This window comes from Aureimonas sp. D3, assembly GCF_001463805.1.
GTDB lineage: Bacteria > Pseudomonadota > Alphaproteobacteria > Rhizobiales > Rhizobiaceae > Aureimonas > Aureimonas ureilytica_A.
This window is the reverse complement of sequence record NZ_BBWM01000029.1, coordinates 1-210140: the sequence shown is the minus strand read 5'-3', so window position 1 is coordinate 210140 and position 210140 is coordinate 1. Positions and strand designations below refer to the sequence as shown.

Below are 210140 nucleotides of genomic sequence, written 5' to 3'. Positions count from 1 at the left end.
CCACCAAGGTCCAATCCTCGCGGACCCCACGGTAGGCCGCCAGATCGGGCCTCGGCAGGGCCTCCACAGGATAGCAGACGACGGGCGCAACGGCCTTGCGAGCGTTGGCATCCGCCGAGGCCGGTGTCAGGGGCTGGGGCTTCACATGCGCACTCCGGTTGGAACCAAGCTCGTGCCTTCGATAGCGCGAAGGCGCGAGCCTTGTCATCGTCGGGAGAGGGCGGCTTGTGGAGCGTGGCGACACGATCCTGTGTCGATGCCGTTAAATGCTGTCTCCAGCCGCCTCCAGTTTCCCTTTGGAAGTGGGGATGGCCGGTTCGCCGCCTTGTGCCAGTGACACTCGAGGTCGGGAAAGGCATGGCGGCGAGTGTCGCGGGTAGGCTGCGTGGCTCAACCCGCCCGGCGCGGGTCTGGCGAGAATGGCTTGCCGAGAGCGCATCGGCCGGTCAGTCTCCGCGCCTGTGAGGCACGGCCGGGGGAGAGGCATGAAGAAGCTCATCAACGATCCGAAGACGCTGGTCGCCGAGATGCTGGAAGGGGCGGCGCGGCAGGCACCGGGGCAGGTGCTTCTGACTGGCGAAAGCGTCGTTCTGCGCCGGGACGCGACACCCCCGAATATCAGACGCGTCGCCGTCCTGTCGGGCGGCGGCAGCGGCCATGAGCCCGCTCACGCCGGCTATGTCGGGGAGGGGATGCTGACGGCGGCGGTCGCGGGCGATGTCTTCACCTCGCCCTCCTCGGATGCGGTTCTGGCGGGCTTGCGCGCGGTCACGGGCGAGGCGGGGGCGCTGCTCATCGTCAAGAACTATACCGGCGACCGGCTCAATTTCGGCCTGGCGGCGGAAATCCTGAGAGGCGAGGGCAAGCCGGTCGAGATCGTCGTGGTGGCCGATGATGTGGCGCTGCGCGACACCGTGCCCAAGGCGCGCCGGCGCGGCATTGCCGGCACCGTGCTGGTTCACAAGATCGCAGGCGCGGCGGCCGAGCGGGGCGATGCCTTAGCCGAGGTCGCTCGGCTTGCCAGTGCGGCGGCCGCCGATCTCGGCTCCATGGGCTTGGCGCTGGAGCCCTGCATCGTGCCGGCCGCCGGCAAGGCCGGCTTTGCCTTGGGCGAAAGCGAAATCGAACTCGGGCTCGGCATTCACGGCGAACCGGGCGTGCGCCGGGCGCCGATGCAGCCGGCCGCCGCGCTGGTCGAGATTCTCCTATCGGCCATCGCGGACGATCTCGCGCTGCGGCGAGGCGAGCGCTGTGTGCTTCTCGTCAACGGGCTCGGCGGCACGCCCCCGATGGAGCTCGACGTGGTGGCGCGCGAAGCGCTGGCGCAGGCCGAAGCGCGTGGGCTCGTCGTCGAGCGCGCCTGGACGGGGACGCTTCTATCGGCGCTCGACATGCGGGGCTGTTCGCTGTCTCTCCTGCGCGTGGACGATGCGCGACTGGCCCTGCTGGACGCGCCCACCGGCGCGCCGGCTTGGCCGGGTGGCGGACATCTCAATCGCGACATGCGTCTGGCAGCAGCCGAAACTCCGGCCAGGGAAGAGCAGAATGCGCCCGTTCCAGCTGAGATGGAGGCGATGCGGCGCGTCAGCCTTGCGGTCATGTCGGCCATGGAGGCGGCGGAAGCGGAACTGACCGATCTCGACGCGCGCGCCGGGGATGGCGATCTCGGCGCCAGTCTCGCGCGCGGCGCCGAGGCGGTTCGTGCGCTACCCAGCGGCGCATGGGCCGATCCTCCTACCGCGCTGCGATCCATGGCCGATGCGCTTCGGCGCGCGATCGGCGGCAGTTCGGGGCCGTTCTACGCTACGGGCCTGATGCGGGCCGCCCGTGAACTCGCAATCGGCACGTCGGACGCCCGAGCAGTCGCCGCGGCCATGAAGGCGGCCTGCGATGCGATCGCGGAACTCGGAGGTGCACAGGAGGGCGACCGGACCATGTTGGACGCGTTGTGCCCCGCCGCACGAGCGGTCAGCGACTCCGTGGCGGCGGGCGAGGCGCTGCCGACGGCTTTTGCCAAAGCCGAGGAAGCCGCTCGCGATGGAGCGGCAGCGAGCGCTCAGATGGCGCCGCGCCTTGGCCGTGCAAGCTATCTCGGCGAGCGTGCTCTCGGCATTCCCGATGCCGGAGCCGTAGCGGTGTCCATTTGGCTATGCGCGATCGCGGAGGCCTTACGAAGCTAAGGCGGTTCGTTTCATGCAAAGGAGAAGGGATGGCGCTTCGGCGTCCTCCCGAGAGAGTGGCGCCACTCCGACGAAGAGCCGAGCAGTATAGTGACGCGCTCCAGTACCAAAAGACGGCACCGCAAAATGCAGCTTGTCGTTCGATCAGAGTAAAAGTCTTTTTGGGGGAGGGAGTATCTGGTGCTGCGAGAGAGGATTGAACTCTCGACCTCTCCATTACCAATGGAGTGCTCTACCACTGAGCTACCGCAGCGCTTCGATGGCGGCTATTTGCCATAGGGAGCCGAGGAAGGCAAGCAGGATTCTGCTGTCTTTTTTCATCATGCCGACATGAGAAAAGGCTAGACAGGCTTTTTCCAGCCTTCTATAAGGCACTCACCAACGCAGAGATGCACTTCGAAAGAAGAAGCGCTGCGAAGCCCAAGTAGCTCAGTTGGTAGAGCATGCGACTGAAAATCGCAGTGTCGGTGGTTCGATTCCGCCCTTGGGCACCATTTTTCCTCATTAAAACTAAATCAAGAAAATCAGCTTCTGACTAGGCGTTTCTCTGCGCAGATAATTCTGTTCGCGTCGACATTTAGAAATCCGCGGTTGTGCTGCTAAAGACCGCGTAAATGCAGCGACCGTCCATTGATGCTTCGAATGGATTGGGACGTTGGTTCGAGCATTTCCACAGACCACGCCTCGACTGATCCCGAGCCTCTCCTTCGGCCAACCCTTGGTTGAGGACGGATGCGAAGTCCGACGACCCGGAAATCTCGCCCGCGAACTACACCTCTGGCCGCGCCGTATGAGGCGCGTTAGGAGGGGCATCGGGTTGCCTTGCAGAGGCGACGGGCGCTGCGGTCATCAGGGCAGGTTGGGATATGGATACGCCCCGAAACGGAGCGCGCGGGAAATTGGCGGAGCTGGAAGCGCTTCGCGGCATCGCGGCCCTTGTCGTGCTCGTGCATCATACGATGCTGGCGTTCACGCCGCGTCTTCATGGTCTGACCTATCCGGGCCAAGCCTATTCGCTATCGCGCACGCCGGCCTTCTCGCTCGTCAACGGGTCGGCGGCGGTTGTCGTCTTCTTCGTCTTGTCGGGCTATGTGCTCTCGCTCGGCGTGCTGCGCACCGGCCGCGCACAGGTGGCCGCGACGTCCGCCTTGCGGCGCTGGCCGCGTCTGGCGGGTCCGGTGATGTTGACGAACCTGATGGCCGGGCTTGTCATGGCGTTTGGCGGATTTTCGAATCAGGCCGTCGCACCGCTCGTGCCGTCCATCTGGCTCGGCTGGTTCTACACGTGGCCCAACGCGGGCCTGCGCGAAATTCCCGATAGTCTTTGGGAAGGGGCAACGACCTTCTTCACCGGCCACGCGGCTTATAATTCCAGCCTCTGGACCATGTTCTACGAGTTCGCCGGTAGCCTCCTCGTGCTTGGGGCAGCGCTCCTCATGGTTCGACTGGAGCGGTTACGGTGGGTTGGCTTGGTCTCGATTGGCTGTGCCGCGTTCTGCATCAGCCCCTGGCTGACCCCCTTCCTCGTCGGCCTCGGGCTTGCGTGGCGTGATCGCACGAAGAGGGAGGATTGGGGCTGGGGACGAATCCTGTTGGCCGTCTCTGCCATTCTGCTTCTCGCTGGATATCATGAAAATGTCGTCGGTGGCCGCCCCGAGGGCTTCTACGCCGCGCTTGCGCCGGTGGCCGAATGGGACGCGCTGCGCCTTCGCGTGATCCTGCATACGATTGCCGCCTGCCTCGCGCTGCTCTTGTTCCGCCGCTCGGCGGGGCTGCGGCGTGCCATGAGTGGCCGGCTGGGGCGCGGGCTCGGGTTCCTGTCGTTCGGAATCTATCTTTGCCAGGTCCTCGTCATCTGTTCCGTCTCCAGCCTGACATTCGAAGCCACGGCCGGGGCAGGGCGGTTCGTACAGATCGCGGCGACCTTCGGGGTAACGATGCTGGGAACTGTGGTGCTCGCCGTGCCGGTCGCCGTCTTCGATCAATGGTGGACGGGCTGGGTCGGCCGCGTGATGCCGTCTCGTGGTCGCAGGGCGAACGCGGATCGATCGGCTACGGCTGAGCCAATCGCTGATCGATCGGGCGGGCGTTCGTAACGGAGGCGCACGCCGCACTGCCTTCGCGCGCTCACCTCTTGATGCGCGTTGTGCGCCTGCAGGCCCTATCGCAGACGCGAAAGCCGGCCTGCGACGATGCGTTCGATGCGCCAGAGCGCGTCCGATAAGGCTGGTCTGTCGGCGCAAGGAATCTGGCGCGTCAGATCGTCATTCATGGCGGACCAGACCTGCCGGACCTCGCTGCGGACCCGCGCGCCATCCTCGGTCAAAACCACGAAGGTTCGCCGGAGATCGGCGTCGTCCATCTCGCGCCGGCACCAGCCCCGCCGCTCCAGACTGTCCAGCATTTTCGAAACGGTCGAAGGCCGAACGGAAAGCTCGCGCGCGATCTCGCAAATGCCGCGTCGTTGGTCGGGATTGATCGCGTCCAGAAGCTGATCCGCCCCGCCACGACGCCGATTTCAGCGAGCTTCAGCGAGATGAGCTGGCGCGTGGACTTGGACAGAGCGAGGAGCGGTCGAATGAGATTGTCCGGCACGTTCTCACATGTCGGCTCGGCCGTCATTTCTGCCACGGTCATCGCATTCGCCGTTCGTTTCGTGATTCGTTCGAACACACTGACCAAACGGGCGGACAGGTCTTTTAACTGCTTATCATCCGTGAAGATGGGTGCGCCCGTCTTGAGCGGCGCGACGGCGCGCGACATTTCGCCTGATCCACCGAAGCGAAACGATAGGAACCGTGGGACGGACGGCTGCCTTATCCCGACATGCTTCATGTCTTTGTCTACGGTACGCTCAAACGCGGTTTTCCATTTCACTCCCTCGGACTGGCCAAGAGCGAGTTTCTAGGTGAGGTGCGGACCAGCGAACCCTATCCCATGGTGATCGCCGGATCGTTCTACAGCCCGATGATGCTCGACCGTCCCGGCCATGGCCTGCCCGTGTGGGGCGAATTGTACCGGGTCGAGCCCGACCACCTTCCCCGGCTGGACGAGTTGGAAGGTGTCGGCAAGCCCGGCAGCTTCCGCTCGAAATTGCGCATTCGCGCCCGTGCCGGCGGCGAGCCGCACGAGGCGATCGGCTATATGAAGGCGCGCAACTGGCTCAGCCCCGTTCACACGGGCTATCTTTCCGATTATCGCGACACCCGTTTCATCCCGCCCTGGGAGCGCTGACGGCGTCCCAGCGAATCGGAACCTATGGCTGTCGGCCGCTCAGTCGATGCCGACATCGGCTTCGTTGTCGCGCGTGTCGTCAGGAAGACTTCCCTCCCCGGCGTGGCGTCCTTGTTGGTGAGTCTGGAATTGGTGTGCAGGCCCGCTGCCGGCTTGCAATATGGATCATCCGCGCGAGATCAAGACCGAAGGCGATCAGGTCACCCACCGCGCCATGAAGGGCTGGGTGATCATCCTCATTCTGGCGGCACTGGCTCTGCTGCTGACTGTCTTCGTTCTGGTCGGGCAGAGCTAGAAAAACGCCAGTGTGACGATCCTTGGGAACGTCAGATGCCGGAGCTGGAACCTGTGGCCGGTGCGGGTCGTGGCATGGCCGGCGGGAAGATCGATGGCGATGTCGCTATAATCCAGAAAGCGCCCGTCGAGCGGGAAGGCGGCTTTGTAGACCGCCTCCTTGGCGCTGAAGAGAAGCCGTGCCGCGAAGCTCGGTTCGAGATCGCCGGTGTGGTCGTTGGGCATGACGACGAGATCGAGAAGCTCGTCCGGCAGGGGCAGGCTGGGCTCCACGTCGATGCCGAGTGCGTGAACCGCGCCGACGCATGCCACCGCCGCTACGGCCATCGTCTCGTCATGGGCGAGCGAGCCGATTACGCCGTCCGGCCAGAGCGGCTGGCCTGAGGGGCCGCGTGGAATTTCAACCCCTTCGCCGAACCGCGCCGACAGAAGCGTGCGCGCAGCCAGCCGAGCCGCGCCGCTCGCCCGCCGACGCTCCACCCCGCGCGCCGGGATCGAGCGCACTTCCGCCGGGAGAAGGTGAGCTCCGTCGCCCGGCCGGATCCGGCGGCAGGCCAGCGCGATGCCCGGAGTGGCGAGGCGGTCCAGCGCCGCCGCGAGCGCGATCTCGTCCGGGGCGTCGTCCGGCGCCAGCGTCAAACCTCGCCTTCAGGCCAGACAAGCCGGGCGATCATTTCGCCATCCTCGTCGAGCCCTTCTTCCTGAAAGCCGGCCGCACGATAAAGCCGGCGCGCCGCTTCATTGCCGGGGTCGTAGCAGATCGAGACTTCGCGGATGTGGCCGAGCGCGCGGATTTCCGACAGAGCGGCTTGCACCACTGCTCTTCCGTAGCCTTTGCCCTGCTCACCGGGAGCGATCATCAGACGATAGATGCGCGCCTCGCTCTCGCTTTCCGAGGCGTCGTACATCAGGAAGCCGACGAGTTGCTCGCCCGCGAAGACGGCGCGCGGCCGGGCGTCGGCGTCCTCTTCCGCTTCGGCCAGCGAATCCGCGTTGCTCGCGACGAAATGCGCCTGTGCTTCTCCCAAAACCATTGCGGCGATGGCGGCGCGGTTGGTGTTATCGACGGGTGCCAGCCGCACCTCGACGTGAGCAGGCTCAGCACTCACGCGCCGCACTCCGTTCCGCCAACGCCTTCAACGGGCCGAACGAAACGGCTGAGCTTGGCCGGGTTTCCGCTCCAGATGGAATGAGGCTCCAGAACCTCGCCCTTCATGACGAAAGCGTCCGTATCGGCCATGGAGCCTTCGCCCATAGTCACGCCGTAATGCACGAAGGCGGCTGGGCTGAGCGTGCAGCCCTTGCCAATGCGGATCAGGTCCGACTTGAACGCGCCTTCCTCCAGCGAATGGGCTTGGATGACGCAGCCCTCGTTCAGCGTCGCATCGTCGCCGATCTCCACCAGGGAGCGCTCGGTGAGGTTCGCGCCTGCGTCATAGACGCGCTTGCCGACCTTCACGCCCAGCATCCGCAGAACCATGGGCCGGAAGGGCGTGCCGGGGAAGAGATTGACGATGGCGGAATCGGCGAGCTTCCAGTGACGCTCGTGCCGCCAGAAGGAGCGGTCGTAGATCGTCGTCATATGCGGCTTCAGCTTGCGGAAGCCCAGACTCGCGCGCTCGATCAGGAGCTGCATCGGGATTTCGATGGCGACCACGAGAAGCGAGCCGACGAAGAGCGCGACCGCGCCCCAATCGGTGTAGTAGTTGAGCGCCCGGTCGCCGATGGCGAGCGCGATGAACAACTCCACCCACAGCACCGTCAGCATCAGGACGCCGGTCACGGCGTTGTGCCGGTTCTTGAGGCGCACGCGTTGGCGACGCTCCTCCGCACCAACGCTCGCGATCAGTTCCTTGTCGCGCGAGACGAGGCGGGGAATCTCGAAGGGCGGCGAGCCGAGAAGGCCGACATTCTCCCGCACCGGGCCGCTGATCGGCACCATGACCTTGGTGCCGAGCAGGCAATTGTCGCCTGTGCGCGCGTCCGAGGGGAAGAAGATGTTGTTGCCGAAATAGTTCTGCGCGCCGACCTTGGTGTGCTCCAGCCGGAAGGAGGAGGCGGACTTGTGCATGTTGAGCATGAACAAGCCGTCCGACACCATCGTATGGCTGCCGATCTCACAGAGATGCGGGCTTTCCTGCTGCTGGTTGCTGCCGAAATTCGAGCCTGTCTGGGTGACGGTGTTGAGGTTCCAGCCGAGCGCCCGGATGTAATGGACGATGGCCGAGGAGTCGCCGAACAGGACGTTCAGGATCTTGTTGTTGGAGCAGAACTCCACCGCCGTCTGTAGCCAATAATGGAAGCCATAGAGCGTGTAGGTGCGGCCGGGCTTCAGCACGAGGCCGACCACGCGCGGCACCACGAGCGCCGCCAGAAGCGAGACGGCGATATAGCCGAACAGCGTCACCGTGGTGCCGAGCGCCACGATGCCGATGGTTTCCTGATAGTCGTCGCCGACATTCTGCCAGTAGCTGTGAAACAGGAGCGGGAAGGGTGTGATGAGCGCAAAGAGCGCGATCAGCTGCATCACTTCGAACAGCCCGCGCCGAAGCTCCGACAGGCGGCGATTCTCGACCTTGCAGTAATCGGCGTCCGTGCGCACGGCCGGAGAGCCGTGCCAGCATTCGCCGTCCGGGATAGACTGGCCGCTATGCAGCGAGGAGGCATGGCCGAGCTGCGAGCCGTCGCCGACCTTGGTGCCGATGTCGAGCACGCAGCCCGCGCCCACGAAGGCATTGTCGCCGATCGTCACCGGGCCGGTGTGAATGTAGCCGGCGCGTGCGTGATAGCCGAGCACGATCGATTCCTTGCGGATGATCGTGTTGTCGCCGATCTCGATCAGATCGGTGCAAACCGGAACGTAGCGGCATTCGATGATCGTGTTGTGCCCGAGCCGCGCGCCCAGGAGCTGGAGATACCAGCTGTAAAGCGGACTACCCCGGAAGAGCACGACGGGCGCGGTGCGGATCAGCGTCTGCACCACCCAGAAGCGGTAATAGCGCGCGCTCCAGATCGGGATCGACTCCTGCTTCCAGCGTCCGATCAGCGTCCATTTGGCAAGGATTGCAAGCCCTGACATGCCGAAGAAGATGCCGGCCGAGAGCAGCACGCAGCGCAGATAAAGCTGAATCGGCGCGTCCAGCTCGACATAGACCCAGTCGAGACCCCGGTCGAAGACCCAGAGGCCGAAATAGCTGTAGACCGAGTAGAACAGAAGCTGCGCCGCGCCTGTGGTCCAATAGGCGAGGTTCGTCGCGCGGTGCGTCGGCACGGGCTCGATCTCGGCCTGTTCGATCTCGTCCGGCGTCTGGAGATGCTCGGCCAGCCGCGCGACGCTGGGAAAGAGGTAGATGTCGCGCATCGAGGTCGTGCCCCAGCCCGGCTGCGTGCGCACGCGGGCGCAGAAGCGCGCCATCAGCAGGGAGTTGGCGCTGAGATCGTCGAAGAAATGATCCTCGACGGAAATGCGCTCGACACCCAGGATCTCGCGAGCGGCATCCACCAGAAAGCGTTCGTTGTCGCTGCGCGCCTCGATGATCTCGCGGTTGGCGTTGGTCTCGTTCAGCTGTGGCTTGGGCAGCTTGCGCGTATCGATCTTGTCCGACACGGTCATCGGAAGCGCGTCCAGCTGCTCCAGATAGGCCGGCACCATATAGGCGGGCAGGCGACGCTTCAGCTCGGCCGAAAGCTCGGGCTTGGACAGCGGCTCGGCCTCCGTCTTCAGCGCGTAATAGGCGGCAAGCTCGGTGCGCCCCGGCTGGATTTCCACCGCCGTCACCGCCGCCTGGGCGATGCCGGGCTGCTCCAGAAGGATCGCCTCGATCTCGCCCAGCTCGATCCGGTGGCCGCGAATCTTCACCTGCGTGTCGATGCGCCCGTGATACTCGATCTCGCCATGCGAATTGATATGGCCGAGATCGCCCGTGCGATAGATGCGCGCCGATGGGTTGTTCGGCAGGCCGATGAAGTCGGGAATGAACTTCTCGTCCGTGAGATCGGGGCGGTGCAGATAGCCGGCGGCCAGGCCGATGCCGGCAATGCCGATTTCGCCGAGCTCGTTGCCCGCCGCGAGCTTCGCCTCGGCCGGGTCCAGAATGACGATGCTGTAGGTCGGCAGCGGACGGCCGATCGTCACCGGGCGGCCGGGAACGAGCGTCGCCATGGTCGCCGTCACCGTCGCTTCGGTCGGGCCGTAGGTGTTGAGGATTTGCAGTCCCGGCCGGGACCAGCGCGACACGAGCCCCTGTGGGCAGGCTTCGCCGCCCACCAGAATGAGGCGCAGGCTCGGCACGTCGCTGTCGATGGAGGAAAGCAGCGTCGGGCTGCACGCCATGCACTGGATTTCGTGCTGGTTGAGGAAGTCCGACAGTTCCTCGCCCACCGGCGTATAGCGATGGGGTGCGGGAAAGATCGTCGCGCCGGCCGCGAAAGGAACCCAGATTTCCTCGGTCGAGAAGTCGAAGGCGATCGTCATGCCCTGATAGACGCGGTCGCCCGGTCGGTAGCCGTAGCTTGCCGCCGCTACCTGCACGAAATTGGCGATGCTGCGGTGAAGGATTTCGACGCCCTTCGGCCGGCCCGTCGTGCCCGAGGTGTAGAGAATGTAGCAGGCGTCCTGCGGGCCGCCCCGCTGGCCGAGGGACGTTTCCGGCTCTGCCGAAATCTCGCCCTCGATCTCCTCGATCAGGAGGCTGTCGACGGGAAGCGCGCGGGCGAGATCCACATAGGCCGCCTCCGACACGACGAGGGCGATCGCGGCATCCTCGATGATGAGGGCCATGCGCTCGGGCGGGAAGGCGGTGGCGAGCGGCACGAAGACGCCGCCCGCCTTCATGATCGCCAGTGTCGCGACATAGGTCATGGCCGAGCGGCCGAGCAGCAGCCCGACGCGCGTGCCCGGCGTCACCCCGCGCCGTTCCAGAACACGCGCCATCTGGTTGGCGCGGGCATCGACCTCGCCATAGGTCCAGGACCGGCCGCCCGAGACGACGGCCGGCAGGGCCGAGAAGCGCTCCGTCAGACGTTCGAACACGTGATCGAGACGCTCGCCACCGGGCGCTCCGCTCGTAAAATCGTCTCCGCGCAGGATAGGCGCAGGCTGGCCGCCGGACATGTCGGTGACCGTCTGGGATGCGGCGGAAAGGGAGCTGAGCTGAGAAGCTGGCATAGGGTTTCAAATCTGAAAAGGAAGCGCGACGCCTGGTGCGATATGTCGCATTCAGGTCCGTGAGTTAGTCGAAAGCGTGTCGGAGCGGAAGCGTCCCGCAGCGCTGGACACGCCGGATTGTTCGTTGTTTTCGACAAGGCTGGTTTGCGCGATAGGCATTGCCGCGCAAGGCGCTCTCGCGCCGCAGCGTGGCCAATTTGCGGCTCATGACGCGCTTGCGTGGTCAGCCATCCAAATAAGAGTGGCGCGCAATGTCCAAACCAACAAGTCTGGCTTACGTCTTCCCTAGGGGAAGTCCGCTTGTCGAGGTGGCAAGCGTGGGGCGGAAGGACTGCCATCGATGTCGGAAGCGCAGCAGGTGCGAATGCTTCTGGAACGATGTCAGGCGATGTGCGCCGTCAGCGAAGCGGCCATTCGAGCGCTGGAGCAGGATATGGCGTCGAGCCACTCCCTGCCGCTGGAACTCGGCGAGATGTTCGAGGGTCTCGCCAACTCCTATCTCGACCTCGCAGCGCTTGTCAGCGCGCGCCATCGCGAGGGTCATGGAGCCAAGTCCCGGTCGTGAAGAGAAACTTGGCCGGTGATGGATACCGAGCCGGGCTCGAGATGTTGTGCTGACACTTCGTTCTCCATCGCATCTTGAGGGACACGCCATGCTTCGCTCGCTTCTGATCGGCCTCGTTGCGGGCCAACGCGCCATGACGCCCTTGGCGCTCCTGTCGGGTGCAGCCCGGCGCGGGGACTTGCCGCCCGGCGCGCCGGCGCGTGATCTTCTGGCCCATCCCCTCGTGGCGCTCGGAACCACGGCACTCGCCGCCGCCGAAATGGCGGGCGACAAGATGGCCTCCGCGCCGGATCGCACCGTGCCGGCGGGGCTTCTGGCGCGCAGTCTCACGGCAGGCTTTGCCGGTGCGGTGCTCGCGCCGCGTGGGGATCGAGCGGGCGGCGCGGTTCTCGGCATCGCCGCGGCGATCGGCGCGTCCTATCTCGGTCTCGCGCTCAGACGGCAAGCGATGGATCGCTACGGGCAGACGGAAAGCGGCTTCGTGGAGGACGCGGTCGTTCTCATGAGCGGCGCGGCGGTCACGCATCTCCTGGAGCGCGATCGCTGGTGACCGTCTAAAGAAACCAGACCACAACGAGCCCGAGCGCCGCGATCCAGATCGTTTCCAGAAGGATCAGGATCAACGCGCGCGGGCCGACCGTTACGATCTGGCCGAGCATGGTCTTCATCCCGAGCGCGGCGATGGCCGCGACGAGGGCCCAGCGAGACAGGTCCGACAAGGCTGTCGCAACGACAGGCGGCACCAGGCCGAGACTGTTGATCGCGACCAGTGCGACGAAGCCGAGAAGAAAACCGGGCACGCTGACCCTCCCTTCGCTCTGGCCGCGCGAGACGAAAAAGGAAATCGAGAGAACCACGGGCACCAGCATGGCAACGCGCAGGAGCTTGGTCAGCGTCGCGGCGTCGCCCGCCTCGGTCGAGATGCTGAAGCCCGCGCCCACGACCTGCGCCACGTCATGGATCGTCGCACCGAGGAAAATGCCGATCTGCGCGTCGCTGAAGAGACCCTGTTTCAGGAGGATCGGGTAAAGCACCATGGCGATGGTCGAGAAGGTCGTGACGACGACGACGGTGAAGATCACGTCGCTCTCTCGCGCGCCCTCGCGCTTGGGAAGAACCGAGGCGATGGCGAGCGCGGCCGACGCGCCGCAGATGCCGACCGCGCCGCCCGTCAGCAGCCCGAACAGGGCGGGGAAGCGCAGAGACCTTGCCAGAAACACGCCAACGCCGATGGTGGTCGCAACGCCGAGAATCGCGAGAAGGATCGGAGCGGGACCGAGCATCATCGCGTCCGACACGGTGATGCGCACGCCGAGCAACGCCACGCCGAACCGCAGGACGGTGCGGGAGGTGAAGTCGATGCCGGGCTTGCAGGCACCCTCAACCGACAGGAAATTGAAGGCGATGCCCAGAAGCAGGGCGAAAAGCATGACCGGCCCGCCGTAGTGCTCTGACAGGAAGGTGGCGGCCAGCGCCACGACGACACTGACGAGGCAGCCGGGAAACAGGGACCGGACGTGGTGAATGCCGCCGCGGCCGAGGCCCGCCGCACCATGCTTCCTCAAGCTTCGGATCATGCCTGCCTCGCTCGAACCCTGTCGTGGCGCGTTGAGTCGCGATCTCTAGTCCGGGATATGATGCCTGAAATGGCCAAAGGCGCCGCGCGAGAAGCAAAGCGGATCGCCCTCGCGATGGGCCGCGCGCAGGACGCGGCCAAGCATGATCGTGTGGTCACCGGCATCGTAGAGCGAGGCGGTTTCGCATTCGAAACGCGCCAGCGTGCCCGCGATAACAGGGGCACCCTCGTCGTTGGCCTGCCAGTCCAGCCCTTCGAAGCCGAGCCCGCCGCGCGTGAAGCGCGTGCTCAAGGCCTCCTCCTCCAGACCCAGAATATGGATCGCGAAATGCGGGGCGGCGGCGAAGAGCGCGTGGCGGGACGAACTCTTGGCCGGCGACCAGAGCACCAGCGGGGGATCGAGCGAAACGGAAGCGAAACTGTTGACCGTCATGCCGATCGGCCCGGCCGGCGTTGCCACGGTGACCACGGTAACGCCCGTCGTGTAGGTGCCGAGCGCGTTGCGATAGGCGCGGGCATTCTCGGCGTTCGGGATGAAACGATGCTCCGTTCCATCGCGGATCGGCTGCATGATGCCCATCACGGCACGTCCTGTCCGGTAGCCGCGCTGTAAAGCTCGAACCAGGTCTGGCGGTCGATGGAAACGCGCAAAGCCTCGCAGATGGCCGCAATGCGCGGGAGAGAATTGGTGCCGAGCACCGGCAGGATGCGGGCGGGATGGGCGAGAAGCCAAGCGATGGCGACGGAGCCGGCGTCCACGCCCTGTTCGGCCGCGATCGCGTTAAGGTGTTTCAGGAGCGGGCTTTCGCTGTCCGCGAAGAGACGCCCGCCGCCGAGTGGCGACCAAGCCATCGGATGGATGCGTCGCTCCGTCAACGAGGCGAGATCGCCGTTGCGGAAGGGCTCGGTTTCTAGAAGACTCAGCTCGATCTGGTTCGTCACGAGAGGCGAGCGCATGGCCGATTGCAGCAGCGACAGATCATGGGGCCGAAAGTTCGACACGCCGACCGCGCGCACCTTGCCGGAGGCCACCAGCTCATCCAGCGCCGCGCCGGTCTCCGCCGGGTCGATCAGCGGATCGGGCCGGTGAATCAGAAGAAGATCGATGCGCTCGATCCCCATGTCGCGCAGCGAGGTCTCGACCGACGCCATGATATGAGCGCGGCCCGTGTCGTAATGCTTGACGCGCGCCCCGGCATGGCGACCCACCGGCGCGACGATGCCGCATTTGGTGACGATCTCGATCCGGTCCCGCAGATGCGGCGCGGCCTTCAGGGCGCCGCCGAAGATCGCTTCGCCGGTATAGCCGCCATAGATGTCGGCATGATCCATCGTGGTGATACCCTGCGCAAGGCAGGCTTCGATCTTACGCTGGACGTGAGCGGGCGAGGTGTCGCTGTCGTCACCCAGGCGCCAGAGACCGTAGACGAGGCGGCTGACCTCCAGATCGGACCCGAGTTTCAAGCGTTCCATCAGTGGCGGCTCCCAAGTCCGAGCGGGGTGGCGGGCGTAGTGGCGGGCACGCGGCCATATTCATGCGGCAGCGAGCAGGTCTTCAGCGCCGGCAGAACCTTGGTGCCGAAATGCTCGGCCTCGTCCAGATGCGGATAGCCCGAAAGGATGAAGGCGCGAATGCCCATCTTTCGGTAATCTTCGAGGGCAGAGAGAATCTGGTCCGTCGAGCCGACCAGCGCCGCGCCGCAGCCCGAGCGCGCCCGGCCGATGCCGGTCCAGAGGTTGGGCTCGATATAGCCGAACTGGTCCGCCAGCGCGCGGGCGCGGGCCTGATGCGCGACCCCCAGCGAGATACTGTCATGCGCGCGGTCGCGGATCAGCTTGCCATATTCGTCGTCGAGCCTGGAGACGAGATGCTCGGCATAGTCGCGCGCCTCCCGCTCCGTGTCACGCACGATGACATGAACGCGCAACCCGTAATCGAGCGTGCGCCCATGCGCCTGCGCCCTCGCATGAACCGCCTTCATGCGCTCGGCCAGCTGCTCGCGCGTTTCGGGCCACATGAGATAGACGTCGCATTGCGCGCCGCAGAGTTCCAAGGCATCCGGCGAATAGCCGCCGAAATAAAGAAGCGGGCCGCCATTCTGCTGATAGGGCCGGGCCGGCTCGGTGGAGACGCCCTTGAAGCGATAGACTTCGCCCTCGAAATCGATCGTCTCGCGCGTCCAGGCCTGGCGCAGGATTTCGACCACTTCATGCGAGCGGCGGTAGCGGAAGGCGCTGTCGGCGACCTCGCCGGGAAAGTCGGAGCTGATGACGTTGAGCGTCAGCCGACCTTTGAGCATATGATCCAGCGTCGCAACCGTGCGCGCCAGCATGATCGGCTGCATCTCGCCGCAGCGGATCGCGGCGAGGAAATTCATACGGCTCGTCAGCGGCGCGCAGCCGGCGACGAAGCTCAGCGTGTCCTGCCCCACCTGATAGGAGGAAGGGCAGAGAATGTTGCGGAAACCCAGCCGCTCGGCCGTGAGCGCGATCTCGGAGCAATGCTCCCAGCTGGAGCGCAAAGCGCCGTCCGGCACGCCGAGAAAGGCATAATCGTCGGAGCACAGCGCCGAAAACCAGGACACTTCGGCGGCATCGAGATCGGCGGACGTGATCGGGACGACGGACATGCATTTCCTCCCGGAACGCGAAACCTCGTCTGGAGCTAACACCGGATATCGAGTAAATCAATGGTGTATCAATTTGCAGCTGCGAGTGGGAGGCAGGCGGGATGCGACAGGTGCGGGGCAGTCTCCCCGTCTATCTCCAACTGGCGGAAACGCTGGTGCGCGACATCGCGGCGGGGCGGCTGATCGAAGGGGAGAAACTGCCACCCGAGCGCGACATGGCGCTCACGATGGGCACCTCCATCGGCACGCTGCGCAAAGCCCTGGCCGAGTTGCAGCATCGCGGGCTGTTGGAGCGCGTGCAGGGCTCGGGCAATTACATCCGGGCGGCGAGCGATCCCCAGAGCCTCTACGCCATGTTCCGGCTGGAACTGATCGAGGGCGGTGGCCTGCCGACGGCCGAGGTGCTGGATGTCGAGCGCTTGCCCAAGCCCGAGGGGATCGCCGGCTTCGGCCCGTCGCCTTCCGGCCACCGTATCCGCCGCCTGCGATGCCTCTCCGGCCGCATCGCGGCGCTGGAGGAAATCTGGCTGGACGGGAGTTTCGCCGACGCCATCACGACCGACGATCTTTCGGAATCGCTCTATCTCTTCTACCGGACGCGCCTCGGCCTCTTCATCGAAAAGGCGGAGGACCGGATCGATCTCGGCCATGTGCCGGACTGGAAGCCGAGCGCCTTCGAACCCAAAGTCGGCGCGCCGATCTGCCATATCTTCCGCAAGAGCTGGGCGGCGGACGGCACGATCGCGGAAGTTTCGCACACTTGGTACGACACCCGAGTGGCGCGCTATGTCTCGCGAATCCGGTGAGGGCCAGTGTCTCTGGCGCTGCACAATTGATACATGATTGATCTAAGATTTTCTTCCGCGCTAGATTGCGGGAGAAAGCCGACTCTCGGATGTCGGATGGGAGGAAGCGGACAGCATGGCATCGGTCAGCCTGCGCAGGCTCGAAAAGAGCTATGGCGGTACCCAGGTCGTCAAAGGCATCGATCTGGATATTGCCGATGGCGAACTGGTCGTGCTTGTCGGCCCGTCGGGCTGCGGCAAGTCCACGACGCTGCGCATGGTGGCGGGTCTCGAAAGCGTGACCTCGGGCGAGGTGCGCATCGGCGATCAGGTAGTGAACGCGCTGCCGCCGCGCGAGCGCGACATCGCCATGGTGTTTCAGGATTACGCCCTGTACCCGCACAAGACCGTGCGCGAAAACATGGGCTTCAGCCTCAAGGTGCGCGGCATCAAGGGCGCGGAGGCCGACAAGCGCATTCAGGATGCGGCCGAGATGCTGGGCATCGCGCATCTCCTCGACCGCCGTCCCGGCCAGTTGTCGGGCGGCCAGCGCCAGCGTGTCGCCATGGGCCGCGCCATCGTGCGCCGGCCGCAGCTTTTCCTGTTCGACGAGCCGCTCTCCAATCTCGATGCCAAGCTGCGCGGCGAGGTGCGCACCGAGATCAAGCGCCTGCATCAGACGATCGGCACCACGATCCTCTATGTCACGCATGATCAGGTCGAGGCGATGACGCTGGCCGATCGCATCGTCATCCTGCGCGGCGGTGAGATCGAGCAGGTCGGCACGCCGGACGAGGTCTATAACCATCCCTCCAGCGTGTTCGTGGGCGGTTTCATCGGCTCACCCGCCATGAACTTCGCCCGCGCGCGGATCGAAGGCGGACGTCTCCTCTTCTCGGGCGGCCATATGCTGCCGCTCGCCCCGGGCACGGCCGGCGATGAGGGGCGCGAGGTCATGGTCGGCATCCGGCCCGAACATTTCGGGCTGGCGCAGGACGGGGCGGCGACGCTCGAGGTCGGTGCGGAGGTGGTCGAACCGCTGGGGTCGGATACCCTGGTGCATTTCGCCTTGGGAGGGGCGAGGCTCACGGCGCGAATGCCGCCCGCGTTTCGGGCCGATGCCGGACAGAAATTCCACGTCGGGGTCGATTCCACGAAAATCCATCTCTTCGATGCGGCGAGCGAGAAGGCCATAAGCTGAGGCGACGGAACTTCGCCGCCCCTGCACAGAATCAACGGGAGGAATTGGACGGATGCGCAAACGCTTTCTCATCCGCGCGGCGCTCGGCGCCTGTGTGCTCGCGGCGACGCCCGCGCTGGCGCAAACGCAGCTCAAGATCTTCGTATCGAGCCAGCATCAACCGGATGTCTGGCGCCAGGAACTCGACGCCTACGAGGCCAAGAATCCAGGCGTGAAGGTCACGATCGAGACCGGCGGCAACACGTCCGAGACGCAGGCGCAGTATCTCAACACGGTGATGTCCGCCAAGGACCCCAATCTCGACGTGCTGATGCTCGACGTCATCCGCCCGGCGCAATATGCGGCCGCCGGCTGGACGACGCATTTCCCCGAGAAGGATCTCTCCGTCTATCTGCCGGCCTATGCGGAGGCCAACACGATCAATGGCGAGGCCGTGGCCCTGCCGGCCTTCGCGGACGCGATGTTCCTCTACTATCGCAAAGATCTCCTGGACAAATACGGCATCGCGCCACCCAAGACCTGGGACGAGCTGAAGGCAGCCGCCCGGAAAGTTTCGGCCGGCGAGGGGAGTGCCGCCGCCGATCTTCAGGGCCTGAGCTTCCAGGGCAAGGCGATCGAAGGCGCGGTCTGCACCTTCCTCCTGCCCTACTGGAGCCAGGGCAAGCAGCTGGTGAAGGACGGAAAGCTCGATTTCGACAAGGAGGCAGCCGTCCGCTCGCTCGCCCTGTGGAAGAGCTTCGTCGACGATGGCGTCGCCAAGAAGAACATTTCCGAAGTTGCGACCGACGACACGCGCAAGGAGTTCCAGGCCGGCAAGGTGCTCTTCGCCATCAACTGGTCCTATGCCTGGAAGCACTTCCAGGGGCCGGAATCGGCGGTCGCCGGCAAGGTCGGCGTCGCGCGCCTGCCGGCGCTGGGGACGGGCGAGCAGTCGAGCTGCCTCGGTGGCTGGGAGTTCGGTGTGTCCGCCTATTCGCAGCATCAGGACGAGGCCAAGAAGCTCGCCGAATATCTGAGCGGCCAGGAAGTTTCGAAATACATGGCGGTCAACGGCGCGCTGCTGCCGACCTATGCCAGCCTCTATGGCGACCCGGACGTGTTGAAGTCCGCGCCCTGGTTCGCCGAAGCGCTGCCGGTGGTTGAAACCGCCCGCGCCCGGCCGGTGACGCCGCGCTACAACGAGGTGAGCGAGGTGATCCGCACGACGGTGAACGCCGTTCTCTCCGGCGTGTCGACGCCCGAAGAGGGGGCCGCGCAGATCGAAAGCCGGCTGCGTCGCATCCTGCGCTGAGCGCTGACGCATTCGCAAAGCCGAACCGGCGCGGGTCTCGCGCCGGTTTGATGGCGAAGGCTCGGCAGAGGGCGTTCACGACGGTAAGGATGGGTGATCGTGACCTTGGCAGCGACGGACGGCATGAAACGGACCGATCGACAGCCCGCGGCTTGGCTGCGCTGGCTCGACCCGAGCGACAAGGTGCTGGCCGCCTGGCTGCTCGCGCCGGCCGCGCTGCTTCTGTGCGTCATCATCGTCTATCCCGTCGGCCGGCTGATCTGGATGAGCTTCCAGAATCTGTCGCTGACCTCGGGTCTTCCGGCCTCCTTCGCCGGGTTCGAGAACTACGCCCTGATGTGGGACGATCCGGTCTTCTGGGAGGCGTCCTGGAACACGCTCCTGATCGTGGCCATCACCGTGCCCGGCGCGCTTCTCATGGGGCTCGGCATGGCGCTTCTGGCCAATTTGCCCTTCCGGCACAAATGGCCGGTGCGCCTGTCGCTCCTCATTCCCTGGGCGCTGCCGCTCTCCTTCGCGGGCCTCATCTTCGCGTGGTTCTTCCACTATGAATACGGCATCGTGAACGATGTCCTGAATCGGGTCGGGCTCCAAGGCGTGATCTGGTTCAACTCGCCGGGTTGGGCTTTTGCCGCCATCTGCCTCACCATCGTCTGGAAGACCGCGTCCTTCATGGCGCTGATCATCCTCGCCGGACTCCAGACCATTCCGCGCTCGCTCTACGAGGCGGCGGACGTGGACGGGGCGGGGCGCGTCCGGCAGTTCTTCGAGATCACGCTGCCGCTCCTGAAGCCTGCCATCGTCATCGCGCTGATCTTCCGCACGATCACCGCGCTCCAGACTTTCGACATTCCCTATATGATGACCGGGGGCGGCCCCGGGACCTCCACCGTCACGCTCGCCATGTATATCCATCAGAACACCGTGTCCTTTCTGGACCTCGGCTATGGCTCGGCGCTGGCGGTGGTCATGTTCGCCTTCTCCATGCTGGTGACTTTCCTGTATCTCCACATGCTGCGCCGAAAGGGTTGAGCCATGAGCACGGTGGTCGCCTCTTCGCCCCTGGCGCTCTTCTCGGGCAAACCGCTGCGCTTCCTCGCTGCCGGGGTGCTGCTGGTGAACGGCCTCTTTCCCGCGCTCTGGATTCTGTTCACCTCGCTCAAGACGGAAGGCGAGCTGACCCTCAAGCCCATCACCTGGGCCCCGCATCAGCCGACGCTCGCCAATTACGTCACGGCCTTTTCCGACCAGCCCCTGCATCTCTTCCTGTTCAATTCGGTCATGGTGGCGCTGCTCTCGACGGCCTTGACGCTTCTCGTCTCGGTTCTGGCGGCCTATGCGCTGGCGCGGCTTCAACTGGCCTATCGCGGGTTGATCCTGTCGCTGATCATCGCCGTCTCGACCTTTCCGCTGGTCACGCTGCTCGTTCCGCTGTTCGAGACCATGCGCGCGTTGAACCTCCTGAACACATGGGTCGCGCTGATCCTGCCCTATACCGTCCTGTCGCTGCCGGTCTGCACGCTGATTCTCACCTCCTTCTTCGAGGGTATTCCGCAGGATCTGGAGAATGCCGCGATGATCGATGGTTGCACGCGGCTCGGCGCCCTGTTCAGGATCGTGGTGCCGATCTCGGCGCCCGGCGTCTTCACCGCCGGCATTCTCGCCTTCGTCAATTCCTGGGACGAGTTCCTCCTGGCGCTGTCCTTCAATTCCAACCCGGCGCTGCGCACACTGCCGGTCGGCATCCAGCTCTATCAGGGCGAGTTCTCGTTCCCCTGGCCGGTGATCTCGGCCGCGCTGGTGGTCGGCATCGTGCCGGTCGCCGTCCTGATCGTGATCTTCCAGGAGCGCGTCGTTTCCGGTCTCACCGCCGGCAGCATCAAGGGCTGAAGGACCGTCATGACATCAGACCCGGTTTCCCCGCTCGCCGCCCTCGTTCTGACCACCGAGCCGGACGGCTTCTCGCTTGTCCTCTCCGGCAAGCTTGTGCTCACGCACAGCGCCGCCGCGCCCTGCCTCTTTGTCGGCCAGGGCCAGGAGCGGATGGAGATGTATCGGGGCAATTTCGACATCGAGGATTATGTCGTGGAGCGTGTCGCGCTGCGCCATGCCGCGATCTCGGGGGATGTGATCGATCTCTCGCCCAGCCCTTCTGAGCCGGCGCGCCTGCGCCTGAGAGTGGAGGGAGCCGCGCTGCGCTTCGAGGCGCTGGACCCCGCGATCAACCGACTCTGGCTTCGCGTTCAGGCCGAAGCGGGCGAGCATGTCTGGGGCGGCGGCGAGCAGATGTCCTATTTCGACATGCGCGGCCAGCGCTTTCCGCTCTGGACCTCCGAGCCCGGCGTCGGGCGAGACAAGACGCGCGAGCTGACGTTCAAGGCCGATGTCGCGGGCCGGGCGGGCGGCGACTATTACCACACGAACTATCCCCAGCCGACCTACCTGTCCTCGCGCCGCTATGCGCTCCATGTCGAGACGCCGGCCTATTCGGTCTTCGATTTTCGCCATGAGGCGTTTCACGAGATCGAAGTCTGGGCCGTTCCCGAGCGGATCGAGTTCTTTGCTGCCAGCGATTTCGAAGGGCTGGTGGACCAGCTCTCCACCCGCTTCGGCCGCCAGCCGCCGTTGCCCGATTGGGTCTATAGGGGCGCGATCATCGGGCTGAAGGATGGGGAAAAGTCCTTTGAACGGCTCGACAGGATTCGCGCGGCGGGCGCGGCCGTCTCAGGCCTTTGGTGCGAGGATTGGGTGGGGCTGCGTCATACGTCGTTCGGCGCGCGGCTCTTCTGGGACTGGCAGGCCAACGAGACGCGCTATCCCGGCCTGCGCCAGCGCATTGCCGAGTTGAAGAGCGAGGGCATCCGGTTTCTCGGCTACGTGAACCCCTATCTCTGCGCCGACGGCCCGCTTTTCCCGAAGGCCGAAGCGGCCGGCTATTTTGCGACCAATGCCGAGGGCAAGACCGCCCTGGTCGATTTCGGCGAGTTCGATTGCGGCGTCGTGGACTTCACCAATCCGGCGGCGGCGGACTGGTTCGCCGAGGAGGTGATCGGGCGCAACATGCTGGACTTCGGCCTGTCCGGCTGGATGGCGGATTTCGGCGAATATCTGCCGGTGAACGTGCAACTCGCCAATGGCGTGGACGCCAAGCTCATGCACAATCCCTGGCCGACCCTTTGGGCCGAGGTCAACGCGCGGGCCGTCGCCAGTCGGGGCATGACGGGGGAGGCGCTGTTCTTCATGCGCGCGGGCTTCACCGGCGTCGGGGCGCATTGCCCGCTTCTGTGGGGCGGAGATCAGTCGGTGGACTTCTCGCGCCATGATGGGCTGGTGACGGTCATCTCCGGCGCTTTGTCCTCCGGCCTGCTCGGCAATGCCTACCATCATTCCGACATCGGCGGTTATACGAGCCTCTTCGGCAATGTCCGCACGCCCGAGCTGATCATGCGCTGGGCCGAGATGGCCGCCTTCACGGCCGTCATGCGCACGCACGAGGGCAACCGCCCGCGCGACAATCTCCAGATCGACGGCGACGAGGCGGTGCTCTCGCATTTCGCGCGGATGACGCGGCTCTATGTCCATCTCGCGCCCTATCTGCGAAGCCTTTCGGACGAGGCGGTTCAGCGCGGCCTGCCCGTGCAGCGCCCGCTCTTCCTGCATTTCCCGGACGATCGGGCGACCTATGCGATCCAGGACAGCTATCTCTACGGGCGCGACCTACTCGTTGCGCCGGTCTGGCGGGAGGGCGAGACCTCGCGCGAGGTCTATCTGCCCGAGGGCGCGGATTGGGAGCATGTCTGGAGCGGTGCGCGATATGGGGGCGGGGCGACGATCCCGGTCGAGGCACCGCTCCGGCGCCCGCCCGTCTTCATCCGCCAAGGCTCGGCTTGGGCGGACCTGTTCAGAGGGCTCGCCACGCTTTGACAACCGCCTCAGCCGCCGCGCGCGACGGCCTGCCGCCAGTGCTCGAACAGCATCTGGCTGCTGCTGATATAGGTCCATCCGCTCTGGCGCGCCTCGCGGGGGGAGCAGCCGAACTGGCGTTCGAATGAACGCGTGAAGCTCGTCACATTACCGAAGCCCAGCGCTTGGGCAATCTCGCCGACCGAGCGATGCTCCTCCGGATGAAACAGAAGCGCGCGCGCCGCATCCAGCCGACGCTTCTGGATATAGGAGAGAATGCCGCCGAAGGGCGAAAAGGCGCGGTAGAGGGTCGAGCGGGGAATATCCAGCTCGTGGCAGATCATGTCCGGCGTCAGGTCGGGCGATCCGATATGGCGCTCGATATGGCGCTCGACGCGCAGGCGAACGGCCGAAATCAGGCTTCCCTTGGCCAGATGGTCGGTGCCGGTCAATTCCGCGAGGCTGGAGGCCATCAGCGTCAGCGTCGCCGCTGCCATGCGCTCGGCCTCGGCCTTGTGCATGTTGGGCAGGTAGCGGCAGAGGGCCGTCAGATGCTCGGCCAGAATCCAGCCGCTGGCCGAGCGCAGGATATGCCCGTGCGGGATCGTGACATCGGGCGCGGCCTCCATGAAGGTCTGGCGCGGCACGTTGACCATGGCGTAGCTCGCCTGCGTGGTCACCACGTGAAAGGGCTTGGACGCGTCGAGAAGGCAGATGTCGCCGTCCTCGCTCGAAAAAGGCCGCCCATCCGCCTCGCCGACCCAAAGCCCCTTCATGAACAGAAGGAAGACGATGTTGTCGTAGCCGTCCGACAGGCTCTCCGCCTTGCGCTCCAGCCGGCAGGGCGATGTGTGGCCATGGGTGAAGACGATTTTCTGAAGAAGCCAAGCCGACAGATCCATCGCGAAATCGGTCAGATCGTCGTTCGGGATCGAAATGGCATATTGCGGCACCGCCGCGCGCCAGGTCTTGAACGCCGCCTCTTTCCCTAGTTGCGAGCTTCTAAGATCGATCCGGGGCAATGTGGCGGTCGTCGATGAAGCGGCCATTCGAAACGCTCCGATGCACGGGCTGCGGCTCTGTGAGGGCCGCACACTAAAACTGATCAGCCACGACTTTAAGGAAGAACAATCGTTGAAAAAAGGTTAGCACCTCTTCGCCTTTGTTTCGTTGGCGGTCTTCATGCCAGCCTTCGCTGCGCGCGGCCGGCCGATCCCCTACCGGACCTCATGCCGACAATTCAGGCTCTCGTCTCGCACGACCCTCCCGCACAAGTGCATTGGCCGCCTGAACGTCGATCTTGCCCGTTCCCAGAAGGGGCAGTTTCTCAAGAACCCTGACTTCGGCGGGCACGGTGAGATCACCGGCCTTTTTTGCGCGCGCGAAGCTTTGGAAATCCGCCCGCCTCGCGCCATGCTCCTGCGTCAGAAGAACGATCCGCTCCCCTTTGCGCTCGTCGGGCACCGACACGGCGACGGACAGGGCACCGGGCCAAAGCTCTGCCGCCAGCGCCTCGACGGCAGCGAGCGACACCATCTCGCCGCCGATCTTGGCAAAGCGCTTGGCGCGGCCCTCGATGCGCACGAACCCGTCCGCGTCGATCGACACGATATCGCCCGTATCGTGCCATCCTCCTTCCGGCGGCTGAAGTGCGCCGGGTCGATCGGCCTTGAGATAGCCCAGCATGACGTTCGGCCCGCGTACGATCAGACGACCTCCTGTCTCGATGCCGGGAACCGGCTCCAGCCGATGTTCGATGCCGGGCAGGAGGCGGCCCACCGTGCCGGGGCGATTGTGCATCGCCGTATTGAGCGCGAGAACGGGCGCCGTTTCGGTGACGCCATAGCCCTCGAACAGACGCACGCCGAAGCGCTCGGCATAGGTCTGCCGCGTTGCCGCGCGGATCGGCTCAGCCCCGGCAAAGACGTAGCGCAGCGAGCGAAAGTCGTAGGGATGGGCTGTGCGGGCATAGCCCGTGAGGAACGTGTCCGTGCCGAACAGGATCGTCGCATTGGAGCCGTAGATGAGTTCCGGCACGATCCGGTAATGCAGCGGCGAGGGGTAGAGGAAAATCGGCACGCCGGACACGAGCGGCAACAGCGTGCCGGCCGTCAGGCCGAAGGAATGGAACATCGGCAGGACGTTGAACACCTTATCCCGACCGTTGAAGTCGATCCGCGCCGCGACCTGCGCGATATTGGACAGGACGTTGCGATGGCTGAGGACGACGCCCTTCGGCGCGCCTTCCGAGCCGGACGTAAAAAGAATGGCCGCCGGATCGTCCGCCTTGCGGGGGACGAGCGGGTGCTTGCGACGCAGGAGGCCGACAAGTTTCTGGCGCGGGGTGACGCCGGCTCGGATATCCTCCAGCCAGACAAAGGTGAGGTCGCCTTGCAGTGCCTCGACGAGGGGCTGAAGCTTCGCCTTTTCGATGAAGGCCCGCGAGGACAGAATGGTGCGCGCCCCGCTGGCCGTTGCGGCGGAGCGAATGTTGGCCGCGCCCGCCGTGAAGTTGATCATGGCCGGTACGCGCCCCGCCGACATGAGGCCGAGGCAGGTCGCGACCGTGCCAGCCGCGTTCGGCAGCATGACGCCGACCGCCTCGCCGGGGGCAAAACGTGCGTCGAAACACGAGGCCAGCACGCGCACGCCGGTCAGCAGCCGGCCGAAGCTCATGCGGCCTGACATGGGGTCTTCCACGGCCAGTCGCGACAGGCCGGTGCGCTCGGCGGCGTGGATGAGGCGCTCGACCACGCTTACATCCGTACGCTCGGTGCGGAACACCAGGTCGGACATGGTGTCAGTGAGACGCGCGCCGGCCGCCGCGCGGCGCTGGCGGGCCGTGCCGCCCTCCGGCATGGCGATGCGCACGGGATCGAGGATCGTGACGCGGACCTTGGGAAAGAGCCGGCGGCGAACCTCGCCGCCCGTCAGGCGTGAGGCATAGCTTTGCTCCAGCCCTTCGATGCGGATCGGCACCACGGGCGCGCCGGTCTTGCCGGCGACGAGCGCCGCGCCGTCATAGATCTTCATCAAGGCGCCGGTCGTGGTGATGCGCCCTTCCGGGAAGATCACGAGCGGCGAGCCGGCGTCCACAGCCTTGATCAGCGTGCGCGTCGAGATCGGGCGCGAGGGATCGAGCGGCAGGGCGTGGACGAGCTTCAGGAAGGGCCGCACCCAGGCGCGCTGCGCGATCGTATGGTCTATGGCGAAGACGGGATCGCGATCGGTCAGCGACAGGGCGAGGGCCGCGTCGAGAAGGCTGACATGGTTGAACGCGAGGATGGGGGCAGGGCCGGCGGCTTCCAGCTTCTCCAGCCCGCGCACTTCCAGCCGGAAGACGACCCGAAAGAGAATGGACAGCGCATCGCGCAAGGGCGGTGTCGGCAGATGACGCAGCAGGAGGACGGCGGCCAGGAGATTGATAAGCGACAGGCCGGCGAGGATCGCGGCGAGGCTGGCCCCTGCATATTGCACGAGCGCGAGCATCAGGCTGCCGCCCACCATGAACGCGGCGCTTAGCGCGTTGGCCCCCGCAATGGTGCGTGCGCGCCGCGTGACCGGCGCCCAGGCCTGAATGGCCGCGAAGGCGGGAACCGAGATCAGCGCTGCGGCCACCGCCATGCCCGCCAGATCGACCAGGGCGCGCAGCGAGCCCGGCGCCCCAAGAAAGGCCGACACACCGGAGACCACGGGCGCGCCGGACTGCGATCCGACCGTCCAGGCGAGGTCGGCCCCGAACAGCGCGACCAGTGCCATGCCCAGCACGGCCGGCAGAAGTGTCGTGCGTCCCTGGCAAAGCCATGCGGCGAGCGCCGAGCCCGCCGCGATGGCGACCGAATAGATGGCCAGCGCGAGAGTGACTGCGCTCTGCGTCCCGCCAAGGCCGTTCTTGATGATGGCCGGGAGGAGCGACATCAGGATGAGCCCGAGCATCCAGAACCAAGAGATCGTCAGAGCCGCCATCAGAATCCGGCGATCCCCGCGCAGCGCCGCGATGAAACGGCCCGTCGAGCGCAGGATATTCACGTCCATGGCGGCGGTGGGGTCGGCGATCATGCCTTTGGGCATGGCGCGCGCCGTCAGCCAACTCGTCACGGCGACGATGCAAAGGAGCGCGGCCGCCCAGCCGGTATGGGCCGTGGACAGGAGGCCGGCGGTGATCGTGCCGGCGAGAATAGCGGTGAATGTCCCACCTTCCACCCAGGCATTGGCACGGGGGAGCTCTTCGGTCGCCAATTGCTCGGGCAGGACTGAGTATTTGATCGGGCCGAACAGGGCCGACACCGTTCCGAAGCCGGCCAGGGCCAGCATCATCATCGGCAGAGAGCCGAGTAGCAGTGCCACGGCTCCAAGCGCGGCCACGCCGATTTCCGCGAGTTTCAGCCGCTGGGCGACCAGGGCCTTGTCGAACCGATCGGCCATCTGACCGCCCAAAGCGGCCAGCAGCAGGAAGGGCAGCATGAAGATGGCTCCCGCCAGCGCGATCATGGGTCCGGCGTCCTGGCTCGCGGCGCGAAACAGGATGAGAAAAACGAGCGTGTTGCGCAGGAGATTGTCGCCGAACGCCGTCAGGAACTGCGTCCAGAACAAGGGCGCGAAACGCCGCGAGCGCAGAAGGGAGGAAGCCATGTCCGAAACCTTGGCGAGCGGAAGGAAGGGGCGAGCAGAAAGACGAGCGCCGGCTGCGGGAGCCGGCGCTCAATCCCTCAAACGCGCGCGGAGCGATCGACGTCCATCAGCAGCTTCTCGGTGCGGGCGTCCTCCAGCCGGTTCACCAGGCGCGCCGCTTCCTCGCTGTCACGCAAGGTCTTGGTGACGGTGATGGAGGTCTGCACCAGCATGATCGAGGCCATGGCATAGAAGCCCTTGGCGGCGAAGCTGGCTTCCATCGACCAGATGCCGACCGCCATCATACCGACGGCCACCGCGAAGCTCGCGATCGTGAAGTTTTTCCAGGCGGACGAATGTTTCTGAAGAGGCGCTTCGGTCATGGCGAGGGGCTTTCCGAGAATGAGGTACGAAGGTCAAGGGTGAGGGCAGATCAGGCTGAGCGCGCGGCCCGCTTTGCGTCGATGCGACGCAGAACGGCCTCGGCTCCGGTATCGAGCGGCGCGCCGCAGCCGGCCTCCGCCAGCCTGCGGGCGGTCGCGTCCGGGTCGCCGGCGGCACTGTTTTCGCGCCAGAAGGCGTCGATGGCCTCGTCTTCCTCCTGCCGGCTGCGCAGGCGCGTCAGCGTCTGTTCGGCATCGTCGAAGACGGACAGGATAGGGCCGGGCAGCGCGCCACCGCCGCGACGCAGGCTCTCGCCGGCCTCGGCAAGCCGCAACCCGCCCTTGAGATCGCAGAGGCGCTGCTCGGCCTCGGTGACGCGGCGTTGCAGGCGTTCGGTCTGGCTTTCCAGTCGGCCAAGACTTTCGCCAGACCGGGCGCGCTCCACTTCGAGTTTGCTGATGGAGAGCGCTCCCTCGTGGGCGAGATCCGCCCTGCCTTGATCGAGCGCGGCCATGGTGCGCGTTTCCAGATCGCCGATCCGCGCGTCGAGAGCGGCGATCCGCGCTTCCTCGCGTCGGTTGGCGAGCGCGGCGAGAGCGACGTCCCGCCGCGCGGCGGCCAGCGCCTGCGCGCAGTCCCGGATCTGTTGGCGCAGGATAGTGAGCGCGTTGCGATCGCACGCCGCCTCGCTGGCTTCGAAGGCGCGCCCGCGCGCCAGGGCGGAAACCTGTTTCCACATCGGCCATTTCCTTCTATGAACATCGTTCAAGAAGGAAATTGGCACAGCCCTGAACATCGTTCAAGATCGAAATTGAACGCCGTTCAAAAAATTTTTGGAGCGCGTATGACGAAGCGGGACGAGAAGCGGCAGGACCTCAAGGCGCGCATCATCGAAGCGACGGAGCGTCGGATCGAGGAAAGCGGGGTGGAGGCCTTGCGCGCGCGAGACATCATGAGCGATGTCGGCGCGGCTCTGGGCGGACTTTACAACGTCTTCGCCGACCTCGACGATCTCGTTCTGCAGATCAACTCGCGCACACTGGCGCGGCTGAAGGTCGAATTGCAGACCGGAGCGATGCCGGACGGCGATCCTCGCGCCGAGTTGACGCGGCTGGGGCTCGCCTATCTGCGCTTCGTGCGGACCCACCCTCGACTATGGTCCGCCTTGTTTCAGCATCCCTTCGCGGCCGGCAAGCCGATCCCGGACTGGCATCGGGCCGAGCAAGGCGAGCTTCTCTCCTATCTGATCCTGGCGCTGCGGCCGCTTCAGCCGGAGCTTTCGGAAGCGGCGCTGGCGCTGCGCGCCCGCACCCTGTTCGGGGCCATCCACGGCATTGTCGAGACCTCGCTCGCCGAACGTTTCGTTGGGCTTGGCGAGCTGGATCTGGAGCGCGAGATCGAAGCCTTCATCGGGCTCATGGTGCGCGGCATGGCGGCTTGAGGCTCTCCCCGCTCAGGCCGAGCGGGGCGGGGCCTTGATGCGGAACCAGGCGACATAGAGCGCCGGCAGGAAGAGCAGCGTCAGCACCGTGCCGACGATGATGCCGCCCATCATGGCGTAGGCCATCGGCCCCCAGAAGATCTCGCGCGCGATCGGGATGAGCGCGAGACTGGCGGCCGCCGCCGTCAGCATGATCGGGCGCATCCGGTGCTCGGTCGCCTCCACCACGGCGTTCCAGGCCTCCATCCCGTCGCGACGAAGCGACTCGATCTGATCCACCAGGATCACCGAATTGCGGATCAGAATGCCGATCAGCGCCAGAATGCCGAGGATCGCGACGAAGCCCATGGGCGCGCCGCTCGGCAGGAGCGCCGCGACGACGCCGATAATGGCGAGCGGCGCGACGGCGAAGACCAGGATGAGTCGGCTGAAGCTCTGGAGCTGGATCATCAGGATGGTCGCCATGACGAAGAGCATCATGGGCACCACGGCCGCGATCGGCCCCTGGCTCTTGGCGCTTTCCTCCACCGCGCCGGCGACCGCGATATGATAGCCTGCGGGCAGCGTGCGGGAGAAGTTTTCGACGTCGGGGGCGAGTTGCTGAACCACGGTCGCGGGCTGCAGCGCGTCGGTGATACCGGCGCGCACCGTGATGGTCGGCACGCGCGAGCGCGTCCAGACGACGGGCTGTTCCACGCCGTAGCGGAACGTCGCGACCGCCGAGAGCGGCACGGACTGGCCGTTGCCGGTCGGTAGCTGGAGATCGCGCAGCGCCTCGATCGAGCCGCGCTCGGCCGCGACCGCGCGCCCCACGATGTCCACGAGGTAGATATTGTCGCGAACCTGCGTGACGGTGGTGCCCCCGACGATGCCGTTCAGCGTGGAGGCGATCGTCTCGGACGAGATGCCGAGCTGACGGGCGCGATCCTGCATCACGTCGATCTTCACGACGCGCGCCGGCTCGTTCCAGTCATAGGTGACTTCCGAAAGATGAGGATTGCCGGCCAGAACGGAGCCGAAGCCGAGCGACAGCGCGCGCACCGTATCCACATCCGGCCCGCTGACGCGGTAGGCCACGGGGCGGCCGACCGGCGGGCCGATGTCGAGAAGCTTCACATAGGCGTCCGTGTTAGGGAAGGTCCGCTTGAGATAGGCCGCGAATTCGCCCTGCAGACGGTCTCTCGCCTCGATGCTCTTGGTGACGATGATGGTCTGCCCGAAAGCGGGGCTCGCCGGCTGCACGTCGAAGGAGAGAACGAAGCGCACCGCGCCTTGGCCGACATAGCTCGACCAGTGCTCCACGTCACCATTGCCGGCGAGTTGCTCCTTCTCGAACCTTGCGATCTCGGCCGAAGTTTCGGCGATGGTCGCGTTCTGCGGCAGATTCCAATCCACGATCAGCTCGTTGCGGTCGGAGGAGGGGAAGAACTGCTGCTGGACGAACTGCATCCCATAGACCGACGCCCCGAAGGCGATCAGCGTCGCCGCGATGGTCAGCCAGCGCCAGCGCATGCAGAAGAGCAGGATCGCTGCGAAGCCGCGTGCCACGAAGCCCTTCTGTCCATGATGCTGCTTCATCGCCTTGGGCAGGATCAGAACGCCGAGAATGGGCGTGAACAGGACGGCGACGATCCAGGAGAGGATCAGCGCCGTCGCGATCACCACGAAAAGCGTGAAGGTGAATTCGCCCGCATTGCTGCTGTTGAGGCCGACGGGAATGAAGCCGGCAACGGTGACGAGCGTGCCCGTCAGCATGGGAAAGGCGGTCGAGGTGTAGACGTAGGTCGCGGCCTTGCGCAGGTCGTCGCCCGCCTCCAGCCGCGCCACCATCATTTCCACCGCGATCATCGCATCGTCCACGAGGAGCCCGAGCGCGATGATGAGCGCACCCAGCGAGATACGCTGGAGCGAGATGCCGGCATATTCCATGACGACGAAGGTCATGGCGAGAACGAGCGGAATGGCGACGGCGACCACCAGCCCCGCGCGAAGGCCGAGACTGACGAAGCTGACGGCGAGCACGATGATGACCGCTTCGAACAGGGCGCGGGTGAAGCCCGACACGGCCTCTTCCACCACTTGCGGCTGGTTCGATACGAGGTGAACGCCGATGCCGACCGGCAGCTCGCCTTCGATGCGCGTCATCTCGTCCTGAAGCGCTTCGCCGAAGGACAGGAGATTGGCGCCCGCCTTCATGCCCACGGCCAGACCGATCGCGGGCTCGCCATTGTAGCGGAAGAGCGCGCTCGGCGGGTCGGCATAGCCGCGCTTGATCTCCGCGACATCCGACAGGCGGAAGAAGCGGTCGCCCACGCGCAGATTGAGGTTTCGCAAGCTGTCTTCGGACGCGAACTGCCCGCTCACGCGCACGCTGACGCGCTCCGGCCCGGCCTGGATGACGCCGGACGGCACGACGGCGTTCTGCGCCTGGAGCGTCTGGAGGACGCTCTGCTGGCTGATGCCGTAAGCCGCGAGGCGGCGAGGGGAAAATTCGAGAAAGATCTTCTCGTCCTGCGCGCCGACGAAATCGACCTTGCCGACATTGGGCACGGTCAGGATCTTGGAGCGGGCGTCCTCGACATAGTCGCGCAGCTCGCGCTGCGTAAATCCATCGGCCGTGAAGGCATAGATATTGCCATAGACGTCACCGAAATCGTCGTTGAAGAACGGGCCTTGGACGCCGCTCGGCAGCTCGCCACGAATGTCGTTCACGATATTGCGGACACGGACCCAGACATTGGGCACGTCCCGGCCCTTGGTCGTGTCGCGCAAGTTGACGAAGATCGTCGTCTGACCGGGCACGGTCATCGAGCGCGTGTAATCGAGCTGCGGCAGTTCCTCGAGCTTCTTCTCGATGCGCTCCGTGACCTGACGCATCGTCTCGTCCACCGTCGCGCCCGGCCAGGCGGCGCTGATGATCATGGTCTTGATGGTGAAGGCGGGGTCTTCTTCCCGTCCGAGATTCAGATAGGAGAGGAAGCCGGCCACCGAGAAGACTAGCATGAAGAACCAGAGCATGGACCGATGGTCGAGAGCCCAGTCCGAGAGGTTGAAGCCCTTCATTGCGCTGCTCCGTCCGTCTTGACGCGCTGTCCCTCGGTGAGGCTGTACACCCCGGCCGTCACCACCCGCTCGCCCTCATGGAGGCCATCCAGCACCACCCATCCTCCGTCAGCCGCCCGCTTGAGGCTCACCGCGCGCGAAGCGACGCTCGCCCCATCGGCTGAAACAACCCAGACACGCGTCTGCCCCCCCGCTTCCAGGACCGCGGTCGCGGGCAGGGCGAGGGATTGCGCATCGTCTCCCGGCAGGGCGACTTTGACGATGGAGCCGAGGCGGAACCCTTCGCCGGGATTGTCCAGTGCGATCTTGACGCGCCGGCTGCGGGTGACCGGGTCGGCCAGCGGGGCGATCTCGCGCGCCCGGCCATCGGCCACGGCGGCGGCGTCGAGTTGCAGCGCGACGCGCAGCGGCGCGCCGATCCGCAACGACCCGGCGTCGCTATCGGGCAGGTCCACCACCGCATCGCGCAGATCGGGCCGCGCGACGGTCAGCACGGGCTGGCCGGCGGCGACGACCTGCCCCGGTTCCGCCGAAACCGCCGTCACGATCCCGTCGAAGCCTGCCACGAGGCGAGCATAGGACAATTGCTCCTGCGCCTTGGCGAGCGAGGCTTCGGCCTGGATGGACGAGGCGCGAGCGGCCTGCAGAGCCTGCTCCGCGCTGTCGACGCTCGCCTGTGTCGAGGTGTTGGACTGGCGAAGCGCCTGCTGGCGTTCGGCAACCCCTTGTGCGTTGACGAGCGTCGCCGTGGCGCCCGTCAGGGCCGCTTCGGCTGCGTCCACCGCCTGTTGCAGGAGAGTGGATTCCAGCGTCGCAAGAACCTGCCCCGCCTTCACCTCGCTGCCGACATCGGCGTCACGGCTGACGATGCGGCCCAGCAGCTGAAAGCTGTAGTCGGTGGACACTTGCGGCTCCACGGTGCCGGTATAGATCGGAGCTTGATCCTGAAACGGGCGCACGACGGCGGATTTGACTGGACGCACCACGGGCTCGGGCGCGGCCTCCTGCTTCTGGCAGCCGGCAAGAGCCAGGAGGGACACCAGCGAAACGGAAAGACGCGAAGGGCAGAGACGGGACGTCATCGGGCTGCGGCCTCCTGCGAAAGGCTGACCTTCTGGCCGGGGCGCAGAAGCTTGGTGCCTTCGACGACGACCTGCTCACCCGCCTGAAGGCCGCCGTTGACGACGACGGAGGCGGTCTCGTAGGTCGAGACATCGACCGGGCGCATGGACACTTCCGATGTGGCGGGGTTGAACATCCACAGCGCCGGCTTGCCGTCCAGCGAGGTGAGGGCGGCGGGGGGCACAACGAACACGGGCGGCGAGGGAATCGAGGCGGAACCGCTGACGGCCGCTCCCAGTGTCATGCCGGCCGGCACCTGATCCAGCCCGATCTTGACGCGCACCGTCGCCGTCTGCGGGTCCACGCTCGGCGCGACCTGACGGATCGCGCCCTCCGTTCGGATCGACGGATCGGCGATCAGCGCCACCGTAATGGCGGCGGGCTTTTTGTCTCGCAGCAGCAGCCCTTCCGAAATATCGAACAGCGCATCGCGCGGCCCGTCCCAGGCGATGGTAAAGACGGTCGCCGCAGCCTGCGCGATTTCGCCGACATCGAGCTTGCGATCTGTCACGATCCCGTCCGCATCGGCCTTGAGTTCGGTGAAGGAGAGTGCGTCCTCGGCGCTGGCCAATTCGGCGCGCGCCGACAGCGCGCCGGCATTGGCCACCTTGAGGGCTTGATCGGCCTGATCGAACTCGCGCCGGGTGACGAAGCCTTGCGAGAAGAGCGAGCGCGCTCTCTCGAAGGCGGCGGTGGCTTGCTGTACCTGCGCTTGCGCCGAGGCCACGCCCGCGCGCGCCGAGTCGACATCGGCCTGCTGCGTGCTCGGATCGAGGCGGGCGAGAACCTCGCCCTTGCGCACGGCATCGCCCACATCCACCCGCCGCTCCACGATACGTCCGTTGGTGCGGAAGGACAGGTTGTTTTCGGTGCGAGCCGCGATCGTGCCGGTGAGCGTCATCCGTTCGTCGAGGCGCTGGGGCTCGACCGCCTCGACTTTCACCCATTGTTCGACCTTGGGCGAAGCGGCGCTTTCACCCTGACATCCCGCAACCAAGGGAAGAAGAGCTGCAACGCATAGTCCAGTCGCCAAGCTTCTTATTGTCAAGAACATCCCCCTTGCCGGTCGAATCGGAAGCCGACGGACGCCGGGTCGATCTTTGGACACTCATCAGTTTCGATATTGACATAGGGAACTTAAGCGTTTCCAAATGTCAAGCATGAGATGTCCCGTCACCCATGCCGTGTTTCAGCGCCGCAAGTCCGGCCGGCCTCCTGTCCTTTCGGAGGAGGAGCGACGCCGGATCATTCTTGCGGCGGCCGAGGCGGCCTTCTTCGAGCAGGGCTATGGCGCGACCAGCATGGACGATGTCGCCCGGCGTTGCGCCATGTCCAAGAAAACACTCTACCGATCATTCGCTACGAAAGAATCACTGTTTCAAGAACTGATCGGGACAGCCTTGCGCAGTCTTCCGGATGTGGGGCTCCCACCGGGCGAGCAGTCGCTCGACGCTCGGAAAGCCTTGGCCGAAGCGCTCCGCTCCATGCTCGAAATGCTGCTTCACCCACGTCAATTGGCGCTGGCACGCCTTGTCGTATCGGAATCGGCTCAAGCGCCCGAATTGGCGGCCACGCTGCACGAGCAGGGTCTGGAGCGCTCGCAGCATTATCTGGACGGGGTGGTTGCGGGGTTGCGGTCCAAGGGGCTGCTTCGTCCCGAGACGGGCGAAGAGCTTGGTGTCTTCCTTCTCGACGCCTCGATCGGAGATTGGGCTTTTATGTTTCTGATCGGTCGCGTTGAAGCTCCGAGCCCGGAACAGATCGCGGAGCGGGTCGAGCGCGTCTTGGACACGTTCGGCCGCGCGATCTTCTCGGAATAGGCGTTTCAAAAGCAGGTCTAGCGTCCGACGGTCCCGGTCGGCTCGAGGGCGAGGCACTTCACAAGCAAAGCCGCCCGCTCCCGGCCTTCGCGACAGACCTCGATCGAGGCGGGCGAAGGCTGGGAGCGGGCGGCTTTATCGTCGCCATGTTTCGAGCCGGCGATGCGGGCCGAACGCCATGAGAAAGGCGTCGACATCTCCTGCCGTATCAGTTCAGAAAGCTGGCGTCCGAACCCGGCACCATGTCGGGCGCGATCGCGCCGGCCGGCTGAACGGGCGTGCGATGCACGGCATTGTCAGCCTTTGCGGCCGGGCCGGCAAAGGCCGCGTCCGACCCCGGCACGAGGTCGTCGGTCGAAACGCGGGTCATGGCCGCGTTCATGCCAGCCGTGCGAGGCATACCGTAGCGAACGCTTGAGGAGGCCTGCGGGGCGGCGCTGGTCTGCGCATAGAAAGCGGCGTCGGAACCCGGGACGATGGAATCGGCGAAAGCGGGAGCGGCCGTCGCAGTCATCGAGGCGAGAGCGATCAGGGTAACGAGCTTCATGGTCTTCAGTCCTTGCCAAACAGATCGCCTACTCAGTCCGACAACCGGTCGGTAGCGATCGTTGAAGCCAACATCGCTCCATCGTGCTATGAATGGAACTGAAACCTTGTCAGTGTGAGTGTGAATTTCATGCACTTTCGGCAGTTCGATCTGAATCTCCTGCGCGTCTTCGAAGCTTTGTTCGAGGAGCAGAACGCAACGCTCGCGGGCCGCCGGCTCGGCCTCAGCCCCTCGGCGGTCAGCCACGCGACGGCGCGGTTGCGCGAGGCCGTGGGCGATCCGCTTTTCGTCCGCATCCCCGGCCGCATGGTGCCGACCCAGCGTGCGATCGAGCTTGCCCCCTCGATTCTGGACATTCTGCGGCAGTTGCAGGACGTCCTGGAAAACAAAACCTTCGTGCCCACCGAGAGTCGCCGGGAATTCGTGGTGGCGACGGTGTCCTATGTTTCGCTGGTGGTGATTCCGCCGCTCCTGCGCGTGCTTCAGGCCCAGGCGCCCCATGTCCGGCTGCGCACCGTCCCGATCACGGATCATTCCATGCGCGATCTTCAAAACGGCGATATCGATGCTGTTCTCGTGCGCACGCGCGGCCAGCATGATGCGGTGGAATGTCATGTCCTGTTCGAGGAAACCCTGGTCTGGGTGGTACGCGCCGACCATCCAGCGATTCAGGACGGTCTGACGCACGAGCGACTGCGAACCATTCCCTTCGCTCGCATCTCGACGCCCGATCTCTGGACACAGCAAATGGGCGAGCGAAGCGGCTCCGCCTATGTCGATCTCGTTCAAAGCGAGCGTCAGGGCTGCGGCTCCGAGCCGGCCTGCGACCCGGCCGTGATCGTACCCGACAGTTTGAGCGCGCTCATGCTGGTTCTGGAAAGCGGCTTCGCGGCGCTGGTGCCGCGCCGCATCGCGACGCGCACCGTGCTGGGCCACCAGCTGCGAACCCTCGACACGTCCCACACATCCCCCGCCGCGCAGATCGGCGCCTATGTGGCGGCGCGCTCCCGGCAGGATGCGGGTGTCGATTGGCTTCTGGCCCGCGTGCGCGAGGCGACAACGGATATCGCCTTGCTCAAGACGTAGCGCCTCATGGCGCGGCGAAGATCGCCGCGATGTCGCTCTCGGTCAGCCGACGGATTGCGCCGGGCGCGAGGTCGGCGGGCAAGGACAGCGCGCCGACACTCTCGCGGTGCAGCGCCTCGACATGGTTTCCCGTCGCCGCAAACATGCGCCGGACCTGATGGTAGCGGCCTTCGTGCACTTGGAGAATCGCCTCGCGCTCGCCGACCACTTCCAACTCGGCGGGTGCGAGCGGCTTGTCCTCGCCGTCCAGCATCAGGGTGCCCGTCGCGAAGAGCGCCGCCTCCGTGCCGTTCAGCGGGCGGGCGAGATGGGCTCGGTAGCGTTTGGGCACGTGGCGGCTTGGCGAAATGATGCGATGGAGAAGCGCGCCGTCATCGGTCATCAGGAGAAGCCCCGATGTCTCCTTGTCGAGCCGGCCGACCGTCGAGATCGCCGGATCGCGCCGCCGCCAGCGCGCGGGCAGGAGATCGTAGACCAGCGGGCCCGCCTCCTTGTGCGAGCAGGTGACGCCGAGCGGCTTGTTCACCATCAGCGCGAAGCCGGGCAGGGGGTCCAGCGCCTCGCGATCCACCACGAGCCGCGTTTCGAGATCGGGCGTCAGTGCCAGGCGCTCGTCGGCGCGCGGCACCGGGGCACCGTCCAGAAGAATGCGTCCGTTCTTGGCCAGGAGCTGGATCTCGCGGCGCGAGGCATAGCCCATATTGGCCAGAAGCTTGTCGAGGCGGGAGGTCGGTATCTTGGTCATTTGCGCGCTTCGAAAATCTTGTAGCCGGCTTCCTCGATGCGGGTTTCCACATTGCGGAAATGCGCCCGCAGCACGTCCTCGTAGGGCATGTGTCGGTTGGCGACGAGGAGCAGCGTGCCCGAGCGCCGCAGCATTCGGCTGGCCGCCACGATAAAGGCCTGGCCCAGTCCGCGATCCTCGATCCCTTCGCTGTGGAAGGGCGGGTTCGTCACCACGAAATCGAGATCGGCGAGCCGGGTCTCGCGCACGTCGTCCCAAAGAAACTGCGCGCGGGGATCAGCGACGTTCACCTGCGCCGCCTCGACCGCGCGGCGATCCAGCTCGACCAGTGTCAGCGCTTCCACTTTGGCCGATTGCAGGACGGCGCGCGAGAGAACGCCGAGCCCGGCGCCCAGATCGGCCCCACGCCCGGACAGGGGCGGGAGATGACGAAGCAGAAGCGCGGAGCCAGGGTCGATCCGGTTCCACGAGAAGACACCAGGCTGCGATAGGAGGCCGAGGTCGGGCACGCTGACCGGGGCGCCGGCCTGGATCGCCTCGTCCAGTTGCAGCCCCTCAGTGGGTCGCGTCACCGTGCAGATGCGCTGGCGGGCCTTGAAGCGCTCGCTGACCTCGCAGCCCATCTCCTCCAGCTCGCCGCGCAGCCGCTGGCCGCCTTTGTCCTTGGCCGCGGCGACCGTGAGCAAGCCGCCGGGCGCCAGAATGCGCAGCGCATGGGCCAGCACGTAGCGCCGCTCGATCGAGCCATGCGGGGCGGCCACCACCAGCTCTTCGAACGCGGCGTCGGCCAAGCGCTCGAGTGCGGCCGAGCCGGGGCGCAGCGGCGAGAGCTGCACGGCGCCTTCGGGCACGTCCAGAAGATCGGAGGGCGGAGCGCCGTAGACGGCGCATCGGACGGGGGTATCTGACGGTATGGTCTGCACGGCGCGAGCCATAGCAGCTTTGCCATTCCGGCCAAAGCCCCGAAGCCTTGGCATCGGGGCGGCCGTGGGGTTGCAGCATTCGCATGGCTGGCCTGCATCACTCCGATAGCGAAGAAACGCAGATCTCCCTTTCGACCTTTGCGCTCCTCATTGAACGTAGGGCGGCGTAGGGTTCAACCATCGAAAGACAAGAGATCGCCGGCCACCATCGATGAGAGGCCGGGCACGCAAAGGACAAGACCATGAACCTCTCCCGCTTCTTCGAAACCCGTCGCCAGTATCGCCAGACGACGCGCGAACTGAACCGCCTTACGGCCCGCGAGCTTTCGGATCTCGGCATCGTTCGCTCGGACATTCCGGCTATCGCCCGCCAGTCGGTGCGCTGACAGTTTCTCGCCTTTCGCTCCAGCCGGTCCTCTCCCGGCTTCGAGCGTACCGGCCGAACGGTTCCTCCCACCTTCGGCCACCTCCTGACGCCCTTGCCGGTCCTCCCCCGGCGAGGGCGTTTTGCTGTTTGGAGACATAGGGATCGGCGGCAAGACTTCTCCTGTCCGGCGCAAGACGAGGGGAGGGCGACGAAGAGTGGGGTTCGGCAAGCCGATCGGAAGGCAGATCCGCATCGAGTTCGCGTGTGTTCGGTTTCTCTGTTTCCAAACCGCGAAGGAAACGTCTCATCGATCTTGCGGAGAAACGAGCGCCATTTTCGCCGGTAGACGTGTGCCGAAGCGAAGAGGCGTGAAAGCAGCGACCGAAACGGTCGTATCGCGTTTGGTCAAATGATGATCGCAAGAATGCGCTGCGGCCGGCACGGCGGAAAATGCGCGCCGATCGGTCATCAAACCCATCTGGTGGCGGGCATGGCGGGTGGGGACGCCTTGTCCGCCATGCTCCACTCTCGCATTCGTTCAGGAACTCGCCGATACCGGCTTGCCGCCCGATCCTCCTGCCTCACGCCGGATAGAGCGACGGTAGGTTCGACGATGTGCGACTTTGCCCGTGGCCGATCTTGCGGTCTTCCCTCGCCAGAAGGTCGAGCCAGTCGCGGGTTTGAACCTCTGCGGTTTCGGCTGCGGGCGCGAAGGCTGCTTTTTCCAAAGCGGCAATGGCCTCTCTGGCGGCATCGGTCATTACCGGATCGCCGCCCGCCAGCCGACGCCAGGCGAGAACGCAGCCATAGGACCCGCGCAGATCGCCGGATTTTTCCTTGGCTTCGGCCAGAGCCAGTTGCTTGCGGCGTGCAGACAACGTGTCGGAGGGTTCCCCGCTGGACGTTTGCGCGGCTACAGGCTTGCGAGGGCTTTCACCAGAGCCCTGCTTTCGTCTGACATAGAGGGCAGCACCGCCGAGCGCGGCCAGAACCGCAGCGGCGCCGAGTCCCGCAAACAGAGGCCATGTCTCCCTGGTTTCCTCGCGTGCCTGCGACACGGCAGAAGAGGCCGGTGCAGCTTGAGGTGCCGCCTTTGCAGCTTGCTTGGCTGCCGGTAGCGTTCCCTCGGCCTTGATGACCTCGCTCGGCAGCGTGGCCGTCTTGGCTTCTCCCGAGACGCTGTCGGTCCAGTTCACCTTGATCTCGGGGAGCGTGATCTCGCCACCACGGGTCGGCACCACGGACAGGAGGAAATCCTTTCGGGCGACGGTGCCTTGCGCCGTTTGATCGTCGCCCGTCTGGGTGTCATCCAGATAGATCCGTGCGCCATCCGTGTTCTCGAAGGACAGATCGGGAAGCTGAGCTGCGCTCGCGCCGAGCGCCAGAAGGCTGACGCGCCGGGTCACCGACTGCCCTTCCTTGAAGACCGGGTGCTCGGGAGACCATTTGGCGATGAGCTGAACGTTCTTGGCGGGCAGGAACCACTGGTGCTGCCCGGAGCCGGCGTTGGGGTCGGCGCGAACCGTCAGCTTGATCGGCTCGGAGCGAACGGTGAACGGTTTGCCGCTATCGAACATGTCGTCGAACATGCCCGAGGGAAACCCGGGAAAGCCCATGTCTGCAAAGGGATCGCGCCCCTGCGCTGAAGGCTCTTCGACGGCGCCGCGCAGGACGAAGGGGGGAATTTCGATGGTCCCCTTCTGTTGGGCTTTCAGCATATAGGTTCGCTCGATCACGTTGACCGTCCGCCCGTTCCGGGTGGCCTGGCTCACCCGGTCCTCCCCGCGTTGCGCGAGTTCGAAGGCGCTGGATTGCGGCGCGACGAGCTCGGCGCTCTTGATGGGCGCGCTGGTCTCGACCCTGACGGTCAGCGGCGTTTCCTGAAACAGAAAAGGGCTGCTGTCTTTCACGGTCGCCGAAACGCCGATCCCCGAGGCGCCCGTGGCCTTGGGCATGGAGCCCGCATCCACCACCTCGATCGCGACGGGAGCACTGCTGAGGCCCCCCGCACTGATCGCGGGGATTTCCAGTGTGCCCTTCGACTTCGGCGACAGGGAGACGATCCAGCTCTCGCTTTGGGAACGCCGCCCGTTGATGATTTGCAGCGACGAGGACTGCGAGGTGCCGAGGATGTCGAAATCCTTCTGGAGCGGCGTGAGATCCGGCCTGGCATCCGGCTGGCCGTTGGCCGTCAGGGTCAGTTGAAACGTGTCCCCTTCCGCCACCGTGCCGCTGTTCACATGAGCCGAAAGGCCGGCGGCGAAGGCGGGAACGGCGAGCGCCATGACAAGAGCAGCAGCGCTGACGGTGGTCTTGAGCCTATGGAAACTCATGGTTCTGCTTCCTCTCAATTGGAGCCAGACCGAAGCTGGGCGTAATGTTGACGAATACGGGCGCGCAGCAGGCCGGACGGGTCGTCGGGCACTTCGCGCAACTGCTGCTCGACCGCCTGATCGATGACCGGAGCGCCGGGAACGGAGGCCTTCACCGGCTCACCGCCCTTGTCCCCGCCATTGCCGTCCAGCACGCTGGACAGCATTCTCGACAGAGCGTTTTCGCTCTTCTTGCCGGTTTGCTGGCCCTCGCTCCCGGACGCGTTTGCCTGCTTATGGGCCTGAGTAGCCTCCTCGGCGGCTTTGTCCGCCTCAGCCAGCCCATCGGAGCCGGTCTTGTCCTGGGGCTGATCTTGTTGCTGGCCGGCCTGCTGACGGTCGCCTTCCTGGCCTTGAGGTTTGGTTGCGGAGGCATCCTGCTTCTGCTCCTGGCCGGCACCGGCCGTCTGATCTCCCGCCTTTTCGGCCGCGTCTTTCTCGGTGCCTGCTTTGGGGGACTGGTCGCCTTTCGACTCGTCGGAGGGCTTTGCCGCCTTGTCTGATGCCTGATCTCTGGGTTGTTCACCCTGCGATGCGCTTTGCGGAGTGGCGGACCGCTGCCGATCGCCGGATTGTCCGGCTTGTCCGCCGTTCTGCTTCTGCGAATCCTCGGAGGCCTGCTTCTGGTCTTTTTGGCCCTCTTGGCCGGCCTGCCCTTGAGAAGGCTGCTGGTCCTGTTTTTGGTCGTTACCGCCGGCTTTTTGCTGCTGTTCCTTTTGGCCGGAACCGCCCGCCTGCTGGTTTTGGCCTTGCTGATCGCCTTGGCCGGATTGCTGTTGCTGCGGGCCTTGAGAACCGGGCTGCTGGTTCTGTTGACCCTGCTGGCCGGATTGTCCCTGCGATTGCTGGTCCTGCTTTTGACCGTTGCCGCCGGCTTGCTGTTGCTGGTCCTTTTGGCCGGAACCGCCCGCTTGCTGCTTTTGGTCCTTATTGTCGCCAGGGCTGAGTTGCTGCTGCTGCTGCTTGTTTTTCTCCTGTTCCTGTTCCTGTTCCTGCTTCTTCTGGTCGTCGAGCAACTTCTGGACCAGCTCGCGATTGGACTTCGCGTCGCCATCCTGAGGATTGGCCGCCAGCGCCTCGTCGTAGGCCCCGAGCGCTTCCTTCAGCTGGCCGGATTTGGCCAGCGCATTGCCGCGATTATAGGGGTTGGCGGAGAATTCCTGAGCCGCAGCCGCGTAGTCACCCGCCCGGTAAGCGGCGCTGGCGCGCCAGGATGGTGTCTCGAACTTGCCGGTCGCCGCCTTGTAATCTCCCGAGGCAAAGGCCTGTTTGCCTTGCTGGTCGGAGGTCGCCCAAAGGTCCTGCCAGGTTCCCGCGTGGGCGGGCCGAGTGGCAAGGCCGGGCAGGACGTTCAGGCCCGCGATCAGTCCGATGCTGAAGACGAGACCCCGCCGGAAGGCCAGGGGCAGAAGGAGGACCGGCAGGATCAGGAGCCAGTAGCCCATATCGACCCAGCTGTCCGCCTTGACGTCCTCGGCCTTGCCGGCGGTCTCGACGCTGTCGGTCTTCGGCAGGATGCGGTCGAGGTCGGTGCTGTTCGCGGTCACGCTGGAATAGACGCCACCACCATCCCGAGCCACCGCGCTCAGACTCTCCGCATCGAGTGAGGTCGTCACCGTCTTGCCCGAGCGGTCGGTGATGGCCTGACCGCCCGCCGTCTGCAATGTCGCGCCCTTCTCCGTGCCGACGCCCAGAACCGAGACGGTATAGCCCGCCTTGCGGGCTTCGCTTGCCGCCTTTTCGGTGGCCGCCGCATCGCCGGCATTGTCGACGAGCAGCACGATCTTGCCGCGCGCCGCATCGGCGCCCTTCAAGACGGACACGGCCTCGGAGATGGCGAGATCGGGCCGGTCGCCGAGAACCGGCATCAGCTTGGTGGAAAGCTCAGGAAGCATCTGAGAAATCACCTTCTGGTCGCTCGTCAGAGGCGCTGCGACGAAGGGGACGTCGGAATAGATCACCAGGGCGCGCTCATCCCCTTCCGTCCGGGTCAGGATGTCGCTGAGCTTGTGAACCGCGCTGCGCAGGCGGCTCGGCGACAGGTCGTTTGCGTTCATGGACTGCGCCAGACTGAGGACAGTGACCACGGGCTCGCCGCCGGTAAAGGAGGGAACCTCGGCCTTCCGCCAGGTCGGCCCGGCCAGCGCCGTCACCAGGACGACCAGCATGGCCGCCGCCACGGATGGCAGGACGCGCGATGCGCGGGCGCTCTCGCCGCCCATGGCCAGATGCCGCAGCAGATGGGCGTCGACATATTGGCCCCATTGGCCGCCGGTGGCACTCTTGCGGGATCTCAAGGCGAGCCAGAGAAGAAGGCCCGCCGGGATCAGCGCCCAGAACCAGTCCGGACGCAGGAAGTGGAACAGATGCGTTTCCATGTCAGGCTTCCTTGTGGGCCGGGCCCTTGATGAAGGAGCGGTTCTTGATGAGGGCGGGAGCCGTGCCGACCAGCACGGACAGCGCGGCGACGAGCAGGGCGAGACCGGCCGGCCAGAAGTAGAGGGCGACTTCGGGGCGCACATGCACCGGGTCGGCGCCGACCGGCTCGAGCTTGTCGATGGACCGGTAGTCCTCGGCGAGGCCCTTGACGTCCGTCGCCCTGAAATATTGGCCGCCGGTCAGTTCCGCGATCTTGCGCAAGGCGCCTTCGTCAAGGTCCGACGAGGGATTGACCATCTGGCGACCCATCGGGGTATCGACGGCCATCGGACCGCCGCCGACGCCGATCGTGTAGATCCGAATGCCCAGTTTCTTGGCGAGTTCGGCCGCCCGGATCGGGTCCATCTCCCCTGTATTGTTCGCGCCATCCGTCAGGAGAACGAGAACGCGCCCTTCCGCCGGCCGGTCCTTCAAGCGTTTCAGGGACACCGCGATGGCATCGCCAATGGCCGTTTCCTGACCGGTCAGCCCGACTTCGGCCTGATCGAGGAGATTGCGCACGACCTGCCGGTCGAATGTCAGGGGCGCCTGCAGATAGGCGCGGTCCGAAAAGAGGACCAAGCCGATCCGGTCTCCCTTGCGGGCGTCGATGAACGCATCGGCTGCATCTTTCACCACGTCGAGGCGGGTGGCCGGCCGGCCGCCGACGGCGAAATCCTGCGAGGCCATGGAGCCGGAGAGGTCGATCGCCATCATGATGTCGCGCCCCTTGGCGGGCAGCGGCACTTCCGGCCCGACATAGGCCGGACGGGCCAGCGCCGACACCATCAGCAGCCAGACCAGCGAGGCGGCGGCGAGCTTCCACCAGGATGTCGAAACCCGGTCGGCCCGGCTTCCCAGATCCCGCGACAGGCTCGCGAAAAACGGAACCTTCAACGCACCGCCTAATCCCTTGTCGGCGGGTTTGAGAAAACGGCGCAGCACGAAGGGCAGCGGTAGCAGGAGAAAGGCAAGAGGCCAGAGAAAGGTGATCATCCGTTCCTCCTGATCCAGGCGGCGATCTCCGTGCGCAGCGCCTCCGGTTCGAAATTCTGATTGGCTGGCGGGCCGTAGGGACCGATGGCCAGAAGCGTCGCACCGTCGCGGCTCATGCCGTGTTTGCCCTCCATCAGAAAGGCGCTCCACGCCGCACCGGTCAGAACATCGGCCCCGGCCGAGCGGCGGCGGGCGACCCGTCGCAGCAGCGAGGAGAGCTGCGTGAGAAATTCGTCGGGCCGTTCGGGATCGATCGCCTCCAACTCGCGAAGCGCCAGAAAACGCGGGCTCCGGCGGCGCAGCGAGGTCCAGACGAGCGTGGCCACGACGAGAACGAAGGCGAGCGCGATGAGCACCCACCAACCCGGCGCGAGCGGCCACCAGCCGATGGGCTGCGGCAGGTGGATGTCGCGAAGCTGGTCCAGTTGGGCCTGCATCTGGGGCGTGAGTTCGGTGCTCATGCGGCCAACCTCAGATCGAGACGCGGACGCAGAATCGAGGCGGGATCATCCGGCGTCTGGAGGAAGTGGCAAACCATGCCGTGGGGCCGGCTGACGAGCTTCAGCCGCTCTCGGCGCGCCTCGAAGTCCTGGGCGTAGCGTTCGAGTTTGCGTCCGCCCAGCACCGATACGGCCAAGGCCTGCTCGCCATCGGTGAGGCGCCCGCCGCGCGGCGGGAGGGCGGCATCGAAGGGATCGGTGATCTGGATGTTGGTGACATGGGCATTGACGGCGAGATGTCGCAGCTCGGTCTCCGCTTCGTCACTGAGATCGGAGAAGTCGCTGATCACGAAGGCCAGCGTTCCCGGCCGGTTGCGGTGACGCAGACGGCGCAGGGCCTGCGCCAGCGTCACTTCCGTGCCCGAAACCCGCTCCAGCCGGGTTTCCTCCGACAGGGCTTCCAGAAGTCCCAGCACCGAGCGCCGGGTTCTGGCAGGACGAAAGTCCCGCAGACCGTCTCGTGTCATGACCAGTCCGCCGACACGATCGCCGCCGTCATGGCCGGTCCAGGCCATCATGGCCGCCACTTCGGCCGCTAGATGAGACTTGAAGCGGCTTCTGGTGCCGAACTGCATCATCGCACGCAGGTCGGTCAGAATGACGATGGGCCGCTCCCGCTCTTCCTGGAACAGCTTGGTGTGGGTGTGGCCCGTGCGGGCCGTCACGCGCCAGTCGATGGATTTCACGTCGTCGCCGGGTTGATACAAACGGCTTTCGGCGAATTCCATCCCGCGTCCGCGATAGATGGACCGGTTGGCGCCCCATTGATGGGTCGCGACACGGCCCGATGGCGCAAAGCCGGCAAGGCCGCGTTGCGGGCGCACCCGAACCAGATCGGGCAGGGTCGCGACAATGCCTCTGAGGTCTGGGCCTTTCAATTCTCGCTCTGTCATGACGCTCTCCCACCCGTTCAAGCCACCGGAACCCGGTCGATCAGGGCATCGATGAAAGCATCGGCCGTTTTGCCTTCCGCTTCGGCCTCGAAGCTCAGGATGATGCGGTGGCGCAGCACGTCATGCAGGACGGCCTGCACATCGGACGGGGTCGCGAAATCCGCCCCGTTCATCCAGGCATGCACGCGCGCGCAGCGGTCGAGAGCGATGGTCGCGCGGGGCGATGCGCCATAGGAAACCTGATGGGCGAGGTCGTCGCCGTACATCTGGGGACGGCGCGTCGCCTGGATCAGCTGGAGGATGTAGCTCGTCAGCGCCTCCGAGGCATGGGTTTTGAGCGCGGCGTGCCTCGCCTCGAAAATCTCCCGCTGCGACACCCGAAAGGACGGCTTGACGGTTTGCGCCATGGCTTCGCCCCGCACGATCCGCAGCACTTCGCGTTCAGCCTCGGCGGACGGAAAGTCGATCTTGACGTGCAGCATGAAGCGGTCGAGCTGGGCTTCGGGGAGCGGATATGTCCCTTCCTGTTCGATCGGGTTCTGGGTCGCCATCACCATGAAAAGCTGCGGCAGACGGTAGGTCTGGCCGGCGACGGTGACCTGGCGCTCGGCCATGGCTTCCAGAAGCGCCGACTGCACCTTGGCCGGCGCGCGGTTGATCTCGTCGGCCAAGATCAGGTTGTGAAACAGGGGACCGGGATGAAACTCGAAGGTCGCTTTTTCCGGGCGATAGATCTCGGTTCCGGTCAGGTCGCTGGGAAGGAGGTCCGGGGTAAACTGAACGCGGCACGGCTCGCCCTCGATCAACTCGGCCAGGGTGTTGACGGCCTTTGTCTTGGCAAGGCCCGGCGCGCCTTCCAGCAAAATGTGCCCATCGCCGAACAGGCCGAGCAGCAAACTGTCGACAAACGTCGCCTGGCCGACGATCCGCTGGTTCATGTGATCGCGGAGCGCATCGACAAGGGCGTTGTTGGTGCGGGGGACGGTTCGAAGTGTATGGCTCATCGGAATGCCTCGCAATCGGGCCCGGCCTTCCGCCGAGGCGCCGCGGTTTCAATGTCGAAACTTCGATGAAGGCGAGACACCCGTCAGGGGCAGTTCCAGCGCCTTTGTTCGCCAGTCTGGCGAGGCGTAGACCGGCCGTGCGAACCGGGGGACGGGCTGAAGAGGAACGTCCTTCCAGCATCGGCGGCCCGGATCGGTTCTCGCGTTCACGGTTCATGTCCCGAAGGCGATGAACGACGAGGACACTAAGCGAGGCAGTTTGAGGCAGCTTGCGGCGTTCTTTAATTATCGTTGAACTTGGAGCCTTGGGAAGGACACCGTGACGCGGAGGCCCGGATGATCGGCGGAGCCGGGATCGGTCGCGGACAGCGCGATACCGGCATCGTGGTGGTCGGCAACGGCCTTGACCAGCGCCAGGCCGAGACCGCTGCCCGGCTTGCTGCGAGCGCTGTCGAGCCGTTTAAACAGGTCGAAGACCTCACCGCGTTGCCCGTCGGGGATGCCGCCGCCGGTGTCCTCGACGATGAGGTCGAGTGTGTCGGGCCGGTCCTCTAGACGAACCCGGATCCAAATGCCCGAGCCGCCATGCACGATGGCATTCCCGACGACGTTGGCAAGCAGCTGCTGCACCATGCTCTTGTCGCACAGGAGCCGACATGTCTCAGCCTCGCCGGGCCGAAACTCGAGCGTTTGCCTGTTCTCCTGTGCCAGCGGCGCGAAGAATTCGAGCGTGTTCTCCACGAGGCCGCCGAGGTCGATCAGCTGCATGTCTTTGCGCGGCGAGCCGGCGCGGATTCGGGTGATGCGCAGAATGGTGTCGATGATCTCGTTGAGCGACCCGGTCTCGCTCAACGCCCGTTCGACTTGGGGCTGCGGATCACGCCCGGCCTCGATCGCGTCCAGCGCATCGTTCAACACGAGCCCGACGCGGGCGAGCGGGCTTTTCAGATCGTGTGCGATCGCCGTCGTCGTGGCGCGCATACTGTTCATCAGGCGCGAGAGAACGTCGAGGTTCGCGTTGATCTGGAGGGAGATGCGGTCGATCTGGTCCGTCCTCACCCCGATCGGAACGCGCGCCTCGGAGTCCCCGCTTGCGACGCGTGCGAGAACGCCCTCGATCGACCTGAGCTTGGAAAAACTCTCGCGACTCGCCAGCAGGCCCAGACCCAGTGTCCCAAGGGTCAGGAGCACGGTCATGGCGGTGAGGCCCGCGATCATGTGAACGCGCATCTCGTCGACGGCCTCGAGACTTCGGCCGACGACCAGCGTTGCGTCGCTGAACTTCTGAACCGACAGCACGAAATGCCCTTGGCTCCCCTCGGCGGAGACGAGTTGCAGCCTGATGTCGCGCACGCCGATGAAGTCCGGCATGGCGAGGTCGGCACCGGCCAGATGGATCCCATGTTCGTCGTAGATGGTTGAGATATGCTCCTGGCTGCTGACGAGCTTGCTCAGCGTGCCGATGGCCTTCACCAGGCCCTCGCGTCCCTCGGCGGCGTAGACGTCGCTGAGAAGGACGGCTTCCTCCAGGGTCTGCTGCTCCGTGACCTCGCGCAGGGCTTTCGTGGCCGACCCTATGAGAAGCGTTCCGCCGACGGTCATCAGAACGAGAACCCCGATCGCGACCTTGGCCGAGGTCCGAAAGGAGCTGCCCGACAGAAGATCAGTGAGGCGCACGAATTCGGTATCCCATATTGCGCACGGTCTGGATCAAAGCCGTATCGAAGGGCTTGTCGATCTTCTGGCGCAGCTTGCTGATATGGGTTTCCACGACGGTCGTTCCCGGATCGAAGGAAAAATCCCAGATCTTCTCCAGGATCATCGTCCGGCTCACGACCCGGCCCTCCGCTTCCATGAGGAGTTCGAGCAGCGCGAATTCCTTGTTCTGCAGATCGATGACCTGCCCCTGACGGATCGCTACGCGCTTGAGAAGGTCCAGCTTCAGATCGTGGCAGGTGAGCTCCGTCTTGTGGCTGTTCTCTTTGGGGCGCCGCGACAGGGCATGAATGCGGGCAAGAAGCTCCGAGAAGTGAAACGGTTTGACGATGTAGTCGTCAGCGCCCGCCATCAGCCCCTCGACCTTGTCCTCAACATCGGAAACCGCCGTCAAGAAGATCACCGGCAGGGAACTGTTGGACGCTCTCAGCGCCTTGACGAGAGAAAGCCCGTCGAGGCCCGGCATCATCCGGTCGACGATGGCCAGATCGCAGGTGTTATAGAGGCAGTAGGTCAGCGCTTCGCGGCCATCGCTCACCCAATCGACCGAAAACCCCTGTTCGATAAGACCTTTGCGGACGTATCCCGCCATCGTCTCATCGTCTTCCGCAACCAAAATCTTCATCGCGCGGACTTTCGATTAATCACGATACCCTGTCGCTGGCTTATACCAAGGACCATGGATCGGGGCGGCATTCGATCGACGCCTCATAGTCCGAGGCTTCGAAGAATCTGGCACACTCGCCGAGTTTGAAGCCATCGACGAGTTCGCCGATCGTAGCCCGGAGCCATGGAGCGCTCCTCCTTCCGGCTTTGCGCAAGAGCGCCTTCAGCTCTGAGACGATCCTCCCGATCCTCTGGAACTCAGGATCGTCGCGTGGCAGGCAAGCGACCTTGCGCGTCGGGTTGCAGGGGACCTCCTCATCAGCCCGTGCACGAGAGCTGGACCGCAGGACATTGCTGTCACAGGTTCTGTCGGCAATGACGGCCACCGCCTCACAATGCTTGCAAGATTAAATAACGGCTGTTGCTTAGGCCCAGTTCTCGTCTTCCCCCGTCGTGGCGCAAGGAGCAGCCTGCGAACCGAAGGAAGCGGCGGCAATCAGCGAGATCACCCGTGCGCCTTCGCCCAGCGCGTTGAGGTCGCCGATGACGAGGTTCGGATCATGGGGAGAAAATCGGACCTGCTCCACACCCTCGTCGCCACGTCGAGCGGGGAAACGGCGGCGTTTGCGGTTCGCAGTTCTGTATTGAAATGGCGCACCCGACAGGATTCGAACCTGTGACCTTCGCCTTCGGAGGGCGACACTCTATCCAGCTGAGCTACGGGTGCCCGGCCTGAATCAAGTTCAGGCTCTGGGGAGTTGATACAGGAGGACGGGAGGGGAGGCAAGGTGCGATCTTGCGATGCGCTGCGGGCCTGCTGTCAGGCGCGGCGGGCGAGGCGCTGCTCGAGCCAGGAGAGCGCGTCGTGCAGGAGGATGGCGAGCGCGCCGACGATCGCGCCGCCCTGGACGATGAAGGCGAGATTGTCCGATAGAAGGCCGGCGATCACGACTTCGCCGAGCGTGCGTGCACCGACCGTCGAGCCGATCGTCGCCGTGCCTAGACCGATCACGGCCGACAGGCGCAGGCCCGCGACGACGAGCGGCAGCGCGAGCGGAAGCTCGATCTGGAGAAGGCGTTGCCAGCCCGTCATGCCGACGCCGCGCGCCGCTTCCACGACCGGGCGCGGGACGCCGGTGAGGCCCGCGATCGTCGTTTCGAAGATCGGTAGGAGGCCATAGAGGAAGAGGGCGACCAGCGTCGGCGCTTCGCCGAAGCCCATGGCCGGTACGGCCAGCGCCAGGACGGCGACGGGCGGAAAGGTCTGGCCGATATTGACGACGGAACGCGACAAGGGAAGGAAGTCCGCCCCCGCCCGGCGCGTGACAAAGACGGCCATGGCGACCGCGAGAAGCGCGGCACCCAGCGTCGCGATGGCCGTGATCTTCAGATGCGACAGGGTGAGCGAGAGAAGATCGCCCTTGTCGTAGATCGCTGGCGCGTTGTTCTCCGTGAGCGGTCGCAGAACGGGCTCGAACAGCGCCGGGCGGAAGAGAAAGGCGAGGAGGAGGGCCAGAAGCGCGAGGCGCCAGGCCCGCGCCAGATGCCGTGTCACGAAGCCGGTCTCGCCGCGCAGCGCAGAAGCGCGGAGGTGCGCACGATGCCGAGAAGCCGTCCTGTCGCATCCGCCACGGGGGCCGCGCCCCGGTTCGACCAGAGAAGATCGGCCAAGGCGTCGCGCCGGTTGGTGTCGGTGCGCAGCGGCGCGCCGGAGGCGGCGCCAGGCTCCACGAGGTCCTCCAGCGTGCCGAGGGAAAGAAGCTTGAAGGCTCGGTCGTTCGCGCCCAACATCTCTTCGACATAGGCGTCGGCCGGGCGGGCGAGGATTTCGGCCGGGGAAGCGCATTGGCGCAACCGGCCGTTTTCCATGACGGCGATGCGATGGCCGAGATGCACGGCTTCTTCCATGTCATGCGTCACGAGAACGACAGTGGTGCCGGTCGCCTTCTGCACAGACAAGAGATCGGCCTGCGCGCGGGCGCGGATGATCGGATCGAGCGCGCCGAAGGGCTCGTCCATCAGGAGAATGGCGGGGCGGGCGGCGAGCGCGCGGGCCACGCCGACGCGCTGCTGCTGGCCGCCCGAAAGCTGGTGCGGATAGCGCGCGGCGTAGTCCTTAGGGGCCAGCCCGAAGAGGTGCAGCAGTTCCTCGACGCGCGCCTCAACGCGCGGACGCTCCCACTTCAGGAGATTGGGCACGGTCGCGATATTCTCTGCCACGGTGCGATGAGGAAACAGGCCATGGTTCTGGATGACATAGCCGATGCGGCGGCGCAGCTCCGGCCCGTCGATCTCGCGATTGTCCTTGCCGTCGATCAGCACCGCGCCCGAGGTCGGATCGGTCATGCGGTTGACCATGCGCATGAGGGTGGTCTTGCCGGAGCCCGAGGCGCCGACGATGGTGCAGATCGTGCCGGGCTCCACCGTGAGGCTGACACCGTCCACCACGCGCGCACCGTCATAGGCTTTCGAAACGTCGCGAAACTCGATCATGCGGGCGAACCTTTCGAGAGCGGGCCTTGCGGAGGCTGGGTGAGATCGACCGCCGCATCCAGAAGGACGGCGGCCGAGAAGGCGAGGGCGACGGTCGGCAGCGCGCCCAGAAGCACGAGATCCATCGCCGTCTGGCCGAGGCCCTGGAACACGAAGACGCCGAGCCCGCCGCCGCCGATCAAGGCGGCGATCGTGGCAAGGCCGATATTCTGCACCAGCGTGATGCGAACGCCGGTGAGGATCACGGGAAGCGCCAGCGGCAGATCGACCCGGAAGAGACGCTGGCGCGCCGTCATGCCGAGGCCGCGCGCGGCGTCATGCGCGGCGAAGGGGACACCGGCGAGACCGGCCACCGTGTTCGCGACCATGGGCAGGAGCGAGTAGAGAAACAGGGCGACAAGCGCCGGGGCCGCGCCGATGCCGCGAATGCCGATTTCGCGTGCGCCGGGTACGTGCAGCGCGATCCAGCCGAGCGGCGCGATCAGGAGGCCGAAGAGCGCGATGGAAGGGATCGTTTGGAGGATGTTGAGCGAACTCAACACCGGCCCGCGCAGCGCGGCCACGCGGTGGCACAGGATGCCGAGCGGCAGGCCGACGACGATCGCCCCCAAGAGCGATCCGAGCGCCAGCATGACATGGGTGCCCGCTTCGCGCGCGAAGGCGTCTGCGCGCGGACGAAATTCCTTCATGACGGAGAGATCGTCCCAGACGCCGAGGCGAAATAGAGCAAAGAGCACGAGCCCGGTCGCGCCGAGCAGCGCCACACGCGCCAGCGGCGGTGGGCGCAGCCGCGCCAAGGCATCCGTTGCCAGAAGCGACAGGGCGAAGAGAACAAGCCAGAAGCCGGAGGCCGGGGCGACGCGGGCATAGGTGTTGGCGGCGGGCGAGAGATGGGCGGGCGCGGCACCCAGGCTAAGAAGGAGAACCAGGAGGCTTCCGAGCGCGGTGAGGAGCCGCAGGCGCGGCGAGCGGATGAAGAGTGCCACCATCGCGGCCAAGGCCAGAACCAGCGCAAGGCCGATGGCGAGTGTGGAGGGTAGCGCCTCGAACAAAGGCTTCCCGACGCCCGGAACGATGCGATTGGCGCGAAAGGTTGCGAGCGGAAGGAGACAGGCCCCAGAAGCGCCGATCACGACGAGGAGAAGGCCGAGCCTGTCCGGCCCACGCGCAAGCGCGCGGGTCGGGCCACCGATCTCCGCCTCAAGAGCACTCATACGCTGCGTCGTCTCCATCTCTGACCGGAGATTATGGGGCGGAGCGGCGCCATGTCAGCGTCCGCGCCCGAGAATCCCCAGTTCTGCGAAGGGGCGGGGTGTCGCAGTTCGCGCCGCTGTCGCACCCCGTTGACGCAACCTTTCGTCATATCCACGTCACGCGGTGGCCGTTCTCGTCAGCTAGATGCTAAGCGGCACCTTTGAATGATCGGAAATGGACAGGCATGGCCGGACGGCTTCGCAAGGGTCTTATCGTGATTCTCCTCGCCGGCGGCGTGGCCGGCGCGATCGGCTGGAGCCGCACGCGCGAGGCGTCGCAGGCCGCGCCCGTGCCAGTCGCCGCTGTCGTGCCGCAGACCACGGAACTCGCCGGGGCGGAGGTTTCCAAGGTCGAACCCCGGACGCTGACGCGCACCGTGCGCGTGTCGGGCTCGGCCGAGCCGCGCCGGGTCGGAGCCGTCAACGCCGAAGTGTCCGGGCGACTGGCCGAGGTGCGAGCCGAGGTGGGCGACAAGGTCTCGGCCGGGGAGGTCATCGCGCTCTTCGATACGACGGTTCTGCGTTCGGGCCTTGCCGCGCAGGAGGCGACACTGGAAGCGAAGCAGGCGCAGCGCCGGCTGGCGGCCTCGACGCTGGAGCGCAGTCGCAGGCTCGGCACGGCGGGGATTTCGTCGGAAGCGACGCTGCTTCAAGCCGAGGCCGATCTCCTTTCGTTGGAGGCCGAAGTGCGCGGGTTGGAAGCGGGCGTCGCGGACGCGCGCAAGTCCCTAGCGGATGCGGAGGTGAAGGCACCTTTTGACGGAACCGTGTCGCAGCGCTCGGTCGAACCGGGGCAGAGCGTACCCCTGAACACCGAACTGTTCCAAGTCGTGGATCTCACTGAAATGCAGATCGAGGCGCTGGTGCCGACCAGCCGCATTTCCGAGGTGCGCGTCGGCCAGCGGGCGCAAATGCGCATCGAAGGGTCTTCGGGCCGCGTGGTGGAAGCGGACGTCGCGCGGATCGCGCCGGTCGCCGTCGCCGGCTCGCGCGCCGTTCGGGTCTATTTGAGCGTTCCAAACGGGGAGGGGCTGCTGCGCGGCGGCTTGTTTGCCACCGGCGAGATCGCCATCGAAAGCTTCCCCGATGTGATCGCGCTGCCCTCCGCCGCCATTCGGAAGGACGAGGAGGGAGCTTTCGTGCTGGCCGCACGGGGCGGCCGCCTGTATCGCCAGCCCGTGCAGCTTGGCACCCAGTTCACCGAGCGCGGCCTTGTCGAGGTGGCGCGGGGGCTGGCGGAGGGCGATGTCGTCGTCACCGCCCCCTTGCCCGATCTCAAGCCCGATACAGCCGTCACCATCGCGGATTTGGGCTGAGCGATGTTCCTCACCCGCATCAGCGTCGCCCATCCCGTCTTCGCGACGATGATGATGGCGGCGATCGTCGTGATCGGCCTGTTCGGCTATTCGCGGCTTGGCGTCGAGCAGTTCCCGCAGGTGGACCTGCCCGTCGTCGTGGTCTCGACCAGCTATACCGGCGCTTCGCCCGAAACGGTGGAATCGGCCGTGACGCGGCCGATCGAGCAGGCGGTGAACACGATCGGCGGCGTCGATACGGTCTCGTCCCAGACCTTCGAGGGACGCTCGCTCGTGATTGTGCAATTCACGCTGGAAACCGATTCCGGCGTCGCCGCGCAGGAGGTGCGCGATCGCGTCTCCCGGCTTGAAGCGGGCTTTGCCGACGGCGTGGATACGCCGCAGGTCACGCGCTTCAACCCCGACGACCAGCCGATCCTCTCGCTCGCGATCTCTTCGGCCACCCATTCGCTGACCGACATCACCACGATCGCTGATCAGATCGTCACCAAGCGGCTGAACGTCGTGGCGGGCGTCGGCCAGACATCCATCGTCGGCGGGGCGAAGCGGCAGGTGCAGGTTCTGCTCGATCCCGAGCGCATGGAGGCGCTGGGCGTCGGCACCTCGGCCGTGCTTGACGCCATCCGCCGCGAGAACCAGGACATTGCCGCCGGCACGCTCGTGTCGGGCATCGACGAGCGCACGGTGACGGTGGAAGGCCGGATCGACGATGTGCCGGGCTTCGAGCGCATCATCGTGGCGACGGAGGGCGGCGCGCCGATCTATCTGGCGGACCTTGCCACCGTGCGCGAGGGCGGGGCGGAGCTGACGAGCCGGGCGGCGCGCAACGGCGTCCAGTCGCTCGGCGTCGATGTGGTGAAGGTGCAAGGGGCGAACACGGTTCAGGTCGCGCAGGCCCTGCGCGCCGAGATTGCCAAGCTCCAGGTCGAGCTGGGGCCGCAGGGCTACGATCTCGCCGTGTCGCGCGACAATTCGCGCGCCATCTCGGCGCAGGTGTCCGAGGTGCAGCGCACCTTGATCGAGGGCGCGTGCCTGACGGTCGTGATCGTCTTCCTGTTCCTCAACTCCTGGCGGTCCACGGTCATCACCGGCCTGACCCTGCCGATCTCGGTGATCGGCACCTTCGCCGTCGTCCATGCGCTGGGCTTCACGCTGAACACGATGACGCTTCTGGCGCTGTCGCTCGCCATCGGCATCCTGATTGACGACGCGATCGTGGTGCGCGAGAACATCACGCGCCATCTTGCCATGGGCAAAAGTCACCGGCAGGCCGCGCTGGACGGGACCAACGAGATCGGCCTCGCGGTTCTGGCGACGACGCTGTCCATCGTTGCGGTGTTTCTGCCCGTCGCCTTCATGGGCGGCATTATCGGGCGTTTCTTCCTTCAGTTCGGCGTCACGGTTTCGGTCGCCGTGCTCATATCGCTCTTCGTCTCCTTCACGCTCGACCCGATGCTCTCCAGCGTCTGGTACGATCCGCACGCCCATCCCGGCGCCAAGCGTGGGCCGATCGGACGGCTGGTCGCGCGCTTCGATCGAGGGTTCGAGCGCCTGTCGGGGGGCTATGCGCGCGTCATCCGCTGGAGCTTCCGGCACCGCATCCTCACGGTGTTCGCGACGCTCGCGATCTTCGTGGCGAGCCTGATGCTCGTGCCGCGCATCGGCGCGGAGTTCCTGCCCGAGGGGGATAATGGCGAGTTCACCGTGTCGTTGGAAGCGCCGGAAGGCTCTTCGCTCGAATACACGGCGATGAAGGTCGCGCAGGTCGAGCGCGTGCTTCGCGCCCAGCCCGAGGTGATGACGACCTATTCCACCATCAATTCCGGCGGCTCGCGCGGCTTCAATGCGGCCAATGTCGCCGTGACGCTGAAGCCCATCGCGGAGCGCAAGCGCTCCACGGCGGAGGTCGTCGCACCACTGCGCCCGGCGCTGTCGCGCATCGCGGGGCTCACCGTCTCGATCAATCAAAGCGCCATGGGCGGCGGCGGGGGCGGCGGAGCCTCCTCCAAGCCCTTACAGTTCTCGGTGCTCGGTGAAAGCCCGGCCGAGCTGAAGCGCATCTCAGGCCAGTTGACCGCGGCGCTGCGCGCGATCCCCGGCGCGATTGAGGTCGAGTCTTCGATCGAGGACGAGCAGCCGACGCTGGCGATCCGGGTGCGGCGCGAGGCGGCGAGCGATCTCGGCATCACGCTGACCCAGATCGGCGACACGCTGCGCCCGCTCGTGGCGGGCGACGCCGTCTCGGTCTGGAACGCGCCGGATGGAGAGACCTATGACGTGATGGTGCGCCTGCCCGAAGAAGGCCGTGCGCGGGCCGAGCAGCTTCGCGCGCTGACCATCGCCACCGGCCGGCGGGACGCGGAAAACCGACCCGTCACGGTCGCGCTCGATCAGGTGGCCGATGTCGTGGACAGCGTGGCCGCGAGTTCCATCAACCGGCGCGATCTCCAGCGCGAAGTGCGCATCTCGGCCAATGTCTCCGATCGGGCGCTGGGGGAAGTCACGTCGGATCTTCAGCGCGAGATCGCCAAGCTCCAACCGCCGCCGGGCTATCGCATTTCCTTCGGCGGCGATGCCGAGAACATGGTGGAGAGCACGGGCTATGCGCTGCAGGCGCTGGGGCTCGCCGTGATCTTCATCTACCTGATCCTTGCCTCGCAGTTCGGCTCCTTCCTCCAGCCGGTCGCGATCATGATGTCGCTGCCGCTCTCCTTGATCGGCGTGCTGCTCGGCCTCTATGCCACCGGCTCGACACTCAACATCTTCTCCATCATCGGCTTCATCATGCTGATGGGCCTCGTCACCAAGAACGCGATTCTGCTGGTGGACTATTCCAACCAGGCGCGGGCCAGGGGCGTGGACTTGCGCGACAGTCTGGCGGAGGCCGGCGCGGTGCGCCTGCGCCCAATTGTGATGACGACGCTTGCCATGATCTTCGGCATGGTGCCGCTGGCGCTGGGCTTGGGGGAGGGCGGCGAGCAGCGCGCGCCCATGGCCCATGCGGTGATCGGCGGGCTGATTTCCTCTACCATCCTGACCCTGATCTTCGTGCCGGTGGTGCTGACCTATATCGAGGGCTTCAAGCGCCGCACGCGCCGCTTTATGCCGCGCTCGGCCGACGATCCGGCTTTGGCGGAGCAGGCCACATCAAAGCTCTGAAACCGTCTTGCGCCGGCGCGGCGGCTTTGCGGCCCCCGAGCGCAAGGCCGCTTCGAAGGCGAGGCGGACCCAGTGCGCCAGCGTCTCGGAATCGTCCAGCGCCTCATCGGGGATCGACCAGTAGGGCATGAGAACCGGCCGTCCTCTCTGGCCCTCATAGGTCCATTGATGGGCGCCGGCCTCTGCGAAGAGCGGGGCGCTCGTCGCGTCGGCCTTCAGGAGGATTTCGTCGCGCAAGTCGATCGCGACGATCAGGCCGGCGTGATAGATGCCCTTGCCGCCGAACATGCGGCGGATGGTCACCGATCCGAGGCCCTCGAACATCTCCCGGATATCGTCGTCATTCATCGCGCTTGGGTCTCCAGGCGTTGCGTGCGAGTGCGCCGGAGGGGCCGGGTCCTGCTCCCGGATCGGCCGGATCAGCATAGCGCGTTCCTTTCCAACGGTGCAGACGAATGGAAATGGTCTTGAAAGCCGGCGTGGTCTCGGTCCTGATACGGGATCGGTAAGGCGTCCCGACGATGCCCTTCCAGAATCGAGGTTTCCGATGCTCCGTTCCGCCCGCTTCGCCGCCGCCGCGCTCCTTGCCGCCGCCGCGCTTCCCGGCGCTGCCTTCGCCGCCGATCCGGCCGCTTGCAAGATCGTGCGCATGTCGGACCCCGGCTGGAGCGACATCACCTCCACCAACGCGCTGGCGAGCACCGTTCTGGACGGGCTCGGCTACACCGCGAAGATCGAGACGCTCGGCGTGCCGGTCGGCTATCAGGCGCTCGCCAATAAGCAGACCGACGTCTTCCTCGGCAACTGGATGCCGGCGCAGACGAAGTTCCGTGACGAGCTGGAGGCCAAGAAGGCGGCGGACGTCCTGACCAAGAATCTGGAAGGGGCCAAGTTCACGCTGGCCGTGCCGAACTACGTGGCCGAGGCCGGCGTCAAGGACGTGAAGGAACTCGCCGCCAACGCGGACAAGTTCAAGTCCGAGATCTACGGCATCGAGCCGGGCGCGCCGGCCAATACTAATATCCAGTCGATGATCGACGCGCCGGCCTATGGCTTGAAGGGCTGGAAGCTGGTGGACAGTTCCGAGCAGGGGATGCTCGCGCAGGTGAAGCGCGCCGAGCGCTCCAAGGAGTGGATCGTGTTCCTGGGCTGGGCGCCCCATCCGATGAACAACATGGGCATTACCTATCTGTCGGGCGCGGACGAATTCTTCGGCCCGAACTATGGTGGCGCGGAGGTCTATACGCTGGCGCGCGCGGGCTATGCGGGAGAATGCCCGAACGTCGCCAAGCTCTTCTCGCAGATGCATTTCACCGTCGAGATGGAAAACGAGATGATGGCGGCGCTGGCCGACGGTACCGACGCCAACAAGGCCGCCAAGAGCTGGCTCGCCAATCACCCCGCCGTTCTGGAACCGTGGCTCGCCGGCGTCACCACGCTGGACGGTCAACCGGGTCTGGCGGCGGTGAAGGCCAAGATCGGCGCCTGACCGATCCCCTCTTGTCTTGCGGCGGCGCTTCTCGAAAGGCGCCGCCGTTTCTGTGTTCTGCGATTTGAGAGAGCGCCATGACCGACGCCCGCCGCCCCAACATCCTCGTCATCATGGTGGACCAGCTCAATGGCACCTTGTTTCCCGACGGGCCGGCGTCGTTTCTCCATACGCCGCATCTCAAAGCCCTGGCCGAGCGCTCGGCGCGCTTCGTGAACACCTACACGGCGAGCCCGCTTTGCGCGCCCGCCCGCGCGTCCTTCATGAGCGCGCAACTCCCGTCCAAGACGCGCGTCTATGACAACGCGGCCGAATTTGCCTCGGATATTCCGACTTTTGCCCATTATCTGCGCCGCGCGGGCTATCGCACCGCGCTGTCGGGCAAGATGCATTTCGTCGGCCCGGACCAGCTTCACGGCTTCGAGGAGCGCCTGACGACCGATGTCTACCCGGCCGATTTCGGCTGGACGCCGGACTACACCAAGCCCGGCGAGCGGATCGACTGGTGGTATCACAATCTCGGCTCCGTCACCGGGGCAGGGGTGGCCGAGATCACCAACCAGCTCGAATATGACGACGAGGTCGCCTACCACGCCAAGGCGAAACTCTATGATCTGAGCCGGGGCCATGACGAGCGGCCCTTCTGCCTGACTGTCTCCTTCACCCATCCGCACGATCCTTATGTCGCGCGGCGGCGCTTCTTCGATCTCTACGAGGGCGCGCCTCATCTCCTCCCCGAAATCGGCCGGCTGCCCAGCGAGGCGCAGGACCCGCATTCGCGCCGTCTCATGGCCGCCTGCAACGATCAGGACTACGACATTTCAGACGAGATGATCGCCCGCTCGCGCCGGGCTTATTTCGCCAATATCTCCTATATCGACGAGAAGGTGGGGGAGCTGATCGAGGTGCTGGAGGCCACGCGCTTGGCCGACAACACCGCCATCCTCTTCGTCTCCGACCATGGCGACATGCTGGGCGAGCGCGGTCTGTGGTTCAAGATGAACTTCTTCGAGGGCTCGGCGCGCGTACCCCTGATGCTGGCCGCGCCCGGCGTGGCTGCTGGCACGTTCCGGCAGCCCGTTTCGACGCTGGATGTCCTGCCGACGCTCGCCGATCTCGCCGGCGTCGATCTCGGCTCGGGCGCGGACTGGATCGACGGCGTGTCGCTGATCGACACGATGGCGCGCGGCGCGCGGCGCGAGGCCGTTCCGATGGAGTATGCCGCCGAAGGCTCGGTCGCGCCCATGGTCTCGATCCGCGAGGGGCGTTGGAAGTTCAACCGCTGCCCGGCCGACCCGGACCAGCTGTTCGACCTCGACGCCGATCCGCACGAACTGACCGATCTGGCGGGTGATCCTGCCCATGCGCAGACGCTGGCGGCTTTCGCGCAAAAGGCCGAATCGCTGTGGGATCTCTCTCGCTTCGACCAGGAGGTGCGCCAGAGCCAGGCGCGCCGGCATGTCACCTACGAGGCGCTGCGCAACGGAGCCTATTATCCCTGGGATTTCCAGCCGCTTCAGAAGGCGTCCGAGCGCTACATGCGCAACCATATGGATCTGAACATTCTGGAAGAGTCGCAGCGCTTCCCGCGCGGCGAATAGAATTGCCACGATTTTGAGCGCCGTGCCTTAACTGAGGCACGGCGTGCCGGCTCTTCGCGCTTGCTGCGGCATGGGATGTCGCGTATCGTAAAGTCCATATTCGCTGTATGCGGGAGAGACCGGCATCTGCCGGCGCCGAAGGAGCAACCGCCCCGGAAACTCTCAGGCAAAAGGACCGCGCGGCGCTAGACACATCCGGAGAGTGACGGCGATTCCACGCAGCCGTCCGCCGAAGGAGAAAGCGGTTTCGGGGGATAATTCCCGTGCCGTGAAACTCTCAGGCCAATGACGGAGGGGCACGACCAGACCCGATGCGCTCGGGCGAAGGATGATCGTGACCTCTGTTGCCGTTATTGGCGCCGGTATCACCGGCGTAACCACCGCCTATAAGCTCATGTCCCAGGGCCTTGACGTGACGGTGTTCGACCGGAACGCCTATTCGGCCATGGAAACCTCCTTCGCCAATGGCGGCCAGCTTTCGGCTTCCAATGCCGAAGTCTGGAACTCGCCGGCTACGTTCCTGAAGGGCATCAAGTGGATGCTCAAGAAGGACGCCCCGCTGCTCGTTCATCCGGGCCCGACCTGGCACAAGCTGTCCTGGATGTTCGAATTCGTCATGGCCGCCCGCTCCTACGAGGAGAACACGGTCGCGACCGTGAAGATGGCCATCGCCGCCCGCCAGCACCTGATGGACATGGCCGAGCGGGAGGGGTTCGACTTCGACTGCGTGAAGCGTGGCATCCTGCATGTCTATGAGACGGAATCGGAATTCAAGCACGCGCTGCGTGTCAACGAGCTTTATGCCAAGGGCGGTCTGCACCGCGACGTGCTGGACAATGCCGGCATCCATCAGATCGAGCCCGCGCTCGCTGGCACGTTCCGTGGCGGCTTCTTCACGCAGAGCGACTTCACCGGCGACATCCACAAATACACGCGCGGCCTTTCGGCAGCCTGCGAGCGCAAGGGCGTCTCCTTCCGCTACGAATCCGACATCACGCAGCTTTCCACCCGCGAGGGCGGGGGCGTTGCCGTCTTCTCCCGCAAGGCAGGGACGGAAGACGAGGGCATCAGGCAGGATTTCGATGCGGCGGTGATCTGCGCCGGCGTCGGCTCGCGCCGCTTTGCCGCCATGCTGGGCGACCGGGTGAACGTCTATCCCGTGAAGGGCTATTCGATCACCGTCAATCTTGAGGACGAGGCGAGCCGCGAGGGCGCGCCCTATGTCTCGCTTCTGGATGATAAGGCCAAGATCGTCACCAGCCGCCTCGGCGCCAATCGCCTGCGCATCGCCGGTACGGCGGAATTTGCGGGAGAAAACCGCGACATTCGCATGGCCCGCATCAAGCCGCTGGTGGACTGGTGCCGCTACCGCTTCCCCGGCGTCTCGACCGCCTCGGTCGTGCCCTGGGCGGGCCTGCGCCCGATGATGCCCGACATGCTGCCGCGCGTCGGCCGGGGCAAGGCCAAGGGCGTCTATTACAACACCGGCCACGGCCATCTGGGCTGGACGCTTTCGGCCATCACGGCCGACACGATCGCCGCCGAAGTGGCCGGTGATTACAAGGCTTCCGGCACCCCGGTGCGCGGCGAGTTGAAGTCGGTCGACACGGTTCGTGCCGAGGCCGAGCGGCTGACGGAAGCGGCCTGACGCAGCCCTTTCTAGCGGCTCACGAGGGGCGCTGGAAGGCTCTCGTGTTCGAAATCTATCCCCATTTTATCCCCGCCCGCTGGCGAGCGCCCATTCTGGCGCTCGTTCAACAGGCGGGGTTTTTCATGCCGATCTCCAGGGAAGTTCTTGATGCCACGCGCGAGGTCGAGCGCGCCACCGGCACACCGGCGGCCGCGCTCGTCGCCATCGCCATCGTGGAAACCAATGCGCGCGCCTTCGCGCCGGTGGGCGAGGGGCGCGAGCCGCTGATCCGCTTCGAAGGCCATGTGTTCGATCGGCGCCTCAACGAAGAGAAACGCCGGATCGCGCGCACGGCTGGCCTTTCCGCACCGCGCGCCGGCCAGATCCGCAACCCGGCGGGGCAAGACGCGCGCTGGCGTCTCCTGCGCCAGGCTGCGGCGATCGATGCGAATGCTGCCTATGAGGCGACCTCCTGGGGCTTGGGGCAAGTGATGGGCCTGCACTGGCAGACGCTCGGCTATGCCAGCGCCGCCGCGTTGGCCGAGGAGGCGCGCCGGTCCGCCGAGGGGCAGTTCAATCTCGTCGCGCGTTTTCTGAAAACCGGCCCGTTTGTCGAGCGGCTGGAGCGAGGCGATTGGGAAGGCTTTGCTCGGCTCTATAACGGCCCCGGCTTCACCGCCAACGCCTATGACCGGAAGATCGAAAGCGCCTTCCGGCAGGCCTCGCGCCTTCTCTCCAACGCGGCTTAACCCGCCAAACGAAGCGAGGCGGGGGAAGCAAAGCGGCCTTTTTGCGGCATCGGCATGTTTCCAAATCGGCAAAAAGGCCTATCTCGGAAGGCATGAACCTACCGCCTCCGATCGACTCCGCCCGCCACGCGCTCTTCATCGACTTTGACGGAACGCTGGTGGATCTCGTGGACGACCCGACCGGCGTCGTCATCTCGCCCGAGGCGGTGGAGCGCCTTGGGCAGTTGCAAGCGGCCTGCGCTGGGGCCTTCGCCGTCGTCAGCGGCCGGTGCATCGCCGATCTCGACCATTTCCTCCAGCCCTTGCAATTCGCCGCGGCCGGCGTTCACGGGCTGGAGCGCCGCGACCAGCCGGGCGCGCCGGTCGTGCCGCTCGCCGGCCCGGAAGGGCTCGATCCGATCCGCGTGGCGCTCGCGGCGGGTGTCGTCGCGGAGCCTCGGTTGCGGCTTGAGGATAAGAAGACCGCGCTCGTCGTACATTATCGCGGCTTTCCCGAGTTGCAGGAGGCCGCGATCCGCCTCGTCTCGGCGGCGGTCGGCGAGGAGCCGGGCTTCGCCGTGATGAAGGGTGACAACATCGTCGAGGTGCATCTGGCCGGCATGGACAAGGGCAAGGCCATCGAAGCGCTGATGGCCCATGCGCCGTTCCAGGGGCGTCAGCCCATCTATGTCGGGGACGACACGACGGACGAATTCGGCTTCTATGCCGTTCGCAAACTGGGAGGTGTCTCGATCAAGGTCGGCGACGGAGCGACCGAAGCGGAATTCCGTCTGGCCTCGGTAGACTCGGTCCATCGCTGGCTCGGGGTTGCGAGGCGGGAGGCCTCGCAGCAGCAAGGGGAAACACAGTCATGAGCGAAACCCAACAGCGACTTGTCGTCGTCTCGAACCGCGTCGGCCCCTTGAGCGACGAAGGCAAGGCGGGTGGGCTCGCCGTCGGTCTCGCTGACGCGCTGCGCCGGCGCGGCGGCCTTTGGTTCGGCTGGAGCGGGGAGGTGTCCCCGGATGCCGCCAGCAGCGACTATCGCACCGAGACCCACGGCCATACCTCGCTCACCACGATCGACCTGACGCAGGAGGAACTGGACGGCTTCTATTTCGGCTATGCGAACCGTTCTCTCTGGCCACTCCTGCACTACCGGCTCGACATCGCCTCCTTCGACCGTGCTTCGGCCCGGACCTATCGGCAGGTGAACCGGCGCTTCGCCGAACGGCTGAGCCCGCTTCTGACGCCCGACGATCTCGTCTGGGTCCACGACTACCACTTCTTCTTCATGGGACAGGAACTGCGGCGCTGCGGCTATGACGGGCGGCTTGGCTTCTTCCTCCATATTCCCTTCTGCCCGCCCGATCTGATGTCCGCGCTGCCGGGCAGCCAGGACATGGTGCGCGCCATGCTGGCCTATGACGTGATCGGCTTTCAGACCGAAGGCGACCGGCGCAATTTCGTGGCCTTCTGCGTGCAGGAACTGGGCGCGGAGGATATCGACGGAGACCGCGTGCGTACGCAGGACGGGCGTATCGTGCGCGCGTCTGCCTTTCCGATCGGCATCGACGCGCATGGCTTCGCGGAATTCGCCCTGTCGGACGAGGCGCGCGAGCACGAGGCCATGGTGCGCGACATCTCGCGCGGCCGGCACCAGATCGTCGGCGTCGATCGCATGGATTATTCCAAGGGCCTGCCGGAGCGCTTTCGCGGTTTCGAGCAGCTTCTAGAGGACGAGCCCGAGCAGCGTGGCAATGTCCAGTTCCTCCAGGTTGCGCCGCTCTCACGCTCCGAACTCGAAGCCTATGCCGATTTGCGGGTCGAGTTGGAGGGGCTGGCCGGCAATATCAATGGCCGCTTCGCGACGCTCGACTGGAACCCGATCCAGATCATGGTCAACGGCTTCACACGCCGGGCCCTCGCAGGCATCTACCGCGCCGCGCAGATCTGCATGGTGACGCCGCTGCGCGACGGCATGAACCTCGTCGCCAAGGAGTTCATCGCCGCGCAGGACCCGGCCGACCCTGGCGTCCTCATCCTGTCGCGCTTTGCCGGAGCGGTGGCAGAGTTGCCCGAGGCGCTGATCGTCAATCCCTATTCCACCGACGAGATCGCCCACGCCCTGTCGCGCGCGACCGCCATGCCGCTGGAAGAGCGGCGCGAGCGTCATGAGGCGATGCGCGCCCGCGTCTTCGCCAACACGGCCCATAATTGGTGCGAGACGTTCCTGGCCGTTCTGGACGATCGCAACGAGCGTGAGTTGCAGCCGCGCTCCTGGTGGCATCGCCTCGGCTTTGGCGGCGCGCCGCGCTCCTAAAATCGTTTCAGCTCGGCCGCCGATGGTTTAAGGAGGCGGCGGACACTTGTGACCTGCCGCCCGAAGGGACCGGACGATGACCCAGAAGACCCATGCGCTGCTCGAAATCCTGCAAGTTCAGCCGGTCATGCCCGTCGTGGCGGTGGAAAGCGCAGCCGACGGCGTGAAGCTCGCGCGGGCGCTGGCCGAAGGCGGCCTGCCGGCCATCGAAGTGACGCTGCGCACCCCGGCCGCGCTCGACGCGATCCGCGCCATTTCGGCCGAGGTGCCGGAGGCGATCTGCGGCGCGGGCACGATCCTGACGCCGCGCCAGTTCGACGAAGCCGTCGAGGCCGGCTCGCGCTTCATCGTCTCGCCCGGCACGACGCATGAGGTGCTGGACGCCGCCAAATCGTCTGACGTACCGCTTCTGCCGGGCGCGGCGACGCCGAGCGAACTGATGGCCATGATCGAGGAAGGCTACGAGATCCTGAAATTCTTCCCGGCCGAGCAGCTGGGCGGCATTCCCTATCTGAAGTCGCTCGCCCCGGTTTTCCCGAAGATTCGCTTCTGCCCAACGGGCGGCGTATCGCCCAGCAATGTCGGCGATTATCTGGCGCTGCCGAACGTCATCTGCGTCGGCGGCTCCTGGGTCGCGCCGAAGGACATGGTGTCGGCCGGCCGCTTCGACACGATCACCCAGCTCGCCCGTGAGGCGGCTGCGCTGCGCGTCCGTTAAGGCTCTCCGTCAGGGGAGGGAGGCTGTCGCCCGACTCCGACCACCCGCCTTGCGGTGGCGATTTTTCGCCGCCGCACCATCTTCTCGCGCGACCTCTGCTTTGGATGTGCCATGCCGCGCCTGTTTCCCAGCCTTCTCGGCCTCCTGTCGCTTTGCGTGCTCGCGGGCTGCTCGGGGCCGGCCGTTCTCAACGCGCTGACCTCACGCGCCGGTTTCGAGACGACCCGCGATCTGGGCTATGCGCCGGGCGAGCGCGGAACCTACGACCTCTACGTTCCCGACAATGCCGACACCCGCACACCCGTCGTCGTGTTCTTCCATGGCGGCAGTTGGGACGGGGGCTCCAAGTCGCTTTATCCCTTTGTCGGCCAGTCGCTGGCGACGGCCGGCTTCGTGGTGGCGATTCCCAATTACCGGCTCTACCCGCAGACCGTCTTTCCCGGCTTCGTGGAGGATGGCGCGCGCGCCGTGGCGGCGGTTGCACGCCTTGCCAGCCAGGGCGGCCACGGACTGCCCGCCGGGCGCCATCCGCTCTTCGTCATGGGCCATTCGGCGGGCGCGCAGATCGGCGCGCTATTGGCCTTTGACGGGCGTTATCTCCAGCGTGTCGGGCTCGATGCGCGAGCACTATCGGGTTTCATCGGGCTGGCCGGGCCTTATGATTTCCTGCCGATTCAAGAGGAACGCTACAAGCGCATCTTCCCACCGGCGGTTCGAGCCGACAGCCAGCCCGTGCGCTTTGCCAGCGGCCGCGCGGCCCCGGCGCTGCTCATCACGGGTCTCGCCGACACGACGGTCGAGCCGAAGGAAACGCAATCCATGGCCCGCGCCATTCGCGAGAAGGGCGGACAGGTCGAGGTGCGCACCTATCCTGGCCTCGACCATGTGGGTGCTGTCAGCTCCCTTGCCACGGCGCTGCCGCTGGGTAACCGTGATGTCCGAGATAGCGTGATTCGCTTTGTGAAAGACCATTCGAGATGACCGAACGCTCCCTGGCGAACTGGCAGCCGCGCGCCCTTCCCGGCAACGAGCCGTTGGTCGGCCGCCATGTTCGCGTGGAGCCCATCGTGGACGACCGGCATTTCGCCGATCTCGAAGCGGCCTTTCGCGGCCATGACGCGCTCTGGACCTATCTCGCCTATGGGCCGTTCGACGGGGCGGACGCGTTTTTGCGCTATGCGCAGGCGACCTATCTTTCCACCGATCCGAAGTTTCACGCGATCATCCCCGCCCTTTCCGGCAAGGCGGAGGGCGTCGCGGCGCTGATGCGGCTCGACCCCGCCAATGGCGTGGCCGAGATCGGCCATATCTGCCTTGCGCCCTCGCTCCAGAAGACGCGCGCTTCGACGGAGGCTTTCGCACTTCTCTATGGGCGTGTCTTCGACGAGCTGGGCTATCGCCGCCTGGAATGGAAATGCGAGAGCACCAACGCGCCCTCGCGCCGCGCGGCGGCGCGCTACGGCTTTCAGTACGAGAGCCTGTTCCGCCAGCATATGGTCGTGAAGGGCCGGAACCGGGACACGGCCTGGTTCTCGATCATCGATCCGGAATGGCCGGTGGTGAAGGCCGGTTTCGAGCGCTGGCTGGCGGACGAGAATTTCGACAGCGAGGGCCGTCAGCTCCGCTCGCTCGAAGCTTGCCGCGAGGCTTAACGCCCAAACACAAACGGCGCCTGAAGGCGCCGTTGCCCTGCTCTGAGGAGGATCAGGCTCAGCCGCGCGCGGGCACGATCGTGATCAGCGCGTTGTTGGGATAAACGCTCTCATACATCACGCCGTCGCCCGGCATGAACTCCAGAACCGTTTCGCCGTGATGGTCGGTCATCACCAGCGACCCATCATCCTTGCGCTCCCAATAGGCGACACGGGCGAGGTCCGGCGACTTCGCGCAGGACGGACCCATGGGCACGCGATGCACCACATCGTCCTCAACCGGACCATTCACCTTGCAGCTTGCGCCATTGCGCAGATCGATCAGGCGAACCGCCTCTGCGGCGGCCGGCTGGCCGTCGACGGGGATCGAGGCGGTGATCTCGGGCGCCGGCGACATGGCGGCCACGAGGCTGTCGGTCGAGGCGACGGCAGGCCCCTGAAGATAGGAAGCCAGGATCGTACCCGCGAATCCTACGACGAGAGCGACGGGGGCGAATCTCATATTCGATCTCCTACGGCACAGGCCCCGCGCGCGTTGGGAGGAAAAGCGCGAGTGTCCTGAAAATCGAGGCGAACGGGCCACACTGACGCGACCATGTTCACTGAGGAGGCACTATCACCCCATTAATCTTACCTGAAGGTTAACGCGGCGAATTTGCAACGAGTTTTTCGCAAGTGCGAGATGGATCCTTCGTCAGGATCGGCGTCACATCCGGGTCGAGGCAGGAGATTCCGAGGCCATTTCCACGCGTTTCGACAGGCGTCGGGGAATCAATCTGCTCGCGCGATAAGCGCCCGGCCGATAGAGCCTCTTCAACCGCGCGGGCTTCTTCCGACGGGCGATCAGCTTGTCGATCACCGGGTCGCCCGCCTGGCCGTAACGCTTCGACGCCGAAGCGAATCCGCTTCGGCACAGCGCGGACCAAGGTCGAATGCGCGTAGCTGAATGCGCGGCGGGCAGATGGTGCACCAGGAGCCACATCCTGATCCAACTCGCGCTAGAACTTGCCGCTGATCTTCATTTCCATCGAGGAGCGAGGCGCGGCGTTCTCCCAGACCGTCTTGTGCTCAATGCGGGCGCTCCAATCGGGCGTGATATCGGCGCGGATGCCGGGCGTGAAGGTTAGGCTGGCGAAGCCCGAACGGCCGAACGCATCGTCAGCGCCAATGGCGCGGGTGCGCGAGAGGTCGCGCAGCATCTCGACGCGCAGGCCGGGGCGCAGCGATAGCCCATAGGCCTTCAGCGTGTAGTCGGTGCGCAGGCCCGCCACGGCCGAGGCCTTGCTCGCTCCGATCCCGTTGGAGGTGGAACCGAACGAGGGCATATCAGTCCCGAGCCGCGAGACCTGTGTGCGGCCATAGGGCGAGATCATCCAGGGGCCGCTGCGGTGCTCATAGCCGAAGGTGAGCGCGCCGAAGCCCTGCGCCAGCCCACCGACAAAGGCTGAGCTCTCCTGCGTACGGCTCTCAGTGAGCCGCGCGCCGCCCGCCACGACATCCACGAAGGTTCGCTCGGTCGGATGGAAACTGCCATAGGTGGCGAGACTGAGGGCGCTGACGGTGGAATCGCCGATGCGCTGGTCGATCCCCAGCGCCATGCCGAGCGAGGCGCGCGAGGACAGCGCCAGATCGAAGCCGCCCGACAGGCCGGCTGAGCTGCGACCGCCATCCAGCATTCCCGAGCGGGCGCGGCCCATCTCGACTTCGCCGGCAGTCCAGAGATTGAGCGGCGTCGCGCTCTTGGCCTGCCGACGGATTTCGAGCGTCCGATTGGGCACTTCGCGCGCGTTGAAATCGTCGTCCAGATAAAGGCTGGGCAGAACCGGCATGGGCACTGGATCGAGAAACGGGTCCAGCGTGCGGTCGGCATGGGCCTGGCCGATGCGCAGCGTCAGGTCGAGATCGGTGTTGTCGGTCTGCGCGGGGTCGCGCAACTCTTCCATCCGCTCGCCCAGCCGGGCGATCGTGCCCGACGCCAGATCGGCGGCGAGACCCGTGGAGCCTTCGACGGTCTGCGCGGCTTGCGCAGGCGAGGACAGGAGACCTACGCCTAGCGCCGCCGGCAGAAACATGTTTCGAAGCCATGCCCTGGGGAGATGGGGCACGGCTGTGAGCAAGGCGTCGGTCATGAACCGCCTCCCTGTATTCCGATGCTTAAAATTCTTCGCATCGCAATATGACGCCAAGCTGGCGCGGGCGGAACCCTCAGTTCGCGCGTATCAGCCCTGCCGACGCGTCAGACCGGCCTTTTCGCTTTCGGGAACGGGCGTTTCCAGCCGCTCGCCGGCAAACCAGCGCGACAGATTGTCGGCCACAAGGTTGCCCATCAGAATGCGGGTGTCGCGCGAGGCGGAGGCGACATGCGGCAGGAGAACCGTGTTGCGCAAGGCGCGCAGCCGCTCGGGGATGCGCGGCTCGTCCGCGAAGACATCGAGCCCTGCCGCCGCGATCGTGCCTTCTTCCAGCGCCTCGATCAGCGCGGGTTCATCGACCGTCTTGCCGCGCCCGATATTGATGAGGATGCCCTCGTTACCGAGCGCGGCGAGAACTTCCGCATTCACCGCCTTCTCCGTCGCGGGCCCGCCGGGCGCGGCGATGAGGAGGATATCGGACTGCTCCGCCAGCGCTTCGAGCGATGCATCATAGGGATAGGCGACGTCGCTGCGCTCGGAGCGGTTGTGATAGCGGATCTTGACGCCGAAGGCTTCGAGCCGATGCGCGATGGCAAGCCCGATGCGCCCGAGGCCCATGATGCCGACCACCTTGTTGCGCAAGGAGAAGCGCGTCAGCGGATAGGGGCCGGAGCGCTCCCATTCGCCGGAGCGCGCATGGCTCTCGGCATGGTGCAACTCGCGCACGGTCATGAGCACGAGGGCGACGGCGGTGTCGGCGACTTCCTCGGTCAGGACATCGGGCGTGTTCGTTACCGCCACGCCGCGCTCGGCCGCATGGGCCGCGTCCACCCCGTCATAACCGACGCCGAAATGGCCGACGATCTCCAGCGCGGGCAGGGCGTCCATCGTCTCGTTCGGCAGATGGCCGGCGACCGCCACGGCCTTGACCTCGGCGCGCTCGGCCTCGCTCAAGCCTTCGAGGGTGCGGCTCTTCTGGTGGCGAACCGTGAAACGGCGTTCGAGTTCGGCCAGGCCGTCGCCGTTGTAGGGGCCGAAGACGAGAACGAGGGGGGAGGGGGAGGCCAAGGCGTCGTCCTTCAGGATTGAGGCGGTTCGGAGCCGGTATGTTTCAGGAAGCTGGAGCGGCGGATGCGAAGCTCCGGCTTGATGAGTTCCACCTGCTCCACGGCGGGCGCACCGGACAGACGGGCCAGAAGCGCGCCGGCGGCGCGGTGGCCGACCTCGCTCTGGCCGTTGGAGACGGTGGTGAGCGGCGGCATGGCGATGGCCGCCTCGTCGATGTCGTCATAACCGCAGACGGCGATATCGACGCCCGGCCGCAGCCCGGCGCGCGACAGGCCGTACATCAGTCCGAGCGCGACGAGATCGGAAAAGCAGACGACGGCATCCGGCCGGTCGGGCAGGTCCAGAAAGGCGCTGGCCGCGTCGAAGCCGGAATGGCGCGAGCGCGGCCCCTTGATCCACCATTCCGGGCGCACGGGCAGGCCGGCTTCCTCCAGCGCGTTTTGATAGCCGCGCTGACGGTCGCGTCCGGTCGAGGTCTGTTCGGTGCCCCCGATCAGGGCGATCTTCCGGTGCCCTTCCTCGATGAGATGGCGCACCACGAGCGACATGCCGTAGGTGTCGTCGCCCCGGAACGAGGTGACGCCCGAGCCCTCGACGGTTCGCGCGATCAGCGTCACCGGCAGGTCGTTGGTTTCGGCCAGATGAATGTCGGAAGCGGGCGTGTCGATGGCGGGCGACAGGATCAGCCCGTCCGCGCCGAGCTGCAGCAGCGTATCCAGAAAGGCGCGCTGCTTGGCCAGATCGTCATAGTGATTGCAGAGAATGAAGGTCTGTCGGTGCCGGTCCAGCTCGTCCTCGATCGACTTCAGGATTTCCCCATAGAACGGGTTCATGATGTCGTGGACGCAAACGCCGACAATGCCGGATTTGGAAGTGCGAAGGCTGGCGGCGCGGCGGTTGTAGATATAGCCGGACTGGCGCGCTTCTTCCTTGATGCGCTCCCGCGTCGCCTCGGCCACGAGCGGGCTGTCACGAAGCGCCAGCGACACCGTTGCCGTCGACAGGCCGAGCGCCTCGGCGATCGTCGATAATTTGACCTTTTGAGCCACCTATACGCCGTTCCGCACTCGCCCGGTTGTCCCTGACCTATGGGTTTAAGGACTGGCCGGCGCGCGCGCAACAGGAGGTGTGCGGGATGCCCGCTGGCGAGCCGGTTCGGGTGGGTGTTCAATGCGCGGACAGCGTCGTCCCACACCGGGGAAGGGGTTACTCGTCGCTCTCCGGCGCCAGCATGGCGTCGTCCACCGCGCCGAGATTGCGCTCGATGCGGCGCAGGAGCTTTCGCAGAAGCTTGCGCTGCTTGGCCGAGAGACCCGCGAGCGCGCGCTTTTCGGTGGCCGCCTGCGCGCGCCGGACGCCCTCCACCAGCGACTGTCCGCGCTCCGTCAGATGTACCGTGCTGCCGCGCCGCTCCGGAGGGCCGGCGCGCTTTTCCACCAGGTCCTGCGCGGCCAGGCGGCTGATCGTCTTGGTGACGGTGGGCGGGCGAACGCTCAGCTTGTCCGCGAGATCGCGCAAGGTAAGGTCGTCATGATCGGCGATCACGAGCAGAGCGGTATCCTGGCCGGGATGCAGGCCCTCTCCGGCGAGCCGGGCCGACAGGCTGGTGCGGGCCGCGCGGGAGGTCAGCGTCAGCTGCCCTAGAACCTCGCGCTTCTTCTTCTTGCCTCTCATGCCGCTCCCATGCCCTCTCTTCGCGCGGGCAGCATGAACCGGAGCCCATGTCATAGTCCATCCGAAACGCCGCGCTCGCCGGTTTGCAGCGCTTGCGGGGGACGTTAAGAGGCTCCATCCGTTCGAACGCCCGGAAGGCCCGCCATGACGACGCTTCGCCCCCGCTTCGAAGAGAACACCAGCGCCGGTCTGGCGGCGCTCGGCCCCGCTCTCGCAAAGGCGGTCGCCGTCGTGCCTATCGCCGCGATCGAGCAGCATGGCGCGCATCTGCCGCTCGGCACGGACGCGATCATCGCCGATGCCATGGTCGAGCGCGCGCTGGAGCGTTTGCCGGACGGACTGATGGCGACCTTCCTGCCGGTGCAGCGAATCGGCACGTCCGACGAGCATTCGAACTTTCCGGGCACCCTGTCGCTCGACTGGCGAACCGGGGTTGAAACCCTCCTGCGGATCGGGGAAGGGCTGGCGCGAACGGGCTTCCGCCGCCTTTGCATCGTCTCCTCCCATGGCGGCAACACGCAGGTCATGGAGCTCGCCGCGCTCGATCTGCGCCGCCGGTTCGGCCTCCTTTGCGCCACCGCCGCTTGGCAGCGCTTCGGCCTGCCCGAGGAGCTGGTGCCCGAAAATGAGCGGGCGATCGGCATTCACGGCGGGGCGGTGGAAACCGCGCTGATGATGGCGTTCCGGCCCGATCTGGTGGTGACCTCGAATGTTCAGGATCAGCCCTCGCGCCAGAGCCGCATGGCGGAAGAGTTCCGGCATCTGCGCGCCCATGGTCGGCTCGGCTTCGGCTGGATGGCGGAAGACCTGAACCCAGTCGGCACGGTGGGCGACGCGCGGCTCGCCAGCCCTGAGATGGGCGAGGCGATCGCCCGGCATCAGGCGGCGCGCCTCGTAGAGCTTCTCCAGGACATCGCCCGCTTCGATCTTGCGACAGCCCCCGTGCAATCGCCATCGGGCGGGACTATATCGGGCGCACCTTTCATGGAGTGACCTCGATGTCCGAAACCGCTCGCGGCTCCGAAACCCAGATTCCCGTCACCGTTCTCACCGGCTATCTCGGCTCCGGCAAGACGACGCTGCTCAACCGAATCCTCTCCGACAATCACGGGCAGCGATACGCCGTCATCGTGAACGAGTTCGGCGAGATCGGCATCGACAACGATCTCATCGTCGAGACCGACGAAGAGATCTATGAAATGAACAATGGGTGCGTCTGCTGCACGGTGCGCGGCGACCTCGTGCGCGTGGTGGAAAACCTCACCAAGCGCCCTGGCCGGTTCGACGCCATCATCGTGGAGACGACGGGCCTTGCCGATCCCGTACCCGTCGCGCAGACCTTCTTCATGGACGACGACGTGCGCGCGAAGACGCGTCTCGACGCCGTGGTCACGCTGGTGGACGCCAAGCACCTGCCGCTTCGCCTCAAGGATTCCCGCGAGGCCGAGGATCAGATCGCCTTCGCCGATGTCGTGATCGTCAACAAGACCGATCTTGTGACGCCCGAAGAACTCGCCCGGATCGAGGCGACCGTTCGGGCGATCAACCCCCATGCCGTGATCCACCGCGCGGAGCGCTCGGCCATCGACCCCAAGCGCGTGCTCGGGCAGGGCGCGTTCGATTTGAAGCGCGTTCTGGATCAGGAGCCGGAATTCCTGGAAGAGGCCGCGCACGGCCATGACGATCATGTCTGCGGGCCGGACTGCGACCATGATCATCACCATCACGACCACCATGCCCATGGGCACGATCATCACGACCACGATCATGGGCATCACGACCATGACCACCATCATCACGACCATGGCCATCATCACCATGGCGACGTTTCGCCCATCCATGACGTGACGGTGAAGTCGGTGTCGCTGCGCGGCGGGGAAATCGACCAGCGCAAGTTCTTCCCCTGGATTCAGGATCTTACCCAGACGCAAGGCGCGAACATCCTGCGCCTCAAAGGCATCATGGCCTTTGCGGGCGACCCGGATCGCTATGTCGTGCAGGGCGTTCATATGATCATCGAGGGCGATCATCAGCGGCCCTGGCGCGAGGGCGAGGCGCGTGAAAGCCGGCTCGTCTTCATCGGGCGCGAGCTGGATGCCAAAGCGCTGGAAGAGGGCTTCAAGGCCTGCTTCGCCAAGTCCCCCGTGGCAGCCGGCGCCTGATGCCTCAGGTCGTCCCCTACACGTTCGACACGCATGTGGAAGCGGCGCTGTTCCTCAAGGACGCGCCGGTCTTCGCCCTGTCGGACGGCACGATCCGCTTTCCCGCCGGCGGCGAGAAGGTGCTGGAAGCGCACAAGGGCGGCCTCGTCACCGCCCGCTACGACGCCTTTTCCCATCGCCTCCTCACGGGTGGGGAGGATGGGCGCGTCGTCGCGACGCTCCCTGACAGGACCCTTGGCGAACTCGGCTCGGCTGGCCGAAAGTGGATCACGGCGGTGGCCGGAGGCCCCGGCGGGGCGGTCGGCTATGCGGCCGGTCGCTCGGCCTTCGTGCGCGAGGCCAAGGGCGAAGCGCGCGAGTTCGTTCATGCCCGCACGGTGGAGGATGTCGCCTTCGCGCCCAAGGGCCTGCGGCTCGCCACGGCGCGCTATGATGGCGCCAATCTCTTCTTCGCCGGCACCGACGCCAAGCCGCAGGAACTGGACTGGAAGGGGCCGCACACGGACGTCTTCTTCTCGCCGGACGGGCGCTTCCTCGTCACCGTCATGCAGGAAAATGCCCTGCATGGCTGGCGTCTGGAAGACGGCAAGCACATGCGTATGACCGGCTATCCCGCCAAGGTAAAGAGCTGGTCCTGGTCGGCCAAGACCAAGTTCCTGGCGACATCGGGCGCGCCGGCTGCGATTCTCTGGCCCTTCTCGTCCAAGGACGGGCCGATGAACAAGGCGCCGCTGGAATTGGGCACGCGCGGCGACACGATGGTCACCGCCGTCGCATGCCATCCGAGCGACGATATTCTCGCCATCGGCTATGCGGACGGCATGATCCTCGCGGTGCGCTTTGCCGATTCGAAGGAGGCGCTCCTGCGCCGAGGCGGCTCGGGCGGCGTCACGACGCTTGGCTGGGACAAGGAAGGCCGCTTCCTCGCCTTCGGCTCCGACAGCGGCGAGGCGGGCGTCGTGGACATAGCCTCCTGACGATTGGGTCTGTTTGGTCGCCCAGCGATTACGGGCTGGTCGATCGTTTCAGCGTCTGAATGCATGAGGTCGGAACGCGCGGGGGAGGGACCCTTCGCGTTCCGGCCTTTTTATCGGCCCGCACTGGCAAGACAGGGATGATCAGGCGGCTGCGGCGATAACCTCGGACGTGATCTCACGGCCTGTGGCAGCGATCATGCCTTCTGCGCCGTGAAGCGCACCCGGCTCGATTTCGAGGCCAAGCAGCCGATGCCGCTCGAACGGGCCGGGCATGGTGAGGCCTGCGGCCACATTAGCCGAGAAGCCGAAGCGCTCGTAATAGGGCGCGTCGCCCACCAGCACGATCGCATCATGCCCCCGGAACGCCGCCTCCGCGATGGCGCGGCGCATCAGCGACGAGCCGATGCCGAAGCCCTCGAAGCCCGGCAGAACCGCGAGAGGTCCGAGCAAGAGGGCGGAAACGGCCGCGCCGCCCCGCTCGCCCGCCGCGACGTTCCACAGGCGCACGGATCCGATGAGCGTACCGTCCTCGGTTTCGGCGACGAGCGCCAGACCGTCGGCCGGCAGCCGTCCACGGCGCAGCGCCTCGGAGGACTTGCGCACGCGCCCCGGACCCATCGCGGCGTCGAGCAGCGCCTCGCGCGCGCTCACATCCCCCGGCATCTCGGCGCGAAGATGCACGATCGGCTGGGAGCGCAGGAGTTCGAACAGGGAAACGGGATGCGCGGCCATGAGGCGATCCTCGAAACAGGGGCGAGCGAACTCGCGCGTCGGCCGAGAGGCGAACGCGCGCGTGAGGGCAGGCGGCCGGGCGGGACTTGAGGCCGCGTCCGGGCATGGCAGCGATAAAATCAGCGCAAAGCGCCAAGGGCGCGCAGGCGCCATCGGGCGAGGGGCAAGGCGCCGGGGCCTCACGGGCCTCGGCGGTGTCGCAAGGAGATCGATCCAGTCGGCGGCTTTTTAATCCGGCCGGACGACGCTCAGATGACGTAGGAGCGAAGCGGCTCGAAACCGTTGAAGGCGACGGCCGAATAGGTCGTCGTGTAGGCACCCGTCCCCTCGATCAGAACCTCGTCGCCCACCGTCAGCGAGATCGGCAGCGGATAGGGGGTCTTCTCGTAGAGCACGTCGGCCGAATCGCAGGTCGGGCCGGCGAGCACACAGGGCTCCTTGCGGTCCTCGTCGCGCGCCGTCACGATCGGGTAGCGGATCGCCTCGTCCATCGTCTCGGCCAGGCCGCCGAACTTGCCGATGTCGAGGAAGACCCAGCGGTTCGCGTCCTCGACCGACTTCTTCGACACGAGAACGACCTCGGCCTTGATGACACCGGCATCGCCCACCATGCCGCGACCGGGTTCGATGATCGTCTCCGGGATGCGGTTGCCGAAATGTCGGCGCAGCGCGGCGAAGATCGAGCGGCCATAGGCCTGCGCGGTCGGCACGTCCTTGAGATAGCGCGTGGGGAAACCGCCGCCCATGTTGACGAGGGTCAGCGTGATGCCGCGCTCGGCCAGCGTGTTGAACACGAAGGCGGCGTCGGCCAGCGCGCCGTCCCAGGCCTCGGTGTCGCATTGCTGCGAGCCGACATGGAAGGAGACGCCCGTCGCCGTCAGGCCGAGCGCATGGGCGTGGGTCAGAACGTCCACGGCCATGGCCGGAACGCAGCCGAACTTGCGCGACAGCGGCCATTCGGCGCCGGCCCCGTCCGTCAGCACCCGGCAGAAGACGCGCGCGCCGGGTGCGGCGCGAGCCACCTTCTCGACCTCTTCCACGCAGTCCACCGCGAAGAGCGAGACGCCGAGCGCATGGGCACAGGCGATGTCGCGCTCTTTCTTGATCGTGTTGCCATAGGAAATGCGCGAGGGCGTCGCGCCGGCGTTCAGCGCCATCTCGATTTCGGCGACGGAGGCGCAGTCGAAATTCGAGCCGAGCGAGGCGAGAAGGCGCAGGATTTCGGGCGCCGGGTTGGCCTTCACCGCGTAATAGATCGCCGAGTCCGGCAGCGCGCGGCGGAAGGATTGATAATTCTCTTCCACCACGTCGAGATCGACCACGAGGCAAGGGCCGGTGGGACGTCGGGTGGCGAGGAAGTCGATGATGCGCTGCGTGGCCATGGGTCAGCTCCAGTGAACCGCTTGGGTTGACGAGGAGCGCACGCGCTCAAGCCCACGAACGGCCGGTGGAGACCCCGCTCATGGATCGAACGCGAAACGCGAATAGCCTCCCACATCGGGCAGCCGGACGGCCGAACGAGAGCGGAAGATTGTGCCATGGCTTGGAGGGTTGGACCCGCCGCACTTCAGGCAAGGAAGGTGTGCCTCTACAGAATTCCCGGCTATGGAGACCGGGAGAGACCAGAAAGGCCCGCACCGTCGTTGCTTCAAGGCGTCCACGATTTCGCCAGCAGCGAAACCGACCTGGAGGAAACCTCCAGTGACCGACCCGGTGATCTTCGCATTCGAAGGACCGGGGGACGCCCACAGGCACGTGCGACATTGGGCAAGGGCGGATATAGGACCCGCTGATGTCGCATACAAGCGAAAAATTCACCCTCTCGCACGCTTGCGAACCTGATATGGAAGCGTTTTGGCCGGTGTCGCGATGGGGCAACACGGGTCGGTTTGGGGCAAGGAAATTGTGCCGATGGATACGTTGACCCGGATGCGCGCCTTCTTGTCTGTCGTGGAAAGCGAGGGCTTCTCGGCGGCGGCACGCAAGACCGGTCGCTCCAAGGCGCTTCTGTCCAAATATGTGCGCGAGTTGGAGGACGAACTGGGCGTTCTCCTCATCAACCGCACCACGCGCCAGATCGCGCTGACGGCGGCGGGCGAGGTCTATGTGGCGCGCGCCTCCACGATCCTCGCCGATCTCGCCGCGCTCAACGAGGAAGCGCGCGAGGCGACCGGCGAGGCGAGGGGGGCGCTGCGCGTCACCGCCGCGCGCACCTTCGGCGACGCCGAACTCGGCCTCAGTCTGGTCGAGTTCTCGGCCGCCCATCCCGACATCACGCTCGATCTTCACCTCAACGACAGTTTCGTCAATCTGGTGGAGGAAGGCTTCGACGTTGCGATCCGCATGACGCGCCTCACCGATTCGGCCATGATCGCGCGGCGTCTCGGCCAACTCGATTTCGCGATCTGCGCAACGCCGGACTTCCTGAAGACGCATGGCACGCCGACCCATCCGACCGATATCTCGCGCCTGCCGGCCGTGATCGATTCCAACGCCAAGACGCTCTACAACTGGACCTTCAAGGACCCCAAGACCGGCGATCCGATCCCGATCAACGTGTCGGGGCGCTTTTCCGCCAACTCTCCCTATACGGTGCGGGCGGCGACATTGGCGGGCCTTGGCGTTGCGCTGATCCCCGAATTCGTGGTGCGGCAGGACATTGCCGACGGCCGCCTCGTTTCGATCCTGGACGACTTCGTGCCGCGCGATGCCGGCATCTATGCGGTTTTTCCGCATCGGCGGCATCTTCCTGCGCGAACGCGCGTGTTTGTTGACTTCTTGGCAACCTGGTTTCGAAAGAATTGTCCGGGTCGCGAACCGGCAGCTTGACGGATCAAGCTTGCCCGGCCGCTCATGATTCGAGGTTCTCCATGGTCCGTTTTCGCGCCCTTGTCGCATCGGCCGTCATCGCCTGCGCCACGATGCTCACCCCCGCCTATGCCGCGCCCTCGCGGGATCGGGAGGAAACCCTGTTTCTAGGGGACTATGAGCCAGGCACGATCGTGGTCATGACGGGCGCGCGGCAGCTCTTCCTGGTGACGGGCCATGAGCGGGCGCTGAAATACGACATCGCCGTCGGCAAGCCGAGCGAGCAGTGGTTCGGCACGAGCTGGGTTTCCAAGAAGCGCCTCAACCCGATCTGGGTGCCGACGCCATCCATGCGCGAGGCCAAACCGACCCTGCCGGCCTCGGTCGGCCCCGGCCCGAGCAACCCGCTCGGCCGCCGCGCCATGAATCTGGGCTGGGGCACCTATCGCATCCACGGCACGAATTCCCCGAACTCCATCGGCTCGGCCGCGTCCGCCGGTTGTTTCCGCATGAGAAACGCCGATGTGGAAGACCTGTTCGAGCGCGTTCACGTGGGCGCGCAGGTCGTGGTGCTGCAGTAAGATGCCCTGAGCCAGCGCGATCCCCCGCAAGGGTTCGCGCTGGACTTCTCCCCAATTTGGCCGTTCTTTGCGCCTCCAAGAGGCGCCGGACGAACGGGGACTGCGAGCATGGGTGTGAGACGGGCGGCCGCGATCGGCGCTGGCGCATGGGCGCTTGGTCTGGTCGCCAGCGGCGGGGCTGAGGCGCATCCTCATGTCTTCGCCGACTCCAAGATGGAGATCGTCGGTACGGCCGATGGCAAGCTGTCCGCGATCCGCAACATCTGGCGCTTCGACGAGCTTTTCTCTTCCAGCGTCGTGGTGGATTTCGATAAGAACGGCAACGGCAAGCTCGATCCGGAGGAACTGGAGGCGGTGGGCAAGACCGTGCTCGGCTCCATCGCCGAGTGGGAGTTCTACACGTTCGTGTCCATCGGCAAGCGCGACATCAAGCTCCATCCGCCCAAGGAAATCCGCGGCCTCTTCGACCATGGGCAGCTGACGCTCTTCTTCGAGATGACGCCCGCCGAGCCGGTGGACCTGAAGAAGGATAAGGTGACCTTCTCCGTCTATGACGAGAGCTATTTCGTTGCCTTCGACTTCGCCGACGAGAACGCCTATCAGCTGCTCGATCTGCCGAAGACCTGCACCAAGAGTTTCACGCGGCCCGACCCGGATGCCGATGCGTCGGAATGGATGAACTCGGTCTCCATGCTGAAGCCCAATCAGCAGCTTCCCGACGATGGCGTGAATTTCTCGCAGCTCCTGGCGACGCGCATCGACGTGTCATGCGCCAAGTAAAATCCCCTGCTACAGACCGTTCGTCGCATTCGAAAGGCCCGACCATGCGTTCGCCCTTGCGCCTCGCCGGACCCACGCTTCTCTGTCTGTGCCTTCTGACAGGCGTGGCCCTCGCGCAGTCCTCGCTCGGCATCGGCAATGCCGAGGTGACACCGACGCCGAGCGGGCCCTTCGCCGGCCTCATGATGGAGATCCTGCGCATCCAGCGCGGCTTCTTCGTGGACTTGCGCCATGCGCTGGTCGCGATCCGAGACGGGCAGGGCGGTTTCGGCTGGCTGGTCGGCTTGTCCTTCATCTACGGCATTTTCCACGCGGCCGGCCCGGGGCACGGCAAGGCCGTGATCTCCTCCTACATGCTGGCCAACGAGGTGGAGCTTCGGCGCGGCATCGCGCTGTCCTTCGCCTCAGCCATCGCGCAGGCCTTGTCCGCCGCCGTGATCGTCCTGTTCGGATGGATGGTCCTGCGAGGCACGTCCTTGTCGATGACGCAGGCCGCTTTCGGTCTGGAACTGATGTCCTATCTCGGTGTCGCCGCCATCGGCATCTGGCTGGTCCTGCGCAAGGGCCATGCCCTCCTGCGCCGTCTTCCCGTTCTGCCGCTTGTCTGGCGCGCGCCGCAAAGCGGACCCCAGGGGCTGGCCTTCGCCGGCGCGGGCACCTTCACAGACCGCACGCGGGGCGGGCCGAAGCTGCTGCCGCGCGCCTCCGGCGCGTATGGCTCGGATGTCTGCGACGACGCCGCGGGTGACGCGTGCGACTGCGGCCGGCCGCATATTTTCTCGGCCAGCGAACTCGGCGGCAAGGGGTTCTCCTGGCGTTCGGCCCTGGCGGCGGTGGTGGCCGTCGGCCTTCGGCCCTGTTCGGGCGCGATCGTGGTTCTGACCTTCGCGCTTCTGAACGGGCTCTACGGCTCGGGTCTTCTCTCGGTCTTCGCCATGGCGCTCGGCACCGCGATCACCGTGTCCGCCCTCGCGGCTCTGGCGGTCGGCGCCAAGGATGTCGTGTTGCGGTTGGGCCAAGGCGCGTCGCGCCTTCGCCCGTTGCGCGCCCTTCTGGAATTTTCGGGGGCGCTGCTGCTCGTTTCTCTCGGCTTCGGTCTATTCTTCGCCTCGCTGGCGTGAAACTCCCTGCGAAAGCGCTGCGCGGATTATCCGGCGGCGCGCGCGTCCCGGCGCGCGCGACACGCGGCCGCGAAAGCCTCGAAGATCGCGCGGGACGGTCCGTCCGTCGCCGCCCAATATTCCGGGTGCCACTGGACACCGAGGGCGAAGCCGCGCGCCGAGGGCACGGACACCGCCTCGACGGTTCCATCCTCTGCCCGCGCCTCGACCGCGAGCCCATCCGCCAGCCGGTCGATCCCCTGCCGGTGCAGCGAATTGACGGGGAAGGCCTCCTCGCCCACTAGAGCGGCCAGCCGGCCGCCCTCTTCCGGCTGGACGGGATGGCGCAGCGCGAAGCGGCCGGCCTGCTCGGGATGCTCGGGCGCGCGATGATCCATCCGGCCTTCGCCATCCTGGATTTCAGTCGCGAGCGAACCGCCCAGCGCCACGTTCAACTCCTGATGCCCCCGGCAGATCGCCAGAAGCGGAACGCCGGTTTGGAGGGCGCGGCGGATCATGGTGAGCGACAGGCGATCCCGCTCCCGGTCGAAGGGCTCGTGCGAGGCGCTGGGCTCGACGCCGTAGAGCGCGGGATGGACGTTGGAGGCCGATCCGGTGACGAGCACGCCGTCGATCCGCTCGAACAGGACGTCCAGATCGCTCTCATCGACCAGCGCCGGCACGATCACCGGCACCGCGCCCGCGACCTCGCGGATGGCCGACAGATAGGTGCTGGGGCTCGCGTGCCATTGGTAGTTCTCGAACTCCCTGACATCGGCCGGCACCGCCACGAGAAGCCCTGTCGCGCCCATCGAACCTGTCTCTCCTGATGAAATGGACCCCTCACGGGCTCCGAACCTGTCGCATGGCATAAGCCTCGCAGCCTCTGCAAGCCCGGCGTCAGTTGCAGGCCGGGGGTGGGCCGCCGCGTTAAGGTCTCGTTAACCATCTGCATTTTTAATCAATCTTGCGAATTGCTTAACGGCTGGCTCCCCCCGCCGCTCTCATGACGAACCCGTTTCCTTCTTCCCGCGCGACGCCACGGCACCTTGGCGGCGAAAGCCCCCGCGCGCCTTGCGAAAGACCTGGCATGATCCCCGTTCTGTCCATCGGTTCCCTGAAAACCTCCGGTTCCTCCACGCTCGCCCTGACGCTGGCCAGCGTCGCCAATGCCGCCGACATTCCCGTCGTGCTGATCGACGCGGCCCGCGACAAGGATCTCGTCGACTGGGCGGCGAAGGAGGGGCGTCCCTCGCGCTGCACGGTCGAGGTCGCCGACGATGAAATGTCGCTGGAGCGCCTCGTGCGCGCCGCGCGCCGCCGGGGCGAGATCGCCATCATCGATGCCGGCGACAACCCGGACCTCTTGCGCGCCGGCGCGCGCCTGTCCGACCGCGCGCTGATCCCGGTTCGCTTCTCGCCGCTCTCGGCCTATGCCGCGCTCGCCACCGACCGTCTCCTGCGCCTGGAAGCGGGCAAGGGCCGACGCGACCGCGACTGGGCCTTCGTCGCCAGCGCCGTGACCACCATTCCGAGCCGCGTCGCCCGCGCCATCGAGACCATGATCGAGCGGTCCGAAACGCCGCGCCTTGACGTCGGTCTCGTGCATCGTGCGGCCTATGAAGCGCCGTTCTACCACGGCGGCACGCTGTTCACGCTGGGCGAGGAGCATGTGTCCGGCCTCGACCGCGCCCGCGCCGAAGCGGCGCAGCTCGCCCACGAGGTCGGCCTGCTCGGCGGCCCGATCGGGATCGAGACGGATCACCGCGTCCAGCCGGGCCTCGCCTACGCCGCCTGAGCTTTCGCCACTCGTGAACCAAAAAGGCCAGCCCATGAGGCTGGCCTTTTCGCGCCCAGCGCCCTTGGTGGCGATGCTGGCCGGCCCTATAGATCAAACCCATGCGCCGTCCGAGCCCAACCGAAGAGCCCAAGCCGCCGAGGCCCATCACAGCCGACTGGCTGTTTCGGGCCGCCGCCCACTATCTGGAGCGCTACGCCGCCTCGACGGCGCATCTGAAGCGCGTCTTGGAGCGCAAGGTCATGCGCCGGGCCATGCTGCGCGGCGAGGAGCCGGGCGAGTTCGCCGGGCTGGTGGACGAGACGGTCGCGCGCTTTGTCGAACTCAAGCTTCTGGACGATCGCAGCTTTGCCGAGGCGAAGCTCGCGAGCCTCCGGCGGCGCGGATCGTCGCGCCGGCACAGCGCCCTGAAGCTCAGCGAAAAGGGCGTCGATCGCGAAACCGTTGCCGCTGTTCTGGAGGCCGACGAGACGGACGAAGAGAGCGCGGCGCGCGCGCTCGCCAAGCGCCGACGCCTGGGGCCGCACCGCTTGAGAGACCGCGCCGAGCGGCGGGACAAGGATATCGCGGCCCTGATGCGCGCCGGCTTTCCCTATTCGATCGCCGCCGCCGCGATCGATGCCGAAGTTGAAGCGGATGCCTTCTAGGGTGCGGATCGCGATGTAATCGCGTCCAAACAATCGGGTCCCGCCGATCCCGGCGCGGAGGAACCATCCTGAATCGACCCCGTTAGTTCCTCGAACGGCCGGACGGCGCAGGCGACCCTCAGGGGTACCGCGCCGCAGCCTATACCCGAAAGAGGACTATCCCATGCCAAGCATTCAACAGGCCAAGATCGCCATTCTCGCCACCGATGGATTCGAGCAGTCCGAGCTGATGGTGCCGCTGGAGAAGCTCAAGGCGGCCGGCGTCAGCGTTCACGTCGTGTCCCTCAAGGGCGGCGAGATCAAGGGCTGGGACGAGACGGATTGGGGCCAGAGCGTTCCCGTCGACAAGCTCCTGTCGGAGGTCAGCGTCTCCGACTATGACGCGCTCGTTCTGCCGGGCGGCCAGATCAACCCCGACAAGCTGCGGGCCGAAGAAGCCGCCGTGTCCTTCGTGCGCGACTTTTATAATTCCAAGAAGACGCTGGCCGCGATTTGCCATGCGCCCTGGCTTCTCATCGAGGCCGGCGTGATCGAAGGGCGCGATGTCACGTCTTTCAAGTCGATCAAGACCGATGTCGTGAACGCCGGCGGCCGCTGGCATGACGAAACGGTGGTGACCGATCAGGCCCTGATCACCTCGCGCAACCCGGGCGATCTCGACGCCTTCGTCGCCAAGATCATCGAAGAGGTCGAGGAAGGTCGACACGAGAAGCGTCAGGCCGCCTAACACGCGCGGCTAAGACTCGCGAGACTGGTGCGGAGCGTCCCATGGGCGCTCCGTTTTCACAGGTGGAGGCGGGGCGTCGATTGCCCGTTTCCCGCCTTTTGGCTATTCATGACGGCAGGCGAACAGTTCGAGGGAGGCGATGATGGCGCAAGAGGCGGGATACGAACCCGGCAAGGGTGCGGAGATGGACTATCGGGAGCACCAGCGCACCTATGCCGGCTTTCTCTGGCTCGTGAAATACGGCTCTGCCGCCGTGATCGCGATTCTCGTCGGCATGTTGATGGGGCTGATCGTCGGTGCGGGCGTGATCATGAGCGTGCTCAGCGTCGTGATCGTGATGGTCGTGGCGCATTTCGCCGTTCTCAAGGGCGACGAAGTCTCCATGACGCATTAGGCGAGTGCGCCTCCAGCCATGAAAAAAGCCCCGCAGACGATGCGGGGCTTTTTTGTGTCGAGGTTCACGGCTTGTAGACGGCGCCTGCGGGGGCGGCTTCCTCGAGGGTCAGCCGCGCCACGCCGAGCGTGGCGTTCACGCCTTCCTGGATCTGAAGGCTGGTCGGCTGGAGAGTGAAACCGCGATCCGGACCGCCGATCAGCGATTTGCCGCCGACGCCCACCGCGAAGGACGCATCGACGCTGGTGCCGTAATAGCGGCCGGCCAGCGACTGCGGTTCGCCTTCGGTGAAGCTAGCGGCCAGAACCGACCAGACCATCCTTGTGCGACCTGTGATGCCGAGATCGATGCCATAGGTGTCGAGTGTGCCGACATAGGTCTCAGTGGGTGTCCAGCGACCCAGAGGCGCGTAGGTGCACAGCACCGTCTCCGAGGAGGTGACGATCTGATTGATCGTGCCGTTGCTCCGGCAGGTCAGGGTGCCAATCTTGGCGCCGGCGGAAGCGGGAACGATGGAAGCGGCCAGCGCGAGCGCGCCGAGGGCGGCGGTGAGAGGGAGTTTCATGGTCTGCGATACTCATCGTGATGACACAGGATGTCGCAATAACCATCGTTGCGCGGGATCGGTTTCCGCGACCCGTTAAATTCCATTCACAAAGATTAACATCGTCGGGCGGATGTGAAGTCGCGCGCGATCGAACGAAAGAAGCGCTCAAACCGCCGCCGGCCCGTGAGCGCGGCGGCGGATTGGGTGATGATCAGCCGATCAGGAACCGGCGGAACCGCGCGTGCGCGCCACGCCGTCCTTGGCCGGCTGATAGTTCGGGTCCAACTGCGCGGCATGGGCGAAGGAGCGATAGGCCTTGGCCTTGTCGCCGCGCGCTTCCAGAACGAGGCCCTGATTGGCCCAGAATTCGGCGCGCTTGCCATCGAGCAGAATGGCACGATTGATGTCGTCGGCCGCGTCATCGACATTGTTCAGTGCCAGATAGGACACGGCGCGGCCGGAATAGGGCTCGGGCGCGTTCGCATCCATCGAGATGGCCGTCGAGAAATCCTCGATCGCCTGACGGTGCTGCCCGTCCAGTTGGTAGAGCAGGCCGCGATTATGATAGGCGCGCGGATCGGTCGTGTTCAGGTCGATGGCGCGCTGAAAGTCGGCCAGCGCTTCGCGGTTGCGATTGGCGACACGGTAGATATTGCCACGGCCGATATAGGCCGTGTCATATTTCGGGTTGATCTGGAGCGCACGGTTATAATCCGCCACCGCTTCCACATTCTTGTTCATCTGGCGCAGCACGAGCGCCCGGTTCGCATAGGCCTGATAGAAATTCGGATCGAGCTGGATCGCGGTCGAGAAATCCTTGATCGCGCGATCATTGTCGCCCGAGCGACCATAGGCGATGCCGCGAACATTGTAGGTCTCGGGATTGCTCGGGTTGGCATTCACGGCGGCCGTCAGCGACGAGAGATTCTCGGACGAGCCCTGCGCCTGATCCAGCGCGATGGATTGAAGGGCGGGGCCGGTCTGGCACGCCGAAAGAGCGAGGCCGGCGGCAGCCAGAACCAGACCGCGCGTGCGGACGAAGGCGGCGGCGGAGCGGACTGACGTCCGGTGAGTCTTCGTCATGGTGAGCACGCGGCGACTTCCTTCAAGGCACGGCGATCGAGGTCGAACGAATCCGGCCTCCGGGGGCATGGGGCTCGCTCCTGTCGAGGGGCGCGGGCCGGCGCGTCAGAATAAAGAGACAAGCTTACCTGAGGCCGATGTCTCGACCCTTCGAACCGCCTGCACGACCTGTCCGCACCGCTGCAGATCGTCCAGGACAGAGACTTTTTCGATATGCCTTGCGGGCCTGCTATTTCAAGACAGGATCGCAACATCCGAACGCGTCATTGCGGCACGGGGCGGAGCTATGGCCGGTCGGAGCGGGCCGACTCGCTCTTAGATCGATGCGCGATGCCGAACGCCTTCAAGATCATAGCTCGCAGCGCCGACACCCAAACGAAAAGGGCGACGCAGCCGATAGCTGCACCGCCCCGATCCAATTCTAGAACTGAGCGATGCGCTCAGCGAGCCGCGGCCGGCTTGGCGCGGCCACCAGCGACGAGACCCTCGCGCTGGGCCTGCTTGCGGGCCAGCTTGCGAGCGCGACGAACCGCCTCGGCCTTCTCACGAACGCGCTTCTCCGAGGGCTTCTCGTAGAAGTTGCGCATCTTCATTTCACGGAAGACGCCTTCCCGCTGAAGCTTCTTCTTGAGAGCGCGGAGAGCCTGATCGACGTTGTTGTCGCGAACGAGTACCTGCACAGAATGATCCGTTTCCAAGGGTCCAAAGGGTTGCGTGGAGACGGGGCGGAACGCGCCGGGTCTCCCGCGGGAAGCATCCTTCCCGTGATCGTGGCGGCTTCCATATCAGAAGCCCGGGCACCTGTCGAGCGCCATACGTTCCATCGGCCTCAGGGGGCGATGGCGGAACGGGTCGATCCGCCGGCGGCATCGGCGGTCGCCTGATGGAGGATATGGCGCAGCGCATGAAGCGCAAGAGCTGCATCGGGTGCGTCCAGATCACGGCTGGCCGAAACCCAATCGGTCGGTGTGAGGGCTGGCGTCGTCGAGTGGCGAAAGAAGTGCCCGACGCCCGAGCGCAGCGTTGCGATATCGGCTCGGCACCGGGCGATCGACCGGTCGAACTCCTCCGCGTCCGGCTCTTGCGCATCCGCGCTTCGAGGCATGTCGGCGGTGCTGGCGAGGCGATGGGCCCAGTAGGCAAGCGCGGCCAGCCGCAGAAGGCCAAGGCGCACGAGCTTGCGCCGGGGCGCGGAAATCCAGCCGCTCTCGAGCGGGCGCGCGATGGTCACGATCTCGGTGTGACGCCGGTCGAGCGCGCGCGTCACGGCCAGAACCTTCCATGATGAGGCATTGCCCCGCCGATTTTCGAGAATCGTCTCCAGAAGGCGATCGAGTTCGGCGAGGAAACTGTCGACGCCGCGCCGCGAAATATTCTCCGTGCGCGTCGGGAAGACGAAAAAGGACACGAGCATTCCCGCCAGCGCGCCGACCAGCGTTTCCTTGAGGCGCAGGACGAGAAGGTCGGGCGAGAAGCTGCCGAGAAGCCCGTAAACCAAAGACAGCGCCACGGTGACGAAGAAGGTCAGCGCGCCGTAGGAGACCTGCACGAAATAGAAGGCCAGAAACACGCAGAGCACGATGAGGCCGAGGGGCAGGGCGAAGCTCCCGTGCAGGAGCGTCGCCACCAGAATGCCGACGACGATTCCCACCCCCGTGCCGATCGCCCGATCGACGCTGCGCAGAAGCGCGTCGCCGCGCGACTGCGTGTTGACGAACACCAGAAAGGCCGTGAGGACGGCCCAGAACCAGCGCTGTTCCGAAACCCAGAGCCCGCCCGCCATGGCGAGAGCGCAGGCGAGCGTCACCTGGAGCGCCAAGCGAAAGGAGGGCTGGCGGTGCCATGGAACGGGTGTCTGCGCCGCGCTCGGCAGCGCAAGCCCCGGCCCTTCGAGCTGGTGTTCATCGAGCCCGTCCGCCGAGCGCCGGAGCTGGAGCCGCGCCTTGGCCAGTCGGTCCAGCGTGCCGGCCAGACGGCTTTCATAGGATGCCGCGTCCGCCTCCGTGTCGAGGGCCGCGGCGAGCGTCGTTTCGGTCGCCAGATGCAGGTCGAAGAGCTTGATGGCAAGGACGGCCGCCGGCGTCTGGCGCTCGGCGCCGCTGGCGTCGTCGGGCAGGAGTCCTTCCGCGATGGCGATGGCGCTTCTGACCTGGCCTTCCGCCGCGATGGCGGCGCGGCGGGCCTCCTCCGGCCAGCCGGCACGTCTGCCTGCGCGGATGCGCGAGACCAGCGTTCCGATGCGCTCTTCCACCGCCCGAAGCGTCTGGGCGAAATCGAAGGCGGGCCGATCCGGCAGCAGGATCTCCCGCACCAGATGCGCCACGCCGCCGCAAAGCAGAAGGGCGAGAGCGATCGTCGGCAGATCGGAAACGGCGGCGTGGAAATAGATGCCGACGAAGCAGGCCATGAAGGCGAACATGCCCGCCGCATTCCAGCGCAGCCCCCATTTGCGGGCATAGACCGCCGCGAAGGTCACGACGAGAAAGAAGCCGTCCAGAAGGCCGGAGCGTTGGCCGACAAGAGCGATGGGCACCAGCACTCCGAGACCGGCCGCCGCGCACAGAACACGGGTCTGGGCGCGTCCGACGGCGCTGCGATCCTTGATCGCAATGGCATTCTGCAACGCCAGAATGAGACCGATCGCGAAGCTGATGACGGGCAATGGCAGAACGAAATTCAGCAACGTCAGCGACAGGCCGACGAAGACGAGCGTCAGCGTCACGCGGCCGGCCATGCGAAGGCGCACCAGGCCGGGATCGGTGCCGGCCAGCCAACCATGGAGACGTTCGAGAAAGGCGTTGCGCGGCATGGGGCTCCATCCAGACAAGTCTCATGGATTGGAGCGTGGAACGAAAAGCGTCAACTCGCTTCGACAAGCAAATGGGCGCGGGGCGTCGCGACAGGTCTGGTTGGAAGCGCCCGCTGGAATCAGCAGGTATCAGGAAATCAAAGTAAAACTTACGATCACCTTCGCCAAGTGATGGGCGGGCGAGTCCGGATCGAAGTCACCGCGTCGCATTTCGTTCGTGCACAAGAAAAAGCGCACGGCACATCTGGAAGAGTGTCGTGGCCGACCATTTACCTAGACCATGGTGCCTCGTCCGAGGCCCGCCTTTCGTGAGCGCGATGCGCCACCCGAGTTTGGAGTGAAGATATGGTCGATATTGTGGATCGCGGCGCTGTCGCGGGCGTGGGAATTCGTCGCATCTCGTGGGGCGCCATCATCGCCGGCACGATTCTGACGCTCGTCGTCCAGATCATGCTGGCCCTTCTGGGATTGGGCATCGGCCTTGCATCGATCGACCCGATGTCCGGCGATACGCCTTCGCTCGCCTCCTTCTCGTCGGTCGGTGGCATCTGGACCGCGCTGACAGTCCTGATCGCGACCTTCGTCGGGGGCTACGCGGCTGCGCGCTTTGCCGGTTCGACTATGCGCCGCGACGCTGCCCTGCACGGCATCACGACCTGGGCGACCTCGACGCTCGTGATCGTCTATCTCCTGACGAGCGGCGCATCCGCCCTGATCTCCAACACGTTCGGCGCGCTCGGCTCCACGATCTCCTCCATCGGTCAGGCCGCTGGGGCGGTTGTTCCCAATTCGCTGGATTCCCTGCCGCCGCAGCTTCGCCAGCAGGCGCAGCAGCTCCTGGCGCGCGGCCAGCAGCAGGCCAATCAGGCCGCCGATCAGGTGCAGAACGAGGCCAATCAGGCCGCGCAGAACGCTCGTCAGGCCGCCGGCACGCAGGATCTGGGCGCGGCTGTCACGGAAATCTTCAAGGGTCTTGGCCGCGACGCGACGCCTGAGCAGCGCCAGAGCGCCGTCAACGCCATCTCCTCGCAGGCTGGCATCAGCACGCAGGAAGCCGAGCAGCGCCTCAACCAGTTCCAGGGCCAGTATGACCAGGCCGTCGCGCAAGCTCGCGAAGCCGCGACCAAGGCTGCCGAGACCGCCTCTACCAGCGCTTTCGTGGCTTTCGTCGGCCTTCTCCTTGGCCTCATCGTCGGTGCTGTGGGCGGCGCGGTCGGCCGCACCGATCGTCTGGCCGGCTACTACCGCGACTGAGCGCGCGGCATTTGAACACAAAGGAAAGGCGGGCTTCGGCCCGCCTTTTTTGTTGGCTCGAGTCATCGGGGACGGGGCGGTCGGTCCATGCCCGCTCGCCCGATCAGAAATAGTTCAGGAAATAAAGGCTTCCGGCCAGAACAAGCCCGATGGCGGCAGAGGACCAGAGCGCCGGCGCCATGCCGCCGGATCTGGAAGTTCTGCGCTGCGCCTCGATTTCTTCCAGCCGGCTTGCAACGCGACCCTGCGCCATGAGGCGGATGTCCGCGCCTTGAATGGGGGCGCGTCGAGGCGTCGTCGCGCGCGTACGGGGCACGGGATAGGCCCGAAGGTCTTGTCCGCTTGCCACGGTCGGATCGCAGCCGAATCCTGTTGGGAACATCATCTGCCCACGCATCGCTTCGCCCCTCCATGGCCACACTTCTTAACGCGGGAGCGGGGAATGAGGTTGCAGGGGCGGCCTCGGGATCGTTGGGAAAATTCAAACGATTTTAATGTGTTGGGCCGTGAGCGAACGGCTTTACGCTGCGAAAGACCTCGTTAATACGGAACCGGGGCCGCCGAGAAGCGAGCGGCTGGCGAGGATTGAGGAAACCATGCTGAGAACCGAAACCGTCCGCAAGATCTTGTCCTGGTACGAGGGCGAGACGCCGGGACTGAAGTCCAACCTGTCGCGCCTTCTCATGCATGGGCGTCTGGCAGGCACGGGGCGGTTGGTGATCCTGCCCGTGGATCAGGGCTTCGAACACGGTCCGGCGCGGTCCTTCGCGCCCAATCCGGCCGCGTACGATCCGCACTATCTCTATGAGCTGGCGATCGAGTCGGGCGTTTCGGGCTATGCCGCCCCGCTCGGTCTTCTGGAGCAGGGCGCCGACACGTTCGCCGGCGAGGTTCCGCTGATCCTGAAGCTCAACAGCGGCAACTCGCTCGTCAATGCCCAGGATCAGGCGCTGACGGGCACGGTGGAAGATGCCCTGCGCCTTGGCTGCGTCGGCGTCGGCTTCACGATCTATCCTGGTGCCGAAGCGTCCTACGGCATGATGGAGGAGCTTCGCGAGATCACGCTGCAGGCCAAGTCGCGCGGTTTGATGACGGTGGTCTGGTCCTATCCGCGCGGCGGCAAGGTGACCAAGGCCGGCGAAACGGGCGTCGACATCATCGCCTATGCCGCGCATATGGCCGCGCTGCTGGGAGCCACCATCATCAAGGTCAAGCTGCCCTCCGATCACGTCGACCTCGCCGAGGCAAAGTCCACCTACGAAAAGAACGCCATTCCCGTCACGACGGGGGCCGATCGCGTGCGCCACATCATGCAGGCGTCCTTCGCGGGCAAGCGCATCGTGGTCTTCTCGGGCGGTGCTGCGAAGAACACCGAAGAATTGCTCGATGAAGTCCGTGCCATCCGCGACGGCGGCGGCAATGGCTCGATCATCGGTCGCAACTCCTTCCAGCGCTCGCGCGAGGATGCGCTGAAGCTTCTGGCCGAAGTGATGGATCTCTATGCCTGACGGATCCCCGCGTCGGCTTGTGTCGAGCCGATCGGATCGTTACCTGAAGGGGCAGGGGGACTTTTCGTCCCTCTGCCCTTTTTCCGTTCGAGGCCAAGGTCTTCCGCTTTCGATCCCTCGACATCGATGGAGCCCGTCGCGGCATGAAAGACGAACTCCGCCTGACCCGCAACGAAACGCTCGTCCTGTCCGTCCTGCGGGACGAGAGCGGGCCGCACACGGCCTATCAAATTCTCGATCGTCTGCGCGGCGATGGCTTGAAGGCGCCCTTGCAGGTCTACCGTGCGCTGCGCTCCCTGTCCGAGCGCCATCTCGTGCACCGGCTCGAAAGCCTCAATGCCTTCGTTGCGTGCAACCATCACCACGGCGACCACCACCACGCGACGATCTTTTCCATCTGCCAGACCTGTGGCCAAGTCAGCGAGGCGACGGACGCCACCCTCGACGCGGCGCTGGCAGCGCTGGCGCAGCGGCAACGGTTCAAGCTGGAAAATGCGGCGGTCGAAATCCGTGGCCTATGCTCCGCCTGTGCGTCAGCCACGCATTCTAGCCCAGACGAGGCTTGATTCTTTAGTCAAAGATGGCAACAAAGTGGTGAGGGGAAGGCAGACTTGGGCTGCGCCGAAAGCGGCAAGACGACGGCGACTCAGAAAAAAGAGTTCGTCCCCGTTTTCCCCGCAATACCCACTCCGCTCGGCAGGCGGCGTATTTCAGCCCCGCGTCAGCCTTCAACTCTTCATTACGTTCGATCGAAAGCGTGATCTGAGCGGCATGAGGAGGGAAACCCCTTTTGCGTCAGTTGTTTGGCGGTGATGGGGCAATTCGCGCAGTTAAACGAACCTTAAGATTGTCGGTTTAAATCTCCGTTCGAACGCTGCTGGCGGATCATCAGGCTGTTGCCGGGTGGCCACACAGCGGTCGGTATCGAAAATGGTGCCATTGTTCAGGCACGGTGTCGAACCATAAATCGTCCCAAGCCCGAACGATCGGGTCTGAGCTTCCGAGCCGAAAGGTTTGGCAGCACTAAACGTCGCCAAGGCGACAGTGGAGTATCGAACATGAATCGCTTTGCCCTTCTTCTCGCTTCGACCGCTTTCGTGACGCCGGCTCTGGCCGCTGACGTCGTGTACGAAGAGCCTGCGGCGCCGGTTGTCGCTCTGGCTCCTGCGTATTCCTGGACCGGCTTCTACGTCGGTGGCCAGGCCGGTGTTGCGTTCAACCGCGACGCGGGCGACGTCCGCTACAACCCAGGCACGGGCACGTTCACGACGACCCAGTTCTCGGGTAACTCGCGCGACAGCAACGACGCAGCCTTCATCGGCGGCGTGCACATCGGCTACGACTACCAGATCAACAACTTCCTGGTTGGTGCCGTCGCCGACATCAACTACATCGACGCGAAGTCGAACTCGACCTACAACATCACTTCGGCTCCGGGCGTCGTCGACACCTTCGGCCTGTCGAACGACATCAACTTCGTCGGCACCGTTCGCGCCAAGCTCGGCGTGACCGCTGACCGCTTCGCCGTGTACGCCACGGGCGGTCTGGCTTACGCCGACACCGAGACCAAGTACTTCGCTCCGGGCACGCTCCGCGCGACGAACGGCTTCATCCCGACCGTCAACTCGAACTCGGACGACGTCGGCTACGCCGTCGGCGCCGGTGTCGACTACCTCGTCACGCCGAACTTCTCGCTCGGCCTCGAGTACCTCTACACCGACCTCGGCAAGACCGACACGAAGATCACCTACACGAACGGCGTCACGCAGACCTCGTTCAACGCTGACTCCTCGTCCAACCTCGACTTCCACACGGTCTGGGCCAAGGCTTCGTTCCGCTTCAACTAAGATTGGTCGATCGGCCTTTCCGGAGGCTGGTCTTCTCTTCAGCCCGTCGCGATGTGAGTCGCGGCGGGTTTTTTGCGTTCTGTGGACGATGGACATGAAAAAGGGCCGCGCGGTGACCACCGCGCGGCCCTTTCCAGGCTTAAGAACTTGTCATCAAACGAGGGGCGGAAGGTCCAGATCGGCCCGGCGCGGCAGGTCGGCACCCCGGCGCGAGCAGGTGATGGCAGCGGCACGCACCGCGAAATCCAGAAGTCCGGTCAGGGCATCCTCGCCCAGCGATCCTGCGGCCTCGGCGCTCAGATTACCGCCTTCCTTGAGCCCGGCCAGCAAAGCCGCCTGGAACGTATCGCCCGCGCCCACCGTGTCGGCAACTGCAACGGAGCGACCCGGCACTCGGACCGTCACCCCCGAGCGGTTGGCGGCTATCGCTCCATGCTCTCCGAGCGTCACCACCGCAAGCGAGGCGCCGGCCGACAGCCAGTCCGCCAGAACCGTCTCGACCGCGCGGCCGGGATAGACTTGCTCCAGATCCTCCTCGCTGGCTTTAACCAGCGCGGAAAGAGGCACCGTCGCGCCGATGCGCGAGCGCCAGATGTCGAGATCGGGCTCAATGCTGGCTCGGATATTGGGATCGTAGGAGATGAAGCGGCGCGCGTGCTCCTGTGCAACGAGCCGGGCGAGGGCGCTGGCGGTCGGCTCCGTCACCGTCGAGTAGGAGGCGAGGTGGATCGCCTCGATTTCGTTCGGCAGCGAGGTCGGGACTTCCGTCGGCTCGATGGAGCGATCGGCCGTGCCTTCGATGTAGAAGTCGTAGCGCGGCGTCCCGGCGCTCGACAACGAGACCATGGCGAGCGTCGTATTGCGATCGGTGTCGATCAGAAAGTCTTGGGCAATTCCTTCGCGCTCCATGAAGGCGCGGATGCGTCGGCCGAACGGATCTCCCGAGACCTTGGTGAAATAGCCGGTCGAATGGCCGAGGCGCGCCAGACCGAGGGCGACGTTCAATGGCGACCCTCCGATCCGGCCATTCAGCGAGATCGACGCCACATCGGCTTCATCGCCGCCGGCAAACACATCGAACAAGGCATCGCCGCAGCTTAGAAACATCCGCTTCCCCCAAATCTGGCTGGTCGCCTGTTCGCTATCAAACTTGCGCCGATCTGCAAATGGACCGGTGCCTCGCCCGAGACGTGTCAGGCGATGCGCGGTGCGAAGCCGAACGCGCCAAAGGCGGGGATCTTGATCTGCCAGCGGAAGGGATCAATGCCCGCGACGAGGCCGAGCAGGTTGACTTCGAAGCCGCTCTGCATCCCGATGGACAGGCCGGCATAACCGAACAGCGAAACGCTGAACTGCCCCGCCTCCCGGTCGAGCCGGACGAGGCGCCCGTCGGTCGGGTAGTCGCGCCCGACGGCGGCCGGCGGCAGGACCGCGCCGAGCGCCGGAACCTCCCGCAGGACATGAGCCACGAAGCTGTTGCTGTTCGGGCCGGGAAAGATGCGGTAGCCGCCGCGCGCGGCGAAGGGGTAGGATTGGATGGCGCTGGCGATGTCAGGCAGTGCCGCTTCGGCCGCTCGGCCATGCAGTGCCGCGACGACGCGGGGCTCGTTGGAATACCAGCGCCCGTCCGCCGCATAGCCGTTGTGACGGATCGGCATGCCCCAGCCGACCTTGTCGTAGCGCTCGTATCGCTGCGCGCCAGGGGCTTTGGTGACGATCCACGAGTGTTCGGACAGCGCGCCCTTAAGGCCACCGGTGCGCGCCGCCAGAATATAGACCGCTGCGTCCTTATCCTCGCCGGCAAGCGGCAGAAGTGATGCGGAACTCCAATCCGCCTTGCTCCAACTCGTGGGATGTTGGCCCATCCACCAAAGCCCGGTCGCCAGCGCGGCCGGCAGGAGATAGATCAGCACGAAGGCCAAAAGAAGCGGTCTGATAATCAGCATGGTTCGGCCGGTTTGACAGAGCGTGATAGGCAGGTTCGCTTCGTCAGATGGGGACGAGGCGAGCGAACGAACATGCCATGCGACGCTGAGGGCCGCCATGCCCCGCCGAGACCGGAAAGGACAGGACATGAAGCCGATCACCATCGAGGTCACCCGAGGCGGTTCTGTGGAGAGCCGACATCATGTCAGCCTGGCCGTGGTGGACGGCGCGGGCCGCGATGTCGTCGCCCACGGAGATGTCGGGACGCCGGTGTTTCCCCGTTCGGCGGTGAAGGTCTTTCAGGCGCTACCGCTGATCGAAAGCGGGGCGGCGGATCGCTTCGGGCTCGACGCGCGCGCCTTATCGCTGTGCTGCGCCTCGCATTCGGGCGAGGACGGGCATGTGGAACTCGCCGGCACGATGCTCGAGAGAGCTGGGCTCGGCGAAGGTGATCTCGAATGTGGATGCCATTGGCCCTTCGATCAGCCTGTCGCGCTTTCGCTGGCGAGACGCGGTCTCCAGCCGACGCAGCTTCATAACAATTGCTCGGGCAAACACGCGGGCTTTCTCTGCACGGCCGTTCATCTGGGGGAAGACCCGAAGAGCTATGTCGGCGCGGAGCATCCCGTTCAGCGCCGCGTGCGGGCCGCCATCGCAAATGTCACCGGACTGGAGGAAGGCGACCTGCCGATGGGCATTGATGGTTGCTCGATCCCAACCTATGCCGCACCGCTGCGAAACCTGGCCCAGGGCTTCGCGCGGCTGGCGAGCGGGGAGGGCGTTGCCCCGGAGCGTGCGCGCGCCGGGCAAAGGCTGATGGCGGCCTGCATGGCCGAGCCCTGGCTGATGTCGGGCACGAAGCGCGCCTGCCTGCGCCTGATGGAAGCCGCGCCCGGCCGGGTCTTCGCCAAGACGGGCGCGGAAGGCGTTTTCTGTGGCGCGGTGCCCGAGCTGGGCTTGGGCTTCGCCCTGAAGGCGGAGGATGGCGCGACGCGCGCGGCAGAGGCGGCCGTCGCCGCGACGCTGGCCCGACTTTGGCAGGGGCACGATGCGGACCTCGCGGAGCGCTACGACAGCCTGTCGCGCACCCATCTGCGCAATTGGCAGGGAACCGAGGTGGGCGAAGTCAGGGCTGAATGGCCTTGACGGTCTTTCGGGCTCGGCTCCGGGCTTTCTTGGCGATTTCGCCCAGCCATGCGTCCACGCCAAGGCCCCCGGCGCGGCCGGTGGCCAGGCAGGCGGTCAGGAGATAGCCGCCGGTCGGCGCTTCCCAATCCAGCATTTCGCCGACCGCGAAGAGACCGGGGCGCTGGGTCAGCATGAAGCGCGCGTCGAGTTCACCGAGCGCGATGCCGCCGGCGGACGAGATCGCCTCCGCGATCGGGCGCGGGCGCAGGAGCCGAAGGGGCAAAGCCTTGATGGAGGCCGCGAGACGAGCGGGATCGGCGCGTTCCGCTTCGGACGTGCCGTCGCGTAGGAGCGCGGTCTTCACAGCATCCAGCCCCGCGCCCTTGCGCATCCGGGTCGAGAAGCTCGCCTTGGCAGGTTGGCGGGCGAGAGACGCCGCGAGATCGGACAGGGCGCGGCCGGGCGCGAGGTCGAGTTCGAGGCAAGCGCTGCCGTCCCGCTCGATCGCATCACGCAGGGCCGCCGCGTGGGCATAGACGAGACTGCCTTCGACGCCGCTCCTGGTCAGCACGAACTCGCCCTGAGACTGTCCTGCGCTGGAGCGCGCGGTGACCGCTTTCACCGGCGCGCCGGCGAAACGCTCGCGCAGCGGCGCGCTCCCATCAACGTCGAATCCACAATTGGCCGGGCGGAGCGGGGCGGTCTCAATGCCGAGGTTTTGGAGAATGGGCATCCATGTGCCGTCCGAACCGAGCTTCGGCCAACTGGCTCCGCCCATTGCCAGCAGCGTCGCGCTCGCAGGGACCAGACGCTCACCTTCGGGCGTGGCAAAACGAAGCGCCGCGCCCTCGAACCCCAGCCAGCGATGGCGCGGGAAGAAGCGCACGCCGGCCTCCCTTAACCGCTTCAACCAGGCGCGCAACAGCGGCGAGGCCTTCATCGCGACGGGGAATACGCGGCCCGACGAGCCGACGAAGGTCGGTGCGCCGAGCGCCTCGGCCCAGGCTCGAACGGCCTCCGGGGTGAACCCTTCGAGAGCCGACGCAAGATGCGCATTCGCCTCGCCGAAGCGCGCGGCGAAACGCTCATAGGGTTCGGAATGCGTGAGATTGAGGCCGGACTTGCCAGCGAGCAGGAACTTGCGCCCGAAGCTCGGCATGGCGTCGAACACGCCGACGGTCCGCCCGCGCGCGGCCAGCATCTCGGCTGCCGCCAGCCCTGCCGGCCCCCCGCCCACGATGGCGACTTCGATGGTGGCGAGTGGATCGCCCGCTTCCGCTTTCGTCATGCGAGCAGCCTGTGAACCGATCCCGGCCGCAGGACAAGAGGGTGATCTTTGCCGCGATGCGTCAAAGGGGACCGGCATTGTCGTATCGGGCTACTACCCTTCACCCAAAAACCGTCCTTAATCTGTTGATTGTTCAATGATCCCTTCCGATCCAAGGGAAGGGCCTCAGTCAGGGTTCGTTTCGCGTGGCCAAGCTCATCCATTCCATGATCCGCGTGCTCGACGAAGCGCGCTCGGTCGAGTTCTATCGCACCGCCTTCGGGCTGGAGATCGCCGATCGGATCGATTTCGACAGCTTTACCCTGATCTACATGAAGAATGCCGAGACGGATTTCGAACTGGAGCTGACCGTCAACAAGGGGCAGTCCGGGCCCTACGATCTCGGCAATGGCTATGGCCATCTGGCCGTCTCGGTCTCCGGTCTCGAAGCCGAGCACGAGAGGCTGAAGGCCGCCGGCCTCTCGCCCAAGGACATCAAGGAGCTGAAGACGCCGGATGGCAATGCCGCGCGCTTCTTCTTCATCGAAGATCCCGATGGCTACAAGATCGAGGTTCTCGAGCGGAGCTGGCGCTTCGCCTGATTTCTGCCGCCGCCCCGGCTGGGAGGCTTCGAGGGGCGGCCGCCATTTCATCTGGGAGGAATGAATGACCACGCGGTCTCTTGCTGCGCCGGGCCTGTCCCGCCGTGTCTTTCTGAAAGGGGCGGGCACCACGCTCCTCACCGTTGCCGTCCTGCCGAACGGGCTCGTCACCGGCAAGGCCTGGGCGCAGATGCCCAAGGCCACCAAGCCCGAAACCTTCGCCTCGCTCGTCCAGATGTCGCGGGACTGCTATCCGCACGACAAGATCGCCGACAAGCACTACGCCACGGCCGTCGAAATCCTGGATGAGGCGGCGCGCGGCTCGCCCGACCAGCTGACCCTTCTGGAAGATGGCATGGCCGCGCTCAACAAGGCGGCCGCTGCGGCGCATGGCGTGCCCTATGCCAAGGTCGCGGGCGAGGCGGACCGCGTGGCGCTGCTGAAAGCGATCGAGCCGACGCCCTTCTTCCAGAAGGTGCGCGGCAATCTGGTGGTCGGGCTCTACAACCAGAAGGACCTCTGGCCCGTCTTCGGCTACGAGGGCTCCTCCTTCGACAAGGGCGGCTATCTCGAGCGCGGCTTCAACGACATCAACTGGCTGACCTGATCGCCGGTTTCGCGGGCTTCAATCGCATGAAGACGCCCGGCGGGCCGCAAGAGGCTTCGCAGCGAGACGAAGCCCGGCCTGCGCGCGGCGGGGAGGAACAATCATGGCAGCACCCTACGACCTCAACGACGGCAGCGTGTTCGTCATCGTCGGCTCGGGCGCGGGCGGCGGAACGCTCGGCACCCAGCTGGCCTTGAAAGGCATCGACACCGTCATCCTCGAAGCCGGCAAGCGGCACGAGACCTGGGATTTCATCAACGACGAATGGGATTCGTTCAGCCAGCTCGCCTGGACCGACAAGCGCATGACCTCGGGAAGCTGGGACATTTCCCGCACCTTCCCGAATCTCCCGGCCTGGATCGTGAAATCCGTCGGTGGATCGACCGTCCACTGGGCCGGCGCTTCGCTGCGCTTTCAGGAACACGAGTTCAAGACGCGCACCCATTATGGCGAGATCGCCGGGGCCAATCTCCTGGACTGGCCGATCGACCTGAAGGAACTGGAACCCTGGTACGCGCAGGCCGAGGACCGGATGGGCGTGACACGCACCAACGGCATTCCGGGTCTGCCGGGCAACAACAATTTCAAGGTGCTGGAGGCCGGCGCCAAGAAGATCGGCTACAAAGAAGTCCATACCGGCCGCATGGCCATCAACTCCGAGCCGCGCGACGATCGCGGCTCCTGCATGCAGCTCGGCTTCTGCTTCCAGGGCTGCAAGTCCGGCGCCAAATGGTCGACGCTCGTCGCCGAAATCCCGAAGGGCGAGGCGACCGGCAAGCTGGAGGTTCGGCCGGAATGCCAGGTCCTGCGCATCGAGCATGACGCACAAGGCAAGGTGACGGGCGTCGTCTATGCCGATGCCAACGGCGTCGAGCAGCGGCAGAAGGCGAGGGCGGTGGCGGTCGCCGGCAATTCGATCGAAAGCCCGCGTCTGCTTCTCAACTCGCATTCGAACCAGTTCAAGGACGGGCTCGCCAATTCGTCCGGTCAGGTCGGGCGCAACTACATGCGCCACACCACGGGCTCGGTCTACGGCATCTTCGACAAGCCCGTGCACATGTATCGCGGCACAACCATGGCGGGCATCGTTCGCGACGAGGCGCGCCACGATACGAGCCGCGGCTTTGCCGGGGGATACGAGTTCGAGACGCTGTCGCTCGGCCTGCCCTTCATGGCCGCCTTCCTCGACCCGCAGAAATGGGGCCGGGACTTCTCCAGCGCCATGGACCAGTACCAGAACATGGCCGGGCTCTGGATCGTGGGCGAGGACATGCCGCGCGAGGAGAACCGCATCACGCTGGCGGACGAGAAGGACGCGTTCGGAATGCCCGTCGCCTCGGTCCATTTCGACGATCACGAGAACGACACGGCGATGCGCAACCATGCCTACAAGCAGGGCTCGGCCATCTACGAGGCGGTCGGCGCGGTGCGCACCATCCACACGCCGCCCTATCCCTCGACCCATAATCTCGGCACCAACCGCATGAGCGAGAAGGCGAGCGACGGCGTCGTCAACCGCTTCGGCCAGACGCATGACATTCCCAATCTCTTCGTCTCCGACGGCTCGCAGTTCACCACGGGCGCGGCGGAAAACCCGACGCTGACCATCGTCGCCTTGGCGCTGCGTCAGGCCGACCATATCGCCGGGCGCATGGCGCGCGGCGAACTCTGACCGGACTGCGCGGGCTCCGCGCCCTGGCTCGCCTCGCCCTACGCGGAAAAGGCGGGCTATGGCCGACCGGCCCGTTGGTCGCGGTGTCCGGCCCGCTCTCCCCTTGGGCTGGACGCCGCCGCGCCGGTGCCTCTCTCCTCCCTTGGCGCCGGCGCGCCCCAATATTTGAAACTCGCAACGACGGATCATCGACATGCCGAACGGAACTGCCCGCGCCCTTGGCCTTCTCGCCCTCGTCTGTGCCTTCGCCCCGGCCGCACAGGCGGCCGACCACGAGGTGAAGATGCTCAATCTCGGCGTCAAGGGCGCGATGGTGTTCGAGCCGGACTATATCGTCGCCGCACCGGGCGACACGGTCACCTTCGTGCCGACGCAGCCGGGGCACAATGCCGAGTCGATCAAGGGCATGTGGCCGGACGGGGTGGAGCCCTTCAAGAGCGGCTTCAACCATCCCTACACGCTGAAGATCGAGAAGGAGGGTGTCTACGGCATCAAATGCACGCCGCATTACGGCATGGGCATGGTCGCGCTGGTGGTGGCGGGCAAGCCGGACAATCTGGAGGCCGCGCGTGCGGTGAAGCACCCCGGCAAGGCGCAGCCGAGTTTCACCGCGCTTCTGGACGAAGCCGCCAAGGCGAAATAGCGCCTCTGCCAAAGCCTCCGGCCGCAAGGCCGGAGGCCGAATGAAAAGGCGACGTCAGGCCGCGACGCGCACCATGGGCTTGGGCGCGGCCCCATTGCGTCGCTCGGCGTCCTGAAGGCAAACGCAGCGCAGAAGCGAGGTGAAGTTGCGCGCCTCCCCATGCAGCTCCAGCACTTCGTCATAGAGCACGGTCAGGAAGCGTGGCAGCGTCATGCCCTGCGAGCGGGCCAGCTCTTCCAGCGCCTGCCAATAGACCGCTTCCAGACGGATCGACGTGGCGTGGCCACCAAGGCGCACCGAGCGCGTCTCGCTCTCGTATTGCGAGAGTGGAATCCCGGAAAACAGATGACACATGGCAAGCCTCCTCCCTGGAATGGTTCCAGTATGGAGAATTTGCGCTTCGATACAATCGCTCTTCGCTGCTGCATTGCAACGCGGCGGAACTTGGCGTTAGTTCGCTATCGAAACGTCGATTTGGGGGAATGGGCAGTTGGCGATAGCGAAGATTCTCGTGGCGAACCGTTCGGAAATCGCGATCCGCGTCTTCCGGGCAGCGAACGAGCTGGGCCTCAAGACCGTCGCGATCTGGGCGGAAGAAGACAAATACGCCCTGCATCGCTTCAAGGCCGACGAGAGCTATCAGGTCGGTCGCGGCCCGCATCTCTCGCGCGATCTCGGCCCCATCGAAAGCTATCTGTCGATCGAAGAGGTCATCCGCGTCGCCAAGCAGTCGGGCGCGGATGCGATCCATCCCGGCTATGGCCTCCTGTCGGAGAGCCCCGAATTCGCCGATGCCTGCCGCGACAACGGCATCACCTTCATCGGTCCATCGCCGGAAACGATGCGCCGGCTGGGCAACAAAGTCGCGGCGCGCAATCTCGCGATCGAGGTCGGCGTGCCCGTGGTGCCCGCCACCGATCCGCTGCCCGACGATATGGCGGAAGTGGCGCGTCTTGCCGAGGAGATCGGCTATCCGGTGATGCTCAAGGCCTCCTGGGGCGGCGGCGGGCGCGGCATGCGCGCCATCCGCAAGGCCGAAGACCTGGCGCGCGAGGTGCTGGAAGCCAAACGCGAGGCCAAGGCCGCCTTCGGCAAGGACGAGGTCTACCTCGAAAAGCTGGTCGAGCGCGCGCGCCATGTCGAGGTGCAGATCCTTGGGGACACGCATGGCAACGTGGTCGATCTCTTCGAGCGCGACTGCTCCATCCAGCGCCGCAATCAGAAGGTCGTGGAGCGCGCGCCCGCGCCTTACCTGAACGACGAGCGCCGCCGCGAACTCGCCGCCTATGCGCGCACGATCTGCGCGGCGACGAACTATGTCGGCGCGGGCACGGTCGAATTCCTGATGGATGCCGATTCGGGCGAGTTCTACTTTATCGAGGTGAACCCGCGCATCCAGGTCGAGCATACGGTGACGGAGGTCGTCACCGGCATCGATATCGTGAAGGCGCAGATTCATATTCTCGACGGCGCGGCCATCGGCACGCCGGAATCGGGCGTGCCGGCGCAAGCCGACATCAAGCTTAACGGTCACGCGCTGCAGTGCCGCATCACGACCGAAGACCCCGAGCACAATTTCATTCCCGACTATGGGCGCATCACCGCCTATCGCGGCGCGACGGGCTTCGGCATTCGTCTGGACGGCGGCACGGCTTATTCGGGCGCGATCATCACGCGCTTCTACGACCCGCTTCTGGAAAAGGTGACGGCCTGGGCCCCCAGCCCAAGGGAAGCGATCGCGCGCATGCATCGCGCGTTGCGCGAATTCCGCATCCGGGGCGTGGCGACGAATCTCACCTTCCTCGAAGCGATCATCACGCACCCGGCCTTCGCCGACAATTCCTATACGACGCGCTTCATCGACACGACGCCGGAACTGTTCGCGCAGGTGAAGCGCCGCGACCGCGCCACCAAGCTCCTGACCTATCTGGCCGACGTGACCGTCAACGGCCATCCAGAGACCAAGAACCGACCGCGCCCGCCCGCCGACGCGCGCCTGCCGGTCGCGCCGCAGTTCCGGGGCGAGATCCGGCCGGGCACCCGCCAGAAGCTGGAAGAGCTTGGGGCCAAGGGCTTCGCCGAGTGGATGCGCGCGCAGCCCCAGGTTCTCGTCACCGACACGACGATGCGCGACGGGCATCAGTCGCTGCTCGCGACCCGCGTTCGCACGCATGACATCGTGGGCATCGCGGACGCCTATGCGCGCGCGCTGCCGCAGCTTTTGTCGCTCGAATGCTGGGGTGGGGCGACCTTCGACGTCGCCATGCGCTTCCTCACCGAAGATCCATGGGAGCGCCTGTCGCTGATCCGCGAAAAGGCGCCCAACATCCTTCTGCAGATGCTCCTGCGCGGCTCCAACGGCGTCGGATACACCAACTATCCCGACAATGTAGTGAAGCAGTTCGTGCGCGAGGCCGCGAGCGGTGGCGTCGATCTCTTCCGCGTGTTCGACTGCCTGAACTGGGTCGAGAACATGCGCGTCTCGATGGACGCGGTGCTGGAATCGGGCAAGCTCTGCGAGGGCGCGATCTGCTATACGGGCGATCTCTTCGACCCCGCCCGCTCAAAGTACCATCTGAAATACTACGTCAATCTCGCCAAGGAGATGGAGCGCGCGGGCGCGCATATCTTGGGCCTGAAGGACATGGCGGGTCTGCTCAAGCCCGCCGCCGCGCGGGTTCTGGTCAAGGCGCTGAAGGACGAGGTGGGCCTGCCCATCCATTTCCACACGCATGATACGTCTGGCATCGCGGCGGCCACCATCCTTGCCGCCGTGGACGCGGGCGTCGATGCCGTGGATGCGGCGATGGACGCGCTGTCGGGGAACACCTCGCAGGCGTGCCTCGGGTCGCTGAACGAGGCGCTCCGTGGTTCGGAGCGCGATCCGGGGCTCGACCAGGAAGCCATCCGCCGCATCAGCTTCTATTGGGAAGCGGTGCGCAACCAGTATGCGGCCTTCGAGAGCGATCTGAAGGGACCGGCCTCGGAAGTCTATCTCCACGAAATGCCGGGTGGCCAGTTCACCAACCTCAAGGAGCAGGCGCGTTCGCTCGGACTAGAGACCCGCTGGCACGAAGTGGCGCAGGCCTATGCCGACGCCAACGCCATGTTCGGCGACATCGTGAAGGTCACGCCGTCCTCCAAGGTCGTGGGCGACATGGCGCTGATGATGGTGGCGCAGGATCTGACGGTCGCGGACGTGGAAAGCCCGACCCGCGACATCGCCTTCCCGGACTCGGTGGTCGCCATGCTGCGCGGCGATCTCGGCCAGCCTCCCGGTGGCTGGCCGGAAGGCTTGCAGAGGAAGGCGTTGAAGGGCGAGGCGCCGATCGCGGTTCGTCCCGGCTCGCTGATCCCCGACGCCGATCTTGCCGCCGAGCGCGCCAAGATCGAGGAGAAGCTCGGCCGGAAGATTTCCGATCAGGAGTTTGCCTCCTACCTCATGTATCCCAAGGTCTTCACGGATTTCGCGCTGGCCGCCGAAACCTATGGCCCGGTCTCGACCCTGCCGACCGCCAATTATTTCTATGGCATCGGCACGGAAGAAGAGATTCTGGTCGATCTCGAACCCGGCAAGACGCTGGTGGTGCGCTGCCTCGGCACGGCCGATACGGACGAGAAGGGCCGTCGCACGGTCTTCTTCGAGCTGAACGGCCAGCCGCGCCGGGTGAAGGTGCCGGACCGTTCCAAAGCGGGCGGCGCAGGCGCAGCTCGACCGAAGGCGGAAGCCGGCAACCCGGCCCATGTCGCCGCCCCCATGCCCGGCGTCGTCTCGACGCTGGCCGTGCAGCCGGGTCAGGCGGTGAAGGCCGGCGACATTCTCCTCTCTATCGAGGCGATGAAGATGGAAACCGCGCTTCATGCCGAGCGGGACGGAACCATCTCGGCCGTGCATGTGCGGTCTGGCGATCAGATCGACGCCAAGGATCTGCTCGTGGTCTTCGCGGCCTGACGAACAGGGCGGCCTTCGGGCCGCCCTTCTAGTTTCTGAGGTCGCGCATGAAGCCGCGACGAACGAGATCTTCCGAGGACTGGAAGCGCAGCGAACCCTCGTAGCGGAAGTCCGTGTGCGGGCCGAACTCGTCGCTCTTCACGATCGCCTTGTAGAATTCCGCGCCGTTGAAATGCGCTTCCTCGCCCGCCAGCGTGCGGAAGATTTCCACCGCGCCGGGCGCGAATTTCTGATGCAGCAGCACCGCGTCGGGCGGGGCGAAATTGCGCGCGAGCGGCAGCGGGCCATGGGCGGTGTTGGTCGCAAAATGCAGCGCCGCGTCGGCATAAAGAAGCGGGAACTTCGTCATCCGCATTTGTGTCCCGAAGACACGGTTGCGCGGACCGCCTCGAATGGACGTGCAGAACTTTTCGTCTGCCACCTCATAATGGGAGCCGTCGAAGAGCGGGCAGAGCGCGGTCGGCGGGCTCAGCGCATCGGCTGATGGCTCGACGCCGCCGATCGGCCCTTCCGGGTAAAGATCGATCATCGGCGCCATGGCGCGCTTCAGCCCGACGCGTTCGAGATCGGTCACGAAGCTCTGCAGCGGGCGCGTCTCGCAGCCGGGGAAGATCAGATATTCGTCGCTGTCGATCGAGAGGACCCAGCGGCCCCGGCCGATCCGGTCCAGCATCCTATCGCGCCAGACGAGACCGCCGCCCGAGGTCAGGAAATTGCCGGCGGAGGTGAAGAGCGCGAGGTCCAGCTGCGCTTTGAGAAAGGCACGGCTTCCGTCCGTGGAGGCGTCGTCCACGACGGCGAAATGTTGCACGCCCATCCGCCGGTAATGGTCGAGAAACGAGGGCAGCGTCGCCATCGCATTGCGCACCACCGTGATCAGCACGATGTCGCGCGGCCCCGGCGCGGCGGCCATCGGCTTGACTTGCGTCAGGCTGCAATCGCCCGTTGCCTTGCCCCGCTGGCGATAGCGCCGCTCGCGCCAGACGAGCTGAAGTCGCGCGAGCCATCCGAGCGCGCCATAGCGTGGCCAGAGCGCGGGGTCCGGATTGGGATAGGGAAGGGCGGCCCGCCCACTCGCGCCGGGCGGGGTCTTGGATGCGCTCAAGGCCGGCGACCTATCGGCGCTTGAAGGCGTCGGCCAAAGCCGCGCCGAAGCCGCCGATCTGAGGTGCGGCGGGCTTCGCCTCGCGCCGATCCGGCCGGGCTTGGCCTTTGGAAGCGCCAGCCTCGTCGCGCTTGCGAGGGGCGGCATCCGGCTCGGCCTGTGTCTTCATCGAGAGCGAAATGCGCTTGCGCTTCTCGTCCACCTCGACCACGCGTACCCGGACGACCTGGCCAGCCTTCACCACCTCGGCCGGGTCCTTCACAAACCGATCCGAGATCTGCGAGACGTGCACGAGACCGTCCTGATGGACGCCGATATCCACAAAGGCCCCGAAGGCGGCGACATTCGTCACCGTGCCTTCCAGCATCATGCCGGGGCGCAGGTCCTTGATCTCGTTGACCCCTTCGGCAAAGCTCGCCGTGCGGAAGGCCGGGCGCGGGTCGCGGCCGGGCTTCTCCAGTTCCGCCAGAATGTCCTTCACCGTCGGCAGGCCGAACCCGTCGCCGACGAAACGCTGCGGGTCGAGCTTTTTCAGCGCCGCGCCGTCGCCCATCAGCGAGCGCAGATCGCGCCCGCAGGCCTCGACGATCTTGCGCGCCACGGGATAGGCTTCCGGGTGGACCGCCGAGGCGTCCAGCGGCTCCGTGCCGCCCTGAATGCGCAGGAAGCCCGCACATTGCTCGAAGGCTTTCGGCCCCAGGCGCGGCACTTTCAGAAGCGCGCGGCGCGTCTTGAACGGGCCTTCCTTGTCCCGGTGCGCGACGATCGCGTCCGCCAGCGACGGGCCGATGCCCGAGACATGCGACAGGAGCGCGGCGGAGGCGGTGTTCACATCCACGCCGACCGCGTTCACCGCGTCTTCCACCACGGTTTCCAGCGCGCGGGAGAGCGCGGGCTGATCGACATCGTGCTGATATTGGCCGACGCCGATGGCCTTCGGGTCCACCTTCACGATCTCGGCGAGCGGGTCCTGCAGGCGGCGCGCGATGGACGCCGCGCCGCGCAGGGAGACATCGACCCCCGGCAATTCGCGTGAGGCGATCTCGGAGGCCGAATAGACGGACGCGCCGGCTTCCGACACGACGACCTTGGTGGGCTTGACCCCCGGCAGCTTGGCGATGACATCGGCCGCCAGTTTCTCGGTCTCGCGGCTGGCCGTGCCATTGCCGATGGCGACCAGCTCGACCTTGTGCTTCTCGATCAGGCCGGCCAGCACCATCATGGCGCCCGCCACGTCATTGCGCGGCTGGAACGGATAGACCGTCGCCGTCTCAACCAGCCGCCCGGTTCCGTCCACGACCGCGACCTTGACGCCGGTTCGGATGCCAGGGTCGAGACCCATCGTCGCCTTCGGCCCGGCGGGGGCGGCGAGCAGAATGTCCTTCAGATTGCGCGAGAAGACGCGGATCGCCTCGGCATCCGCGCCTTCCTTCATGGTCGCCATCATCTCGTTGGAGAGCGAGCCGTGAATCTTCTGCCGCCACGCCCAGCGCGCGACATCCATCAACCAGCGCTCGGCCGGCGTGCCGCCCTGCGTCTTCGCGCCGAACTGCCGCGCGATCATCGCTTCAACCGGCTTCACCGGCGAGGCGTCGTCGGCATCCACTTCGATGTCGAGCGAGATGACGCCTTCCTTTTCGGCGCGTAGAAGCGCCAGAACGCGGTGGCTCGGGGCCGTCGCCCATTTCTCTTCATGGTCGAAATAGTCGGAGAACTTGGCGCCGGCCTCTTCCTTGCCCTTCTGCACCTTGGCGCGGATGCGCGACTTGGCGACGAGATGGGTGCGGATCGCGCCGACCAGCGCCGGCGTCTCGGCCATGGTCTCGGCCACGATGTCGCGCGCGCCCTCCAGCGCCGCCTTGGTGTCGGCCACCTGATCTCCGAGGAAGCGCTTGGCCAGTGCCTCCAGGTCGGCGGAGCGATCGGTCAGGAGGGTTTCAGCCAGCGGCCCGAGACCCTTTTCGCGCGCGGCGTCCGCGCGCGTGCGACGCTTGGGACGGAAGGGGAGGTAGAGGTCTTCCAGCGTGGCGCGGGTGGTCGCGCCCTCGATCTGGCGCGAGAGCGCGTCCGTCAGCTTGCCCTGTTCGCGGATGGAGCGCAGCACCGTCTCGCGCCGCGATTCCAGCTCGCGCAGATAGGTGAGCCGCACTTCCAGCGTGCGAAGCTGCGCGTCGTCCAGCCCGCCCGTTGCCTCCTTGCGGTAGCGCGCGACGAAGGGAACCGTCGCGCCGCCGTCGAGCAGCGCGACGGCGGCGGTGACCTGCGCCTCCCGCGCGCCGATCTCTGCGGCGATGAGGCTGTCGATGGATGGGCGCGGGGCGGTCATGGGCGTGTCGTCTCCTCAGTCAGCCGAGGCTTACTCTCAAGCGCGGCCAGACGGCAAGAAAGAGGCGTTGCCGCTGAAGCCTTCCTCATGCGATGCGAAGCCTGATTCACCATTCAGAGGAAGGCGTCGGCCATGACACAACGCTCCTACTTCTCGCCGCCCGGCGGCTTGCCGGGGCAGGACCAGCTCCTGTCCGGCAAGGCGGTCTTCACGAACGCCTATGCGATCATCCCGCGCGGCGTTTACAGCGACATCGTGACGAGCTTCCTGCCGCATTGGGAAAAGACGCGGCTCTGGATCATCGCGCGGCCGATGACGGGCTTTTCCGAGACCTTCTCGCAATACATCATGGAAGTGCAGCCCGGCGGCGGCAGCGCCAAGCCTGAGCCGGACGAGGAAGCGCAGGGCGCGCTCTTCGTCGTCTCCGGCGAGATCAGCGTGACGCTGAACGGCGAGACGCACCGCCTTTCGCCGGGCGGCTTTGCCTATCTGCCGGCCGGGTCCAATTGGACCCTGCGCAACGAGGGCGAGGCGGCGGCGACGTTCCATTGGGTCCGCAAGCGCTACGAAGCCGCCGAGGGGATCGCCAAACCCGATCCGATCTTCACCAACGAGAAGGACATCGCGCCGACGCCGATGCCCGACACGAACGGCGCCTGGGCCACGACGCGCTTCGTCGATCCGAACGATCTGCGCCACGACATGCATGTGACCATCGTCACCTTCCAGCCGGGCGGCATCATTCCCTTCATGGAAACCCATGTCATGGAGCACGGGCTCTATGTCCTGGAGGGCAAGGCCGTCTATCGCCTGAACTCAGATTGGGTGGAGGTCGAGGCCGGGGACTTCATGTGGCTGCGGGCCTTCTGCCCGCAGGCCTGCTACGCCGGTGGCCCCGGCCCGTTCCGCTATCTCCTCTACAAGGACGTGAACCGCCACGCGGCGCTCTGGTAGGTCGCGGCGCAGGCACAGGATGATCCGCTTTCTCGCGCGGATCATGCCCGGCGTCATCGATTGACCCTCTGCCGCTTCGGGATGCTTTCGTGCGTCAGGGCCCGCTTTGGGTCCGGCCATGCGGGCCAGGGGGGGATAATCGGGGAAGGGAGCAACGAGTGAGCCGGCTCCCTTCGTTGCCTTCGGCCGCAAACGCATTAAAGGCTGACAAGAGAACCGCCAGCCGCCTGATTGTCGCGGCTGGCTCCGTGTCCGCCGTGCTCAGGCGCTTGTTTGCGCGGCCCAAGGCAGGTCCGGCCCGAGCGGCACGATGCCGGTCGGGTTGAGAGCCCGGATCGAATAATAGCCGCGCTTGATATGATCGATGCTGACGGTCTCGCGGACACCTGGCAGCGAAAGAATGCGCAGCATATAGGCCTGAAGCGCGGGGTGATCGGTCACGCGCCGCTGATTGCATTTGAAGAGCCCGTGATAGGCCGCGTCGAAGCGAACCAGCGTCACGAACAGTCGGATATCGCTTTCCGTCAATCGGTCGCCGAACAGGAACGGCCCACCCTTCGACATCCGGTCTTCCAACTCGCCCAACTCCGCGAAGACATCCGCGAAGGCTTCCTCATAAGCCAGCTGCGTCGTCGCGAAGCCGGCGCGGTAGACGCCATTGTTCAGGCGCGGATAGATCCGCTCGTTCAGCGCGTCGATCTCGGCGCGCAGGTCCGTAGGGTAGAGATCGACGCTATTCTTCGCCAGATCGCCGAAGCCCGAATTGAACATGCGAAGGATATCGGCGGACTCGTTGCTGACCACCGTATCCGTCTGGCGATCCCAGAGGAGGGGAACCGTCGCGCGGCCGGTGTAATGCGGGTCGGCGCGTGTGTAGAGTTCGTGCAGATAGCGCGCGCCGTGGAGCGGGTCGGGATCGGCCAGGCTTCCGTCGCCGAAGCGCCAGCCCTGATCGGTTAAAGCCGGCTCGACGATGGACACGCTGACAGATGACTCCAGCCCTTTGAGCTTGCGCGCGATCAGCGTTCGCGAGGCCCAAGGGCAGATCAGCGCGACATAGAGATGGTAGCGTCCGGCCTCGGCCTTGAAGCCGGCCTCACCCGTCGGCCCGGCCGAGCCGTCCGGGGTGATCCAGTGGCGGAAGCCCGAGACCTGACGAACGAAGCCGCCCTTTTCGTCCTTGGCCTGAACCGGCTGCCAATTCTCCACCCATTTGCCATCGACCAGCATGGTCCGACCTCCTTATCGAACGAGAAGCGCGATCCGTGTGCCCCAAGGGTCGGCGAGCGTGAGCGGCGTCTGGGTATCGCTTTCACCGCCTGCTCCGATTCCCGCCGCGCGTGCCGGAGCCACATGGATTTCGAGTTCCGAAAGCCCGGTCGACGGGAAGGCGCGCGGACCCGCCTTTCGGCTGTTCCAGATATTGGTCGCGAGGTGATGGTGATAGCCATCGGCCGCAAAGAAGATCGCGCCGGGATAACGGCAGGTCACATCGAGGCCCAGACGGCCGGCATAGAAGGCTTCGGCCTCGTCCAGCGCGCCGACCTGAAGATGCACATGCCCGACCGAGCTTTCCTCCGGCACACCGGTCCAGGGCGCGCCGTCGCTGGCGGCGAGGAGGTCCTCGACATCAAGGGCGTCCGTCGTCATGGCGACCGCGCCATTCTCCCATCGCCATTGGTCGCGCGGACGATCGGCATAGATTTCGACGCCGTTGCCTTCGGGGTCCGACAGATAGATCGCTTCGCTCACCGCATGGTCCGACGCGCCGACGACCGGCCTCTGCCGGCGCATCGCCTCGCGCGTCCAGTTCGCCAGCGCCGTGCGGCTTGGCAGCAGAAAGGCCGTGTGAAACAGCCCCGCCTCGCGCGCAGAGCGACGCCGCGCCGTCGGGTCGTGCCGCAACTCGAGAAGAACGTGCCTTCCGACGCCCAGTTCGGCGCTGGCTGCATCCCGACGAAGGAGATGCAGCCCGACGGCTTCTTCATAGAAGGCCACGACGCGATCGAGATCGTGAACCGTCAGCGTGACGCGGCCCATCGTGAGCGTCGTGGCGGGAGAAGCGTCCAGAGACATGGCCTCGATTCCAATGATCCGACCAAGACGCTAAATGCCAGAGCCGGAAAAGGCGACCACGATGTCGGCCACGTTCGCGTCCGGACCGTTCACCGTTTCGATGCCGATTTTATTCGGGAAGACGCTTCGCGGTCATGCCTCGTATCATATGGCGCACCGGTCACAGAGGTCGGCGCGAGGAGGGAGGGGATTTGGACCGCACGAATGGAGATCGCCAGAGTTTGGCGCCACTTCCAGAAAGCGAATGGTGACGGGCTGTTAACCGCGACAATTTTCACGTTCAGCTCAATCGATAGGATCAGTCTGCGACGGCGATTGTCTAACCCGAGTGTCTGAAACACGAGAGATGCGTCGGCTAGAGAATGGGCTCGACGCCTGAATTCTTTTGGGTTTGGATTTTAAGCTGGCTGGGGAACCTGGACCCTCAGCGTTGATTTATATAAGCCACGGAAAGTCCTGAAGTGCTTGATTTGAAGGGCTTGCTGTGGGGTACTGAGTTGGGGTACCCGTGCGGTACTGCATCGCATAGAAGGTCCCTCATGGCTCACGACCGGCGTTATCTCGCTCGACACGGCAACCAATGGATAGTCGTGGTGAAGGTGCCTGATCGGCTGCGTAAGATCGTTGGCCGCGCCCATCTCAAACAATCACTGCATACTGATAGCCTTGCTATCGCGAACAGAGACAAGTTTCGACACGTAGCGGAGATGAAGGCCGAGCTTGAGGCAGCCGAGAGGACACTGTTGCGGGGTGCAGCCGGGACTTCGCCTTTGGTGTCAGAGGCCCTTGGATGGCGGGAGATGTTAGTCGAGGCCGATCACGAGGGAACGTCATCTCTCGATTGGGATGGTCAAGATGATGAGGTCACCGAGAGGGACCGCTTGGAGCTAGTCCTCCATGATCGAGCGGAGGAGATCGCGAAGCGGGAAGGGGTGACGCGGGCCAAGGAGTTCTTCGATACCGCCAGCGGTAAGGCGACCCCAATCTCCCCCCTGATTGAGAAGTGGCTAGCCGAGCGGCCAATGAAGCCGCGTCAGGTTCTCGATTACCGCTGCGCCGCCACCAAGTTTGTTGCTTGGCTTGAGACCAACCGCCTTCCTATGACTGTCGAGAGATGCACCCGGAAGATCGCCGGTCGATATGTCACTGAGGCGTTTGTAAGCGTTGGGATCAATTGGCGTACAGCTAACAAGGATATCTCCTGCCTATCGGGCTTCTGGAGATGGTTAGAGACAAAAGACTATGCCCAAGAGAACGTTTGGGCTCGCCAGTCCCTTGCTAAGGTTCAACCCAAAAAGGGCGATGCCAAGCGACCATATACGGACGATGAGATAGTCCGACTGTTCCGGGGAAGGCCCTCCGACCTTCTACGAGACATGATGACGATCGCCGCCTTATCGGGGATGCGGATCGAAGAGATCGCAAAGCTAACGGTCGGGGACATCTTCGATAACCGCTTTGACATCACCGAGGCCAAGACCCCAGCTGGCATCCGCATGGTTCCAATCCACCCCGGTCTACTGGAAATTGTTGCCCGTAGAACGAAGGGGAAGGGCGCTTCTGATCCGCTATTTCCCGAGTTGCCCGTGCCAAAGCCAGGGAGCGCCGTAGAACGATCCCAGAAGGTGGTGAAGGCTTTCACTGCTTATCGTCGCAAGATGAAAGTGGACGACGTTCCTAAGGGCTCTCGCCAGTCCCGCGTTGACTTCCATAGCTTTCGGCGCTGGTTCATCACCAAAGCGGAACAGGCAGGGAACCGCGAGAATTTCATTGCCTCACTAGTCGGACATAAGAGGACAGGTGAGACCCTAGGCCGGTACTCAGCTGGCCCGCTCGTACAGCAGATCCGCGAGGTGGTCGAAAGCGTTCATCTTCCTGTAGCTCACGAGACCCCATCTCCAGTGGACTGAGTTGGAAATTGGCCGTCCCTGCTCCCGACATGCCGTTGGCAAAACGATACGCCAGCCGGTGACCACAGGGGTCTGCCGTGCCGTGCTGGTGCGACCTTGGCAGGAACCCCAAGGAAACAATTGGAATGTCTATCAAGATCGGCCGGCGGTTCGAGATCGAGTGGAACGGTTGCCTTTAATTCAAAGCGCCTTGGTTCGGCAGAATGATCTGGGAAGCGTTTTGGGATCGCGACAGGATGAACCCCGTCAGCACCTTTGACCAACCGTATCTCCCAAAGTATGCGGTCGGAATGTCTGGTGGAAAAATCTGAGCGGTCAATCGATAATATAGCTTGCGCGGAAGACCCCCCTGGGGGCGCACGGTGTCGCGCAGGACAACCGCGCACGGTTTGGCGCACGTGACGCCCGAGCCATTCCCGCGCGTGGCCGAGCATGACACCCGAGCTATTCCGCGTGATGCGCGACTCCTACAGTCCCCTAGCTGGTCCCTTCGGAATGGGGTCGGCCGACTGATCTGTTCCAACCGCCCAACCTACCAACTACGAGCCCCTTCGCCACCCCTATCTCATACGGAAGCATGTAACTGGATAACCCATCATTGAACCAATTCCTTCCCCGAACATTCGTGTTGCCCTTGGATGCTTCGGCTCTCTGCTGAGAAGTGCGGGATTCCGCGATCTTGGCTTTGGTCTAAGGGGAATGCGTCTTGCCAAAGAATGGGTTTGCGTCCCCCTGCATCCTTGCGGAATGGTCGGGCCTCTTGCGGCCATGAAAGCGGCTCTTAGCTTCGAATCGCTCCTCTGGGGACATTGCGGCGTACAAACCAGCAAGCTTGCGGGATACCGACGCCTTGAGCCAATCGGGCTTTGGTACACCCGCAAGATGCGAGAAGCTGCCCCGACCGCCCCTTGTTTGGTTCCGGCATAGAGGGTCGGTCTTCAGGAGTTCGGCGGTCACCAAGCTGCGCTCATGTGCAAGGGCCTCTCGCTCAGTCTCAAAGACTGAGACGACCTCAGTGACCAAGGGGATTCCGTTGCGGCGACAGTTCGCAACCCATCGTCCGGATCCTTGATAGCCATCCCGTATGTCTTTGGTGGAGTGCTTCCCAAGATAATACTCGCCCGTCTCCGGATCTGTTGTCTTGTAGATAACGTGCTTCATTGCTCGCCCTCGACACGTTGATGGGAAAGACTCGTTAGATGGGCGTGTAGCGCCGTTGCCCAGGTTATTGCTGTCCGTTAGGGCATACCGTAGCGGACGGCGCTTATTCGGACAAAAGATCGTCCGTTAGGGTTGACTATGAACATTCGGACGTTCATCTATTCGGACATAACCGCAACGGACAGTCCGGATCCCTAATGGCCACCTTCCTCTATGCCCGTGTCTCCACCACCGAACAGACGCTAGACCACCAGCGTACCCAAGCCGAGGCCGCAGGGTTCACCTTCGATCATGTCATCGCTGACCATGGCGTGTCGGGGGTGGCGGTGAAGATGAAGGATCGCCCCGAGGGCAAGCGCCTCTTCGACATGCTGCGTTCGGGGGACACCCTGGTCGTCCGCTGGATCGACCGCCTGGGCCGCAACTATGAGGACGTGACCGACACCATTCGCGACTTCATGCGCCGGGGCGTGACCGTGCGGACTGTCATCAACGGGATGGTCTTCGACGGGCAGGCTACAGACCCCATGTCTGCCGCCGTGCGCGATGCGCTGATCGGCTTCATGGCGGCGATGGGCCAATCCCAGGCCGAGGCCACGAAGGAGGCCCAGAGGGCCGGCATTGCGGCGGCAAAGGCCAAGCAGGGCGAGGACGCGGGAACAGCGTACAAGGGCCGCAAGCCGAGCTACACGGCCGAGAACGTCGCAACCGTCGCGGACATGGCGGGCAAGGGAATGGGCGTGGCCGAGATCGCTCGCACCACCGGCCTTTCGCGGCAGACCGTCTATCGCATCAAGGACGATCCGGCAGCGGCCCAAGCGGCTCTTGCGGCCTGGGCATAAGCCTATGGCTAGATGGCGGGAGAGGGCCGCAGTCTCGTCCCCGCGACCCTCCATGATGCCCTTCTAGCCAAAGGGGGCGGGAGGCATGAGCCACCGCACTCCGGGGAGGATATGGACAGACCGGAGGACGGGCAAGGATCCTCGCAGCAAATCGAGAAGGGGCCTATGCGCTGGTCTGTGACGATGCTTTCGACCATTTGAGAACCAAGGTCGCCGCCGGCCGGTCCCCAGGGCTCACTTGATGGACCTCACGCCCAACGGCCCATTCTTCCAGATACTGGGCAATGGCCGCGTTCTCAGCTGCTATCAAGTCCAGAACGGGCGTTCCCTCAGGGGCTTCGCGCCAGAGTCGGCGGCACTCATCCCGGAGTTCGATATAGCCGGGGTCGTTCTCTGCCGACCCAACGCGCCAAGAGACCGCAAGGTCTTCCACGTCCCTCGCCACGATCTTCCGCGCAGCCTGTCGAGGGGTGTCTCCAAGGTCAGCCCCACCGAGCTGTAAGAGGTGCTCATAGCTGGTCACCTGATGGCGTATCGAGTTGGAGACCAACAGGCCCGCGATCTCACCGAGACGGCCATACATGCCTCGTTGCCGGGTTCGCAGTAGCAATCCCTGCCGCCAATCCTTGGGGCATCCCGGATACATGGTCTTAAGATAGACCTTGAGATGACCAAGGAACCGCCGTTGTTCGGTTGGCTCTGGCTTGGGATGGCATCCAAGTTTCTTCTGAGCCGGGACGTCAGCCACTTGGTTCATGAGGAGCCTTCGGGGAGAGGGGCGGGCCATGACTCCGCAACATGCGGAACTGTGGTTCCCCATTCTAGGCCGACCTCTGGCGAGTGGAACGCTCAACGCTGGAGCGGAGCTAAACCAGCGCCCCTCCCATAGCGCCCTCATTCTAAGAACCACTGAGCCAGCTCGAACGCCAAGCGCAGGCCCCTGAGCACGATGCTCGTAGTGGTCAATGGATCCCTTTGCGGGCGCTTTGGAGCCGCAGCTGGGGGACGGGGACGGGAGGTCTTGGGGCGTTTGGTCTTCTTCACAGGCGGACTCCTCCTTAAAAAATCAAGGAGTTGTCGGGGGCCTTACGGCCATGGAGCCCGAAGGCTGGGAAAGGCACAAGAGGGAATTTCGAGGGTGGTCCGCAATAAGGCCAACACAGGGCCACGGCCTTCATGGTGACCCATAGCTATAGGGAACGCCCAGCCTGAGCCCTTGCCGAGCCGCCCACCGGAATAGGGTGACCAACCGCAAGAAGGAGCGGTGTCGATCATCCTCCTAAATGGTCCCGATCTTGAGACCCAAGCACCCATCGAGCAACCGCTGAAGGCCCATCGCGTGAACCGTGGTGCGTCCATAAGCCAGCCGAGCACCGCAGCCGGCCGGCTCACCACGTCAGAATAATTCCGGCTCTGTTCGCCTCAGGACGGCCACTAATCTCAGAAGGAGAACCATGACACGCATATGCCGCGCCGCAGGATGCACCTCGGGAACCGCCACGCGGTTTGGGGTCCACTGTCGCGCACACCGCGCCCGTCTCAGACGCCACGGCAGCACGGACCAACAGGGCATCACCAAGGCCGCCCTTGAGCCGTACCTTCGCATTGTGAGTGCCAGAAGAGCGAAGAATGCAGGAAGCCCGCTCTGGGGACAGCTGGAGGCCCGCTGGGGCGACGTCGTGGGCTACGCCTCAGGGATACTTGAGAGGCACCGTGCGGGCCGACCTATGCCCGCCTATGAGACCAAGGCCGCCGATGCCGTGTCGCGGGTTGCGGCCGAGGGGCTGAACGGAGAAGTGGTCGATACTGCCCTAGCCATGTTCGTCATGCGCGAGTTGGAGCCGAGGCGGTTCCGCTCTGATCGTGCATTCGCCACCCAGCTTGTTCGGCGGGTTCGCGGCGTCGGGGACATGAACGTCGGGGCTGGCTGGGACCATCGGACAGGCAAGGTCCGCAGAGTCTACCGAGAGCTTCCGCCCAAAGTGGCCGAAGTGATGGGCGCATGGATCACCCAGGCGCTAGGGGCTGCCGGCTTGCGCCTTGCCGCCCTTGAGGAGCGGGACCTGGAAGAGAAGCAGAGAGAGACGCAGGCGCTCTATCGAGCGTTGGAAGGGTTGACCTGACCGGAAGTAATGGCTGGCTCTCTTCGGGCCTTTTACTGGATCTAATCTTGATAGGTAAAACATAAGCGATTACAGTAGTTTAGAATGAGAATGACCCGTAGCAAGAGAAAGCGCCAGGCGGCGTCCCTAGCCCTTCCCTTCGTAGCCTGAGATTAACTAGGGGTTGGCGAGGTCTTGTTTAATACCAATAGATCATACGAACTCCATCTATCGCTTCGGCATAGGTAGAAGCTGATACACTGAGAAGATAACTTTGGGGTCTCGGGGATTACTTCCTTGCGAGGCCCTTTCTGTATCCAACGAAAGGAAACCATGAAACCTGCAAGCCGCCTTCCCATCATTCGAGAGAGAGACACAAAGAACGTCCCTATCGTCCTTGTGCCGTTGGACGCCAAAGGAGGCCGATGGGCGGTCGTGGAGGCTCAGGACTATGACGGCCTTCCAAAGATCCTGAGGGAAGCCCCGTGGATCCTGAACGACAACGGGAGCGGTCACGCCTACGTCAAAGCCTGCATCACCCGCTCACCCGGCAACCTCATTCCGGTCCACCGGGTCCTCCTCAAAGCGTCCCGTGGGCAAGCCGTCCGCTTTGTCGGCAATGATCGATGCGATCTCAGACGCAGCAACCTGACCCTCTGCAAGGACGGGCGGCCCCGCCGGGATCACTTCAGCGAGTTTCAAGAGGATGTCGCATGAGGCAGACGGCGGCACGTGGAGAGAACGATCTGGATGCCTTTGGGGAACTCGTCCAAGGAGCCGGCCGGTCGAGGCGAGCGATAGCACTGGATCGCCTGGCTAGGCTGTCTTCCCCGACCACGGGTCAGCACCCCACGAAATTGCCTGTTGCGGCCCTGAGGACGGATCCCGATGCCTTCAGTGTCCGGGGAGCATCCCTTGCAGATTGGCACTTGGGCGACCTCACAGCTGCCCTAAAAAGCGTGGGGCCGGGAGGCGACCTAGACCCGATCCTTGTGATCCCCGCCGGCCGAACCTTCGTCGTGGTTGATGGCCATTATAGGCTTGAGGTCTATCGCCGGTTCGGCCGCAGCGACATCCCTGTTGAGGTGTTCCAGGGGACGCCTCCTCAGGCGCTCTTGGAGGCCAGTAGGAGAGCCGGCAAGGTCGCTCTTGTGCTGGACAACAGGCAACGACAGGATCTGGCCTGGGACCTTACCAGGGCACAGCAGGGTTATTCCATCCGGGAGGTCGCTGGGGCTTCGGGAGTGTCGGAAGCCCAGGTCAGCAACATGCGAGCAGCCTTGGTGGCCCTGGGAGACGAGGGCCTAGAGGTCGCCAGTTGGCGTCACGCCTTCGATCTCGCGAAGGGGCGGGAGTATTCCCCGGTGGATCTCACAGAGGAAGAACTGGAGGCGAAAGCCCGTGACGCGGCCAGGATCATCCGGAAGGCCATAGGGCCCCGCCTACAGGCAAGCCCTGAGTTTGCCGCTTACGTCTTCAGGGATCTTATGGGCCACCGGATCGGGGATTGCATGTCCTATCTCGATCGCCTCGGATGCGTCCCGACTGAGGATCACGAGGAGGATACAGGGGACGGCGGCCATGAGTTTTGAGCCCTACGCTCCCCATTCCTATAGCTCCCCATTTTGGGGAGGTCGCACCTGATAAGCGGCCTAGAAGCTCACCATGACCACACCGTTTTAGCGCCTCGGGGGAAGCCTCGGGGCGCTCTTCGTTAGGAGGAGACGACCCATCGTGCCATCCAAACCGCCGCCTAAGGAAACGCTTACCGGCGACTACATCACAATCCACACAGACGGCTCTTGCCTTGGGAACCCAGGCCCTGGCGGCTTCGCCGCGCTCCTTCGACGGGTCAGCCCTTCGGGAAGTGAATTGAAGCGCAAAGAGATAACGGGGTGCGAGGCGTACACCACGAACCAAAGAATGGAGCTTCGGGCGGCCATAGCCGGTCTAGCTGCCCTCAAGGGGCGCACCTTGCCCATCATCGTGATCGCTGACAGCCAGTATCTTCTGAAGGGCATGGCTCATTGGCTCGCCAACTGGAAGGCCAATGGCTGGCGAAGCGCGAGCCAAAAGACGATCGCGAACTTGGATCTCTGGCAAGAGCTGGACGCCCTGGCCGCCGGCCGATCGATCACTTGGGAATGGGTGAAAGGTCATGCCGGCGATCCGCTGAACGGGCGGGTTGACGCCCTGGCGAACGCCGCCGCGCTCACCGTTTAACGAACCACCATCGAACCACCACGCGTCAGACTGAGGGAGCCCAAGGCGTCCCCGGATCGCTGCCGCGTATCCGCAACTCTGGGCTTACGTCGCCCATCAGACCCTAAGGAAACACCATGTCCAACACACCGCGCGTCCAGGTCAGGGACCTCCCGACCGCCCAGCTGCGTCCCGCAGACCGCCCAGTGGACACCTTCGTCCAGCCGGCGCGGCCAGCTGATGACGCCACCACCGAGAACCTGATCGACGCCCTCGGCTTCTTCAACCACAATCTCTCGGGCCTTGGGACCGCCATGCGGCTCAAGCGAAAGGCCGGCGATGAGATTGCGGCCCAGCGCCAGGAGAACGTCCTCAACCTCTCCACGGCCGAACAGAAGCGGGCCATTGCCGAGACCGGCCTCATCAACGGGGAGCCCATCGCGAATGCCCGTCTGAAGAAGATGGCGGGCGCGGCCGATGGGGCCCAGTGGGCCACCGACCTGAAGGCCGAGCTGGCTCCCATGAACCTCTCTGGGATGGACGTGGAAGCGTTCGTCCGGAAGCGGGCCGGGGAGTACATGAAGGGGGTCAACGGCGACCCCTTCGTGACCGGCGGCTTCTCCCGATACGTCGATGACGTCGTGGGATGGGCGTCGAACCAGAAGACCTCCCAGGGCCTCCAGGAGCGCGAGCAGCTCACCCGGAACACCACCTTCCAATATCTGAAGTCCCAGGTGGACGGATGGGTCCAGGAGGGGGTCTCACCGGAACAGCTCCACGCAAACGTCCAGCAGTTCTACAAGGACGTCGGGGCCGGCAAGGACCGGATCACCACGCCCGAGCTGATCGACCACCACGTCATGACCATCGCTTCCCAGCTGGTGGACACGAACCCCGAGGCCGCTCTGGCGATGGTCACCCAGGGCCGCAAGGGGGCCGATGGGAAGGACATCGGATCGCTTGCCGCCGATCCCCGCTATTCGGCCCAGGTCGCCAGCATGATCCACCAGGGGAAGAAGGTGGTCCTCAATCGGGACACCGCGACCCTGTTCCATGAGACCCGTCAGGCCAACCTCAAGCGGGTCCTGATCGACAACGACACCACGGCCTTCCACGACGTCACCGGGCCGAACGGCAAGACGCTGACCCAGAAGGAGCAAGAGACCCAGTTCCTCGGGGATCTGACGGCCAACCTCCAGGCCCGCGTGGATGCCGGGGAGATCACCCAAGCCGCCATGCGCCAGGAGGTGGCCCGTAGGGCGGGGCGCTTGAACCTGGATGATCCCTTCATCAAGGACGAGCTGGACGGCGTGGAGCGGCGCTACATGAGCGTGGACGCCGCCAATGACCCGGCGACGGTGGCCGACATCGAGGAGCGGGCGAAGACCTATCTGGACCTGAAGGGATCCAATAAGAACTATGTCATGTCCCAGGTCTCGGATAAGTCGCGGGACTTCTACGAGGCCGTGGACGTTCACAAGCGGTACATGGGCAGCAGCGACGAGTCGGCCCTGGAGTTCGCCAACCAAGTCGTGAACCCCACGGACGGCATGGAGCAGAACCTCGCCTTCAAGCGCCAAGAGATCGGCCAGAAGGTCCGTTCGAAGCTCAGCGGGTGGTTCACGAGCCACAGCATGATCTACGATTTGGCGTATGCCTCGCAGATCGAGAAGGTCGCCGACCTATACGCCAAGTCAGGCATGAACTTGGACACCGCGATCGATGCGGCCACAGAACAGGTGTTTGACCGAACCCCCAGCTTCGAAGGGGATCCGCTGATCGGTCTGGAAGGCCAGAACCTCCCGGCCGATTATCAGGACATTCTGAAGACCATGGGCGAGGACTACAAAGCCGTGGACGCGCGGGGGAAGACCTTCGAAGGGGCGATCACCTATAGACACCTCGAAGGCGGGACCATTGCCATGGTGGACCGTGAGAACGGGACCTTCCTGGAGGACCAGGATGGCAAGCTGATTGTCTTCAACGTCAACCACATGCGGAAGCTTTCCGACGAACGTCAGAGGGCAGCGGATGCCGCTGCGCTGAAGGCGACGGCGGAAGCCCGCCCATGGGAGGAGACAGCCATAGATACCGGCAACTGGATCCGCGACGTCCTCGGCATCGCACCTCGGTAGGACTGACCTCTAGTAAGGGCCTCGCTGGGAACTCCGAGGTCCCTACTTTTCGAGGGATTGATCCGCAGGGGACCAACATCATGCCGCCTGCCGGAAGACGACCTACTTGTCACACACGCGGATAAGTAGGGGGCCACGACGGCAACTAAGTGAGCCAGTGCTGAGATACATTGATGTAGTATGCGGCCAACTTCGACCGTAGTCCAAGGATCAACTCGTTCTGAACGCTGCGACTTGAGCGCAGACTAACCAAGCGGAGCGTGACGGAGGCTCAGCTCGTTCGCTGCGTTGCCCAAAAGTTTTAGAGAGGGATTCCTTTCCGCCTAGGATCTGCTAGCCACCTGGCAACCCTATCCATAAACTCCCAGATATCATTTTCTCCTGGATGGACGTAAGAGTCTGACTCAGGATCCTCACCGAGACGCTCAAAGATCGGAATCAGCCAATTAGATCCGTGTCCTCTCTGTTGGAGTTCAGATAGCCAGGACTCAAGTTCACCACCACGTACTACAAACGCACCATACTGATCCAACTGGTCGAAGAATTCGTTTGCGGCGTTCCGGTCCCCCTCTGGGAGAACCGCTATCCCACCTTTTGTCTTGTATTCCGGATGAGCTTCTTGGAGCGCCCGAAGAATTGCTGCGCGCGTCGTTGATAATCCGCTCTGGGTGAGGGCTGGTATACCAGCGGCTTCTAAGAAACGTGTTGCCACTCCACCGCCATCCTTAACGTAGTCGATATCGTAAATTGCTGCCGCTGGGATGCCGAGCTTACGCAAAGGTGATACGATTATAGGGATAGTCTGTTTGTTCTGTGCATTCAGAAAGATGCAATTGTTCACTCCCCGGTCTCTCGAGGTCAACCTCTCATTAATCTCTTGGTAAAAAGCCCTATCGGGATCGCCTTCAGTTACTACCACACTTTGATAGAATAGAGCAGATATCACGCCGGTCGATCGGAGTAAGGGATTCCTCATGAGGGATACTATTGTTTCACTGTCAAGAAGTCGCGCGGTCGGCACCCCATCTTGATACGTCAGGCGCACTACATTTATCGGCACGCCTGATTGTATGCAGCCCATTAAAAATTGAGAGCTGTGTGTAGACACGAATAGTCGCTTATCTGTCGCGGCTAGTGAACGAGCCACTTCGCGCCCGAGCATGAAGGCAAGGGAGGGGTGGAGGAAGGCCTCCGGCTCGTCCATAAGAAGGATTCGCGGATTACCCGCGAGTATCTCGCTAAGAATGCCAGTAAATGCTTTTGCCCCATCACTCGCATCCGCAATGGGCACAGCCTCAGAGTGAAAGCGCACGGACTCCTCGCTCAGCCCTCTTTCAATAGCGGGTGATGGAGGTGCCACCTTCGACAAGCGCAAGCGAAGGGAGCCAAGTTTGGTTGGATCTATAACCGGATAGCTTCCTAGAGCCCTGTAAACGATCTCGCTTAAAGACGCCCGGAGGCCGTCGTCTCGGAATAAGTGCTGCAAACTAGTAAGGGCAGGTGCTAATAGATCGCCGGCATTCTGTTCATTGACTAAGCCTATCCGTCCAGTCCCGTCTAAAAGTAGCGTATCATACTTTAGATAATGTTGTGAAAAATGCGGTCTGTAATCAGCATCATTTGGATCAGTTATTGCGGACCGAAGGCTGCTTAGGTATACTAAATTTCGTTCTCCTTTGCGACCAACATAGATATGGCCGTCGTACAGCGCTTCGCTTCGAAGTGGAGTGAGGGTAATATTTTGTATTATCCGGTCAACATCTGATTCATCGTTTGTACTAAAATGTATATTTTCTAGTATTCTAGTTTGCCTTGTCTTTCCGCCGACTGTGCACTCAAGATGGATTTCAGATATTATTTTACTCTTGCCGGAGTTATTGGGTCCAACAAAGACCGTGACCGGGGTTACGGGGAACTCAAGAGGGGGCTGACCCGAACTGCTGCCAAATTTCAGCGCTATTGAGTCTATCACTTCCGCCTCGTGGAAAACCCAGTTTCGGATACTTTAGGCAATATTTGATAGATGTCTAGGTCAATGCGATGGGGACGACGTGCTGCTTTAGCATTCTGGCAGCAGAGGGCTAGGTCGGCAGCGACAGCTTATTCACTACAGTCGCTTGCTTCAACGCCACCGAATCGGCTGCTTCGGACGTATCGAGCCAGCTGGCGTGACTTTAATTTCCGCCGGCTAAAGCGCGAATGGCAATGTGCGATACCATGTTGAGATACCGGTGAGGTACTAAGCTTTTGTGTCCGCCAACTAAGCTATTGATAAATACGGAAAATCGAAAGCTTAAAAAGGATGGCTGGGGAACCTGGATTCGAACCAAGACTAGCGGAGTCAGAGTCCGCTGTTCTACCCTTAAACTATTCCCCAGCAGGAGAGCAGATCGTTTCGAGTGATCCGCTTTCGATCCATTCGGTCAGTTTCGCTGGCCGCCGTTCGATGAATGGCGATGTAGTCGATTCGTGCGGGGGCGTCAATCGCCTTTCTGAGCTTTGCCGTCGCCACGAGACGATCAGGAGAGGCTCTGGCGGATCCGATCGGGCGATGAGGGCCAGGAAACCGAGGGAAATCGTGGAGTGTCGGCCCGCTGGATGAAAGGGTGCCTTGTGTAAAAACAACGGATGGCTACACTTCTATCCAACGAAAGCGGCCCTACGGGGGCCGAGGGGGCAGGCCGAACGCCGCTCCGGAGATATGAAGTGAACCATGAGACGAGAGAAGGTCGAGGAGCTGCCAAGGTAAAGGACGACAAGGCTTTCGGGCGAGACGGATCGAGTGGGATGTCGCAAGGCGGCGAGCGCGCGGGCGCGGAGACGGGAGAGGCGCGTGCCTCCGCCCGGCCGCAGCGCGGCGCGCCCAATGCTGGCTCCCATGCATCTCCATCAGCTGCCGGAAAGCCGTCCAAGCGCCAGAAGCGCCGTCGACGCAAGACCAATGCGCCTGCCGCACCGCCTCCGGGCGGATCGGCACTTCGCGAGCTGCCGCCAGCGCTGGGCGCGAAGGTGGCGGAGGCGGAGCGCGTGCTGCGCGAACGCAAAGGGCCACCTGGCGCGCGGCCGGGGCAGGGCAAGAATCGCCGCCGCCGCAAGGGCCGCGCAGGGTTCCCGGCGGCGGCGCAGCCCGCTGGCGCGGCGTCCGGCCGGCCAAGCCCGGCGCCGACTGCTCCGGCTGCCCCTCATGCGCCAAGCCGATCTGCCGCGACGCATGGTGCGCCTCGTGTGCCGGCTTATGCCGCGCTTGATCTCGGCACCAACAATTGCCGGCTCCTGATCGCGGTGCCGACAAGGCCCGGGCAGTTCCGTGTCATCGACGCCTTTTCGCGCATCGTGCGCCTGGGCGAGGGGTTGGGGCGTACGGGAAGCCTCGCGGGGACCGCGATGGATCGCGCCGTCGCGGCGCTGGAAATCTGCAGCCACAAGCTGTCGGCGCGCGAGATTCGCGGTGCGCGGCTGATCGCGACGGAAGCCTGCCGATCGGCGGCCAACGGGCGCGAGTTCATCACGCGCGTTCAACGCGAAACGGGCCTGCGGCTGGAGATCGTCAGCCGCGAAACCGAGGCCCGGCTGGCCGTGTCCGGCTGCGGCTCACTGATCGACCGATCGGCGCGCGGCGCGGTTCTGTTCGACATTGGCGGCGGCTCGACGGAAATCGCGCTTCTGGACCTCCGGCGCGGCACCAATCGCCGGCTCGCCAACAATATCGTGGCCTGGACCTCGCTGCCGGTCGGCGTCGTCTCGCTGGCTGAGAAACACGGTGGGCGCAATGTCACGCCCGAACTGTTCGAGCATATGGTGCGCGAAGTCGAGGCGATGATTCACGCCTTTCCCGGTCGCAACCGGCTGGCCGACCTCGTGGGACGGGACGGGTTCCATCTTCTGGGCACCTCGGGCACCGTCACGACGCTGGCCGGAATCCAGCTGGGGCTGGAGCGCTACGACCGGCGGCAGGTGGACGGGCTCTGGCTGAACGACCGGGACGTGGACGGCCTCGTCGGCAAGCTGCTCGGCTGGAGCTTCGAGGAGCGCGTCGCCAACCCCTGCATCGGCTCGGATCGGGCCGATCTGGTTCTGGCGGGCTGCGCTATTCTCCAGGCCATCCGGCGCGTGTGGCCGGCCAAGGTCCTTCGGGTGGCGGACCGCGGGCTGCGTGAGGGATTGCTCACGGAAATGATGGTGGCGGACGGCGTGTGGCGCCGCCCGGCATCCCACTTGGCAGGAACAGGACAGGCAGGATCGGACGCGTGACAGGTTCAGGACGAGGCGACGATCGCGGGCTGACGGTCCGCGTCAAGAAGAAGCGCGGGCTGAAAGTGTCTTCCCGCCGCTGGCTGGAGCGCCAGCTGAACGACCCTTATGTCCGCCGCGCCAAGGCGGACGGCTACCGCTCGCGCGCGGCCTACAAGCTGATCGAGATGGACGATCGCTACAAACTCCTGAAGAAGGGCATGAAGATCGTCGATCTCGGCGCCGCGCCGGGGGGCTGGTGTCAGGTCGCGGTGGAGCGCACGGCGACCAAGCCAGACGACGCGCGGGTCGTCGGCATCGACTATCTGCCGGTCGATCCGATCCCCGGCGCGACGATTCTGGAACTCGACTTTCTCGACGACAGCGCGCCTCAACGCCTGATCGAGGCTCTGGGCGGCGATCCCGACATCGTCCTGTCGGACATGGCAGCGCCCACCACGGGCCATCGGCGCACCGACCATCTGCGCACGTTGCATCTGTGCGAGGTCGCGGCCGATTTCGCGATCCGCACGCTGCGGCCGGGCGGTCACTTCCTGACCAAGACCTTCCAGGGCGGCACGGAAGGGGAGCTTCTGGCGCTTCTCAAAAAGAACTTCCGCTCGGTCCATCATGTGAAGCCGCCGGCGTCGCGCGACGGATCGGTGGAACTCTACGTGCTCGCCAAGGATTTTCGCGGCCGGCGCAAGCCCGACGCGGAGGGCGACGACAGCGAGCCCGAGGACGAGACGGGCGACGAGGCCTGATCGACCTTCACGGATATGAAAAGGGCGGCTCCGAAGGCCGCCCTTTTTTGTGGGTGTCGTTTTATTCTGCCGGAACGCGCCGCCCCGCGACCTCTGCCCCGGCATCGGCCGGCAAGCGCAGGAAGGCAAGGGTGGAAAGCACGGTCACGACGCCGACCACGAAGAAGGCGAGCGTGAAGTCGCCGAGCATCGCGCTATCGCGCCCGTGCCAGATCATGCTGCCTTCCAGCACGGCGCCTGCCACAGCGACGCCGCCGGCAATGGCGACCTGCTGGAACGCAGCCAGAAGTGCCGTCGCGTCGCCGGTCTTGGCTTGCGGCACGTCGGCAAAGGCCAGCGTGTTGACACCTGTAAAGAAGAGTGAGCGAAAAAAGCCGCCGATCAGGAGAAGAAGCACCAGCACCGCCAGCGACATGTCCGGCCGATAGAAGCCAAGCGCGCCCATGAGGACGCCGCCCACGACGGCGGCACTGAGCAGGGTCACCCGAAAGCCGAACTGCTTCAGGATCGGCTTCACCAGCGTCTTCATCATCATCGCCCCGCCGATCGACACGGCGCTGATCAGGCCGGACTGAAAGGGCGAATAGCCGAAGCCGAGCTGGAGCATGAGCGGGAACAGAAACGGCACGGCGCCCGCCCCGATGCGGAACAGGCCGCCGCCGACCACGGCCGCGCGCAGGGTCGCAATACGAAAGAGACGAAGCTCCACCACAGGCCGCTCGTGCCGACGGGCATGTCTGACATAGATCAGCGCGAAGACGAGGCCCATCACGGTCGTGGCGACACCCACCGACGGCGGCAAGGCGGGCAGGGACACAACGGATAGACCGAACACGACGCCCGCGCACGCCAGACCCGACAGCACGAAACCTGGCCAGTCGAACTGCGTGTCGCGGATCGGCTCGATGAACGGCAGGAAGCGCTGTGCCAACATCATGCCAATCACCCCGATCGGCAGGTTGATGAAGAAGATCCAGCGCCAGTCGGCATAAGTCGAGATCGCGCCGCCGAGCGGGGGGCCGATCAGCGGGCCAATCAAGGCCGGGATGGTGAACCAGGCCATGGCACCCACAAGGTCCGAGCGCGGCACCGCGCGCACCAGAAGCAGCCGCCCGACCGGCGTCATCATGGCGCCGCCGATCCCTTGGAGGAAGCGCGCGGCGACGAAGCCTTCCAGCGAATTGGCAAAACCGCAGGCCAGCGAGCCAAGCATGAAAATGCCGATCGCCATCTGGAAGACGGCGCGCGCGCCGAACCGATCCGCCATGCGGCCCGAGATCGGGATAAAGACGGCGAGCGAGACGTAATAGCTCGTCAGCGCGAGCTTGAGGGCGATCGGGCTTGCGCCGATGTCGCGGGCAATGGTCGCGAGCGAGGTCGCGATGACGGTCGAGTCGATGTTCTCCATGAACAGCGCGACGGCGAGGACGACAGGGACGATGCGTTTCACGGGACGAGAATCCGAAAGGGGCGGAACGGCTGTATCCGAACAGGCGAAAGGCGGGCGGACCCGCCATCACGCCCGCCCGGGCTGGCGCCGGGACGCGCATTCCGGCTTCCTTCGGGGTCCGGCTGTCCTGATGCAGGGGGCGAACCCCGCTGCCTCCGGTCGGGCCACGAACGAAGCCGGCGCGACTCGTACCCTGCGCTGTCGAGCTTCAAGAACACCGCAACAACGGCGGGAAGAGGGAAGCGTTGCTCGCCTCAAATGACATGACGCGCTTTTCACGAAAAGGGGAGCGCCTTGCCGCGCCCCGCTCAAATCGCATGTTGGTCTGACATTCGCGGTGACATGCTGAAGGCATCTGGCCCTTTCGCCCGGGATGCCTAGCTTGGAGGAAGAACGGCCATGCCGAACACGGGACGTTTCAACCGCCGCGAGGCGATCATGGTGGCGGCCGGCGGTCTGGCGGCCACGAGCCTAGGGCTAGGCCCCGCTGCGGCTCAGGACTCGGCGGCCGGCACGGCAAGATCGGAGACGAGCATGACGAGCGAAGACACGCATCCCCTGGCGCCCGGCTGGCACCGCTTCACCTTGGGCGACGCGCGCGTCACGGTGATCCTCGATGGCGTTCGCCCCGGCGAGGGTCCGCACCCGACCTTCGGCGAGAACCAGAGCGCCGAGACTGTGGGCGATCTCATGGCGGCGAACCGGCTGCCGCGTGATCGCTTCGTCAATTTCTTCAATGTCGTCATCGTGGAAACCGGCGGGCAGACCGTGCTGGTAGATACCGGCTTTGGCGAGGGCGGGCGCGCCAATGGCATGGGCCTTCTGCGGCAGCGGATGCAGGCGGCCGGCTTCCAGCCTGGGAACATCGATGTCGTCGCGCTGACCCATCTGCATGGCGACCATATTGGCGGCCTGACAGAGGGAGACGCGCCGGCCTTCCCGAACGCGTCGATCGTCGTCGGGCGACAGGAAATGGAATTCTGGACTTCAGATGAGGCGAAGAACGGTCCGCGCGCCGAGAATGCCAAGGCGGTCGAGACGAAGCTCGGACCCTTCAAGGACAAGACCCGGCTGGTTGAGGACGGCGGCGAGATCGTGCCCGGCATGGTGGCGCGCGCCGCTTTCGGCCACACGCCCGGAATGCTCTGCTTCGAGGTCGGCTCGGGCGAGAAAACCGTGGTGCTGACGGCCGATACGTTCTCGCAGTTCGTCGTGTCCTTCCAGAAGCCGGACTGGCATGTGCGCTTCGACCAGGACAAGGAAGCGGCCGCCGAGACGCGCCGACGCTGGGCCACGAAGCTCACGGAGTCCGGCACACCTCTGATCGGCTATCACCTGCCGTTTCCGGGGATCGGCTATGTGCAGGCGGAGGAGGACGCGTTCCGCTTCGTGCCGGAGACATACCAGACCCTCGTTTCCGGCTAGGCGCGGCGGCTTTCCTTCCGCCGGACACCGTGCTACGAGCCCGTGCCAATCCTCGACAATCCGGCGCCCTCCCAGGCGCCGCATTCCATTTAAGGACTGGCCCATGGCTCGCATCATCGAAACAGCCACCGGTGCGCTCGCGCTCACCTTCGACGACGTGCTGCTGCAGCCGGGTCATTCCGAGGTCATGCCGGGGCAGGTCGATGTGCGCACCCGCATCACCCGCTCGCTTCATCTGAACATTCCGATGCTCTCGGCCGCTATGGACACGGTGACGGAATCGCGTCTCGCCATCGCCATGGCGCAGGCCGGCGGCATCGGCGTCATCCATCGCAACCTGACGCCCGCCGAACAGGCCGAGCAGGTTCGGCAGGTGAAGAAGTTCGAAAGCGGCATGGTGGTGAACCCCGTCACCATCGGCCCCGACGCGACGCTGGGCGACGCGCGCACGCTGATGCAGGTCCACCGCATTTCAGGCATCCCGGTGGTGGAGAATGGCGGCAAGGGCGGCCAGACCAAGGGGCGGCTCGTCGGTATCCTGACCAATCGCGACGTGCGCTTCGCCTCCGATGATCGCCAGAAGATCTTCGAGCTGATGACGCGCGAAAATCTCATCACCGTGCGCGAGAATGTCGATCAGGCCGAGGCCAAGCGCCTTCTGCACAAGCATCGCATCGAGAAGCTGCTCGTCGTGGACGGCGAGGGCCATTGCATCGGCCTCATCACGGTCAAGGACATCGAGAAGTCGCAGCTGAACCCCAACGCCGCCAAGGACGCGCAGGGCCGTCTGCTCGCGGCTGCCGCGACCAGCGTCGGCGATGACGGGTTCGAGCGCGCCGAGCGCCTGATCGACGCGGGGATCGACCTCATCGTCATCGACACCGCGCATGGCCATTCGCAGCGGGTCTTGGACGCCGTGGCACGCGTCAAGAAAATGTCCAACGAAGTCCAGATCATCGCCGGCAATGTCGCGACGCCGGGTGGCACGCAGGCACTGATCGACGCGGGCGCGGACGGGGTGAAGGTCGGCATCGGGCCGGGCTCGATCTGCACCACGCGCATCGTGGCGGGCGTCGGCGTGCCGCAGCTTTCCGCGATCATGGATGCGGTGGCGGTGGCCGACAAGGCCGGCGTTCCGATCATCGCCGATGGCGGTATCAAGTTCTCGGGCGATCTTGCCAAGGCGCTGGCGGCGGGCGCGTCGGCCGCCATGGTCGGCTCGCTTCTGGCCGGCACCGAGGAAAGCCCCGGCGAGGTCTATCTGCATCAGGGCCGTTCGTTCAAAGCCTATCGCGGCATGGGCTCGGTCGGCGCCATGGCGCGTGGCTCGGCCGATCGCTACTTCCAGGCCGAAGTGCGCGACACGCTGAAGCTCGTGCCGGAAGGCATCGAGGGACAGGTGCCCTACAAGGGACCGGTCGGGAACGTCATCCACCAGCTGACCGGCGGCCTGCGTGCGGCCATGGGCTACACGGGCGCGGCGACGCTGGAAGAGTTCCGGGAGAAGGCGACCTTCGTGCGCATCTCGAACGCGGGCCTGCGCGAGAGCCACGCCCATGACGTGACCATCACCCGCGAAAGCCCCAACTATCCCGGCTTCGGCGGCTAATCGCCCGAAAATTTTCTGATCAGATCGAGGCCGGCGGCGCTTGTGTGTCGCCGGCCTTTTCGTGTCCGCTCCCCTCGGCCGGGCCGAGACACACGCGGATCATCTCGGCGAGACGCTCGAAATCGGAGCGCCGGCCCGACGAGGTGCGGAAGGCGAGCGCCAGATGGCGCGAGGGAACGGGGGTTTCGAAGGGCAGGAAGCGGATGCCGCCGGCGCGCGCTTCCGTCTCGACCGCGCTTTGCGGCACGAGCGTTACGCCTAGGCCCCCCGCCACCATGCGCATCAGCGTGTTAAGGCTGGTGGCACCGAGCGTCGCCAGATCGCGCTGCTCCGCGATGCGGCAGACGTCCAGCGCCTGATCGCGCAGACAGTGGCCCTCTTCCAAGAGAATCAGGCGCTCGCTCTCCAGCTGGCTGGGGGACACGGGGGCGGAGATGCGATCGCCGCTCCCTTCCGGCACGGCCAGCAGAAACGGGTCCTCGCAGAGCGGAATGGTCGAGACGCCCTTGCGCTCCACCGGCAGCGCCTGAACCACGCAGTCGAGATCACCCCGCGCCAACTCGTCGGCGAGCGCTGCCGTCACGTTCTCGCGCACGCCGACCGTGAGGCGCGGATAGGAGCGCGCGAGTTCCGCCAGAAGGCCCGGTAGAAGATAGGGCGCGAGCGAGGCGATGATTCCGATGCGCAGCTGGCCGACGAGAAGCTCGCCATGGGCCTGCGTCAGGGCTTCGAGGTCGCGCACCTCGGCCAGAATGCGCCGCACGCGCCGCTTCACCCGCTCGCCCTCCGGCGTCAGCGCGACGCCCGTGGACCTCCGCTCGAACAGCGCCGCGCCGAACGATTCTTCCAGTTGGGCGATCTGCGCCGAAAGGGCGGGCTGGGAAATGTTGAGACGGCGCGCGGCCTGCCCGAAATGCAGGGTCTCGCTGAGAGCCTCGAAATAGCGGAGCTGGCGGAGCGTGAGCATGTCGATCAGATAAACTGATCGGGAGAGATTGGAAATACGATTGGAAATTATCGAGGGAATCGGATTGGAATGGCTCCAACTTCAAGGACGGAGGTTTCCATGACCGACAGACCGCGGCTTACCACGACGGCTGGCGCGCCCCTCTCCAGCAACCAGAATGCCAAGACCGTCGGCCGCAACGGCCCCGTGCTTCTGGAAGATTATCAGCTGATCGAGAAGCTGGCGCATCAGAACCGCGAGCGCGTTCCCGAGCGCGTCGTCCATGCCAAGGGCTGGGGCGCCTTCGGCACGTTGACCGTCACGGACGACATCACGCGCTACACGCGCGCGAAGGTCTTCGCCAAGGTCGGAAGCAAGACAGAGATGCTGGCCCGCTTCTCGACGGTCGCCGGCGAGCAGGGTGCGGCGGATGCCGAGCGCGACGTGCGCGGCTTCTCGCTGAAGTTCTACACCGAGGAAGGCAACTGGGACATCGTCGGCAACAACACGCCGGTGTTCTTCGTCGCCGACCCCTACAAGTTCCCGGACTTCATCCACACGCAGAAGCGCCACCCGCGCACCAATCTGCGCTCGGCGACGGCCATGTGGGACTTCTGGTCGCTTTGCCCCGAGTCGCTGCATCAGGTCACGATCCTGATGTCGGATCGCGGTATCCCGGTCGACCCCTCGCGCATGAACGGCTACGGATCGCACACGTTCTCGCTGTGGAACGACAAGGGCGAGCGTTTCTGGGTGAAGTTCCACTTCAAGACCCAGCAGGGCCACAAGACCCTGACCAACGAGGAAGCCGAGCAGGTCATCGCGAAGTCTCGCGAGTCCTACCAGGAAGCCCTCTACGGCATGATCGAGGCCGGCAACTTCCCGAAATGGACCATGTACATCCAGGTCATGCCTGAGATGGAAGCCGAGGAGTTCGAGCAGAAGACCGGCTGGAGCGCGTTCGACCTGACCAAGGTCTGGCCGCATGGCATGTATCCGCTCGTCCGCGTCGGCGAGATGGAGTTGAACCGCAACCCGGACAACTATTTCACCGAGATCGAACAGTCGGCCTTCAACCCGTCCAACGTGGTGCCGGGCATCGGCTTCTCGCCGGACAAGATGCTTCAGGGTCGTCTTTTCTCGTATCCGGACGCGCACCGCTACCGCATCGGCGTCCATTACGAGTCGCTGGACGTCAACAAGCCGCGCTCGCCGGTCAACCACTACAACCGCGACGGCTCCATGCCCTTCGGCATGCGCACCAACCCGGACGCCTATTACGAGCCGAACTCGTTCGGCGGCCCGGTGGAAGACCCGAGCGTGGAAGAGCCGCCGCACCGCTATAGCGGCCAGGTCGGGCGCTACGAGTACCGCGCCGAGGCCGACCACTATTCGCAGCCGCGCGCGCTGTTCAACCTGTTCGACGACGCCCACAAGCAGCGCCTGTTCAAGACGCTGGCGGGCGCCATGCAGGGCGTGCCGGAGTTCATCGTGGAGCGTCAGCTCGCCCATTTCGACAAGGTCGATCCGGCCTATGGCGCGGGCGTGCGCAAGGCGCTGTCCGAACAGGGCCGCGACGACGCGCAGGCGAGCCTGACCACGAGCCATTCGGCGGCGGCCGCCGAGTAATCGCGGCTACGCTCGAACCAAGACGAAGAGGCCGGGAGCAATCCCGGCCTTTTGCTTTTACGCCATGGCCTTCGCGCCGATGGCTTGAGAAAGCGCGGCCGCGAAACTACCAAGCGGGTCAGAGATACGAAGAAGGAGCCATCATGCGGCTGGGCGGACGGATCGCGGCGGCGGTCGAGGTGATCGAGGACATGACGGCACGCCGCCGTCCGGTGGCCGACGCGTTGAAGGACTGGGGCCTCGCCCATCGTTTTGCCGGCTCCGGCGACCGATCGGCGATCGGCAACATGGTCTATGATGTCTTGCGCCGCCGCCGCTCGCTGGCCCATCGCATGGGAAGCGAAGCACCGGCCGCGCTGGTCTTCGGCGCCGTGCTCGACGCGGGCCATGCGCAGGCTGACCTCCGCGCCGCGCTGGAAGGCGATCGTTTCGCGCCCCCATTGCCGAGCGATGACGTGCTCCACCGTTTTCTTTCAAGCGAGAGCCTGGAGGACGCGCCCGAGGCCGTCGCCGCCGATGTGCCGGACTGGCTGGCCGGCCCGCTCAAGGCTTCGCTCGGCGACGATTGGATCGCGGAAGCGCGCGCCCTGTCGGACCGCCCGCCACTCGACATGCGCGCCAATCTGCTGAAGGCGGAGCGAAACGACGTTCTGGCGGACCTGAAGCCCTTCGCGGCCGAGCCGACACCGCTCTCGCCCTGGGGCCTGCGCATCGCGCCGATCGAGGGGGAGGGGCGGCACCCCAATGTGCAGGTCGAGCGCGGCTTCCAGACCGGCCTGTTCGAGATTCAGGACGAAGGTTCGCAGATCGCCGCGCTGCTGGCGAGCGCTCAAGCTGGCACGCGCATTCTCGACTATTGCGCGGGCGCGGGCGGCAAGACGCTGGCGCTCGCCGCCGCCAGCGGCAACGCCGCCGAAATCCACGCCTTCGATGCCGACCGCCAGCGCCTCGCGCCGATCTGGGATCGCCTCGCGCGCGCCGGGGCAGAGGGTGTCGAAGTTCACAGCCCCCGCGACGATCTCACCCCTCTGCACGGGACGATGGATCTCGTTCTGGTGGATGCGCCCTGCACGGGCGCAGGCACCTGGCGCCGGCGGCCGGACGCGAAATGGCGTCTGAGCGAGTCGCAACTGCAAAAGCGCATGGGCGAACAGGACGCGGTGCTCGAAAAAGCCTCCGCCTTCGTGAAGCCCGGTGGCCGTCTCGCCTATGTCACCTGCTCGGTGCTGCGCGAGGAAAATGCCGCCCGCGTCGAGGCTTTCGTCGCAGACCATCCCGAGTTTCGTCTGTGCGACGCCGAGGCCATCTGGGCCGAGACGCTGCCGGACGCGCCGACATCCTACCATTCCGAGCGACTGGCGGATGGCGCTGTGCTGACCTTGACGCCGCTGCGCTCGGGAACGGACGGCTTCTTCTTCGCCATGCTGGAGCGCGCGGTATGAAGTCGGTCCTTTCGCTCGTTGTTTTTCTCGCCGTTTCGCTCGGCGGCGGGGCCTGGATCGGCACGATCGCGCGGCCGGACGGATGGTATCGCCATCTCGCCAAGCCCTGGTTCAATCCGCCGGACTGGATCTTCGCGCCGGTCTGGTCGGTGCTGTATGTGCTGATCGCGCTCGCCGGCTGGCGCATCTGGCAGTCTAAGAACCGCAAGGCGCTCTCGGCCTGGGTGATCCAGATGGCGCTGAACTTTCTCTGGCCGCCGCTCTTCTTCAACGCCCATGCGACCCTGCCGGCGCTGGTCGTGATCCTCGGACTGCTCGCCTCGATCCTGATATTCCTGGGACGAACCGGCGAGAGGGATCGCTTCGCCTTCTGGTGCTTCGTGCCCTATGCCGTCTGGGTGGCCTACGCCGCGCTTCTCAACGCCGCGATCCTGAAGCTGAACGGATGAGCGAAGCCACCACCCACGCCGTCGAGACCTGGGGCGGACGCCGCATTCTCTTTGTCATGGCGGCCCCCGCCGAATATGGCGCGGAGCTTCAGCGACGCATCCGGCCGCTGATGACCGGCATCGGCCCAATCGAGGCCGCGCTCGAAACCGGCATCGCCCTTCAGCGCTTGCAAGATCAGGGCACGCCGCCCGATCTCCTGGTTTCGCTCGGCTCGGCCGGCGCGCGCCATCTGGAGCAGGGCCGCGTGTATCAGGCCTCCAGCGTCTCCTGGCGCGATATCGACGCCTCACCGCTCGGCTTCACCAAGGGCGTGACGCCGCTGGTGGATCATCCGGTCGCCGTGCCGCTGGCAACGCCCTTGCCCGGCATTCCGGCCGCGCGGCTGTCCACGGGCGGCAATGTCGTGTCTGGCCCCGGCTACGAGACGATCGACGCCGACATGGTGGACATGGAGACATTCGCCGTCTGGCGCGCGGCGCATCGCTTCGCGGTGCCGCTTCTGGCGCTGCGCGGCATATCGGACGGTGCGGAAGAGCTGCGCCAATACACCGACTGGACGGCGCTTCTCCCGACGCTCGACCGCGAGCTGGCGATGGCCCTCGATTCTCTCAAGCGCGGCCTCGAAGAGGGCACGCTGACGGTTTGAAGCGGATCGGAGGGGCAGTCCCTCCGGCCTTTCGTGGTCTTCCCCGATGCAGCGCGAGAATCGGTTTCATCAGGAAGGCTCCGTCGCGTTGGGAAACACCGGCGAAGAATGACGCCCGGACCACGGCAGGACGACGCTTGCGCGACAAACCGCTCTCGGCCTTCGGTCCGGAGCGCGAGGCTCTTGCCTTTTGCAGCGCCTTATCTAGAAGTCCGCCATGACCCAGCACCTCGATACCATCCTCATCGTCGATTTCGGCTCCCAGGTCACGCAGCTCATCGCGCGCCGCGTGCGCGAGGCCGGCGTCTATTCCGAGATCGTGCCGTTCCAGTCGGCGGAAGAAGGCTTCCGCCGGTTGAATCCGAAGGCCGTGATCCTCTCCGGCTCGCCCGCGTCCACCACCGAAGAGAACTCGCCGCGCGCGCCCGAGATCATCTTCTCGTCCGGCATTCCGGTTCTCGGCATCTGTTACGGGCAGCAGACCATGTGCGCTCAGCTCGGCGGCAAGATCGAGGGTGGGCTGCATCGCGAGTTCGGCCGCGCCTTCCTCGAAGTGCAGAAGTCCTCGCCGCTCTTCGACGGTATCTGGGCCGAGGGCACGCGCCATCAGGTCTGGATGAGCCATGGCGACCGCGTCACCGCGCTGCCCAAAGGCTTCGAGATCATCGCAGCTTCGCCGGGCGCGCCCTTCGCGGCCATCGCCGACGAGGCCCGCCGCTTCTACGGCGTGCAGTTCCACCCGGAGGTGGTTCACACGCCCGATGGCGCCAAGCTGATTTCCAACTTCGTCCACCGCATCGCGGGTCTCAAGGGCGACTGGACCATGGCCGCCTTCCGCGAGCAGGCGATTGGGGAAATCCGCGCCAAGGTCGGCGATGCCCGCGTCATCTGCGGCCTGTCGGGCGGCGTCGATTCGTCGGTCGCGGCCATTCTGATCCATGAGGCGATCGGGGATCAGCTGACCTGCATCTTCGTGGATCACGGTCTTCTGCGCATGGGGGAGGCGGAGCAAGTCGTCGGCATGTTCCGCGACCATTACAACATCCCGCTCGTGCATGTTCAGGCGCAGGACCTCTTCATCGGCGCGCTCGAAGGCGAGATGGACCCCGAGGTCAAGCGCAAGACGATCGGCCGCCTGTTCATCGAGACCTTCGAGGCCGAGGCCAAGAAGATCGGCGGCGCGGACTTCCTGGCGCAGGGCACGCTCTATCCCGACGTGATCGAAAGCGTGTCCTTCACCGGCGGCCCCTCGGTGACGATCAAGTCGCACCACAATGTCGGCGGCCTGCCCGAGCGCATGAACATGAAGCTCGTGGAGCCGCTGCGCGAGCTCTTCAAGGACGAGGTTCGCGAGCTCGGCCGCGAGCTTGGCCTGCCCGAGCAGTTCGTCGGCCGCCATCCGTTCCCCGGCCCGGGCCTCGCCATCCGCTGCCCCGGCGGCATCACGCGCGAGAAGCTCGAAATCCTGCGTCAGGCCGATGCGATCTATCTCGACGAAATCCGCAAGGCCGGTCTCTACGACGCGATCTGGCAAGCCTTCGCCGTGCTTTTGCCGGTGCAGACGGTCGGCGTCATGGGCGACGGGCGCACCTACGAGTTCGTCTGCGCCCTGCGCGCCGTGACCTCGGTGGACGGCATGACGGCGGACTTCTACGCCTTCGACATGGAATTCCTGGGCAATGCCGCGACCCGCATCATCAACGAGGTCAAAGGCATCAATCGCGTCGTCTACGACGTGACGTCCAAGCCGCCCGGCACGATCGAGTGGGAATGATTTCTGCTCATCCGGGCGTATTGGAAGACACGCTGCGCGTCGACTCGAGGAGCTAAAAATAGAACGGAAAGTCGCTCCACGAGTTTCGTAGTCTATCGCGGGCCAAGCCCTGTTGACCTCGTGGGTTCCCCGATCGGCTGAGGCGTTATTCAAGGCCGCCTTTCACAAAGGCGGCCTTGACGCGAGGGGATCTGTCGGACGGGAAATGGGCCGTCATCGGCGAGCTTCGGCCGAGCGAACGGGGTCGAAAGGCGCACCCGGCTCATGACAACCGCCGTTTTCTCGACGGCATGTTGTTTGTCCTGGCCGTTCCCACCCTCTTGGCCATGCCGGTCGACAAGCCGCGTCTGATGCTCGCCGGCAAAGGTTGCGACGGCGAGGAGTTTCGCCAGTCGCGGCTTCTGAAAGGCGTCATGCGGGTGATCCCACCCAAGGCCAACCGTCGTAGCTCGGCCGTTTTCGACTTGCGTCAGTATCGTGATCGCAGTCGTATCGAGCGCATGTTCGACCGCCTGAAAGCAGGCTCGCCGCGTCGCCATGCGCTACGACAAAACCGCCATGCCCTCCGAGCCTTCCTATGCCTCGCCACCTCGCGCATCTGGCTGAAGGACCATGTCAACAGATCCGAGGTTCAGCCGGGGCAGGAGCGCTTCGAATACGAGCGTGCGGATCGGAGGGTATGAGTCCTCTCTTGGAAGCTTGAGATCGGTTCGAGGCGATAGACGCCACGGCAAACGCGAAGTTTCGGATGCTCTCTCCGTCAGGTTATACAAAGCCGCTGTCCCATCGGAGAGATGCAGGCCGATGTTCACGAAAGGCAGCCGCCAGCATCCGCAGAGCCTCGCGCGATCTGGTGTCCGACAGAGTCGTATGCAGCACGATTTCGAATGGTGCGAGTTCGGGCAGGCGGTAGCGTTCGCCGACATCGACCGTGCCGAGCGGTGCCACGCGGGGCGAGAATGGCGCTATGGCGAGGCCCGCCGACACGGCGGCCATGACCGCTGAGGAGCCGCCACCCAGGAAAGATTCGGTCCAGGCGATCCCGGCGGCATCGAGAGCACGTTTGGCGACGTCATGAACGCCGCAGGCCGGCGATAACGCGGCGAGGCGGATCGACTGACCTTCGCGATGCTCGAAGGTCGGCGCGGCGAACCAGCCCAGGCGCTCCTTTGCCAGGACGTCCCCGTCGCGCCGGTCGTCTTCCCGGCCGACGATCGCGGCATCCACGTCGCCACGATCGAACGCGTCAAGCAGCACTCGGGAGGTGTCGATCCGCACCTCGATCGTCATCGCCGGGTCATGGGCGTTGAGACGCCCGAGCAATGTCGGGACTTCCGGTCCGGCGATATGGGCGGCGATCCCCAGCGTGAAGCGCCGGACTGCCGTCGGCGACAATCCGGCCACGGCCCGCTCGTGGGCCGCCAGAAAGTCGCGCGCGCCATCGATGAAAGCCGCGCCCTGTACGGAGAGCCTCACCATACGCGGCGTTCTCTCGATGAGCTTGTGACCCACACGATCTTCAAGGCGCTTGAGCTTGACGCTGATCGCACCTTGCGTTGTCCCCAGCGCCTCGGCCGCACGGGTGAAGCTTTTCAGATCGGCAATGGTCACAAAGGCCTGAACGGCATCGACATCGAGAATGGTCATGGCGATCTATGTACATTCGTTGTCACTGAAATGCGCAGCCATATCATTCAGTTGTGATGGGTGTTCGATTACGTCGATGGTCACGAACAATATGTGCGGGGACCACGATGCCATTGTCCAATCAGTTCCGAAATCGGATAGCGCTGGCCGGTGCGTGCCTTGCATCGCTGATGTTCGGGCTCGAAATCTCCAGCGTGCCAGTCATCTTGCCCACGCTGGAGCATGTCCTCGAAGCCGACTTCAACGGCCTTCAATGGATCATGAACGCCTACACCATCGCCGTCACGACAGTGTTGATGGCGACAGGGGCGCTGGCGGATCGTTACGGCCGCAAGCGCCTATTCATCGCCAGCGTCGTCGCATTCGGGATCACGTCTGTCGTGTGCGGGCTGGCGCCGAGCACGCCGGTGCTGATCGCCGCACGCTTCCTCCAAGGAATCAGCGGCGGCGCGATGCTGATCTGCCAGATCGCCGTCCTGTCGCATCAATTCGTGGATGCGGCCGAGCGCGGTAAGGCGTTCGGTGCCTGGGGGATCGTCTTCGGCTTGGGGCTGGGCTTCGGGCCGAACATCGGTGGCGCGATTGTCGCGATCTCAAACTGGCAATGGGTATTCCTGGCCCACGGGCCGCTCGCGCTTGTGACGCTTCTGCTTGTTGTGGACGGCGTGCAGGAATCGCGCGATCCGGACGCGAAGGGACTCGATGTCGCCGGCGTCGCCACGCTGTCGCTGGCCGTGTTTTGCCTCGCATTCTTTATTACGCAGGGGCCGGCGCTCGGCTTTGCCAGTCCGATGGCGCTCGGGATTGCCGCCGCCGCAGGCGTGAGCTTTCTGGCATTCCTCGTTGCCGAGCGGGTCAATCCGCGGCCGATGTTCGACTTTGCCGTATTCCGCATCCGTCCCTTTTCCGGCGCTCTGCTCGGCTCGGTCGGCATGAACTTCAGCTTCTGGCCGTTCATGATCTATCTGCCGATCTGGTTCCAGAGCGGTCTCGGCTATGACGCCGCGACGGCTGGTTTGTCGTTGCTGGCCTATACGATACCGACCTTGATCGCGCCGCCGCTCGGCGAGCGGCTGTCGCTGCGCTATCGGCCGGGTGTCGTCATCCCGGCAGGGCTCTTCACGATCGGTCTCGGCTTCTTCCTGATGAAGATCGGCAGCGGCGTCGCGCATCCGAGCTGGGCGACGCTGCTGCCCGGTGCGCTGATCGCCGGCACGGGCCTCGGCCTCACCAACACACCGGTCACCAATACGACGACGGGATCCGTGCCGAGTGCCCGCGCTGGTATGGCGTCTGGGATCGATATGAGCGCTCGGATGATCTCGCTCGCCGTCAACATCGCCCTGATGGGATATATCCTCGTCAGCGGCGTGCGGGCCTACATTGCCGACGCCTTGCCTGACACAGCAGACGCATCAAGCCTGCGTTCGGCTGCGGAACGCATCGCGGCGGGCGACCTGACGGCGCTCGGCCGGCTGCTGCCCAACCTGTCGTCGGCCGATGCCACGGCAATCGCACACGCGGCGTTGAGGGAGGGCTTCGAATGGGTAACACTCTACGGAGGCCTCAGTGCTTGGCTCCTGGCGGCGGCGAGTTTCCTCCTCTTCCGCCGCAAGATCGTTCCCGTGCGGTGATGTTCGGCAGGAAACCGCCTCGTTAGGGGAACCGAGCGACATAATGCCAATTTTGGCGGAAAGGGGGGAGTTCAGCCAAGCGATCGGCATCTCGCGCGGCGGACGGACGACGAATATCCAATGTCTGGCCGATGCTGGTGACCGGATCGTCGCTCTTGCCCTGATCGCAACGGTCACCCAGTGGGTGGCTGCCGAAAACTTGGGGGATCGAATGGTGGGCGTGACAGGGATTGAACCTGTGACCCCTACGATGTCAACGTAGTGCTCTCCCGCTGAGCTACACGCCCATTCGATGGAGCGCATAGACCATGAGCCGAGCGCCGCGTCAAGGCGAAAGACTTGAATCGAAGAGCATAGATGGTCAGTCTGCCGCAACCGGATGTCGGCGCGATGACGGGTCCTGTGACAGTCTTGCGATCGGGGGAATGGAGAAGCCGGATGGTGGGCGTGACAGGGATTGAACCTGTGACCCCTACGATGTCAACGTAGTGCTCTCCCGCTGAGCTACACGCCCATCCGGTGAAGGCGGATAGACCATATCCGCCGGGCGTCGTCAAGAATGTGAAGCGGAGATGACGGCACAATTCGCGCAGGGCGAGGGGGGCGCGAAACGCAAAAACCCGACGAAACGCCAGGTGGATCACGTGTACTCTTGGAGGTCGAATGGTGGGCGTGACAGGGATTGAACCTGTGACCCCTACGATGTCAACGTAGTGCTCTCCCGCTGAGCTACACGCCCATTCGATGACGCGCTTAGGCCATCTTCCGGCGGCGAGGTCAAGCGATTCCCGCCGCCGATCGAAGCTTCCTCAGGCGGCGTCCTGCAACATCTTGCCGACTTCCTCGACCAGCTCGCGCAGGTGGAAGGGCTTGGACAGGATCTTGGCGTCCTTGGGCGCCTTCGAATCGGGGTTCAGCGCCACGGCGGCAAAGCCGGTGATGAACATGACCTTGAGGTCGGGATCGAGTTCGGTCGCGCGGCGCGCGAGCTCGATCCCGTCCATTTCGGGCATCACGATGTCGGTCAGCAGCAGCGAGAACGGCTCCTCGCGCAGCCGCTCGTAAGCCGAGCCGCCATTGTCATAGGCCGTGACTTCGTAGCCCGCCTTTTCCAACGCCTTGGCGAGGAAGCGGCGCATGTCATTGTCGTCTTCGGCCAAAAGGATTTTGTACATTCGTCCGTGTCCGTTAGCCGGGCTGAGCCCCGGGATGCCCGTTTCCGACAATCCTTTTAGCAGATTGCTTAAACAAGGGCTAAGTGGAATGTTCAGGAACGTTTTGAGCCTTATATTCCCAAGAGAAGGCTTAAGAAAGGGGAAGAGCGACGTTGCAGACCGCCATACCGACTCTGGAAACGGCGGCCGGCCCATGCCCAGCCTTCGAAATCGTCGAACCGGGCGAGCAGACCCTCCCTTTCGTCTTTTGCTCGCCGCATAGCGGGCGGGCCTACCCGAAGGACTTTCTGGAGCAGACGCGGCTCGGGCCGGATGCGATCCGCCGGTCGGAGGATTTGTTCGTCGATCAGCTCTTCGACTTCGTTCCCGCGCTCGGCGCGCCGATCCTTCAGGCCCGCTTTCCCCGCGCCTATCTCGACGTGAATCGCGAGCCCTACGAACTCGACCCGGGCATGTTCGCCGGGCCGCTTCCCGATTTCGCCAATTCCGCCTCCGTGCGCGTGGCGGGCGGCTTGGGAACCATCCCGCGAATCGTGGCCGAGCGCGAGGATATCTACAATGGCAAGCTGCCGCTTACGGAGATCGAGCGCCGGATCGAGGCGATCTACTTCCCGTTCCACGAGGCCCTGGAGGCGCTGATCGAGCGCACGCGCCGGCGCTTCGGCTTCGCCATTCTCCTCGATTGCCATTCCATGCCCTCGTCCGTGCGCCTGATGCCGGGCGGGCGGCGGGCCGACATGGTGGTGGGCGATCGGTTCGGCACGAGCGCGCTCCATGCCTATGTCGTGATGGTGACGCAGCGGCTTTCGGCGTTGGGCTATGAAGTGACGCGTAACAAACCCTATGCGGGCGGCTTCATCACCGAGCGCTATGGCCGGCCCCGGCGCGGCGTCCACGCCATTCAGATCGAGATCAACCGCGCGCTCTATGCCGACGAGGTGGGGTTCCTGCCACATGACGGCTTTGCGCTCCTGCGACGCGATCTCTGGAGTCTCGTCACATGCTTTGCCGGCGAAGTGGAAGCCGGCTGGCAGGGGGATCTTGCGGCCGCTGCCGAATAGACACGCTGAGCAGCGGCGTGCTGTAGCCTTCGGGCCCAAGCTGGTTCATAGGGTCGGGAGCACCAGCACGAGGGCCCGCCATGCAGCTTCCCGATGCCGACTTCCTGTTCCAGCTCGCCGATGTCGCCGCCAAGGAAACCTTGCCGCGCTTCCGCCAGCCGCTCCAGGTTCACAACAAGCCGCGCGAAGGCTATACGTTCGATCCCGTAACCGAGGCCGACCGCGAGGCGGAAAAGGCCATTCGCCTCGTCATCGAGGCTCAATTTCCCGACCATGCGATTCTGGGCGAGGAGTTCGGGCGCTCGGGCGAGGGCGATCTTCTCTGGGTGATCGACCCCGTGGACGGCACGCGTCCCTTCATCTGCGGCGTTCCGGTCTGGGGCACGCTGATCGGTCTCACCGTCAAAGGCATCGCGCAGTTTGGCATCATGAGCCAGCCCTACACGGGAGAGCGCTTCTGGGCGACGCCGGAAGGCGCATGGAGCGACGGCCCGCTCGGCCAGCGCAGCTTGCAGGTGCGCGATGTCGGCGGGCTCGAAAGCGCAACGCTTTTCTCCTCCGCGCCGGAGCTGTTTCATTCGCCGTTGAAGGAGCGTTTCCAGTCGCTCGTCGATAGCGTGCGCCTGACGCGCTTCGGGGCCGATTGCTATGCGTTTGCGATGCTCGCCTCAGGCCATGTCGACATCTGCGTCGAGCCCGGCCTTCAGCCCTATGACATCGTGGCGCTGACGCCGTTGGTGGAAAAGGCGGGCGGTGTCATCACGACCTTCGACGGCGGCCGGCCGGAGGATGGCGGCGACGTCATCGCCGCCGCGACCCCGAAGCTCCACGAGGCGGCGCTGCGCCTTCTCAACGGCTGAGGCTCAGGCGCTACTCGGCGCGCGCCACGTCCGGGATCGCGGCGACCAGCGCCTCTTCCACGAGCGCCGCGTCCACAGCCGGCTCGGCCGGACGCTGCCGGGGCAGGGCGGAGGCGAGGAAGCCTTCGAAGGCTGATAGGGCCGGATCGCGAAAGCGATCCGCCTCCTGAAGCATTTCATGGCGCGCACCGGCCACACGCAGGAAATGGCCTGAGCGCATTCGCCAGGCCAACCGTTCCGCCGCACGGTTCGACACGACCCGGTCGGCTCCCGCCGCCAGAAACAAAGTCGGCAGGCGCATCCGCGCGATGACGTCGGACTTCTCCAGTCGCCTCTGCGCCTTCAAGACGGCGCGCAACCAGGACGCCGAGAGAGCGCCGACGAAGAGGTCGGGTGCGTTGATCTGAAGCGCCAGATTGCGCTCGAACCGCTTGCGATCCGACGTCAGCGGATTGTCGCTGAGAGCGGTGCCCGGCTCGATACGCCGCGCCCGGCGCACCGGCAGCCATCCGAGTCCCGTCCAGTGAAGAAGCGAGGATACGAGGCGGAAGCTGGCGAGGGCGAGCCCCGAGCCGGGCACGGCGACGAAAGGCGCCAGGAGCACCATGCGCTCGACACGATCCTCCAGCCGTTCCATGGCTGTGAGCGCGACGAGCCCGCCCATGGAATGGGCCAGAATCGCATAAGGTGCAGGGCAGCGCGGCAGCACGACCTCGTGGAAAATTCGGTCGAGATCGTCGGTGAATTGAGAGAAATTCGCGACATGGCCGACGAAAGGGTTGGCGAGCGAGCGGAACGAGCGGCCTTGACCGCGCCAGTCGAAGGTCGCGACGCTAAACCCCATCCGGTTGAGGTCGCGCATCGTCTCGAAATATTTCTCGGTGGCTTCGTTGCGCCCTTGGAGCAGGAGAATCGTGCCCCGGCTTTCCTGTCCCTCGGTGCGTGGAGCCAAGGCATAGCGCAGGGTTCGGCCCCGACCGGTGTCGAAGAACCCGATCTCCAGATCGAGAGGCGGCGGGTTGTCGAGCGAGGAGACGAAGGCGTCGGGCGTTTGCGACAAGGAAAAAGCTCTCCCTTCGGATGCCAAGCGATCCGCGGCGGATGCGCGGCTCATCGGGCATCGAGATACCCTCAGCATAGTGCGGGATGGTAAACGATCTGCCGCGAGATGTCCGCGTCTGCCCGGCTGAAGCGGATGTGCTTGCAGCTGGCTGGCGTGAGAACGGGGCCGACCTGATCTCGCGGAAGAGGCCGACCCCGCGCAACCCTGGCGGAAGGGACGGGACGCCAGAGCCATAGACAGCAAGACAAACTCTGCCTTGCGGAATAGCACATTGACCCCAGCAGGCTGAACGCAGACGGAAGCGCGTGTTCATCTGGCGTTCATTCCGCCTGCCACCACAAGCCGCTGTTTTGAAACGCGTAACAGATGTCTCGAAAAAAATGCGGGCAAGGCTTGAAGGCCAAATTGCCGCTTACCATCTGCTTCCTGTGGCCGCCGAACGGGGCCACTGACGAGAAGCCCTCCGCCAGATGGGGAGGACATTGTTTCCCGTCAAAGTCGCAAACCTGTTGCTTCCTATGGAGAACGACCATGCGTCAGTTTGATTTCGCTCCCCTGTACCGCTCCACCGTCGGCTTCGACCGCCTGTTCTCGATGCTCGACACGCTCGGTTCGGGTGAGAATGCCCAGACCTATCCGCCCTACAATATCGAGCGCACGGGCGAGAACGCCTATCGCATCACCATGGCCGTGGCCGGCTTCGGAGATGGCGAACTCTCGATCGAGTCGCGTGAAAACACGCTGACCGTGAAGGGCGAGAAGTCGGATGGCGAAGGCGAGGGGTCCGAGTTCTTGTATCGCGGCATCGCCGCCCGCGCTTTCGAGCGCCGCTTCCAGCTCGCCGAGCATGTCGAAGTGAAGGGTGCGAGCCTCAGGAACGGCCTCCTCCATATCGATCTTCTGCGTGTGATCCCCGAGGCGATGAAGCCCCGCCGGATCGAAATTTCGAACGCCAACGCCAATGCGAAGTCGATCGAAGCCAACGCGGCCTGATCGAAACCGTAATTTAGGTTGGGAGCGGCGCCTTTCGGGGCGCCGTTTTCGTTTGTCACGTCATAGCAGATTGCCATACGAAAAAGACCGGGCACCGCTATGGCACCCGGCCTTCGTCATGATGGTTTCAAGGCATCAATGCCGCGCTTCGGACGCCGTGCCGTTGGAGGCCATCGTATGCTCGTTTGAAGCAGACGAGCGGAAATGGCCGGGCTCGGTGTTGCGGCTCTCGTTCCAGCCGGCCATCCATTCGGCCCTGAGGCTCGATCCCACGGGATATTCGCAGGACGACATCGGATGATTGTTCTGGAAGGCGAGCTTGCCTTGGTGGAATGCGTCGGTCGCCATGAGTTCCTCCTGTTGACGGACACAAGGTCAGAACTTCTCAAAGCCTGATCCGTTCCCGACTGGCGACCTTTCAAACTCAGGTGGTGGCTGCGAGCGCGGCGGCGAAGCGCTCGACATCGGCTGGTTCGGTGGACCAACTCGTGACCAGTCGAACCAGGACTTCGTTTTCGTTGAGCGCCTGGCCGCTGCCGTGCGGCATGTTCCAATCATAGAACACGGCGCCCTCGGCCCGCAGCGCCTCCGCCACCGGGCGCTCCAGGATCGCGAAGACCTCGTTGGAGCGCGTGTCCCAGGCCTGCCGGGCGCGGTTCGAATGCGCCAAGGCGTCGCGCAATTGATCGGCCATCAAGTTGGCGTGCGCGGCCAGCGTCAGCCAGAGCCCATCGTCCAGATAGGCCATGAACTGTGCTGCGATGAAGCGCGTCTTGGAAAAGAGCTGCGCGCCGCGTTTGCGGATATAGGGGAACTGACGCGCCTTCTCGGGATCGAAGAACACGACGGCTTCCGCGCACCAGCAGCCGTTCTTCGTGGCTCCGAAAGAAAGGATGTCGATGCCGGCTCGCCATGTCATATCGGCGGGTGACAGCTTGGTCGCCGCCAGCGCGTTGGCGAAACGCGCGCCGTCCATATGGAAGGCCAGATCCTGCTCATGCGCGATCGCGGCCAGCGCCGAGATTTCATCGCGGCTATAGAGCGTGCCGACTTCGCTCGCCTGGCTGATCGTTACCGCCATGGGCTGACCGGCATGGATGAAGCCGGGGCGGAAGCGGGCGAGCTCATGGCGCAGCTGCGCCGGATCGATCCGGCCGAAGGCTCCGTCCACCGGGGCCATGCGTGCGCCATGCGTGAAGAATTCCGGCGCGCCGCATTCGTCTTCCACCACATGCGCCTCGCGGTGGCACATGACGACGCCGCCGGGACGGTTCACGGCGGCAAAGCTCAAAGAGTTCGCGGCCGTTCCCGTGCCGACGAAGAAGACCGCGACCTCGCGCTCGAAAATCTCGTTGAAGCGCTGCTCCACCGCCTTGTCGAGATCGCTGGAGCCGTAGGCGGCAGCCATGCCCGCGCCATGCGTGGAAAGGGCGGCGGAGATGGCCGGATGAGCGCCGGACCAATTGTCGGAAGCAAAGATCATGAGAGCCTTTCCGGCATTATCGACCGAGCTTCTGCCCTTGCGCGCTTCAAACCTGCGCGTCAACGCGTTAGAAGCACTCTTGAAAAAATCCAAAGAAGCTGCAATAAGTCTGATATATGGCAGCAATGCTGACCTAAATTGCCGACCTTCGGGTCGCAATGCCGAACCCCGACGGATCGCGGGGCTTTGAACATGAGGCCCTTCGGGCTTCGATCGAAACGGGAATGCCTTAGGGGCGTGGCGGTTCAGACCGGCCGCGCCTCGTGGCCTGCCCGGAGTTGGAACCCGCCTTCGGGGCGCGGTTCGAGATAGGGAGACGTGACGCGATGACGACGACGCCATCCATGATCGAGAGCGAGGCCATGAAGGCCGCGAACACTCAGATCGCGACCGTCAAACCCCGAACGCTCCCGGCCGCGCAGGGTCTCTACGACCCGACCAAGGAGCACGATGCCTGCGGCGTCGGCTTCATCGCGCATATGAAGAATGTGAAGTCCCACTCGATCGTCGAAAAGGGTCTGACGATCCTCCACAATCTGGAGCATCGCGGGGCCGTCGGCGCCGATCCGCTGATGGGTGACGGCGCGGGCATGCTCGTGCAGATTCCGCATGGCTTCTTCAAGGCCGAGATGGCGAGCCAGGGCGTCGAATTGCCCGAGGCGGGCCAGTATGGTGTCGGCTTCGTCTTCATGCCGCAGGACGAAGCGCGCCGGCTGCATTTCAAGTCGCTGTTCGAACAGGCCGTGCAGGAAGAAGGCTGCGTCGTCCTCGGCTGGCGCGAAGTGCCCGTCGACAATGCCTCGTTGTCCAAGGCGCCGGAGATCGCGGCCACCGAGCCGATGCACCGGCAGATCTTCATCGGCCGCCCGGCTTCGGCGCAGACGGACGACGAGTTCGAGCGCAAGCTCTACATCATCCGCAAGGTCGTCTCGAACCGCGTCTACAACGAGGCACAGTCCGTCGATACCGACTTCTACGTTGTGTCGCTGTCCTCGCGCACCATCGTCTACAAGGGCATGTTCCTGAGCTATCAGGTCGGCGCCTATTATCGCGACCTGAAGGACGAGCGCTTCGAATCCGCGCTCGCCCTCGTGCACCAGCGCTTCTCCACCAACACGTTCCCGTCCTGGCGCCTCGCCCATCCCTACCGGATGGTGGCCCATAACGGCGAGATCAACACGCTGCGCGGCAACGTCAACTGGATGGCGGCCCGTCAGGCCTCGGTCGATTCGGAGCTGTTCGGCAACGACATTTCCAAGCTCTGGCCGATTTCCTACGAGGGTCAGTCCGATACGGCCTGCTTCGACAACGCGCTCGAACTCCTGACGCAGGGCGGCTACACGCTCGCCCATGCGATGATGATGCTCATCCCGGAAGCCTGGTCGGGCAACAAGGAAATGAGCCCGGAGCGCAAGGCCTTCTACGAGTATCATGCCGCGCTCATGGAGCCGTGGGACGGCCCGGCCGCCGTGTGCTTCACCGACGGTCGGCAGATCGGCGCGACGCTGGACCGCAACGGCCTGCGTCCGGCACGCTATGTCGTGACGGACGACGATCTCGTCATCCTCGCCTCGGAAGCGGGCACGCTAGAAGTCGCCGAAGAGCGCATCGTCAAGAAGTGGCGGCTCCAGCCGGGCCGCATGTTGCTGATCGACCTCGAAAAGGGCCGTATCATCTCCGACGAGGAGGTGAAGGGCGAAATCGCGTCGGCCAATCCCTATCGCGACTGGCTGAAGTCGACGCAGCTGATCCTCGAAGACCTGAAGCCCGTGGCGCCCCGCGCCTCGCGCGCCGACGTGTCGCTGCTCGACCGTCAGCAGGCCTTCGGCTACAGCCAGGAAGATACGCGTATCCTGATGGCGCCCATGGCCACGACCGGCCAGGAGGCCGTCGGCTCGATGGGCACGGATACGCCGATCTCGGCCATGTCCGAGAAGTCGAAGCTGCTCTACACCTATTTCAAGCAGAACTTCGCACAGGTCACCAACCCGCCGATCGACCCGATCCGCGAAGAGCTGGTGATGAGTCTGGTGTCCTTCATCGGACCCCGGCCCAACATCTTCGACCTCGAAGGGACCTCGCGCCGCAAGCGGCTCGAAGTGCGTCAGCCGATCCTGACCAATGGCGATCTGGAAAAGATCCGCACCATCGGTCACACGGAAGATCGCTTCGACACCAAGACGCTCGACACGACCTATCCGACCGAGCAGGGCGCGGCCGGCATGTCGGGTGCGCTGGAGCGGCTGTGCGAGCGAGCCGAGGCGGCGGTCGTCGGCGGCTACAACATCATCGTCCTGTCCGACCGGCAGATGGGCCCCGATCGCATTCCGATCCCGGCGCTTCTGGCGACGGCGGCCGTGCATCATCATCTGATCCGCAAGGGGCTTCGCACGGCGGCCGGCCTCGTCGTGGAATCGGGCGAACCGCGCGAAGTGCATCACTTCGCCTGCCTTGCCGGCTTCGGCGCCGAAGCGATCAATCCCTATCTCGCCTTCGACACGCTGCTCGCCATGCATGAGCGCGGCGATTTCCCCCCGGAAGTCGATGCCAAGGAAGTGGTCGGCCGTTTCATCAAGTCGGTGGGCAAGGGCCTGCTCAAGGTCATGTCCAAGATGGGCATCTCGACCTACCAGTCCTATTGCGGCGCTCAGATCTTCGACGCTATCGGCCTCAAGTCCGATTTCGTCAGGCAGTTCTTCTTCGGCACCTCGACCACGATCGAGGGTGTCGGCCTGGAGGAAATCGCCCGCGAGACGGTGGAGCGCCATATGCGCGCCTTCTCGGCCGATCCGGTGCTCGCCCGCTCGCTCGAGGTCGGCGGCGAATACGCCTACCGGATGCGCGGCGAGGCCCATGTCTGGTCGCCCGATGTCGTGGCCGCGCTGCAACATGCCGTGCGTCTCGACTCCTATGCGACCTATAAGGAATATGCCGGGATGGTGAACGGCGCGGCCGTCGCCAGCTCGACCATTCGCGGCCTGTTCAAGATCCGTATGGCCGAAGACCTCGGCCTGCAGCCCGTGCCGCTCGAAGAGGTGGAATCGGCGGCCGATATCGTGCGTCGCTTCTCGACGGGCGCGATGAGCTTCGGCTCCATCTCGCGCGAGGCTCATGCGACGCTCGCCGTCGCCATGAACCGGATCGGTGGCAAGTCGAACACGGGCGAGGGCGGCGAGGAGCCCGATCGTTACGCGCGTCTGCCCAATGGCGACGTGAACCCCGAGCGCTCTGCGATCAAGCAGATCGCCTCCGGCCGCTTCGGCGTGACGACCGACTATCTGGTCAATGCCGACATGCTGCAGATCAAGGTCGCGCAGGGCGCCAAGCCCGGCGAAGGCGGTCAGCTGCCCGGTCACAAGGTGGACGCGACGATCGCCAAGACGCGCCACTCGACGCCGGGCGTCGGCCTGATCTCGCCGCCGCCTCATCACGACATCTACTCGATCGAGGATCTGGCGCAGCTGATCTTCGACCTGAAGAACGTCAACCCGGAAGCCGCGATCTCGGTCAAGCTCGTGTCGGAAGTGGGCGTCGGCACGGTGGCGGCCGGTGTCGCCAAGGCGCGCGCCGACCATATCATCGTGTCCGGCTTCGACGGCGGCACCGGCGCTTCGCCGCTGACCTCGATCAAGCATGCCGGCTCCCCGTGGGAGATGGGCCTGGCAGAAACGCAGCAGACGCTGGTGCTCAACGGGCTCCGCTCGCGCATCGCGCTGCAGGTCGATGGTGGGTTGCGCACGGGCCGCGACGTGGTGATCGGCGCGCTGCTGGGCGCGGACGAGTTCGGCTTCTCGACCGGTCCGCTGATCGCGGCCGGCTGCATCATGATGCGCAAGTGCCACCTCAACACCTGCCCGGTGGGCGTGGCGACGCAGGACCCAGTTCTGCGTAAGCGCTTCAAGGGCACGCCCGAGCACGTCATCAACTTCTTCTTCTTCGTGGCGGAAGAGGTTCGCGAGATCCTCGCGGCCATGGGCGTGCGCTCGCTGGCCGAGCTGATCGGCCGCTCCGAGCGGCTCGACAAGCGCGAGATGGTGGATCACTGGAAGGCGAGGGGGCTCGATTTCTCGCGCCTGTTCCACAAGCCGGACGCGCCGGTCGAGGAAACGCTCTGGACGCGCCGTCAGGAGCATCCGATCGCCGACGTGCTCGATCGCAAGCTGATCGAGCAGGCCAAGGTCGCGCTCGAAATACGCCAACAGGTGCGCATCGAGACCGACATTTCCAATGTCGATCGCTCGGCCGGCGCGATGCTGGCGGGCGAAGTCGCCAAGCGCTTCGGCCACAAGGGACTCGCGGACGACACGATCTCGGTCAAGCTCAAGGGCACGGCGGGACAGAGCTTCGCGGCGTTTCTGTCGCGCGGCATCACCTTCGATCTCGTGGGCGACGGCAACGACTATGTCGGCAAGGGTCTCTCGGGCGGCAAGATCATCGTGCGCCCGCGCGAGAACACGCGCATCGTACCCGAAGAGTCGATCATCGTCGGCAACACGGTGCTCTACGGTGCGATCGCCGGCGAGTGCTACTTCCGGGGCGTGGCGGGCGAGCGTTTTGCCGTGCGCAACTCGGGTGCCATCGCGGTGGTCGAGGGCGTGGGCGACCATGGCTGCGAATACATGACCGGCGGCGTGGTGGTGATCCTCGGGCATACGGGCCGCAACTTCGCGGCCGGCATGTCGGGCGGCATCGCCTATGTCTACGATCCCGAAGGCAACTTCGCGAACCGCTGCAACATGGCCATGGTCGAGCTGGAGCCGGTGCCGGAGGAAGACGACCTCCTGGAGAAGCTGCATCACCATGGCGGCGATCTCCAGCACAAGGGCCGGGTCGACGTGTCCTCGAACATGACGGGCCATGATGACGAGCGTCTCTACAAGCTGATCTCCAACCATCTCCACTATACCGGCTCGACCCGGGCCAAGGAGATGCTGGATCATTGGGAGACCTACCGCCCGAAATTCGTGAAGGTCATGCCGGTCGAGTACCGCCGCGCCCTTCTCGAAATGGAGCGGGCTCGCATGGGCGTCGCCGCCGAGTAAGGCGGCGTATGGCCCCAGGCGAGGCGACGATACGGTTGGCGAATGGCGGCATTGATCGCCTTCGCCATTCCGGCAGGGATGTGGTTGGCGAACGGGTTCTTCCGGCGCCGGCCGTCATCCTCGGCGCAACACTCGGGGCCGCCTTCTGGATAAGACGCCGGTATCTCCGTCCCTGATCCACCCTCTCGTCGCCGATCGGCGGGAGGCGGCTCGGGGCAGCGGGCGGCCGGCAATCGCTCGCGAAGTTTGGACGCGTTCTATTTTCGCGAATTTTGGTATAAGGCGGCGCATGTCGAAGCCGGCCCGGCAACCGGGCGAGCCGACAGGGCGCTGCGGTCTGCTGCCGCCAGGATCGTGCGGCGGAACTTAAGACGGAGGGGCAAATGGGCAAGGTGACGGGCTTTCTCGAGATCGACCGCCAGACGGCGAAATATCAGCCGGCGTCCGACCGCATTCGCCATTTCCGCGAATTCACGCTGCCCATGTCGGAAGAGGAAGTCGGCAAGCAGGCGGCGCGCTGCATGGATTGCGGCATTCCCTTCTGCCATGGGCCGACGGGCTGCCCCGTGCACAACCAGATCCCGGACTGGAACGATCTCGTCTATTCCGGCGACTGGGAAGCGGCGATCCGCAACCTGCATTCCACCAACAATTTCCCCGAATTCACCGGCCGCATCTGCCCCGCGCCCTGCGAGGAAGCCTGCACGCTGAATCTGGAAGACGTGCCGGTCGCCATCAAGACGGTGGAACAGGCGATCGCCGATCAGGCCTATAAGCTCGGCCTCATCCAGCCGCAGCCCGCCGAGACGCAGACAGACAAGCGCGTCGCCGTGATCGGCTCCGGCCCGGCCGGCATGGCGGCGGCCCAGCAGCTTGGGCGCGCGGGCCATGAGGTCCATGTGTTCGAGCGCGAGTCGCGGCCGGGCGGTCTCCTGCGCTACGGCATTCCCGACTTCAAGATGGAGAAGCACTGGATCGACCGCCGCGTCGAGCAGATGCAGGGCGAGGGCGTCACCTTCCATTGCGGCGTCGATGTCGGCAAGGACAAGACGCTGGCCGACCTTCAGGCCGAATTCGATGCCGTCGTCTATTGCGGCGGCGCGGAGCGTCCGCGTGAGGCGGGCATTCCGACCAACGGGCTGGAAGGCATCTATGATGCCATGCCCTATCTCGTGCAGCAGAACCGCCGTGTCGGCGGCGAAAAGGTCGAGAGCGCCGGCTGGAACGCGGGCGAAATCTGGGCTGGCGCCAAGCATGTCGTCGTCGTGGGCGGCGGCGACACGGCGTCGGACTGTGTCGGCACGGCGTTCCGTCAGGGCGCGGTGAAGGTCACGCAGCTCGACATTCGCCCGCAGCCGCCCAAGACCGAGAACAAGCTCGAAGTCTGGCCCTATTGGGCGACGAAGATGCGCGTCTCCTCGTCCCAGGCCGAAGGCGCGGTGCGCGAGTTCCAGGTCGCAACGCTCGAATTCGTCGGCGAGGACGGCCAGCTGACCGGCGTGAAGTGCGCGCAGGTGGACGAGAAGCGTAAGCCGATCCCCGGCACCGAGTTCGTCATCAAGGCCGATCTCGCCTTTATCGCCATCGGCTTTGCCGGCCCGTTCATGGACGGGTTCATGGCCGATGCGGGCGACGCGCTGAAGACCAAGACGGATTCACGCGGCAATGTGGCCGTGCTGGCGGACGACCATGGCTACAAGACCTCGGTCGACAAGCTCTATGCCGCCGGCGACGTGCGCCGCGGCCAGTCGCTCGTGGTCTGGGCGATCCGCGAAGGCCGGCAGGCGGCCCGCGCCGTCGATCTCGACCTCATGGGCTCGACCACGCTGCCGCGCTGAAGGCACATCACGATCCAACAGAAGGCCCGCTTCCGAACGGAGGCAGGCCTTTTTTGTTGGAGAGAACGGGAGACGACAGGTGGGGACGCTTGCTGGGTTTTCGCTGCTCGCGTCTGAGCGAGCCGAAAGGCTCACTTGCACCGTGAGGACGGCGCGAGGGTCGGACTTTGCCGGTCAAACGGACGGCGCTTCGCCCCTCGCGATCGCATGGCGATCCTTCGGCTGGCTCGGCTGGGAACTCTTGTCTGCAGCCCTTAATTGACTGAAGACACGTCCGGTGTACCGGCCTTCGGGGTGGCGGCCGGGGCGTCGGGCTTGGTAGGCGGCCCTGCTTCCGGGCCGTGGAGGCGAAGCTCTTCCAGGCTTGTCGTGCCGCGAAATACGATCGCATTGTCGCGCGTCACGGGGGAGACGGCGGTGCCGCGTCCCGTCCAGTTGAACTGATCGGCCCGGCCTTCGACGGCGGCCGAGACGACGCCCTCGCGCACGAGCTTCTCGCGCGGCGAGCCCTGGCCGCCGGTGCCCGGCTGAGCGCTGCCGAGCAACTGGTCGCCGCCATCGAAGCGCGGATCGGCAAAGGAGATGGGCGCGGTCGTCGTGGCCAGCGCCGCGTCCACCACGGCCGGCAGGTCCTTGGCGGACAATTGCTGCGGCCCCAGGCTCGCCACGAAATCCTCGACATTCAGGCCGAGCACTTTGGTAACGGGCTTCTCCACGAAATAAGCGAGCTTTTCCTGGCCCGCGCCCGTCAGCGTGATGCCGTCGGAATTGCGCAGGCGCACGGTCTGCCCGGCCATGTCGGGGCCGGAGGTCACGAAGCTGCCATTGGCATCGGTGAACCCGTTCCAGATGTCGACGTAATCGCCGCCATGGGCTTGCGCGACATTGCGGAACAGATCGTTCAGATAGACCATGTCTTCCGTCGCGCGGTCGGACTGGAAGGCCGGCATTCCGACCCAGAGAAAGGGCTTCTTCTTGGTTTGGATCGCCTCGGCCAGAGCCTTGGCGCGCTGCTCATAGGTGTCGGCCCATTCCGGACTGCGCAGCGCGATCGTGCCCTCCGTGGCGCGAAAACCCTGCCGGTCGTTCGCCCCCAGCATGACCACGACGAGGTCGGCTTTCGTCTCGTCGATCAGGGCGCCCACGCTGGCGGGCCAATCATGATGGTCTTCGCGCACGAGGCCGGAAGAGCCATCGGCGCGGTTCGTGACGCGAATGTCGCGGTTGGTGGCGAAGGCCGCGTCCAGCCCCTTGGCGAGCGACCCCGCCATGAAATCCCCGATCACGAGGACGTTGCGGGCTGCCTCGCTTTTGGCGACGGGCGTGCTGGCGCTTGCGGCCACCGCCGCCGCGCCCCCGGCCGCCGCGGTTGCCGCGGCCGAGCGGGGCGAATTGTTGCGCTTGGGAGCGACCTCGGTGCGCGCCTTCTTGCGCGGGGCCTTGCGGATGATGCGCTGTTGCGGCGGCGCCTCATAGACGCGGTAGGACGGCTGCGAGCGGGGCGGCCCGCCAAACAGCATTTCCAGGATGCCCCGGCGGCGCTCCTGCGCCGCCGCGATCTCGGGCAGAACGGACGAGCCCGCCACGACAAGCGCCATGAGGGTCGCGAGGCGCGCTCGTCCCCGATGCTTCGTGTTGCGCTCGTCCGTCATCGGATCATGGTCTCCGCAAAAGCTCCAGAAGCGCCTTGGAGGCGTTTCCATCCTCGTTCATGCCCGCTCGGCGCTGATAGGCGGTGATGGCGGATTTGGAGCTGTCGCCAATCTTGCCGTCGATCTTGCCGTCGTACAGGCCATGCTGCGTGAGGCGCTGCTGCACTTCGTATCGCTCTTCCATCGACAAGGGAACGTAGCCGCGCGGCCAAGGATGCGCGAAGGCCCCATAGCCGGCGATGCGATCGGCGAGGTGGCCGACGGCGAGCGCATATTTGTCGGCGTTGTTGTAGCGCTTGATGACGAAGAAGTTCTTGGTCATCAGGAAGGCCGGGCCGTTGGCCCCCGCCGGCATCAGGAGATTGGCCCGGTCGGACGGCGCGGGGAAGGGGCGGCCGCTGACGCGCTTGAAGCCGAACTGCTGCCATTGAGCCAGGCTCTTGCCGGCGCGCTCCAGCTTGGTGGAGCCCGTGGGCGCGACGACTTCATAGCCCCAGCTCTTGCCGCTCTGCCAGCCGTTCTTGCGCAGGAGATTGGCCGCCGTCGCCAGCGCGTCCGGCACCGAACCCCAGATGTCGGGATGTCCGTTGCCGTCCATGTCCACGGCATAGGCCTGATAGCTGGTCGGTATGAACTGCGTGTGGCCCATGGCTCCGGCCCAGGAGCCGGTCAGTCCCTTGGGGCTGACATGCCCGTCCTGCACGATCTTGAGCGCGGCCAGAAGCTGGGTGCGGGCGAACTTGGCGCGCTTGGGGTCCATGTAGGCGAGGGTGGCGAGCGCCTGCGGCACGCTCTTCATCACGTCCTGCCTTTGCAGGATGCGGCCATAGTTGGATTCCATCGACCAGATCGCCAGAAGGATATGGCGATCGACGCCGAAGCGCTGCTCGATCCGGTCCAGCCAGGACTTGTACTGGACGAGCATCCGCCGGCCTTCGGCCACGGACTCCTCGTTCACGCGGTTGTCGAGATAGTCCCAGATCTTGTCCTGGAACTCGGGCTGGAAGCGCGCCTTGCGGATCACGTCGGGATCGGGCTCGGTCACGCCGTCGAACACGCGCTCATAGACGCGGCGGCTGATCCCGTTGGCGACGGCGGTCTTCTCGAAACCGACGATCCAGTTACGGAAGCCCTGATCGGCGGCGGCAGGCGTGGCCAAAAGGCCCGCCAGAACGAGCGTGGCCGCGCCAAGGCGCGCGATGCGGGCGGTGATCGGTCCAGGCATAGGCATGATCCTTCGTCGGACTGGTCGTGTGCTATGGCCTTCAGCTTAGGTTCAGGATGTAAACGTTACGTTTACCACGACGGAACACGAAATGCTGAAGAGATCGTAGCGCCACCAGAATTTCCCATGTTTCTGGGGCTAAAACGCGGCGTCGCATGTTGCTTGTCGACAGGTCATGCTTTCGTGATTTATGGGTTAACCCGAATCCAGCGGTTGGAAGGATTAGTGCATGCGCAAGGTCAGAAAGGCCGTATTCCCGGTCGCCGGCTTGGGAACGCGGTTTCTTCCCGCCACGAAGGCCATCCCGAAGGAGATGCTGACGGTCGTCGACCGACCGGTTATCCAGTATGTCGTCGATGAGGCCCGTCAGGCGGGGATCGAGCATCTGATCTTCGTGACCGGACGCAACAAGGGCGTCATCGAAGACTATTTCGATATCCAGGTCGAACTGCAGAATACGCTGACCGAGCGCAACAAGAAGGTCGAGCTGCAGCTGCTCGACAGCCTTCAGCCCAAAGCCGGCACGGCGAGCTTCACGCGCCAGCAGGCGCCGCTCGGCCTCGGCCATGCGGTCTGGTGCGCGCGCGATCTCGTCGGTCCCGAGCCTTTCGCGCTGCTTCTGCCCGACATGATCATGCAGTCCGAAGAGGGCTGCCTGAAGAAGATGGTCGAGCTTTACGAGCAGACCGGCGGCAACGTCATCTCCGTCGAACAGTGCGACCCGTCCGAAGCCCATAAATACGGCATCGTCGGCAAGGGCGCCGATGTCGGCACCGGCTTCAAGGTCGACGGCATGGTCGAGAAGCCGAAGAACGAGGAAGCGCCTTCGAACTTCTTCATTTCCGGCCGCTACATTCTTCAGCCCGAGATCTTCGACATTCTCTCCACCCAGGAAAAGGGCGCGGGCAACGAGATCCAGCTGACCGACGGCATGTTGAAGCTGGCCAAGAGCCAGGACTTCTTCGCCCATCCCTTCACCGGCCGCACGTTCGACTGCGGCTCGAAGGAAGGCTTCATTCAGGCCAATGTCGCCTTCGCCCTGTGGCGTCACGACATTCGCGGCAAGGTCTTCGACAATCTCCACGAGCTGATGGCGACGGTGGAGCCTCAGGAGCGCCGCGCGACGGATCGCCGCGCCGCCGAGTGAGCGCCGGATTTCCCATCTTCTGAATTGAGAAGGGCGCCGAGGCGCCCTTTTTCGTATCTGGACGCGCGTTTCGTCGCTCGCTCAATTCTGAAGGCGGACGCCGACGCGCACCGTGTTGGCGCTGTAATTGTTGAAGGGCAGGGCGGCTTCGAATCGGTCGTAGCGATAAAGGCCCGTCAGGGCGAGATGCTGGTTCAGCCAATAGGTGAAGCCGGCCTCGCCGCTATAGACATATTCGTTGGCGACCGTGCGTCGTTCGCGCAGGCCCGCGATCAGCGTGGTGTTGATTTCCAGCCGCGCGGTGGCGCGGTGCGTCAGGCCGAGGCTGAGCTGATAGAGCGTCGCGGTGTCGAGGCTCGTCGTCTCCGGCTCGAACGAGGTCGTACCGCGCAGCGTGACGTCGGTGCCCCGGCGCGGCGACCAGGCGAGGAGGGCGTCCAGCGTCGGGCTGCCGATCGTGGGCAGGCTGTTGTCGTCCGGAATGTTCCACGCATAGCCCAGCGCGATCTCGCCGGAGACTTTTTCACCCCGGCTGAAGCCGACGCCGCCGCGGAGCGCCGGGATCGCGCTGTCGCGGCTGACCCCGCCAAAGCTCGTCTTGTCGAAGACACGCCGCCCGATGCTGGCCGCGACAAAGGGATGGAGCGGCGCGCGCTCGTCCAGCGTCGCCTTCAGGCCGGCCGTATAGGTCGTGAAACTGTCGTCCAGCGAATTGGTGCGCTGTGCCCGGTCGGACAGATCGTCCCGCACCGCTTGAAGCGTCGTCACCGTGTCGAAGCGCCCAAAGCGGTTCTGAAGCTCCGCGCTCATGGAATAGCGGAGCCGATCGGCGCGCGCCGCAGCGTCCTGTACGGCGCCGACGGTCAAATCGTCTTCGCGGCTGAAGGACACGGCTCCGCGTAGAACCGCGGTCATGTCGCGCGAGATGTCGATGCGCACCCGGCCATCGGCATCGACCTGCGGCTCGTCCTTGACCGGCCCCGACATGTTGCGTCGATAGGTGGCCGCCACGTTCAACTCCGCCTCGTGGCGCGACCAGTCGGAGACAAGCCGCCCGGTCAGCGTGCTCTGGCTGAAGAAGCCGCTCACCCCGTCGCGAGACGCGGTGAGATTATCGGAGGCACCGAGACTTTGGTCGAGCGTGAGATAGCCCATGAACGAGCCGATCCGCGTGCCGACGGGCGCGAACGGGTCGTTCGACCTGATGCCCGGCGCCAGCCGCCGAAGGCTGGCATAGGCGTCGCTCAGGCGGCGATTGCCGATCTCATCCAGCGTCAGGCTGCGCACCGGGCCGATGGATTGAAACAGATTGCTGGACGGTGCGTCGGGTTCGGCCGCCCGGCGGGGCGCGCGGGGCTGCGCGGTATCGGACCCGGCATCACCCGTACGAAGGGCCGGCGTGTCGCGAAAGTTTTCGCGGCTCGACAGGCCCGGATTGGTGGTGTCGTCGGGGAGGGAAGGTGTCGGCGCGCTGCGTCGGAGCGCGTCCACATCCAGGCGGAGCCCATCGTCGATCCGACCCGACTGGCCAATGTCGCTCGAAGAGAGAGGCGGTGCGAGCCGTTCGCTACCCGACAGGGGAGGCGCCGTCAGGCGCTGGCCGGATGATAGCCGTGCGCCAGCACTCAGGGGAGCGGTGGGCGCTGGCGTGTCGGCGAGGTCGGTCTGCTCTTCCGGCCCGGAAGGCTCCTGCGCCATGGCTCGGGTTGGGTACGCGGAGAGAGTGCAGGCGGCCAGAAGACCGCAGGCCGCGGCGCGGTATCGAAGCCTGACTGCCATCGAAAGAGCGGTTCCCTGCCCGAAACGGCCGGACGATCCGGCGGCGAGAATGATGACCGAACGGTAAATCGGCGTGGTTAAGAATTGGTTGTCGGCCTCTTATGGCGAGTCGGCCTTACGCCAGGCCCGACTCGCTCCCCGCCCCTCTGCGGTGGCGTTCCCTCGTTCCGAAGGGTAGGAGAGGGGACAAACAATCCGAAATGGCCCTCTTCATGCTCGACCTGTCCGCGTCTCCCGGCATCGCCTCCGCCCTTCGCACGGTGGGAACCGAGGCGGAGGGGCTTCATGCCCTGGCGGCCGCGCTGCAAGGGCCGCTCGGCCCCGCCTTCGAGGACGCCTTGGCGCGCATCGCCGCCGTGTCCGGGCGCGTGATCGTGACCGGGATCGGCAAGAGCGGCCATATCGGAGCGAAGATCGCCGCGACCTTCGCCTCCACCGGCACCCCCGCCTCCTTCGTGCACGCGGCCGAGGCCAATCACGGCGATCTCGGCATGATCGCCTCGGGCGATGTCGTACTCGCCCTGTCCAAGGGGGGCGAAAGCCCGGAGATGAAAAGCGTCATCGCCTATACGAGGCGCTTCTCCATTCCGCTGATCGCCATGACCGCCGCCCCCGAATCTTCGCTGGGGCGTGAGGCCGATGTGGTTCTCCTGCTGCCGCCCGCCGAGGAAGCCTGTCCACATGGGCTTGCGCCCACCACCTCGGCGCTGACGCAACTGGCGCTGGGCGATGCGTTGGCGATCGCGCTTCTGGAAGCGCGTGGCTTTTCGCCGAGCGATTTCCGCGTCTTCCATCCCGGTGGCAAGCTCGGCGCGATCCTGACCCATGTCGGAGACATCATGCATCGCGGCGAGGCCATGCCGCTGATCGCTTCAGGCGCGCTCATGTCGGAAGCGATCCTGGCGATCTCGCGCAAAGGCTTCGGCTGCGTCGCGGTGGTGAATGATGAAGGGCGTTTGCTCGGCATCATCACGGACGGCGACCTGCGCCGTCATCTGGCGCCCGACCTTCTCCTGCGCACGGTGGACGAGGTGATGACGCGCTCGCCCAAGACGATCCGGCCGGATACTTTGGCCGTGAAGGCGCTCGATATTCTCAATTCCTCCAACATTACCGCGTTGATGGTGGTGGAAGCCGACCTGCCGGTCGGTATCCTGCATTTGCACGATCTCCTGAGGATCGGTGTGGTCTGACAGATTGTGAATCGCAACCTGAGTTTGTATCTTTAGCCGGTGAACGTGAAGTTCGTGGGCTTCGTGGAAACTTGTGCGGTTGTGCTTCATATGCGCTGCTATGACAGTGTCGTGGCATCCCGCGCGCCGGTGCAGGCTTCGGGCCAGGGGGGACAGAAGCAGATATGACGTGGAGCGAGCCGATCACGGCGGATCGGAAAGGGACGGACCCTTTGCAGGAACAGGGCGTGATGTGGGACGCCATTCGCTCCGTCGATTGGGCCGGATCATCGCTCGGCCCGATCGAGGGCTGGCCTTTCACGCTTCGCGCCGTGCTGCGCACCGTTCTGGCGTCGAAACAGCCCATGTGCCTCTGGTGGGGGCCGGATCTTCTCCAGTTTCACAACGAGGCCTATCTGCCGATGCTCGGCGCGCGGGCGGATGGTGCGATCGGCAAGCCTTTCAGCGTACTTTGGGCCGACGTTTCCGAGGACGTCATGCCCTATCTCAAGCAGGCGCTGGCCGGCCAGGGCACATGGGCGGAAGACCTGCCGCTGACCGTGACGCGGAACGGCTATCCCGAAGAAACCTATTGGTCCTTCTCCTATAGCCCGCTCTTCAACGACCATGGGCAGATCGCCGGCGCGCTGAATATCGTGACCGAGACGACGCGACTCATGCGCGAGCGCCAGGAGCTGGAAGAGCTGAACCGCAACCTGTCGGACAGTCTCGCCCGGCAGGAAGAGGGCGAGCGCCAGCGCCGCGTCTTGCAACGCGAACTCTCACACCGGATGAAGAACACGCTCGCCATGGTTCAGGCCGTGGTGACGCAGAGCCTAAGGCATTCCACCTCGATCGAGGAGGCGACGCAGGTCGCCTCCGCCCGCATCCAGGCCCTCGGCCGGGCGCAGGACATGCTGACGGCGACGGACTGGACGATCGCGGACCTTCGCGCCGCCGTCGATGCGGCGATCGAACCCCATGTCGATCGCAGCGGCCGTTTCATCGTCTCCGGCGACACGCTCGACCTGTCGGCCCAGCAGGCCATGGGCGTGGCGCTGGCGCTGCACGAACTGGCGACCAATGCCGTGAAATACGGCGCGCTGTCAGTGGACGAAGGCTGTGTCAAAGTTGGGTGGCATGTCTCGCCCGAGGGCGAGTTCCATTTCGAATGGCGCGAGGAAAACGGGCCCGAGGTCAAGCCGCTAAGCCGCAAGGGTTTCGGCACACGGCTTACTGAGCGCGTCGTTCCCGGCTATTTCAACGGCCGCGCCGAGACCGACTTCCAGCCGGACGGGATCGTCTATCGCCTCCAAGGGCGGTTGGAGCCCTGACCCGCAGGTCTGGCGCTGCGTGATCGCGCTTTCGCAGCGCTGGCCTTTCGGGCATGTCCATGCTTTCGCGGCGCTGGTTCGGGCCGCATCGGTTGCAGGAACCGGCCGCTCGGGCCAGCATGTCTTCAAGGGCTCAACGCCCGCCATCAGGAGTTTCAGCATCATGGACAGTCTCAAGGCCCAGAACGATCCGCTGCTGCGCGTCTGGCGCATCATCGTCGGCGGCAATGAAGCGACGGGCATGATTCGCCTCATGGGCTTTCTCGCCGCCTTCGTTCTGATCGGCGGCCTCATCTTCGCCCTCGCCACACGCTGACGGGCGCTCCGTTCCGCCGGCATCACGCCGGGCTCCAGAGGCCGTCATGACCATCAGCAATCTCGATGCCGTGTTCGAACCCAAGGCCATCGCGCTGATCGGCGCGAGCAATCGTGAGGGCTCGGTCGGGGCGGTTCTGGCGCGCAATCTCTTCGGATCGGGCTTTGTCGGCCCGGTCATGCCGGTCAATCCGCACGAGCAGGCGATCCGATCCTCGGTCAACTTCCGCTCGGTCGCCGACCTGCCGATCACACCCGATCTCGCGGTGATCGCGACCCCGGCCCCGAGCGTGGCTAATATCATCGACGAACTCGGTCGGCGCGGTTGCCGCGCGGCTGTGGTCATCTCCACCGGCTTTGCCGATCCTGTCCTCCGGCAAGGGCTGCTCAATGCTGCCAAGCCGCATCGGCTGCGCATCGTCGGGCCGAACTGTATAGGCGTGATGTCGCCCGGCATCGGCGTCAATGCCAGCTTCGCGCATCTGACGCCGCGCGCCGGCGACATCGCCTTTGTCAGCCAGTCCGACTCCATCGCGACGGCGGTGCTGGATTGGGCCGATGTGCGCGAGATCGGCTTTTCGCATGTCGTCTCAACCGGTGACATGTGCGACGTCGATATCGGCGATCTCCTCGATTATCTCGCGCTGGATACGAAGACGCGCGCCATCCTTCTCCATATCGAGGACATCACCGACGCGCCGAAATTCATGACGGCGGCGCGCATCGCCGCCCGTGCCAAGCCGGTGGTGGTCATCAAGGCCGGCCGCTCGGCGGCGGTCGCGGGCCCGTCTGCGTCGCATTCCCATTCGCGGGCGCTGGCCGATGAGGATGCGGTCTATGATGCCGCCTTGCGGCGCGCCGGCATGTTGCGCGTCGATTCGCTGCGCGAACTGTTCGAAGCGGTCGGAACGCTCGCCTCCGCCATCCGTCCCAAGGGGAACCGGCTGGCGATTTTGACCAATGGCGGCGGTGCGGGCCTTCTGGCGGCCGATGCCTTGAGCGATCTCGGCGGCCAGCTGGCCGATCTCTCGCCCGAGACGATGGCGAAGCTCGCGCGTTTCACGCGGCCGGACGAGAGCGATCCGCGCTTCGTCAATATCCCGCGCGACGCATCTGGCAGCCTTTACGGCCAAGCGCTCGAAACGTTGCTCGACGATCCCGGGCAGGATGCGGTTCTCGTCATGAACACGCCGCAGGCGCTGGCGGACGGGCGGGGCGCGGCAGAGGCGACGGTGGCGAGCGCCAAGGCACGGCGCGGCGCGCCGGTTCTGACCTGCTGGCTCGGCGAGCGCGCGGCGCGTGAGTCCCGCCGCCTCTTCGCGGCGCGCGGCATCCCAACCTATCAGACGCCGGACGAGTCCGTGCGCGCCTTCATGCAGCTCGTCAATTATCGCCGCAATCAGGACCTTCTGATGCAGACGCCGCCGGCCATCCAGCCGGGCGCGGCCGATGGTGCGAAGGCGCGGGCGGTGCTGTCCCGGGCGGCCGGGGAGGGGCGCAGCGTCCTGACCGAGCCCGAGGCCAAGACGCTGCTCTCCGCCTACGGCATTCCCGTCGTGCAAACCCAGATCGCCCACAGCCCGGACGAGGCGGCGGCGCTGGCGGGCGCTATCGGCTTTCCGGTCGCGCTGAAGATCCTGTCTCAGGACATCGCCCACAAGTCCGATGTGGGCGGCGTTCGGCTCGAACTCGACACGCCCGAGATGGTGCGCGAAGCCGGCGAACATATGCTGAAGCTCGTGGCCGAGCGCCATCCCGGCGCGCGGATCGAAGGCTTCACCGTGCAGGCGATGATCCAGCGCCCGCGCGCGCATGAACTGATCCTCGGCGTCGGCACGAATGCGCTGTTCGGCCCGGTGCTTCTAGTGGGGCAGGGTGGCACGGCGGCGGAGGTCATCGCCGATCGCGCCATCGGCCTGCCGCCGCTGAACCTGCCGCTCGCCCATGACATGATCGGACGCACGAAGGTCTCGCGTCTGATGAAGGGCTATCGCGACTGGCCCGCGGCCGACAGCGATGCCGTGGCGGCGACGCTCGTCAAGCTGTCCCAGCTCATCGCCGATTTCGACGAGATCGCCGAACTCGACATCAACCCGCTTCTGGTGGACGAGGCCGGGGTCATCGCGCTCGACGCGCGGGTCGTCTTGCGCACCACGACCGGCGCGCCGCGCTCGCGCTTCGCCATTCGGCCCTATCCCAACGAGCTGGAGCATGTGGCGCATTCCCGCTCGGGGTCGAGCTTCTTCCTGCGCCCGATCCGGCCGGAGGACGAGCCGGGGATCGTGGAGATGATCGCGCGCTCCGACGCCGAAGATGTGCGGCTGCGCTTCTTCGCGCCCATGAAGCGGATCGGCCATGCCTTCGCCGCGCGCCTGACCCAGATCGATTATCGCCGCGAGATGGCCTTCGTCGCCACCCGCGCGGGAGAGGCGGAGGGCGATATCCTGGGCGTCGCGCGTCTCGTGTCTGACCCCGACGAGAAGAAGGCCGAGTTCGGCATCATGGTCCGCTCCGACCAGAAGGGGCGCGGTCTCGGCTGGCTTCTGATGGAAACGATCCTCGACTATGCGCGCCGGCGCGGTCTCTCGCGCGTCTATGGCGAGGTGCTGGGCGAAAACCGGGCCATGCTGGCCATGGCGGAGGAACTCGGCTTTCGCCAGAGCCCGCACCCGGAGGACGTGGCGCTGCGCCGGGTGGAGGTCGATGTCGAGACCTATCGTGCCAAGGGCCGGCCCGTCGGCGAGATGTGATCGCGTCGCAAGGCCGGCCTTCCGAGGTTCAAGCGAACGAGGCGGCGAGCCATTCGCGCGCGATGACGAGGTCCATCTGGCCGAGGCCGTGACCGGTCGGCAGCACCTCATGAGTAAGCCTCGCTCCGCCCTCCTGAAGCTGGCGCGCCAGACGGGCGGCATTGTCGGCCGGCACGATCGGGTCCATGCCCCCCGACAGAAGAAGCACCGGGGCACCACCGAGATCGAAGGCAGGCGGCTCGGCAAAGGGCACCATGGCGCGGATCAGGATCGCGCCGGCCAGCCTCGTCTGGTCGAGCATCATCAGCGCGGACGCCACATTCGCGCCATTGGAGAAGCCCACCGCGACAGGACGGGCCATGCCATGGCGCTCCCGCGCTTCTTCCACGAAAGCGCCGAGTTCCAGCGCGCGCTGGCGCAGGTCCGCCTCGTCGAACACGCCCTCCGCAAGCCGGCGAAAGAAGCGCGGCATCCCGTTTTCCAGAACCTGCCCGCGCGGCGACAGAAGCGCCGCCCCCGGCGACAGGAGACCGCCAAGCCCTAAGAGGTCGCTTTCGTCGCCGCCCGTGCCATGCAGCAGGAGAAGCGGCGTCGCGCCCTCCACGGTCGCGGGAATGAAGCGGTGGATCATCGAGAGATCGTTGCGCGGAAGGTCCATGGCTCTGTCTCCGGTGGGGTTGGGAGAGGCGGGGCGCAACGCGTCCCGCCTTCGGGCGGTCAGGCCGGCTCGGCCAGCGAGGGCAAAACCTGCTCGATCCGGCCGCGCTGCGCTTCCAGGAAGTCCGGCAGCTTGAGCGTGCCGCCCAGATCGTTCACCGGCTCGTCCACGGCAAAGCCGGGCTGGTCGGTCGCGATCTCGAACAGGACATGGCCCGGCTCACGGAAGTAGATCGAGCGGAAGTAGTTGCGGTCCCGCTGCTCGGTCGTCTGGATGCCGTGGTTGTCATGGAGCTTTTGCGCCATGGCCATCTCCTCGGCGTCGTCGGCCGCCCGGAAGGCGACGTGATGCACCGACCCGCCGCCAGCGCGCGGCTTGAGAAAGCCGCCGACGGCGCGAATGTCCACGATGCCGCCGACACTCGCCCCCGGTACTTCGAAGCGCGTGATCGAACCCTCGCTCGCGCCCTGCCGGAAGCCCAGAACATCCGTCAGCACCGCGCCCGTGGGCGCGGCTTCCTCCAGAAGCAGGCTCACGGAATGGAAGCCGCGAATGGCGTGGTCGGGCGCGATGTCGCCCGCGCTCCAGGCCGGCTCTTTCTCGGCACCGGGAACGGCGACGAGGGCGAGGCGCATTCCGTCCGGGTCGCGGAAGGACAGGACCGTCTCGCCGAAGCGCTTCTCGATCGGCTCGAAGGCGACGCCCCTTTCGATGAAGCGATGCGTCCAATAGCCGATCGAGCCCTCCGGCACGCGGAAAACGGTTTCCTGCGTCTCGCCGACGCCGAGCCGTCCAGGCGCGACATGCTCCCACGGAAAGAAGGTCAGGATCGTGCCGGGTGATCCCGCCTCGTCGCCGTAATAGAGATGCCACGTGCCGGGATCGTCGAAGTTCACCGTCTTCTTCACGAGGCGCAGCCCGAGCGTCTTCGTGTAGAAGCCGACATTGCGGCTGGCCGGACCGGCGATGGCCGTGACGTGATGAATGCCGTGCTCGCTCATGATCGTTGCCCTCGTTCAATTTCTGAAGCCAACATAATCGCAATGACGCAAAGCCATAAGGGGTCTATGGATTGCGTCGATGCAATGCTTGAATTGCGGAAGGGATATATGAGCGGTTTCGAAAGCCTGAGCTGGGACGATTTCCGCCTGATCCGGGCCGTGGCCGAAGCCGGCACGCTGCCGGCCGCGGCCGAGCGACTGGGCACGGCGCATTCCACCGTTTTCCGCCGGCTGAAGGGGATCGAAGCCGCGCTCGGCTGCGCGCTGTTCGAGCGCAACAAGGCGCGGCTGGAGCCGACCCAGGCCGGGGCGGAGATCGCCGCTCTTGCCGCGCGTCTGGGCGAGGAGGTGGATGCCGTCGCGCTGCGCCTCGCCGGCCGCGAGCCGCTGCCCTCGGGCGAGGTGCGCGTCACCACCAACGACTCGCTTCTGGTCCATCTTCTGACGCCGATCTTCGCAAGCTTTCTCGCGGCCTGCCCCTCGGTGCGGCTCGACATCGTGCTCGGCAATCCGGCGCTCAATCTGTCGAAGCGCGATGCCGATGTCGCGATCCGCGCCACCGACAATCCGCCGCCCAATCTCGTCGGGCGCAAGGCGGCGCGTATCGCCTGGGCGCTCTATGGCCCCGCCGAAGATGCGCCCGGCCCGCGTCGATGGGTGGCCTTGGGCGAGGCGATGAGCCCGATGAAAGTGGTGCGTCATGTCCTGAACGAAGCCGGGCCGGAGGGCGTCGGATACCGCGTCAACTCCGTGCTCGGTATGGCCGAGGCTTTGGAGGCCGGGCTGGGGGTCGGCTATCTCCCCTGTTTCGTCGCGGACGCGCGCCCCGCGCTGCGCCGGCTGGACGCGCCGGACGAACGCTTTGCGACCGATCTCTGGCTCCTGACCCATGCTGACTTGCGCCAAGTGCCGCGCGTGCGCGCCCTGATGGACCATCTCGCCGAAGAGATCGCCCGCGCGCGGCCGCTGATCGAGGGCGTGCGCGGGCGGGATAAGGCTGGTCAGGCCGGCTGAAGGGCTCGCTCGCGTTGCAACTCTATGCGTGCGCCGCTGTCCGCGTCGAAAGCATGAAGCCGGTCGGCCGGCAACAGGAGGCCGATCGCGTCGCCCGGCGCCACGGACAGCGCCTCCGTCGCCGTCACGGCGAAGAGCACGCCGCCGAGCTCGGCATAGACGACACGCGAAGCGCCGAGTTCCTCGATGAAATCGACCACCGCGTCTGCGCTGCCCGGCGCGCCGCGCCGCGTCAGGATCGCATGTTCGGGCCGAATGCCGATTTCGACGCGCTTCGACCCCAAGCCGACGCGCGAGCCCACGGGCAGGGGCAGGCGGTAGCCGTTGGTCAGGCGAAAGGCGTCGTCGGCCTCAAGCTCGCCCGGCAGCAGCGTCATGGGCGGCGAGCCGATGAAGCTCGCGACGAAACGCGAGGCCGGCTGCTCGTAGATCTCGGCGGGCGTTCCGACCTGCTCGACATGGCCGCCATTCATGACGACGAGCCGGTCCGCCAGCGTCATCGCCTCGACCTGATCATGCGTGACGAAGACCGAGGTCGCGGACAGGCGCTTGTGCAGCTTGCGGATTTCGGCGCGCATGGTGACGCGCAGCTTGGCATCGAGATTCGACAAGGGCTCGTCGAACAGGAAGACGCGCGGCTCGCGGATGATGGCGCGGCCCATGGCGACGCGCTGGCGCTGGCCGCCCGAGAGCGCCGCCGGCTTGCGGTCGAGATAGTCGGCAAGGCCCACGATCGCCGCCGTCTCGCGGATACGCCGCTGGCGCTCTTCCTTGGGAACGCCGGCCACTTTCAAGGCATAGCCGATATTATCGGCGACGCTCATATGCGGATAGAGCGCGTAGTTCTGGAACACCATGGCGCAGCCGCGCTCGCGCGGCTCCAGCTTGTTCACCACGCGCCCGTCGATGGCGATTTCGCCGCCGCTGATGTCCTCCAGCCCCGCGATCATGCGCAGAAGCGTGGACTTGCCGCAGCCCGACGGCCCGAGGATCACGACGAACTCGCCGGACGCGAAGGTGAGGTCGATGCCGTGCAGGGTCCGCGTCGTCGCGTTGTAGGACTTCTGAAGATTGCGGATATCGATCCGTGCCATCGGACTCTTCCTTATTTCTCGGTTGCGATGAGGCCGCGCACGAACCAGCGCTGCAAGACGGCGACGACGATGAGCGGCGGCAGCACGATGATGAGGGCGCCCGCATTGGTGACGTTCCACTCCGGCAGGCCGTTCTCGGCCGGGCGGAGCGCCCGCAGCGCCGTCATCGCTGTGGTGTAGGCGGGGTCCGTCACCATGAGGCGCGGCCAGAGATACTGGTTCCACGTATCGGCGAAGAGGATCGTGGCGAGCGCCAGCATGTTGGTGCGCGACAGCGGCAGGAGCACGTCCACGAAGAAGCGCCAGGGGCCGGAGCCGTCCATGCGCGCGGCTTCCGCCAGCTCGTCGGGGACGGTCATGAAGAACTGGCGAAACAGGAACGTGCCGGTGGCCGTCGCGACCAGAGGCAGGGACAGGCCGGAATAGGTGTTGAGGAGGTTCCAGTCGATGCTGACCTCGATGCCGGTCAGCGTCTGGATCAAGAGGCGGAAAGGCTGGAATGCGTCGGCTGCGATATTGTAGGTCGGCACGACACGCACTTCGAGCGGCAGCATCAGCGTCAGGAACACCAGCCAGAAGAAGACGAGGCCCCAGCGCGAGCGGAAATACACGATGGCGAAGGCGCTGAGCGCCGAAACCGCGATCTTGCCGGCCGTGACCGCACCGGCCATGACGAAGCTGTTGAACAGGGCATTGCCGAGATCGGCGCGGGCCCAGGCGGCGGCATAGTTCTTCAGCGCGTCCGGGCCGGGCAGGAAGCTGAAGGGCACGGCGTTCACCTCCTGGAGCGTCTGCGTCGAAGCGCAAAGGACGATCCAGAAGGGCAGGAGTACGGTGACCAGCGCCATGACGAGGATGGCATAGGTGATGAGATTGGAGACGGGGGTCTTTTCGATCATGTCCCGAGCCCTCAGCGGTAATGCACGCGCCGCTCGATGAAGCGGAACTGGATGAAGGTGAAGACCATGATCAGGCTGATGACGATGAGGCTCTGCGCCGCCGCGCCGGAGTAGTCGAGCCCTTCGAAGGCCTTGGAGACGATGTTGAAGACCATGAGATTGGTGGCGTTGTTCGGCCCGCCATAGGTCGTGCGATCCACGATGCCGTAGGTGTCCTTGCCGACGAAGCTTTCCGTCGCGATCAGGATGAGGAGCAGGAAGAGCGTCGGCGAGAGAAGCGGGATTTGGATGTCGAGCGCCCGGCGCAAGGGGCCGGAGCCGTCCATGGCGGCCGCTTCCGTCAGGCTGCGCGGGATCGACTGAAGGCCCGCCAGCATGAAGATGAAACAATAGCCGATCCACTTCCACACGAAGCAGGTGACGATCAGGATCATCGCGTGGCTATTGTATTTGGCCGGATTCCAGAAGTCGGGATGGGCGGCATTGACCATGGCCATCAGCCCCCGCTCGGGCGAGAGGATGAAGAGGAAGGCCGTTCCGACGGCCGGTCCGGCCAGCGCGTAGGGCCAGATGTAGAAGAAGCGGAAAATCTTGGAGCCCTTGAGCTGGCGATCGACGGCGAGCGCCAGAACCAGCGCCAGACCCATCGTGATGACCGTCGACAGAACCGCGAAGGTCACGCTGACGCGCACCGAATTCCAATATTGGCTGTCGGAAAAGACGGCCTGGAAATTCTCCCAGCCGACGAAAAGACGCGCGCCTGCGCCGCCGAAGGCCGGCTCCAGCGTGAAGGCCCAGTTCAGCACCGAAACGGCGGGCCAGTAGAAGAACAGGAAGATCAGAAACAACTGGGGAAGGGCGGCAAGAACCGGAACCCAGCGGCTTTTGAAGACGACACGCTTCATGACGGATATCCACGATGAGGAACGCCGCCGAGGCCGGGGAGGGCTTCGGCGGCGCGGGAAAGTGCGGTTCGGCTTAGTTCAGCGTCTGGCCGGCATAGGTCTTCTCGAAGCGACGCAGCAGCGTGTTCGAGCGGTCGGCGGCCTCGTCCAGGCTCTTCTGGATGTCGGCGTTCTGCATGAAGATCGCCTCGAGCGCGGTCGAGAATTCCTTGCGGATCTGCGTGTAGTTGCCGAGGCGGATGCCGCGCGTGTTTTCGGAGGGCGGGGTCAGCGTCAGGCTTTCGATCGCGATTTCGCGGCCCTTGAACTGCGGCTTGTCGTAGAAGCCGCTGGCCTTCATCGCCTCGAAGCCGGTCTTGGTCACCGGGATGTAGCCGGTCACGGTGGACCACCACTCAACCATGTCGGGCTGGGCGAGGAAGTTCAGGAAGGCGGCCGCGCCCTTGTACTCGGCTGCGGGGCGATCCTTCATGACCCAGAGGGAGGCGCCGCCGACCAGCGTCTTCTGGCGCTGGGTGCCCTCGAAGGCCGGCAGCATCGTGACATGCCACTCGACGCCCTGCGGCAGCGTCTTGCCCGCCGTGCCATGGTCGGCGATCGAGCTCATCGCCATCTGGCAGGTCTGCGAGGTGAAGGACGGGAAAGCGTCCATGCCGAGCTGCTTGGTCTTCACGACGAAGAGCTTGTCGTCGACCTGCTTCTTCCAGAACTTGATTTCGTCGACCACCTTCGTCTTGTTGAAGACGACTTCGGCGTCGAGACCCTGATAGCCATTGGCCTTGGTGGCGACGGGCTGGTTGTGAATGGCCGAGAACTGGTCCAGCGAGAACCAAGGGTCGAAATTGATGGCCATCGGGCATTCGTAGCCCGCGTCCTTCAGCTTCTTGGCGTCAGCCGAAACCTGCTCCCAGGTCTTCGGCGCTTCCGTGATGCCGGCCTTCTTGAAGGCGTCGCCGTTATAATAGAGGACGGCGGTCGAGGAGTTGAACGGGAAAGACTCGAGCTCGCCCTTCGCCGTGGCGTAATACTGCCCGATACCGGGGAAGTAGTTATCCCAGTCGATCTTGTAGCCGTTGTCGGCCATCAGCTGCTTGGCCGGGACGAACGCTCTGGATAGCATGAGGTCGAGCGTGCCGGCGTCATAGACCTGGGTGATCGCGGGCTGCTTCTTGGCGCGGTAGGCCGCAATCGTGTTCTGGAGATTGGTCTCGTAGCCGCCCTGGCTGACGCAGGAAATCTCGTAGTCCTTCTGCGAGGCGTTGAACTTGGTGCAGGCTTCCTGCACGCGGTCGCCGAGGTCGCCCGACAGACCGTGCCAGAATTCGAACTTCACGGGCTCGGCCTGAGCTGCGCCCGTCAAACCAGCCAAGAGCGCCAGCGCGCTGGCGGCGCCGAAGATTTTCGTGAGCATTGTGAGCCCTATCGATCGAAATAAAAGGGGGACGAAATCTTGCCGTTCGTCGCGGCGGTCCAATAATGAGCGTCGGGGCGAGAGTAAAATGAAGTTTGTATGACGATACCGCGGATGCACAACTTCCGCTTGTTTGGGTTTTGTCGGGAATTCATCATCGATTTGTCACCGTTGTGACATGATGCCCATGGTAGCGCGAAGCCGAGCCAGCCCCGTCCGCCCTCAGGGACGCCGCCGCCTCTTGCGCTCAAGGACCCTTTCCCGAGTTTGTCATGACCCAAGTTTCTGCCGCGGCCGTCCTCGACGCCGCTTCTTTTCGTTCTCCCGTTCTGGACTTCGCTCCGGCCGATTGTCTCGTGATCGCCCATCGCGGCTCCTGGGTCCGCGCCCCGGAAAATTCGCTTCTCGCCATTCGCGAGGCGGGGGCTCTGGGCGTCGGCATGGTGGAGATCGACGCGCGTCAAACCGCAGACGGCGCGATTCTCGTCATTCATGACGATACGCTCGATCGCACCACCCAAAGCCGGGGCGCGGTTGCCGAGCAGGACAGTGCGACGATTCGTGCCCTCCGCCTGCGCGAAAGCGGCGGAGGCGACGATGCGCCGCTGACCGACGAGCGCGTGCCCACGCTTCTGGAAGCGCTGGAAGAAGCGCGAGGCCACGGTCTTCTCGTCAATGTCGACACCAAGTCGGCTGCCGAGCTTCCTGCCGTGACGCGAGAAATCCTGCGGGGCGGCTTCGCTGAAGATGTCGTTGTGAAGGCGGAACTGACGCCGGCCGATCTGACGCGCCTGCCCGCCGACCATTCGGCCTTCGGACCCTTGCCCTTCATGCCGGTGGTGAAGTCGCAAAAAGGTCGCTTTGCCGAAGACCTCGCGCATTTCGCCCGCCTCAATCCCTTCATGATCGAGGCTATGCCCGCTTGCGTGGAGGATCTGGAAGCGGGCATGGAGGCGGCGCGCGCCCTCGGCGTGCGGCTTTGGCTCAATACCCTGGACGTCTCCCATATGACCGATTTCAACGACACGGCCGCCCGGCAGGACGCCGACGCGATTTGGGGGCGGCTTCTCGACCTCGGCGTCGGCGCGATCCAGACCGACGAGTCCGAGCGCCTCGTCGCTTACCTCGCGGCGCGGGGACTACGGAGCGCTCGCCTATGAACCTTTCTTTGCTTCAGCGCCGCGACACGGCCGCCGAGATCGTCAAGATCGCCGCCGCCGAGGCGCTGGGTCATTTCGCGGATCGTAGGCAGCTCCTGACGGAGACCAAAGCCGGGCCGCGCGATTTCGTCTCGCAGGCCGATCGGGGCATCGAGGTGCGCGTTCGCGCGCTTCTGGCCGAGCGCTATCCGGGCGAGGCCGTCGTGGGCGAGGAAGAGGGCGGCGAGACGGCCGATCGCTACTGGATCGTCGATCCGATCGACGGCACCTCGAACTTTCTGGCCGGCTCGCCGCTCTGGGGCATCTCGCTCGGCTATGTGGAGGAGGGCGTGCCGGTGGCGGGTGCCATCGCCGCGCCTTGCCTCGGCGAACTTATGGCCGGCGCGCGGGATGTCGGCGTGGTGCGCAACGGCGTTCCCTTCGAGCGGGAGGTGGCCGTACCCGGCCTCGGTCTCGTCTCCTTGGGCGACAGTCCGGGCGAGGATCTGGAAGCCGCGATCGCGCTCCAGCGCCGCTTGCGCGAGCGCGAATGGATCGTGGAATCCTTCCATTGCACCTCGGTGTCCATGCTCTTTGCCGCACTCGGCCGCTTCGACGGCCATATCCAGCCGGTGACCACCATGTGGGACATCGCGGGTGGGGCCGCGATCTGCCGTGAGCTGGGCCTGGAGGTCGAGATCGTCAGGCACGAGGATGGCACTTACGCCATCTATGCCGGCACGGCCGCGCTCATGCGCGACGCGCTGGGCAAGGCTTGACCGTTCAAGCGCAGCACGCAAGGAAGAGGCGGCTTTCGAGCCGCCTCACAGCCACTTCTTGTGTCGGAAATACAGAAGCGGCAGCAGCGCCGAGAGCACCATGATCGTCAAGGCCATGGGATAGCCGAGCGCCCATTTCAGTTCGGGCATATGCTCGAAATTCATGCCGTAGATCGAGGCGACGAGCGTCGGCGGCATGAAGCCGACAGCCGCCACAGAAAAGATCTTGATGATGGCGTTCTGCTCGATCGAGATCATGCCGACCGTGGTGTCGAGCAGGAAGGTCGTCTTGTTCGACAGGAAGGACACGAAATCGTTCAGCGAGGCGACGTCCCGCGCCATCGCCTTGACCCGCAGCTTCAACTCCTTCTGCGGCTTGCGCCGATCCATCACAAAGGAAAGGAAGGGCAGGAGCCGGTCCACCGTCGCCAGACTTTCCCGCGTGCGCGAGGAAATGTCGCCGGCCGCGCCGAGGCGCTTCAGAAGCTGCTTGAAATCGGCGGTCGCCGTCGGCGTGTTCGTGTCGGACGAGCGGAAGATGTCGGTGCCGATCCGGTCGAGATCGCTGGCGATCTGCTCCAGGAGATCGGCCATGCGGTCGATGATCGTTTCCAGAAGGCCGACGGCGATGGAATCGGCCGTCGGCCCCTTGGTGCGAGAGGGCTTGGGTGGGGCCGGCGGCGGGCCGTAATGGTCGAAGCTCGGGAGATAGCCCGGTTTCGTTGTCTCGCCATTGCCCTCCCGGCAGAGCTTGGTCGAGAAGATTTGGAACGAGCGCGGGTCGGTATAGCGCAGCGTCACGAGGCGCTGGCCGACCAGAATGAAAGTGACGGGACCGAAATCCGGCTTGCCCTCGTCCAGCCCATAGACGATCGAAGCGGTCATGAAGTCGCCGCCATCTTCCGAATAGAGCCGGCTCGACACCTCGATCTCGCGCATCTCTTCGCGCGTCGGCACCTCGATGCCGCAAAGCGCCTCGATGGCTCGTTCTTCGTCATGTGTAGGGTTGCGCAGATCGATCCAAACGGCTTCCGGCGGAACCTCGTCGGGACGCACGCCGGCATGGCGGCGAACGTGAGAGCCGAAAACCGTGTAGGCATCGATCATAGGCTATTCCTTGGCATCGCACGCTGGATGGCGCGCCCTCGGCGAACGCGCATCGTCGCCCCAGCGAAGCGGATGCTCACTTGGGCCATACGGCACACGACGGCGATATAAGGCAGGCCGGCCCGATAAGCCACCGGCCCGAGCGATCCAGCTTTCCCCCGTCGCGGCGCCGGACGGCGCGCGTCAGAAGCCTTTACGGCGCGAATGTATCAAACGAATGGCGCAAGCGCGGGAACGGACGCGATGGCGGTGGAGACGGTCGCCTCGTCCACATGAGACTTCGAGAAGGCGATCAACTCCTCGCCCACGGTGCGGATCTGGCCCATGTCGAGACCGAGGCCCATCAGCTTGCCGCCGAGTGCCATGATGCCGCCACCGAACTCGGAATCGCCAGCCGCTTGGAGAGCGTCCGCCGCGCCCGGCGTGCCCGAGATCATCGTCTCCACGGCGGGATCGGAGCTTTCCGAGCGCAGGAAGGCCAGAATATTGCCGACCGCCTCGCGCGCCGTCTCGGGCGTCAGGGAAGCGGCTGCGGAGACGCGGTCGATCAGTTCGGACATGGCAGGGCCTGAGAATCACGGGGAAGGGCCGGTCGGCGTGCCACAGTGGCAGGGGGCGCGCCGGAGTGCAATCGGCCGGTGCAGCCGATTGCTGGCATGGTCGCTCTTCGCGGAGCGTCGGCCCCGAACCTTAGACCGTCAGGCCGCCCGGCTGGTTGACGATGACCGTCGCGCCCGGCTCAGCGCGATTATACAGGTCGATGATGTCATGGTTCATGAACCGGACGCAGCCCGACGACACGGCCTTTCCGATGGTCCACCATTCCGGCGTGCCGTGCAGGCGGTAGAGCGTGTCCTTGCCGTCCTTGAAAAGATAAAGCGCGCGGGCCCCCAAGGGGTTCTTGAGACCCGGGTCCATGCCGACTCCGCGATAGATTTCCAGCTCGGGCTGGCGATCGATCATCTCGTTGGGGGGCGTCCAGCGCGGCCATTCGCGCTTGAACTGCACGCGGGCGCGGCCTTCCCAAGCGAACCCGTCGCGGCCGATGCCCACGCCGTAGCGCATGGCGGTGCCGCCGGGCTGAATGAGATAGGCATAGCGCGTGGGCGTGTCGATGATGATCGTGCCGGGGGCCTCGGGGCCGTTATAGGCGACCTGCCGGCGGAGATAGCGCACGTCCATGCGGCGCAGGTCGATGGCAGGGATCAGGAAGCCGCCATCATCGATCGGGCCATAGGCGGTGGCGTATTCGGGAGGCACGTTGCCCGGCAGGCCGCCGAAAACGGAGAGATCGGCATTCTGCGCACGCGGGGAACTGACGCACCCGGTCAGCGTGGCGAGGGCGCCGAGCCCGAGGCCGGACAGGACGGCACGGCGCGGCAGGCGTCGGGAAAAGGGATCGTTTGTCATTATCCAGCCAATGCGGCGAGCGCGGGAATAGGCCTTCTGCGAAGCCTTGGAACCCTCGCTCGGGTTCTTGTTCTTGGGCTGAAAACGTCGAACCGGACGGTTCGTTCCGTTCTCCACGCCCGGAAGCGAGACCTCACGGGCGCATTGCGGCGATGGAGCGGCATTTCCGAGAAGCACGGTTAACAATTCATCCGTAGAGGCTTCCATGTGACAGGTCGAGCCGCGCCTTGTAGACCGGGGCGGTATCACAAGGGCAGGGCGGTGCGGCAGCGTCCCTGCCTCCGAGCGCAAGGCAGGAACCCATGGCAGCAGGCTTCTCACGCACCTTCACCTTCTTCGACGGCGAATGGCTCGAGGGAAATCCCGGGCTGGTCGGGCCGCGCTCGCATGTTCTCTGGCTGGGCTCGTCGGTCTTCGACGGGGCGCGCTGGTTCGAAGGCCTGACGCCGGACCTCGACCGGCACGCCGCGCGCGTCAACCGCTCCGCCGAGGCGCTGGGGCTGACCCCGACCATGGCGCCGGACGAGATCGTGCGGCTGACGCATGAAGGGCTCCGGCATTTCGACGGCGAAACGGCCGTCTACATCCGCCCGATGTATTGGGCCGAGGATGGTGGCTATATGGGCGTGCCGGCCGACCCGGAGACGACACGCTTCTGCTTGTGTCTTTATGAATCTCCGATGATCCCATCGGCCGGTTTCTCGCTGGGCGTCTCGCCCTTCCGTCGGCCGACGCCCGAAACCATGCCGACGCTGGCCAAGGCCGGCTGCCTTTATCCCAACAATGCGCGCGCGATCATGGAGGCCAAGCGGCGCGGGTTCGACAATGCGCTGGTGCGCGACATGATCGGCAATGTGGCCGAGACCGGCACGTCCAATCTCTTCATGGTGCGCGAAGGCGCGGTCTTCACGCCGGTTCTCAATGGTTCCTTTCTGAACGGCATCACGCGCCAGCGCGTCATCCAGCTGCTGCGCGAGGACGGGATGGAGGTGGTCGAGGCCAGCCTGACGGTGGAAGACTTCCTGTCGGCCAGCGAAATCTTCTCCACTGGCAATCATTCCAAGGTCGTGCCCGTAACGAGGCTGGAAGAGCGCGCCATGCCGGTCGGTCCCGTCTACGGCCGAGCCCGCGAACTCTACTGGCGCTTTGCGCGCGCGCGTGAAAAGTCGGCTTGAATGCGGCCTTTTGGTTCAGAAGGCGGCTGACATCCGAGCCGGGAGGCCCTAGCTAAGGACCCGGCTCGAAAGCCCGCCGGCCGGCGATTCGCTTGCGCTCACGGCGGGCCCAAACCGAAGGAGACGGATATGGCCTTTACGCTTCCCGAACTGCCTTACGCCTATGATGCGCTTCAGCCCTTCATGTCGAAGGAGACGCTGGAATATCATCACGACAAGCACCATCAGGCCTATGTCGACATGGGCAACAAGCTGGCCGCCGACGCGGGCCTCGCCGATGCGTCGCTCGAAGAGATCGTCAAGCAGTCCTTCGGCAAGAACCAGCCTCTCTTCAACAATGCCGGCCAGCACTACAACCACATCCATTTCTGGAAGTGGATGAAGCCCAATGGCGGCGGCAAGTCCCTGCCGGGCAAGCTGCAGACGGCCTTCGATTCCGATCTCGGCGGCTATGACAAGTTCCGCAACGACTTCATCGACGCGGGCAAGGGCCAGTTCGGTTCGGGCTGGGCTTGGGTCGCGGTCAAGGACGGCAAGCTTCAGATCATGAAGACGCCGAACGGCGAGAATCCGCTGGTGCACGGTGCCGAGCCGATCCTCGGCGTCGACGTGTGGGAACACTCCTATTACATCGACTACCGCAACGCGCGTCCGAAATATCTCGAGGCCTTCGTCGACAGCCTCGTGAACTGGGACTACGTGCTGGAGCGCTACGAGGCCGCCAGCGCCTGAACGCTGGGCCATCGGTGAGATGCGAGCCCTGCCTTCCCACCGGAAGGCAGGGCTTTTCGTTGTGCGGGCTCTGCGACACTAGAGCACATCCACCGAACATAGGTTCGCCGGAGGTGCTCCAGTCCCTTGTTTCTCGCATTGTCCGGGCGCGAAAGCCGACCCGGCTTTCGCTGGAAATGCTCTTAATCCTCTTCCGCCGATCCTTAAGGATGGACGGATCATGGAAAACGGGTTTTCATCTCGTTTGGAACAATTCCACTCAGCCGAAAGCCCGGAGTGATTCTCATGCGCCTGTCCACCTTGATCGTGGGACTTTGCGTTGCCGCCTCCGCCGCGCTGCCGGCGCTGGCGCAGAACGAGACCGTCATCAAAGAGCGCCAGCAGCTGATGAAGAACAATGCCAAGGCGGCGCGCACCGCCTCCGAAATCATCAAGGGCAGTCAGTCCTTCGACGCCGCGACGGCCGCCAGCCTCTTCACGACCTTGAACGAGGACGCGAAGAAGTTCGCGACGCTCTTCCCCGAAGATTCCAAGACCGGAGGCAAGACCGAAGCCGCGCCCGCGATCTGGGAAAAGCCGGCCGAGTTCAAGGCGGCGAACGACAAGTTCATCGCCGACACGCAGGCCGCGCTCGACGCCAAGCCCGCCGACCTCGACAGTTTCAAGACCGCCTTCACCAAGGTCGCCGCCAATTGCCAGGGCTGCCACCAGCAGTTCCGGCAGCGCTGAGGCTGAACGCTTTTGCGGCGGCGGCCGGTTCTCGCTCTTCTGGCGGCGGCCGTCGTCGCCGTGCTGGCGGCAGGCGCCTATAGCGCCACGCGCCCGGTTCGTCTGGGCGCGACGGAGATCGCGCAGGAGGGAAGCGGCGACGCCGCGCGCGGCGAGCGGCTTTTCTGGGCCGGTGGCTGCGTGTCCTGTCATGCGCGCGAAGCGGTAGACCAGCCGGTTCTGGGCGGCGGGCCGTCGCTCGTCACGCCCTTCGGGACGTTCCACGGCCCCAACATCTCGCCGGACCCCGATCATGGCATCGGCCGCTGGACGCTGGCCGATTTCGCCAATGCCCTGCAACGCGGCGTCGATCCCGAGGGGCACAATCTCTATCCGGCCTTTCCCTACACATCCTATGCGAGGATGACGCCGGGAGACGTCGCCGATCTCTTCGCCTATCTGAAGACGCTGCCGCCATCGACGGATGACGCGCCGGCGAACGAGTTGCCGTTCCCCTACAATCTGCGCATTGCGCTGGGGCCTTGGAAGGCGCTCTTCCTGAGGCCCAGCCCCGTTATCTCCTGGCCGAATGGCGCGCCCGATCTTGTCCGGCGCGGGCAATATCTCGTGGAAGGGCCGGGCCATTGCGGCGAGTGCCACACGCCACGCAGCCTCGGCGGCGCGGGCGGGCTGGATCACGATCGCTGGCTGGCCGGCGGGCCGGCGCCGGAAGGGGAGGGGCAGATCCCCAACATCACGCCGGCGGGCGAAACCTCGAATTGGACCGAGGACGATCTCGTCAATTATTTCGAGACGGGCTTCACCCCAGACTTCGATAGTGTCGGCGGCTCCATGGTGGAGGTACAGCACAATCTGGCGCGTCTGCCCAAAGACGATCTCGCCGCCATCGCCGCCTATCTCAAGGCGCTTCCGCCAGTCGCTTCGGCGAAGTAGATCGGAAGGGGGAAAAGGCGACCGAAGCCGCCTTTTCCCAGAATGTTTAAAGAGCTGCCTTGCCCATGAGCTTCAGCGCGAAACTGTAGATCATCGCGATCTCGTCCAGCTTCGCGAAGCGCCCGGATGCGCCGCCATGGCCCGCGCCCATATTGGTGCGAAGGATCACGGGATTGCTGTCCGTCTTCTTCGCGCGCAGGCGCGCCACCCATTTGGCCGGTTCCCAATAGGTCACGCGCGGGTCTGTCAGACCGGCGAGCGCCAGGATCGGCGGATAGGCCTTGGCCTCGACATTGTCGTAAGGGCTGTAGCTCGCGATCACCTCGTAATCGGCTTCCGACAGGATCGGATTGCCCCATTCCGGCCACTCGGGCGGGGTGAGGGGCAGCGTGTCGTCGAGGATCGTGTTCAGGACATCCACGAAGGGCACGACGGCGATGATGCCGCCGAACTTCTCCGGCGCCATGTTGGCGACCGCGCCCATCAATAGGCCGCCGGCCGAGCCGCCCTGCGCGACGATGCGCTCATAGCTCGTGAAGCGCTCACTCACGAGATGGTCCGCCGCCGCGATGAAGTCGGTGAACGTGTTGCGCTTGTGCTCCCGCCGGCCGGCTTCGTACCAGCGGAAGCCCTTGTCCTTGCCGCCGCGAATATGCGCGATGGCATAGACGAAGCCGCGATCGACCAGGCTCAAGGCATTGGTGCTGAACGAGGCCGGGATGGAATGGCCATAGGAGCCATAGCCATAGAGCATCAGCGGAGCCGAACCGTCGAGCGCCGTATCGCGGCGATAGACGAGCGAGATCGGAACGGTTTCGCCGTCCGGCGCGGGCGCGAAGATGCGGCGCGCGACGTAGAGCGAGGGATCATGGCCGGACGGCACTTCCTGCGTCTTCAGGAGGCGGCGCTCGCGTGTCTCCACGTCATAGTCGAAGGTCTGGTTCGGGGTGGTCGGCGAGGAATAGGAGAAGCGGATCGTGGTCGTGTCATATTCGTAGGTGCCGCCGAGGCCGAGCGAATAAGCCTCTTCCTCGAAGGCGATGCTATGTTCCGCGCCATCCGCCAGACGTCGCACCACGATGCGCGGCAGGCCGTCGCGCCGCTCCAGCCAGACGAGATGGCGCTTGAGCACGAGATGCGACAGGATCAGGCGGCCGTCCTCATGCGGCACGAGATCGGTCCAGGCCTCGCGGCCCGGCTGATCGGCCGGCGCGGTCACGATCTTGAAGTCGCGCGCGCCATCGGCATTGGTCAGGATGAAGAGCGTGCCGTCGCCCTCGTCCACGTCGTATTCCAGGCCCTTCTCGCGCTTCGCAACGAGGCGCGGTTCGGCGGCCGGGTTGGCAGCCGGGATCAGCCAGGCTTCCGACGTCTCGTGGTCGTGAATGTCAATGACGACGTAATCGCCCGACTGGGTTTGGCCGACGCCCATGAAGAAGCCCGTGTCGGTTTCCTCATAGACCAGCGGATCGGAGGCCGGGTCGGCTCCGAGCGTATGGTAGAAGACGCGGCTCGGGCGGTGGTTCGCATCGAGCTTCGTATAGAAAAAGCCATGCGAGCGCGCGTCCCAGGTGGCGTCGCCGCTCGTGTCCGCGATGCGGTCGGGCAGGTCCGCGCCGGTTTCGAGATCGCGCAGGACGATCTCGTAGAACTCGGAGCCCTTGTCGTCGAAACTCCAGGCAAGACGCTTGTGATCGGGCGAGTGCTCGACGCCCCCGATCGAGAAATAGTCGATGCCCTCGGCCTGTTTGTTCGCGTCGAGATAGACGTCTTCGCGGCCGCCTTCCCGCGGCACGCGGAAGAAGCGCGGATATTCCGCGCCGGCCTCATAGGCGACGCCATAGGAATAGGGGCCATCTGGCGCGGGAACGGAGCTGTCGTCCTCCTTGATGCGCCCGCGCATCTCGGCGATCAGCTTGGCCTTCAGCGGCTCGACATCTTCGAGCGCGGCGTCCGCATAGCGATTTTCCGCCTCCAGATGGGCGCGGATCACCGGGTCGAGCAGCGAGGTGTCCTTGAACATCTCCTGCCAGTTGTCGACGCGCATCCAGCCGTATTCGTCGGTGCGCGTGCGCCCATGCGCCGAAAGTTCGACCGGTCGCTGCGGAGCGCGGGGCGGGGCGGGAAGGTCGGCGCGGAAGGCTAAGGACATGGATCACCGTCAGATGCGGGCAAGAATCGGCCCGCCGGAGCTTTCGCCCGGCGGGCGGCAAAGGCAAGGGGCAGCAAGGTCGGCCCGGTCAGTCGCGGTCGAATTCGAGGGCGTAGCCGTTCATGCAGTAGCGCAAGCCCGTCGGGCGCGGCCCGTCCTCGAAGACGTGCCCGAGATGGGCGTCGCAATCGGCGCAGCGGACTTCGACGCGCGTCATCATGAAGGAGCGATCCACATGCTCGCTCACCGCTTCGCGCTCCACCGGTTCGTAGAAGCTCGGCCAGCCCGTGCCGGAATCGAACTTCGTCTCGGAGCGGAAGAGGGGCTTCTGGCAGCACACGCAGCGATAAAGGCCGGCTTCCTTCTGGTCCCAGTTCGGGCCGGTGAAAGGGCGCTCGGTGCCATGGCCGCGTGCGACCTTATATTGCTCGGGCGTCAGGATCTCCTGCCATTCGGCATCGCTCTTCTGAACCTTCAGCGGGGTTTCGCTCGCGCTGGCCATCGGCATCACTCCATCCAATTCCTGCGGCGAAAGGTAGGGTCGCGCCGACCCGATCACAACCGGGTCAGATCGCCCTTTAAAACGGGTCTCGCCCATATCCCGCGCCGATTTCGGCTTGATCGAGTCGGGACGCGACCTATTGTTGCGGTCGTTGGAAACAGCCTGGAGGCTGTTGTGAATCGTCGTCAAGTCCGGTGCCGCCCGCTGCGTTTTCCTTGATGGGGCGGTTGGTGCACAGGGTCAGGCGAACGAAGGACAGTGCGAGCGTCGGAATCCGTTCTCTGGGCGTAATGTCTTGGGATGGCGGATCGGACGCCTGTTCTTCGTTGGCTCGACGCGGGCTTGCGTCTGTTTCGTAACGCGATCGCGGGTGCTGAATCGAGGAAACGCTGAGCCGGTATGACCAGCCTGTCGAGTGGACTTCTATATCTCGTCCTCGCCTTGCCGTTCCTCGGCGCAGCCATAGCCCCTCTTTCCCTGATCGCCCTCGGACGTTTGGGCTCCCTTATCCTGGCCTGCTTTCCCGTCGCCGCGCTCGCCATCCTGTTTCAGCAGAGCGCGCAGGTTCAGGAGCGCGTACCGATCCTGTTCGGTTTCGACTGGATTCCGAGCTTCGGCGTGCGCTTCGCCTTTCGGCTGGACGGATTGTCCTTCGGCTTCGCCTTCCTGATCCTGGCGATCGGGACGCTCGTGGTGCTCTATTCCGGCGGCTACATGCCCAAGGGCTCCAAGCGTGGCCGGTTCTTCGCCTATATCCTGATGTTCATGGGCGCGATGCTGGGCCTCGTCCTGTCGGATGATCTCATCACGCTCTTTGTCTTCTGGGAGCTGACCTCGATCACCTCCTTCCTGCTGATCGGGTTCAATTTCGAAAAGGAGGCGGCACGGCGCGGTGCCATGCAGGCGCTGGTGATCACCGGCGGCGGCGGGTTGGCGCTCCTGGCCGGCCTGCTGCTGATCCGTGAATCGACCGGGCTGACCAGCCTGACCGCGCTTCTGGAGCAGCCGGACGCCGTGAAGGCGCTGTCCATTTACGGGCCCGCGCTCGTGCTGATTCTGCTGGGCGCCTTCACCAAGTCGGCGCAGATGCCCTTCCACGTCTGGCTGCCCAACGCCATGGAGGCGCCGACGCCGGTCTCGTCCTATCTCCATTCCGCGACCATGGTGAAGGCCGGCATCTATCTCCTGATGCGCTTGTTTCCGGTCATGGGCGGCACGCCCGCTTGGGAAACGGTCCTGCCGATCTTCGGCGGGGTGACGCTGGTCATCGCCGCGCTGCTGGCCATCCGGCAGAGCGACATCAAGCTCATGCTCGCCTATACGACGGTGGCCTCGCTCGGCCTTCTCGTCATGCTCATCGGCATCGGCTCGGAACTCGCGATCGAAGCGGCCGTCCTTTATCTCTTCGCGCACTCGCTGGCCAAAGCCTGCCTCTTCATGGTCGCGGGGTCGATCGACCATAGCGCCGGCACGCGCGACATCCGCGCTCTGGGCGGGCTCGCGCGCAAGATGCCGATGACCTTCGCCGCCGCCATTCTGGGTGCTGCCGCCATGGGCGGCCTGCCGCCGCTTTTCGGCTTCCTCGCCAAGGAAGAAGTCTATGCAGCCACCGCGACGGCCGATCTCACGGGCGTGTTGACGACCGCCGCGGCCGTTGCCGGCAACGCGCTGATGTTTGCCGTGGCGCTCATCGTCGCGATCAAGCCCTTCGCCGGAACCATGCCGAGCGGGCTTCGCAAGGCGCATGAATCCACGCCCCTCATCTGGTTCGGGCCGGTCGTCCTCGGCATTGTCGGCCTGCTGGCCGCAATCTTCTCGCAGACCACACACCAGTTCATTTCCAACCCGATGTCGCCGCCCGCCCTCGACGGCGCGGTCGCGGTCGACATCGCGCTCGGCTTCCATTGGGGGCCGGCGCTGATCCTGTCGATCATCACGGTGGTCGTCGGCATCGCCCTGTTCTGGCGCGCCACGCGGATGCGCTCGCTCGTCGCCGATCTTCTCAGCCGCATCGGCTGGGGGCCGGACAAGGGCTTCGACCAGCTCATGCGCGCCCTCGTCATCGGCGCGTTCCATGTCACCACCAAGCTCCAGCCCGGCCGGCTCGATGTCTATATGAAGGTGACATTCGCGGTGATCGTCGCGACCCTTTGGGCGACGATGCTTGCCACCTCGTCGCTGCCTGCCTGGCCGGCGATGCCCGACCTTTATTTCTACGAATGGGGCGTGATCGCGCTGGTGGTGCTCGGCGCCGTGGTCGTCGTGCTCGCCAACAATCGCCTGACCGCCATCGTCTCGCTCGGCATTCAGGGCTTGGCCGTCGCGCTTCTCTTCATGCTGCTCGGCGCGCCCGATCTGTCCTTTACGCAGTTCATGGTGGAAATTCTGTCGGTCGCCATCCTCGCGCTGGTGATGACGCGGCTGCGGCTCATGCCGGCGGATCGTCGCCCTTGGCGCGATGTCGTTCCCGAACTGATCCTGTCGATCGCGGGCGGCGTCGGCTTCGCGCTCTTCCTGCTCCACATCACGCAGCGCCCCTTCGACGCTTCGATCAGCGAGTTCTTCACGCGCTACAGCTACGTGATCGCCCATGGCCGCAACATCGTGAACGTCATTCTCGTGGATTTCCGTGGTGTCGATACGATGGGCGAAATCGCCGTTGTGCTGACCACAGGCGCCGCCATCCTGGCGCTGGTGCGCATTCGCGTGGTGAAGAGCGATCCGCGCTATTCGCGCCGCCGCCGCCGCAAGGCAGGGGAGTTGCAGCCATGAGAACCCTGATCTTCCGCGTCACCGCGCCTTATCTGACCGCGCTCATGCTACTCTTCTCGCTCTTCGTGCTCCTGCGCGGGCATAACGAGCCAGGCGGAGGCTTCATCGGCGGGCTCATCGCTTCGTCCGCCATCGCGGTCTACGGCATGGCCTGCGGCGTGGACGCTGTGCGCCGCGCGCTGCATTTCCATCCCATCGCCTATGCCGCCTTCGGGCTGATCACGGCCGTACTAGCGGGCTTCCTGCCGGCCTTTGGCCGTGGGCAGTTCATGACCGGGCTTTGGGCCTTCGTCGACATCGCGGGAAGCGAGGTCGCTCTATCCACCACGCTTCTGTTCGACGTCGGGGTGTTTCTGGTGATCGTCGGCGCGATCAGCTCGATCGCGCTGTCCCTCGAAGAACGCTATTCGGGCTGAGGAGGCACGTTTGGAAGTCGCTCTGTCCGCCCTTGTCGGCGTCCTCTTCTCGATCTCGATCTACATGCTGCTGTCGACCTACATCATCCGTATGTTGCTCGGCGTGGTGCTGCTCGGAACCTCGGTCAACCTGTCCGTCTTCGTGGTCGGGCGTATCGGGCCGATCGCGCCGCCGCTGATCCCGAACCATCTGGACGTGCCGCCCCAGGCCATCGCCAACCCGCTGCCGCAGGCGCTGATCCTGACGGCGATCGTCATTTCCTTTTCCTTCTTCGTGTTTTTGCTTGTTTTGACCTATCGCGCCTATCAGGACCTCGAGACCGACGACACCAACGAAATGCGCGTCGCCGAACCCGAAAACGAGGGGCTCCCGCCCCTTGGCTATTGAGGCGCGCCCATGAACGAGACCCCGAACTATATCGCCGAGGCGATGGTCGTGGACGCTTTCCGGCCCGACCAATATCTCCTGATCCTCCCCGTTCTCATCTGCTTCGTGTTCGGCGCCGGGCTTCTGATGATGCGGCGGCGGATGGACCGCCATCCCGTCGTCGCCATCGCCGGTTTGGTTCTACTGCTCGTCTGCGATCTTGCGCTGCTCGTGCGCATTGCCGATGGCGGCCCGATGTCCATGGCGATGGGCGGATGGAAGCCGCCGTTCGGCATCTCCTTCACCGCCGATCTTCTCAGCGCCCTATTCCTGTCGGTGTCGGGGTTCGCCGGGCTCGCCTGCGGCATCTATGCCGGAGCCTCGATCGACTCCGAAGGGCGGCGCTACGGCTTCTATCCCTTCCTTTTCATGGTCATGGCCGGGGTGTCGGGCGCGTTTCTCACCGGCGACATCTTCAATCTCTATGTCTGGTTCGAGGTGATGCTGATCGGCTCCTTTGGCTTGCTCATCCTCGGCTCCGAGCGCGAGCAGCTGGATGGGGCCACCAAATACTGCTTCCTCAACCTCATCGGCGCGACGCTCTTCCTGCTCACCATCGGCTATCTCTACGGCGTCTTCGGCACGCTCAATATGGCCGACATCGCGGTAAAATCCGCCGCGCTGGAAGGCAATGGCGTCCTCCTCACCATCGCCTCGCTCTTCCTCGTCGCCTTCTCGATGAAGGCTGCGGCCTTTCCGCTGAACTTCTGGCTGCCCGCCTCCTACCACACGCCGCGCTTCGTCGTGTCGGCGCTCTTCGCCGGGCTTCTGACCAAGGTCGGCATTTATGCGCTGATCCGCGTCGTGCTCATGCTCTTTCCGCCCGAGCGCGGCGGGCTCGGCCTCGTCATGGCCTGGATGGCGGCGCTGACCATGCTGGTCGGCGCACTGGGCGCGCTGTCGCAGACCGATCTCCGTCGGATGCTGAACTACGCCGTGATCGTCGGTATCGGGACGATCCTCGCCGGCCTCGCCATCCCGCCCGTTCTGGAAGCGCGCACCACCGCGATCACCACCGGCGCGGCCGGGGTGCTGCGCGAAGCCGCCGAGGGAGCGGGCTTCAACAATGGCATTTCCATCGATGGGCCGCTCGCGACGGGTCTGTCGGGCGCGATCTTCTATGCGCTCCATTCGGTGGTGGTGATGACGGCGCTTTATCTCGCGGCGGGCGTCGCCGCCTTCCGCAATGGCTCGTCCTCGCTCTACGAAATGGGCGGGTTGTGGAAGCGCCACCCGCTGTTTTCGGCGCTGTTCCTGATGCTGCTTCTGGGCGTCTCCGGCCTTCCGCCCTTCTCGGGCTTCTGGCCGAAAATGCTTCTGGTGCGTGCGTCGATCGCGGCGGAGCTGCCCTGGCTGGCGGCGGCCGTTCTCGTTTCGGGCCTTCTTCTGACCATCGCCTGTATTCGTGTGTTCCTCCTGGCCTTCTGGCGTCCCTTGCCGGCTGGGGCTGATGTGGGCGAGAGCCATCCGGCCGAAGACATGTTCCGCGCCCCGCAGCCGGGCCGCCCCATGGCGCTGATCCCTCTCGTGGCGCTCTGCCTGTTCGTGGTCTTCGTGGGCGTCTGGCCGGAGCCGCTGGCCGAGCTGACCTTCCAGGCCGCGCATGAAATCTTGAAGCCGAGCGCCTATCTCGCCGCCGTTCTGGGGGGAACGCCATGATGAACCCCTTCGTCGCCAATCTTCTCCTGGCGCTGGTCTGGCTGGTCATCACTGGCGGCTTCAGCCTTGGCAATCTCCTGTTCGGCTTCCTGCTGGGGGCGGGGTCGCTCTTCCTGATCCGCGAGCAGATCGGGGCACAGGGCTATTTCCGGCGCGGCCGCAAGGTCCTCGCGCTGGTTCTGTTCCTGATCTACGACCTCGCCGTGTCGGCGTGGCGGGTCGCCAATGTCGTCCTGTCGCCCAAGCTCGATGTGCGGCCCGGCGTGTTCCTCTATCGGCATAAAGTGGAGACGGATTTCGAGATCGCGCTGCTCGCCAATCTCGTGGGCCTGACACCCGGCACGCTGATCTTCGATCTGTCGGAGGATGAAACGACGCTCTTCGTCCATGCGCTGGATTGCTCCGATCCCGATGCGCGCCGGCGCGAGATCGAGGAAGGATTCGAGCGCCGGATTCTGGAGGCGTTCCGATGAGTTTCGCCCAATTCTCCGAACGGTTCCTGGACATTGCGCTCACCCTCTCGCTGGTTTTCCTGTGCATCTCGTTTCTCTGCACGGTCATCCGCATCTGGAAGGGGCCGACCCTGCCGGACCGAGTGCTGGGGCTCGACGTTCTCACCAGCTCGTCCATCGGCTTCATCGCGGTCATCGGCATCGACACGGGCTTTACGCTCTATGTCGATATCGCCATCGCGCTGGGCCTCGTCGGCTTCCTTGCGACCATATCCTTTGCACGCTTCATCATGGCGCGCGGCGACACCGAACGCTCGCCCGTCGCCTCGGTCACGGAGCCCGAAGCCGACAGCAAAATCCTGGGCGAGGGGGACAGCGTGCCATGATGGCGTCCATCGGAAACATTCTGGCCGGGATTTTCGTGGTCATGGGCGCGATGTTCGCGTTGGTCGCGTCCATCGGCATTCTGCGCCTGCCCGACTTCTACACCCGTATCCATGCCGCCTCGAAGGCGGGAACGGTCGGCTCCGTGCTGGCTCTGGTCGCGCTTGCCATCGTGTCCGTGCAGACGGCCGAGGTTCTGCGTGCCATCGCGGCTATCGTCTTCTTCTTTCTGACGGCGCCGATTTCGGCGCATCTTCTGGGGAAGGCCGCCTATTCGGCGGGCTATCGCATGTGGTCCGGGTCGGTGCTGGACGAGATGGAAGAGGATTTGGCCAGCCCGCCCACCGCGCATGCGCGCGATCAGGAAGGCGCGACCTGGACCGACGAGCCCGAACGCGGAAACCATCGGCCCTAGGGTGCCCGATGTTTTTGCGCAGTGGCTCTAAGATTTCGAGGGCCGGGCGCGTGCTATGGCTGACGGCGCATGTCCTCTCCTGAAAGTCGCAGCATGACCCGTCTGAGCCTTCGTATCGCTGTTGTCTTCGCCGGCCTGTTCGGCGCAGCGGGAACAGGGGGCGCGGCCTATGCCGCGCATGGCGGTGGGGATGCCAGTCTTGCCGCCATCGCGGCGGCTATCGCGTTCGTTCATGCGCCGGCGCTGCTGGCGCTCGGCCTCGGTGGCGAGAGGCTGCGCGGGGCCGCTTGGCCGATCTTCGGTATGATCATCGGCGTCGTCTTGTTTTCGGGCGATCTCGCCATGCGTGTTGCGACCGGAGACCGCCTGTTTTTCAACGCGGCCCCGACGGGAGGTTCGATCCTGATCCTCTCCTGGTTGCTGGTCAGCGTGCTGTCGCTGCGTGGAACGCGCTCTCCGACCTGACGAACAGGCCCGCCATGTGAAAAGACCCCGCTGCGGGCGGGGTCTTGAGAGATCAGGGCTTGGGCGCCGCGTCCGTTTCGGGTTCGGGCTGCGGCGTGGGGATTGCCGCCTGCGGCCCATGCTGGATCGCCTGGAGCAGGCGCTCCGCCAGCATCTCGTAATCCCCGTCGAAATGGTGGCCACCCTCGATCGCCACCTTCGCCGCATCTGCCAAGGCCGGTGCGAGGCAGGCCGTATCGGCTTCGTCCTCGGTGCCGTAGATGCAGAGGATCTTGGAGATGGGAACCGCTTCCAGAGCCTTCACCACGTCCTGGTCGCCCGTCGCCATGCCGAGCCAGCCGCCGACCGAAATCTGGAAGCCGGTGTGCTGCGACGGGGCGAGCAGGCCGAGAAGGTCGATCCGGTCGGCCCAGATCTGCGGCAATTTCGGATAGGCGAAGGGAAGGGTGTCCGCCCCGAAGGAATAGCCCAGAAGCGCGACCGGCACGCCTGCCTTGGGATTGGCCTTGCCGAGAATGGTCTCGATATCGGTCGCCATCTGCTCCGGCGTCTTCTCCGACCAGAAATAGCGCAGCGCATCGACGCCGATCACTTCGACACCGTGCTCGGTCAGCCAATCGCCGATCGTCTTGTCGAGGTCACGCCAGCCGCCATCGCCCGACACGAAAAGCGCGATGGCTGTGGGCTCGCCCTCCGGCTTGGAGATGATGATGGGGAGGGCGGAATTGTCGGCCTGGGAAATGTTCACCGCAGCCTGCGCCACGGCGTCCATGGCCAAAGCTGGGTCCTTGGCGACGATGTTCGCCGCCCGGTAAGGGGCAGCGGGTGAAAGGTCCGAGGAGTGGCCGTCCGGCGAAATGAACACGAAGGGTTGGATGAGATCGGCGTCACGATCATAGGCGTAGCCGCCCTTGCCGACCGAAGTGGGGATCGCGCCCTTGCAGATCGGCAGTTTGGAGCGCGCGGAGGGGGCGGCGTCCAGCGCGACGCCGCCAGCCATGGTCGCCGGCGGCGTGTCGGCGACGGCCGCGTAGGCGAGCGTGCCGCCGACGCCCCGCCCGATCACGACGGGGTGGAAGTAGGTCTGGAGATCGAGCGCGCGCAGGGCTTCCTTCGCGATGCCCTCGATGTCCGAGCCGAGATAGATACAGTCGTCGCCCTTATCGATCTGCGCTTCGAGCCCCGCGCGCCAGCGCGTGATGTCGACAGGCAGCACGATCTCGCCTTTGTTCACCAGCCGCGCGGTGAGGTCCCGGTCCTCGCGCGTCAGCCCGCCTTCGTCCGACAGGAGGATGGAAAGGCCCACGGGCTCGCCTTCGGGCTGGAAGACATCGACATTGTCCATATTTCCGTAGGAGACGATCGCGGCGGGAAGGGCTGCCGCGTTGGTGCTTTTCACACGGGGAATGAGGATCGATGCCGCCACGCCGCCGATGAGGACGGGCGCGAGGAAAGCGGCAAGAAGAAGGGGGGCTCGCTTCATGGGTCCTGCTTGGGTCGGCCGGAGATCAGGGTTGTCACGTCCACCAGCACCTTCGCTGTGTCGAAGCCGCCGGGGCAGACGAGATAGTGGGGGGTCCAGACAGGACCGAATTTCTGCTTGAAGGATTTCAGCCCGTCAAATCGATAGAACGATCCGCCCCGCCGGTACAGGAAGGAGCCGAAGCGGTTCCAGCGCGAGGCGCCGCGCCGGTCCACGAGACCGGAGAGGGGGGCGGCTCCGAGATTGAACCACTTGTAGCCTTCGTCCTTGGCATGAAGCATCAGCCGCCCGAACAGCGCGTCCATGATGACCTTGGAGACATTCGGCAGGAAGCGCATGAGGTCGATCGAGATTTCCTCCTTGTTCGCCCCTCGCCAGATATTGGCGAAGGCGACGATCGCCCCGTCCTTCTTCAGGACCGCCATGTCGAAATGCGCAAGATAGGCACGGTCGAAATAGCCGAGGGAGAAGCCTTTCTCGGTTCCCGACTTCATCGCGAGCCAAGCGTCCGACACCGCTCGGAGCTCGTCCATATGGGCCACGACCTCATCGCGCGAAATCACGGAGAAGACGAGGCCCTCGCGCTCGGCGCGCCGGATGGCGGTGCGAAGATCCTGTTTCTTGGGGCCTTCGATGGTGAAGGTGCCGAGATCCACGCGCGCGACCTCGCCGAGCTTGAGCGCCACCAGCCCCATGTCGAGATACATGGGCAGGCTTTGCGGCGGCACTTCGTAAAAGACCGTGCGCTCGGCGTGGGAATCCGCAAAGTCGCGGAAGGCCCAGGCGAGATCATGCACGACATCGGGCGGACCGACCGGTTCGCCCAAGGCGACGAGGCTTCCGCCCGAGCGCGCATACATGACGAAGCCGCGCTTATCGGGCGAGAACAGGAACCGCTTGTCACCCAGAAGCGCCAGCGCCGCATTGGTCTCGGGCGAGGCCTCGACGATGGGAAACACCTCGTCGGGAATGCGGCTGCGTCGCTGGACCCGGTCGGTCCGGCGATGGATGGCGACATCGAGCCCGACAAAGGCGATCACCGCGAAGGCGACGACCGTCGCGCGCAGGAAGCGCGGCGCATTGGCCGATAAGGCGAAGTCCCACCACATCGTGTTGGCGTATTCGACATGGCGATAGGCGAAGAAGCCGAGCCAGACCGAGGCGATGACGGTGGCCGAAACAGCTGCCAGCCAGCTCCAGGTGATGGCGAAGAGCCCGCGCATCGAGCGCCGATAGAAGGCGTGGCGGAAGCCGATCAGCAGCCCGGCAAGCAGCGAGAGGACGATGGCCTCTTCCCAGTCCAAACCCTTCGAGATCGAGAAGAGAGCACCGGCGATCAGAAGCGCGAAAGCGACGACCCAAGCCCGCCAGAGGCGCTTGGCGAGTCCGCGCGAGACGATCAGAAGCGCGACGCCGACGAAGCTCGCTGCCAGATGCGACATCTCGATGAAGGACAAGGGCAGGTAGTCGTTGAGAAGATCGAGGCGATAGGCCTTGCCGGGCGTCGCCCCGGAGAGAAGCAGGACCAGACCACCGCTGAAGGCCAGAACGGCCGTCGCCGGCGGAACCATTGGCTCCAGTGCGCGAGCCAGCTCCTTCATCGGGCCATGCAGCTTGCGACGGCGGCGCACGCCCTCGACCACGAGCAGACCCACCACCGTGACGAGAAGCGGCAGAACGGTGTAGATCAGGCGATAGACAAGGAGCGCGGCCACCACATCGGCGCGCTGCGACAGGCCGAGGCTGACGATGATCGTCGCCTCGAAGGCGCCAAGGCCGCCTGGCGCGCTGGATGCGACGCCGACCACGACCGCGACGGAAAACACGAGCGCGAAGAGAATGAAGGAATCCGCCGTGCCCGGCGGCATCAGCACATAGAGAACGGCCGCTGCCGCGCCCACATCCACGATGCCGGCGATGAGCTGGACGATCGCGCCCTTGTGCGAGGGCAGGGGGAGGGAGAACTTGCCTAGGCGCGCCGTGCGCTCCCCGCCCGCCAGCCAGACCACGAAGCCGGCGACCAGCGCGACGAGCACGACCCCGATCGCCATGTCCGCCACCGGGCCGGCTTCTCGGAACACGGGGACGCCGGACGGGTCTACGATCAAGGCCACGCCCAGCATGATGGCGAGCGCGAACCAGAGGGCGAACCAGGACGTGCCGACGATCCGCCCGATATCCGCCAGCTCGATGCCGCCGGACTTGTAGACGTGGTAGCGCAGCGCGCCGCCCGTCAGCAGCGGAAAGCCGAGCGCGTTCGAAATGGCATAGCCCGCCGCGCCCACCGTCGCGGCCACCGGCTTGGAGACCTTGCCGGGCGCGATCGTCTCCACCGCCACCACGTCATAGAGCGACACGGCGGCAAAGGAGACGACCGTGAACAGGAGGGCGAGAACCAGATCGAAGCCCGAGACCGCCTGGATGGCGCGCCGGACTTCGCCCAGCGTCAGCGTGTGGACCATGCTGCCGAGAGCCGCGAAGGCGGCGATCGTGATGGCGAGGCCCAAAAGGGCGGGCACATATTTGCGCCATGCGCGAGAGGAAATGCGGTCGGCCTTGGCCTCGATGGTCATCAGTCGAATCCCGATGGTCTCGCATCTCCGGCAGCGCCGGAGCGAAGGGGATTTACCCCGCCTCACGATGGGAGCAAGCCCATGGGACGAGATTGCGCAAAAATGAGGACAAACTCCTATCCCCTGCCCATGAATTGGCGCTGGTTTGCCGCTGCAGAAGGCAAACTCATCTTTCTTTTGACCAAACGATAAAAACTTTTGACGGACACGAATCTTCGAAGCATTCTGATTTGGAACGGTTCGAAACTCGGTGTTCCCAAACTTTCGCGGGGCTCGGCCGTGATGCCAGCAAACCGCTGAGGCGCGCCTCGCAAGCCATGGTCGCGACGCGCCGAAGCCCTTGCCCGAAGGGTTTCCCATGTCCGAAATCCGCATGAGCCCACCCGACATCGCCGCCGGCCGACTGGCGACTGAGAATCTCGCCCGAGGCTTTTCCGACATTCATCCGCCGCTGGAGGCGCATGAGGCGCTTGTCGAGGCCGACCGCTGCTACTTCTGCTATGATGCGCCCTGTATGCGAGCCTGCCCGACCTCGATCGACGTGCCGCTTTTCATTCGCGAAATTCAGGCGGGCAACCCGGTCGGCGCGGCCAAGACGATCTTCGAGGCCAATATTCTGGGCGGCATGTGCGCCCGCGTCTGCCCGACCGAGACGCTCTGCGAGGAAGCCTGCGTGCGCGAGGCGGCCGAGGGCAAGCCGGTCAAGATCGGCCTGCTTCAGCGCTTCGCCACGGACCATCTGATCGAGGCCGGTCGCCATCCCTTCCAGCGCGCGGCACCGACGGGGCACAGCGTCGCCGTGGTCGGGGCCGGACCGGCGGGCCTGTCCTGTGCCCATCGCCTCGCGATGCTCGGCCATAGCGTCACGCTCTACGACGCTCGGCCCAAGCCTGGCGGCCTCAACGAATATGGCATCGCGGCCTACAAGGCGACGAATGGTTTCGCGCAGGCCGAGGTGGAGTTCATCATGGAGATCGGCGGCATCACGCTCGTCAACGATCAGGCGCTCGGGCGCGACCTGCATCTGGTCGATCTGCGCGCGCAGTTCGACGCGGTGTTTCTGGGGCTCGGCCTTGCCGGGGTCAACGCGCTGGGCGCGGAAGGGGAAGCCAGTTCCGGCTCGCACGACGCGGTGGCTTGGATCGCGGAGCTACGTCAGACCACGAATCTGTCCGAGCTCCCGGTCGGGCGGCGGGTGGTGGTGATCGGCGGCGGCATGACGGCGATCGACGCTGCCGTGCAGGCCAAGGCTCTGGGCGCGGAAGAGGTGACGCTGGCTTATCGACGCGGACGCGAGGAGATGAACGCGTCGCGCTACGAGCAGGAGATCGCGCAGACGCGCGGCGTCCATATTCGCTGTCATCTGACGCCCCGGCGGATTCTGGCCGAGAACGGTCATGTGCGCGGCATCGAGTTGGAGCGCACGCGCAGCGTGGAGGGCCAACTGGAGCTGACCGGCGAGATCGTGACGATCGAAGCCGATCAGGTGTTCAAGGCGATCGGACAGCAGTTTCTGCCCAGCGGGACGGGTGAGGGCACCGGCTTGTCGATGGAGCGAGGCCGCATCCGGGTCGATGCCGAGCGACGCACAAGCCTGCCCGGAGTCTGGGCTGGCGGTGACTGCGTGTCCGACGGGAGCGATCTGACGGTCGTGGCGGTGGAGGACGGCAAACAGGCTGCGTTGTCGATTCATAGGATGCTGTCGGCTGCCGCGTCGGTTCGCGACGATACTACAGCCGACTTGGCGCTCGCCGCGCGCTGATCCCGAAGACCGGACGATTTGGAGACACGATCATGGCAGACCTGTCGACGAGCTTCATCGGGATATCCTCGCCCAACCCGTTTTGGCTGGCCTCGGCCCCGCCGACCGACAAGGAATACAATGTCCAGCGCGCGTTCGAAGCGGGCTGGGGCGGCGTCGTCTGGAAGACGCTGGGAGAGGGCGATCCGGTCGTCAACGTCAACGGCCCGCGCTATGGCGCAATCCACGGGCCGGACCGCCGGCTTCTCGGCCTCAACAATATCGAGCTGATCACCGACCGCTCGCTGGAGCTCAATCTGGAGGAGATCGCGCGGGTCAAGCGCAACTGGCCGGACCGGGCGATGATCGTCTCGCTCATGGTGCCATGCGAGGAGAAGAGCTGGCAGTCCATTCTGGCGCGTGTCGAAGAAACGGGCTGCGACGGTGTCGAGTTGAACTTCGGCTGCCCGCACGGCATGTCGGAGCGCGGCATGGGCTCGGCCGTTGGTCAGGTGCCCGAATATATTGAAATGGTCGCCGCCTGGTGCAAGACGCATTCGCGCCTGCCGGTGATCGTCAAGCTGACGCCCAATATCACCGACATCCGCTATCCCGCGCGCGCCGCCCGCCGCGGCGGTGCCGACGCGGTGTCGCTGATCAACACGATCTCCTCCATCGTCTCGATCGACCTCGACAATTTCGCCCCGACGCCGACCATCGACGGCAAGGGCAGCCATGGCGGCTATTGCGGGCCGGCGGTGAAACCGATCGCGCTCAACATGGTGGCCGAGATCGCCCGCGATGGCGAGACGCGCGGCCTGCCCATGTCGGGGATCGGCGGTATCACAACCTGGCGGGACGCGGCCGAATTCATCGCGCTCGGCTGCGGCACGGTGCAGGTCTGCACGGCGGCCATGACCTACGGATTCAAGGTTGTGAAGGAGATGACGTCGGGTCTCTCGGATTGGATGGACGAAAAAGGCTACCGCACGATCGAGGACTTCCGCGGCCGCGCCGCGCCCAACGTCACCGACTGGCAGTATCTCAACCTCAATTACGTCACCAAGGCCCGAATCAATCAGGACCTGTGTATCAGTTGCGGGCGCTGCCATATCGCCTGCGAGGACACATCGCATCAGGCGATCACCAATATGGTGAATGGTCGTCGCCGGTTCGAGGTGATCGACGAGGAATGCGTCGGCTGCAACCTGTGCGTCAATGTCTGCCCGGTCGAGTCCTGTATCACGATGGAGCCGATCCATGGCATCGACCCGCGCACGGGCAAATCCATACCCGACTCCTACTCCAACTGGACCGTGCATCCCAACAACCCGATGCGCAAGGAGGCGTTGCAGTTCGCGCCGGAGCCCGTGGTTCTGCCCAATGCTGCTGAATGATTGACCGAAATCTTTGCAACCTTGGGGAGCGGGCTCGAGTGTTTCGGCTGGGTTGTTCCCAACGACCCGCCCGAACCTGCGGCGAAGATAGCATTGAAAGTATGTTTCTTCGCGGCCGGTTCGTAACGGAAGAATAAGATGCGGATGCGAGTGTCGAGTGTGATGTCAGGGCGCGAACCTCGAAACGGGTGAGCGCTCGCAAGAGCATGAGTTGGCCTCGTGAAGTCCATAAACGCCAAACTTCTGATCAGCGGTTTGCTACTGGCGCTTCTGTCCGGCTTCGCCGGGCTTGTGGTCATTCAAAGCAATCGATCCGCCGCCGAGATCGCGACGGCGATGATCCACCAGGGCATCGATCCCCTCGATCAACTGGAGGGGGCCGCTCGCTCGCTGGGTGATCTGGAGCGGCGGTTCAATGCCGTGCCCGATTCGCTGAGCGAATTGCCGATGTTGAGGACCGAGGAGGCCGCCGAGCTTCTGACAAGCCTGACCGAGATCGTGCGCAAGGTGCGCGGTGCCATGGTCGCACTTCCCAACGGCGGTCAAGGCCACAAGCTCGATCAGCTCTTCTATTCAATCAACCGTCTGCGCACCTCCGAAGGCGACGTGACGCATCGGCTCGTCCGTCGCGAGCTGGCCAATATTCTGAACGAGGTGGACGCCGCGATCGATTTGATCCGCGACGATCTCATTCGTATGCATGAGCGCACGCAGTCCGAGCGCCGCACCATCGATCTGGCTGTGATGGCGGGGGGCACCGGCGGGTTGTTGATCGGCCTTCTGCTGATCCTTTATCTATCGCGCAGCATCTCGCGTCCGATCCGCAGCGCAGCCACAATTCTTCGTCAGGTCGGAGGAGCACCCAATAGCGGGAGCCACCATCAGACGAGCGACATGATGGCTGATCTTGAAGCGGCGATCCGCTTCGTGGAAACCGTAATCGAGACCAAGGACCGCTCGTCGAAGCTTCTGAAGTCCACCTCGGCGGCTCACATACAGGCCGCGGTGGAACGTCAGCAGAACCGTCTGAGAATAGCTCTCGACGCCTTGCAAAAACCGCTCTGCCTCGTGGACGAGGGCGGTCGCATGACCGACGCGAACGCGGCCTTCCTTCAGATGTTTCCGGGCCTTACGGTCGGCAGTCACATCTCGTCCTGGACCGACCATACCCAACTGACACAGCTTCTTGCGGCGCGGGCTCAGGATGAGGTGGTGACGTTCCCGGACGGGTGGACATGCCGTGTGCGGTGCCATTCCAACCCGATCGATAACGGCGTCATCGCCGTCTTCAACGAACTCACGAACCAGGACACCGCGCAGCGCGAGCTGGAGCGGATCTCGTCGCAGGATTCCCTGACTGGCCTGTTGAACCGGGATGCTTTCCATCACGATCTGGAAAACGCCTTGAAAGTAGGCGAGACCCCGTTCTTCGTCGTGGTGGTGGACGTGGTGGCGTTCAAGACCGTCAACACGACGCTGGGTCTGACGGCGGGCGACGAGCTTCTACGCGCGGTCGGCGAGCGGCTGAGCGCGATAGCAGGCCCCGGCGGGCGCGTGGCGCGCTTGGCGGGTGACGAATTCGGCCTGATCGTGAGAAGCGAGAATGCCGTGCAGGCGCCCGAACGGTTCGGCCGGGTCATCGTGCAGGACTTCGCGCGTCGCCCTGTCACGATCGTCGGCCGTCCTCTGGCGGTGCGGATCGCAGTCGGCGTGGTGCCGGACCTCCAGCCCGGCAGCGGGCTCGATGTCCAGACCGTCATGCGCGACTGCGAAATCGCCCTTGCGACCGCCAAGAAGAGCGCGTCCGACCCCTTCTGCGTCTACGCGCCCGAAATTCAGAAAGAGCATCAGAACCGCCAGGACATCGAACGCGATCTGCGCGAAGCGCTGGCGCGCGGCGAGTTCGAACTGCACTTCCAGCCCTTTGTCGACGTGAAGCGCGGTTGCGTCTCGGGCTTCGAGGCGCTGGTGCGCTGGAACTCCCCGACACGCGGCCGCGTGTCGCCCGGCGTGTTCATTCCGATCATGGAAGAAACCGGTCTGATCGTGCCGCTCGGACTTTTCGTCCTGCGCGATGCCTGTCGGCAGGCGGCTCACTGGCCGGAAGGGTTGACCCTGTCCATCAACCTGTCGCCGCGCCAGTTCGAGGGCGGGGACATCGTGGCCGACGTGCGCCAAGCGCTGGCCGAGACCCGGCTCGACCCCAAGCGCCTTCAGCTCGAAGTCACCGAATCGCTGTTCCTCTCGGACGGCGACCGGGTTCTCACGGTGCTGAACGCCCTGCGTGGGCTGGGCGTGGCCATGTCAATGGACGATTTCGGGACTGGCTATTCCTCGCTCGGCTATCTCAGCCGGTTCCCCTTCGACAAGATCAAGATCGACCAGTCCTTCGTGCGCGATCTCGACCGCAAGGAGAACATGGCGATCGTGCGCGCGGTGCTGGGCCTTGGCGCCTCGATGAAGCTCGCCGTCATCGCCGAAGGCGTGGAAACGGCGGAGCAGATGCGGGTGCTGCAGGAGGAGGGCTGCGACGAGATGCAGGGCTATCTCTTCTCGCGCCCCCGACCCGCGGGCGATCTGCCCAAGATGCTGGTCGACATCAAGGAAGGCTTCCAGCAGGGCCGTTTCGGCAGAGAGGTGAACGTCATACCCATGCTTCGCAGCGTCTGATCGCCCCTACGGCGCCTTGGCGATGACTCGCTCGCTCGCAGCGTCCGCAGAATGTCTGACGCCGCCCAGGATGATGCCGAGGACCGCCTGTGTCGTCTCGGCGAGAAAGTCCGGCGATTTCGACCGATCGCCCAGCACCGCGTCGATCTGCACCGCGAAATCCGCATAGTGCTGCGTCGTCGCCCATATGACGAAAATGAGATGGACGGGATCGACGGGCGCAAGCCGACCGGTATCGATCCAATGGCGGATCACGGCCGCCTTTGCCTCCACCAACACCCGTAGCTCGGTCTGGAGAAAGGCGCGAAGAACCGGCGCGCCGTTGAGGATTTCATTGGCGAAGAGACGCGAAGCTTCCGGCTGCTCGAACGACATGCGCAGCTTGTCCTCGATATAGGCTCGGAGCTCCGTTTCCGGGTCACCGTCGCGCTCCAGTGTGCGCAACGGAGAAAGCCACTGCGTCAGCGTGCGCTGAAGCACGGCCTCGTAGATATCCTCCTTCCGGCGGAAGTAATAAAGAAGGTTCGGCTTCGACATGCCCGCACGCTGCGCGATCTGATCGATCGTCGAGCCGCGAAAGCCATAGGCCGCAAAGATCGGCAGCGCTGCCTGGAGTATGGTTTCACGGTTGGCCGCTTGGATGCGCGTCTGCGCTCGCGCTCCGGTCTCGCCACTGGACGCCGCTTCGGTTTTCATGCTGCAGCTGCCTCAAGTTTTTGCGCTGCAATCACCTGCATCGGATTCATGCAAATCGACCTTGACCGTCTTCTGCGGAGCTTCTAGCCTCTGTTTTGACCATAGAGTCAATGAACAGGGCGAGGGGGCGCAAGCGGTAAAACCGTTCACCGAACGGGGGGCGAAACCACGAGCGCACCGCACCCGATCCCTTCTTCACCCGCTTGTCGGGGTCGACCGTCGCCTCTTGGTTGGGCGGCGAACGAGGTGTGGCGCGCGCAGCGCCCTGGCCTCTGGATGCTAGTCTTCAGCCTGCATGGACGTGATCCGAATGAGCCTTCTTTCCAATCTCCAAACCAATGGCGACCGTCTCTGGCAGGCGTTGGAGGACATGGCGAGGGTCGGACCTGGGATCGCGGGCGGCAACAACCGCCAGACTTTGACGGATGCCGACAGCGAGGGCCGCCATCTTTTTCGCCGCTGGGCGGAGGCCGCAGGCCTGACCATGGCCGTCGATACGATGGGCAATATGTTCTTTCGGCGCGAGGGCGCGGAGCCCGACCTCGATCCGGTCTATATGGGCTCGCATCTCGACACGCAGCCGACGGGCGGAAAATATGACGGCGTTCTGGGTGTGCTCGGCGCGCTCGAAGTCGTGCGCAGCCTGGACGATCTCGGCATCCGCACGCGGCGGCCCATCGTCATCGTCAACTGGACCAACGAGGAAGGGACGCGCTTCGCCCCCGCCATGCTCTCATCCGGCGTCTTCGCGGGCTTACATGACGAGACCTGGGCGAAGAGCCGCGTGGATGCCAAGGGCCTGCGGTTCGGCGACGAGCTGAAGCGGATCGGCTGGGAGGGCGCGGAGCCGGTCGGCCAGCGCCCGATCCATGCGCTGTTCGAACTCCATATCGAGCAAGGGCCGATCCTGGAGGACGAAGGCATCGACATCGGTGTCGTCACGCACGGGCAGGGGCTCTACTGGCTGGAGGTGACGCTCACCGGGCGCGAAAGCCATACGGGCTCGACGCCCATGCCCAAGCGCCGCAACGCCGGCCTCGGGCTCGCCCGCGTGACGGAGCTCGTGCATCGCGTGGCGATGGCGCGCCAGCCCGACGCGGTCGGAGCCATCGGGCATATCGATGTCTATCCGAACTCGCGCAACATCATCGCCGGCCGTGTCACCTTCACGATCGACATTCGCTCGCCCGACAAGGCCGTACTGGATACCATGCGCGCCGAGATTGAAGCCGGCATCACTGAGATCGCCTCCGACCTCTCGCTGGAGGCATCCGTCGAAGAGGTCGGGCATTTCGATCCCGTCACCTTCGATCCCGCCTGCGTCGCCGCCGTGCGCGCGGCGGCCGAGCGGCTGGGATACAGCCATCGCGACATCGTGTCGGGTGCGGGTCATGACGCCTGCTGGATCAACCGCGTGGCGCCGACCTCCATGATCTTCTGCCCCTGCGAGGGGGGGCTCAGCCACAACGAAGCCGAAGCCATCACGCCGGAATGGGCCAAGCGCGGCGCGGACGTGCTGCTGGGCGCGGTGGTGGAAACGGCGGGCGTCGTCGCCTGACGGCTGACGGTGCGGGACAGGACGGGGAGTTCAACATGAGCATTGCGATCAAGGGCGGCACCATCGTCACCGCCGATCTGACCTACCGGGCCGATATTCTGGTGGAAGGTGGCCAGATCGCCGCGATCGGTCCTGATCTCTCCGGCGACGAGGTGATCGACGCGTCGGGTGCTTACGTCATGCCGGGTGGCATCGACCCGCACACCCATCTCGAAATGCCCTTCATGGGCACGCACTCCTCGGACGATTTCGATACGGGCACGGCGGCGGGGCTGGCCGGCGGCACGACCATGGTGGTGGATTTCTGCCTGCCCGCGCCGGAGCAGGGACTGATCGACGCCTTGCAGGAATGGCATCAGAAAGCCGGCAAGGCGCGGTCCGACTATTCCTTTCATATGGCGATCACCTGGTGGGGCGAGCGCGTCTTTGCCGAGATGCCGAAGGTCGTTTCCGAGGGCATCAACACGTTCAAGCATTTCATGGCCTATAAAGGGGCCTTGATGGTGAACGACGACGAGATGTTCGCCTCCTTCTCGCGCTGCGCCGAGATCGGAGCCATGCCGCTCGTTCACGCCGAGAACGGCGATGTCGTCGCCTTTCTCCAGCAGAAGCTTCTGGGCGAGGGCAACAATGGGCCGGAAGCGCATGGCTATTCCCGCCCGCCCGAGGTGGAAGGCGAAGCCACCAACCGCGCGATTATGATTGCCGATCAGGCGGGCGTGCCGCTCTATGTCGTTCATGTCTCCTGCGAGGAAGCACACGAGGCCATCCGCCGGGCGCGGGCCAAAGGGATGCGCGTCTTCGGCGAGCCCTTGATCCAGCACCTGACGCTGGACGAGAGCGAATATCAGAACCCCGACTGGGACTACGCCGCCCGCCGCGTCATGAGCCCGCCCTTTCGCAATCGAAAGCATCAGGATTCACTCTGGGCCGGCCTTCAATCCGGCTCGCTTCAGGTCGTGGCGACCGATCACTGCGCCTTCACCAGCGAGCAGAAGCGCTTCGGTGTGGGAGATTTCACGAAGATCCCGAACGGCACGGGCGGCCTGGAAGATCGCCTCGCCGTGCTCTGGACCAAGGGCGTGAACACCGGCCGACTGACGATGAACGAATTCGTCGCCGCGACTTCCACCAACATCGCCAAGATCCTGAACATCTATCCGCGAAAGGGCGCGATCCTGCCGGGCGCGGATGCCGATCTCGTGGTCTGGGACCCGGCGGCCACCAAGACCGTTTCCGCCGCGACGCAGAAATCGGCCATCGACTACAATGTCTTCGAAGGGTTCGAATTGAAGGGTCTGCCCGCCGTCACCCTGTCTCGCGGCAAGATCGCCTATGCCAAGGGCGAGGTTCGGGCCAGCACGGGCGAAGGGCGCTTCGTCGAGCGCCCGGCCAATGCGCCGGTGGGTAAGGCACTCTCGACTTGGAAGGAACTGACCGCGCCGCGCAAGGTCGAGCGCTCCGGCATTCCGGCGGGCGTCTGAACCATGCGGATGGGGCTCGATCCGAGCGAGGCATCCTTGCGAGCAGCACTGAGCGTATCGACATCGGACGGCTCGAAGGTGATCGAGGCCGAGGGCCTGACGCTCACCTTCGAGACGGCGGACGGTCCCGTCCATGCATTGAAGGATGTCGGCCTCAGCGTGAACCGGGGCGAGTTCGTTTCCTTCATCGGCCCATCCGGCTGCGGCAAGACCACGCTTCTGCGCGTGATCGCCGATCTCGAACAGCCGACATCAGGTGCAATCCGTGTCAACGGTCTGTCGCCGGAAGAGGCTCGCCTTGCGCGCGCCTATGGCTACGTGTTTCAGGCGGCGGCGCTGTATCCCTGGCGCAATATCGAACGCAACGTCGCGCTCCCGCTGGAGATCATGGGCCTGCCGAAGGCGGAGCGCTCCGACCGCGTCAGCCGCAATCTCGATCTCGTCGGGCTTTCGGGCTTCGGGCGGAAATATCCCTGGCAGCTTTCCGGCGGTATGCAGCAACGCGCGTCCATCGCCCGCGCTCTGTCCTTCGACCCCGACCTTCTTTTGATGGATGAGCCCTTCGGGGCCTTGGATGAGATCGTGCGCGATCGGCTGAACGAGGAGCTTCTGAAGCTCTGGGCCAAGACCCGCAAGACCGTGATCTTCGTGACGCATTCCATTCCCGAAGCGGTGTTCCTGTCGACGCGCATCGTCGTGATGAGCCCGCGCCCCGGCCGGATCATCGACATCGTGGATTGCGATCTCGGCCCCGATCGCCCGCTCGAAATCCGCGAAACGCCGCGCTTTCTGGAAATCGCGCATCGCGTCCGCGAGGGGCTGAAGGCGGGGCACTCCTATGATTGAGCGCCGATCTTGAGCGCCGCACCACCCCTTGCCGAACCCGGCGCTGCCATCGGGCTGAGTACCCACCCGCGCCGTCGCTGGCCGAGCGGGGCAGGGCGATTCGGTCCCATTCTCGCGATCGTCGCCGTGTTGCTTCTGATCTGGTACGCAGCGGCCGTGCCGATGAACTGGCAGACGGAAGGCGATAAGCTCGCCCGGGCCGGGGCCGCCCCGGATTTTCTCAACCATGTCCTCGCCACATGGTCGGCGGAGCGGCCGATCCTGCCCGCGCCTCACCAGATCGCCATGGATCTCTGGAAGACCGTGGTGGAAACGCGCGTGTCCTCGCCGCGCTCGCTTCTGTTCCACGCCGGCGTCACGCTGTCCTCCACGCTGATCGGCTTCGTCATGGGCTCGGTGCTCGGCATCGCCTTGGCCATTGGCATCCTGCATTCGCGCACGCTCGACCGCAGCCTGATGCCCTGGATCATCGCTTCGCAGACGATCCCCATCCTCGCCATCGCGCCCATGATCATCGTCGTGCTGAATTCTGTGGGCATTTCCGGCCTGCTGCCGAAGGCGATCATTTCGACCTATCTGTCCTTCTTCCCGGTTACCGTTGGCATGGTGAAGGGCCTGCGGTCGCCCGATGCGATGCAGCTCGATCTCATGCGCTCCTATGCGGCCTCGCGCGGCCAGACGCTTTGGAAACTGCGCCTTCCCGCCTCGCTGCCGTTTCTCTTCGCCTCGATGAAGATCGCGGTTGCGGCCGCTCTGGTCGGCGCTATCGTCGGAGAACTGCCGACCGGCGCGGTGGCCGGGCTCGGCGCGCGGCTTCTGGCCGGCTCCTATTACGGGCAGACGATCCAGATCTGGTCGGCGCTGGTCGCGGCCTCGGTTCTGGCCGGGCTTCTGGTGGCGCTGATCGGCCTGGTCGAACGTCTGACCTTGCGCGCGAGCGGGGGAGCGCGCCGATGAGCCTTGCCCTGTCCCATCGCCCGCCGCAAGCAGATACGGCCGATTGGGCGGCTCTCGCTCTTGGCCTTGCTGCACTGGTTCTGGCCTTTCAGCTGCTTGCGCTGGGAGCGGTCGGCTCTCTCTTCTGGCTCTCGACGCTTGTCTTTTGGCTGGCGTCCTGGCGCGTTGCGGCGGCTTTGGCGCATGGCCGCTTCCTGGGCCTGCGCGCGGGCGGTGCGCTGGTGCCGGTCGTCTTCGGCCTGACACTTCTGTGCCTCTGGGAACTCGTGGTGCGCGGGCTCGTCGTGCCGGTGGTCCTTCTGCCCGCGCCTTCGGCCATCGGTGCGCGCCTCGGCAATTCCCTGCCGCTCCTCTGGGCGGATTTCCGACAGACCTTCCTGAAGGCGGTTCTGGCGGGCTACATCCTTGGCTGCGGGCTCGGCTTTCTCACTGCTCTGCTAGTGGATCGCTCGCCCTTTCTGCGGCGTGGCCTTCTGCCGATCGGCAATCTCATGTCGGCCCTGCCAATCATCGGCGTCGCTCCGATCATGGTCATGTGGTTCGGCTTCGACTGGCCGTCCAAGGCGGCCGTGGTCGTCATTATGACCTTCTTTCCCATGCTGGTGAACACGGTGGCGGGCCTCTCGGCGGCGGGCGCCATGGAGCGCGACCTGATGCGCACCTATGCGGCCTCACCGGGGCAGTCGCTTATGAGACTTCGGCTTCCTGCCGCCATGCCTTTCATCTTCAACGCGCTGAAAATCAATTCAACGCTGGCACTGATCGGCGCGATCGTGGCCGAATTCTTCGGCACGCCCATCGTCGGAATGGGCTTTCGCATCTCCGCCGAAATCGGCCGGCTGAACACCGACATGGTCTGGGCCGAAATCGCCGTGGCGGCTCTCGCCGGCTCCGGCTTCTATGCGCTCGTCGCCGTTGCCGAGCGGCTCGTCACCTTCTGGCATCCGTCCATGCGGAGCCGTTGAACCCCACCCTTCAAGGAGTGAAGCGAATGCGACGTTTGATGTCTGCCGGCCTTTTCGCCCTTCTCGCCAGCAGCGCCGCCCATGCGGCCGATCCGCTGACGCTTCAGCTCAAATGGGTCACGCAAGGCCAGTTCGCCGGCTATTATGTCGCCAAGGAAAAGGGCTTTTATGACGAAGCCGGCCTCGATGTGACGATCAAGCCGGGCGGCCCGGATGTTGCGCCCGAGCAGGTGATCGCCGGCGGCGGCGCGGATGTGATCGTGGACTGGATGCCAGCCGCGCTGGCCGCGCGCGAAAAGGGCCTGCCGCTCGTCAACATCGCGCAGCCCTTCAAGGCGTCGGGCATGGAACTGACTTGCCGCAAGGACACAGGCATCGCCGCGCCGGCCGACTTCAAGGGCAAGACGCTCGGCGTCTGGTTCTCGGGCAACGAATATCCGTTCCTGTCCTGGATGTCGAAGCTCAAGCTCTCGACGCAGGGCGGGCCGGATGGTGTCACCGTGGTCAAGCAGGGCTTCAACGTCGATCCGCTGATCCAGAAGCAGGCCGACTGCATCTCGACCATGACCTATAACGAATATTGGCAGGTCATCGACGCCGGCATTCCCGCCGACCAGCTCACCGTCTTCAAATACGAGGACCAGGGCGTCGCGACGCTGGAGGACGGTCTCTACACGACGGAGGCCAAGCTCGCCGACCCCGCCATGGTCGACAAGCTTGCCCGTTTCGTGAAGGCCTCGATGAAGGGCTGGGCCTATGCGGCCGAGCATCCGGACGAGGCGGCCGAGATCGTGCTCGACAACGACTCGACCGGAGCCCAGACCGAAAGCCATCAAAAGCGCATGGTCTCCGAGGTCAACAAGCTCGTCGGCGGATCGGACGGCACGCTCGACGTGAAGGCCGCCGAGAACACGGTCGCCGTCCTGATGGGCGGCGGCTCCGATCCTGTCATCACGAAGAAGCCAGAGGGTGCCTGGACCAGCGCCGTCACGGACAAGATGAAGACGCTGAAATAGCGCTCGGCTCGAACCGGGCGCGGTGCCGCCGCGCCCAATCCTCAATGCGGGTTGGATTGGTGGAAACTCGGCCTTCAACCGCCGCAGGGGCTCAGCCATAGCGGGAGGACGCACGAGGGCGCGAACCGGAAAGCCGTGGCGGAGCGCGGCGCGGACGGTGGCGGATCCCTGAACGCCATTGGCGAGGGTGATGAGAACGGGGCGGGGGAGGCGGGCAGTGTCACGACGGACTCCTTCGGATCGGGTCCGTCAATGCCACGCGCCACAGCACAAGCCGACAGACCCCAAAAGCGCTCGGTGGAGCGCGGGGCTGTCGGGGATCGCGTGGGACATACGCGACCAGAGCTTTGCCAGGAGGGAAAGGGCTTGGGCCTACCCAGACCAAGCCTGCCATTTCGACGCGGTGATGGAAGCCGAGCCCTGGGCCTGCGTCGATAGCTCAGCCATGCGCGCCCTCACGGGCCGAGCCCAGCCGCTCGGCCGCCAGAACATCGCGGCGGATGTCGGCAGCGCGCTCGCCGGCGGGCTTGGAAAAGCGCGCGAGCAGGA

Annotated in this window: 180 protein-coding genes, 7 tRNA genes and 1 riboswitch; of the genes, 102 read left to right on the top strand and 85 right to left on the bottom strand. The window is 65.0% G+C overall.

Translation table 11 applies throughout. From position 1 onward, the window contains the following. The first annotated feature begins 485 nt into the window (after nucleotides 1-485). Entirely contained in the window at nucleotides 486-2180 is a 1695-nt protein-coding gene (locus tag AUL36_RS08305; RefSeq protein ID WP_062219664.1) for a dihydroxyacetone kinase family protein, read from the top strand. A gap of 178 nt (nucleotides 2181-2358) precedes the next feature. Here AUL36_RS08305 and AUL36_RS08300 read toward each other — a convergent pair. Then, a tRNA-Thr gene (locus AUL36_RS08300) sits at nucleotides 2359-2433 on the bottom strand. Between the two features lie 165 nt (nucleotides 2434-2598). Between AUL36_RS08300 and AUL36_RS08295 the strand changes: the two genes are divergently transcribed. Both AUL36_RS08295 and AUL36_RS08290 read left to right on the top strand, forming a co-directional pair. After that, nucleotides 2599-2674: transfer RNA gene (locus AUL36_RS08295), tRNA-Phe, on the top strand. 372 nt (nucleotides 2675-3046) lie between these two features. Further along, nucleotides 3047-4276, top strand: coding sequence for an acyltransferase family protein (locus AUL36_RS08290; RefSeq protein ID WP_082655713.1), 1230 nt, complete (start codon nucleotides 3047-3049; stop codon nucleotides 4274-4276). A gap of 65 nt (nucleotides 4277-4341) precedes the next feature. Here the strand turns inward: AUL36_RS08290 and AUL36_RS24975 are convergent, their stop codons facing one another. After that, nucleotides 4342-4626, bottom strand: coding sequence for a MarR family winged helix-turn-helix transcriptional regulator (locus AUL36_RS24975; protein WP_374700750.1), 285 nt, complete (start codon nucleotides 4624-4626; stop codon nucleotides 4342-4344). Nucleotides 4627-5006: 380 nt separating this feature from the next. Here AUL36_RS24975 and AUL36_RS08280 point away from each other — a divergent pair, with 380 nt between their 5' ends. Together AUL36_RS08280 and AUL36_RS24835 are read left to right on the top strand one after the other, a co-directional pair. Continuing rightward, a complete protein-coding gene (locus AUL36_RS08280; RefSeq protein WP_062219658.1) occupies nucleotides 5007-5414 on the top strand; it encodes a gamma-glutamylcyclotransferase family protein in 408 nt (135 codons plus the stop codon). A 160-nt stretch (nucleotides 5415-5574) separates the two neighbouring features. Next, a complete protein-coding gene (locus AUL36_RS24835) occupies nucleotides 5575-5709 on the top strand; it encodes a hypothetical protein (protein WP_280137980.1) in 135 nt (44 codons plus the stop codon). Here the strand turns inward: AUL36_RS24835 and AUL36_RS08275 are convergent. Genes AUL36_RS08275 through AUL36_RS08265 form a run of 3 tightly spaced genes read right to left on the bottom strand, consistent with a single transcriptional unit; the run spans nucleotide 5706 to nucleotide 10821 of the window. Further along, a complete protein-coding gene (locus AUL36_RS08275; protein WP_244497072.1) occupies nucleotides 5706-6347 on the bottom strand; it encodes a 4'-phosphopantetheinyl transferase family protein in 642 nt (213 codons plus the stop codon). The genes AUL36_RS24835 and AUL36_RS08275 overlap by 4 nt on opposite strands. Then, complete coding sequence (locus AUL36_RS08270) at nucleotides 6344-6817, bottom strand: GNAT family N-acetyltransferase (RefSeq protein ID WP_244497071.1); 474 nt, start codon at nucleotides 6815-6817, stop codon at nucleotides 6344-6346. The genes AUL36_RS08275 and AUL36_RS08270 overlap by 4 nt, the downstream gene beginning before the upstream one ends. Beyond that, complete coding sequence (locus AUL36_RS08265; RefSeq protein WP_062219695.1) at nucleotides 6814-10821, bottom strand: Pls/PosA family non-ribosomal peptide synthetase; 4008 nt, start codon at nucleotides 10819-10821, stop codon at nucleotides 6814-6816. Before AUL36_RS08265 ends, AUL36_RS08270 begins: the two co-directional genes overlap by 4 nt. A gap of 394 nt (nucleotides 10822-11215) precedes the next feature. Here AUL36_RS08265 and AUL36_RS08260 point away from each other — a divergent pair, with 394 nt between their 5' ends. Further along, the gene (locus AUL36_RS08260; protein ID WP_062219656.1) at nucleotides 11216-11440 is read left to right on the top strand and encodes a hypothetical protein; all 225 of its coding nucleotides are present in this window, start codon (nucleotides 11216-11218) and stop codon (nucleotides 11438-11440) included. An 88-nt stretch (nucleotides 11441-11528) separates the two neighbouring features. After that, complete coding sequence (locus AUL36_RS08255) at nucleotides 11529-11990, top strand: hypothetical protein (RefSeq protein WP_062219655.1); 462 nt, start codon at nucleotides 11529-11531, stop codon at nucleotides 11988-11990. Between the two features lie 4 nt (nucleotides 11991-11994). Here the strand turns inward: AUL36_RS08255 and AUL36_RS08250 are convergent, their stop codons facing one another. Genes AUL36_RS08250 through AUL36_RS08235 form a run of 4 tightly spaced genes read right to left on the bottom strand, consistent with a single transcriptional unit; the run spans nucleotide 11995 to nucleotide 15646 of the window. Further along, on the bottom strand, nucleotides 11995-13017 hold the full coding sequence (locus AUL36_RS08250) for a YeiH family protein (RefSeq protein WP_062219652.1): 1023 nt from the start codon (nucleotides 13015-13017) through the stop codon (nucleotides 11995-11997). Between the two features lie 45 nt (nucleotides 13018-13062). Then, nucleotides 13063-13596: a flavin reductase family protein gene (locus AUL36_RS08245; RefSeq protein ID WP_062219650.1), complete on the bottom strand. Its 534-nt coding sequence runs from the start codon at nucleotides 13594-13596 to the stop codon at nucleotides 13063-13065. Further along, nucleotides 13596-14489, bottom strand: coding sequence for an aldo/keto reductase (locus tag AUL36_RS08240; protein ID WP_062219648.1), 894 nt, complete (start codon nucleotides 14487-14489; stop codon nucleotides 13596-13598). The genes AUL36_RS08245 and AUL36_RS08240 overlap by 1 nt, the downstream gene beginning before the upstream one ends. Next, nucleotides 14489-15646 carry an LLM class flavin-dependent oxidoreductase gene (locus AUL36_RS08235; RefSeq protein ID WP_062219646.1) on the bottom strand — a complete coding sequence of 386 codons (1158 nt, stop codon included), beginning with the start codon at nucleotides 15644-15646 and terminating at the stop codon, nucleotides 14489-14491. The genes AUL36_RS08240 and AUL36_RS08235 overlap by 1 nt, the downstream gene beginning before the upstream one ends. Before the next feature lie 101 nt (nucleotides 15647-15747). On the opposite strand from AUL36_RS08235, the gene AUL36_RS08230 reads away from it, so the two are divergent. The 6 genes from AUL36_RS08230 to AUL36_RS08205 all read left to right on the top strand — a co-directional run bounded on the left by AUL36_RS08230 (nucleotide 15748) and on the right by AUL36_RS08205 (nucleotide 22847). Then, nucleotides 15748-16452, top strand: a complete 705-nt coding sequence (locus tag AUL36_RS08230) for a GntR family transcriptional regulator (protein ID WP_062219644.1) — start codon at nucleotides 15748-15750, stop codon at nucleotides 16450-16452. A 115-nt stretch (nucleotides 16453-16567) separates the two neighbouring features. Continuing rightward, entirely contained in the window at nucleotides 16568-17632 is a 1065-nt protein-coding gene (locus tag AUL36_RS08225) for an ABC transporter ATP-binding protein (RefSeq protein WP_062219642.1), read from the top strand. A gap of 52 nt (nucleotides 17633-17684) precedes the next feature. Continuing rightward, the gene (locus AUL36_RS08220) at nucleotides 17685-18923 is read left to right on the top strand and encodes an ABC transporter substrate-binding protein (RefSeq protein WP_062219640.1); all 1239 of its coding nucleotides are present in this window, start codon (nucleotides 17685-17687) and stop codon (nucleotides 18921-18923) included. Between the two features lie 123 nt (nucleotides 18924-19046). After that, nucleotides 19047-19955: a carbohydrate ABC transporter permease gene (locus tag AUL36_RS08215; RefSeq protein ID WP_062219693.1), complete on the top strand. Its 909-nt coding sequence runs from the start codon at nucleotides 19047-19049 to the stop codon at nucleotides 19953-19955. Between the two features lie 3 nt (nucleotides 19956-19958). Then, a complete protein-coding gene (locus AUL36_RS08210; RefSeq protein WP_062219638.1) occupies nucleotides 19959-20813 on the top strand; it encodes a carbohydrate ABC transporter permease in 855 nt (284 codons plus the stop codon). 9 nt (nucleotides 20814-20822) lie between these two features. Continuing rightward, nucleotides 20823-22847 (top strand): alpha-glucosidase, encoded by a 2025-nt coding sequence (locus tag AUL36_RS08205; RefSeq protein WP_062219636.1) that lies wholly within the window; start codon nucleotides 20823-20825, stop codon nucleotides 22845-22847. 8 nt (nucleotides 22848-22855) lie between these two features. Here the strand turns inward: AUL36_RS08205 and AUL36_RS08200 are convergent, their stop codons facing one another. From AUL36_RS08200 to AUL36_RS08185, 4 genes are all read right to left on the bottom strand, one after another. Next, a complete protein-coding gene (locus AUL36_RS08200; protein WP_062219633.1) occupies nucleotides 22856-23875 on the bottom strand; it encodes a helix-turn-helix domain-containing protein in 1020 nt (339 codons plus the stop codon). Between the two features lie 178 nt (nucleotides 23876-24053). Beyond that, entirely contained in the window at nucleotides 24054-27458 is a 3405-nt protein-coding gene (locus AUL36_RS08195; protein WP_062219631.1) for an acyl-[ACP]--phospholipid O-acyltransferase, read from the bottom strand. A 77-nt stretch (nucleotides 27459-27535) separates the two neighbouring features. After that, entirely contained in the window at nucleotides 27536-27820 is a 285-nt protein-coding gene (locus AUL36_RS08190; RefSeq protein WP_058600143.1) for a YiaA/YiaB family inner membrane protein, read from the bottom strand. 50 nt (nucleotides 27821-27870) lie between these two features. Continuing rightward, nucleotides 27871-28560: a PspA/IM30 family protein gene (locus tag AUL36_RS08185; RefSeq protein WP_062219630.1), complete on the bottom strand. Its 690-nt coding sequence runs from the start codon at nucleotides 28558-28560 to the stop codon at nucleotides 27871-27873. Nucleotides 28561-28665: 105 nt separating this feature from the next. Here AUL36_RS08185 and AUL36_RS08180 point away from each other — a divergent pair, with 105 nt between their 5' ends. Next, on the top strand, nucleotides 28666-29262 hold the full coding sequence (locus AUL36_RS08180; protein ID WP_058635655.1) for a TetR/AcrR family transcriptional regulator: 597 nt from the start codon (nucleotides 28666-28668) through the stop codon (nucleotides 29260-29262). Nucleotides 29263-29274: 12 nt separating this feature from the next. Here AUL36_RS08180 and AUL36_RS08175 read toward each other — a convergent pair whose 3' ends face one another. Genes AUL36_RS08175 through AUL36_RS08165 form a run of 3 tightly spaced genes read right to left on the bottom strand, consistent with a single transcriptional unit; the run spans nucleotide 29275 to nucleotide 34390 of the window. Further along, complete coding sequence (locus AUL36_RS08175; protein ID WP_062219627.1) at nucleotides 29275-32325, bottom strand: efflux RND transporter permease subunit; 3051 nt, start codon at nucleotides 32323-32325, stop codon at nucleotides 29275-29277. Further along, a complete protein-coding gene (locus AUL36_RS08170; RefSeq protein ID WP_062219626.1) occupies nucleotides 32322-33407 on the bottom strand; it encodes an efflux RND transporter periplasmic adaptor subunit in 1086 nt (361 codons plus the stop codon). Before AUL36_RS08170 ends, AUL36_RS08175 begins: the two co-directional genes overlap by 4 nt. Next, nucleotides 33404-34390: an efflux RND transporter periplasmic adaptor subunit gene (locus AUL36_RS08165; RefSeq protein ID WP_062219624.1), complete on the bottom strand. Its 987-nt coding sequence runs from the start codon at nucleotides 34388-34390 to the stop codon at nucleotides 33404-33406. The genes AUL36_RS08170 and AUL36_RS08165 overlap by 4 nt, the downstream gene beginning before the upstream one ends. Before the next feature lie 217 nt (nucleotides 34391-34607). Here AUL36_RS08165 and AUL36_RS08160 point away from each other — a divergent pair, with 217 nt between their 5' ends. Beyond that, nucleotides 34608-35267 carry a TetR/AcrR family transcriptional regulator gene (locus AUL36_RS08160; RefSeq protein WP_192843806.1) on the top strand — a complete coding sequence of 220 codons (660 nt, stop codon included), beginning with the start codon at nucleotides 34608-34610 and terminating at the stop codon, nucleotides 35265-35267. 208 nt (nucleotides 35268-35475) lie between these two features. Here AUL36_RS08160 and AUL36_RS08150 read toward each other — a convergent pair whose 3' ends face one another. Next, a complete protein-coding gene (locus AUL36_RS08150; protein WP_058600150.1) occupies nucleotides 35476-35814 on the bottom strand; it encodes a hypothetical protein in 339 nt (112 codons plus the stop codon). Between the two features lie 129 nt (nucleotides 35815-35943). Between AUL36_RS08150 and AUL36_RS08145 the strand changes: the two genes are divergently transcribed. Next, nucleotides 35944-36900, top strand: a complete 957-nt coding sequence (locus tag AUL36_RS08145) for a LysR family transcriptional regulator (protein WP_058600151.1) — start codon at nucleotides 35944-35946, stop codon at nucleotides 36898-36900. A gap of 4 nt (nucleotides 36901-36904) precedes the next feature. Here AUL36_RS08145 and AUL36_RS08140 read toward each other — a convergent pair whose 3' ends face one another. Next, on the bottom strand, nucleotides 36905-37645 hold the full coding sequence (locus AUL36_RS08140; RefSeq protein WP_062219619.1) for a pseudouridine synthase: 741 nt from the start codon (nucleotides 37643-37645) through the stop codon (nucleotides 36905-36907). Then, the gene (locus AUL36_RS08135; RefSeq protein ID WP_192843804.1) at nucleotides 37642-38580 is read right to left on the bottom strand and encodes a class I SAM-dependent methyltransferase; all 939 of its coding nucleotides are present in this window, start codon (nucleotides 38578-38580) and stop codon (nucleotides 37642-37644) included. The genes AUL36_RS08140 and AUL36_RS08135 overlap by 4 nt, the downstream gene beginning before the upstream one ends. Nucleotides 38581-38810: 230 nt before the next feature. Between AUL36_RS08135 and AUL36_RS23200 the strand changes: the two genes are divergently transcribed. Then, the gene (locus AUL36_RS23200) at nucleotides 38811-38954 is read left to right on the top strand and encodes a DUF1127 domain-containing protein (RefSeq protein WP_082640350.1); all 144 of its coding nucleotides are present in this window, start codon (nucleotides 38811-38813) and stop codon (nucleotides 38952-38954) included. Between the two features lie 562 nt (nucleotides 38955-39516). On the opposite strand, the gene AUL36_RS08130 is transcribed toward AUL36_RS23200, so the two are convergent. The 13 genes from AUL36_RS08130 to AUL36_RS08070 all read right to left on the bottom strand — a co-directional run bounded on the left by AUL36_RS08130 (nucleotide 39517) and on the right by AUL36_RS08070 (nucleotide 53147). Continuing rightward, nucleotides 39517-41268: a BatD family protein gene (locus tag AUL36_RS08130; protein ID WP_082655707.1), complete on the bottom strand. Its 1752-nt coding sequence runs from the start codon at nucleotides 41266-41268 to the stop codon at nucleotides 39517-39519. Between the two features lie 14 nt (nucleotides 41269-41282). Beyond that, nucleotides 41283-43604 (bottom strand): VWA domain-containing protein, encoded by a 2322-nt coding sequence (locus AUL36_RS08125; protein WP_192843803.1) that lies wholly within the window; start codon nucleotides 43602-43604, stop codon nucleotides 41283-41285. A gap of 82 nt (nucleotides 43605-43686) precedes the next feature. Then, on the bottom strand, nucleotides 43687-44721 hold the full coding sequence (locus tag AUL36_RS08120) for a vWA domain-containing protein (protein ID WP_062219613.1): 1035 nt from the start codon (nucleotides 44719-44721) through the stop codon (nucleotides 43687-43689). After that, nucleotides 44718-45182 (bottom strand): DUF4381 domain-containing protein, encoded by a 465-nt coding sequence (locus AUL36_RS08115; protein ID WP_062219611.1) that lies wholly within the window; start codon nucleotides 45180-45182, stop codon nucleotides 44718-44720. The genes AUL36_RS08120 and AUL36_RS08115 overlap by 4 nt, the downstream gene beginning before the upstream one ends. Continuing rightward, entirely contained in the window at nucleotides 45179-46114 is a 936-nt protein-coding gene (locus AUL36_RS08110; protein WP_062219609.1) for a DUF58 domain-containing protein, read from the bottom strand. The genes AUL36_RS08115 and AUL36_RS08110 overlap by 4 nt, the downstream gene beginning before the upstream one ends. Nucleotides 46115-46131: 17 nt before the next feature. Beyond that, complete coding sequence (locus AUL36_RS08105; protein WP_062219607.1) at nucleotides 46132-47118, bottom strand: AAA family ATPase; 987 nt, start codon at nucleotides 47116-47118, stop codon at nucleotides 46132-46134. Between the two features lie 285 nt (nucleotides 47119-47403). Further along, nucleotides 47404-48795: a sensor histidine kinase gene (locus AUL36_RS08100; RefSeq protein ID WP_062219606.1), complete on the bottom strand. Its 1392-nt coding sequence runs from the start codon at nucleotides 48793-48795 to the stop codon at nucleotides 47404-47406. Then, nucleotides 48782-49459 carry a response regulator transcription factor gene (locus AUL36_RS08095; protein WP_062219604.1) on the bottom strand — a complete coding sequence of 226 codons (678 nt, stop codon included), beginning with the start codon at nucleotides 49457-49459 and terminating at the stop codon, nucleotides 48782-48784. Before AUL36_RS08095 ends, AUL36_RS08100 begins: the two co-directional genes overlap by 14 nt. 406 nt (nucleotides 49460-49865) lie before the next feature. After that, nucleotides 49866-50027 (bottom strand): hypothetical protein, encoded by a 162-nt coding sequence (locus tag AUL36_RS23720; RefSeq protein ID WP_156418309.1) that lies wholly within the window; start codon nucleotides 50025-50027, stop codon nucleotides 49866-49868. A 63-nt stretch (nucleotides 50028-50090) separates the two neighbouring features. Next, nucleotides 50091-50167, bottom strand: a tRNA-Arg gene (locus AUL36_RS08085). A 93-nt stretch (nucleotides 50168-50260) separates the two neighbouring features. Continuing rightward, on the bottom strand, nucleotides 50261-50995 hold the full coding sequence (locus AUL36_RS08080; protein ID WP_062219600.1) for an ABC transporter permease: 735 nt from the start codon (nucleotides 50993-50995) through the stop codon (nucleotides 50261-50263). Then, entirely contained in the window at nucleotides 50992-51933 is a 942-nt protein-coding gene (locus AUL36_RS08075; RefSeq protein ID WP_058600163.1) for an ABC transporter ATP-binding protein, read from the bottom strand. The genes AUL36_RS08080 and AUL36_RS08075 overlap by 4 nt, the downstream gene beginning before the upstream one ends. Next, the gene (locus AUL36_RS08070) at nucleotides 51930-53147 is read right to left on the bottom strand and encodes an ABC transporter permease (protein WP_062219598.1); all 1218 of its coding nucleotides are present in this window, start codon (nucleotides 53145-53147) and stop codon (nucleotides 51930-51932) included. Before AUL36_RS08070 ends, AUL36_RS08075 begins: the two co-directional genes overlap by 4 nt. A gap of 224 nt (nucleotides 53148-53371) precedes the next feature. On the opposite strand from AUL36_RS08070, the gene AUL36_RS08065 reads away from it, so the two are divergent. Both AUL36_RS08065 and AUL36_RS08060 read left to right on the top strand, forming a co-directional pair. Continuing rightward, nucleotides 53372-54502, top strand: a complete 1131-nt coding sequence (locus AUL36_RS08065; RefSeq protein ID WP_062219597.1) for an efflux RND transporter periplasmic adaptor subunit — start codon at nucleotides 53372-53374, stop codon at nucleotides 54500-54502. Between the two features lie 3 nt (nucleotides 54503-54505). Beyond that, on the top strand, nucleotides 54506-57661 hold the full coding sequence (locus tag AUL36_RS08060; protein WP_062219595.1) for an efflux RND transporter permease subunit: 3156 nt from the start codon (nucleotides 54506-54508) through the stop codon (nucleotides 57659-57661). Here AUL36_RS08060 and AUL36_RS08055 read toward each other — a convergent pair. Further along, nucleotides 57650-58009, bottom strand: a complete 360-nt coding sequence (locus AUL36_RS08055; protein ID WP_062219593.1) for a TfoX/Sxy family protein — start codon at nucleotides 58007-58009, stop codon at nucleotides 57650-57652. The two genes, AUL36_RS08060 and AUL36_RS08055, sit on opposite strands and share 12 nt — an antisense overlap. Before the next feature lie 199 nt (nucleotides 58010-58208). On the opposite strand from AUL36_RS08055, the gene choX reads away from it, so the two are divergent. The 9 genes from choX (at nucleotide 58209) to AUL36_RS08010 (ending at nucleotide 67802) form a co-directional block, all read left to right on the top strand. Then, entirely contained in the window at nucleotides 58209-59150 is a 942-nt protein-coding gene (gene choX / locus AUL36_RS08050) for a choline ABC transporter substrate-binding protein (protein WP_062219591.1), read from the top strand. Between the two features lie 77 nt (nucleotides 59151-59227). Beyond that, on the top strand, nucleotides 59228-60751 hold the full coding sequence (gene betC, locus AUL36_RS08045) for a choline-sulfatase (protein ID WP_062219590.1): 1524 nt from the start codon (nucleotides 59228-59230) through the stop codon (nucleotides 60749-60751). A gap of 100 nt (nucleotides 60752-60851) precedes the next feature. Then, nucleotides 60852-60939, top strand: a riboswitch (glycine riboswitch). A gap of 140 nt (nucleotides 60940-61079) precedes the next feature. Beyond that, entirely contained in the window at nucleotides 61080-62399 is a 1320-nt protein-coding gene (locus tag AUL36_RS08040; protein ID WP_062219588.1) for a D-amino acid dehydrogenase, read from the top strand. Nucleotides 62400-62524: 125 nt separating this feature from the next. Continuing rightward, nucleotides 62525-63130: an N-acetylmuramidase domain-containing protein gene (locus tag AUL36_RS08035; RefSeq protein WP_062219689.1), complete on the top strand. Its 606-nt coding sequence runs from the start codon at nucleotides 62525-62527 to the stop codon at nucleotides 63128-63130. A gap of 92 nt (nucleotides 63131-63222) precedes the next feature. Next, nucleotides 63223-63984, top strand: a complete 762-nt coding sequence (gene otsB / locus AUL36_RS08030) for a trehalose-phosphatase (RefSeq protein WP_062219586.1) — start codon at nucleotides 63223-63225, stop codon at nucleotides 63982-63984. Beyond that, nucleotides 63981-65432 carry an alpha,alpha-trehalose-phosphate synthase (UDP-forming) gene (locus tag AUL36_RS08025; RefSeq protein ID WP_058600172.1) on the top strand — a complete coding sequence of 484 codons (1452 nt, stop codon included), beginning with the start codon at nucleotides 63981-63983 and terminating at the stop codon, nucleotides 65430-65432. Before otsB ends, AUL36_RS08025 begins: the two co-directional genes overlap by 4 nt. A gap of 76 nt (nucleotides 65433-65508) precedes the next feature. Beyond that, the gene (locus tag AUL36_RS08020) at nucleotides 65509-66150 is read left to right on the top strand and encodes a 2-dehydro-3-deoxy-phosphogluconate aldolase (RefSeq protein ID WP_058600173.1); all 642 of its coding nucleotides are present in this window, start codon (nucleotides 65509-65511) and stop codon (nucleotides 66148-66150) included. Between the two features lie 111 nt (nucleotides 66151-66261). Then, nucleotides 66262-67131: an alpha/beta hydrolase gene (locus AUL36_RS08015; RefSeq protein WP_062219687.1), complete on the top strand. Its 870-nt coding sequence runs from the start codon at nucleotides 66262-66264 to the stop codon at nucleotides 67129-67131. Then, nucleotides 67128-67802, top strand: a complete 675-nt coding sequence (locus tag AUL36_RS08010) for a GNAT family N-acetyltransferase (RefSeq protein ID WP_062219584.1) — start codon at nucleotides 67128-67130, stop codon at nucleotides 67800-67802. The genes AUL36_RS08015 and AUL36_RS08010 overlap by 4 nt, the downstream gene beginning before the upstream one ends. Nucleotides 67803-67860: 58 nt before the next feature. Here AUL36_RS08010 and AUL36_RS08005 read toward each other — a convergent pair whose 3' ends face one another. From AUL36_RS08005 to AUL36_RS07980, 6 genes are all read right to left on the bottom strand, one after another. After that, nucleotides 67861-68304 (bottom strand): hypothetical protein, encoded by a 444-nt coding sequence (locus tag AUL36_RS08005; RefSeq protein ID WP_058600175.1) that lies wholly within the window; start codon nucleotides 68302-68304, stop codon nucleotides 67861-67863. 204 nt (nucleotides 68305-68508) lie between these two features. Continuing rightward, on the bottom strand, nucleotides 68509-68784 hold the full coding sequence (locus AUL36_RS08000) for a hypothetical protein (protein ID WP_062219582.1): 276 nt from the start codon (nucleotides 68782-68784) through the stop codon (nucleotides 68509-68511). Nucleotides 68785-68800: 16 nt separating this feature from the next. Beyond that, nucleotides 68801-69931: an autotransporter outer membrane beta-barrel domain-containing protein gene (locus AUL36_RS07995; RefSeq protein ID WP_062219580.1), complete on the bottom strand. Its 1131-nt coding sequence runs from the start codon at nucleotides 69929-69931 to the stop codon at nucleotides 68801-68803. Nucleotides 69932-70021: 90 nt separating this feature from the next. Further along, entirely contained in the window at nucleotides 70022-71002 is a 981-nt protein-coding gene (locus tag AUL36_RS07990) for a 2-hydroxyacid dehydrogenase (protein ID WP_062219577.1), read from the bottom strand. A gap of 11 nt (nucleotides 71003-71013) precedes the next feature. Further along, nucleotides 71014-72051 carry a LacI family DNA-binding transcriptional regulator gene (locus AUL36_RS07985; protein ID WP_062219575.1) on the bottom strand — a complete coding sequence of 346 codons (1038 nt, stop codon included), beginning with the start codon at nucleotides 72049-72051 and terminating at the stop codon, nucleotides 71014-71016. A 157-nt stretch (nucleotides 72052-72208) separates the two neighbouring features. After that, nucleotides 72209-72676, bottom strand: coding sequence for a MarR family winged helix-turn-helix transcriptional regulator (locus tag AUL36_RS07980; RefSeq protein WP_062219573.1), 468 nt, complete (start codon nucleotides 72674-72676; stop codon nucleotides 72209-72211). Between the two features lie 144 nt (nucleotides 72677-72820). Between AUL36_RS07980 and AUL36_RS07975 the strand changes: the two genes are divergently transcribed. The 3 genes from AUL36_RS07975 to AUL36_RS07965 are packed head-to-tail and all read left to right on the top strand — an operon-like array spanning nucleotide 72821 to nucleotide 75815. Then, nucleotides 72821-73669 (top strand): creatininase family protein, encoded by an 849-nt coding sequence (locus AUL36_RS07975; protein WP_062219571.1) that lies wholly within the window; start codon nucleotides 72821-72823, stop codon nucleotides 73667-73669. 5 nt (nucleotides 73670-73674) lie between these two features. Further along, nucleotides 73675-74838, top strand: coding sequence for a CobW family GTP-binding protein (locus AUL36_RS07970; protein ID WP_062219569.1), 1164 nt, complete (start codon nucleotides 73675-73677; stop codon nucleotides 74836-74838). Next, nucleotides 74838-75815 carry a WD40 repeat domain-containing protein gene (locus AUL36_RS07965; protein ID WP_062219568.1) on the top strand — a complete coding sequence of 326 codons (978 nt, stop codon included), beginning with the start codon at nucleotides 74838-74840 and terminating at the stop codon, nucleotides 75813-75815. The genes AUL36_RS07970 and AUL36_RS07965 overlap by 1 nt, the downstream gene beginning before the upstream one ends. 141 nt (nucleotides 75816-75956) lie before the next feature. Here the strand turns inward: AUL36_RS07965 and AUL36_RS07960 are convergent, their stop codons facing one another. Further along, nucleotides 75957-76478: a GNAT family N-acetyltransferase gene (locus AUL36_RS07960; protein WP_374700749.1), complete on the bottom strand. Its 522-nt coding sequence runs from the start codon at nucleotides 76476-76478 to the stop codon at nucleotides 75957-75959. Nucleotides 76479-76795: 317 nt separating this feature from the next. Beyond that, nucleotides 76796-77929 carry an ornithine/lysine decarboxylase gene (gene odc2 / locus AUL36_RS07955; protein WP_058600184.1) on the bottom strand — a complete coding sequence of 378 codons (1134 nt, stop codon included), beginning with the start codon at nucleotides 77927-77929 and terminating at the stop codon, nucleotides 76796-76798. A gap of 529 nt (nucleotides 77930-78458) precedes the next feature. Here odc2 and AUL36_RS07950 point away from each other — a divergent pair. The 4 genes from AUL36_RS07950 to AUL36_RS07935 all read left to right on the top strand — a co-directional run bounded on the left by AUL36_RS07950 (nucleotide 78459) and on the right by AUL36_RS07935 (nucleotide 81837). Further along, nucleotides 78459-79376: a LysR family transcriptional regulator gene (locus tag AUL36_RS07950; protein ID WP_058600185.1), complete on the top strand. Its 918-nt coding sequence runs from the start codon at nucleotides 78459-78461 to the stop codon at nucleotides 79374-79376. 41 nt (nucleotides 79377-79417) lie between these two features. Beyond that, a complete protein-coding gene (locus AUL36_RS07945; protein ID WP_058600186.1) occupies nucleotides 79418-79936 on the top strand; it encodes a L,D-transpeptidase in 519 nt (172 codons plus the stop codon). Between the two features lie 108 nt (nucleotides 79937-80044). Next, nucleotides 80045-80716 carry a DUF1007 family protein gene (locus AUL36_RS07940; protein ID WP_062219564.1) on the top strand — a complete coding sequence of 224 codons (672 nt, stop codon included), beginning with the start codon at nucleotides 80045-80047 and terminating at the stop codon, nucleotides 80714-80716. A 44-nt stretch (nucleotides 80717-80760) separates the two neighbouring features. After that, nucleotides 80761-81837: a nickel/cobalt transporter gene (locus tag AUL36_RS07935; RefSeq protein ID WP_062219561.1), complete on the top strand. Its 1077-nt coding sequence runs from the start codon at nucleotides 80761-80763 to the stop codon at nucleotides 81835-81837. 26 nt (nucleotides 81838-81863) lie between these two features. On the opposite strand, the gene AUL36_RS07930 is transcribed toward AUL36_RS07935, so the two are convergent. Next, entirely contained in the window at nucleotides 81864-82628 is a 765-nt protein-coding gene (locus AUL36_RS07930) for a gamma-glutamyl-gamma-aminobutyrate hydrolase family protein (RefSeq protein WP_062219560.1), read from the bottom strand. 278 nt (nucleotides 82629-82906) lie between these two features. Between AUL36_RS07930 and AUL36_RS07925 the strand changes: the two genes are divergently transcribed. The 4 genes from AUL36_RS07925 to AUL36_RS07910 all read left to right on the top strand — a co-directional run bounded on the left by AUL36_RS07925 (nucleotide 82907) and on the right by AUL36_RS07910 (nucleotide 85382). Beyond that, a complete protein-coding gene (locus tag AUL36_RS07925) occupies nucleotides 82907-83614 on the top strand; it encodes a hypothetical protein (protein WP_058600190.1) in 708 nt (235 codons plus the stop codon). Between the two features lie 101 nt (nucleotides 83615-83715). Beyond that, entirely contained in the window at nucleotides 83716-84261 is a 546-nt protein-coding gene (locus AUL36_RS07920) for a regulatory protein RecX (RefSeq protein WP_058600191.1), read from the top strand. A 163-nt stretch (nucleotides 84262-84424) separates the two neighbouring features. After that, complete coding sequence (locus AUL36_RS07915; RefSeq protein ID WP_062219558.1) at nucleotides 84425-84988, top strand: type 1 glutamine amidotransferase domain-containing protein; 564 nt, start codon at nucleotides 84425-84427, stop codon at nucleotides 84986-84988. Between the two features lie 139 nt (nucleotides 84989-85127). Further along, nucleotides 85128-85382: an aa3-type cytochrome c oxidase subunit IV gene (locus AUL36_RS07910; protein WP_058600193.1), complete on the top strand. Its 255-nt coding sequence runs from the start codon at nucleotides 85128-85130 to the stop codon at nucleotides 85380-85382. 64 nt (nucleotides 85383-85446) lie between these two features. Here the strand turns inward: AUL36_RS07910 and AUL36_RS07905 are convergent, their stop codons facing one another. The 4 genes from AUL36_RS07905 to AUL36_RS07890 all read right to left on the bottom strand — a co-directional run bounded on the left by AUL36_RS07905 (nucleotide 85447) and on the right by AUL36_RS07890 (nucleotide 89821). Beyond that, nucleotides 85447-85947, bottom strand: coding sequence for a DUF992 domain-containing protein (locus tag AUL36_RS07905; protein WP_058600194.1), 501 nt, complete (start codon nucleotides 85945-85947; stop codon nucleotides 85447-85449). Between the two features lie 201 nt (nucleotides 85948-86148). Further along, a complete protein-coding gene (locus AUL36_RS07900) occupies nucleotides 86149-87012 on the bottom strand; it encodes a tetratricopeptide repeat protein (RefSeq protein ID WP_062219684.1) in 864 nt (287 codons plus the stop codon). Nucleotides 87013-87452: 440 nt separating this feature from the next. Further along, nucleotides 87453-87692, bottom strand: coding sequence for a 30S ribosomal protein S21 (rpsU, locus tag AUL36_RS07895; RefSeq protein WP_026358568.1), 240 nt, complete (start codon nucleotides 87690-87692; stop codon nucleotides 87453-87455). A 149-nt stretch (nucleotides 87693-87841) separates the two neighbouring features. After that, nucleotides 87842-89821 (bottom strand): FUSC family protein, encoded by a 1980-nt coding sequence (locus tag AUL36_RS07890; protein WP_062219556.1) that lies wholly within the window; start codon nucleotides 89819-89821, stop codon nucleotides 87842-87844. Between the two features lie 345 nt (nucleotides 89822-90166). On the opposite strand from AUL36_RS07890, the gene AUL36_RS07885 reads away from it, so the two are divergent. Further along, complete coding sequence (locus AUL36_RS07885; protein WP_058634738.1) at nucleotides 90167-91075, top strand: hypothetical protein; 909 nt, start codon at nucleotides 90167-90169, stop codon at nucleotides 91073-91075. A gap of 103 nt (nucleotides 91076-91178) precedes the next feature. Here the strand turns inward: AUL36_RS07885 and AUL36_RS07880 are convergent, their stop codons facing one another. Continuing rightward, nucleotides 91179-91391 carry a hypothetical protein gene (locus AUL36_RS07880; RefSeq protein ID WP_210168847.1) on the bottom strand — a complete coding sequence of 71 codons (213 nt, stop codon included), beginning with the start codon at nucleotides 91389-91391 and terminating at the stop codon, nucleotides 91179-91181. 280 nt (nucleotides 91392-91671) lie between these two features. On the opposite strand from AUL36_RS07880, the gene AUL36_RS07875 reads away from it, so the two are divergent. The 3 genes from AUL36_RS07875 to AUL36_RS07865 all read left to right on the top strand — a co-directional run bounded on the left by AUL36_RS07875 (nucleotide 91672) and on the right by AUL36_RS07865 (nucleotide 94430). Then, a complete protein-coding gene (locus AUL36_RS07875; protein ID WP_058600198.1) occupies nucleotides 91672-92583 on the top strand; it encodes a class I fructose-bisphosphate aldolase in 912 nt (303 codons plus the stop codon). Nucleotides 92584-92726: 143 nt separating this feature from the next. Next, a complete protein-coding gene (locus tag AUL36_RS07870; RefSeq protein WP_062219551.1) occupies nucleotides 92727-93149 on the top strand; it encodes a Fur family transcriptional regulator in 423 nt (140 codons plus the stop codon). A 492-nt stretch (nucleotides 93150-93641) separates the two neighbouring features. Further along, a complete protein-coding gene (locus AUL36_RS07865) occupies nucleotides 93642-94430 on the top strand; it encodes an outer membrane protein (RefSeq protein WP_058600200.1) in 789 nt (262 codons plus the stop codon). 153 nt (nucleotides 94431-94583) lie between these two features. Here the strand turns inward: AUL36_RS07865 and AUL36_RS07860 are convergent, their stop codons facing one another. Both AUL36_RS07860 and AUL36_RS07855 read right to left on the bottom strand, forming a co-directional pair. Further along, complete coding sequence (locus AUL36_RS07860; protein WP_062219549.1) at nucleotides 94584-95537, bottom strand: carbohydrate kinase family protein; 954 nt, start codon at nucleotides 95535-95537, stop codon at nucleotides 94584-94586. Between the two features lie 86 nt (nucleotides 95538-95623). Continuing rightward, nucleotides 95624-96376, bottom strand: coding sequence for a DUF3750 domain-containing protein (locus tag AUL36_RS07855; protein WP_062219547.1), 753 nt, complete (start codon nucleotides 96374-96376; stop codon nucleotides 95624-95626). A gap of 127 nt (nucleotides 96377-96503) precedes the next feature. Between AUL36_RS07855 and AUL36_RS07850 the strand changes: the two genes are divergently transcribed. Further along, nucleotides 96504-97502: an asparaginase gene (locus tag AUL36_RS07850; protein WP_062219539.1), complete on the top strand. Its 999-nt coding sequence runs from the start codon at nucleotides 96504-96506 to the stop codon at nucleotides 97500-97502. Here AUL36_RS07850 and AUL36_RS07845 read toward each other — a convergent pair. Then, nucleotides 97483-98772 (bottom strand): TIGR03862 family flavoprotein, encoded by a 1290-nt coding sequence (locus AUL36_RS07845; protein WP_062219537.1) that lies wholly within the window; start codon nucleotides 98770-98772, stop codon nucleotides 97483-97485. The two genes, AUL36_RS07850 and AUL36_RS07845, sit on opposite strands and share 20 nt — an antisense overlap. 185 nt (nucleotides 98773-98957) lie before the next feature. Here AUL36_RS07845 and AUL36_RS07840 point away from each other — a divergent pair, with 185 nt between their 5' ends. The 4 genes from AUL36_RS07840 to AUL36_RS07825 all read left to right on the top strand — a co-directional run bounded on the left by AUL36_RS07840 (nucleotide 98958) and on the right by AUL36_RS07825 (nucleotide 102275). Beyond that, nucleotides 98958-99353, top strand: a complete 396-nt coding sequence (locus tag AUL36_RS07840; protein WP_062219535.1) for a VOC family protein — start codon at nucleotides 98958-98960, stop codon at nucleotides 99351-99353. Nucleotides 99354-99417: 64 nt separating this feature from the next. Next, nucleotides 99418-99960 (top strand): twin-arginine translocation signal domain-containing protein, encoded by a 543-nt coding sequence (locus tag AUL36_RS07835; protein ID WP_062219533.1) that lies wholly within the window; start codon nucleotides 99418-99420, stop codon nucleotides 99958-99960. Between the two features lie 103 nt (nucleotides 99961-100063). Next, nucleotides 100064-101632, top strand: a complete 1569-nt coding sequence (locus tag AUL36_RS07830) for a GMC family oxidoreductase (protein ID WP_062219531.1) — start codon at nucleotides 100064-100066, stop codon at nucleotides 101630-101632. A 193-nt stretch (nucleotides 101633-101825) separates the two neighbouring features. After that, nucleotides 101826-102275, top strand: coding sequence for a pseudoazurin (locus tag AUL36_RS07825; protein ID WP_062219529.1), 450 nt, complete (start codon nucleotides 101826-101828; stop codon nucleotides 102273-102275). Nucleotides 102276-102329: 54 nt separating this feature from the next. Here the strand turns inward: AUL36_RS07825 and AUL36_RS07820 are convergent, their stop codons facing one another. Then, nucleotides 102330-102629 (bottom strand): ribbon-helix-helix domain-containing protein, encoded by a 300-nt coding sequence (locus AUL36_RS07820; RefSeq protein WP_062219527.1) that lies wholly within the window; start codon nucleotides 102627-102629, stop codon nucleotides 102330-102332. A gap of 136 nt (nucleotides 102630-102765) precedes the next feature. On the opposite strand from AUL36_RS07820, the gene pyc reads away from it, so the two are divergent. Then, nucleotides 102766-106227 (top strand): pyruvate carboxylase, encoded by a 3462-nt coding sequence (gene pyc / locus AUL36_RS07815; protein WP_062219525.1) that lies wholly within the window; start codon nucleotides 102766-102768, stop codon nucleotides 106225-106227. Nucleotides 106228-106255: 28 nt separating this feature from the next. On the opposite strand, the gene AUL36_RS07810 is transcribed toward pyc, so the two are convergent. Further along, nucleotides 106256-107332, bottom strand: a complete 1077-nt coding sequence (locus AUL36_RS07810; protein WP_062219523.1) for a glycosyltransferase family 2 protein — start codon at nucleotides 107330-107332, stop codon at nucleotides 106256-106258. A 10-nt stretch (nucleotides 107333-107342) separates the two neighbouring features. After that, entirely contained in the window at nucleotides 107343-109658 is a 2316-nt protein-coding gene (locus AUL36_RS07805) for a Tex family protein (protein ID WP_062219521.1), read from the bottom strand. A 132-nt stretch (nucleotides 109659-109790) separates the two neighbouring features. Between AUL36_RS07805 and AUL36_RS07800 the strand changes: the two genes are divergently transcribed. After that, nucleotides 109791-110612 carry a bifunctional allantoicase/(S)-ureidoglycine aminohydrolase gene (locus AUL36_RS07800; RefSeq protein ID WP_062219518.1) on the top strand — a complete coding sequence of 274 codons (822 nt, stop codon included), beginning with the start codon at nucleotides 109791-109793 and terminating at the stop codon, nucleotides 110610-110612. A gap of 261 nt (nucleotides 110613-110873) precedes the next feature. Here the strand turns inward: AUL36_RS07800 and AUL36_RS07795 are convergent, their stop codons facing one another. Then, nucleotides 110874-111842, bottom strand: a complete 969-nt coding sequence (locus AUL36_RS07795; RefSeq protein ID WP_062219517.1) for a glutathione S-transferase family protein — start codon at nucleotides 111840-111842, stop codon at nucleotides 110874-110876. 12 nt (nucleotides 111843-111854) lie between these two features. Continuing rightward, the gene (locus tag AUL36_RS07790; RefSeq protein WP_062219515.1) at nucleotides 111855-112688 is read right to left on the bottom strand and encodes a VOC family protein; all 834 of its coding nucleotides are present in this window, start codon (nucleotides 112686-112688) and stop codon (nucleotides 111855-111857) included. 539 nt (nucleotides 112689-113227) lie between these two features. Between AUL36_RS07790 and AUL36_RS07785 the strand changes: the two genes are divergently transcribed. Beyond that, on the top strand, nucleotides 113228-114598 hold the full coding sequence (locus AUL36_RS07785; RefSeq protein WP_082655705.1) for a tyrosine-type recombinase/integrase: 1371 nt from the start codon (nucleotides 113228-113230) through the stop codon (nucleotides 114596-114598). A 1358-nt stretch (nucleotides 114599-115956) separates the two neighbouring features. Beyond that, a complete protein-coding gene (locus AUL36_RS07775) occupies nucleotides 115957-116601 on the top strand; it encodes a recombinase family protein (RefSeq protein ID WP_062219510.1) in 645 nt (214 codons plus the stop codon). A 163-nt stretch (nucleotides 116602-116764) separates the two neighbouring features. On the opposite strand, the gene AUL36_RS24970 is transcribed toward AUL36_RS07775, so the two are convergent. Continuing rightward, on the bottom strand, nucleotides 116765-117247 hold the full coding sequence (locus AUL36_RS24970; protein WP_374700748.1) for a DUF2293 domain-containing protein: 483 nt from the start codon (nucleotides 117245-117247) through the stop codon (nucleotides 116765-116767). 1081 nt (nucleotides 117248-118328) lie between these two features. Between AUL36_RS24970 and AUL36_RS24565 the strand changes: the two genes are divergently transcribed. From AUL36_RS24565 to AUL36_RS07745, 5 genes are all read left to right on the top strand, one after another. Continuing rightward, the gene (locus AUL36_RS24565) at nucleotides 118329-118724 is read left to right on the top strand and encodes a hypothetical protein (RefSeq protein WP_244497069.1); all 396 of its coding nucleotides are present in this window, start codon (nucleotides 118329-118331) and stop codon (nucleotides 118722-118724) included. 312 nt (nucleotides 118725-119036) lie between these two features. Then, entirely contained in the window at nucleotides 119037-119420 is a 384-nt protein-coding gene (locus AUL36_RS24195; RefSeq protein ID WP_062219504.1) for a hypothetical protein, read from the top strand. After that, on the top strand, nucleotides 119417-120295 hold the full coding sequence (locus AUL36_RS07755) for a ParB/RepB/Spo0J family partition protein (protein WP_062219502.1): 879 nt from the start codon (nucleotides 119417-119419) through the stop codon (nucleotides 120293-120295). The genes AUL36_RS24195 and AUL36_RS07755 overlap by 4 nt, the downstream gene beginning before the upstream one ends. Nucleotides 120296-120437: 142 nt before the next feature. Continuing rightward, entirely contained in the window at nucleotides 120438-120926 is a 489-nt protein-coding gene (gene rnhA / locus AUL36_RS07750) for a ribonuclease HI (RefSeq protein ID WP_062219500.1), read from the top strand. A gap of 116 nt (nucleotides 120927-121042) precedes the next feature. Continuing rightward, nucleotides 121043-123040 carry a hypothetical protein gene (locus AUL36_RS07745; RefSeq protein WP_062219498.1) on the top strand — a complete coding sequence of 666 codons (1998 nt, stop codon included), beginning with the start codon at nucleotides 121043-121045 and terminating at the stop codon, nucleotides 123038-123040. A gap of 301 nt (nucleotides 123041-123341) precedes the next feature. Here the strand turns inward: AUL36_RS07745 and AUL36_RS23185 are convergent, their stop codons facing one another. Beyond that, nucleotides 123342-125012: an ATP-dependent nuclease gene (locus AUL36_RS23185; RefSeq protein ID WP_082655703.1), complete on the bottom strand. Its 1671-nt coding sequence runs from the start codon at nucleotides 125010-125012 to the stop codon at nucleotides 123342-123344. Nucleotides 125013-125343: 331 nt separating this feature from the next. Next, nucleotides 125344-125417 (bottom strand) — tRNA-Gln (locus AUL36_RS07740). Between the two features lie 410 nt (nucleotides 125418-125827). On the opposite strand from AUL36_RS07740, the gene AUL36_RS07735 reads away from it, so the two are divergent. Further along, entirely contained in the window at nucleotides 125828-127291 is a 1464-nt protein-coding gene (locus AUL36_RS07735) for a Ppx/GppA phosphatase family protein (protein ID WP_062219496.1), read from the top strand. After that, a complete protein-coding gene (locus AUL36_RS07730; protein WP_062219494.1) occupies nucleotides 127288-128034 on the top strand; it encodes an RlmE family RNA methyltransferase in 747 nt (248 codons plus the stop codon). Before AUL36_RS07735 ends, AUL36_RS07730 begins: the two co-directional genes overlap by 4 nt. A 61-nt stretch (nucleotides 128035-128095) precedes the next feature. Here the strand turns inward: AUL36_RS07730 and AUL36_RS07725 are convergent, their stop codons facing one another. Continuing rightward, entirely contained in the window at nucleotides 128096-129484 is a 1389-nt protein-coding gene (locus AUL36_RS07725) for an MFS transporter (RefSeq protein ID WP_062219492.1), read from the bottom strand. Nucleotides 129485-129883: 399 nt separating this feature from the next. Between AUL36_RS07725 and AUL36_RS07720 the strand changes: the two genes are divergently transcribed. Both AUL36_RS07720 and guaB read left to right on the top strand, forming a co-directional pair. Continuing rightward, nucleotides 129884-130909: an MBL fold metallo-hydrolase gene (locus AUL36_RS07720; RefSeq protein ID WP_062219488.1), complete on the top strand. Its 1026-nt coding sequence runs from the start codon at nucleotides 129884-129886 to the stop codon at nucleotides 130907-130909. A 103-nt stretch (nucleotides 130910-131012) separates the two neighbouring features. Further along, entirely contained in the window at nucleotides 131013-132518 is a 1506-nt protein-coding gene (gene guaB, locus AUL36_RS07715) for an IMP dehydrogenase (protein WP_058600220.1), read from the top strand. A 19-nt stretch (nucleotides 132519-132537) separates the two neighbouring features. On the opposite strand, the gene AUL36_RS07710 is transcribed toward guaB, so the two are convergent. Then, nucleotides 132538-133485 (bottom strand): hydrogen peroxide-inducible genes activator, encoded by a 948-nt coding sequence (locus AUL36_RS07710; protein WP_062219486.1) that lies wholly within the window; start codon nucleotides 133483-133485, stop codon nucleotides 132538-132540. 99 nt (nucleotides 133486-133584) lie between these two features. Between AUL36_RS07710 and AUL36_RS07705 the strand changes: the two genes are divergently transcribed. The 6 genes from AUL36_RS07705 (at nucleotide 133585) to AUL36_RS07680 (ending at nucleotide 140088) form a co-directional block, all read left to right on the top strand. Further along, entirely contained in the window at nucleotides 133585-135093 is a 1509-nt protein-coding gene (locus AUL36_RS07705) for a catalase (protein WP_062219484.1), read from the top strand. A 143-nt stretch (nucleotides 135094-135236) separates the two neighbouring features. Continuing rightward, nucleotides 135237-136535, top strand: a complete 1299-nt coding sequence (locus tag AUL36_RS07700) for an RsmB/NOP family class I SAM-dependent RNA methyltransferase (protein WP_062219481.1) — start codon at nucleotides 135237-135239, stop codon at nucleotides 136533-136535. Continuing rightward, nucleotides 136532-136984, top strand: coding sequence for a TspO/MBR family protein (locus tag AUL36_RS07695; RefSeq protein WP_062219479.1), 453 nt, complete (start codon nucleotides 136532-136534; stop codon nucleotides 136982-136984). Before AUL36_RS07700 ends, AUL36_RS07695 begins: the two co-directional genes overlap by 4 nt. Then, complete coding sequence (locus AUL36_RS07690) at nucleotides 136981-137631, top strand: 5'-methylthioadenosine/S-adenosylhomocysteine nucleosidase (protein WP_062219477.1); 651 nt, start codon at nucleotides 136981-136983, stop codon at nucleotides 137629-137631. Before AUL36_RS07695 ends, AUL36_RS07690 begins: the two co-directional genes overlap by 4 nt. A 217-nt stretch (nucleotides 137632-137848) precedes the next feature. Then, nucleotides 137849-139405 carry a glutamine-hydrolyzing GMP synthase gene (gene guaA / locus AUL36_RS07685; RefSeq protein WP_058600226.1) on the top strand — a complete coding sequence of 519 codons (1557 nt, stop codon included), beginning with the start codon at nucleotides 137849-137851 and terminating at the stop codon, nucleotides 139403-139405. A gap of 176 nt (nucleotides 139406-139581) precedes the next feature. Then, nucleotides 139582-140088, top strand: a complete 507-nt coding sequence (locus AUL36_RS07680; RefSeq protein ID WP_082655701.1) for a hypothetical protein — start codon at nucleotides 139582-139584, stop codon at nucleotides 140086-140088. Nucleotides 140089-140170: 82 nt separating this feature from the next. Here the strand turns inward: AUL36_RS07680 and AUL36_RS07675 are convergent, their stop codons facing one another. Further along, entirely contained in the window at nucleotides 140171-141052 is an 882-nt protein-coding gene (locus AUL36_RS07675) for a LysR family transcriptional regulator (RefSeq protein WP_062219475.1), read from the bottom strand. Nucleotides 141053-141159: 107 nt separating this feature from the next. On the opposite strand from AUL36_RS07675, the gene AUL36_RS07670 reads away from it, so the two are divergent. Continuing rightward, nucleotides 141160-142686 carry an MFS transporter gene (locus tag AUL36_RS07670; protein ID WP_062219473.1) on the top strand — a complete coding sequence of 509 codons (1527 nt, stop codon included), beginning with the start codon at nucleotides 141160-141162 and terminating at the stop codon, nucleotides 142684-142686. Between the two features lie 212 nt (nucleotides 142687-142898). On the opposite strand, the gene AUL36_RS07665 is transcribed toward AUL36_RS07670, so the two are convergent. The 4 genes from AUL36_RS07665 to cpdR form a co-directional block, all read right to left on the bottom strand. Beyond that, a tRNA-Val gene (locus AUL36_RS07665) sits at nucleotides 142899-142973 on the bottom strand. Nucleotides 142974-143125: 152 nt separating this feature from the next. Next, nucleotides 143126-143200 (bottom strand) — tRNA-Val (locus AUL36_RS07660). A 150-nt stretch (nucleotides 143201-143350) separates the two neighbouring features. Beyond that, nucleotides 143351-143425, bottom strand: a tRNA-Val gene (locus tag AUL36_RS07655). A 70-nt stretch (nucleotides 143426-143495) separates the two neighbouring features. Next, on the bottom strand, nucleotides 143496-143861 hold the full coding sequence (cpdR, locus tag AUL36_RS07650; RefSeq protein WP_019996719.1) for a cell cycle two-component system response regulator CpdR: 366 nt from the start codon (nucleotides 143859-143861) through the stop codon (nucleotides 143496-143498). Between the two features lie 152 nt (nucleotides 143862-144013). Between cpdR and AUL36_RS07645 the strand changes: the two genes are divergently transcribed. Together AUL36_RS07645 and hisN are read left to right on the top strand one after the other, a co-directional pair. After that, nucleotides 144014-144922: an N-formylglutamate amidohydrolase gene (locus tag AUL36_RS07645; RefSeq protein WP_082640297.1), complete on the top strand. Its 909-nt coding sequence runs from the start codon at nucleotides 144014-144016 to the stop codon at nucleotides 144920-144922. Between the two features lie 80 nt (nucleotides 144923-145002). After that, entirely contained in the window at nucleotides 145003-145782 is a 780-nt protein-coding gene (hisN, locus tag AUL36_RS07640) for a histidinol-phosphatase (protein WP_062219471.1), read from the top strand. A gap of 10 nt (nucleotides 145783-145792) precedes the next feature. Here hisN and AUL36_RS07635 read toward each other — a convergent pair whose 3' ends face one another. Further along, on the bottom strand, nucleotides 145793-146842 hold the full coding sequence (locus AUL36_RS07635; RefSeq protein ID WP_062219469.1) for an alpha/beta fold hydrolase: 1050 nt from the start codon (nucleotides 146840-146842) through the stop codon (nucleotides 145793-145795). Between the two features lie 534 nt (nucleotides 146843-147376). On the opposite strand from AUL36_RS07635, the gene AUL36_RS07625 reads away from it, so the two are divergent. Next, nucleotides 147377-147838: an Hsp20 family protein gene (locus AUL36_RS07625; RefSeq protein ID WP_058600231.1), complete on the top strand. Its 462-nt coding sequence runs from the start codon at nucleotides 147377-147379 to the stop codon at nucleotides 147836-147838. A 135-nt stretch (nucleotides 147839-147973) separates the two neighbouring features. Here the strand turns inward: AUL36_RS07625 and AUL36_RS07620 are convergent, their stop codons facing one another. Together AUL36_RS07620 and AUL36_RS07615 are read right to left on the bottom strand one after the other, a co-directional pair. Next, nucleotides 147974-148186, bottom strand: coding sequence for an Rmf/CrpP family protein (locus tag AUL36_RS07620; RefSeq protein WP_062219464.1), 213 nt, complete (start codon nucleotides 148184-148186; stop codon nucleotides 147974-147976). 76 nt (nucleotides 148187-148262) lie between these two features. Further along, nucleotides 148263-149321 (bottom strand): threonine aldolase family protein, encoded by a 1059-nt coding sequence (locus AUL36_RS07615; protein WP_062219462.1) that lies wholly within the window; start codon nucleotides 149319-149321, stop codon nucleotides 148263-148265. Between the two features lie 326 nt (nucleotides 149322-149647). Here AUL36_RS07615 and gltB point away from each other — a divergent pair, with 326 nt between their 5' ends. Next, complete coding sequence (gene gltB, locus AUL36_RS07610) at nucleotides 149648-154363, top strand: glutamate synthase large subunit (RefSeq protein ID WP_062219460.1); 4716 nt, start codon at nucleotides 149648-149650, stop codon at nucleotides 154361-154363. A 383-nt stretch (nucleotides 154364-154746) separates the two neighbouring features. Then, nucleotides 154747-156201: a glutamate synthase subunit beta gene (locus tag AUL36_RS07605; RefSeq protein WP_062219458.1), complete on the top strand. Its 1455-nt coding sequence runs from the start codon at nucleotides 154747-154749 to the stop codon at nucleotides 156199-156201. Nucleotides 156202-156455: 254 nt separating this feature from the next. Here AUL36_RS07605 and AUL36_RS07600 read toward each other — a convergent pair whose 3' ends face one another. Both AUL36_RS07600 and AUL36_RS07595 read right to left on the bottom strand, forming a co-directional pair. Beyond that, nucleotides 156456-157853 (bottom strand): SGNH/GDSL hydrolase family protein, encoded by a 1398-nt coding sequence (locus AUL36_RS07600; protein ID WP_062219455.1) that lies wholly within the window; start codon nucleotides 157851-157853, stop codon nucleotides 156456-156458. 4 nt (nucleotides 157854-157857) lie between these two features. Further along, complete coding sequence (locus AUL36_RS07595; protein WP_062219453.1) at nucleotides 157858-159078, bottom strand: lytic murein transglycosylase; 1221 nt, start codon at nucleotides 159076-159078, stop codon at nucleotides 157858-157860. A gap of 229 nt (nucleotides 159079-159307) precedes the next feature. Between AUL36_RS07595 and galU the strand changes: the two genes are divergently transcribed. Next, entirely contained in the window at nucleotides 159308-160225 is a 918-nt protein-coding gene (galU, locus tag AUL36_RS07590) for a UTP--glucose-1-phosphate uridylyltransferase GalU (RefSeq protein WP_062219451.1), read from the top strand. Between the two features lie 81 nt (nucleotides 160226-160306). On the opposite strand, the gene AUL36_RS07585 is transcribed toward galU, so the two are convergent. Next, nucleotides 160307-162004 carry an outer membrane beta-barrel protein gene (locus tag AUL36_RS07585; RefSeq protein WP_082655698.1) on the bottom strand — a complete coding sequence of 566 codons (1698 nt, stop codon included), beginning with the start codon at nucleotides 162002-162004 and terminating at the stop codon, nucleotides 160307-160309. 212 nt (nucleotides 162005-162216) lie between these two features. On the opposite strand from AUL36_RS07585, the gene AUL36_RS07580 reads away from it, so the two are divergent. The 4 genes from AUL36_RS07580 to AUL36_RS07565 all read left to right on the top strand — a co-directional run bounded on the left by AUL36_RS07580 (nucleotide 162217) and on the right by AUL36_RS07565 (nucleotide 167575). Next, nucleotides 162217-163197 (top strand): KpsF/GutQ family sugar-phosphate isomerase, encoded by a 981-nt coding sequence (locus tag AUL36_RS07580; protein ID WP_082640307.1) that lies wholly within the window; start codon nucleotides 162217-162219, stop codon nucleotides 163195-163197. 164 nt (nucleotides 163198-163361) lie between these two features. Then, the gene (locus AUL36_RS07575; protein WP_062219446.1) at nucleotides 163362-164510 is read left to right on the top strand and encodes a sensor histidine kinase; all 1149 of its coding nucleotides are present in this window, start codon (nucleotides 163362-163364) and stop codon (nucleotides 164508-164510) included. Between the two features lie 163 nt (nucleotides 164511-164673). After that, entirely contained in the window at nucleotides 164674-164826 is a 153-nt protein-coding gene (locus AUL36_RS23715) for a hypothetical protein (protein ID WP_156418305.1), read from the top strand. A 46-nt stretch (nucleotides 164827-164872) separates the two neighbouring features. Further along, on the top strand, nucleotides 164873-167575 hold the full coding sequence (locus AUL36_RS07565; protein ID WP_062219441.1) for a bifunctional acetate--CoA ligase family protein/GNAT family N-acetyltransferase: 2703 nt from the start codon (nucleotides 164873-164875) through the stop codon (nucleotides 167573-167575). 28 nt (nucleotides 167576-167603) lie between these two features. Here AUL36_RS07565 and AUL36_RS07560 read toward each other — a convergent pair whose 3' ends face one another. Together AUL36_RS07560 and AUL36_RS07555 are read right to left on the bottom strand one after the other, a co-directional pair. After that, a complete protein-coding gene (locus tag AUL36_RS07560) occupies nucleotides 167604-168233 on the bottom strand; it encodes an alpha/beta hydrolase (RefSeq protein ID WP_062219439.1) in 630 nt (209 codons plus the stop codon). A gap of 59 nt (nucleotides 168234-168292) precedes the next feature. Continuing rightward, nucleotides 168293-169234 carry a ring-cleaving dioxygenase gene (locus AUL36_RS07555; protein ID WP_062219437.1) on the bottom strand — a complete coding sequence of 314 codons (942 nt, stop codon included), beginning with the start codon at nucleotides 169232-169234 and terminating at the stop codon, nucleotides 168293-168295. Between the two features lie 108 nt (nucleotides 169235-169342). On the opposite strand from AUL36_RS07555, the gene AUL36_RS07550 reads away from it, so the two are divergent. Beyond that, nucleotides 169343-170248, top strand: a complete 906-nt coding sequence (locus tag AUL36_RS07550; protein ID WP_062219435.1) for a LysR family transcriptional regulator — start codon at nucleotides 169343-169345, stop codon at nucleotides 170246-170248. Here the strand turns inward: AUL36_RS07550 and AUL36_RS07545 are convergent. From AUL36_RS07545 to AUL36_RS07530, 4 genes are all read right to left on the bottom strand, one after another. Further along, on the bottom strand, nucleotides 170236-171342 hold the full coding sequence (locus AUL36_RS07545) for a sn-glycerol-3-phosphate import ATP-binding protein UgpC (RefSeq protein ID WP_062219433.1): 1107 nt from the start codon (nucleotides 171340-171342) through the stop codon (nucleotides 170236-170238). The genes AUL36_RS07550 and AUL36_RS07545 overlap by 13 nt on opposite strands. Nucleotides 171343-171353: 11 nt before the next feature. Continuing rightward, nucleotides 171354-172241 carry an ABC transporter permease subunit gene (locus tag AUL36_RS07540; protein ID WP_058600248.1) on the bottom strand — a complete coding sequence of 296 codons (888 nt, stop codon included), beginning with the start codon at nucleotides 172239-172241 and terminating at the stop codon, nucleotides 171354-171356. A gap of 11 nt (nucleotides 172242-172252) precedes the next feature. Then, nucleotides 172253-173146 carry a carbohydrate ABC transporter permease gene (locus AUL36_RS07535; protein ID WP_062219431.1) on the bottom strand — a complete coding sequence of 298 codons (894 nt, stop codon included), beginning with the start codon at nucleotides 173144-173146 and terminating at the stop codon, nucleotides 172253-172255. Nucleotides 173147-173219: 73 nt separating this feature from the next. After that, complete coding sequence (locus AUL36_RS07530) at nucleotides 173220-174557, bottom strand: extracellular solute-binding protein (RefSeq protein ID WP_062219430.1); 1338 nt, start codon at nucleotides 174555-174557, stop codon at nucleotides 173220-173222. A gap of 272 nt (nucleotides 174558-174829) precedes the next feature. On the opposite strand from AUL36_RS07530, the gene AUL36_RS07525 reads away from it, so the two are divergent. Together AUL36_RS07525 and AUL36_RS07520 are read left to right on the top strand one after the other, a co-directional pair. After that, a complete protein-coding gene (locus AUL36_RS07525) occupies nucleotides 174830-175717 on the top strand; it encodes a glycerophosphodiester phosphodiesterase family protein (RefSeq protein WP_062219429.1) in 888 nt (295 codons plus the stop codon). Next, on the top strand, nucleotides 175714-176475 hold the full coding sequence (locus AUL36_RS07520) for an inositol monophosphatase family protein (protein WP_062219427.1): 762 nt from the start codon (nucleotides 175714-175716) through the stop codon (nucleotides 176473-176475). Before AUL36_RS07525 ends, AUL36_RS07520 begins: the two co-directional genes overlap by 4 nt. 45 nt (nucleotides 176476-176520) lie before the next feature. Here the strand turns inward: AUL36_RS07520 and AUL36_RS07515 are convergent, their stop codons facing one another. The 3 genes from AUL36_RS07515 to AUL36_RS07505 all read right to left on the bottom strand — a co-directional run bounded on the left by AUL36_RS07515 (nucleotide 176521) and on the right by AUL36_RS07505 (nucleotide 178992). Continuing rightward, the gene (locus tag AUL36_RS07515) at nucleotides 176521-177582 is read right to left on the bottom strand and encodes a magnesium transporter CorA family protein (RefSeq protein ID WP_062219425.1); all 1062 of its coding nucleotides are present in this window, start codon (nucleotides 177580-177582) and stop codon (nucleotides 176521-176523) included. A 209-nt stretch (nucleotides 177583-177791) separates the two neighbouring features. Next, nucleotides 177792-178142 (bottom strand): hypothetical protein, encoded by a 351-nt coding sequence (locus AUL36_RS07510; protein ID WP_058633390.1) that lies wholly within the window; start codon nucleotides 178140-178142, stop codon nucleotides 177792-177794. A 130-nt stretch (nucleotides 178143-178272) separates the two neighbouring features. Then, nucleotides 178273-178992 (bottom strand): L,D-transpeptidase, encoded by a 720-nt coding sequence (locus AUL36_RS07505; RefSeq protein WP_058600255.1) that lies wholly within the window; start codon nucleotides 178990-178992, stop codon nucleotides 178273-178275. Between the two features lie 302 nt (nucleotides 178993-179294). On the opposite strand from AUL36_RS07505, the gene AUL36_RS07500 reads away from it, so the two are divergent. The 4 genes from AUL36_RS07500 (at nucleotide 179295) to AUL36_RS07485 (ending at nucleotide 182561) form a co-directional block, all read left to right on the top strand. Beyond that, on the top strand, nucleotides 179295-180167 hold the full coding sequence (locus tag AUL36_RS07500; RefSeq protein ID WP_062219423.1) for a branched-chain amino acid aminotransferase: 873 nt from the start codon (nucleotides 179295-179297) through the stop codon (nucleotides 180165-180167). Between the two features lie 129 nt (nucleotides 180168-180296). Next, a complete protein-coding gene (locus AUL36_RS07495; RefSeq protein WP_062219421.1) occupies nucleotides 180297-180899 on the top strand; it encodes a superoxide dismutase in 603 nt (200 codons plus the stop codon). 285 nt (nucleotides 180900-181184) lie between these two features. Then, on the top strand, nucleotides 181185-181628 hold the full coding sequence (locus AUL36_RS07490; RefSeq protein ID WP_062219678.1) for a c-type cytochrome: 444 nt from the start codon (nucleotides 181185-181187) through the stop codon (nucleotides 181626-181628). A 12-nt stretch (nucleotides 181629-181640) separates the two neighbouring features. Beyond that, nucleotides 181641-182561 (top strand): cytochrome c, encoded by a 921-nt coding sequence (locus AUL36_RS07485; RefSeq protein WP_062219419.1) that lies wholly within the window; start codon nucleotides 181641-181643, stop codon nucleotides 182559-182561. 46 nt (nucleotides 182562-182607) lie between these two features. Here the strand turns inward: AUL36_RS07485 and AUL36_RS07480 are convergent, their stop codons facing one another. Both AUL36_RS07480 and msrB read right to left on the bottom strand, forming a co-directional pair. After that, nucleotides 182608-184713, bottom strand: a complete 2106-nt coding sequence (locus AUL36_RS07480; RefSeq protein ID WP_062219417.1) for a S9 family peptidase — start codon at nucleotides 184711-184713, stop codon at nucleotides 182608-182610. An 88-nt stretch (nucleotides 184714-184801) separates the two neighbouring features. Next, nucleotides 184802-185215, bottom strand: coding sequence for a peptide-methionine (R)-S-oxide reductase MsrB (gene msrB, locus AUL36_RS07475; RefSeq protein ID WP_062219676.1), 414 nt, complete (start codon nucleotides 185213-185215; stop codon nucleotides 184802-184804). Nucleotides 185216-185614: 399 nt separating this feature from the next. On the opposite strand from msrB, the gene AUL36_RS07470 reads away from it, so the two are divergent. The 8 genes from AUL36_RS07470 (at nucleotide 185615) to AUL36_RS07435 (ending at nucleotide 192205) form a co-directional block, all read left to right on the top strand. Next, the gene (locus AUL36_RS07470) at nucleotides 185615-187987 is read left to right on the top strand and encodes a putative monovalent cation/H+ antiporter subunit A (protein WP_062219415.1); all 2373 of its coding nucleotides are present in this window, start codon (nucleotides 185615-185617) and stop codon (nucleotides 187985-187987) included. Then, nucleotides 187984-188403 (top strand): MnhB domain-containing protein, encoded by a 420-nt coding sequence (locus tag AUL36_RS07465; protein WP_058600261.1) that lies wholly within the window; start codon nucleotides 187984-187986, stop codon nucleotides 188401-188403. Before AUL36_RS07470 ends, AUL36_RS07465 begins: the two co-directional genes overlap by 4 nt. A gap of 10 nt (nucleotides 188404-188413) precedes the next feature. After that, nucleotides 188414-188791 carry a Na+/H+ antiporter subunit C gene (locus AUL36_RS07460; protein ID WP_058600262.1) on the top strand — a complete coding sequence of 126 codons (378 nt, stop codon included), beginning with the start codon at nucleotides 188414-188416 and terminating at the stop codon, nucleotides 188789-188791. 9 nt (nucleotides 188792-188800) lie between these two features. Further along, the gene (locus AUL36_RS07455) at nucleotides 188801-190489 is read left to right on the top strand and encodes a proton-conducting transporter transmembrane domain-containing protein (RefSeq protein ID WP_062219413.1); all 1689 of its coding nucleotides are present in this window, start codon (nucleotides 188801-188803) and stop codon (nucleotides 190487-190489) included. Continuing rightward, on the top strand, nucleotides 190486-190962 hold the full coding sequence (locus AUL36_RS07450; RefSeq protein ID WP_374700745.1) for a Na+/H+ antiporter subunit E: 477 nt from the start codon (nucleotides 190486-190488) through the stop codon (nucleotides 190960-190962). Before AUL36_RS07455 ends, AUL36_RS07450 begins: the two co-directional genes overlap by 4 nt. After that, the gene (locus AUL36_RS07445; RefSeq protein WP_058600264.1) at nucleotides 190959-191327 is read left to right on the top strand and encodes a cation:proton antiporter; all 369 of its coding nucleotides are present in this window, start codon (nucleotides 190959-190961) and stop codon (nucleotides 191325-191327) included. Before AUL36_RS07450 ends, AUL36_RS07445 begins: the two co-directional genes overlap by 4 nt. After that, a complete protein-coding gene (gene mnhG / locus AUL36_RS07440; protein WP_062219411.1) occupies nucleotides 191324-191740 on the top strand; it encodes a monovalent cation/H(+) antiporter subunit G in 417 nt (138 codons plus the stop codon). Before AUL36_RS07445 ends, mnhG begins: the two co-directional genes overlap by 4 nt. Nucleotides 191741-191833: 93 nt before the next feature. Then, nucleotides 191834-192205 (top strand): DUF423 domain-containing protein, encoded by a 372-nt coding sequence (locus AUL36_RS07435; RefSeq protein WP_062219409.1) that lies wholly within the window; start codon nucleotides 191834-191836, stop codon nucleotides 192203-192205. A gap of 52 nt (nucleotides 192206-192257) precedes the next feature. Here the strand turns inward: AUL36_RS07435 and AUL36_RS07430 are convergent, their stop codons facing one another. Further along, complete coding sequence (locus AUL36_RS07430; protein ID WP_062219406.1) at nucleotides 192258-193688, bottom strand: virulence factor family protein; 1431 nt, start codon at nucleotides 193686-193688, stop codon at nucleotides 192258-192260. After that, a complete protein-coding gene (gene mprF, locus AUL36_RS07425) occupies nucleotides 193685-196261 on the bottom strand; it encodes a bifunctional lysylphosphatidylglycerol flippase/synthetase MprF (RefSeq protein ID WP_062219404.1) in 2577 nt (858 codons plus the stop codon). Before mprF ends, AUL36_RS07430 begins: the two co-directional genes overlap by 4 nt. Nucleotides 196262-196619: 358 nt before the next feature. Here mprF and AUL36_RS07420 point away from each other — a divergent pair, with 358 nt between their 5' ends. From AUL36_RS07420 to AUL36_RS07410, 3 genes are all read left to right on the top strand, one after another. Further along, nucleotides 196620-198023 carry an NAD(P)-dependent oxidoreductase gene (locus AUL36_RS07420; RefSeq protein WP_156418303.1) on the top strand — a complete coding sequence of 468 codons (1404 nt, stop codon included), beginning with the start codon at nucleotides 196620-196622 and terminating at the stop codon, nucleotides 198021-198023. 32 nt (nucleotides 198024-198055) lie between these two features. Beyond that, nucleotides 198056-199399: an NAD-dependent dihydropyrimidine dehydrogenase subunit PreA gene (gene preA, locus AUL36_RS07415; RefSeq protein WP_062219402.1), complete on the top strand. Its 1344-nt coding sequence runs from the start codon at nucleotides 198056-198058 to the stop codon at nucleotides 199397-199399. 219 nt (nucleotides 199400-199618) lie between these two features. After that, the gene (locus AUL36_RS07410) at nucleotides 199619-202069 is read left to right on the top strand and encodes a putative bifunctional diguanylate cyclase/phosphodiesterase (RefSeq protein ID WP_062219400.1); all 2451 of its coding nucleotides are present in this window, start codon (nucleotides 199619-199621) and stop codon (nucleotides 202067-202069) included. Nucleotides 202070-202075: 6 nt separating this feature from the next. On the opposite strand, the gene AUL36_RS07405 is transcribed toward AUL36_RS07410, so the two are convergent. Then, nucleotides 202076-202765 carry a TetR family transcriptional regulator C-terminal domain-containing protein gene (locus AUL36_RS07405; RefSeq protein WP_062219394.1) on the bottom strand — a complete coding sequence of 230 codons (690 nt, stop codon included), beginning with the start codon at nucleotides 202763-202765 and terminating at the stop codon, nucleotides 202076-202078. A gap of 310 nt (nucleotides 202766-203075) precedes the next feature. Between AUL36_RS07405 and AUL36_RS07400 the strand changes: the two genes are divergently transcribed. The 6 genes from AUL36_RS07400 to AUL36_RS07375 are packed head-to-tail and all read left to right on the top strand — an operon-like array spanning nucleotide 203076 to nucleotide 209591. Continuing rightward, nucleotides 203076-204323 (top strand): Zn-dependent hydrolase, encoded by a 1248-nt coding sequence (locus AUL36_RS07400; protein WP_062219671.1) that lies wholly within the window; start codon nucleotides 203076-203078, stop codon nucleotides 204321-204323. 35 nt (nucleotides 204324-204358) lie between these two features. After that, entirely contained in the window at nucleotides 204359-205807 is a 1449-nt protein-coding gene (gene hydA, locus AUL36_RS07395) for a dihydropyrimidinase (RefSeq protein ID WP_062219392.1), read from the top strand. 9 nt (nucleotides 205808-205816) lie between these two features. Beyond that, entirely contained in the window at nucleotides 205817-206653 is an 837-nt protein-coding gene (locus AUL36_RS07390) for an ABC transporter ATP-binding protein (RefSeq protein ID WP_082655696.1), read from the top strand. A gap of 54 nt (nucleotides 206654-206707) precedes the next feature. After that, entirely contained in the window at nucleotides 206708-207610 is a 903-nt protein-coding gene (locus tag AUL36_RS07385) for an ABC transporter permease (RefSeq protein WP_062219668.1), read from the top strand. Then, nucleotides 207607-208575 carry an ABC transporter permease gene (locus AUL36_RS07380; RefSeq protein ID WP_082655695.1) on the top strand — a complete coding sequence of 323 codons (969 nt, stop codon included), beginning with the start codon at nucleotides 207607-207609 and terminating at the stop codon, nucleotides 208573-208575. Before AUL36_RS07385 ends, AUL36_RS07380 begins: the two co-directional genes overlap by 4 nt. A 26-nt stretch (nucleotides 208576-208601) precedes the next feature. Continuing rightward, nucleotides 208602-209591: an ABC transporter substrate-binding protein gene (locus tag AUL36_RS07375; protein ID WP_058600275.1), complete on the top strand. Its 990-nt coding sequence runs from the start codon at nucleotides 208602-208604 to the stop codon at nucleotides 209589-209591. Nucleotides 209592-210140 lie beyond the last annotated feature (549 nt).

Coding starts and splice junctions, on each gene's coding strand:
- AUL36_RS08035 (WP_062219689.1), top strand. CDS start 62,525: ATGCCGATCTCCAGGGAAGTTCTTGATGCCACGCGCGAGGTCGAGCGC.
- galU (WP_062219451.1), top strand. CDS start 159,308: ATGCGCAAGGTCAGAAAGGCCGTATTCCCGGTCGCCGGCTTGGGAACG.
- AUL36_RS07735 (WP_062219496.1), top strand. CDS start 125,828: ATGTCGCAAGGCGGCGAGCGCGCGGGCGCGGAGACGGGAGAGGCGCGT.
- AUL36_RS07900 (WP_062219684.1), bottom strand. CDS start 87,012: ATGACGAAGACTCACCGGACGTCAGTCCGCTCCGCCGCCGCCTTCGTC.
- AUL36_RS08065 (WP_062219597.1), top strand. CDS start 53,372: ATGGCCGGACGGCTTCGCAAGGGTCTTATCGTGATTCTCCTCGCCGGC.
- AUL36_RS08260 (WP_062219656.1), top strand. CDS start 11,216: ATGTCGGAAGCGCAGCAGGTGCGAATGCTTCTGGAACGATGTCAGGCG.
- AUL36_RS08150 (WP_058600150.1), bottom strand. CDS start 35,814: ATGAAGCTCGTTACCCTGATCGCTCTCGCCTCGATGACTGCGACGGCC.
- AUL36_RS23715 (WP_156418305.1), top strand. CDS start 164,674: ATGGACAGTCTCAAGGCCCAGAACGATCCGCTGCTGCGCGTCTGGCGC.
- AUL36_RS08170 (WP_062219626.1), bottom strand. CDS start 33,407: ATGACGTCCCGTCTCTGCCCTTCGCGTCTTTCCGTTTCGCTGGTGTCC.
- AUL36_RS07625 (WP_058600231.1), top strand. CDS start 147,377: ATGCGTCAGTTTGATTTCGCTCCCCTGTACCGCTCCACCGTCGGCTTC.
- AUL36_RS24970 (WP_374700748.1), bottom strand. CDS start 117,247: ATGTATCCGGGATGCCCCAAGGATTGGCGGCAGGGATTGCTACTGCGA.
- AUL36_RS07605 (WP_062219458.1), top strand. CDS start 154,747: ATGGGCAAGGTGACGGGCTTTCTCGAGATCGACCGCCAGACGGCGAAA.
- AUL36_RS07500 (WP_062219423.1), top strand. CDS start 179,295: ATGGCAGCAGGCTTCTCACGCACCTTCACCTTCTTCGACGGCGAATGG.
- AUL36_RS07490 (WP_062219678.1), top strand. CDS start 181,185: ATGCGCCTGTCCACCTTGATCGTGGGACTTTGCGTTGCCGCCTCCGCC.
- AUL36_RS07980 (WP_062219573.1), bottom strand. CDS start 72,676: ATGAGAGGCAAGAAGAAGAAGCGCGAGGTTCTAGGGCAGCTGACGCTG.
- AUL36_RS07505 (WP_058600255.1), bottom strand. CDS start 178,992: ATGACAAACGATCCCTTTTCCCGACGCCTGCCGCGCCGTGCCGTCCTG.
- AUL36_RS07525 (WP_062219429.1), top strand. CDS start 174,830: ATGACCCAAGTTTCTGCCGCGGCCGTCCTCGACGCCGCTTCTTTTCGT.
- AUL36_RS07670 (WP_062219473.1), top strand. CDS start 141,160: ATGCCATTGTCCAATCAGTTCCGAAATCGGATAGCGCTGGCCGGTGCG.
- AUL36_RS08025 (WP_058600172.1), top strand. CDS start 63,981: ATGAGCGAAACCCAACAGCGACTTGTCGTCGTCTCGAACCGCGTCGGC.
- odc2 (WP_058600184.1), bottom strand. CDS start 77,929: ATGGCCACGCAGCGCATCATCGACTTCCTCGCCACCCGACGTCCCACC.
- AUL36_RS07545 (WP_062219433.1), bottom strand. CDS start 171,342: ATGGCACGGATCGATATCCGCAATCTTCAGAAGTCCTACAACGCGACG.
- AUL36_RS07755 (WP_062219502.1), top strand. CDS start 119,417: ATGAGGCAGACGGCGGCACGTGGAGAGAACGATCTGGATGCCTTTGGG.
- AUL36_RS07695 (WP_062219479.1), top strand. CDS start 136,532: ATGAAGTCGGTCCTTTCGCTCGTTGTTTTTCTCGCCGTTTCGCTCGGC.
- AUL36_RS07875 (WP_058600198.1), top strand. CDS start 91,672: ATGCTGAGAACCGAAACCGTCCGCAAGATCTTGTCCTGGTACGAGGGC.
- AUL36_RS07775 (WP_062219510.1), top strand. CDS start 115,957: ATGGCCACCTTCCTCTATGCCCGTGTCTCCACCACCGAACAGACGCTA.
- AUL36_RS07465 (WP_058600261.1), top strand. CDS start 187,984: ATGAGAACCCTGATCTTCCGCGTCACCGCGCCTTATCTGACCGCGCTC.
- AUL36_RS07830 (WP_062219531.1), top strand. CDS start 100,064: ATGGCAGCACCCTACGACCTCAACGACGGCAGCGTGTTCGTCATCGTC.
- AUL36_RS08010 (WP_062219584.1), top strand. CDS start 67,128: ATGACCGAACGCTCCCTGGCGAACTGGCAGCCGCGCGCCCTTCCCGGC.
- AUL36_RS07800 (WP_062219518.1), top strand. CDS start 109,791: ATGACACAACGCTCCTACTTCTCGCCGCCCGGCGGCTTGCCGGGGCAG.
- AUL36_RS08180 (WP_058635655.1), top strand. CDS start 28,666: ATGACGAAGCGGGACGAGAAGCGGCAGGACCTCAAGGCGCGCATCATC.
- AUL36_RS08095 (WP_062219604.1), bottom strand. CDS start 49,459: ATGAAGATTTTGGTTGCGGAAGACGATGAGACGATGGCGGGATACGTC.
- AUL36_RS08055 (WP_062219593.1), bottom strand. CDS start 58,009: ATGAATGACGACGATATCCGGGAGATGTTCGAGGGCCTCGGATCGGTG.
- AUL36_RS07745 (WP_062219498.1), top strand. CDS start 121,043: ATGTCCAACACACCGCGCGTCCAGGTCAGGGACCTCCCGACCGCCCAG.
- AUL36_RS07530 (WP_062219430.1), bottom strand. CDS start 174,557: ATGCTCACGAAAATCTTCGGCGCCGCCAGCGCGCTGGCGCTCTTGGCT.
- AUL36_RS07435 (WP_062219409.1), top strand. CDS start 191,834: ATGACCCGTCTGAGCCTTCGTATCGCTGTTGTCTTCGCCGGCCTGTTC.
- AUL36_RS08000 (WP_062219582.1), bottom strand. CDS start 68,784: ATGTGGCTCCTGGTGCACCATCTGCCCGCCGCGCATTCAGCTACGCGC.
- AUL36_RS07710 (WP_062219486.1), bottom strand. CDS start 133,485: ATGCTCACGCTCCGCCAGCTCCGCTATTTCGAGGCTCTCAGCGAGACC.
- gltB (WP_062219460.1), top strand. CDS start 149,648: ATGACGACGACGCCATCCATGATCGAGAGCGAGGCCATGAAGGCCGCG.
- AUL36_RS08175 (WP_062219627.1), bottom strand. CDS start 32,325: ATGAAGGGCTTCAACCTCTCGGACTGGGCTCTCGACCATCGGTCCATG.
- msrB (WP_062219676.1), bottom strand. CDS start 185,215: ATGGCCAGCGCGAGCGAAACCCCGCTGAAGGTTCAGAAGAGCGATGCC.
- AUL36_RS24195 (WP_062219504.1), top strand. CDS start 119,037: ATGAAACCTGCAAGCCGCCTTCCCATCATTCGAGAGAGAGACACAAAG.
- AUL36_RS07940 (WP_062219564.1), top strand. CDS start 80,045: ATGGGTGTGAGACGGGCGGCCGCGATCGGCGCTGGCGCATGGGCGCTT.
- AUL36_RS07855 (WP_062219547.1), bottom strand. CDS start 96,376: ATGCTGATTATCAGACCGCTTCTTTTGGCCTTCGTGCTGATCTATCTC.
- AUL36_RS08060 (WP_062219595.1), top strand. CDS start 54,506: ATGTTCCTCACCCGCATCAGCGTCGCCCATCCCGTCTTCGCGACGATG.
- AUL36_RS07720 (WP_062219488.1), top strand. CDS start 129,884: ATGCCGAACACGGGACGTTTCAACCGCCGCGAGGCGATCATGGTGGCG.
- AUL36_RS08005 (WP_058600175.1), bottom strand. CDS start 68,304: ATGAGATTCGCCCCCGTCGCTCTCGTCGTAGGATTCGCGGGTACGATC.
- AUL36_RS07405 (WP_062219394.1), bottom strand. CDS start 202,765: ATGAAAACCGAAGCGGCGTCCAGTGGCGAGACCGGAGCGCGAGCGCAG.
- mnhG (WP_062219411.1), top strand. CDS start 191,324: ATGATGGCGTCCATCGGAAACATTCTGGCCGGGATTTTCGTGGTCATG.
- AUL36_RS07480 (WP_062219417.1), bottom strand. CDS start 184,713: ATGTCCTTAGCCTTCCGCGCCGACCTTCCCGCCCCGCCCCGCGCTCCG.
- AUL36_RS07920 (WP_058600191.1), top strand. CDS start 83,716: ATGCGCCGTCCGAGCCCAACCGAAGAGCCCAAGCCGCCGAGGCCCATC.
- hydA (WP_062219392.1), top strand. CDS start 204,359: ATGAGCATTGCGATCAAGGGCGGCACCATCGTCACCGCCGATCTGACC.
- AUL36_RS07870 (WP_062219551.1), top strand. CDS start 92,727: ATGAAAGACGAACTCCGCCTGACCCGCAACGAAACGCTCGTCCTGTCC.
- AUL36_RS08070 (WP_062219598.1), bottom strand. CDS start 53,147: ATGAGTGCTCTTGAGGCGGAGATCGGTGGCCCGACCCGCGCGCTTGCG.
- AUL36_RS08305 (WP_062219664.1), top strand. CDS start 486: ATGAAGAAGCTCATCAACGATCCGAAGACGCTGGTCGCCGAGATGCTG.
- AUL36_RS07380 (WP_082655695.1), top strand. CDS start 207,607: ATGAGCCTTGCCCTGTCCCATCGCCCGCCGCAAGCAGATACGGCCGAT.
- AUL36_RS08215 (WP_062219693.1), top strand. CDS start 19,047: ATGAAACGGACCGATCGACAGCCCGCGGCTTGGCTGCGCTGGCTCGAC.
- AUL36_RS07835 (WP_062219533.1), top strand. CDS start 99,418: ATGACCACGCGGTCTCTTGCTGCGCCGGGCCTGTCCCGCCGTGTCTTT.
- choX (WP_062219591.1), top strand. CDS start 58,209: ATGCTCCGTTCCGCCCGCTTCGCCGCCGCCGCGCTCCTTGCCGCCGCC.
- AUL36_RS07510 (WP_058633390.1), bottom strand. CDS start 178,142: ATGTCCGAACTGATCGACCGCGTCTCCGCAGCCGCTTCCCTGACGCCC.
- AUL36_RS07375 (WP_058600275.1), top strand. CDS start 208,602: ATGCGACGTTTGATGTCTGCCGGCCTTTTCGCCCTTCTCGCCAGCAGC.
- AUL36_RS07430 (WP_062219406.1), bottom strand. CDS start 193,688: ATGAAGCGAGCCCCCCTTCTTCTTGCCGCTTTCCTCGCGCCCGTCCTC.
- AUL36_RS07515 (WP_062219425.1), bottom strand. CDS start 177,582: ATGATCGATGCCTACACGGTTTTCGGCTCTCACGTTCGCCGCCATGCC.
- AUL36_RS07595 (WP_062219453.1), bottom strand. CDS start 159,078: ATGCCTGGACCGATCACCGCCCGCATCGCGCGCCTTGGCGCGGCCACG.
- AUL36_RS07885 (WP_058634738.1), top strand. CDS start 90,167: ATGGTCGATATTGTGGATCGCGGCGCTGTCGCGGGCGTGGGAATTCGT.
- AUL36_RS07560 (WP_062219439.1), bottom strand. CDS start 168,233: ATGGACCTTCCGCGCAACGATCTCTCGATGATCCACCGCTTCATTCCC.
- AUL36_RS07825 (WP_062219529.1), top strand. CDS start 101,826: ATGCCGAACGGAACTGCCCGCGCCCTTGGCCTTCTCGCCCTCGTCTGT.
- AUL36_RS07575 (WP_062219446.1), top strand. CDS start 163,362: ATGACGTGGAGCGAGCCGATCACGGCGGATCGGAAAGGGACGGACCCT.
- AUL36_RS07450 (WP_374700745.1), top strand. CDS start 190,486: ATGATGAACCCCTTCGTCGCCAATCTTCTCCTGGCGCTGGTCTGGCTG.
- AUL36_RS08210 (WP_062219638.1), top strand. CDS start 19,959: ATGAGCACGGTGGTCGCCTCTTCGCCCCTGGCGCTCTTCTCGGGCAAA.
- AUL36_RS07860 (WP_062219549.1), bottom strand. CDS start 95,537: ATGTTTCTAAGCTGCGGCGATGCCTTGTTCGATGTGTTTGCCGGCGGC.
- guaA (WP_058600226.1), top strand. CDS start 137,849: ATGACCCAGCACCTCGATACCATCCTCATCGTCGATTTCGGCTCCCAG.
- AUL36_RS08015 (WP_062219687.1), top strand. CDS start 66,262: ATGCCGCGCCTGTTTCCCAGCCTTCTCGGCCTCCTGTCGCTTTGCGTG.
- AUL36_RS07910 (WP_058600193.1), top strand. CDS start 85,128: ATGATGGCGCAAGAGGCGGGATACGAACCCGGCAAGGGTGCGGAGATG.
- AUL36_RS07585 (WP_082655698.1), bottom strand. CDS start 162,004: ATGGCAGTCAGGCTTCGATACCGCGCCGCGGCCTGCGGTCTTCTGGCC.
- AUL36_RS07975 (WP_062219571.1), top strand. CDS start 72,821: ATGACGACGCTTCGCCCCCGCTTCGAAGAGAACACCAGCGCCGGTCTG.
- AUL36_RS07805 (WP_062219521.1), bottom strand. CDS start 109,658: ATGACCGCCCCGCGCCCATCCATCGACAGCCTCATCGCCGCAGAGATC.
- AUL36_RS07890 (WP_062219556.1), bottom strand. CDS start 89,821: ATGCCGCGCAACGCCTTTCTCGAACGTCTCCATGGTTGGCTGGCCGGC.
- AUL36_RS07915 (WP_062219558.1), top strand. CDS start 84,425: ATGCCAAGCATTCAACAGGCCAAGATCGCCATTCTCGCCACCGATGGA.
- guaB (WP_058600220.1), top strand. CDS start 131,013: ATGGCTCGCATCATCGAAACAGCCACCGGTGCGCTCGCGCTCACCTTC.
- AUL36_RS08255 (WP_062219655.1), top strand. CDS start 11,529: ATGCTTCGCTCGCTTCTGATCGGCCTCGTTGCGGGCCAACGCGCCATG.
- AUL36_RS08225 (WP_062219642.1), top strand. CDS start 16,568: ATGGCATCGGTCAGCCTGCGCAGGCTCGAAAAGAGCTATGGCGGTACC.
- AUL36_RS08290 (WP_082655713.1), top strand. CDS start 3,047: ATGGATACGCCCCGAAACGGAGCGCGCGGGAAATTGGCGGAGCTGGAA.
- hisN (WP_062219471.1), top strand. CDS start 145,003: ATGCAGCTTCCCGATGCCGACTTCCTGTTCCAGCTCGCCGATGTCGCC.
- AUL36_RS08130 (WP_082655707.1), bottom strand. CDS start 41,268: ATGAGTTTCCATAGGCTCAAGACCACCGTCAGCGCTGCTGCTCTTGTC.
- preA (WP_062219402.1), top strand. CDS start 198,056: ATGGCAGACCTGTCGACGAGCTTCATCGGGATATCCTCGCCCAACCCG.
- AUL36_RS08120 (WP_062219613.1), bottom strand. CDS start 44,721: ATGATCACCTTTCTCTGGCCTCTTGCCTTTCTCCTGCTACCGCTGCCC.
- AUL36_RS08280 (WP_062219658.1), top strand. CDS start 5,007: ATGCTTCATGTCTTTGTCTACGGTACGCTCAAACGCGGTTTTCCATTT.
- AUL36_RS07700 (WP_062219481.1), top strand. CDS start 135,237: ATGCGGCTGGGCGGACGGATCGCGGCGGCGGTCGAGGTGATCGAGGAC.
- AUL36_RS08205 (WP_062219636.1), top strand. CDS start 20,823: ATGACATCAGACCCGGTTTCCCCGCTCGCCGCCCTCGTTCTGACCACC.
- AUL36_RS07675 (WP_062219475.1), bottom strand. CDS start 141,052: ATGACCATTCTCGATGTCGATGCCGTTCAGGCCTTTGTGACCATTGCC.
- AUL36_RS08075 (WP_058600163.1), bottom strand. CDS start 51,933: ATGATCGAGTTTCGCGACGTTTCGAAAGCCTATGACGGTGCGCGCGTG.
- AUL36_RS08140 (WP_062219619.1), bottom strand. CDS start 37,645: ATGACCAAGATACCGACCTCCCGCCTCGACAAGCTTCTGGCCAATATG.
- AUL36_RS24565 (WP_244497069.1), top strand. CDS start 118,329: ATGCCCGCCTATGAGACCAAGGCCGCCGATGCCGTGTCGCGGGTTGCG.
- AUL36_RS08190 (WP_058600143.1), bottom strand. CDS start 27,820: ATGACCGAAGCGCCTCTTCAGAAACATTCGTCCGCCTGGAAAAACTTC.
- AUL36_RS07520 (WP_062219427.1), top strand. CDS start 175,714: ATGAACCTTTCTTTGCTTCAGCGCCGCGACACGGCCGCCGAGATCGTC.
- AUL36_RS08230 (WP_062219644.1), top strand. CDS start 15,748: ATGCGACAGGTGCGGGGCAGTCTCCCCGTCTATCTCCAACTGGCGGAA.
- AUL36_RS07795 (WP_062219517.1), bottom strand. CDS start 111,842: ATGCTGGTCGATGGCAAATGGGTGGAGAATTGGCAGCCGGTTCAGGCC.
- AUL36_RS07535 (WP_062219431.1), bottom strand. CDS start 173,146: ATGAAGCGTGTCGTCTTCAAAAGCCGCTGGGTTCCGGTTCTTGCCGCC.
- AUL36_RS08160 (WP_192843806.1), top strand. CDS start 34,608: ATGAGATGTCCCGTCACCCATGCCGTGTTTCAGCGCCGCAAGTCCGGC.
- AUL36_RS08265 (WP_062219695.1), bottom strand. CDS start 10,821: ATGTCCGGCGGCCAGCCTGCGCCTATCCTGCGCGGAGACGATTTTACG.
- AUL36_RS07785 (WP_082655705.1), top strand. CDS start 113,228: ATGGCTCACGACCGGCGTTATCTCGCTCGACACGGCAACCAATGGATA.
- AUL36_RS07620 (WP_062219464.1), bottom strand. CDS start 148,186: ATGGCGACCGACGCATTCCACCAAGGCAAGCTCGCCTTCCAGAACAAT.
- AUL36_RS08220 (WP_062219640.1), top strand. CDS start 17,685: ATGCGCAAACGCTTTCTCATCCGCGCGGCGCTCGGCGCCTGTGTGCTC.
- AUL36_RS07565 (WP_062219441.1), top strand. CDS start 164,873: ATGACCATCAGCAATCTCGATGCCGTGTTCGAACCCAAGGCCATCGCG.
- AUL36_RS08145 (WP_058600151.1), top strand. CDS start 35,944: ATGCACTTTCGGCAGTTCGATCTGAATCTCCTGCGCGTCTTCGAAGCT.
- AUL36_RS07420 (WP_156418303.1), top strand. CDS start 196,620: ATGTCCGAAATCCGCATGAGCCCACCCGACATCGCCGCCGGCCGACTG.
- AUL36_RS07470 (WP_062219415.1), top strand. CDS start 185,615: ATGACCAGCCTGTCGAGTGGACTTCTATATCTCGTCCTCGCCTTGCCG.
- AUL36_RS23200 (WP_082640350.1), top strand. CDS start 38,811: ATGAACCTCTCCCGCTTCTTCGAAACCCGTCGCCAGTATCGCCAGACG.
- AUL36_RS08105 (WP_062219607.1), bottom strand. CDS start 47,118: ATGAGCCATACACTTCGAACCGTCCCCCGCACCAACAACGCCCTTGTC.
- AUL36_RS07965 (WP_062219568.1), top strand. CDS start 74,838: ATGCCTCAGGTCGTCCCCTACACGTTCGACACGCATGTGGAAGCGGCG.
- cpdR (WP_019996719.1), bottom strand. CDS start 143,861: ATGTACAAAATCCTTTTGGCCGAAGACGACAATGACATGCGCCGCTTC.
- AUL36_RS07845 (WP_062219537.1), bottom strand. CDS start 98,772: ATGACGAAAGCGGAAGCGGGCGATCCACTCGCCACCATCGAAGTCGCC.
- AUL36_RS07950 (WP_058600185.1), top strand. CDS start 78,459: ATGGATACGTTGACCCGGATGCGCGCCTTCTTGTCTGTCGTGGAAAGC.
- AUL36_RS07690 (WP_062219477.1), top strand. CDS start 136,981: ATGAGCGAAGCCACCACCCACGCCGTCGAGACCTGGGGCGGACGCCGC.
- AUL36_RS07960 (WP_374700749.1), bottom strand. CDS start 76,478: ATGCCGGGGGATGTGAGCGCGCGCGAGGCGCTGCTCGACGCCGCGATG.
- AUL36_RS07555 (WP_062219437.1), bottom strand. CDS start 169,234: ATGAGCGAGCACGGCATTCATCACGTCACGGCCATCGCCGGTCCGGCC.
- AUL36_RS08195 (WP_062219631.1), bottom strand. CDS start 27,458: ATGGCTTCCTCCCTTCTGCGCTCGCGGCGTTTCGCGCCCTTGTTCTGG.
- AUL36_RS07925 (WP_058600190.1), top strand. CDS start 82,907: ATGATCCCCGTTCTGTCCATCGGTTCCCTGAAAACCTCCGGTTCCTCC.
- AUL36_RS08185 (WP_062219630.1), bottom strand. CDS start 28,560: ATGTGGAAACAGGTTTCCGCCCTGGCGCGCGGGCGCGCCTTCGAAGCC.
- AUL36_RS07935 (WP_062219561.1), top strand. CDS start 80,761: ATGCGTTCGCCCTTGCGCCTCGCCGGACCCACGCTTCTCTGTCTGTGC.
- AUL36_RS07615 (WP_062219462.1), bottom strand. CDS start 149,321: ATGATCTTTGCTTCCGACAATTGGTCCGGCGCTCATCCGGCCATCTCC.
- AUL36_RS08110 (WP_062219609.1), bottom strand. CDS start 46,114: ATGACAGAGCGAGAATTGAAAGGCCCAGACCTCAGAGGCATTGTCGCG.
- AUL36_RS07790 (WP_062219515.1), bottom strand. CDS start 112,688: ATGTCTCTGGACGCTTCTCCCGCCACGACGCTCACGATGGGCCGCGTC.
- mprF (WP_062219404.1), bottom strand. CDS start 196,261: ATGACCATCGAGGCCAAGGCCGACCGCATTTCCTCTCGCGCATGGCGC.
- AUL36_RS08135 (WP_192843804.1), bottom strand. CDS start 38,580: ATGGCTCGCGCCGTGCAGACCATACCGTCAGATACCCCCGTCCGATGC.
- AUL36_RS07400 (WP_062219671.1), top strand. CDS start 203,076: ATGAGCCTTCTTTCCAATCTCCAAACCAATGGCGACCGTCTCTGGCAG.
- AUL36_RS07705 (WP_062219484.1), top strand. CDS start 133,585: ATGACCGACAGACCGCGGCTTACCACGACGGCTGGCGCGCCCCTCTCC.
- AUL36_RS07995 (WP_062219580.1), bottom strand. CDS start 69,931: ATGACCGACGCCTTGCTCACAGCCGTGCCCCATCTCCCCAGGGCATGG.
- AUL36_RS07820 (WP_062219527.1), bottom strand. CDS start 102,629: ATGTGTCATCTGTTTTCCGGGATTCCACTCTCGCAATACGAGAGCGAG.
- AUL36_RS07905 (WP_058600194.1), bottom strand. CDS start 85,947: ATGAAACTCCCTCTCACCGCCGCCCTCGGCGCGCTCGCGCTGGCCGCT.
- AUL36_RS07945 (WP_058600186.1), top strand. CDS start 79,418: ATGGTCCGTTTTCGCGCCCTTGTCGCATCGGCCGTCATCGCCTGCGCC.
- AUL36_RS08200 (WP_062219633.1), bottom strand. CDS start 23,875: ATGGCCGCTTCATCGACGACCGCCACATTGCCCCGGATCGATCTTAGA.
- AUL36_RS07580 (WP_082640307.1), top strand. CDS start 162,217: ATGCTCGACCTGTCCGCGTCTCCCGGCATCGCCTCCGCCCTTCGCACG.
- AUL36_RS07445 (WP_058600264.1), top strand. CDS start 190,959: ATGAGTTTCGCCCAATTCTCCGAACGGTTCCTGGACATTGCGCTCACC.
- AUL36_RS08115 (WP_062219611.1), bottom strand. CDS start 45,182: ATGAGCACCGAACTCACGCCCCAGATGCAGGCCCAACTGGACCAGCTT.
- AUL36_RS07455 (WP_062219413.1), top strand. CDS start 188,801: ATGAACGAGACCCCGAACTATATCGCCGAGGCGATGGTCGTGGACGCT.
- AUL36_RS24835 (WP_280137980.1), top strand. CDS start 5,575: ATGGATCATCCGCGCGAGATCAAGACCGAAGGCGATCAGGTCACCCAC.
- betC (WP_062219590.1), top strand. CDS start 59,228: ATGACCGACGCCCGCCGCCCCAACATCCTCGTCATCATGGTGGACCAG.
- AUL36_RS08240 (WP_062219648.1), bottom strand. CDS start 14,489: ATGGAACGCTTGAAACTCGGGTCCGATCTGGAGGTCAGCCGCCTCGTC.
- AUL36_RS08235 (WP_062219646.1), bottom strand. CDS start 15,646: ATGTCCGTCGTCCCGATCACGTCCGCCGATCTCGATGCCGCCGAAGTG.
- AUL36_RS08250 (WP_062219652.1), bottom strand. CDS start 13,017: ATGATCCGAAGCTTGAGGAAGCATGGTGCGGCGGGCCTCGGCCGCGGC.
- AUL36_RS07550 (WP_062219435.1), top strand. CDS start 169,343: ATGAGCGGTTTCGAAAGCCTGAGCTGGGACGATTTCCGCCTGATCCGG.
- AUL36_RS07930 (WP_062219560.1), bottom strand. CDS start 82,628: ATGGGCGCGACAGGGCTTCTCGTGGCGGTGCCGGCCGATGTCAGGGAG.
- AUL36_RS07495 (WP_062219421.1), top strand. CDS start 180,297: ATGGCCTTTACGCTTCCCGAACTGCCTTACGCCTATGATGCGCTTCAG.
- AUL36_RS07540 (WP_058600248.1), bottom strand. CDS start 172,241: ATGATCGAAAAGACCCCCGTCTCCAATCTCATCACCTATGCCATCCTC.
- AUL36_RS07970 (WP_062219569.1), top strand. CDS start 73,675: ATGTCCGAAACCGCTCGCGGCTCCGAAACCCAGATTCCCGTCACCGTT.
- AUL36_RS07865 (WP_058600200.1), top strand. CDS start 93,642: ATGAATCGCTTTGCCCTTCTTCTCGCTTCGACCGCTTTCGTGACGCCG.
- AUL36_RS08040 (WP_062219588.1), top strand. CDS start 61,080: ATGATCGTGACCTCTGTTGCCGTTATTGGCGCCGGTATCACCGGCGTA.
- AUL36_RS08245 (WP_062219650.1), bottom strand. CDS start 13,596: ATGGGCATCATGCAGCCGATCCGCGATGGAACGGAGCATCGTTTCATC.
- AUL36_RS07390 (WP_082655696.1), top strand. CDS start 205,817: ATGGGGCTCGATCCGAGCGAGGCATCCTTGCGAGCAGCACTGAGCGTA.
- AUL36_RS07850 (WP_062219539.1), top strand. CDS start 96,504: ATGAAGCCGATCACCATCGAGGTCACCCGAGGCGGTTCTGTGGAGAGC.
- otsB (WP_062219586.1), top strand. CDS start 63,223: ATGAACCTACCGCCTCCGATCGACTCCGCCCGCCACGCGCTCTTCATC.
- AUL36_RS07600 (WP_062219455.1), bottom strand. CDS start 157,853: ATGACGGACGAGCGCAACACGAAGCATCGGGGACGAGCGCGCCTCGCG.
- AUL36_RS08020 (WP_058600173.1), top strand. CDS start 65,509: ATGACCCAGAAGACCCATGCGCTGCTCGAAATCCTGCAAGTTCAGCCG.